At 67.2% G+C, this 221,468-nt stretch carries 194 protein-coding genes, 1 tRNA gene and 1 riboswitch (1 of these 196 only partly in view); of the genes, 103 read left to right on the forward strand and 92 right to left on the reverse strand.

Features of this window, described 5'->3' with window-relative positions; all coding sequences use genetic code 11:
• Positions 1-274, forward strand: the 3' portion of a protein-coding gene (gpt, locus tag DFR40_RS10060; protein ID WP_121458365.1) for a xanthine phosphoribosyltransferase. The gene continues 239 nt to the left of window position 1, outside the view; only the last 274 of its 513 coding nucleotides appear in the window; its start codon lies beyond the left edge, outside the window; its stop codon occupies positions 272-274.
• Positions 275-286: 12 nt separating this feature from the next.
• On the opposite strand, the gene DFR40_RS10065 is transcribed toward gpt, so the two are convergent.
• Together DFR40_RS10065 and uraH are read right to left on the reverse strand one after the other, a co-directional pair.
• Positions 287-1,486, reverse strand: coding sequence for a urate hydroxylase PuuD (locus DFR40_RS10065; RefSeq protein WP_121458366.1), 1,200 nt, complete (start codon positions 1,484-1,486; stop codon positions 287-289).
• Positions 1,486-1,839 (reverse strand): hydroxyisourate hydrolase, encoded by a 354-nt coding sequence (gene uraH, locus DFR40_RS10070; protein ID WP_121458367.1) that lies wholly within the window; start codon positions 1,837-1,839, stop codon positions 1,486-1,488. Before uraH ends, DFR40_RS10065 begins: the two co-directional genes overlap by 1 nt.
• 202 nt (positions 1,840-2,041) lie before the next feature.
• Here uraH and uraD point away from each other — a divergent pair, with 202 nt between their 5' ends.
• Positions 2,042-2,560 (forward strand): 2-oxo-4-hydroxy-4-carboxy-5-ureidoimidazoline decarboxylase, encoded by a 519-nt coding sequence (gene uraD / locus DFR40_RS10075; protein WP_121458368.1) that lies wholly within the window; start codon positions 2,042-2,044, stop codon positions 2,558-2,560.
• Position 2,561: 1 nt separating this feature from the next.
• Here the strand turns inward: uraD and DFR40_RS10080 are convergent, their stop codons facing one another.
• The 8 genes from DFR40_RS10080 to DFR40_RS10115 all read right to left on the reverse strand — a co-directional run bounded on the left by DFR40_RS10080 (position 2,562) and on the right by DFR40_RS10115 (position 11,769).
• Positions 2,562-3,539: a LysR substrate-binding domain-containing protein gene (locus DFR40_RS10080; RefSeq protein WP_121458369.1), complete on the reverse strand. Its 978-nt coding sequence runs from the start codon at positions 3,537-3,539 to the stop codon at positions 2,562-2,564.
• A gap of 161 nt (positions 3,540-3,700) precedes the next feature.
• Entirely contained in the window at positions 3,701-5,041 is a 1,341-nt protein-coding gene (locus DFR40_RS10085; RefSeq protein WP_121458370.1) for a fused MFS/spermidine synthase, read from the reverse strand.
• A gap of 28 nt (positions 5,042-5,069) precedes the next feature.
• Positions 5,070-5,762 carry an urea ABC transporter ATP-binding subunit UrtE gene (gene urtE / locus DFR40_RS10090; protein WP_121458371.1) on the reverse strand — a complete coding sequence of 231 codons (693 nt, stop codon included), beginning with the start codon at positions 5,760-5,762 and terminating at the stop codon, positions 5,070-5,072.
• 340 nt (positions 5,763-6,102) lie between these two features.
• On the reverse strand, positions 6,103-6,939 hold the full coding sequence (gene urtD, locus DFR40_RS10095; protein ID WP_121458372.1) for an urea ABC transporter ATP-binding protein UrtD: 837 nt from the start codon (positions 6,937-6,939) through the stop codon (positions 6,103-6,105).
• Positions 6,936-8,087, reverse strand: coding sequence for an urea ABC transporter permease subunit UrtC (urtC, locus tag DFR40_RS10100; protein WP_121458373.1), 1,152 nt, complete (start codon positions 8,085-8,087; stop codon positions 6,936-6,938). The genes urtD and urtC overlap by 4 nt, the downstream gene beginning before the upstream one ends.
• 10 nt (positions 8,088-8,097) lie before the next feature.
• Positions 8,098-9,678, reverse strand: coding sequence for an urea ABC transporter permease subunit UrtB (gene urtB, locus DFR40_RS10105; protein ID WP_121458374.1), 1,581 nt, complete (start codon positions 9,676-9,678; stop codon positions 8,098-8,100).
• Between the two features lie 108 nt (positions 9,679-9,786).
• Entirely contained in the window at positions 9,787-10,746 is a 960-nt protein-coding gene (locus tag DFR40_RS10110; protein ID WP_121458548.1) for a TerC family protein, read from the reverse strand.
• Between the two features lie 141 nt (positions 10,747-10,887).
• Positions 10,888-11,769 (reverse strand): DUF808 family protein, encoded by an 882-nt coding sequence (locus DFR40_RS10115; protein ID WP_170160199.1) that lies wholly within the window; start codon positions 11,767-11,769, stop codon positions 10,888-10,890.
• 121 nt (positions 11,770-11,890) lie between these two features.
• Between DFR40_RS10115 and DFR40_RS10120 the strand changes: the two genes are divergently transcribed.
• The 4 genes from DFR40_RS10120 to DFR40_RS10135 are packed head-to-tail and all read left to right on the forward strand — an operon-like array spanning position 11,891 to position 14,448.
• Complete coding sequence (locus tag DFR40_RS10120) at positions 11,891-12,517, forward strand: LysE family translocator (protein ID WP_121458549.1); 627 nt, start codon at positions 11,891-11,893, stop codon at positions 12,515-12,517.
• A gap of 23 nt (positions 12,518-12,540) precedes the next feature.
• On the forward strand, positions 12,541-13,215 hold the full coding sequence (locus tag DFR40_RS10125; protein WP_121458376.1) for an alpha/beta hydrolase: 675 nt from the start codon (positions 12,541-12,543) through the stop codon (positions 13,213-13,215).
• Positions 13,212-13,820, forward strand: a complete 609-nt coding sequence (locus DFR40_RS10130; protein ID WP_121458377.1) for a 3'-5' exonuclease — start codon at positions 13,212-13,214, stop codon at positions 13,818-13,820. Before DFR40_RS10125 ends, DFR40_RS10130 begins: the two co-directional genes overlap by 4 nt.
• A 19-nt stretch (positions 13,821-13,839) precedes the next feature.
• Complete coding sequence (locus DFR40_RS10135; RefSeq protein WP_121458550.1) at positions 13,840-14,448, forward strand: YceH family protein; 609 nt, start codon at positions 13,840-13,842, stop codon at positions 14,446-14,448.
• A 71-nt stretch (positions 14,449-14,519) separates the two neighbouring features.
• Here the strand turns inward: DFR40_RS10135 and urtA are convergent, their stop codons facing one another.
• From urtA to DFR40_RS10150, 3 genes are all read right to left on the reverse strand, one after another.
• Complete coding sequence (gene urtA, locus DFR40_RS10140) at positions 14,520-15,782, reverse strand: urea ABC transporter substrate-binding protein (RefSeq protein WP_121458378.1); 1,263 nt, start codon at positions 15,780-15,782, stop codon at positions 14,520-14,522.
• Between the two features lie 144 nt (positions 15,783-15,926).
• Complete coding sequence (locus tag DFR40_RS10145; protein ID WP_121458379.1) at positions 15,927-16,115, reverse strand: hypothetical protein; 189 nt, start codon at positions 16,113-16,115, stop codon at positions 15,927-15,929.
• Positions 16,116-16,189: 74 nt separating this feature from the next.
• Positions 16,190-16,708: a phasin family protein gene (locus tag DFR40_RS10150; protein WP_121458380.1), complete on the reverse strand. Its 519-nt coding sequence runs from the start codon at positions 16,706-16,708 to the stop codon at positions 16,190-16,192.
• Between the two features lie 169 nt (positions 16,709-16,877).
• On the opposite strand from DFR40_RS10150, the gene DFR40_RS10155 reads away from it, so the two are divergent.
• From DFR40_RS10155 to DFR40_RS10165, 3 genes are all read left to right on the forward strand, one after another.
• Positions 16,878-17,549 carry a glutathione S-transferase family protein gene (locus tag DFR40_RS10155; RefSeq protein WP_121458551.1) on the forward strand — a complete coding sequence of 224 codons (672 nt, stop codon included), beginning with the start codon at positions 16,878-16,880 and terminating at the stop codon, positions 17,547-17,549.
• 156 nt (positions 17,550-17,705) lie between these two features.
• A complete protein-coding gene (locus DFR40_RS10160; protein ID WP_121458552.1) occupies positions 17,706-19,385 on the forward strand; it encodes a sensor domain-containing diguanylate cyclase in 1,680 nt (559 codons plus the stop codon).
• Positions 19,386-19,468: 83 nt separating this feature from the next.
• The gene (locus DFR40_RS10165; RefSeq protein ID WP_121458381.1) at positions 19,469-20,293 is read left to right on the forward strand and encodes a methylated-DNA--[protein]-cysteine S-methyltransferase; all 825 of its coding nucleotides are present in this window, start codon (positions 19,469-19,471) and stop codon (positions 20,291-20,293) included.
• A 36-nt stretch (positions 20,294-20,329) separates the two neighbouring features.
• Here DFR40_RS10165 and DFR40_RS10170 read toward each other — a convergent pair whose 3' ends face one another.
• Both DFR40_RS10170 and ccoN read right to left on the reverse strand, forming a co-directional pair.
• The gene (locus DFR40_RS10170) at positions 20,330-20,509 is read right to left on the reverse strand and encodes a cbb3-type cytochrome oxidase subunit 3 (protein WP_121458382.1); all 180 of its coding nucleotides are present in this window, start codon (positions 20,507-20,509) and stop codon (positions 20,330-20,332) included.
• Between the two features lie 8 nt (positions 20,510-20,517).
• A complete protein-coding gene (gene ccoN, locus DFR40_RS10175) occupies positions 20,518-21,939 on the reverse strand; it encodes a cytochrome-c oxidase, cbb3-type subunit I (protein WP_121458383.1) in 1,422 nt (473 codons plus the stop codon).
• A 257-nt stretch (positions 21,940-22,196) separates the two neighbouring features.
• Between ccoN and DFR40_RS10180 the strand changes: the two genes are divergently transcribed.
• From DFR40_RS10180 to DFR40_RS10210, 7 genes are all read left to right on the forward strand, one after another.
• Complete coding sequence (locus tag DFR40_RS10180) at positions 22,197-22,985, forward strand: DeoR/GlpR family DNA-binding transcription regulator (RefSeq protein WP_121458554.1); 789 nt, start codon at positions 22,197-22,199, stop codon at positions 22,983-22,985.
• Entirely contained in the window at positions 22,982-24,004 is a 1,023-nt protein-coding gene (locus tag DFR40_RS10185; RefSeq protein ID WP_245985660.1) for an extracellular solute-binding protein, read from the forward strand. Before DFR40_RS10180 ends, DFR40_RS10185 begins: the two co-directional genes overlap by 4 nt.
• 62 nt (positions 24,005-24,066) lie before the next feature.
• A complete protein-coding gene (locus tag DFR40_RS10190; protein WP_028996140.1) occupies positions 24,067-24,879 on the forward strand; it encodes an ABC transporter permease in 813 nt (270 codons plus the stop codon).
• A gap of 9 nt (positions 24,880-24,888) precedes the next feature.
• On the forward strand, positions 24,889-25,713 hold the full coding sequence (locus tag DFR40_RS10195; RefSeq protein ID WP_121458384.1) for an ABC transporter permease: 825 nt from the start codon (positions 24,889-24,891) through the stop codon (positions 25,711-25,713).
• A complete protein-coding gene (locus DFR40_RS10200) occupies positions 25,710-26,747 on the forward strand; it encodes an ABC transporter ATP-binding protein (RefSeq protein ID WP_121458385.1) in 1,038 nt (345 codons plus the stop codon). The genes DFR40_RS10195 and DFR40_RS10200 overlap by 4 nt, the downstream gene beginning before the upstream one ends.
• 9 nt (positions 26,748-26,756) lie before the next feature.
• Entirely contained in the window at positions 26,757-27,572 is an 816-nt protein-coding gene (locus tag DFR40_RS10205) for a phosphodiesterase (protein ID WP_121458386.1), read from the forward strand.
• 15 nt (positions 27,573-27,587) lie between these two features.
• On the forward strand, positions 27,588-28,349 hold the full coding sequence (locus DFR40_RS10210; protein ID WP_121458387.1) for an HAD family hydrolase: 762 nt from the start codon (positions 27,588-27,590) through the stop codon (positions 28,347-28,349).
• On the opposite strand, the gene DFR40_RS10215 is transcribed toward DFR40_RS10210, so the two are convergent.
• The 5 genes from DFR40_RS10215 to DFR40_RS10235 all read right to left on the reverse strand — a co-directional run bounded on the left by DFR40_RS10215 (position 28,257) and on the right by DFR40_RS10235 (position 33,427).
• Positions 28,257-28,886 carry a LysE family translocator gene (locus DFR40_RS10215; RefSeq protein ID WP_121458388.1) on the reverse strand — a complete coding sequence of 210 codons (630 nt, stop codon included), beginning with the start codon at positions 28,884-28,886 and terminating at the stop codon, positions 28,257-28,259. The two genes, DFR40_RS10210 and DFR40_RS10215, sit on opposite strands and share 93 nt — an antisense overlap.
• A 67-nt stretch (positions 28,887-28,953) precedes the next feature.
• Entirely contained in the window at positions 28,954-29,766 is an 813-nt protein-coding gene (locus tag DFR40_RS17010) for an AraC family transcriptional regulator (RefSeq protein ID WP_245985665.1), read from the reverse strand.
• Positions 29,760-31,964, reverse strand: coding sequence for an OsmC domain/YcaO domain-containing protein (locus DFR40_RS17385; protein WP_121458389.1), 2,205 nt, complete (start codon positions 31,962-31,964; stop codon positions 29,760-29,762). The genes DFR40_RS17010 and DFR40_RS17385 overlap by 7 nt, the downstream gene beginning before the upstream one ends.
• A gap of 107 nt (positions 31,965-32,071) precedes the next feature.
• Positions 32,072-32,290, reverse strand: a complete 219-nt coding sequence (locus DFR40_RS10230) for a hypothetical protein (RefSeq protein WP_121458390.1) — start codon at positions 32,288-32,290, stop codon at positions 32,072-32,074.
• 204 nt (positions 32,291-32,494) lie between these two features.
• A complete protein-coding gene (locus tag DFR40_RS10235) occupies positions 32,495-33,427 on the reverse strand; it encodes a LysR substrate-binding domain-containing protein (RefSeq protein WP_121458391.1) in 933 nt (310 codons plus the stop codon).
• Between the two features lie 177 nt (positions 33,428-33,604).
• Here DFR40_RS10235 and DFR40_RS10240 point away from each other — a divergent pair, with 177 nt between their 5' ends.
• Genes DFR40_RS10240 through DFR40_RS10250 form a run of 3 tightly spaced genes read left to right on the forward strand, consistent with a single transcriptional unit; the run spans position 33,605 to position 34,880 of the window.
• Positions 33,605-33,943 (forward strand): DUF2917 domain-containing protein, encoded by a 339-nt coding sequence (locus tag DFR40_RS10240; RefSeq protein ID WP_121458392.1) that lies wholly within the window; start codon positions 33,605-33,607, stop codon positions 33,941-33,943.
• Positions 33,940-34,335, forward strand: a complete 396-nt coding sequence (locus DFR40_RS10245; protein ID WP_121458393.1) for a PaaI family thioesterase — start codon at positions 33,940-33,942, stop codon at positions 34,333-34,335. The genes DFR40_RS10240 and DFR40_RS10245 overlap by 4 nt, the downstream gene beginning before the upstream one ends.
• Before the next feature lie 38 nt (positions 34,336-34,373).
• The gene (locus tag DFR40_RS10250) at positions 34,374-34,880 is read left to right on the forward strand and encodes a cupin domain-containing protein (protein ID WP_211329776.1); all 507 of its coding nucleotides are present in this window, start codon (positions 34,374-34,376) and stop codon (positions 34,878-34,880) included.
• A 63-nt stretch (positions 34,881-34,943) separates the two neighbouring features.
• Here DFR40_RS10250 and DFR40_RS10255 read toward each other — a convergent pair whose 3' ends face one another.
• The 4 genes from DFR40_RS10255 to DFR40_RS10270 form a co-directional block, all read right to left on the reverse strand.
• Positions 34,944-35,843, reverse strand: a complete 900-nt coding sequence (locus tag DFR40_RS10255) for a transglutaminase-like domain-containing protein (RefSeq protein WP_121458395.1) — start codon at positions 35,841-35,843, stop codon at positions 34,944-34,946.
• On the reverse strand, positions 35,831-36,499 hold the full coding sequence (locus DFR40_RS10260; RefSeq protein WP_121458396.1) for a thiopurine S-methyltransferase: 669 nt from the start codon (positions 36,497-36,499) through the stop codon (positions 35,831-35,833). The genes DFR40_RS10255 and DFR40_RS10260 overlap by 13 nt, the downstream gene beginning before the upstream one ends.
• Positions 36,500-36,690: 191 nt before the next feature.
• Positions 36,691-37,644: a response regulator transcription factor gene (locus tag DFR40_RS10265; protein WP_121458397.1), complete on the reverse strand. Its 954-nt coding sequence runs from the start codon at positions 37,642-37,644 to the stop codon at positions 36,691-36,693.
• Entirely contained in the window at positions 37,631-41,008 is a 3,378-nt protein-coding gene (locus DFR40_RS10270; protein ID WP_211329777.1) for a hybrid sensor histidine kinase/response regulator, read from the reverse strand. Before DFR40_RS10270 ends, DFR40_RS10265 begins: the two co-directional genes overlap by 14 nt.
• 279 nt (positions 41,009-41,287) lie before the next feature.
• On the opposite strand from DFR40_RS10270, the gene DFR40_RS10275 reads away from it, so the two are divergent.
• The 5 genes from DFR40_RS10275 (at position 41,288) to DFR40_RS10295 (ending at position 52,591) form a co-directional block, all read left to right on the forward strand.
• A complete protein-coding gene (locus DFR40_RS10275) occupies positions 41,288-44,293 on the forward strand; it encodes a CHASE domain-containing protein (protein WP_121458399.1) in 3,006 nt (1,001 codons plus the stop codon).
• Between the two features lie 185 nt (positions 44,294-44,478).
• Positions 44,479-47,814 (forward strand): transglutaminase family protein, encoded by a 3,336-nt coding sequence (locus tag DFR40_RS10280; protein ID WP_121458400.1) that lies wholly within the window; start codon positions 44,479-44,481, stop codon positions 47,812-47,814.
• A 72-nt stretch (positions 47,815-47,886) separates the two neighbouring features.
• A complete protein-coding gene (locus tag DFR40_RS10285; protein ID WP_121458401.1) occupies positions 47,887-50,409 on the forward strand; it encodes a circularly permuted type 2 ATP-grasp protein in 2,523 nt (840 codons plus the stop codon).
• Positions 50,410-50,411: 2 nt separating this feature from the next.
• A complete protein-coding gene (locus DFR40_RS10290) occupies positions 50,412-51,356 on the forward strand; it encodes a transglutaminase family protein (RefSeq protein ID WP_121458402.1) in 945 nt (314 codons plus the stop codon).
• Positions 51,356-52,591, forward strand: a complete 1,236-nt coding sequence (locus DFR40_RS10295; protein WP_121458403.1) for a TIGR03862 family flavoprotein — start codon at positions 51,356-51,358, stop codon at positions 52,589-52,591. Before DFR40_RS10290 ends, DFR40_RS10295 begins: the two co-directional genes overlap by 1 nt.
• 3 nt (positions 52,592-52,594) lie before the next feature.
• Here the strand turns inward: DFR40_RS10295 and DFR40_RS10300 are convergent, their stop codons facing one another.
• The 6 genes from DFR40_RS10300 to DFR40_RS10325 form a co-directional block, all read right to left on the reverse strand.
• Positions 52,595-55,957: a CBS domain-containing protein gene (locus DFR40_RS10300; protein WP_121458404.1), complete on the reverse strand. Its 3,363-nt coding sequence runs from the start codon at positions 55,955-55,957 to the stop codon at positions 52,595-52,597.
• A complete protein-coding gene (locus DFR40_RS10305; protein ID WP_121458405.1) occupies positions 55,954-58,317 on the reverse strand; it encodes a PAS domain-containing hybrid sensor histidine kinase/response regulator in 2,364 nt (787 codons plus the stop codon). The genes DFR40_RS10300 and DFR40_RS10305 overlap by 4 nt, the downstream gene beginning before the upstream one ends.
• A 7-nt stretch (positions 58,318-58,324) precedes the next feature.
• On the reverse strand, positions 58,325-59,419 hold the full coding sequence (locus tag DFR40_RS10310; RefSeq protein ID WP_425453947.1) for a response regulator: 1,095 nt from the start codon (positions 59,417-59,419) through the stop codon (positions 58,325-58,327).
• A gap of 62 nt (positions 59,420-59,481) precedes the next feature.
• Positions 59,482-60,348, reverse strand: coding sequence for a ribosome small subunit-dependent GTPase A (gene rsgA, locus DFR40_RS10315; protein WP_121458406.1), 867 nt, complete (start codon positions 60,346-60,348; stop codon positions 59,482-59,484).
• Positions 60,348-60,659: a cytochrome c gene (locus tag DFR40_RS10320; protein WP_121458407.1), complete on the reverse strand. Its 312-nt coding sequence runs from the start codon at positions 60,657-60,659 to the stop codon at positions 60,348-60,350. The genes rsgA and DFR40_RS10320 overlap by 1 nt, the downstream gene beginning before the upstream one ends.
• Positions 60,656-61,906, reverse strand: coding sequence for a M48 family metallopeptidase (locus DFR40_RS10325; RefSeq protein ID WP_121458408.1), 1,251 nt, complete (start codon positions 61,904-61,906; stop codon positions 60,656-60,658). Before DFR40_RS10325 ends, DFR40_RS10320 begins: the two co-directional genes overlap by 4 nt.
• Positions 61,907-61,962: 56 nt before the next feature.
• Here DFR40_RS10325 and orn point away from each other — a divergent pair, with 56 nt between their 5' ends.
• Positions 61,963-62,517: an oligoribonuclease gene (gene orn, locus DFR40_RS10330; RefSeq protein WP_121458409.1), complete on the forward strand. Its 555-nt coding sequence runs from the start codon at positions 61,963-61,965 to the stop codon at positions 62,515-62,517.
• 43 nt (positions 62,518-62,560) lie between these two features.
• On the opposite strand, the gene DFR40_RS10335 is transcribed toward orn, so the two are convergent.
• From DFR40_RS10335 to DFR40_RS10360, 6 genes are all read right to left on the reverse strand, one after another.
• On the reverse strand, positions 62,561-64,183 hold the full coding sequence (locus tag DFR40_RS10335) for an ArnT family glycosyltransferase (RefSeq protein ID WP_121458410.1): 1,623 nt from the start codon (positions 64,181-64,183) through the stop codon (positions 62,561-62,563).
• Positions 64,184-64,243: 60 nt separating this feature from the next.
• Complete coding sequence (gene rpmE / locus DFR40_RS10340) at positions 64,244-64,468, reverse strand: 50S ribosomal protein L31 (protein WP_121458411.1); 225 nt, start codon at positions 64,466-64,468, stop codon at positions 64,244-64,246.
• Positions 64,469-64,559: 91 nt separating this feature from the next.
• Positions 64,560-65,819 carry a transcription termination factor Rho gene (gene rho, locus DFR40_RS10345; RefSeq protein ID WP_121458412.1) on the reverse strand — a complete coding sequence of 420 codons (1,260 nt, stop codon included), beginning with the start codon at positions 65,817-65,819 and terminating at the stop codon, positions 64,560-64,562.
• A 162-nt stretch (positions 65,820-65,981) separates the two neighbouring features.
• Positions 65,982-66,308 carry a thioredoxin TrxA gene (gene trxA / locus DFR40_RS10350; RefSeq protein WP_121458413.1) on the reverse strand — a complete coding sequence of 109 codons (327 nt, stop codon included), beginning with the start codon at positions 66,306-66,308 and terminating at the stop codon, positions 65,982-65,984.
• A gap of 99 nt (positions 66,309-66,407) precedes the next feature.
• Positions 66,408-67,010 (reverse strand): response regulator transcription factor, encoded by a 603-nt coding sequence (locus DFR40_RS10355; protein WP_121458414.1) that lies wholly within the window; start codon positions 67,008-67,010, stop codon positions 66,408-66,410.
• A complete protein-coding gene (locus tag DFR40_RS10360; RefSeq protein WP_121458415.1) occupies positions 67,007-68,986 on the reverse strand; it encodes a PAS domain S-box protein in 1,980 nt (659 codons plus the stop codon). Before DFR40_RS10360 ends, DFR40_RS10355 begins: the two co-directional genes overlap by 4 nt.
• Positions 68,987-69,115: 129 nt before the next feature.
• Here DFR40_RS10360 and DFR40_RS10365 point away from each other — a divergent pair, with 129 nt between their 5' ends.
• From DFR40_RS10365 to DFR40_RS10460, 20 genes are all read left to right on the forward strand, one after another.
• Positions 69,116-70,120, forward strand: a complete 1,005-nt coding sequence (locus DFR40_RS10365) for a TRAP transporter substrate-binding protein (protein ID WP_121458416.1) — start codon at positions 69,116-69,118, stop codon at positions 70,118-70,120.
• A gap of 68 nt (positions 70,121-70,188) precedes the next feature.
• Entirely contained in the window at positions 70,189-70,905 is a 717-nt protein-coding gene (locus DFR40_RS10370; protein WP_121458417.1) for a TRAP transporter small permease, read from the forward strand.
• Positions 70,906-70,908: 3 nt separating this feature from the next.
• On the forward strand, positions 70,909-72,192 hold the full coding sequence (locus DFR40_RS10375) for a TRAP transporter large permease (protein WP_121458418.1): 1,284 nt from the start codon (positions 70,909-70,911) through the stop codon (positions 72,190-72,192).
• A 101-nt stretch (positions 72,193-72,293) separates the two neighbouring features.
• On the forward strand, positions 72,294-72,977 hold the full coding sequence (locus tag DFR40_RS10380) for a hypothetical protein (RefSeq protein WP_121458419.1): 684 nt from the start codon (positions 72,294-72,296) through the stop codon (positions 72,975-72,977).
• A 64-nt stretch (positions 72,978-73,041) separates the two neighbouring features.
• Entirely contained in the window at positions 73,042-73,470 is a 429-nt protein-coding gene (gene ndk / locus DFR40_RS10385; RefSeq protein WP_121458420.1) for a nucleoside-diphosphate kinase, read from the forward strand.
• 7 nt (positions 73,471-73,477) lie between these two features.
• Entirely contained in the window at positions 73,478-74,572 is a 1,095-nt protein-coding gene (rlmN, locus tag DFR40_RS10390) for a dual-specificity RNA methyltransferase RlmN (RefSeq protein WP_121458421.1), read from the forward strand.
• On the forward strand, positions 74,569-75,402 hold the full coding sequence (pilW, locus tag DFR40_RS10395) for a type IV pilus biogenesis/stability protein PilW (RefSeq protein ID WP_245985662.1): 834 nt from the start codon (positions 74,569-74,571) through the stop codon (positions 75,400-75,402). The genes rlmN and pilW overlap by 4 nt, the downstream gene beginning before the upstream one ends.
• Positions 75,399-76,325: a helix-turn-helix domain-containing protein gene (locus DFR40_RS10400; RefSeq protein WP_121458422.1), complete on the forward strand. Its 927-nt coding sequence runs from the start codon at positions 75,399-75,401 to the stop codon at positions 76,323-76,325. The genes pilW and DFR40_RS10400 overlap by 4 nt, the downstream gene beginning before the upstream one ends.
• A 3-nt stretch (positions 76,326-76,328) precedes the next feature.
• The gene (ispG, locus tag DFR40_RS10405; RefSeq protein WP_121458423.1) at positions 76,329-77,558 is read left to right on the forward strand and encodes a flavodoxin-dependent (E)-4-hydroxy-3-methylbut-2-enyl-diphosphate synthase; all 1,230 of its coding nucleotides are present in this window, start codon (positions 76,329-76,331) and stop codon (positions 77,556-77,558) included.
• Entirely contained in the window at positions 77,555-78,844 is a 1,290-nt protein-coding gene (gene hisS / locus DFR40_RS10410; RefSeq protein ID WP_121458424.1) for a histidine--tRNA ligase, read from the forward strand. The genes ispG and hisS overlap by 4 nt, the downstream gene beginning before the upstream one ends.
• A 5-nt stretch (positions 78,845-78,849) precedes the next feature.
• A complete protein-coding gene (locus tag DFR40_RS10415) occupies positions 78,850-79,491 on the forward strand; it encodes a YfgM family protein (RefSeq protein WP_121458425.1) in 642 nt (213 codons plus the stop codon).
• Positions 79,488-80,651 carry an outer membrane protein assembly factor BamB gene (bamB, locus tag DFR40_RS10420; protein ID WP_121458426.1) on the forward strand — a complete coding sequence of 388 codons (1,164 nt, stop codon included), beginning with the start codon at positions 79,488-79,490 and terminating at the stop codon, positions 80,649-80,651. The genes DFR40_RS10415 and bamB overlap by 4 nt, the downstream gene beginning before the upstream one ends.
• Positions 80,648-81,979 (forward strand): ribosome biogenesis GTPase Der, encoded by a 1,332-nt coding sequence (gene der / locus DFR40_RS10425; RefSeq protein WP_121458427.1) that lies wholly within the window; start codon positions 80,648-80,650, stop codon positions 81,977-81,979. The genes bamB and der overlap by 4 nt, the downstream gene beginning before the upstream one ends.
• 88 nt (positions 81,980-82,067) lie before the next feature.
• The gene (gene hfq, locus DFR40_RS10430) at positions 82,068-82,304 is read left to right on the forward strand and encodes an RNA chaperone Hfq (protein WP_121458428.1); all 237 of its coding nucleotides are present in this window, start codon (positions 82,068-82,070) and stop codon (positions 82,302-82,304) included.
• Between the two features lie 60 nt (positions 82,305-82,364).
• Complete coding sequence (gene hflX, locus DFR40_RS10435; protein ID WP_121458429.1) at positions 82,365-83,519, forward strand: GTPase HflX; 1,155 nt, start codon at positions 82,365-82,367, stop codon at positions 83,517-83,519.
• Positions 83,520-83,556: 37 nt separating this feature from the next.
• Entirely contained in the window at positions 83,557-84,858 is a 1,302-nt protein-coding gene (gene hflK / locus DFR40_RS10440) for an FtsH protease activity modulator HflK (RefSeq protein ID WP_121458430.1), read from the forward strand.
• The gene (gene hflC, locus DFR40_RS10445) at positions 84,858-85,727 is read left to right on the forward strand and encodes a protease modulator HflC (RefSeq protein ID WP_121458431.1); all 870 of its coding nucleotides are present in this window, start codon (positions 84,858-84,860) and stop codon (positions 85,725-85,727) included. The genes hflK and hflC overlap by 1 nt, the downstream gene beginning before the upstream one ends.
• 11 nt (positions 85,728-85,738) lie before the next feature.
• Positions 85,739-85,924: a DUF2065 domain-containing protein gene (locus DFR40_RS10450; protein WP_121458432.1), complete on the forward strand. Its 186-nt coding sequence runs from the start codon at positions 85,739-85,741 to the stop codon at positions 85,922-85,924.
• Positions 85,921-87,075, forward strand: a complete 1,155-nt coding sequence (locus DFR40_RS10455; protein WP_121458433.1) for an ATP phosphoribosyltransferase regulatory subunit — start codon at positions 85,921-85,923, stop codon at positions 87,073-87,075. The genes DFR40_RS10450 and DFR40_RS10455 overlap by 4 nt, the downstream gene beginning before the upstream one ends.
• Before the next feature lie 4 nt (positions 87,076-87,079).
• Entirely contained in the window at positions 87,080-88,387 is a 1,308-nt protein-coding gene (locus DFR40_RS10460) for an adenylosuccinate synthase (RefSeq protein ID WP_121458434.1), read from the forward strand.
• 57 nt (positions 88,388-88,444) lie between these two features.
• Here DFR40_RS10460 and DFR40_RS10465 read toward each other — a convergent pair whose 3' ends face one another.
• Positions 88,445-88,792 (reverse strand): hypothetical protein, encoded by a 348-nt coding sequence (locus DFR40_RS10465; protein WP_121458435.1) that lies wholly within the window; start codon positions 88,790-88,792, stop codon positions 88,445-88,447.
• A 185-nt stretch (positions 88,793-88,977) separates the two neighbouring features.
• Positions 88,978-89,062, reverse strand: a tRNA-Leu gene (locus tag DFR40_RS10470).
• A 40-nt stretch (positions 89,063-89,102) separates the two neighbouring features.
• Between DFR40_RS10470 and rnr the strand changes: the two genes are divergently transcribed.
• From rnr to DFR40_RS10490, 4 genes are all read left to right on the forward strand, one after another.
• Positions 89,103-91,328: a ribonuclease R gene (gene rnr, locus DFR40_RS10475; RefSeq protein WP_121458436.1), complete on the forward strand. Its 2,226-nt coding sequence runs from the start codon at positions 89,103-89,105 to the stop codon at positions 91,326-91,328.
• Between the two features lie 83 nt (positions 91,329-91,411).
• Complete coding sequence (locus DFR40_RS10480) at positions 91,412-91,960, forward strand: bacteriohemerythrin (RefSeq protein ID WP_121458437.1); 549 nt, start codon at positions 91,412-91,414, stop codon at positions 91,958-91,960.
• A gap of 57 nt (positions 91,961-92,017) precedes the next feature.
• The gene (gene rlmB, locus DFR40_RS10485) at positions 92,018-92,749 is read left to right on the forward strand and encodes a 23S rRNA (guanosine(2251)-2'-O)-methyltransferase RlmB (RefSeq protein ID WP_121458438.1); all 732 of its coding nucleotides are present in this window, start codon (positions 92,018-92,020) and stop codon (positions 92,747-92,749) included.
• A gap of 4 nt (positions 92,750-92,753) precedes the next feature.
• Positions 92,754-93,656, forward strand: coding sequence for a DMT family transporter (locus tag DFR40_RS10490; protein ID WP_121458439.1), 903 nt, complete (start codon positions 92,754-92,756; stop codon positions 93,654-93,656).
• Positions 93,657-93,659: 3 nt separating this feature from the next.
• On the opposite strand, the gene DFR40_RS10495 is transcribed toward DFR40_RS10490, so the two are convergent.
• From DFR40_RS10495 to DFR40_RS10505, 3 genes are read right to left on the reverse strand one after another with little or no spacing between them, the layout of a single operon-like run.
• Positions 93,660-95,084, reverse strand: a complete 1,425-nt coding sequence (locus tag DFR40_RS10495; protein WP_121458440.1) for an efflux transporter outer membrane subunit — start codon at positions 95,082-95,084, stop codon at positions 93,660-93,662.
• Complete coding sequence (locus DFR40_RS10500) at positions 95,081-98,200, reverse strand: efflux RND transporter permease subunit (RefSeq protein WP_121458441.1); 3,120 nt, start codon at positions 98,198-98,200, stop codon at positions 95,081-95,083. Before DFR40_RS10500 ends, DFR40_RS10495 begins: the two co-directional genes overlap by 4 nt.
• 9 nt (positions 98,201-98,209) lie before the next feature.
• Positions 98,210-99,331 (reverse strand): efflux RND transporter periplasmic adaptor subunit, encoded by a 1,122-nt coding sequence (locus tag DFR40_RS10505; RefSeq protein WP_121458442.1) that lies wholly within the window; start codon positions 99,329-99,331, stop codon positions 98,210-98,212.
• A 138-nt stretch (positions 99,332-99,469) separates the two neighbouring features.
• Here DFR40_RS10505 and DFR40_RS10510 point away from each other — a divergent pair, with 138 nt between their 5' ends.
• A complete protein-coding gene (locus tag DFR40_RS10510; protein ID WP_121458443.1) occupies positions 99,470-100,087 on the forward strand; it encodes a TetR family transcriptional regulator in 618 nt (205 codons plus the stop codon).
• Here DFR40_RS10510 and rarD read toward each other — a convergent pair.
• Genes rarD through DFR40_RS17250 form a run of 4 tightly spaced genes read right to left on the reverse strand, consistent with a single transcriptional unit; the run spans position 100,084 to position 104,417 of the window.
• Positions 100,084-100,962 (reverse strand): EamA family transporter RarD, encoded by an 879-nt coding sequence (gene rarD / locus DFR40_RS10515; RefSeq protein WP_121458444.1) that lies wholly within the window; start codon positions 100,960-100,962, stop codon positions 100,084-100,086. The two genes, DFR40_RS10510 and rarD, sit on opposite strands and share 4 nt — an antisense overlap.
• Positions 100,963-100,964: 2 nt before the next feature.
• Entirely contained in the window at positions 100,965-101,657 is a 693-nt protein-coding gene (locus tag DFR40_RS10520; protein WP_170160200.1) for a DUF599 domain-containing protein, read from the reverse strand.
• 34 nt (positions 101,658-101,691) lie between these two features.
• Entirely contained in the window at positions 101,692-103,860 is a 2,169-nt protein-coding gene (gene pbpC / locus DFR40_RS10525; protein ID WP_245985663.1) for a penicillin-binding protein 1C, read from the reverse strand.
• Positions 103,848-104,417, reverse strand: coding sequence for a DUF1415 domain-containing protein (locus tag DFR40_RS17250; RefSeq protein ID WP_211329778.1), 570 nt, complete (start codon positions 104,415-104,417; stop codon positions 103,848-103,850). The genes pbpC and DFR40_RS17250 overlap by 13 nt, the downstream gene beginning before the upstream one ends.
• Positions 104,418-104,522: 105 nt before the next feature.
• Here DFR40_RS17250 and DFR40_RS10530 point away from each other — a divergent pair, with 105 nt between their 5' ends.
• Positions 104,523-104,903, forward strand: a complete 381-nt coding sequence (locus DFR40_RS10530; protein WP_121458446.1) for a DUF302 domain-containing protein — start codon at positions 104,523-104,525, stop codon at positions 104,901-104,903.
• Here DFR40_RS10530 and DFR40_RS10535 read toward each other — a convergent pair whose 3' ends face one another.
• The 15 genes from DFR40_RS10535 to DFR40_RS10605 all read right to left on the reverse strand — a co-directional run bounded on the left by DFR40_RS10535 (position 104,904) and on the right by DFR40_RS10605 (position 126,392).
• On the reverse strand, positions 104,904-110,570 hold the full coding sequence (locus tag DFR40_RS10535; protein ID WP_121458447.1) for an alpha-2-macroglobulin family protein: 5,667 nt from the start codon (positions 110,568-110,570) through the stop codon (positions 104,904-104,906).
• 27 nt (positions 110,571-110,597) lie between these two features.
• On the reverse strand, positions 110,598-112,670 hold the full coding sequence (locus tag DFR40_RS10540) for an ATP-binding protein (protein WP_121458448.1): 2,073 nt from the start codon (positions 112,668-112,670) through the stop codon (positions 110,598-110,600).
• A 17-nt stretch (positions 112,671-112,687) separates the two neighbouring features.
• A complete protein-coding gene (locus DFR40_RS10545) occupies positions 112,688-113,479 on the reverse strand; it encodes an ABC transporter substrate-binding protein (protein ID WP_121458449.1) in 792 nt (263 codons plus the stop codon).
• Positions 113,480-113,558: 79 nt separating this feature from the next.
• Positions 113,559-114,422 (reverse strand): HDOD domain-containing protein, encoded by an 864-nt coding sequence (locus tag DFR40_RS10550; RefSeq protein ID WP_121458450.1) that lies wholly within the window; start codon positions 114,420-114,422, stop codon positions 113,559-113,561.
• A 25-nt stretch (positions 114,423-114,447) separates the two neighbouring features.
• Positions 114,448-115,251: a response regulator gene (locus DFR40_RS10555; RefSeq protein WP_121458451.1), complete on the reverse strand. Its 804-nt coding sequence runs from the start codon at positions 115,249-115,251 to the stop codon at positions 114,448-114,450.
• 200 nt (positions 115,252-115,451) lie between these two features.
• Positions 115,452-116,723 carry a sulfate adenylyltransferase subunit CysN gene (gene cysN / locus DFR40_RS10560; RefSeq protein WP_121458452.1) on the reverse strand — a complete coding sequence of 424 codons (1,272 nt, stop codon included), beginning with the start codon at positions 116,721-116,723 and terminating at the stop codon, positions 115,452-115,454.
• Positions 116,723-117,652, reverse strand: a complete 930-nt coding sequence (cysD, locus tag DFR40_RS10565; RefSeq protein WP_121458453.1) for a sulfate adenylyltransferase subunit CysD — start codon at positions 117,650-117,652, stop codon at positions 116,723-116,725. The genes cysN and cysD overlap by 1 nt, the downstream gene beginning before the upstream one ends.
• A 168-nt stretch (positions 117,653-117,820) precedes the next feature.
• Positions 117,821-119,470, reverse strand: coding sequence for a methyl-accepting chemotaxis protein (locus tag DFR40_RS17155; RefSeq protein ID WP_121458454.1), 1,650 nt, complete (start codon positions 119,468-119,470; stop codon positions 117,821-117,823).
• 107 nt (positions 119,471-119,577) lie between these two features.
• Complete coding sequence (locus DFR40_RS10575; protein ID WP_121458455.1) at positions 119,578-120,459, reverse strand: universal stress protein; 882 nt, start codon at positions 120,457-120,459, stop codon at positions 119,578-119,580.
• Complete coding sequence (gene mnhG, locus DFR40_RS10580; protein ID WP_121458456.1) at positions 120,456-120,794, reverse strand: monovalent cation/H(+) antiporter subunit G; 339 nt, start codon at positions 120,792-120,794, stop codon at positions 120,456-120,458. The genes DFR40_RS10575 and mnhG overlap by 4 nt, the downstream gene beginning before the upstream one ends.
• Positions 120,791-121,072: a K+/H+ antiporter subunit F gene (locus tag DFR40_RS10585; RefSeq protein WP_076096309.1), complete on the reverse strand. Its 282-nt coding sequence runs from the start codon at positions 121,070-121,072 to the stop codon at positions 120,791-120,793. Before DFR40_RS10585 ends, mnhG begins: the two co-directional genes overlap by 4 nt.
• Complete coding sequence (locus DFR40_RS10590; RefSeq protein WP_121458457.1) at positions 121,069-121,548, reverse strand: Na+/H+ antiporter subunit E; 480 nt, start codon at positions 121,546-121,548, stop codon at positions 121,069-121,071. The genes DFR40_RS10585 and DFR40_RS10590 overlap by 4 nt, the downstream gene beginning before the upstream one ends.
• Positions 121,545-123,167 (reverse strand): monovalent cation/H+ antiporter subunit D, encoded by a 1,623-nt coding sequence (locus tag DFR40_RS10595; RefSeq protein ID WP_121458458.1) that lies wholly within the window; start codon positions 123,165-123,167, stop codon positions 121,545-121,547. Before DFR40_RS10595 ends, DFR40_RS10590 begins: the two co-directional genes overlap by 4 nt.
• Positions 123,164-123,511 carry a Na+/H+ antiporter subunit C gene (locus tag DFR40_RS10600; RefSeq protein WP_076096315.1) on the reverse strand — a complete coding sequence of 116 codons (348 nt, stop codon included), beginning with the start codon at positions 123,509-123,511 and terminating at the stop codon, positions 123,164-123,166. The genes DFR40_RS10595 and DFR40_RS10600 overlap by 4 nt, the downstream gene beginning before the upstream one ends.
• A gap of 1 nt (position 123,512) precedes the next feature.
• Positions 123,513-126,392 (reverse strand): monovalent cation/H+ antiporter subunit A, encoded by a 2,880-nt coding sequence (locus DFR40_RS10605; protein ID WP_121458459.1) that lies wholly within the window; start codon positions 126,390-126,392, stop codon positions 123,513-123,515.
• 124 nt (positions 126,393-126,516) lie between these two features.
• Between DFR40_RS10605 and DFR40_RS10610 the strand changes: the two genes are divergently transcribed.
• The 4 genes from DFR40_RS10610 to trkA are packed head-to-tail and all read left to right on the forward strand — an operon-like array spanning position 126,517 to position 131,531.
• Positions 126,517-127,989 (forward strand): DUF4118 domain-containing protein, encoded by a 1,473-nt coding sequence (locus DFR40_RS10610; protein ID WP_170160201.1) that lies wholly within the window; start codon positions 126,517-126,519, stop codon positions 127,987-127,989.
• A complete protein-coding gene (gene kdpE, locus DFR40_RS10615; RefSeq protein WP_121458461.1) occupies positions 127,986-128,681 on the forward strand; it encodes a two-component system response regulator KdpE in 696 nt (231 codons plus the stop codon). Before DFR40_RS10610 ends, kdpE begins: the two co-directional genes overlap by 4 nt.
• A complete protein-coding gene (locus DFR40_RS10620) occupies positions 128,678-130,132 on the forward strand; it encodes a TrkH family potassium uptake protein (protein WP_121458462.1) in 1,455 nt (484 codons plus the stop codon). The genes kdpE and DFR40_RS10620 overlap by 4 nt, the downstream gene beginning before the upstream one ends.
• Positions 130,133-130,148: 16 nt before the next feature.
• On the forward strand, positions 130,149-131,531 hold the full coding sequence (gene trkA, locus DFR40_RS10625; protein WP_121458463.1) for a Trk system potassium transporter TrkA: 1,383 nt from the start codon (positions 130,149-130,151) through the stop codon (positions 131,529-131,531).
• Here trkA and trmA read toward each other — a convergent pair.
• On the reverse strand, positions 131,528-132,616 hold the full coding sequence (gene trmA, locus DFR40_RS10630; protein WP_121458464.1) for a tRNA (uridine(54)-C5)-methyltransferase TrmA: 1,089 nt from the start codon (positions 132,614-132,616) through the stop codon (positions 131,528-131,530). The two genes, trkA and trmA, sit on opposite strands and share 4 nt — an antisense overlap.
• A gap of 128 nt (positions 132,617-132,744) precedes the next feature.
• On the opposite strand from trmA, the gene DFR40_RS10635 reads away from it, so the two are divergent.
• Positions 132,745-133,911 (forward strand): MFS transporter, encoded by a 1,167-nt coding sequence (locus DFR40_RS10635; RefSeq protein WP_121458465.1) that lies wholly within the window; start codon positions 132,745-132,747, stop codon positions 133,909-133,911.
• On the opposite strand, the gene DFR40_RS10640 is transcribed toward DFR40_RS10635, so the two are convergent.
• Entirely contained in the window at positions 133,908-134,135 is a 228-nt protein-coding gene (locus DFR40_RS10640) for a VF530 family protein (protein WP_121458466.1), read from the reverse strand. The two genes, DFR40_RS10635 and DFR40_RS10640, sit on opposite strands and share 4 nt — an antisense overlap.
• 227 nt (positions 134,136-134,362) lie before the next feature.
• On the opposite strand from DFR40_RS10640, the gene DFR40_RS10645 reads away from it, so the two are divergent.
• Both DFR40_RS10645 and DFR40_RS10650 read left to right on the forward strand, forming a co-directional pair.
• A complete protein-coding gene (locus DFR40_RS10645) occupies positions 134,363-136,627 on the forward strand; it encodes a CBS domain-containing protein (RefSeq protein WP_121458467.1) in 2,265 nt (754 codons plus the stop codon).
• Complete coding sequence (locus tag DFR40_RS10650; RefSeq protein ID WP_170160202.1) at positions 136,624-139,995, forward strand: PAS domain S-box protein; 3,372 nt, start codon at positions 136,624-136,626, stop codon at positions 139,993-139,995. The genes DFR40_RS10645 and DFR40_RS10650 overlap by 4 nt, the downstream gene beginning before the upstream one ends.
• On the opposite strand, the gene DFR40_RS10655 is transcribed toward DFR40_RS10650, so the two are convergent.
• The 5 genes from DFR40_RS10655 to scpC all read right to left on the reverse strand — a co-directional run bounded on the left by DFR40_RS10655 (position 139,981) and on the right by scpC (position 148,875).
• Positions 139,981-143,037, reverse strand: coding sequence for an ATP-binding protein (locus DFR40_RS10655; RefSeq protein ID WP_121458469.1), 3,057 nt, complete (start codon positions 143,035-143,037; stop codon positions 139,981-139,983). The genes DFR40_RS10650 and DFR40_RS10655 overlap by 15 nt on opposite strands.
• Positions 143,038-143,039: 2 nt before the next feature.
• A complete protein-coding gene (locus tag DFR40_RS10660; RefSeq protein ID WP_121458470.1) occupies positions 143,040-143,912 on the reverse strand; it encodes a PhnD/SsuA/transferrin family substrate-binding protein in 873 nt (290 codons plus the stop codon).
• Positions 143,913-144,014: 102 nt separating this feature from the next.
• Positions 144,015-146,336 (reverse strand): acetate/propionate family kinase, encoded by a 2,322-nt coding sequence (locus DFR40_RS10665; RefSeq protein ID WP_121458471.1) that lies wholly within the window; start codon positions 146,334-146,336, stop codon positions 144,015-144,017.
• A 103-nt stretch (positions 146,337-146,439) separates the two neighbouring features.
• Positions 146,440-147,351, reverse strand: a complete 912-nt coding sequence (locus DFR40_RS10670) for a bestrophin family protein (RefSeq protein ID WP_121458472.1) — start codon at positions 147,349-147,351, stop codon at positions 146,440-146,442.
• A gap of 3 nt (positions 147,352-147,354) precedes the next feature.
• Entirely contained in the window at positions 147,355-148,875 is a 1,521-nt protein-coding gene (gene scpC / locus DFR40_RS10675) for a succinyl-CoA:acetate CoA-transferase ScpC (protein WP_121458473.1), read from the reverse strand.
• Between the two features lie 297 nt (positions 148,876-149,172).
• On the opposite strand from scpC, the gene gcvA reads away from it, so the two are divergent.
• The 13 genes from gcvA to DFR40_RS10740 all read left to right on the forward strand — a co-directional run bounded on the left by gcvA (position 149,173) and on the right by DFR40_RS10740 (position 162,349).
• Complete coding sequence (gene gcvA, locus DFR40_RS10680) at positions 149,173-150,111, forward strand: transcriptional regulator GcvA (RefSeq protein ID WP_121458474.1); 939 nt, start codon at positions 149,173-149,175, stop codon at positions 150,109-150,111.
• Between the two features lie 34 nt (positions 150,112-150,145).
• Positions 150,146-150,389: riboswitch (cobalamin riboswitch) on the forward strand.
• 69 nt (positions 150,390-150,458) lie between these two features.
• Positions 150,459-150,995, forward strand: a complete 537-nt coding sequence (locus DFR40_RS10685; RefSeq protein ID WP_121458475.1) for a ZrgA family zinc uptake protein — start codon at positions 150,459-150,461, stop codon at positions 150,993-150,995.
• A gap of 9 nt (positions 150,996-151,004) precedes the next feature.
• Complete coding sequence (locus DFR40_RS10690) at positions 151,005-151,466, forward strand: hypothetical protein (RefSeq protein WP_121458476.1); 462 nt, start codon at positions 151,005-151,007, stop codon at positions 151,464-151,466.
• Positions 151,463-151,759 (forward strand): DUF2149 domain-containing protein, encoded by a 297-nt coding sequence (locus DFR40_RS10695; protein WP_121458477.1) that lies wholly within the window; start codon positions 151,463-151,465, stop codon positions 151,757-151,759. The genes DFR40_RS10690 and DFR40_RS10695 overlap by 4 nt, the downstream gene beginning before the upstream one ends.
• Before the next feature lie 5 nt (positions 151,760-151,764).
• Positions 151,765-155,739, forward strand: coding sequence for a cobaltochelatase subunit CobN (cobN, locus tag DFR40_RS10700; RefSeq protein WP_121458478.1), 3,975 nt, complete (start codon positions 151,765-151,767; stop codon positions 155,737-155,739).
• Between the two features lie 86 nt (positions 155,740-155,825).
• On the forward strand, positions 155,826-156,107 hold the full coding sequence (locus DFR40_RS10705) for a hypothetical protein (protein ID WP_121458479.1): 282 nt from the start codon (positions 155,826-155,828) through the stop codon (positions 156,105-156,107).
• Between the two features lie 71 nt (positions 156,108-156,178).
• A complete protein-coding gene (locus DFR40_RS10710) occupies positions 156,179-157,573 on the forward strand; it encodes a TonB-dependent receptor (RefSeq protein WP_211329779.1) in 1,395 nt (464 codons plus the stop codon).
• An 8-nt stretch (positions 157,574-157,581) separates the two neighbouring features.
• Positions 157,582-158,478: a metal ABC transporter substrate-binding protein gene (locus DFR40_RS10715; protein ID WP_121458481.1), complete on the forward strand. Its 897-nt coding sequence runs from the start codon at positions 157,582-157,584 to the stop codon at positions 158,476-158,478.
• A complete protein-coding gene (locus tag DFR40_RS10720) occupies positions 158,475-159,056 on the forward strand; it encodes an ATP-binding cassette domain-containing protein (protein WP_245985664.1) in 582 nt (193 codons plus the stop codon). Before DFR40_RS10715 ends, DFR40_RS10720 begins: the two co-directional genes overlap by 4 nt.
• Complete coding sequence (locus DFR40_RS10725) at positions 159,046-159,822, forward strand: metal ABC transporter permease (protein WP_121458482.1); 777 nt, start codon at positions 159,046-159,048, stop codon at positions 159,820-159,822. The genes DFR40_RS10720 and DFR40_RS10725 overlap by 11 nt, the downstream gene beginning before the upstream one ends.
• A 166-nt stretch (positions 159,823-159,988) precedes the next feature.
• The gene (upp, locus tag DFR40_RS10730; protein ID WP_121458483.1) at positions 159,989-160,621 is read left to right on the forward strand and encodes a uracil phosphoribosyltransferase; all 633 of its coding nucleotides are present in this window, start codon (positions 159,989-159,991) and stop codon (positions 160,619-160,621) included.
• Positions 160,618-161,847, forward strand: coding sequence for a uracil-xanthine permease family protein (locus DFR40_RS10735; protein ID WP_121458484.1), 1,230 nt, complete (start codon positions 160,618-160,620; stop codon positions 161,845-161,847). Before upp ends, DFR40_RS10735 begins: the two co-directional genes overlap by 4 nt.
• Positions 161,848-161,908: 61 nt before the next feature.
• Complete coding sequence (locus tag DFR40_RS10740; protein ID WP_121458485.1) at positions 161,909-162,349, forward strand: PACE efflux transporter; 441 nt, start codon at positions 161,909-161,911, stop codon at positions 162,347-162,349.
• A 113-nt stretch (positions 162,350-162,462) separates the two neighbouring features.
• Here the strand turns inward: DFR40_RS10740 and DFR40_RS10745 are convergent, their stop codons facing one another.
• Genes DFR40_RS10745 through DFR40_RS10760 form a run of 4 tightly spaced genes read right to left on the reverse strand, consistent with a single transcriptional unit; the run spans position 162,463 to position 166,198 of the window.
• A complete protein-coding gene (locus DFR40_RS10745; protein ID WP_121458486.1) occupies positions 162,463-163,188 on the reverse strand; it encodes a phosphoadenylyl-sulfate reductase in 726 nt (241 codons plus the stop codon).
• Between the two features lie 14 nt (positions 163,189-163,202).
• On the reverse strand, positions 163,203-163,715 hold the full coding sequence (locus DFR40_RS10750) for a DUF934 domain-containing protein (protein ID WP_121458487.1): 513 nt from the start codon (positions 163,713-163,715) through the stop codon (positions 163,203-163,205).
• Complete coding sequence (locus DFR40_RS10755) at positions 163,716-165,401, reverse strand: nitrite/sulfite reductase (protein ID WP_121458488.1); 1,686 nt, start codon at positions 165,399-165,401, stop codon at positions 163,716-163,718.
• A gap of 20 nt (positions 165,402-165,421) precedes the next feature.
• Entirely contained in the window at positions 165,422-166,198 is a 777-nt protein-coding gene (locus tag DFR40_RS10760) for a sulfite exporter TauE/SafE family protein (protein ID WP_121458489.1), read from the reverse strand.
• Positions 166,199-166,280: 82 nt separating this feature from the next.
• Between DFR40_RS10760 and DFR40_RS10765 the strand changes: the two genes are divergently transcribed.
• Positions 166,281-167,222, forward strand: coding sequence for a CysB family HTH-type transcriptional regulator (locus DFR40_RS10765; RefSeq protein ID WP_121458490.1), 942 nt, complete (start codon positions 166,281-166,283; stop codon positions 167,220-167,222).
• Here the strand turns inward: DFR40_RS10765 and nosD are convergent, their stop codons facing one another.
• The 5 genes from nosD to DFR40_RS10790 form a co-directional block, all read right to left on the reverse strand.
• A complete protein-coding gene (gene nosD, locus DFR40_RS10770) occupies positions 167,223-168,452 on the reverse strand; it encodes a nitrous oxide reductase family maturation protein NosD (protein WP_121458491.1) in 1,230 nt (409 codons plus the stop codon).
• 124 nt (positions 168,453-168,576) lie between these two features.
• Positions 168,577-169,365 (reverse strand): peptidylprolyl isomerase, encoded by a 789-nt coding sequence (locus DFR40_RS10775; RefSeq protein WP_121458492.1) that lies wholly within the window; start codon positions 169,363-169,365, stop codon positions 168,577-168,579.
• A gap of 34 nt (positions 169,366-169,399) precedes the next feature.
• Entirely contained in the window at positions 169,400-169,666 is a 267-nt protein-coding gene (locus DFR40_RS10780; RefSeq protein WP_121458493.1) for a BolA family protein, read from the reverse strand.
• Positions 169,666-169,968, reverse strand: a complete 303-nt coding sequence (locus DFR40_RS10785) for a YciI family protein (protein ID WP_121458560.1) — start codon at positions 169,966-169,968, stop codon at positions 169,666-169,668. Before DFR40_RS10785 ends, DFR40_RS10780 begins: the two co-directional genes overlap by 1 nt.
• Positions 169,968-170,576, reverse strand: coding sequence for a septation protein A (locus DFR40_RS10790; RefSeq protein WP_121458494.1), 609 nt, complete (start codon positions 170,574-170,576; stop codon positions 169,968-169,970). The genes DFR40_RS10785 and DFR40_RS10790 overlap by 1 nt, the downstream gene beginning before the upstream one ends.
• A gap of 49 nt (positions 170,577-170,625) precedes the next feature.
• On the opposite strand from DFR40_RS10790, the gene DFR40_RS10795 reads away from it, so the two are divergent.
• The gene (locus tag DFR40_RS10795; RefSeq protein ID WP_121458495.1) at positions 170,626-171,678 is read left to right on the forward strand and encodes an HD domain-containing phosphohydrolase; all 1,053 of its coding nucleotides are present in this window, start codon (positions 170,626-170,628) and stop codon (positions 171,676-171,678) included.
• Positions 171,679-171,702: 24 nt separating this feature from the next.
• Positions 171,703-172,050 (forward strand): Hpt domain-containing protein, encoded by a 348-nt coding sequence (locus DFR40_RS10800; RefSeq protein ID WP_121458496.1) that lies wholly within the window; start codon positions 171,703-171,705, stop codon positions 172,048-172,050.
• Here the strand turns inward: DFR40_RS10800 and bioD are convergent.
• From bioD to DFR40_RS10845, 9 genes are all read right to left on the reverse strand, one after another.
• Entirely contained in the window at positions 172,039-172,695 is a 657-nt protein-coding gene (gene bioD / locus DFR40_RS10805; protein WP_121458497.1) for a dethiobiotin synthase, read from the reverse strand. The two genes, DFR40_RS10800 and bioD, sit on opposite strands and share 12 nt — an antisense overlap.
• On the reverse strand, positions 172,674-173,456 hold the full coding sequence (gene bioC, locus DFR40_RS10810) for a malonyl-ACP O-methyltransferase BioC (protein WP_121458498.1): 783 nt from the start codon (positions 173,454-173,456) through the stop codon (positions 172,674-172,676). The genes bioD and bioC overlap by 22 nt, the downstream gene beginning before the upstream one ends.
• Positions 173,440-174,162 carry an alpha/beta fold hydrolase gene (locus DFR40_RS10815; protein WP_121458499.1) on the reverse strand — a complete coding sequence of 241 codons (723 nt, stop codon included), beginning with the start codon at positions 174,160-174,162 and terminating at the stop codon, positions 173,440-173,442. The genes bioC and DFR40_RS10815 overlap by 17 nt, the downstream gene beginning before the upstream one ends.
• Complete coding sequence (gene bioF / locus DFR40_RS10820; RefSeq protein WP_121458500.1) at positions 174,159-175,343, reverse strand: 8-amino-7-oxononanoate synthase; 1,185 nt, start codon at positions 175,341-175,343, stop codon at positions 174,159-174,161. The genes DFR40_RS10815 and bioF overlap by 4 nt, the downstream gene beginning before the upstream one ends.
• A gap of 74 nt (positions 175,344-175,417) precedes the next feature.
• Positions 175,418-175,609, reverse strand: a complete 192-nt coding sequence (locus tag DFR40_RS10825; RefSeq protein WP_121458501.1) for a hypothetical protein — start codon at positions 175,607-175,609, stop codon at positions 175,418-175,420.
• 147 nt (positions 175,610-175,756) lie between these two features.
• Entirely contained in the window at positions 175,757-176,101 is a 345-nt protein-coding gene (locus tag DFR40_RS10830; RefSeq protein ID WP_121458502.1) for a GlpM family protein, read from the reverse strand.
• Positions 176,098-177,438 (reverse strand): adenosylmethionine--8-amino-7-oxononanoate transaminase, encoded by a 1,341-nt coding sequence (gene bioA, locus DFR40_RS10835; protein WP_121458503.1) that lies wholly within the window; start codon positions 177,436-177,438, stop codon positions 176,098-176,100. Before bioA ends, DFR40_RS10830 begins: the two co-directional genes overlap by 4 nt.
• Positions 177,438-178,610 (reverse strand): DUF2863 family protein, encoded by a 1,173-nt coding sequence (locus DFR40_RS10840; protein ID WP_121458504.1) that lies wholly within the window; start codon positions 178,608-178,610, stop codon positions 177,438-177,440. Before DFR40_RS10840 ends, bioA begins: the two co-directional genes overlap by 1 nt.
• A gap of 30 nt (positions 178,611-178,640) precedes the next feature.
• Positions 178,641-179,627, reverse strand: coding sequence for an AAA family ATPase (locus DFR40_RS10845; RefSeq protein WP_121458505.1), 987 nt, complete (start codon positions 179,625-179,627; stop codon positions 178,641-178,643).
• 135 nt (positions 179,628-179,762) lie between these two features.
• Here DFR40_RS10845 and yaaA point away from each other — a divergent pair, with 135 nt between their 5' ends.
• Positions 179,763-180,536 carry a peroxide stress protein YaaA gene (yaaA, locus tag DFR40_RS10850; RefSeq protein WP_121458506.1) on the forward strand — a complete coding sequence of 258 codons (774 nt, stop codon included), beginning with the start codon at positions 179,763-179,765 and terminating at the stop codon, positions 180,534-180,536.
• Here the strand turns inward: yaaA and DFR40_RS10855 are convergent.
• The 3 genes from DFR40_RS10855 to DFR40_RS10865 all read right to left on the reverse strand — a co-directional run bounded on the left by DFR40_RS10855 (position 180,517) and on the right by DFR40_RS10865 (position 182,179).
• A complete protein-coding gene (locus tag DFR40_RS10855) occupies positions 180,517-181,002 on the reverse strand; it encodes an acyl-CoA thioesterase (protein ID WP_121458507.1) in 486 nt (161 codons plus the stop codon). The two genes, yaaA and DFR40_RS10855, sit on opposite strands and share 20 nt — an antisense overlap.
• Positions 181,003-181,090: 88 nt before the next feature.
• A complete protein-coding gene (locus DFR40_RS10860) occupies positions 181,091-181,585 on the reverse strand; it encodes a Dps family protein (protein ID WP_121458508.1) in 495 nt (164 codons plus the stop codon).
• 156 nt (positions 181,586-181,741) lie between these two features.
• Entirely contained in the window at positions 181,742-182,179 is a 438-nt protein-coding gene (locus DFR40_RS10865; protein WP_121458509.1) for a putative toxin-antitoxin system toxin component, PIN family, read from the reverse strand.
• A 51-nt stretch (positions 182,180-182,230) separates the two neighbouring features.
• Between DFR40_RS10865 and DFR40_RS10870 the strand changes: the two genes are divergently transcribed.
• The 4 genes from DFR40_RS10870 (at position 182,231) to DFR40_RS10885 (ending at position 185,093) form a co-directional block, all read left to right on the forward strand.
• On the forward strand, positions 182,231-183,190 hold the full coding sequence (locus DFR40_RS10870; protein ID WP_121458510.1) for a tRNA dihydrouridine synthase: 960 nt from the start codon (positions 182,231-182,233) through the stop codon (positions 183,188-183,190).
• Positions 183,191-183,194: 4 nt separating this feature from the next.
• Positions 183,195-183,860 carry a tRNA (guanine(46)-N(7))-methyltransferase TrmB gene (gene trmB / locus DFR40_RS10875; RefSeq protein WP_121458511.1) on the forward strand — a complete coding sequence of 222 codons (666 nt, stop codon included), beginning with the start codon at positions 183,195-183,197 and terminating at the stop codon, positions 183,858-183,860.
• A complete protein-coding gene (locus DFR40_RS10880) occupies positions 183,857-184,180 on the forward strand; it encodes a YkgJ family cysteine cluster protein (protein WP_121458512.1) in 324 nt (107 codons plus the stop codon). Before trmB ends, DFR40_RS10880 begins: the two co-directional genes overlap by 4 nt.
• Before the next feature lie 67 nt (positions 184,181-184,247).
• Positions 184,248-185,093, forward strand: coding sequence for an HDOD domain-containing protein (locus DFR40_RS10885; RefSeq protein ID WP_121458513.1), 846 nt, complete (start codon positions 184,248-184,250; stop codon positions 185,091-185,093).
• Positions 185,094-185,112: 19 nt separating this feature from the next.
• Here DFR40_RS10885 and tal read toward each other — a convergent pair whose 3' ends face one another.
• The gene (tal, locus tag DFR40_RS10890; protein WP_121458514.1) at positions 185,113-186,150 is read right to left on the reverse strand and encodes a transaldolase; all 1,038 of its coding nucleotides are present in this window, start codon (positions 186,148-186,150) and stop codon (positions 185,113-185,115) included.
• Positions 186,151-186,492: 342 nt separating this feature from the next.
• On the opposite strand from tal, the gene DFR40_RS10895 reads away from it, so the two are divergent.
• From DFR40_RS10895 to DFR40_RS11010, 24 genes are all read left to right on the forward strand, one after another.
• The gene (locus DFR40_RS10895) at positions 186,493-189,090 is read left to right on the forward strand and encodes a bifunctional aconitate hydratase 2/2-methylisocitrate dehydratase (protein WP_121458515.1); all 2,598 of its coding nucleotides are present in this window, start codon (positions 186,493-186,495) and stop codon (positions 189,088-189,090) included.
• A 164-nt stretch (positions 189,091-189,254) separates the two neighbouring features.
• Positions 189,255-189,467, forward strand: coding sequence for a hypothetical protein (locus DFR40_RS10900; protein WP_121458516.1), 213 nt, complete (start codon positions 189,255-189,257; stop codon positions 189,465-189,467).
• Between the two features lie 21 nt (positions 189,468-189,488).
• Positions 189,489-189,896, forward strand: coding sequence for a hypothetical protein (locus DFR40_RS10905; protein ID WP_147431319.1), 408 nt, complete (start codon positions 189,489-189,491; stop codon positions 189,894-189,896).
• Between the two features lie 99 nt (positions 189,897-189,995).
• The gene (locus tag DFR40_RS10910; protein WP_170160203.1) at positions 189,996-190,379 is read left to right on the forward strand and encodes a dihydroneopterin aldolase; all 384 of its coding nucleotides are present in this window, start codon (positions 189,996-189,998) and stop codon (positions 190,377-190,379) included.
• Entirely contained in the window at positions 190,358-190,897 is a 540-nt protein-coding gene (locus DFR40_RS10915) for a dihydrofolate reductase (RefSeq protein WP_121458519.1), read from the forward strand. The genes DFR40_RS10910 and DFR40_RS10915 overlap by 22 nt, the downstream gene beginning before the upstream one ends.
• Positions 190,898-190,954: 57 nt before the next feature.
• Entirely contained in the window at positions 190,955-193,195 is a 2,241-nt protein-coding gene (locus tag DFR40_RS10920) for a putative bifunctional diguanylate cyclase/phosphodiesterase (RefSeq protein WP_121458520.1), read from the forward strand.
• A gap of 100 nt (positions 193,196-193,295) precedes the next feature.
• A complete protein-coding gene (locus DFR40_RS10925; protein ID WP_121458521.1) occupies positions 193,296-193,985 on the forward strand; it encodes a TetR/AcrR family transcriptional regulator in 690 nt (229 codons plus the stop codon).
• Positions 193,986-194,023: 38 nt separating this feature from the next.
• A complete protein-coding gene (locus DFR40_RS10930) occupies positions 194,024-196,378 on the forward strand; it encodes an acyl-CoA dehydrogenase (protein ID WP_121458522.1) in 2,355 nt (784 codons plus the stop codon).
• A gap of 2 nt (positions 196,379-196,380) precedes the next feature.
• Positions 196,381-197,667, forward strand: coding sequence for an acetyl-CoA C-acetyltransferase (locus tag DFR40_RS10935; RefSeq protein ID WP_121458523.1), 1,287 nt, complete (start codon positions 196,381-196,383; stop codon positions 197,665-197,667).
• A 1-nt stretch (position 197,668) separates the two neighbouring features.
• Positions 197,669-198,613 carry a DegV family protein gene (locus DFR40_RS10940; RefSeq protein ID WP_121458524.1) on the forward strand — a complete coding sequence of 315 codons (945 nt, stop codon included), beginning with the start codon at positions 197,669-197,671 and terminating at the stop codon, positions 198,611-198,613.
• Between the two features lie 11 nt (positions 198,614-198,624).
• The gene (locus tag DFR40_RS10945) at positions 198,625-200,541 is read left to right on the forward strand and encodes a 3-hydroxyacyl-CoA dehydrogenase NAD-binding domain-containing protein (protein ID WP_121458525.1); all 1,917 of its coding nucleotides are present in this window, start codon (positions 198,625-198,627) and stop codon (positions 200,539-200,541) included.
• Between the two features lie 194 nt (positions 200,542-200,735).
• Positions 200,736-202,619: a DUF1302 domain-containing protein gene (locus tag DFR40_RS10950; RefSeq protein ID WP_121458526.1), complete on the forward strand. Its 1,884-nt coding sequence runs from the start codon at positions 200,736-200,738 to the stop codon at positions 202,617-202,619.
• Positions 202,620-202,649: 30 nt separating this feature from the next.
• Positions 202,650-204,011, forward strand: a complete 1,362-nt coding sequence (locus DFR40_RS10955) for a DUF1329 domain-containing protein (protein WP_121458527.1) — start codon at positions 202,650-202,652, stop codon at positions 204,009-204,011.
• A gap of 66 nt (positions 204,012-204,077) precedes the next feature.
• Positions 204,078-205,040 carry a WD40/YVTN/BNR-like repeat-containing protein gene (locus DFR40_RS10960; RefSeq protein WP_121458528.1) on the forward strand — a complete coding sequence of 321 codons (963 nt, stop codon included), beginning with the start codon at positions 204,078-204,080 and terminating at the stop codon, positions 205,038-205,040.
• Positions 205,037-207,385 carry an efflux RND transporter permease subunit gene (locus tag DFR40_RS10965; protein WP_121458529.1) on the forward strand — a complete coding sequence of 783 codons (2,349 nt, stop codon included), beginning with the start codon at positions 205,037-205,039 and terminating at the stop codon, positions 207,383-207,385. The genes DFR40_RS10960 and DFR40_RS10965 overlap by 4 nt, the downstream gene beginning before the upstream one ends.
• A 105-nt stretch (positions 207,386-207,490) precedes the next feature.
• A complete protein-coding gene (locus tag DFR40_RS10970) occupies positions 207,491-209,890 on the forward strand; it encodes a 3-hydroxyacyl-CoA dehydrogenase/enoyl-CoA hydratase family protein (RefSeq protein WP_121458530.1) in 2,400 nt (799 codons plus the stop codon).
• Positions 209,891-209,913: 23 nt separating this feature from the next.
• Positions 209,914-211,110: an acetyl-CoA C-acyltransferase gene (locus tag DFR40_RS10975; protein WP_121458531.1), complete on the forward strand. Its 1,197-nt coding sequence runs from the start codon at positions 209,914-209,916 to the stop codon at positions 211,108-211,110.
• Positions 211,111-211,139: 29 nt separating this feature from the next.
• Positions 211,140-211,670 carry a DUF4442 domain-containing protein gene (locus tag DFR40_RS10980; RefSeq protein ID WP_121458561.1) on the forward strand — a complete coding sequence of 177 codons (531 nt, stop codon included), beginning with the start codon at positions 211,140-211,142 and terminating at the stop codon, positions 211,668-211,670.
• Entirely contained in the window at positions 211,648-213,306 is a 1,659-nt protein-coding gene (locus DFR40_RS10985) for a long-chain-fatty-acid--CoA ligase (RefSeq protein WP_121458532.1), read from the forward strand. The genes DFR40_RS10980 and DFR40_RS10985 overlap by 23 nt, the downstream gene beginning before the upstream one ends.
• Before the next feature lies 1 nt (position 213,307).
• On the forward strand, positions 213,308-214,261 hold the full coding sequence (locus DFR40_RS10990; protein ID WP_121458533.1) for an NAD(P)H-dependent flavin oxidoreductase: 954 nt from the start codon (positions 213,308-213,310) through the stop codon (positions 214,259-214,261).
• A gap of 28 nt (positions 214,262-214,289) precedes the next feature.
• Positions 214,290-216,089: an acyl-CoA dehydrogenase C-terminal domain-containing protein gene (locus tag DFR40_RS10995; RefSeq protein ID WP_121458534.1), complete on the forward strand. Its 1,800-nt coding sequence runs from the start codon at positions 214,290-214,292 to the stop codon at positions 216,087-216,089.
• Between the two features lie 70 nt (positions 216,090-216,159).
• Positions 216,160-216,981 (forward strand): crotonase/enoyl-CoA hydratase family protein, encoded by an 822-nt coding sequence (locus tag DFR40_RS11000; RefSeq protein WP_121458535.1) that lies wholly within the window; start codon positions 216,160-216,162, stop codon positions 216,979-216,981.
• Between the two features lie 93 nt (positions 216,982-217,074).
• Positions 217,075-217,416 (forward strand): hypothetical protein, encoded by a 342-nt coding sequence (locus tag DFR40_RS11005; RefSeq protein ID WP_121458536.1) that lies wholly within the window; start codon positions 217,075-217,077, stop codon positions 217,414-217,416.
• A gap of 20 nt (positions 217,417-217,436) precedes the next feature.
• On the forward strand, positions 217,437-218,483 hold the full coding sequence (locus DFR40_RS11010; RefSeq protein WP_121458537.1) for an NAD(P)-dependent alcohol dehydrogenase: 1,047 nt from the start codon (positions 217,437-217,439) through the stop codon (positions 218,481-218,483).
• Between the two features lie 64 nt (positions 218,484-218,547).
• On the opposite strand, the gene DFR40_RS11015 is transcribed toward DFR40_RS11010, so the two are convergent.
• The 3 genes from DFR40_RS11015 to DFR40_RS11025 form a co-directional block, all read right to left on the reverse strand.
• Complete coding sequence (locus tag DFR40_RS11015) at positions 218,548-218,919, reverse strand: lysozyme inhibitor LprI family protein (protein ID WP_170160205.1); 372 nt, start codon at positions 218,917-218,919, stop codon at positions 218,548-218,550.
• A gap of 219 nt (positions 218,920-219,138) precedes the next feature.
• The gene (locus tag DFR40_RS11020) at positions 219,139-219,381 is read right to left on the reverse strand and encodes a hypothetical protein (RefSeq protein ID WP_121458539.1); all 243 of its coding nucleotides are present in this window, start codon (positions 219,379-219,381) and stop codon (positions 219,139-219,141) included.
• 76 nt (positions 219,382-219,457) lie between these two features.
• Positions 219,458-219,868, reverse strand: a complete 411-nt coding sequence (locus DFR40_RS11025) for a lipocalin-like domain-containing protein (RefSeq protein WP_121458540.1) — start codon at positions 219,866-219,868, stop codon at positions 219,458-219,460.
• Positions 219,869-221,468: the final 1,600 nt, after the last annotated feature.

Genomic DNA, 221,468 nt, shown 5'->3' on the forward strand with positions numbered 1-221,468 from the left:
GACGATGCGCAAGGAAGTGAAGATCCTCAAGGGGGTCGAGGGCGACGGCGAGGGTTATCTGCTGATCGACGACCTGGTCGATACCGGCAACACCGCCCGTGTCATCCGCAAGCTGCTGCCCAAGGCCTTCTTTGCGACGATCTACGCCAAGCCGCAGGGGCGCGAGGTGGTCGATCTCTGCGTCAAGGAATTCAACCAGGACAAGTGGATCTACTTCCCCTGGGACATCGACTACACCTTCGTCGCTCCGATCAAGAAGAACCGCGGCGCCTGAGCGCCGCCGGCCTCAGCGGTAGCCGCCGGCCGCCCAGGCGGCCAGCTGCTGCCGTTCGGCCTCGCTCATCGCGGTGACGTTGCCGAGCGGCATCGCCTTCAGCTGCACCGTCTGCGTCAGGATGCGCGGGCCGAGGGCGCGGATCTGCGCTGCCGTGTCGAGGACGACGCCGGCCGGTGCCGCCGGCATCAGCGTCGGCGTGGCCGAATGGCAGCCGCTGCAGCGGGCGGTCACGACCGGCTGGATGTCGTTGACGGTCAACGCCGGTTTTTGCCCGTTTTCCACGGTCGACCGTGACACTGGCGCCGGCGCCAGCCAGACGAAGACGGCGGCCAGGATCAGCCCGCCGGCGAGCGGGTATTGCCAGGCGAAGGCGCCCTTGTGGCGCAGGTTGAAGAAATGCCGGATCAGCACCGCGGCGAGCATGATCGCCGCCAGCGCCAGCCACGCATGCGGGTGGTTGTAGGTGAAGGCGTAGTGGTTGGAGATCATGCAGAAGAGCACCGGCAGCGTCAGGTAGTTGTTATGCACGCTGCGCTGCTTGGCCCGCTGGCCGTGGATCGGGTCCGGCGTCTCGCCGCGCTGCATGGCCGCGACGGTGGTTTTCTGGCCGGGAATGATCCAGAAGAAGACGTTGGCGCTCATCGTCGTGGCGATCATCGCGCCGACGTGGAGGAAGGCGGCGCGGCCCGAGAGCAGCTGGCCGAGCGCCCAGGCGACGGCGACCACGAAGATGAAATAGAGGGCGGCGAAGAGGAGCAGGCTGCGCCCCATCAGCAGCCGGCACAGCGCGTCGTACACCAGCCAGCCGCCGGCCAGCGTCGCCAGGCCGATGGCCACCGCCGTCGTCGGCGCCAGGTCGGCCTTGGCCGGATCGACCATGTAGGTCGCCGCCTGCGCGTAGTAGAGCACGCCGAGCAGGAAGAAGCCGGTCAGCCAGGTCGAGTAGGACTCCCACTTGAACCAGTGCAGTTCGTCCGGCAGCTGCTTGGGCGCGACCAGGTATTTCTGCGGGTTGTAGAAACCGCCGCCATGCACCGCCCACAGCTCGCCGCCGACGCCTTTTTCGCGCAGTTCACGGTCGACCGGCGGTTTCAGCGAATTATCCAGCCACACGAAATAGAAGGACGAGCCGATCCAGGCAATGCCGACGATCAGGTGCAGCCAGCGCAGCAGCAGCGAGCCGACGTCGATCAGGTAGGAAAAGTCCATCAGCTGCCCCGGTAGGTCGAGTAGGCCCACGGCGAGACGAGCAGCGGCACGTGGTAGTGGGCGCCGGCGTCGGCGATGCCGAAGCGCAGCGCGACGCGGTCGAGGAAGGGCGGTTCGGGCAGGTCCACGCCGCGCCCGCGGAAGTAGTCGCCGGCGGCGAATTCGATCTCGTAGACGCCGGCGACCAGCGCCGCGTCGGCGAGCAGCGGCCGCTCGCAGCGGCCGTCGGCGTTGGTCGTGCCGGCGAGCAGGGGCTGCCGTGTGTCGCCGTCGATGCGGCTGAGGGTGAAGGCCATGCCGGCGGCGGGCAGGCCGCTGGCGGTGTCGAGTACGTGGGTGGTCAGGCGGCCCATGGGCGTTCTCCGGTAACCGAATGCAGATGCGCCGATTATAGAAAGCTTGCCCGCCGGCGGGCCGTATAAAGGCTATCGCTTTTTGCAGATGTCGGCCGCCGGCGATATACAAAAGCCGAGAAGATGATTATCGTCGGCCGTGGCTTGTCCGCCGCGCCGACAAGTCCGTAAGCTGCGAACCGGATCATCACCGACCATTGCCATGAGCTGCCGCCTTTCTCTCGCCGAACTTTCCCGACTGCCCCGCGACGCCTTCGTCGCCGAGCTCGGCTCCGTCTTCGAACACTCGCCCTGGGTCATGGAAATGGCCTGGCAGCGGCGGCCTTTCGCCGACCGCGACGAACTCCAGGCGCGCCTGGTCGAGACGCTGGCGGTGGCCAGCCGCGAGCAGCAGCTGGCGCTGATCCGGGCGCACCCGGAGCTGGCCGGCAAGGCCGCGGTACGCGGCGAGCTGACCGCCGATTCGGCGCGCGAGCAGGCCGGCGCCGGGCTCGATGCCTGCTCCCCGGAAGAATTCGCGGCGATCCGCGAACTCAACGATGCCTATCGCGAGAAGTTCGGCTGGCCGTTCATCGTCGCCGTCAAGGGGCTCGGTCGCCAGGACATCATCGCAGCCATGCGCCGTCGCCTGGCGCGCACGCCCGACGAGGAATTCGCCGAGGCGCTGGCGCAGGTCGCGCGCATCGCCGGCTTCCGCCTCGATGCGCTGATCGCCGGCTGACTCAGGCGATCGCCCGGCGGGCGACGGCCGCCGACGGCTGGGCGGCGGGTTGGCCGACGCGTTCGCGGATGACGTCGACGATCTGCTCGCGGAACCAGCGACATTCCTCGGCGTGGTGCGAGCGCTCGTGCCAGAGCAGGTAGAAGCGCATCTTGGGAAACTCCAGCGGCGACTCGGCGATGCACAGGTCGGCCACCGAGCAGCAGTATTCGGCGAAGATGCGCGGCGCCGAGAAGATGATGTCGTTCTGCAGCAGCACGTGCGGCACCAGGTTGAAGTAGGGAACGCTGGCGACGACGTTGCGCTTGAGGCGGTCGCGCGCCAGCTGCATGTCGATGACGCCGCGCTGGCCGACGGCGTAGGGCGTCGGCACCAGGTGGTCGGCGTTGAGGTAGTCGTCCTGGGTCATCCGGTGGCCGGCCAGCGGGTGGCTCTTGCGCATCAGGCAGACCACGTCGTCGTCGAACAGCGGCGCCAGGCGCAGGTGTTCCGGCGGCTGCGGCCAGTTGCCGATGACGATGTCGAGCTCGCCCGATTCGAGCGCCCGCGCGTAGTCGTAGTCGGGGCCGAAGGAGTGCAGGACGACCTGGGAATGCGGCGCCAGCTTGCGCATGCGGGCGACGATGGCGCCGATCAGGATCGAGTTGAGGTAGTCGGGCGTGGCGATGTTGAACACCCGCTTCGACTTGAGCGGGTCGAAACGCACCTGCTGCAGGCCGATCATCTCGATCTGGGCGAGGGCGATCTTGACCGGTTCGAGCAGGCTCAGGCCGCGTTCGGTCGGCGTCATGCCGTTGCGGCTGCGCACCAGCAACTGGTCGCCGGTGATGTCGCGCAGGCGGCGCAGGGCGGTGCTCACCGCCGGCTGCGACTGGTTGAGGCGGCGGGCGGCGTTGGAGACGCTGCATTCGGTGAGCAGCGCGTGCAGCACCTGGAGCAGGTGAACGTCGATCGATTCCCAGGAACAGGTCGTGGCCATGCGCTTTTCCTTTGATAAGCCGGACAATATCCAGGCTCTTCAGCAATAAGCGTGCCCTGTTCCCGGCGACGGCCGGGCGCGGCCTGCCGGGCCGGCGGCGAAACCTCATGCACTGTTTGCGCGCATCGCCGGCCGCGCATGCACTGCGACGATGCCGTCGCCTACTGCGTGGCGGCGCGGTCGAGGTCGACGCGGTTCTTCTCGTCGATATACACGCTGGCCGGCCCCGGCCGGCTGCTGGCGAAGCAGCTCAGCTCGACGTTGGCCAGCGGCTTGCCCTTGTGCAGCACCTCGACCGCGCAACGCCCGAAAACCGCTTCGACGGTGGCCAGCAGGTTGCGCGCGTAGGGCGTTTCCAGCTTGCCGTCGAGGATCACGTTGGCGAGCAGGACGCCGTCCGGCTTGAGCACGCGGCGCGTGCTTTCCCAGAACTCGCGGCTGACCAGGTGACCGGGGATCGCGGTATGCGAGCTGAAGACATCGACGACCACGGCGTCGAAGCGCCGCTCGCTGGTGCTGACGTAGCGGCGGGCATCGTCGACGACGAACTCGCCGGCCGCCGGGCGGCGCAGGAAGTGGGTCTCGGCGATGGCGCGGATCGCCGGGTCGATGTCGACGTAGGTGTAGCGGTTGTCCGGATCGTCCTGTGCCAGCGTGAAGCCGCCGGCGCCGAGGACCAGGATGTCGCGGCCGCGGAAAGCCAGCTCGTCGCGCAGGATGGCGCGCAGGTGGGCGATGTAGCGGGTGGTCCTGGGCGGGGTCGAGTCGTCGGTCAGCGAGGCCAGCGACTTGTTGATCCAGAAGGCGCGCGGCGCCTGGTAGCCGTCGCGGGCGACCGGTTCGACGCGGTATTCGGCGTAGGCGGTGTCGAATGTTGCGGTCGACGGCAGGTTGACCGCAAAAACCGGCAGCAGCGCCCCGGCCGCAAGTAATGCCGTGCGCCCGGGGCGTTCGGCGAGCAGCGGCAAGGCGGCGAGCAGCGTCGCCGCAACCAGGATCACCGCCGCCGACACGCCCAGCCACTGCATCACGCCGAGCGACAGGCCGAGCGCACCGAGGAAGGAACCGAGCGTCGACCAGTAGAGCGCCAGCCCGCTCGCCTCGCCGGTGCGCTGGGCGGCGACCAGGTTGGTCAGGATCGGTACCGTCTGGCCGAGCAGCCAGGCGATCGGGCAGAGCACGCCGCCGACGAAGGCGAGGTAGGCAACGCCGGTCGGCAAGCTGGCGAACAGCGCATCGACCGCCGGCGCCGACAGGCCGATCCCGGCGAGCAGCCCGGCGGCGAGGAAATTGCGCCCGACCCGGGGGCGGAACTCGCCGGCGACGCGGCCGCCGGCGGCGTAGCCAAGGGCCAGCGCGAGCAGGAAGAGGGCGATGGTTGGCGCCGTGACGACGATGGCGCTGCCGACATGCGGCAGCAGCCGGCGCAGCGCCAGGATCTCGGCGCCGAGCGAGGAGAAGCCTTCGATGAAGACGATCAGGGTGATCAGGCGCCGGGACATGGCGCCGGATTCTACCGGATGCCCGCGCTCACACCGCCAGCGCCTCGCGCACCCCGTCCTGCGGCATGGTTTCGCCGCGCCCGTGCATGATGAACTCGCCGCGTTCCATCAGCAGGTACTGGTCGGCCAGCGACTCGGCGAAGTCGTAGTACTGCTCGACCAGCAGGATGGCCATTTCGCCGGTCTGCGCGAGCAGGCGGATGGCGCGCTCGATGTCCTTGATGATCGACGGCTGGATGCCTTCGGTCGGCTCGTCGAGGATCAGCAGCGACGGCCCCATCGCCAGCGCCCGGCCGATCGCCAGCTGCTGCTGCTGGCCGCCGGAAAGGTCGCCGCCGCGCCGGTGCAGCATCTGCCTGAGGACCGGGAACATCTCGAAGATGCGCTCGGGAATCTTCGTGCCGCCCGGCTTGGTCGCCAGCCCCATCAGCAGGTTTTCCTCGACCGTCAGCCGCGGGAAGATCTCGCGGCCCTGCGGCACGTAGCCGATGCCGGCCTTGACGCGCTCGTGCGGCGGCAGGTGGGTGATCGGCCTGCCGTCGAAAGTGACGCTGCCTTCCTTGGTCTTGACCAGGCCCATCAGCGATTTGAGCAGGGTCGTCTTGCCGACGCCGTTGCGCCCGAGCAGGGTGGTGACTTCGCCCTTCTGCAGCTCGAAACTGAGCCCGCGCAGGATGTGGGAGCCGCCGTAGGCTTGGTGGAGGTTATCGACTTTGAGCATGTTCGGGGCTCCTGGTTATTGGGCGATGTTGTGTTGTTGAACCGCTGGCTTTTGTGAACCGCCGGTTTTCGGGGTCCCCCTGAGAGGCGCTGAGCAACGCAGGCGGTCCGGGGGAAGTCGGCTGGCGTTGTCCGAGCCGCGCAGCGGCGAGTTTAGCCAGCCGCCCGGAGCGTCGAGTAGCGCAAGGGACCCCGCGTAGCGGGGCGCCGACCTGGGGGTGGCTTTTTCTTTGGCTACTTTCTTTTTTCCAAAAAAAAGAAAGTATGCCCGCGCGTCAGGCGCGGAAACCGGCGCCTCAAAAACCAAAGCCACCCGCCCGCGCAGCGCGATAGAACAAGCCTCAGCGCCCAAGATAAACCTCAATCACCCGCTGATCATTCTGCACGGTAGCCAGGTCACCCTCGGCCAGCACCGAGCCTTCATGCAGCACGGTGACCTTGCCGCCGAGCTTCTCGACGAAGGCCATGTCGTGCTCGACGACGACCAGCGAATGCTTGCCGGCGAGCGAAACGAACAGCTCCGCCGTGCGCATCGTCTCGTCGTCGGTCATGCCGGCAACCGGTTCGTCGAGCAGCAGCAGTTTCGGTTCCTGCATCAGCAGCATGCCGATTTCCAGCCACTGCTTCTGCCCGTGCGACAAGAGACCGGCCGGGCGGTCGGCTTCGCCGTCGAGGCGGATCAGTTTCAGGGTGTCGGCGATGCGGTCGCGGTCGTCGCCGGAGAGCCAGGCGAGCAGGCTCTTCCACACGCGCTTGTCGGTCTTCATCGCCAGTTCGAGGTTCTCGAAGGCGGTGTGCTGCTCGAAGATGGTCGGTTTCTGGAACTTGCGGCCGATGCCGACGTGGGCGATTTCCGGTTCGGTCAGGCGGGTCAGGTCGATGGTCTGGCCGAAGAAGGCCTTGCCCGAGTCGGGCCGGGTCTTGCCGGTGATGACGTCCATCATCGTCGTCTTGCCGGCGCCGTTCGGGCCGATGATGCAGCGCAGTTCGCCGGCGTCGATGGCCAGGTTGAGGTTGTTCAGCGCCTTGAAGCCGTCGAAGCTGACGGTGATGTCTTCGAGGTAGAGCGCGACGCCGTGCGACAGGTCGAGCTCGCCGGTGACCAGGTGGCCGAGCTGGGTGGCGCTGTCGCCGCCGTCCGGGCCGTCGTGGGGGTGGGAGGCAAACAGGGCGTTCATGCCGGGGCTCCTTTGCGTGCCATGAGTTTTTTCCACAGGCCGACCAGCCCCTGCGGCAGCAGCAGGGTGACGACGATGAACAGCAGGCCAAGGAAGAACAGCCAGTATTCGGGGAAGCTGACGGTAAACCAGCTTTTTGCCAGGTTGACCGTGAATGCCCCGATGACCGGGCCGATCAGCGTGCCGCGCCCGCCGACGGCGACCCAGATGGCGATCTCGATCGAGTTGGCGGCGCTCATTTCCGACGGGTTGATGATGCCGACCTGCGGCACGTAGAGCGCGCCGGCGATGCCGCAGAGCACGGCGGAAATCACCCAGATGGTCAGCTTGTACCAGAGCGGGTTGTAGCCGATGAACATGACCCGGGATTCGGCGTCGCGGATCGCGGTGAGCACCCGGCCGAACTTCGACTTGACCAGCCAGGCGGCGAAGACCAGCGTCGCAGCCAGCGCGATGGCGGTCAGGCCGAACAGCACCAGCCGGGTTTCCGGGGCGGTGATCGGATAACCGAGGATGCGCTTGAAGTCGGTGAAGCCGTTGTTGCCGCCGAAGCCGGTTTCGTTGCGGAAGAAGAGCAGCATCGCGGCGTAGGTCAGCGCCTGGGTGATGATCGAGAAATAGACGCCCTTGATCCGCGAGCGGAAGGCGAAGTAGCCGAAGACGAAGGCGACCACGGCCGGCAGCGCGACGACCAGGAAGGCGGCCCAGCCGAAGCTGTCGCTGCCGAGCCAGAACCAGGGCAGCTCCTTCCAGTCGAGGAAGACCATGAAGTCGGGCAGGTCGGCGCCGTAGCTGCCGTCGCGGCCGATCTGGCGCATCAGGTACATGCCGAAGGCGTAGCCGCCGAGTGCGAAGAACAGCCCGTGGCCGAGCGAGAGGATGCCGCCGTAGCCCCAGATCAGGTCCATGGCGACGGCAACCAGCGCGTAGCACATGATCTTGCCGATCAGCGTGATCGCGTAGGCCGAGACGTGGAAGACGCTCTCCGGCGGCAGCGCTAGGTTGAGCACGGGGACGACGACCAGCGCCAGGGCGAGGAAGACGGCGAGCGCGATCCAGGCCTTGCGGTCGAGCGCGGCGAAGACGCGCAGGGTCAGCGGCACGCGGCCGGAAGCGGGCAGGGGAAGCACGGAAGAAGTGGCAGACATGCGTCGCTCCTTACTGGTCGGCAAAGCGGCCCTTGAGGGCGAAAATGCCCTGCGGACGCTTCTGGATGAAGATGATGATGGCGACGAGGATCATGATCTTGGCGATCACCGCCCCGGCCCAGCCTTCGAGCAGCTTGCTGAAGATGCCCAGGCCGAGGGCGGCCCAGACTGCGCCGGCCAGTTGGCCAACGCCGCCGACGACGACGACCATGAAGGAATCGACGATGTAGCCCTGGCCCATGTCCGGGCCGACGTTGGAAATCTGGGAGAGCGCGACGCCGCCGAGGCCGGCGATGCCGGCGCCGAGCGCGAAGGCCATGGTGTCGATGCGCGCGGTCGGCACACCGACGCAGCCCGCCATCGCCCGGTTCTGCGTGACGGCGCGGACGAACATGCCGAGTCGCGTCTTGTTCATCAGCACCCAGACCAGAAACAGCACGAACAGCGCGAAGCCGATGATGATCACGCGGTTCCACGGCAGGATCAGGTTGGGCAGCAGTTCGACGCCGCCCGACATCCAGCTCGGGTTGGCGACCTCGACGTTCTGCGCGCCGAACAGCACGCGCGCCGCCTGGATCAGGATCAGCGACAGGCCCCAGGTGGCGAGCAGGGTTTCCAGCGTGCGTCCGTACAGCCAGCGGATCACCGTGCGTTCCATGAGCACGCCGACGGCGGCGGCGGCAAAGAAGGCGACCGGGATCGCCGCCGGCAGGTACCAGTCCACATGGTCGGGAAAATAAGCGCGGAACAGGCTCTGCATTGCGTAGGCCGAGTAGGCGCCGATCATCAGCAGTTCGCCGTGGGCCATGTTGATGATGCCCATGACGCCGTAGGTGATGGCCAGGCCGAGCGCCGCCAGCAGCAGGATGGAACCGAGCGAGAGGCCGGAGAAGATGCCGGCCAGCGTGTCCATCCAGGCCAGGCTGCGCTCGATCGACTTGAGCGCGAGGACGGCGGCGTCGCGCACCGCCCGGTCGCTTTCGCGGCTGGCGTCGGTGAGCGGCAGGAGCAGGCTCTTGACCGCCGGCGAGGCGGCGTCGGCGAGGGTGCGCACGGCGGCCAGGCGGACGGCCGGGTCGGCGTCCTGGAGCGTTGCCTGGGCGTGCGCCAGGGCGAGCAGCGGCCTGATCTCGCCGTCGCTTTCCTGATCGCGCGCCTTGGCCAGCACGCCGGCCAGCTCGGCGCCGACCTGGCTCTGCAGTTCGCGGGCGGCGGCCAGGCGGACGGCGCGGTCGGCATCGAACAGTTTGAGCGCGGCCAGTGCGTTGGCCAGTTCTCCGCGCAAACGGTTGTTGACCGTGACCGAGTCGGCGCCTTCCGGCAGTTCCGCCGGTGCGCCGCTGAGCGCATCGACGTGGCCGTCGCCGGTGAACACGAAGAGGCGGTCGCCGGCAACGAACAGGCTGTCGTCGGCCATCGCCTGCAGCAGCGTTGCCGTGCCCGGCTCGGCGGCAGCCGCCAGTTGCTGGATGGCGGCGATCTTGTCGGAATTGTCGTCGGCCGCCAGCTGGCGCACCAGCGCCGGGTCCGGCGCGGCCAGGGCGCCCAGGCAGAAAACCGAGAGCAGCAGGGAAAAGAGGGTTTTTTTCATCGGGTCCGTCCGCAATTTGTGCAGTGCAGCGACAGATTACGGAGCGGCCCCGATACGGGGAATACGACGAATTGCGTAGGGCCGGCGGCGGACCGCCGGCCCGGTCTTTCAGCGCTGGCGTGTCTGGCGCAGCGAGAGGATCACCGAGGTGCCGATGATCGCGGCGACAACGCCGAGCGAGAACAGGACGGGGATCTTGTAGATGTCGATGAGCAGCATCTTGACGCCGATGAAGATGAGCACCATCGACAGGCCGTACTTGAGCAGCGCGAAGCGGTCGGCCATGTCGGCGAGCAGGAAGTACATCGCGCGCAGGCCGAGGATGGCGAAGATGTTCGAGGTCAGCACGATGAACGGGTCGGTGGTGATCGCGAAGATCGCCGGGATCGAGTCGACGGCGAAGATGATGTCGGAGAACTCGACCAGCACCAGCACCAGGAACAGCGGCGTGACGTAGCGGACGAGCTTGCCGCCTTCCTCGCGGAAGACGACGAAGCGTTCGCCGTCGAGGCTGTCGGTGACCTTGAGATGGCCGCGCAGCCAGCGCAGCAGCGGGTTGCTGGCGAGGTCGGGCTCCTGGTCGGCGAACCACCACATCTTGATCCCGGTGATCAGCAGGAAGGCGCCGAAGACGTAGAGCAGCCAGTGGAACTGGGTGATCAGCCAGACCCCGGCGAAGATCATCACCGTGCGCAGCACGATGGCGCCGAGCACGCCGTAGATCAGCACGCGCTTCTGCAACTCCATCGGGATGGCGAAGAAGTTGAACAGCATCAGCCAGACGAACAGGTTGTCGACCGCCAGCGATTTCTCGATCAGGTAGCCGGTGACGAATTCGAGCGCCTTCTGGTCGGCGACGGCGCGCCCGGCGGTGTGGTCGAGGTAGGCCCAGAGACCGGCCGCGAAGAGCGCCGAGACGGTGATCCAGATCACCGTCCAGATGCCGGCCTCGCGCACCGAGACGCGGTGCTGCTTGCCGCCGCCGACGACGAACAGGTCGATCGCCAGCATGGCCAGCACGACGCCGAAAAAGGTGGCCCACAGGCCCCAGCTACCGACAGTTTCCAAGATTTTCTCCAGCGATTGGTGGCGGCCGGGCGGCCGCAGCGGAACGACGCCGAGAATAGGAGGCGGCCACTGGCCGGTCAATGCGCCGGCCCTCGGAAAAGCCGAGGGGTGCTTCCGCTAAAACCGCAGCCGCGGCGTCGTTCAGTGCTTGCCGCGCAGCCTGGCCCAGAGGTGGTGCAGGCCGACCAGCAGCAGGCCGACGACGACGCCGATGGCGATGTCGGCGAGCAGCGCCAGCGCCCAGTGGCCGACCTCGAGGTGCACCAGGTGGCCGAGGATGCCGCCGGCGACGGCGAACATCGCGACCATGCCGACCGGACCGAGCACCTTGAGCACGACCGGCGCCGCGTTGGCCAGCGCCAGGCCGAGGCGGCGCCGCCAGCCGGGGCCCGAGCGGGCCAGTGCCAGGCCCATGTCGTCGAGGCGGATGATCAGGCCGATCAGGCCATAGACGCCGACCGTCATGACCACACCGATCACCGCCAGCACCGCGATCTTGTACGACAGCGGCGCGTCGCCGGCGGCGGCGAGCGAGATCACCAGCATCTCGAAGCTGAGCACGATGTCGGTCTTGATCGCGCCGCGCACCTTCTCGTCCTCGCTCATCGGCACTTCCTCGACGCTCGCCTCGGCGTCGTGGAAGTGGTCGAGCAGGCCTTCGCCGCCTTCGAAGGCGAGGTAGAGCGCGCCCAGCGCCAGGGCGACGGTGATCGCCTGCGGCAGGAAGTAGCCGACGATCAGCAGCAGCGCCGCCAGCCACACCTTGTTCACCGCGCTGCCCTTGGTGATCCGCCACAGGGCGGGCAGTTCGCGGTTGGGCGAGACGCCGGCGACCTGGCCGGCCCCGACCGCGAGGTCATCGCCGGCGACGCCGGCGGTCTTGACCGCGGCCTTGCCGGTCAGCGTGGCGATGTCGTCGGCGGCGGCGGAGAGCTTGACGCTCTGCGCGGCGAGGTCGTCGGCCGCGCTGGCGGCAAGCTTGCTGACGTCGCGCAGCAGCGCGAAAAATGCGGAGGTGGCCATCGCTTGGAGGTTCCGGTCGGTCGAAAGGGCGCCAGTATACCGGCTGGATAGCCATTGCGGCCGGCCCTTGCCGGTGCGCCAGCCGCTATACTGCGGCTTCCGCATTTTTGCCCGAAATCCGATGTTGACCCTGGAACAGTGCTCCGGCTTCCTTGTTGCCGCCATGTTGATCACTGCCGCGCCCGGCCCCGACAACCTGATGGTGCTGAGCATGGGCGTGTCGCGCGGGCGTCGCCAGGGCATCGTCTTCGGCCTCGGCTGCGCGCTCGGTTGCCTCAGCCACACGCTGCTCGCGGTGCTCGGCGTCAGCGCGCTGATCGCCGCCTCGCCGCAGGCGTTCACGCTGCTCAAGGTGGGCGGCGGCCTGTACCTGGTCTGGCTCGGCATCGGCGCCCTGCGCAGTGCCGCCGGCGTCGCCCCGGGGCGCGCCGCTGCCGCCGGTTCGCTGCGCCAGCTGTTCCTCAAGGGCGTCTTCGCCAACGCGATCAATCCGAAGGTGGTGCTCTTCTTCCTCTCCTTCCTGCCCCAATTCGTCGTTGCCGAACGCGGCGACGTCGGCGGCCAGCTGGCCCTGCTCGGCATCCTGTTCACCGCCCAGGCGGCACTGCTCTTCGGGCTGCTCGGCTATTTTTCCGGCAGCATCGGCCAGTGGCTGAACCGGCGCCCGCGCGCCGGCGTCGTCCTCGACCGCATCGCCGGTACCGTCTTCATTGCCCTCGGCCTGCGCCTGATCGTCGAGCGCGGCTGAACCTTTCGTTTCCAGGAGTCGTCATGCAGGATTGTCTGCCCGCCATCGAAATCGAACACGGCAAGCAGCCGCCCAGCCACAGCGTCATCTGGCTGCACGGCCTGGGCGCAGACGGCTCGGATTTCGTCCCGGTGGTGCCCGAACTCGGCCTGCCCGAGGCCGCCGGCGTCCGTTTCATCTTCCCGCATGCGCCGGCGATCCCGGTGACCTGCAACGGCGGCTGGGTGATGCCGGCCTGGTACGACATCCTGACGCTGTCGCCGGGCGAGCGGCGGATCGACGAGGCCGGCCTGCTCGCCTCGCGGGCGGCGCTGCGCCGCCTGATCGAGCGCGAGAACGCGCGCGGCATTCCCTGCGCGCGCATCTTCGTCGCCGGCTTTTCGCAGGGCGGCGCCGTCGCCTACCTCGGCGCGCTGACGCATCCGCAGGCACTGGCCGGGGTCATCGCGCTGTCCACCTACATCCCGTCGGCGGCGCTGCTGACCCGCGAGGTCGCCCCGGCCAACCGCAGCATTCCGGTGTTCGCCGCCCATGGCAGTGGTGACGACGTCGTCTCGCCCCTGCTCGGCGAACAGGCCCGCGACCTGCTGCGCGGCGAAGGCTATGCCGTCGACTGGCGCGAGTACCCGATGGCGCACAGCGTCTGCCTCGAGGAAATCGCCGACATCGGCGGCTGGCTGCGGGACCGCCTGGCATGAGCGGGGCCCGCGTCAGCCGCGCCGACCTGGCCGAGGACCTGCCGCCCTATCCGGGCCTCGATCTCGACCGGATCACCCTGGTCGAGGGCGAGGCGGCGCTCGCCGCTGCCGCCGAAGCCTTGCGCGCGGCGCCGGTGATCGGCTTCGACAGCGAGTCGAAACCGACCTTCCGCAAGGGCGAGGAATCGACCGGGCCGCACCTGATCCAGCTTGCCACCGACGACCACGCCTGGCTGTTCCAGGTCGCCAATGCCGCCGCCCATCCGCTGCTGCGCGAAATCCTCGAGGCCCCGGACCGGCTCAAGGTCGGTTTCGGCCTCGGCAACGACCGCAGCGCGCTCAAGCGCCGCCTCGACATCGTCCCGCAGAACCTGCTCGACCTCGGCGAGACGCTGCGCAGTGCCGAGCATCGCGGCACCGTCGGCGCCAAGGTGGCGGTCGCCCACTTCTTCGGGCAACGGCTGCTCAAGTCGAAGAAGACCGGCACCAGCAACTGGGCGGCGCGCCGGCTCGACGAGCGCCAGTTGCGCTACGCCGCCAACGACGCCCATGTGGCGTTGCGTCTCTACCATGCCTGGCTGGCCAGGCGCGCACCGGCCGCTTGACCGGACCCTGGAAAAAACCATGGCCGACATCCTCTCGCCGCTCGAGATCCGCGTTCTCGGCACCCTGCTGGAAAAGCAGCGGACCGTTCCCGATACCTACCCGCTGTCGCTCAATGCGCTGGCGGCCGGCTGCAACCAGAAGACCAGCCGCCAGCCGGTGATCGACGCCGCGGAAGACGAGATCCTGGCCGCCCTCGATGCACTCGAGGCCGGCGGTTTCGTGCATCAGGTCAGCGGCGGGCGGGTGGTCCGCTTTGCCCACGACGTCGAGAAACGCCTGGGCATTCCCGGGCAGTCGGCGGCGCTGCTGGCCGTGCTGATGCTGCGCGGTCCGCAGACGGCCGGCGAGTTGCGGCTCAATTGCGAGCGCCTGCACCGCTTTGCCGATATTTCCTCGGTCGAGGCCTTTCTCGAGGAACTGGCGGGGCGCGCGCAAGGGGCGCTGGTCGTCGAGCTGCCGCGCCTGCCCGGCGCCCGCGAGAAGCGCTGGGCGCATTGCCTGGGGGCCTTGCCGGAAGCCGCCGGCAACCAGCCTGCCGACGAGACGCTGGCGCTCAGGGTGGCGCGTCTCGAGGCCGAGGTGGCGGACTTGCGGGCGCAGCTCGCCAGCTTGCTCACCGGGCGCTGAGCGCCGGCCGTACCCGGCGCGGTCAACGAAAAACGGGGCCGCAGCCCCGTTGACCGTCAAATCGTGCCGGCTTACTTGCCTTCCGGCTCGTCCTTCTTCTTGTCGTTGCCCGGGATGTACGGCGACCACGGCGCGGCCTTGACCGGGCCCTTGGTCTTCCAGACGACGTTGAACTGGCCGTCGCCCTTCACTTCGCCGATGAACACCGGCTTGTGCAGGTGGTGGTTCTTTTCGTCCATCTTGACCGTGAAGCCCGACGGCGCCTTGAAGGTCTGGCCGGCCATCGCCGCGATGACCTTGTCGGTGTCGGTGGACTTGGCCTTCTCGACCGCCTGCGCCCACATGTGGATGCCGATGTAGGTGGCTTCCATCGGGTCGTTGGTGACCACCGTCTTGGCGTTCGGCAGCTTCTGCTTGACCGCCCAGTCCTGGTACATCTTGATGAACTTGCTGTTCTCGGCGTTCTTCAGCGACTGGAAGTAGTTCCAGGCGGCCAGGTGGCCGACCAGCGGCTTGGTATCGACGCCGCGCAGTTCTTCCTCGCCGACCGAGAAAGCGACGACCGGGACGTCGGTGGCTTTCAGGCCGGCGTTGCCCAGTTCCTTGTAGAAGGGCACGTTGGAGTCGCCGTTGATGGTCGACACGACGGCGGTCTTCTTGCCTTCGGAGGCGAACTTCTTGATCTTGGCGATGATCGTCTGGTAATCGCTGTGGCCGAACGGGGTGTACTCTTCCATGATGTCGGCGTCGGCAACGCCCTTGGACTTCAGGAAGGCGCGCAGGATCTTGTTGGTGGTGCGCGGATAGACGTAGTCGGTGCCGAGCAGCACGAAGCGCTTGGCTTCGCCGCCGTCCTTGGACATCAGGTACTCGACCGCCGGGATGGCTTGCTGGTTGGGCGCGGCGCCGGTGTAGAAGACGTTCTTCTCGAGTTCCTCGCCTTCGTACTGGACCGGGTAGAAGAGCAGGCCGTTGAGTTCCTTGTACACCGGCAGGACCGACTTGCGCGACACCGAGGTCCAGCAGCCGAAAGTCACGGCGACCTTGTCCTGGGTCAGCAGCTGGCGGGCCTTTTCGGCGAACAGCGGCCAGTTCGAGGCCGGATCGACGACCACCGGCTCGAGCTTCTTGCCGAGCACGCCGCCCTTCTTGTTGATTTCCTCGATGGTCATCAGCGCCGTTTCCTTGAGCGCCGTTTCGGAAATCGCCATGGTGCCGGACAGCGAGTGCAGGATGCCGACCTTGATCGTGTCGGCGGCGTGGGCGGCCATGCCGATCGACGACAGGGCGGCGGCGAGGACGGTGGCCTTGATGAAGCTGCGACGAGTGCTCATGAAAACTCCTTGATCTGATGGACTGACGTTTCGGGAAAAGCGTTTGCTGCAGTGCAACGTCAGATTAAGGAGGGCAGGCGTCGGGGCAAATACGTCAGATTGCGTACGGGGTACGCAGGCCGGTTCGGACCGGCGCAAAGGGGCTCAGTCCTGGTTCTTTTCGAGGACGGCGAGCAGTTTCAGCGCCCGTTCGCGGTTCCGGGCGATGGCCGCGGCGCGTTCCTCGACGTTGGCCGCTTCGGCGCGGCTGGCCTCGATCAGCGCCTGCTGCGGCGTCAGGCCGCCGAGCGCGGCGTTGAGCATGCGTTCGAGTTCGGGATCGTGTTCGGACATCAGGGTCTCCGGCGTCGGACAAGAAAAAGGCCCCGCGGGTCGCGCGGGGCCTCGCTTGCGGCGGTCGCCGGGGCTTACTTCTTGCCCTGGTTCAGCGCCGAGGCGATGTTCTTCTGCGCGGTTTCGGTGAATTGCTTGGCGACGGCGTTCATGTTGCCGAAGGCCGAGTTGGCGGCAGCGATCGCGCTCTGGACGGCGGCGACGGCACCTTCGGAACCGGCCGGAGCCGACTTGGCGGCGAGGTCAACCAGACCGGCGACCGACTTCTGGAATTCGCCGAACTGGGCTTCGACCATCTTGGCCAGTTCCTGCTGGGTCTGGCTGGAGATTTCGTAGACCGAACGCGAGTAGGCGACAGCCTTCTCGATGGCCGGCTGGGCCAGCGCCTTCTGGGCGGCCAGGGCGGCTTGCGGGTCCTTGGCTTCGATCACGGTCTTGACGCCGGCGGCGGTGTCTTCGATCGCGGCGCGGGCGGTGTTCAGGTTCAGCGCGGCAATGCGCTCGGCCGAGGCGAGGGCGGTGTTGGCGACCGACAGCAGGGAATCAACGGTGGCCTTGTTGGCGGCGGCGAAGTGTTCGGTATTGATGGACATTGCTGTCTCCTGAGTGATGAGTTTGCGATAGGTTCCGGCGCAGTATAACCATTTTTGTGCGGTGCAGCAATTCCTTTGCCATTTTCCGCAAGTCCCGGCGCAGCGGGAACTCTGCGACAATTGCGCCATCCGATCGCTGACGGTCAACCCGCTTTCCAAGGAAAAAACCATGTACGACCTGTATCTCGGCAACAAGAACTACTCCTCGTGGTCGCTGCGTCCCTGGCTGCTGCTCAAGCACTTCGCCATTCCCTTCCGCGAGCACATGGTCTCGGTCGCCGGCCGCGACTACAACCCGGCGCTCAAGCCGATCGCCGGCAACGCCCGCGTGCCCTGTCTGCACGTCGACGGCTTCCAGGTCTGGGACAGCCTGGCGATCGCCGAGTACCTGGCCGAAAGCCATCCGGCGATGTGGCCGGCCGACGCCCGCGCCCGGGCCCGGGCGCGCAGCGTCTGCGCCGAGATGCATTCGGGCTTCATGAACCTGCGCAAGGCGATGCCGATGAACCTCAAGCTGCAACTCAAGGGCAAGCCGGCCAGCCCGGAAGTGCAGCGCGACATCGAGCGCATCGTCGAGATCTGGAGCGAAGCCCGCGGCCAGTTTGCCGGCGACGCCGGACCCTGGCTGTTCGGCGCCTTCTCGGTCGCCGACGCGATGTTCGCCCCGGTGGCCTGCCGCTTCCACACCTACAACGTCGCCCTGCCGCCGGTTGCCGCCGCCTGGTGCGAGGCCATCCTGGCCCATCCGGCGCTGCGCGAGTGGACCGCGGCGGCGCTTGCCGAAAGCGAGGCGCACGCCCATTACGACGGCCTGGCCGCGGAGTACGGCGGCGCCCGTTGAGCCGCGTTGACGGTCGACCCGGTTTTTGCCCGGATTTTGCGGTCGACCGCAAAATAGCGACGATTTCCGTGCCGTCACGGAATTTTTTCGCCTTGCTTCACCCTTTGTCGATAATGGGTGTTACATTTTTGTCAAATTTGCCCATTATTGACGATCATGCTGCCCCGCGTGCTGCCCCGTTCGTTCCGCAATCTCCTGGTCACCATCTTCGGCCTGCTGACGCTGCTGGTCAGCCTGCCGCTGTACCTCTACAGCAGCAGCGTCCATCGCCAGCAGTTGCTGGTCGATCGCCAGGAAAACCTGCAGTCGCTGGCGATGGCGACGGCGGCGGTGCTCGCCGAGAACCTCGTCGAGCGGCGTCGCGAGATCGAACTGCTGGCGCAGACGACGGCCTTCCGCAACGAGCCTTTCAGCAGCCCGAACATCAGCGCCGGCCTCGAGCGGCTGAAGCGCTCCTACCAGCATTATTCGTGGATCGGCCTGACCGACACCACTGGGCGCATCCGCGCCGCCACCGGCGGCCAGCTGGTCGGCGTCGATGCCGCGGCGCGGCCGTGGTTCGAGCACGGTCGCCAGGGCGCCCATGTCGGCGACCTGCACGAGGCGAAGCTGCTGGCCAAGCTGTTCAGCTCGGACTATCCCGGCCAGGTCGTCCGCTTCATCGATTTCGCCTCGCCGGTCCATGACGCCGAAGGCAATCTGCGCGGCGTGCTCTCGGCGCACGCCCACTGGCGCTGGGCCGGCTACGTGCTGGCCGCAGTGGTGCCGGCGAGCGCCGCACGCGAGTCGATCGAGGTCTTCATCGTCAGCCGCGACAACCAGATCATTCATCCCGAGCAGGGCGTCGTCGATCCCCGGGTGCCGGACAGCGACGACCTGGTCGCCCATGTCTTCCAGGACTGGGGCGGCAGCCAGCCCTACCTGACGGCGGCGCACGCGGTGTCCGAGCCGAGCGGCGACACGCTCGGCTGGCGCATCGTCGTCCGCCAGCCGCGCGACGTCGTGCTCGCCGAGGTGCGCGGCCTGCAGCGCATGATCTTCGTCACCAGCACCGCCGCCGGCCTGCTCTTCCTGGCGCTCGCCTGGATCGTCGCCGCCCGCGTCAGCCAGCCGCTCGCCCGGCTGACCGAACTGGCGCGCCGCGTCGAAGGCGGTGAAAGCGGTGTCGATTTCGACGTCAAGGCGCACAGCCGCGAGCTGCAAGTCTTGTCGCAGGCGCTCGGCAGCATGGCGCAGACGCTGACCGAGCAGAAGGCGGCGTTGCTCGCCGCCAACCACGAACTCGAGGACAAGGTCGCCGAACGCACTGCCGAACTCAGCCGGCTCAACGCCGAACTGCAGTCGCTGGCGCGCACCGACGCGCTCACCGGGCTGGCCAACCGGATGCACGCCAACGAAAGGCTGACCGGGGAATTCGGCCGCTATCGCCGGACCGGCACCGGCTATGCGCTGCTGGTGATGGACATCGATCACTTCAAGCGGGTCAACGATACCTGGGGTCATCCGGCCGGCGACGCCGTGCTGCGCCATGTCGCCGCGGTGCTGCGGGCGACGCTGCGCACCACCGATTTCATCGGCCGCATCGGCGGCGAGGAGTTCCTGGTCATCCTGCCGGCGACCGAACTCGAGCAGGCAGTCAGCGTCGCCGAGAAGCTGCGCGCCGCCGTCGAGGGCGCGCCGGTCGAGCCGGTCGGCCGGGTCACGCTGAGCATCGGCGTGCACGCACCGACGCCCGCCGACGCGGACGAGGACAAGGCGCTGCACGACGCCGACCAGCGCCTCTACGCGGCCAAGGCCGGCGGCCGCAACCGGGTTGTCTGGCAGCTCGCCGACTGAGGCCGCTGGCGCAAGAATCGGATTGCCGGGCCGGCGGCGGCCGGCTATCTTGGCCGGCATGACTTGCCTGCCGAGAGATTCCCATGGCTGATCACTACGCCCTGGTCGCCCACGCCATCGCCTACCTGCGCGCCAACGCCGCCCGCCAGCCGGGGCTCGACGAGGTGGCGGCGGCGGTGCACCTGAGCCCGACCCATCTGCAGCGGGTGTTTTCGGAGTGGGCCGGGATTTCGCCCAAGCGCTTCCTCCAGCACCTGACCAAGGCGGCACTGCTGCAGCGCCTGGCCGACACCCGCGACAACCTCGAGCTGGCCGACGCGGTCGGCCTGAGCAGCGGCAGCCGGGTGCACGACCTGGTCGTCAGCTGCGAGGCGATGACCCCGGGCGAATTGCGCAGCGGCGCGGCCGGGCTGGCCATCACCTGCGGTTTCGCGGCGTCGCCGTTCGGCGCCGTGCTGACCGCGTGGACGGCGCGCGGCGTCTGCCATTTCGCCTTCTGCACCGGGCCGGCCGCGGCGATGCTCGACGAACTGCGCGGGCGCTGGCCGCTGGCCTGCCTGAGCCGCGACGACGCCGCCGCCCAGACGCTGCTGCAACGCATCTTCCCGGCGACGCCGGAACCCGGCCGGGTGCATCTGCTGCTGCGCGGGACCAATTTCCAGATCAAGGTCTGGGAAGCGCTGATCGGCATCGCACCGGGCAGCGTCCTCAGCTATCGCCAGCTTGCCGGACGCATCGGCGCGCCGCGGGCCCAGCGCGCGGTCGGCAGCGCGCTGGCGGCCAACCACATCGGCCTGCTCATTCCCTGCCACCGGATCATCCGCGAAGGCGGCGAGGTCGGCAGCTACCGCTGGGGCAGCGAGCGCAAGCTGGCGCTGCTCGCCTGGGAAGCGGCGCGGCGCCCATGAAAAACGGGGGCCGCGGCCCCCGTCGTCGATTTCGGCTCAGCGGCCGAGGAGCAGCGCCCGGCGCCGCTCGGCCTCGGCTTCCGGGTCGTTGAAGGGCAGCTCCGCCGCCGCCGCGAAATCGGCGTCGCGGTTGCGGTCGAAGGCCCAGGCGCAGATGCCGAGGAAGGCGAAGAAGGCGACCAGCGTGAACAGCGGCGCGAAGAATCCGGCGTCCATGGCGGGCCTCAGTGGTGACCGGCGGCGGCGACGACCGGCACCGGCGCGACCTTGCCGGCGGCGATGGTGCGGAACATGTTCCAGGCCATCAGCAGCATGCCGGAGAGGAAGAAGACGCCGCCCAGCCAGCGGATCGCCCAGAACGGGTAGGAACCCTTGACGCCTTCGACGAAGCTGTAGGCCAGCGTGCCGTCGGCGTTGATCGCGCGCCACATCAGCCCCTGCATGACCCCGGCGATCCACATCGAGGCGATGTAGAGGACGGTGCCGATGGTCGCCAGCCAGAAATGCACGGTGACCATGCCCGGCGCGTACATCTCGCTGCGGCCGAAGAGGCGCGGCAGCAGGAAGTAGATCGAGCCGATCGAGACCATCGCCACCCAGCCGAGCGCGCCGGAATGAACGTGGCCGACGGTCCAGTCGGTGTAGTGCGACAGCGCGTTGACCGACTTGATCGCCATCATCGGGCCTTCGAAGGTGGACATCCCGTAGAACGACAGCGAGGTGACCAGGAACTTCAGGATCGGGTCGTCGCGCAGTTTGTGCCAGGCGCCGGACAGCGTCATGATGCCGTTGATCATGCCACCCCACGACGGCGCCAGCAGGATCAGCGAGAAGACCATGCCGACCGACTGCGTCCAGTCGGGCAGCGCGGTGTAGTGCAGGTGGTGCGGGCCGGCCCACATGTAGGTGAAGATCAGCGCCCAGAAGTGCACGATCGACAGCCGGTAGGAATAGACCGGGCGCCCGGCCTGCTTGGGCACGAAGTAGTACATCATGCCGAGGAAGCCGGCGGTCAGGAAGAAGCCGACCGCGTTATGGCCGTACCACCACTGCACCATCGCGTCCTGGGCGCCGGCATAGACCGAGAACGACTTGCTCAGCGAGACCGGCACGGCGGCGCTGTTGACGATGTGCAGCAGCGCCACGGCGATGATGAAGGCGCCGTAGAACCAGTTGGCGACGTAGATGTGCGACACCGTGCGCCTGGCGATGGTGCCGAAGAAGACCACCGCGTAGGCGATCCAGACCAGCGCGATGAGGACGTCGATCGGCCATTCCAGCTCGGCGTATTCCTTGCCCTGGGTGATGCCCAGCGGCAGCGTCACGGCGGCGAGCAGGATCACCGCCTGCCAGCCCCAGAAGGTGAACGGGATCAGCGGGCCGCCCCACAGGCGGGTGTGGCAGGTGCGCTGGACCACGTAGTACGAGGTCGCGAACAGCGCGCAGCCGCCGAAGGCGAAGATCACCGCGTTGGTGTGCAGCGGGCGCAGGCGGCCGAAATGGAAGTACGGCCCGGCATTCAGTTCCGGCCAGACCAGCTGCGCCGCGATGACGACGCCGACGAGCATCCCGACGATGCCCCAGATGACCGTCATCACGGCAAATTGCCGGACGACCTTGTCGTTGTAACTAGTGGTGTGTTGCATTGACCCCGTTCCCCGTTGTTGAAAACTGCCCGGCCGCTTGCCGACGCAATGGCAGGCGGGAACTTGGTCGGTTCCGCGGGGAAAAGGTTCCCGCGGATTTTGCCCGTTTTTGACGGTCGACCGTGAAACCGGCAAATGTTTCAAATGAGGATTGCAGGTTTCATTTGAACGCCATCTTCCTGAAATATCGGCTGCCTACCATTTCGAACGAACTTGCGGCAACGCGCATCGGCGACATTTCACGGAAGAGGGCAGGCATGCTGGCGGAACAACGGGCTCGGGCAATCGTCGAGCTGGTCAATCAGAAAGGTTTCCAGACGATCGACGCGCTGGCCGGCGAATTCGGCGTCTCGCCGCAGACCATCCGGCGCGACGTCAATTCGCTCAACGACCAGGGCCTGCTGCGCCGGCGCCACGGCGGCGTCGAACTGCCGCAGCAGGGCGAGAACCTGGCCTACCCGGCGCGCCAGCAACTGAACCTGGCCGCCAAGCGGACGATTGCCCAGTTGCTCGCCGCGGACGTTCCCGAACGTGCCTCGCTGTTCATCGGCATCGGCACCACGCCCGAACTGTGCGCGCTGGCGCTGGTCCAGCATGCGCAGCTGCGGGTCATGACCAACAACCTCAACGCCGCCATGCGCCTGGCCCGCAATCCCGACTGCGACCTCGTCGTCGCCGGCGGCCGGGTGCGCAATCTCGACCTCGACGTGGTCGCCGGCGAGGCGCACGACTTCTTTTCGCGTTTCAGCGTCGACATCGGGATTTTCGGCGTCGGCGCGGTGGCGCCTGACGGCACCCTGCTCGATTTCAGCCTCGACGAGGTGGCCATGCGCCAGTCGTTGATGCGCCATTGCCGGCAGCGCTTCCTGGTCGTCGACCACAGCAAGTTCACCCGCGACGCGACCGTGCGCGGCGGCCACATCACCGATGCCAGCGCCGTCTATAGCGACCGTCCGCTCCCCTCCTTGATCCGCGCGATGCTGGCGACTGCCGGCGTCCGCGTTGTCGTGCCAACCCTTCCCCCAACCTCTGGAGAACAACCATGATGCCCAAGCGTTTCGTCCGTACCCTGGCCGCCGCCCTCGTCAGTGCTGCCGCGCTGTGCACTGCCGGCGCCGCCAGCGCCCAGGAAACCGCCATCTGCTACAACTGCCCGCCGGAATGGGCCGACTGGGGTTCGCAACTGAAGGCGATCCGCAGCCGCCTGAACATCGTCGTGCCGCCGGACAACAAGAACTCCGGCCAGTCGATCGCCGCGCTGATTGCCGAGAAGGCCAGCCCGGTCGCCGACGTCACCTACCTTGGCGGCATTGCCGCCGATCCGGCGCGCGACGCCGGCGTGCTGACGCCTTACAAGCCCAAGGGCTGGGACAAGATTCCGGCGAGCCTGAAGGACCCGGAAGGTCACTGGTTCACCATCCATTCCGGCACCCTCGGCCTCTTCGTCAACAAGGCGGCGCTCGGCGGCAAGCCGGTACCGCAAAGCTGGAGCGACCTGCTCAAGCCGGAATACAAGGGCCTGGTCGGCTATCTCGACCCGACCTCGGCGGCGGTCGGCCAGCTCGGTGTCATGGCCGTCAACCTGGCGCTCGGCGGCAGCTACGACAATCTCGATCCAGCGATCCGCTTCTTCAAGGAACTGCACAAGAACCAGCCGATCGTGCCGAAGCAGACTTCCTACGCCCGCGTCATCTCCGGCGAGATCCCGATCCTGCTCGACTACGACTTCAACGCCTACCGCGGCCAGTACAAGGACATGGCGCCGGTCGCCTTCGTCATTCCCAAGGAAGGCACGCTGGTCTTCCCGTACGTGATGGGGCTGGTCAAGAACGGACCGCACACGGTCAACGGCCAGAAAGTGCTCGATTTCGTCCTTTCCGACGAAAGCCAGGCGATGTGGGGCAATGCCTTCCTGCGCCCGGTCTTCGCCGACAAGCTGTCGGCCGAGGCCAAGGCCAAGTTCCTGCCGGAAAGCGAATACGCCCGCGCCAAGCCGGTCGACCTGAAGAAGCTCGCCGCCGCCCAGGCCGCGATCATCGAGCGCTACCGCAACGAAGTGAAGTGACCCCGCTGCGGGCGCCCCTGGCGGCGCCCGCGGTTTTTCCGCCGTCGACCGATCGAAACACCATGCCCCGTCGTCAGTTCCTGCTGCTGCTCCTGCCGGCAGCCTTGTTCTTCAGCGCCTTCTTTCTCCTGCCCATGGCTCGCCTGTTCTTCATCGGCGCCAGCGGCGAGAGCGGTTGGCTGGCCTACCTGGCGATCGTCACCGACGCCAATTATTTCCGCGCCCTGTGGACGACGCTGGCCGTTGCCGCCGTCACCACCGTGCTGACCCTGGCGATCAGCAGCATCGCCGGCGTCTTCCTCGAGCGCCACCGTTTTCCCGGGCGCGCCGCGCTGGTCGCCGCGATGACGCTGCCGCTGGCCTTTCCCGGCGTCGTCGTCGGCTTCATGGTGATCATGCTGGCCGGCCGCCAGGGGATCATCGGCGAAGTGTTCACGATGTTCGGCGGCGAGCGGCCGATCTTCGCCTACTCGCTTGCCGGCTTGTGCATGGGCTACGTCTATTTCTCGATCCCGCGGACCATCCTGACGATCATGGCCGCCGCCGAAAAGCTCGATCCGCGTCTCGAGGAGGCCGCCCGCTCGTTCGGCGCGACGCCCTGGCAGGTGGTCCGCGACGTGATCCTGCCCGGCTTGCGACCGGCCCTGATCTCGGCCGGCGCGATCTGCTTCGCCACCGCCGTCGGCGCCTTCGGCACCGCGTTCACGCTGGCGACGCGGATCGAGGTGCTGCCGATGGTCATCTACACCGAATTCACGATGTCGGCCAACATTGCCATGGCCGCGGCCCTGAGCTTTTCGCTGGGGGCCGTCGCCTGGCTGGCGCTGGCCGTGGCGCGCAGCGCCTCGGGCAGCACCGTGGCCGCGGCCGGTTGAGGAGGCGCGATGCAACACGGAAGATTCCTGTACGGCCTGCAGTTCGCCTTCACCATCGCGGTCTGCGCCTTTCTCGTCGTCCCGGTGGTGATGTCCATCCTCGCTGGTTTGACGGTCAACTACTTCGTCGGCCTGGAAAGCGGCCTGACGCTGCGCTGGGTCCTCGAGGTCTGGGACGGCTACCGCGACACGCTGTTCCTGTCGCTCGGGCTGGCGCTCGCCTGCCTGGTACTGACGCTGCTGCTCGGCGTGCCGCTGGCCTACCTGCTGGCCCGTTCGCGCGGCCGCCTGGCCCGCGCCATCGAGGAACTGCTGATGCTGCCGGTGGCCGTTCCCGGGCTGGCCACGGCGCTCGGCCTGATCGTCGCCTACGGCGGCCTGGCCGGTTTTCGCACCTCGGCCGCCTTCATTCTGGTCGGCCACGTGCTGTTCACGCTGCCCTTCATGGTCCGCTCGGTACTCGCCGTGCTCAGCGTGATCGACCTGCCGACACTGGAAGAGGGCGCCGCCTCGCTCGGCGCCGGTTTCGCCCAGCGTTTCCGCGACATCGTCCTGCCCAACTGCCGCAACGGCATCCTGGCCGGCGCGCTGATGGTGGTGACGCTGTCGATGGGCGAATTCAACATGACCTGGCTGCTCCATACGCCATTCACCAAGACCCTGCCGGTCGGCCTGGCCGACGCCTACGCTTCCTTGCGCCTGGAGATCGGCAGCGCCTACACGCTGATCTTCTTCCTGCTCATCACCCCCCTGCTGCTCGCCCTGCAGGCGCTGGCCCGGCCGCGCCGCACCGTCTTCGCCGAGCGCGACCCTTCTGCCGAGAACGATTCATGATGCAAGCCGTCCCCATCTCCCTGGAAAACTGCGCCAAGACCTTCACCGACGGTACGCGCGCGCTGGAACCGGTCGACCTGGCCATTGCCGCCGGCGAAACCCTGGTCCTGCTCGGGCCGTCCGGTTGCGGCAAGACGACCACGCTGCGCCTGATCGCCGGCCTCGAACAGCCCGATGCCGGCGGCCGCGTCCTGTTCGGTGGCGAGGATGTCACCGCGCTGCCGATCGAGAAGCGCAACGTTGGCATGGTGTTCCAGTCGTACGCGCTGTTTCCGAACATGAGCGTGGCCGAGAACATCGCCTACGGGTTGCGCCTGCGGCGCCAGTCGGCCGCCGAACAGCGTGCCCGGGTCGGCGAGATGCTGGCCCTGATGCGTATCGAACGGCTGGCCGACCGCAGCATCGACCAGCTTTCCGGCGGCCAGCGCCAGCGCGTCGCGCTAGCCCGGGCGCTGGCCGTGCGGCCGCGCGCCTTGCTGCTCGACGAGCCGCTGACCGCGCTCGACGCCAAGCTGCGCGACACCCTGCGCTTCGAAATCGACAGCCTGCTGCGCGAACTGGGCATCACCGCGATCTACGTCACCCATGACCAGGCCGAGGCGATGGCGCTGGGCGACCGCATCGTCGTCATGGACCACGGGCGCATCGCCCAGGTCGGCGCGCCGCGCGACATCTACCAGCGGCCGGCCTCGCGCTACGTGGCCGAGTTCATCGGCACGATGAACCGCCTGAGCGGCCATGCCGAGGGTGAAGTCTTTCGCTGTCCCGGCGGCTACGTCGCCTGGCCGGAACTGCCGGCGACGGCCCGGGAAATCCTCTTTCGGCCGGAAGACACGCGCATTGCCGCCGAAGGCGAGGCAGCCAGCCTGCGCGGCACGGTCAGCGCGGCCTTTTTCTGCGGCGACCATGTACGCTTGTTCGTCGATGTCGGCGAGGAACGGCCGCTGGTCCTCGAAACCCCGGCCCGCCGCGAATACCGGCACGGCGAAACGGTCGCGCTGGCGGTCGAGCGGCACGGCCTGATGGTGCTCTAGGAGACGACGATGCTGATTGCCCAACTTACCGATACCCACATCAAGAACGCCGGTCGCCTGGCTTATGGCCGGGTCGATACCGCTGCCTGCCTCAAGGCGGCGGTGGACGCGCTGCGCAAACTCGATCCGCAACCCGATCTGGTGGTCCTCACCGGAGATCTGGTCGATGTCGGCAGTGCCGAGGAATATGCCTGCCTGCAAGTCATCCTGGCGCCCTTGCCGCAAGCGCTGGTCGTCGTTCCCGGCAATCACGACGAACGCGAGGCGATGCGCCGCGCCTTCGCGCCGGCCGGCTATTTTCCAGCTACGGGATTCCTGCAGTTCGCGATCGACGATTACCCCTTGCGCATCGTCGGCCTCGATACCCTGGTCCCCGGCCAGGGTGGCGGCGAACTCTGCGCCGAGCGCCTCGACTGGCTGGCACGCACGCTGGCCGAACGGCCGGCGGCGCCGACGCTGATCCTGATGCACCATCCGCCCTTCGCCACCGGCATCGGCCACATGGACCGCATCGGCCTGCGCGGCCGCGCGGCCTTTGCCCGGCTCCTCGAGCAGCATCCGCAGGTGCAGCGGGTGCTGTGCGGTCACCTGCACCGGACCATCCACGCCATGGTCGGCGGCCGTGCGGCGCTGACCTGCCCGAGTACCGCCCACCAGGTCGCGCTCGACCTGCGCGAACAGGCACCCAGCGGTTTCCGCATGGAACCGCCGGGCTTCATGCTGCACCGCTGGCATGACGGCGTGCTGGTCAGCCATGTCGCGAACATCGGCGATTTCGCCGGTCCTTATCCCTTCTTCGATGAAAGCGGCGCGCTCATCGACTGAGCGGCACCAACAAGCATGCATCTGGCACTTTTCGATCTCGACCACACCCTGCTCGATGGCGACAGCAACAGCCTCTGGCTGGCTTACCTGGTGGCCGCCGGGCAACTGCCTGCCGACGTGCTGCAGCGCCAGGCCGCAGAGTACGCACGCTACGAGGCGGGCAGCCTGGACATCGGCGCCTACCTGGCCTTTCACCTGTCGCTGCTGAGCACCCGGCCGCTCGCCGAATGGCGGGGCTGGCGCGACCGTTTCGTCGCCGAGGCGGTCGCACCGCGCATTTCGCGCACCGCTTTCGCCAGCGTCGACGCGCATCGCCAGCGCGGCGACCGGCTGGCCATCGTCACCGCGACCCATGACTTTCTCGCCGCCGGGATTGCCGAGCTGTTCGGCCCGCTGGCGCTGATCGCGCCGCGCGCCGAAATCGTCGGCGACCGCCTGAGCGGGCGCATCGTCGGCGAGATCAGCTTCGGCCCGCGCAAGCCGGCTGCGGTCGAGGCCTGGCTGGCCGGGCAGGGGCTGAGCCTGGCCGGATTCGCGCAGGTGCACGCCTATTCCGACTCGCACAATGACCTGCCGCTGCTCGAACTGGCCACGCTGCCCTGTGCGGTCAATGCCGACCCGGCGCTGACCGCGCACGCCCACCGCCTGGGCTGGCCGGTGCAGCAATGGCGGGCCTGGCCGCCTTCAGCGCAGGACGATGCCGGCGGCGATGGCGAGCATGACCGAGCCGGAGACCCGCTCGATGCCGCGCAGATGGCGGTGGAACCAGGCCAGTAGCCGGGGCTGGCCGACGCTGTGGGCGATCAGGGCGTCCCAGGCGAAGACGGCCAGCGCCATCCACAGGCCGTAGAGCGCCTGTTCGCCGGCCGCTGTTGCCGGGGCGACGAGGGCGCCGAAGAGCAGGGCGTAGAACAGCGAGTTCTTCGGGTTGAGGATGCCGGAGAGGAAGCCCTGCAGCAGATGCACGCCGAGTCGGCCGCCCGGGCGGCTGGCCGGGGCCGGCGTGTCGGCGGCCAGCACCAGGCGGCCGTCGCTGCGCAGGAAGAGCAGGCCGAGCCAAAGCAGGTAGAGGCAGCCGGCCCACTGCAGGCCGGCGAAGAGCTGCGGCCAGCGGGCCAGCAGCGAAACGCCGGTGAGCGCCAGGGCAATGTAGGCGGCGTTGGCCAGCGCGATGCCGAGGCTGGTGGCGAGGGCCGGGCGCAGGCCGTGCACGATGCGCGTGCGCATGATCAGGAAGAAATCCGGCCCCGGGCTGAGCAGGGCGACGAAATGGGCACTGGCGACGAGGCCGAACTGGGTGAAGTCGAAGGACATGGCGGTTGCGCAAATCGGCGCAGTATCGCCAGCCGGTCGTGCCCGGTCTTGAAGGAAATTGCGCGCCTCAGCGCCGCCTGGCGTACTGCCCCGGGGTGGCCGCGACGCGCTCGCGGAAACTGCGGTGGAAGTGGCTCTGGTCGGCAAAGCCGGTGGCCAGCGCGGTATCGCAGATCGGCGCGCCGGCGGCGAGCAGGCGCCGGGCGCGCTGGATGCGCCGGTCGAGCTGGTAGGCGTGCGGCGTCATGCCGGTGGCGCGGACGAAACGGCGGATCAGCTGGTAGGGATTGAGCCCGGCGCGGGCGGCGAGTTCGGCCAGCGGGACGGTCGCCTCGCAATGCGCGTCGAGCCAGGCGCGGATCTCGGCGATGCCGGCCGGGGCGTTGGCCGGTACCGGTGGTTTGAGCGGCTGCTCGGCGATGCCGGCGAGCAGCCGGCCGAGGCATTCGGCGAAATCGCCGGCGGCGGTCGCGGTGTCGAGGGCCGCAAACGTCTCGCCGAAGCGGCGGTAGCTGGCGGCATCGCCGACGATGCCGGTGGCCGGCCGGCCAAGCCCGGTCGCCGCCAGGAAATCGTCCATCCAGGCGGCGTCGAGGTAGAGCATGCGATAGCTCCAGGCGGCCTGGTCCTGCGGGTTGCAGGCATGCAGGCAGCCGGGCGCGATGATCACCAGGTCGCCGGGAACCAGCGGGTATTCGGCGTCGCCGGCGGAAAATCGGCTGAAACCGCCGTCGACCGTGCCAATCGACCATTCGGCATGGGCGTGCGGCCGGTAGCAGGCGCGCGAATCGGTCGCGCTGCGCGCTTCGACGAAGGGCAGGCCGGGCGGCCGGTAAAAGCGGGGCTGGCCGCCGGTGCGGTGGGCCGGCTGTTTCAGGATGCCCCGCCGCTGGCCCGGGCCCGCGCCGCGTGCGCCTTGCGGTAGCTGTCGAGCAGGCGCTGGTGGCGGTCCAGCCCTTTCAGCGCCATGCTGGTCGGCGTCAGGCCGTGGAAGCGGATGCTGCCATCCACTGAGCCAATGACCGCGTCCATCCGTTCGTTGCCGAACATGCGGCGGAAGTTGGGCTCGTAGTCGTCCAGTTCCAGCTCGTCGTCGAGCAGCACTTCCAGCACCACGTTGACCGCCTGGTAGAACAGGCCGCGTTCGGCGGTGTTTTCGTTGTACTGCAGGTAGGCTTCGACCTGTTCCTTGGCCGCCTCGAAATCCTGCAGCGCGAGGTTGATCAGGAGCTTGAGTTCGAGGATGGTCAGCTGGCCCCACTCCGTGTTCTCGTCGAACTCGACGCCGATCAGCGTGATGATGTCGGTGTAGTCGTCGAGCTCGCTCTCTTCCAGGCGCTCCAGCAAGGCTTCCAGCGCCGCGTCATCGAGGCGGTGCAGGTTGAGGATGTCCTCGCGGAAGGCCAGCGCCTTGTTGGTGTTGTCCCAGATCAGGTCGTCGACCGGGTAGATTTCCGAGTAGCCGGGCACCAGGATGCGGCAGGCGTTGGCGCCGAGCTGGTCGTAGACGGCGACGTAAACCTCCTTGCCCATTTCGGCGAGGATGCCGAACAGCGTGGCGGCTTCGTCGGCGTTGGAATTCTCGCCCTGGCCGGAGAAATCCCATTCGACGAAGTCGTAATCGGCTTTGGCGCTGAAGAAGCGCCATGAGACGACGCCGCTGGAGTCGATGAAGTGCTCGACGAAGTTGTTCGGCTCGGTGACGGCGTTGCTCTCGAAGGTTGGCCGCGGCAGGTCGTTGAGGCCTTCGAAGCTGCGCCCCTGCAGCAGTTCGGTAAGGCTGCGTTCGAGCGCCACTTCCAGACTCGGATGCGCACCGAAGGAGGCGAAGACGCCGCCGGTGCGCGGGTTCATCAGGGTTACGCACATTACCGGGAACTGGCCGCCGAGCGAGGCGTCCTTGACCAGCACCGGGAAGCCCTGCTTCTCCAGTTCCTCGATGCCGGCGACGATGCCCGGGTATTTGGCCAGCACCTCGGCCGGCACGTCGGGCAGCGCGATTTCGCCTTCGAGGATTTCGCGTTTCACTGCCCGCTCGAAGATTTCCGACAGGCACTGTACCTGCGCTTCGGCCAGCGTGTTGCCGGCGCTCATGCCGTTGCTGAGGTAGAGGTTGTCGATCAGGTTGGTCGGGAAATACACCGTCTCGCCGTCCGACTGGCGCACGTAGGGCAGCGCGCAGACGCCGCGTTCGCTGTTGCCGGAGTTGGTGTCGAACAGGTGCGAGGCGCGCAGTTCGCCGTCCGGGTTGTAGATTTCCAGCGTGTAGTCGTCGAGCAGGCCCTTGGGCAGCGCGTCCTTCTTGCCGGGCTTGAACCAGCGCTCGTTCGGGTAATGCACGAAGGGCGCGTTGGCGAACTCCTCGCCCCAATACTGGTCGTTGTAGAAATGGTTGCAGCTCAGGCGCTCGATGTATTCGCCCAGGGCGGACGCCAGCGCGCTTTCCTTGGTCGAGCCCTTGCCGTTGGTGAAGCACATCGGCGAATGCGCGTCGCGGATGTGCAGCGACCAGACATTGGGCACCAGGTTGCGCCAGGAGGCGATCTCGATCTTGATGCCCAGCCCGGCGAGCAGGCCGGACATGTTGGCGATGGTCTGCTCCAGCGGCAGGTCCTTGCCGGCGATGAAGGTCTGCGTGCCGGCGTCGGCGCTGACGGTCAGCAACGCCTGCGCGTCGGCATCGAGATTCTCGACTTCCTCGATGATGAACTCGGGGCCGGTCTGCACGACCTTCTTGACCGTGCACCGGTCGATGGAGCGCAGGATGCCCAGGCGGTCCTTCTCGGAAATGTCCGGCGGCAGCTCGACCTGGATCTTGAAGGTTTGCTTGTAGCGGTTTTCCGGATCGACGATGTTGTTGTGCGACAGGCGGATGTGCTCGGTCGGGATGTTGCGCGTGTCGCAGTAGAGTTTGACGAAGTAGGCCGCGCACAAGGCCGACGAGGCGAGGAAGTAATCGAACGGCCCCGGCGCCGAGCCGTCACCCTTGTAGCGGATGGGCTGATCGGCGATGACCGTGAAGTCGTCGAACTTGGCTTCCTGACGAAGCTTGTCGAGAAAATTGACCTTGATTTCCATGCGGGGATCCAGAAAAGGCGTTTACAACCGGGCATCGACTGCCGACCGGCCACCATTATCCGGGTTTCCCGCGCGGCGCAGCGCCTTTCTCTGCGCAAACCGGCCGCTCAGGCCTCCGGCTTGCGCCGCTCGTCGCTGTTGTCGGCCAACTGCGGCATCTGCTCCGCCGCATCGACCAGCGGCCGCCCCGGCACCCTGCAACCGCCACGCCGGCAACTCCCCGGCGCCGCAATGTCGATGCCTTCCTCGTTCATCCGCCGGAGCAGCAGATAGACCACCCCGACACCGGCGACAAGGAGGACGAGGGCAATGAGGATGGAGAGCATGGTTGGTGGGCTGGGTGGGAGGGAAGGAACTATAGCGGTTTTGGTGGGCGGTGGCTCTTCAGGCTGCGCAGTCTTTGGGCCGGCTTATTGTTTTGCTTGGCAACGTGTCGGAGAACTGCCGCTCGATACCCGATCAAACCGAACGACAGCTTCCTCGTCTGGCGAAATCACTCTTTCAATCGAGTCTGGTCAAGCAGCATTTTTTTATGAAGCAGATTTGATCGAGTCGGGCAGGCTGCTAGGTTCCGCCTTGCCCTGTCCGGCCAGCCAGTCTGCGAAGGCTGCGACTGCCGTGCCGTTGCTACCTGGCGCACGCAGTAGCCAGTAAGCGTAGGGGCTGACGAAGGCCGGTACGTCTGTCCAGCGACACAGGCGACCATCGTCCAGCGCGTCGGCAAGCAGCGGCAGGCGGCCGAGGACGACACCCTGGCCGGCGATGGCCGCCTGCACAGCCTGGTCGTACTGGTTGAAGCCGAGTCGTCGCAAGTTCCGCCCCGACAGGCCGAGGCTGCCCAACCAGGATGTCCAGTCGAGGCCGGGCAGGCTTCTTTCTTGGTATTCGATCAAGGTCGGGCTTTCCTCCAGATTGGCGGCGAGCTTTTTCGCCAGAACCGGCGCCAGTACCGGGGCGATGCTCTCGCGGAACAGAAGACGGTCGCCGCGGCCGATGGTTGGTTCAGTCTGGTAGCGGATGGCCAGGTCGATACCGGCCGGGGTCAGATCGATCGGCGAATTGGCGGCGACGACACGGACTTCAACGGTCGGGTGGGTTGCCTGGAAATGCCCCAGGCGCGGCAGTAGCCAGAGTGCGGTGACGCCGATGCTGGCGGTGATCGTCACGCTGTTGGCGCTGGCAGCTCGCTGGCGCAGGCTGGCGGCGATCTCGCCGTATTCGGCCAGCCAGGCGATGGCGGCAGGTAGCAGGCGCTCGCCGGCCGGCGTTAGTTCAATGGCGCGGTGCTTGCGGACGAAAAGCGGCGCGCCGAGCGCGTTTTCCAGCGCCTGGATCTGGCGGCTAATCGCCGACTGGGTGAGGCACAGGTCGGCCGCCGCCAGCGTGATGCTGCGCCGGCTGGCTGCCGCGACGAAACCGCGTAGAGGCTCCAGTGGTGGCAGCGAAAGCAGGTCTTTTCGCATGATTTTTACGCATCCATTTAATGCCGATATTGCGTTTGATCTAACCGGAATTATGGGAAAAACTGGCTTCAACCGCAGCGGATTTTAAGTCTCAACCAATGCGGGATTTGCAACCGAAACGCATCTGGATGCTGGGCTTTTGACGATCTTTCGTCAAGCCTGGCGCAGGAGACGACCATGACCGAACACCCCAACCTGTCCGGCAGCCTGTTCTGCCGCCTGCAACTGAGCTCCGAGCAACTGGTCAGGCTGTCGCCGCGCCGCGTTGCAGCACTGAGCGTGGACGATGGCCGGGCCTGGATCACCCGCCCCGGCGAGACAACCGACTTGATCCTCGGCCCCGGCCAGCATCTGTGCCTGGCCGCCGACGGCGCGCCGCTGCTGGTCAGCGGCTTCGACAGTGGACGGCCGGCCGCGCTGTGCGTCGAGTTCCGCGCCCGGGCAGCCGACTGGCGGCTGCGCCTGGCCCGGCGACTGCTGGCCCCAGGCGGCACGTTGAGCGGAGCCTGGCAATGAACGCCCGCCAACCCTGCGACGACTTCCGCCTGCTTTCGAGCAACCCGCTGGTGCGCCTGGATGGCGACGCCAGCGAGCTCTCGTTCAAGATCGGCAAGCGCCACCTCAACGGCGCCGGCACGCTGCACGGCGGCGTCCTCGCCAGCGTCTTCGACAGCGCGCTGGGCGAGTGCGTCTATCGCCGGGCGCAGCACAGTGGCCGGCCGGCAAGCCTGGTGGTGACCACGCAACTCGACATCCACTACTGCGCGCCGGCCCATGTTGGCGAGCGGGTGGCGGTCGCCGTCGAAGTGCTGCGCCTGGGCGGCCGCCTGGCGGTGGCGACAGCGCGCGCCTCGGTGGCGGAACGGCTGGTTGGTACGGCGACCGGCTCCTTCTACCTGACGCGGTGAAGGTGCTTCATCGTCGTCCGCTCAAGGAGGAACATCCCATGTCTATGCCCCCTTTCGTTCATCTCGACGATCTCGAACTGCATGCTGAAACCCACGGCGAGCGCTTTGCTTCGGCCAACGCCAGTATCGGCCCCCGGCTCGGCCTGATGGGCCTGGGCTGCCGGCTGAGCGAAGTGCCGCCGGGCAAGACCGCCTGGCCGCGCCACGCCCACCTGGCCAACGACGAGTTGGTGCTGATCTTCGCCGGCAGCGGCCGCCTGCGCTACGGCGATGCCGAGTACGCGGTTGCCGCTGGTGATCTGCTCGGATTTCCCGGCGGCGATCCCGCGGCAGTGCACCAGATCGTCAACGACGGCAGCGTGCCGCTACGCTACCTCTGCGTATCGACACAACAGGCGCCGGATATCGTGGTCTACCCCGATTCCGGCAAGTTCTTCGTCGTCGCCGGCAGCGCGCCGGGCGGTGACAAGGCGGCGCGGACTTTCGCCCACGTCGGTCGATTGGCCGACATGGTCGATTACTGGGTGGACGAGCCAGGCGCCTAGATATGAGGGCGGAAATGGGCCTGGTGCATGTCGGTTGATGCCGAATGGGTCAGGCTTCGGATGTTACTGGAATTCCTGCGGCGCTTCCCTGCGTCGTTGCGGCGTGTCGGTCGACAGGGCTTCGGGGCGGTGGCGCGGCGGTTCGCAGCCGCGGGCCTGGTCGATCACCGGTTCGATGGCGAGGACCGGGATCTCGGAGCGGATCTGGCCGAAGATGGTGGCGAAGGAGATGTCGGCGGCGTCGCGGCCGGTGCCGATGCGTACGAAGCCCATCGGCATGGCGGTGCCGGAGGGATCGAAGAGGTACCAGCTGCCGTCGAGGTAGGCTTCGACGTAGGCGTGGAAGTCGGTCGGGCCGAGCAGCGGGTCGGCGCCGTAGTCGAGGCCGGAGGCGAAGCGGGCGGGGATGTTGAGGGCGCGGCAGAGCGCGATCACCAGGTGGGCGAAGTCGCGGCAGACGCCGAATTGCTGCTGCTGGGTGTCGACCGCCGAGGTCAGCGCGGTGGTGCTGCCGGAGACGAAGCGCGTGCGTTGATGCACCCACTGGCGGATGTGCTCGACGCGGGCGTAGCCGCGGGGCAGGTGGCCAAACAGCTCGACGGCCAGCCCCTGCAGCTTGTCCGATTCGCAGTAGCGGCTCGGGTAGAGGTAGGGCAGGACGTCGGCCGGCAGTTCGGCGACGGGCATTTCGCCGATCCCGGCGGGCGCCGCGACATGGTGGTCGATCAGCACTTCGGCGCGGTAGTCGAGGTGCAGCGGGCCGGGCTGGGCGCGCAGGCGGAGCAGGCGGTGGCTGGCGTGCGGCGCCGGCTGCAGCACCAGCGGCACCGGCTGGCTGACCTGCAGGCTTTCGCCGAGCACCGTCTGGCGGGCGCTGGCGGCGGCGTGGATGTTGAAGATGAAGTCGGCGGGGGCGCCGATGACTTCGTAGGCGAGGCGGATCGAGAATTTCAGGCGGACCATGGTGTCGTCGGGTGGTGGCTGCGTTGCAGGCGGTAGGCCTTGTCGATGCTGCGTTCGCCGTCGGTCTCGTGGAGTTCGGCGTGGAGCAGTTCGAGCGAGAAATAGAGTGCGTAGAGCGCGGCGATCTCGGCCGACTGCTGCATGTTGTCGGCGGCGGCTTCGTCGGCGTCGAGGTCTTCGACGGTGAGCAGCAGGATCTGGCAGTCGGCGGGGAGGATCGCGTGCAGGTGGGCGACGTAGTCGGCGCGCAGGTTTTCCGGCAGGGCGGTCAGCGCCGCCCGGTCGTAGACGGCGCGGATGCCGCGCAGGTCTTCGGCGGTGAGGGCGAAGAAGTCGCCGCAGTAGATGTCCAGCCCGGCCTGCGTCCAGCAGGTCAGTTCGCCGGCGGCGCGGCGCTGCGGCGCCCGGCCGGCAGCTTCGAACAGGGCCTTGACGGCGACCTCGCTGAGCTCGATGCCGCTCACCGGGTGACCCTGCTCGTGCAGCCAGGCGATGTCCAGGCTCTTGCCGCACAGCGGCACGAATACCGGCGCCGTCGCCGGCAGGCCGAGCTGCGGCCAGAAGCGCTCGAGCAGGGGATGAACGTGGGTCAGGTGGAAGGGAATCCGGTTGGCGCGCCAACCTGCCTTCCACAGTGCGTGATCCGGGTGAGCCATGAACTGCCTCCGCTGACGGTTGGGTGGGCTGCTGTCCGGCGGACAGGGCGGGTGAGCGTTTCAGGGCGCGGTGGGCTGCTTCGGGCTGGTGGGACTATGCGCTGCCGTTATCGGATAAGCAATATGCGGGCCGATTTTTGCCGGAATCTGACGGTCGACCGTCAAATCCCGGCAAAAACCAGCGCCGCGCCTCAGCCGCCGCGCATCTTGCCGAGCGCCAGGTTGGCGGCGGCGGTGCGGGTTTCGACGCCGAGCTTCTCGTAAATGTGCTCGAGATGCTTGTTGACCGTGCGCGGGCTGCTGCCGAGGATGTCGCCGATGTCCTTGCTGGTCTTGCCCTGGACCACCCAGTAGAGCACTTCGGCTTCGCGCTGGGTGAGGCGGAAGGCGGCGATCAGGGATTCGACGGCGGAGGCGTCGTTTTCCTCGCGCAGGACGACCAGCCATTCGTCGTCGCCGGTCTGGTCGTGGAAGGAAGCGAGCAGGCGCTTGTTGCCCTGGGCGGTGAGCAGCGGCGCCGGTTCGCGCTGGTCGCGGCGGGCGGCGTTGGCGGCGGCGATCCAGGCGAGCAGTTCTTCCGGGGCGACGGTTTCCGGGTTGGCGAAGTAGGCGTTGAGCAGGTCGCGGGCGAGCGGCGTCTGCCAGACGATGCGGCTGTCGGCGGCGCGCACGGCGACGGTGGCCTGGCCGAAGGCGTCGAGCGCGCTGCGCGCCTGCTTCATCTGGCGGGCGTTCTGCATGTGCGCGGCGATGCGCGCCAGGACTTCGGCCGGGCGGATCGGCTTGGTCACGTAGTCGGCGCCGCCGGCGGCGAAGGCGGCGACGACGTGCTCGGTTTCGGTGAGGCCGGTCATGAAGACGATGGGGATCTGCTGCGTCGCGAAATCAGCCTTCAGCCGGCGGGCGACTTCGAAGCCGTCGATGCCGGGCATCAGGGCGTCGAGCAGGATGACGTCGGGCAAGCTCTGGCGTGCCCGCTGCAGCGCCGATTCGCCGTTGGTGGCGACGAGCACGGTGTAGCCGGCTTCATCCAGTGCGTCATGCAGCAGCGAGAGGTTCTCGGGGACGTCGTCGACGATCAGGACGATGTCGGAGATGGCATCCCGAAAAGGGACTTCCTGCGGGTCGCGGTCAACGGGGTTCATGGGCCGATTTTCTCAGGATTTCCTTCATCGCGTCGAACTGGAACTGGCGCGCCAGCTCGCGCAGGACGCGGACGAACTCGCCGTGGCGGGCGTCGAGCTTTTCGATCTCGGCGAGCTGGTTGAGGATGCCGCGCAGGTAGCCGAGGTTGATCGCTTCCTCCAGCGCGCTGACCTGCCCGGCATCCGGGGCGACCAGCGGCAGCGGCTCGGCTGGCGCCGGGGCGGGCGGCGGCGTGTCGGCGGTGACCCATTCGAGGTCGAGCTTCCTGCCCAGCCAGTCGAGCAGTTGATTGACCTTGAGCGGCTTGACGATGAAGTCCTCGGGGGCGATGCCGACATCGTTGTCCAGGCCTTTGTCGAAGGCGTTGGCGGAAAGGATGGCGAGCTGGGCGTCGGTGAGTTGCTGCTGGCGGATGCGGCGGATCGTTTCCCAGCCGTCGATGCCGGGCATGCCGAGGTCCATGAAGACGAGGTGCGGCTTGACCCGCGGAATCACCTGCAGCGCCTCGTAGCCGCTGGCCGCCTGGTCGACGATGAAGCCGAGCGGTTCGAGCACGCTCTGCAGCATGTCGCGGTCGACCTTCTCGTTGTCGACGACCAGGATGCGCCGGCGCACGCCGACGTAGCCGATGCGGTTGAGCCGGGGCAGCTCGCGCGCCGCCTGCGCCGAATGCACCTGCGGCAGGAAGAGGCGGATGCGGAACAGCGTGCCCTCGCCGGGCGTGCTCGACACCTGCATCTCGCCGCCCATCAGGTCGGTCAGCATGCGGGCGATGGTCAGGCCGACGCCGCTGCCGCCGGCCTGTACCGTGCTGCCGCGGACGAAGGGCTCGAAGATGCGTTCCATGTCCTCGGCCGGGATGCCGGGGCCGGAGTCGCGGATTTCGAAGACGGCCATCTCGCGCCGGCATTCGACCTTGAATTCGACGCCGCCGCGCACCGTGAACTTGACCGCGTTGCCGAGGATGTTGATCAGGATCTGGCGCAGCCGCTTCTCGTCGGCGCGCACCACGGCCGGCAGCTCGCCGGCCGGCCGGTAGTCGAAGGAGAGCCCCTTGTTGCGCGCCTGCAGCTCGAACATGCCGACGATCTGTTGCATGAAGTCGGGGAAGTCCATCGCCTTGACCTCCAGCGTCAGCTTGCCGCCTTCGATGCGGGCGATGTCGAGGGTGCCCTCGATCACCGACAGCAGGTGGTCGCCGGATTTGCGGATGACGCTGACCGCCTGCTTGCGCTTGGGCGGCACGTCGGGGTCGGCGTCGAGGATCTGGGCGTAGCCGAGGATGCTGTTCAAGGGCGTGCGCAGTTCATGGCTGATCGCCGTGATGTAGCGGCTCTTCGCCTGGTTGGCGGCGTCCGCCACCTGCTTGGCCTTCTGCAGCGCCTCGTCGGTGCGCTGGTGCGATTCGATTTCCTGCAGCAGCAACTGCGTCTGGCGGTTCGATTCCTCCTGCGCGACGCGCCGGCTTTCCTGGGTCAGCACCATCCACCAGGCGCCGACGCCGGAGAGCAGCAGCAGCGCGGCGAAGGTCTTGATGAAGGTTTCCTGGAGCGCGGCGACCATGCCCGGGTTGCCGTCGCCGAGCATCAGGAGTTCGTGGGTGTACAGCACGCCGAGCACCAGCGCCAGGATCGGCACGATGCCGAACATCAGCAGCAGGTAGTGGCCGAGGCCGGTTTCCAGGTAGGGCAGGGCGGCTTTCGGCAGCAGGCGGCGCAACAGCGCATGCCATTGCGCGGCGAGGCTGGCCTGCGGCTTGCACAGGTCGTGGCAGCGGGCGTCGAGCGAGCAGCACAGCGAGCAGATCGGCCCCTGGTAGGCCGGGCAGTGGGCCATGTCCTCGGGCTCGTAGTCGCGCTCGCAAATTGCGCATTTATGCGAGTCGACCGTCACATTCGCCGGTCGCGCCAGGTAGTAGCGGCCGCCGGTGCGCCAGGCGATCAGCGGCGAGATGACGAAGGCCGTCGCCATCGCCACGAAAGGCGCGTAGGGCTGGATGCCGGCGCCGAACAGGCCGGTGAAGGTGGCGACTGAGAGCAGCGAGGCGGCGGCCATGGCGCCGACGCCGACCGGGTTGATGTCGTAGAGGTTGCTGCGCTTGAACTCCATGCCTTTCGGCGACAGGCCGAGCGGCTTGTTGATGACGAGGTCGGCGACCACCGCCGCCATCCACGAGATGGCGATGTTCGAGTAGAGGCCAAGCACCTGGCCGAGCGCCTGGAAGACGTTGAGTTCCATCAGCAGCAAGGCAATCGCCGTGTTGAACACGACCCAGACGACGCGCCCCGGATGGCTGTGCGTCAGCCGGGCGAAGAAGTTGGACCAGGCGAGCGAGCCGGCGTAGGCGTTGGTGACGTTGATCTTGAGCTGCGAGACGATGACGAAGATGGCGGTGACGGCAATCGCCAGCGTCGTGTTGTCGAAGACGTGGGAAAAGCCGATCAGGTACATCTGGTTGGGGTCGACCGCCTTGTCCGCGGAAAAACCGTTGCGCAGCACCAGCCAGGCGAGCAGCGCGCCGCCCAGCATCTTGAGGATGCCGGGCAGCACCCAGCCCGGCCCGCCGACGATCACGCCGAACCACCAGCGGCCCCGGTTGGCGGCGGTCTTCTCGGGCATGAAGCGCAGGTAATCGACCTGCTCCCCCATCTGGGTCACCATGGCGATGCCGACGGTCAGCGCTGCACCAAATAGGTGCGGGTTGAAGCTGCCGCCGTTGCCTTTCTCGCCGGCGTAGGCGAGCAGGCCGGCGAAGGCGTCGGGTTCCTCGATCAGCACGAAGACGTAGGGCAGGACCAGCAGGAAAATCCACAAGGGTTGCGTCCATGCCTGGAAACGGCTGATCGCGGTGACGCCGTGGGTGACCATGGGGATCACCACCAGCGCGCAGACCAGGTAGCCCCAGGCCGGCGGCAGGCCGAAGGCGAGTTCCAGCGCATAGGCCATGATCGCCGCTTCGAGGGCGAAGAAGATGAAGGTGAACGAGGCGTAGATCAGCGAGGTGATGGTCGAGCCGATGTAGCCGAAACCGGCGCCGCGCGTCAGCAGATCCATGTCCAGCCCGTGTTTGGCGGCGGTGTGCGAGATCGGCAGGCCGAGCAGGAAGATGATCAGGCCGGTCGCCAGGATCGCCCAGAAGGCGTTGATGAAGCCGGCGTTGACCAGCATGGTCGCGCCGACCGCTTCGAGCACCAGGAAGGAGGCCGCGCCGAAGGCGGTGTTGGCGACGCGCAACTCCGACCACTTGCGGAAACTGCGCGGCGTGAAGCGCAGCGCGTAGTCTTCGAGCGTCTCGTTGGCGACCCAGGTGTTGTAGTCGCGGCGGATCTTGATGATGCGTTGGGCGGGGGCGTTCGGGTTCATGCACCAGATTGAAGCAGGTTTTGTGCCGCGCTGTACCGGTATCCGCTCCGGATGCATGCCCTTGCGTGGTACTGGACGCGATGCCGCTGACGTAAGACACTAATATCCGGTCGGCGCAACGTGGCGACCATGACGGTGCGCTCGCAGTCCGCGTGAATCAGCACTCTGGCTTTGCGGCGTGCGACCGAAGTTGCCTGTTCTGCGATTGGAGCAAATTTGCCCATTTTTCATGCCAGTTCGCGAGAGTCATCGTCACCGGGCCTGCGCCTTTTCGGGAGGATGCATCCCGAAGCCTTGCCCTGGATCGTTCTTGGCCTGTTCCTGTTGCTGACCTTCGGCGCCTGGTATCTGGCGCAGGAAATGGCCAGTCGCCGGACCAGCGAACGCTTCCTCTATCGCGCCGAAAAGGAGCGCGATTACATCCTCCAGCGGATGTCCGCCCATCAGCAGGTGCTGCGCAGTGCGGCCGCTTTCTTCGAAGCCAGCGATCACGTCAGTCGTGACGAATGGCGGCGCTATGTCGACCATCTCGATCCGGATGACATTCTGCACGGTGCACAGGGCGTCGGGCTGGCAATGCTGGTGAAGCCGGCCGACAAGACGGCGTTCGAGGAGCGACTCAGGGCGGAAGGCTTCTCGCCCCATCAGATCAGGCCGTCGGGTGTGCGCGAGCTATACAGCAGCGTGCTCTATCTTGAACCGCAGAATGACCGCCACCGGCGGGCGATCGGCTACGACATGCTGACCGACGAGATGCGTCGTGCAGCCATGGAACGGGCGCGCGACAGCGGTCGCCCGGCGTTGACCGGCAAGGTCATCCTCAAGCTCGAACCGGACGGCCCGGCGCAGCAACCCGGATTCCTGATCTACCTGCCGGTCTATCGTGTCAACCTGCCGCGCGAGACCGTCGAGCAGCGGCGAGATGCCGTGCTCGGTTTTGTTTTCATTCCTTTCCGGGCCGGCGATCTGCTGAACAAGATCATGGCCGGCCGGGAAAAAGACCTGGATTTTTCGCTGTTCGACGCCAAGGTGGCGCCGGAAAACCTGCTTTACGCGACCCGGGCGGATGGAGAGCAACGGCCAGTCGGTCGCCATTTCGTCGAATTGCCGCTGGAACTCGGCGGACATCGCTGGATTGCCCGGTTCCAGAGTCGTCCCGAGTTCGATGCGGCGTTCGCCAGCAACCTGCCGCAAAGCATTGCCGGTTATGGCCTGTTGCTGGGTGTGATGATCTTCGGGCTGCTTTATGGCAGTGCCCGTTACAACCGGCGGGTCGAGGCGATTGCCCGGCGCTTGCAGGAAAGCGAGCAATCGTTGCGCAGCGTTCTCGACAACTCGCCAGATGCGGTTTTCATCGCCCGCCCGGATGGCCGTTACGATTACGTGAACCAGAAAGCCGGTGAGTTCGTCGGCTATACCAATGCCGAACTGCTGGCCATGGATATCGATGCGCTTTCTCCGGCGGAACTGAGCGACAAGCATCATCGCGTCTTCGAACGGATCGTCGCTGAGGGGTACTGTTTTGCCGAGATTGAACTGCGCCGCAAGGATGGTTCGAGTGCCTTCGCCGAAATGAGCGCCGTCTTGCTGCCGAATGGCAATGTCCTCGCCCTGTGCCGGGACATCGCCCTCCGGCGCCAGGCGGAACAGGCACTGCTGGCCGCCGAGCGCAAGTTCCGTGGCCTGATCGAGCAATCGCTGGTCGGCGTCTACATCATCCAGGACGGTCGTTTCCCCTACGTCAACCCGCGTTTCGCCGAGATGTTCGGTTTCACCAGCCCGGACGAAGTGATCGAACGGGTTGCCGTCAGCGATCTGGTGGCGCCGGAAGCGCGGGAAACGGTGGCGGAAAACCTGCGCCGGCGCGTCAGCGGCGTGGTCGAGGCGGTCAACTATTCCTTCGTCGGCCTGCGTCGGGATGGCACTCGAATCGATGTCGAGGTCTACGGCCGGGTCATGGAACATGAGGGACGGCCGGCCGTGATCGGGGTTTTGCTCGATGTTTCCGAACGCAAACGGGTCGAAGCCGAGCTTGAACAGAACCGGCTGCATCTGGAAGAACTCGTCGCCGCCCGAACCAGCGAGTTGTTGCTCGCCAAGGATGCCGCCGAGGCCGCCAACCGGGCGAAGAGCAGTTTTCTCGCCAACATGAGCCACGAACTGCGCACGCCGATGAATGCCATCATCGGCCTGACCGGCATCCTGCAGCGGCGTTACGACGATCCGGTGCTGTCGGACAAGCTGGACAAGATATCCGGGGCGGCCAGGCATCTTCTCCACCTGCTCAACGACATCCTCGATCTCTCCAAGATCGATGCCGAGCGGCTGACGCTCGAGCGTGTGCCCTTCCGTTTCGGCAGCCTGCTTGCCGATGTCGATAGCCTGATTCACGAGCGCCTGACGGCGCGTCATCTGATCCTGGACCGACAGATCGATCCGCGTCTTGCCAATCTCGAACTGCTTGGCGATCCGCTGCGCCTGCAGCAGATACTGCTCAATCTGGTGACCAACGCAGTGAAGTTCACCGAACAGGGGGGCGTCGTGATTGCGCTCAGGGTCGAGGCCGAAAGCAGCGATTCGATCACGCTGCGGTTGAGCGTCGAAGATAGTGGCATCGGTATCGCTGCCGATGCCGTGCAGCGGATTTTCGAACCCTTCGAGCAGGCCGATAGCTCGACCACCCGCCGCCACGGCGGTACCGGCCTCGGGCTCGCGATCTGCAGGCGGCTGGTGGAGTTGATGGGCGGCCGGATCGAGGTCGAGAGCACGCCAGGTATCGGTAGCTGTTTCAGCTTCGTGCTGTGCTTTGCCAAGGTGGATAGCGCGGCGGCTCAGGCGGCGGCGACCCGTGTCGGGGGCAGCGAAGTCGAAAGCACCATCCGCCGCGATTATGGTCACCGGCGGGTTTTGCTGGTCGAGGACGATCCGGTCAACCAGGAGGTTGCCCGCGAACTGCTCGGGGAGTCGCTCGGCCTTGCCGTCGACGTTGCTTCCGATGGCGCCGAAGCCGTGCTCAAGGCCGGTAGCTCCGCCTACGACCTGATCCTGATGGATGTGCAGATGCCGGTGATGGATGGCCTGGCTGCAACCCAGGCCATTCGCCAGCTTCCCGGGTACGCGACGACGCCGATCCTGGCGATGACCGCCAACGCCTTCGTCGAAGACCGCCGCCGCTGCCTGGCAGCCGGCATGAACGACTTCATCACCAAGCCGGTTGATCCGGATGTGCTGTTTCTGGTGATGATGCGCTGGTTCGAGCAGGGAGACACCAGCGGCGGTCGTTGACCGAGCCGGTCCGCGTGGCGCAGGTCGGCGGACCAGGAAGGTTGCGCACCATCCTGGTGCCATGTCCCCCGACATCAAGCCTTCATCGAGTGCGTCCGACAATGCGCGGGCATACGAATCAATGCCTTGCAAGCTGGTTCGCGTCTTGCTTTTGTCCTGTCAAACAAACTCGCCGGAGCTTTCCCGTGTCCAAACACGTCGCCTTGAGCCATGTCACCAAGTACAAGTACGACCGTCTGATCAATCTCGGCCCGCAGGTGATCCGCCTGCGGCCGTGCCCGCATTCGCGCACGCGGATCCTGTCGTATTCGCTGCGGGTCGCGCCGGACAAGCATTTCATCAACTGGCAGCAGGACCCGCAGGGCAATTACCTGGCGCGCCTGGTGTTCCCGGAGAAGACACGCGAGTTCAGCTTCGAGGTCGACCTGGTCGCCGAGATGTCGGTGATCAATCCCTTTGATTTCTTCCTCGAGCCGCATGCCGAGGAGTTTCCGTTCGACTACGAGGCCTGGCAGCGCCACGAGCTGACGCCCTACCTCTACAAGGTCGCCGGCGGCGAACTGTTCGACCGCTATGTCGCGGCGATCCCGCGCGCGAAGAAGCGCAGCGTCGATTTCCTGGTCGCGCTCAACGCGCAGTTGCAGGGCGACATCGGCTACACGATCCGGATGGAGCCGGGGGTGCAGACGCCCGAGGAAACCCTGCGCAAGAAGACCGGGTCGTGCCGCGATTCGGCCTGGCTGCTGGTGCAGATCCTGCGCCATCTGGGGCTGGCGGCGCGTTTCGTTTCCGGCTATCTGATCCAGTTGACCGCCGACGTCAAGTCGCTCGACGGCCCCTCCGGGCCGGAGGCCGATTTCACCGACCTGCACGCCTGGGCCGAGGTTTTCCTGCCCGGCGCCGGCTGGGTCGGGCTCGATCCGACCTCCGGCCTGTTCGCCGGCGAAGGCCACATTCCGCTGGCGTGCACGCCGGAGCCGGCGTCCGCGGCGCCGGTCACCGGCGCCATCGACGAGTGCGAGACCGAGTTCGAGCACCACATGCAGGTCACCCGGATCTGGGAGGCGCCGCGCGTCACCAAGCCGTACACCGACGAACAGTGGCTCGAGATCGAGGGCCTCGGCCACCGCATCGACGACGAGCTGCTGCGCATGGACGTGCGCCTGACCCAGGGCGGCGAGCCGACCTTCGTCTCGGCCGACGATCCCGACGGCGCCGAGTGGAACACCGCGGCGCTCGGCCCGACCAAGCGCCTGCTTGCCGCCGACGTCTTCCATCGCCTGCGCGAGAAGTACGCGGCGCAGGGCCTGATGCACTTCGGCCAGGGAAAGTGGTATCCCGGCGAGCAGTTGCCGCGCTGGTCGCTCAACTGCTTCTGGCGCAAGGACGGCCAGCCGGTCTGGCAGAACCCGGCGCTGTACGCCAACGAGCACAAGGATTACGGCGTCACCGCCGAGCATGGCGAGCGCTTCCTCAAGCGCGTCGCCGAACGCCTCGGGGTGACCTCGGACTACGTCTTCCCGGCCTACGAGGACGTCTATTACTACCTGTGGCGCGAACGCCGCCTGCCGGGCAACGTCGATCCGTTCGACTCGCGCGTCGACGATCCGCTCGAGCGCGCCCGCCTGACCAAGGTGTTCACCCAGGGCCTCGACCACGTCGTCGGCCACACGCTGCCGATCATGAAGAACCTCGCCAACGTCTGGCAGAGCGGCCCGTGGTTCCTGCGCGCCGAGCGCTGCTACCTGTTCCCGGGCGATTCGGCGATGGGTTACCGCCTGCCGATCGATTCGCAGCCCTGGACGGCGAGCAGCGATTACCCCTATGTCAATCCGCCGGACGCCGAGACGGCGACCGACCCGCTCGCCAGCTACGCCGCGCTGCGCGCCCGCGTCGGCGGCCAGGCCGGGTCTCGTGCGCCGCAACAACAGCAACGGCCGGCGCCGGGGCGCGCCCGGCCCTGGGAGAAGGCGACCGACACGGTCCCCGGTTTCAAGGAATCGGCGGCCTGGATCACCCGCCTGGCAATGTGCGCCGAACCGCGCGACGGCCGGCTGTACATCTTCATGCCGCCGACGCAGACGCTCGACGACTACCTGGAAATCGTCGCCGCCGTCGAGTCGACCGCCGAAGAGATGGCGCTGCCGGTCATCCTCGAAGGCTACGAGCCGCCGTCCGACCCGCGCCTGACGCATTTCCGCGTCACCCCCGACCCCGGCGTGATCGAGGTCAACATCCATCCGGCGCGGAGCTGGGACCAGCTGGTCGACCAGACCACCCATCTCTACGAAGCGGCTTACTATTCGCGGCTGACCACCGAGAAGTTCATGCTCGACGGCCGCCATACCGGTACCGGCGGCGGCAACCACTTCGTGCTCGGCGGCGCGACGCCGAACGATTCGCCCTTCCTCCGCCGGCCGGACCTGCTGAAGAGCCTGATCGCCTACTGGCACAACCATCCCAGCCTGTCCTACCTGTTCTCCGGCCTGTTCATCGGCCCGACCAGCCAGGCGCCGCGCGTCGATGAAGCGCGCAACGACAGCCTCTACGAGATGGAGATCGCCTTCCGGCAGATTCCCGATCCCGGCGGCGTCGTCCAGCCCTGGCTGATCGACCGCATCCTGCGCAACCTGCTCATCGACGTCACCGGCAACACGCACCGCGCCGAGTTCTGCATCGACAAGCTGTATTCGCCGGACGGCCCGACCGGGCGGCTCGGCCTGCTCGAGCTGCGGGCCTTCGAGATGCCGCCGCATGCGCGCATGTCGCTGGCTCAGCAACTGCTCCTGCGCGGCCTGGTCGCGCGCTTCTGGAAGGCGCCGTACAGTCCGCCGAAGCTGGCGCGCTGGGGCACCGAACTGCACGACCGCTTCATGCTGCCGCACTTCGTCGAGCAGGATTTCGCCGACGTGATCGAGGAGATGCAGCAGGCCGGCTTCGCCTTCCGCAAGGAATGGTTCGCCCCGCATTTCGAGTTCCGTTTCCCGAAGTACGGCGATTTCGCGGTCAAGGGCATCGAGTTCGAACTGCGTCACGCCCTCGAGCCCTGGCACGTGATGGGCGAGGAGGGCGCGGTCGGCGGTACCGTGCGCTTCGTCGATTCCTCGCTCGAACGCGTCCAGGTCAAGGTCTCCGGCATGGCGCCGGACCGCTACCAGCTGACCTGCAACGGTGTCGCCGTGCCGCTGCAGAACACCGGCCGCAACGGCGAGTTCGTCGCCGGCGTGCGTTACCGCGCCTGGCAGCCGGCGTCCTGCCTGCATCCGACGATCGGCGTGCAGGCGCCGCTGGTGTTCGACATCGTCGATACCTGGATGCAGCGTTCGCTGGGCGGCTGCCAGTACCATGTCGCGCATCCGGGCGGGCGCAACTACGACGTCTTCCCGGTCAATTCGTTCGAGGCCGAGAGCCGTCGTCTGGCCCGTTTCTTCCGCTTCGGTCATACGCCGGGACGGGTCGTCGCGGCGCCGCCCGAGGTCAGCGCCGAGCACCCGTTTACGCTAGACTTGCGCCGTTTTTAACCGGGAAAAACCGCGGAATTTCGCGGTCGACCGCATGACAGGCCGAAAAACGGCCTGTTTCTTTTCCTCTCCATGGCCCGCACCCTTCTCGCCATCTATCCGCACAGTGGTCGCCGCTACGACGAAATGTTGATGGCGGACGGCAACGTGCGTCCGCACTGGCGGCGCTTCTTCGACCACCTCGACGCGGTCTCGCCCGAGGACATGCACCAGCGCCTCGATTTCGCCGACCGGCGGATCCAGGAGAACGGCGTCACCTACAACGTCTACGCCGACCCGAGCGGCGCCGACCGGCCGTGGGCGCTCGACCCGGTACCGCTGATCATCCCGCCCGAGGAATGGGCCGAGGTTTCGGCCGCGGTGGCGCAGCGCGCGGCGCTGCTCAACGCCATCCTGGCCGACCTATACGGCGAGCAGACCCTGCTCGCCAAGGGCCTCCTGCCGCCGGCGCTGGTCTACGGCCAGCACGGCTACCTGTGGCCGTGCCAGGGCGTCAGGCCGCCCGGCGACATCTGGCTGCACCACTACGCGGTCGACCTGGCGCGCTCGCCGAACGGCCGCTGGTGGGTCATTGCCGACCGCACCCAGGCGCCGTCCGGGGCCGGTTACGCGCTGGAGAACCGGCTGGTCGTCTCGCGCGTCTTCCCGGAAATGTTCCGCGACCTGCACGTCCAGCACCTTGCCGATTTCTTCCGCGACCAGCAGGAAGGCCTGACCGCGCTGGCGCCGCTCGATCCCGGCGAGCAGCCGCACATCGTTCTGCTGACGCCGGGGCCGTACAACGAAACCTACTTCGAGCACGCCTACCTGGCCCGCTACCTCGGTTTCCCGCTGGTCGAGGGGCAGGACCTGACGGTGCGCGGCGACACCGTGTACCTGAAGACGCTGCGCGGCCTCAAGCGGGTGCATGTGATCCTGCGCCGGCAGGACGACGACTACTGCGATCCGCTCGAACTGCGCGGCGATTCGGCGCTCGGCGTGCCCGGCCTGCTCAACGTCGCCCGCGCCGGCCGGGTGGCCATCGCCAACGCGCTGGGCAGCGGCCTGCTCGCTTCCGGCGCGCTGATGGGCTTCCTGCCGGCGATCTGCCGCGAACTGCTCGGCGAGACGCTGGCCATGCCGTCGGTCGGCACCTGGTGGTGCGGCGAGAAGCCGGCGCTCGAGTACGTCCGGGAAAACTTCGACGACCTGGTGATCAAGCCGGCCTATCCGACCCAGCGCATGGAGCCGGTCTTCGGCCACGAACTGGAGGGCGAGGCGCGTGCCGAGATGCTGCGCCGGATCGAGGCCCGGCCGCATGCCTATGTCGCCCAGGAAATGGTCAACCTGGCGCAGGCGCCGACCTGGAGCCGCGCCCACGAGCGCCGCCTGATCGCCCGCCCGGTCGGCCTGCGCGCCTATGCCGCGGTCAATGCCGAGGGCGAGTATTCGGTGATGCCGGGCGGTCTCACCCGCGTCGCCCAGGGCGCCGGTGCCCGCATCATCTCGATGCAGCGCGGCGGCGCCTCGAAGGATACCTGGGTGCTGAGCAACGGCCCGGTCAGCGAGTTCACGCTGCTCAAGTCGTCGTTCGGCGTGCGCGACCTGGTGCGTTCCGGGGCCAACCTGTCGTCGCGCGTGGTCGAGAACCTGTTCTGGCTCGGCCGCTATTCCGAGCGCTTCGACGACAGTGCCCGCCTGCTGCGCGTCGCCCTGGCCCGGCTCGTCGATGTCGGCGGCGAGAAGACGCCGGCCGTCGCCGCCATCCTCGAACTGGCCGAGACCCTGGAAGTCCTGCCGAAGCCCGAGGAAGATGGCGAGATCGGTGAGGGCAGCGAGCACGTGCTGCTCGAGGCGATCTACGATCCGGCCCAGCCGGGCAGCCTGGCCGGCAGCATCCGCAGCCTGATGTGGTCGGCGACGCACGTGCGCGAGCGCCTCTCGCTCGATCACTGGCAGTCGCTCAACCGCCTGCAGCGCGAACAGATCTCGGCGCAGAAGAAGCATCCGACGCTGACCGAGGCGATCGCCTTCCTCGACCGCGTGCTGCTCGTCTCGTCGTCGCTGAACGGCTTCGCGATGGACAACATGACCCGCGACGAGGGCTGGCGCTTCCTTATCGTCGGTCGCCGCATCGAGCGCCTGTGCTTCCTCGCCCGCGGCATCGCCGGCTTCCTGCGCATGAGTTCGGCGCGCGCCCAGGGCAGCCTCGACTGGCTGCTCGAGATGGCCGACTCGAGCATCACCTACCGCTCGCGCTATTCGCGCCACGCCGAACTGCTGCCGGTGATCGACCTGCTCGTTTTCGACGACAGCAACCCGCACGGCGTGATGTTCCAGGTCGACGTGCTCAGCCGCTACCTCGAACGCATGGCCGGCGAACTCGGTGCCGACTACGCCAGCCGCCTGCAGGCGGCGGCCAAGCGGCTTGCCGATTTCGACCTGGCGCCGTTCGAGCACCTGGCCTTCAGCCAGGGGCGCGGCTGCCAGCCGTGCGAGGAACTGGCCGGCCTGCTCGACCGCCTGGTCGGCGCCGCCAGCCACCTGTCGAACGGCCTGGGCATGCGCTACTTCACGCACGTCGGCGATGTCAGCCGGCAAACCATGGCGCTGTGAACATGCAAGCGGTCCGCTATCACGTCCTGCACGAGACGACCTACGAATACGGCAGCCCGATCTCGCTGTCGCAGCAGCAACTGCACCTGTCGCCGCGTTTCCTGCCGTGGCAGCAGGTGTTCGAGCAGCGCATCGACATCGCCCCGGCGCCGACCTGGCGGCGCGACGGCCTCGACGCCTTCGGCAACCCGGTCAGCTGGATTTCCTTCCATGCCCCGCACGACAGCCTGCGCATCCGCTCGGCGATGAACATCGCGGTCGTTCCGCACCCGACCGACGCGGCGACGCTGGCGGCCTCGCTGCCCTGGGATGTGCTGCGCGAGCGCCTGGCCTACGACGCCCAGGCGCCGCTGGTCGAGGACCTCGAGGCGACCCGCTTCCTCTTCGAGAGCCCGCACGTGCGCGTCAAGCACGAGCTGGCGCAGTACGCCGCCGACTGCTTCCCGCCGGGGACGCCGGTGCTGGTCGGGGCGCAGGCGCTGATGGCCAAGATCTTCGCCGAGTTCGAGTTCGACCCCGAGGCGACCACGGTGTCGACGCCGGTGCTCGAGGTGCTCGAGAACAAGCGCGGCGTCTGCCAGGATTTCGCCCACCTGATGATCGCCTGCCTGCGCGCGCTCGGCCTGGCCGCCCGCTACGTCAGCGGCTACCTGCTGACCCGACCGCCGCCGGGCAAGCCCCGGCTGATCGGCGCCGATGCCTCGCACGCCTGGGTTTCGGTCTATGCCCCGGGGACCGGCGACGATTGGGTCGATTTCGATCCGACCAACAACCTGCTGCCCGACACCGAGCACATCACGCTGGCCATCGGCCGCGACTTCTCCGACATCTCGCCGCTGCGCGGGATCATCCTCGGCGGCGGCAGCGCCGAACCCGAGGTGGCGGTCACCGTGGTCCCGCTCGACGAGGAGGAAATCCCGGCGGCGCTGCGCGACGACGCCGACTGATGCGCCGCGTCGCGATCATCGGCGGCGGACCGGCCGGCCTGATGGCGGCCGAGCGGGTGGCGCTGGCGCAGGCCGGGGCGTCCACGGTCGACCGCGTCGATATCGACATTTTCGACGCCATGCCCTCGCCCGGGCGCAAGTTCCTGATCGCCGGCGTCGGCGGCATGAACATCACCCACGCCGAGCCGCTGCCCGATTTCATCGCCCGCTACGCCGGCCGCGCCGGCGAGCTCGCGCCGCTGCTCGCCGATTTCGGCCCGCAGGCGCTGCGCGAATGGATCCACGGGCTCGGCATCGAAACCTTCGTCGGCACGTCCGGCCGCGTCTTTCCCCGGGAAATGAAGGCGGCGCCGCTGCTGCGCGCCTGGCTGCACCGGCTGCGCGGCCAGGGAGTGCGCCTGCATGCCCGGCACCGCTGGCTGGGCTGGACCGCCGACGGCCGCCTGCGCCTGGCGACGCCGGCCGGCGAGGTCGCGCTGGCAGCAGAGGCGACGGTGCTGGCACTGGGCGGCGGCAGCTGGGCCAAGCTCGGTTCCGATGGCGCCTGGGTGCCGCTGCTGGCCGCCGCCGGCATTCCGGTGGCACCGCTGCAGCCGGCCAACTGCGGCTTCGACGTCGCCTGGAGTCCGTATTTCCGCGAGCGTTTCGCCGGCGCGCCGGTCAAGGCGGTGATCGGCACTTGCGGCGGCTTGCGCCAGCAGGGCGAATTCAATGTCACCGCCGGCGGCATCGAGGGCGGCCTGGTCTATGCGCTGGCGGCGCCGCTGCGCGATGCGCTGGCCGCCGGCCAGCCGGCTCAGCTGTTCCTCGACCTGGCCCCGGGGCGCAGCCTCGAGCGCCTGCGCAGCGACCTGGCGCGGCCGCGCGGCCGCGATTCGCTGGCCAACCACCTGCGCCGCCAGGCCGGCATCGAGGGCGTCAAGGCGGCGCTGCTGCGCGAATTTTGCCCGCCCGAGGCGTTGACCGTCAGCGACCGGCTGGCCGCGGCGATCAAGGCGCTGCCGCTGCCGGTCGAGGCGCCGCGCCCGCTCGACGAGGCGATCAGCAGCGCCGGCGGGGTCCGCTTCGAGGCCCTCGATGCGGCGCTGATGGTGCGCGAACGGCCCGGCCTGTTCGTCGCCGGCGAGATGCTCGACTGGGAGGCGCCGACCGGCGGCTACCTGCTGACCGCCTGCCTGGCCACCGGTTTTCGCGCCGGCAACGGCGTCGTTGACTGGCTGCGCCGCCCGCGCTGAGGCTCAGGGCAGGGCGGCGAGGGCGCGGTCGAGCTGTTCGGCGGCGGCGGCGAAGTCGAAATCGGCGATGTGTCGCTCGAAGGCGGCGAATTCCCCGGCGAGCAGCTGGCGCAGCGGCTCGCCGTCGCTCTGCAGGCGCCCCTGGACGGCGAAGTCGCAATCCTTGAGTTGCTGGCTGAGCGAGGCCAGCCGCCGGCGCAATTCGGCCGGCGTCGCCTGGCCGTCGCCGCTCGGCGCCGCCGGCGGCGGCGTGATCAGCGCCGCGTGCAGCTGCCGGTAGGCGGTTTCGCAGGCAGCGACCAGCGGCAGGATGGCCGGCGTCGGCTGCTGCTGGCGGATCGCCTGGTCGAGGTCGGTGGCTGCCTGGAAGGTCGCCGTCGCGCCCAGCGTGCCGGCCGCGCCCTTGAGCGAGTGGGCCAGGCGGTGTGCCTCGTCGCGCTGGTCGGCGGCGAGCAGCTCGCGGATCCGGGCGAAATCGTCGAGATGGGTCTCGGCGAAGCTGCCGAGCAGCCGGCGGTAGATCGTCAGCTTGCCGCGCACCGCATGCAGGCCGGCCTTGCTGTCGAGGCCGGGGATGCGCGCCAGGCGTTCGAGCGCGGCGGCGTCGTCGGCCGCGGCCGTTTCCGGGATGGCCGCCGGTGCCGCCGGCGGGGCGCTTGCCGGCATCTCGTCGAGCACCTGCAGCGGCACCGTGAACCAGAATTCGCTGCCTTCGCCGGGCGTGCTGCTGACCCCGATCTCGCCGCCCATCAGTTCGACCAGCCGGCGGCAGATCGCCAGGCCGAGGCCGGTGCCGCCGTGGCGGCGGGTGGTCGAGCTGTCGCCCTGCTCGAAGGGATTGAACAGGTGCGCCTGTTGCGTGCGGGGAATGCCGAGGCCGGTGTCGGTGACCGAGAAACGCAGCTTGAGCGTGCGCCCTTCATGGGCCTGGGCCTCGACGGCGAGCAGGATGCTGCCGCGCTCGGTGAATTTGATCGCGTTCGAAAGCAGCTGGCCGAGCACCTGGCGGATGCGCGGGGCATCGCCGCACAGGCGGGCCGGCAGGCCGGGCGCCGGCAGCAGGCCGATGCCCAGGCCGCGCCCGCCGGCGCGGGCGACGAACTGGGCGCGGGTGTCGGCGAGCAGCTCGGCCAGCAGGAATTCGCTGCGTTCCGGGCTCAGGCTGCCGGCTTCCAGGCGCGACAGGTCGAGGATGTCGTTGAGCAGCTGCATCAGCTGGTTGGCGGCGTCGGCGACGCGGCCGAGACGGTCGCCGGCATCGCTGTCGCCGAAATCGCGCTGGAGCAGGTGGGTGAGCCCGAGGATGGCGTTCATCGGCGTGCGGATCTCGTGGCTCATGTTGGCCAGGAAGCTGCTCTTCGCACGGTTGGCTGCTTCAGCCTCTTCCTTGGCGCGCTGCAGCTGGCGCGTGCGCTGCTCGACCAGGTTCTCGAGTTCCTCGCGGTAGCGTGCCAGCTCGGCCTGGTCGCGCTTGCGCTCGCTGATGTCTTCCTCGATCGCCAGGTAATGGGTGATCGCGCCGTCCTTCTGGCGGACCGGCGAGATGATCGCGTTGGCGTGGTAGCGGCTGCCGTCCTTGCGCTGGTTGATGAACTCGCCGCGCCAGACCTCGCCGCGGCTGAGCGCCTGCCACAGGCGGGCGGCGTTGTCCGGGTCGCTGACCGCCGACTTGAGGAAGCGCGGATTCCGGCCGATCGCCTCGGCGGCGCTGTAGCCGGTGCAGGCGACGAAGGCGCGGTTGACGTATTCGATGTTGCCGTCGGCGCTGGTGATGACGACGCTGTGCGGGCTTTGCTCGATCGCCAGCGACAGCTTGCGCTGGCTGGCCTCGCCGGCGGCCAGCGCGAGCCGGGAGCGGTGGCTGCCGATGCCGCTGCCGAGTTCGCCGGCGAGGTCCTCGAGCAGGACGACCTCGTCGTCATCGATGACCTGGCCGGGCGCGAGGACGAGGCGCAGTTCGCCGACCAGCTGGCCGTCGCTATGCACCGGCAGTGGTCGCTCGTCGGCGGCGAGCGGGCTGCCGGCGGCGACGAAGCGGGCGCTGCGGTAGCCGCCGTGGTCGATCACCTGGCGGCAGACGGCGTCGATCAAGGCGCCCTCGTCGGCGGCCCGGATGATGCTGCGGGCGACACCGCCGAGCAGGCGCAGGGCGCGGTTCTGGCGTTCGATGCGCAGGCTGTCGGCGCGGCGCTGGCCGATGTCGGCGAGGACGCCGGTGACGATGCTCGGTTGCCCGTCCTCGTCGCGTTCGGCGACGCAGCCACGGTCCTCGACCCAGCGCCAGCTGCCGTCGCTGTGGCGGACCCGGTATTCGATCCGGTGCTGGCCGCTGGTTTTTGCCTGAAAAACACGGTCGACCGCCAGATCGTGCCCGGCCAGGTCGTCGGGGTGGATGCGCGCCCGCCATTCGGCGAGATTGCCCGGCAGCGTCTCGCCGAAGAACTGGCGCAGGCTTTCGCTGCACACCAGACGATCCTGGCGCGGCCGGTGTTCCCAGGCGCCGGCCCCGGCGGCGCCGAGGGCGAGGTCGAGCTGGGCCTGCAGGCGCAGGCGGTTGCGTTCCTCGCACAGGCGGGCGAGGGCGATCTCCATGTCGCGCAGCGCGATCTGCTCGAACAGCCGTTGCTGGCTGATGACGCCAACGACGTGTTCGCCGGCGAAGACGACCAGGTGGCGGACATGGTGCTCGTTCATCGCCGTCAGCGCCTCGGCCACCGGGCTGTCGACGGCGATGCCGCGGACCGGCGCGCTCATCACCTCGGCCAGGGCGACGCCGCCGCCTTCGGGGCGGCTGGCGAGCAGGCGCGGCACGTCGCGTTCGGTGAGGATGCCGACCGGCCGGCCACGGTCGCTGACCAGCACGTAGTCGCTGGCGAGCTGCAGCATCCGGCTCAGGGCCTCGTTCAGCGGCGCCGTCGGCGGCAGCTGCGGCATCTCGCGGTCCATCGCCGTTTCCAGCGTCTGCAGGTGATCGAAGGCGAGGCTGCCGAGGTGGCGGCGGAAATCGGTCTCGCTGACGATGCCGGCGGTGCTGCCGTCGCCGGCGATGACGACCAGGTGGCGGATGTGACGGGCGTCGATGAGCTTGCGCGCGGCGAGCAGGTCGAGTTCGGGCGGGGCCGTCACCAGCGGCTGCGACATCACCTCGGCGACCGGCGTGTCGGCGGGCAGCTGCCAGTGCAGCGCACGCAGCATGTTGCTTTCGGTGACGATGCCGACGGCGCGTTCGGGACTGCCGGCGAGCAGGCTGGAAATGCCGGCGCTGCTCATGATGCGGGCGACTTCGCGGAGCGGGGTGGCCGGATCGACGCAGCGCACGTCGCGGGTCATGATGTCGGCCAGGGTGGCGGGGAAAAGCTGGTTCATCGGGGATCGGGGTTGGCCTGGCGATAGTCGCGGATGGCGGCGCAGGTTTGCTGAAGGGCGAGTTCGAGTTCGGCGAAGGCGGTGGCGAGGGCGCTTGCCGGCGGGTCGGCGAGCAGGGCGTCGTTGAGCCGGCAGGCGGCGGCGTGGATGGTGCACAGGCCGAGCGTGCCGGCGACGCCCTTGAGGCTGTGGGCGAGCCGGCGGGCGTCCTCGAGCCGTTCTTCGCGACGGGCTGCGGCGAGCCGGCGGTCGTCGTCGCCGTGGCCGTCGATGAAGGCGCCGAGCAGGCGGTGGTAATTGGCGAGGTTGTTGCGCACGGTGCGCATCGCCTGCTCTAGGTCGATCCCGGGCAGCGCCGCCAGCTGCGCCCGTGCGTCGTCGGCCACCGGCGCCGGTGGCGCCGGGGCAGGCGCGAGCGGCGGGGCGCCGCAGTCGATCGGCAGCCATTTGACGATCGCGGCGTAGAGGTTGTCGGGATTGACCGGCTTGGCGATGTGGTCGTTCATGCCGGCTTCGAGGCAGCGCCGGCGGTCTTCGCCGAAGGCGTTGGCGGTCATCGCCAGGATCGGCGTCGTGCAGCCGTCGGCGCGCAGCTGGCGGGTGGCGGTTACGCCGTCCATGACCGGCATCTGCATGTCCATCAGGATGATGTCGTAGGTCTTGGCAAGGACCCGTTCGAGCGCCTCGGCGCCGTTGTCGGCGACGTCGATGACGAAGCCGACATCCTCGAGCAGTTCGCGGGCGACTTCCTGGTTGATCGGGTTGTCCTCGACCAGCAGCACCTGTGGCGGCGTCACCAGTTGCTTGAGGCAGTTCCCGGCGCCGGCGGTCAGGCCGTTGCCGACTTCGCTGCCGCAGGCCGGGCGCAGGCGGGCGGTGAACCAGAAGGTGCTGCCGACGCCGGGCTGGCTGCGGACGCCGGTCTCGCCGCCCATCAGCAGTGCCAGGTGGCGGGCGATCGCCAGGCCCAGCCCGGTGCCGCCGAAGCGCCGCGTGGTCGACCGGTCGGCCTGCTCGAAGGCCTGGAACAGGCGGTCGATCTGGGCGGCCTCGATGCCGATGCCGGTGTCGCTGACGGCGAAGCGGACGAGCAGGTCGTCGCTGGTTTTTTCGATCAGATCGACGTCGACCGTGATGCTGCCGTGTTCGGTGAACTTGGCCGCGTTGGTCAGGAAATTGAGCAGGATCTGGCCAAGGCGCAGCGGATCGCCGTGGAGCACGCCAGGCAGTTGCGGGTCGATGCGGGTGGCGAAGTCGAGGCCGCGCGAGCGGACGCGGTCGACGATCAGCGTGGCGGCATTGTCGATGATCTGCTGCAGCCGGAAATCGCTGGGGGCGAGCACCAGCTTGCCGGCCTCGATCTTCGAGATGTCGAGGATCTGGTTGATGATCGCGAGCAGGTGGTGGGCTGCGTCCTGGACCTTGCCGAGGCGCTCGAGCAGCGCGGCGTCGGTGGTCTGGCGGGTGGCCAGGTGGGTCAGGCCGATGATCGCGTTCATCGGCGTGCGGATTTCGTGGCTCATGTTGGCGAGGAAGGCGCTCTTGGCCCGGTTGGCCTCCTCGGCGGCGTCGCGGGCGCTGGCCAGCTCGCGGGTGCGCTCGGCGACGAGTTCCTCGAGGTGCATCCGGTAGCGGTCGAGTTCCTGGTTGGCCTGGCGCTGCTTTTCCTCGCGTTCGCGCAGGGCGCGTTCGTTGGCGACGCGTTGCGAGATGTCGGCGATGAAGACGACCAGGTAGGGGCTGCCCTCGACGTTGATCGTTTCCACCGACAGGCTGATTTCGCGCAGGCGGCCGTCGCGGCCGGCGCCGATGCTCTCGAAGCGGTCGATGCGGCCGTCGCGCCGGAGCAGTTCGACCAGCCGCTGGCGGTCGCCGGCGTCGGCCCACAGGCCGGCCTCGGTGGTCGTCTTGCCGAGCAGTTCCTCGCGCGTCCAGGCATATTCGCCGAGCAGCCGCTCGTTGACGTCAACCAGGCGGCCGTCGTCCCGGCGGGTGATGCAGGCGGCGACCGGCGCCGCCTGGAAGGCGATTGCGTAACGGGCGAGCGCCTGGCTTTCCTCGCGCAGCGCCAGCACCAGCGCATGCTCGCTTTCGCGTGCCTGGGCCAGCTGTTGTTCGCCGCGGGCGATCCGCGCGAACTTGCGGCGCAGCATCAGGTAGAGCAGGGCGCCGGTGACGGCGACGAACAGCCAGCCTTTGGCCAGTTCGGCCCAGCCGCGGTAGGTACTGTCGGTGAACAGCGTCTGCACGGCGAGATCGCTGAACAGGATCCAGGCGGTGCCGAGCGCCAGGTAGGCCAGCACCAGCTTGCGTGCGTCGCGGCTGTGTTCCGGATCGTCGGGGGCCGGCAGCTGGTTCATCCGGGGGCTACTCGGCGTAGGTGGCGGCGATGCGCTTGAAGGTGTCGAATTCGCCGACGAAGGCGGCGACCACGTCGGGGTCGAAATGGCTGCCGCTGCCGGCGACGATGATCCGGTAGGCTTCTTCCATCGGCATCGCCGGCTTGTAGACGCGGGCGCAGATCAGGGCGTCGAAGACGTCGGCCAGCGCCATCAGCCGGGCCGAGATCGGAATTTCCTCGCCGGCCAGCGCGTTCGGGTAGCCGCTGCCGTCCCATTTTTCGTGGTGACCGCGGGCGATTTCCTGGGCGATGCGCAGGAATTCGACCGGCCGCGTCGAGTCGGCTTCGGCCTGGGCGATCGCCTGGGCGCCGATCTCGGCGTGGGTCTTCATGATTTCCCATTCTTCCGGGGTCAGCTTGCCCGGCTTGAGCAGGATGTGGTCGGGAATGCCGACCTTGCCGATGTCGTGCAAGGGCGCCGACTGGGCCAGCGCGTTGACGGTGCGTTCGTCGAGGTAGGCGGAAAAGCGCGGGTGGTGCTGCAGGCTGCGCGCCAGCGTGCGTACGTACTCCTGGGTGCGGCGCAGGTGGTTGCCGGTTTCCGGGTCGCGCGTTTCGGCCAGATGGGCGAGGGCGTGGATGCTGACTTCCTGGATCAGCTGGTTCTCGGCCATGCGCCGCGCCACTTCCTGTTCGAGGTAGGCGTTGTGGTCGCTGAGGATGTCGCGGGCGCGCTTGAGTTCGAGCTGGGTGCGCACGCGGGCGAGCACGATGGCCGGGCGGATCGGCTTGGTGATGTAGTCGACGGCGCCGCAGTCGAGGCCCTTCTCCTCGTCGTCGGTGCCGTCCATCGCCGTCACGAAGATCACCGGGATGTCGCGTGTCGCCGGCTTGGCGCGCAGTTCGGCGAGGACGCCGTAGCCGTCCATGCCGGGCATCATGACGTCGAGCAGGATCAGGTCGGGCGGCGGCGAGGCGTTGGCGATCTGCAGCGCGCGCGCGCCGGAATTGGCGGCGCGGACGCGGTAGATCGGTTGCAGCAGCTCGCCGAGGACGCTGAGGTTCTCGGGAACGTCGTCGACGATCAGGATGTTCGGCTGTGCTTGAATCTTGTTCTCCAGCCCGGGCAATGAATTGCCCGGATTATCGCCCCGGGCGACGCTTCTGGCTACTGCCCTTTGCTTCAGGTCGCGGCACCGAGGCCGACCAGGCGCCGATAGCTGGCAAAGCGCGTTTTTTCGATTTTTCCGGCGTCGACCGCCGGACGCAGTGCGCAGTCGGGCTCACGGTCGTGGCGGCAGTCGCGGAAACGGCAATGGCCGAGGTAAGGGCGGAATTCGCGGAAGGCGTACTCGATCTCGCCGCGCTCGAGGTGGCCGAGACCGAATTCCTGCAAACCGGGGGAATCGATCAGGTGGCTGTCGGCATCGAGGTGGTAGAGCGTGGCGTGGGTCGTCGTGTGCTTGCCGGAGTCGAGCGCCTGCGAGATTTCGCGGGTGGCGGCGCCGGCTTCCGGGATCAGCGCATTGACCAGCGTCGACTTGCCCATCCCCGACTGGCCGACGAGAACGCTGGTGCGGCCCTGCAGCTGCGGACGCAGGTCCTCGGCGTGGTCACGGGCGCAGAGTTCGAGGACGCGGTAGCCAAGCCCGGCGAAGACGCCGGTCTGGCGCCGGGCGGCGGGCAGGCGTTCGGCCAGGTCGCACTTGTTGAGGACGATCAGGACCTCGATCTCCTGGCTTTCGGCGGCGATCAGCGCGCGCGTCACCAGGTCGTCGGAAAATGCCGGCTCGCAGGCGACGACGACCACCAGTTGGTCGACGTTGGCGGCGATCAGCTTCTGGCGGATCTCGTTCGAGCGGTAGAGCAGGTGGCGGCGCGGCAGGATCGCGTCGATGACGCCCTGGTCGGGCGAGCTCTGCGTGATCTCGACATCGTCGCCGCAGGCCACCTCGCTTTTCTTGCCGCGCGGAAAGCACGGCAGGCGCTGGCCGTCCGCAGTCTCGACGATGTATTGCCGGCCGTGGGCGGCGACGACGCGGCCGCGCATCAGTGCTTGAAGTGGTAGTAGGCCTGGTTCAGCCAGGCAGCGACTTCGGCTTCCTCGTCCGGGAACCAGCCGGTGTTCATCTGCGCGTTGCAGGCGGCGGTGCGCTGCAGCAGCTCGAGTTGTGTCGACAGCATGCGTCCCTCGCGGGTGTACATCTTGCTGCCGTCGCCGCCGTACATGCGCGCGTGGCAGGCGACGCATTTCTCGTCGTGCCTGGCCTGGCCGGCCCGGGGGTCGGCGCTGCCCCAGGGCGCTTCGGCGAAGGCCGGCAGCGAGAGCAGGGAGGCGGCAAGCAGGGTCGTCGTTTTCATGCGGGTTGCTCCTGGCGTTGCAGCTGCGCGATGCGTTGCGCGGCCGGCGGGTGGGAATCGTGGAACAGCGAGTGCAGCGGGTCCGGCGTCAGCGTTGCCGCGTTGTCGTCGTAGAGCTTGACCAGTGCCCGTGCCAGTTCGCCGGCATCGGCGTGTGCGGCAGCGTAGGCGTCGGCTTCGAACTCGTGGCGGCGCGACCAGTGGCTGGACAGCGGCGTCAGCGGAAAGACGAAGACCGGCACGACCAGGAAGAAGAGGATCAGCGCCAGCGCCGTGTCCCGGGCCGGCACGCCGAGGCCGGCGTAGAACCAGGGCGCGTCGATCAGCTGGCCGAGCAGCCAGAGGAAGGCGAGCGAGCCGGCGAACATCAGCACGATGCGCTGGACGATGTGCTTCTTGCGGAAATGGCCGAGCTCGTGCGCCAGCACCGCCTCGATCTCGCCCGGGCTGAGGCGGGCGAGCAGGGTGTCGAAGAAGACGATGCGCTTGTTGTCGCCGAAGCCGGTGAAATAGGCATTGCCATGCGCCGAACGCTTCGAGCCGTCCATCACGAAGAGACCGTTGCTGCGGAAGCCGCAGCGCGCCAGCAGGGCTTCGATGCGGGTCTTGGCGTCGCCCTCGGGCAGCGGCTCGAACTTGTTGAACAGCGGCGCGATCCAGGTCGGGTAGATGAACAGCATGAGCAGGTTGAAGCCGCTCCAGAACAGCCATACCCACAGCCACCAGTACTCGCCCATGGCGCCCATCAGCCAGAGCACGGCGGCGATCACCGGGGTGCCGATGGCGACGCCGAGCAGCGTCTGCTTGCCGAGGTCGGAGACGAACAGCGCCGGCGTCATCCGGTTGAAGCCGTGGCGGGCCTCGACGACGAACTGGCTGTAGAGCGACAGGGGCAGGTCGGCGAGGGCCGAGATCAGCAGCACGCTGAAGATCATCGCCAGGCCGTAGGCGATGCCGTCGAGATGGGCCGACCAGAGGCCGTGCAGCGCGGCGAGTCCGCCGCCGAGCGTGAAGGCGAGCAGCAGCACGGCGTCGACCAGGATCGCGGAAATTGCCGTCTGGCAACGGTCGACCGTGTAATCGGCGGCTTTCTGGTGCGAGGCGAGCGTGATGCGGGCGGCGAACTCGGCCGGCACCGCCGCCCGGTGCGCACCGACGTGGCGGATCTGGCGCAGCTTGAGCCAGAGGCGGGTAGCCAGCGTCAGGGTGAAGGCGGCAAGGAAAAGCAGGGTGAAGTTCTCGGTCACGGGCGATGTCGGGGAAGCTGTGAGAAAATGGCGTTTTTCAAGTTTCGGGCAATTATATGGCAGGCAACGCAAACAACCTCGTCTGGCTGGACATGGAGATGACCGGTCTCAACCCGGACGGCGACCGCATCATCGAGATGGCGATGGTGGTCACCAATTCCGAACTCGAGCTGGTTGCCGAGTCGCCTTCCTGGGCGGTGCACCAGCCGGACGCCGTGCTCGCCGGCATGGACGACTGGAACCAGAAGACGCACGGACGTTCCGGCCTGATCGACCGGGTCCGCGCGTCGACGCTTGGCGAGGCCGAGGTCGAGGCGGCGGCGCTGGCCTTCCTCGAGAAGTATTCGCTGAAGGGCGATTCGCCGATGTGCGGCAATTCGATCGGCCAGGATCGCCGCTTCATGGCCCGCTACATGCCGACGCTGGAAGCCTTCTTCCACTATCGCAACCTCGACGTGAGCACCCTCAAGGAGCTGTGCAAGCGCTGGCAGCCGGCGGTGTACAAGGGTTTCAAGAAGAAGAGCAAGCACACCGCGCTGGCCGACATCTACGAGTCGATCGACGAGCTGAAGTACTACCGGGAACATTTCCTGGCCAAGCCCGGCGCCTGAGCCCGGCTGCACCCGGACGCGCCGGCGTCCGGGCATCTGACGGTCAACGCCGGAAAAGGCGGAATTTCTCGCGCCGCTCGCCCGGCCGGCGGCCTTCCCAGACGCGCTGCCAGCCGGCATCCGGCGGCGCCAGTTCGGCCGCCGTGTCGCCGACGACGAGCAGCCAGTCGCAACGCCGGCCGGCCGGTGTTGCCGCATCGACCGGCGAGATATTGACGAAATACGCCAGCGAGGCCCGCTGGCCGTCGCTCAGGCCGCGTCCGGCCAGGCACTGGCTGCTGTCCGGCAACGCCCGGGCGACGCCCTCGGCGACCGGGCGGTAGCTCTTGCCGTAGTCGAACCAGGGCAGGATCAATGTGGTCGCGAGCAGCCACAGCGTGGTGAAGCCGAGTGTCCAGTGCGTCAGGCTGCGGTAGGGCGAGCGCGGCGCGGTGGCGATCAGCCACAGCCACCACAGCGTCGCCGCCAGGCCGATCAGCAGGTGGCCCAGATCGAGTTCGCCGACGAAGCCGGGGCGCAGCGCGACGACGCGCTCGGCCAGGCGGGCCGGGACACCGAGCGCCATCGCCGACCAGGCCAGCCAGACGATGAGGACGAAGAAGCTGAAGACGCTCATCGCAAACCAGTCGAAGGCATTGGCGGCGCCGCGGCGCAGGCTCAGCGCGCCTGGCGTCGCCAGCAGCGCCAGCGGCGGCAGCAGCAGCAGCGCCGGGATGTCGCGCGGGCGGTAGGCCCAGGCCAGCAGGACCAGGGTGAGTAGCAGGAAGGCCAGCGGCAGCAGCTGGGCCGGTGCCTGCCACTGATCGCGGCGGCGCCACAGCGTCCACACGGCCAACGGCAGCGCCGGGAAGGCAAACCATGGCAGCATCGCGGCGAAGCGGCCGAGCCCGGCCAGCGAGAAAGCCGTCTTCAGCGGCGCAGTTTCGGCCAGCAGCCAGGCGTCGAAGCGGGCCGGCTGCTGGCTTGCCAGCAGCAGCGGCCAGGGGGCCGCGAGCAGCGCACCGATGGCCAGGCCGATCAGCAGCGTCTGTGCGGCCTTGCGCCGGTCCGGCGAAAGCCACAGCGCGACCGGCGCGATTGCCAGCAGCGGCAGGGTCGGTGCGATGCCGGCGCCAAGCAGGCAGGCAGCGACCGCCAGCCCGTAGAAGATGCCGGTCAGGCGGGGCTTGCGGCCGATCGTGGCGAGCGCGCCGAGGCCGCCGGCGTAGGCGGCGAGCGCAATCAGCATCGGCTGCGCATCGTGGGCGTGGACGATCAGGCCGACGCAGCCGGCCAGCAGCATCGGCGCGGCAGCGGCGCTGTCGGTGCCGTACAGCTCGCGGCCGGCGTAGTAGAGGCCGGCCAGCGCCAGCGCGATCCAGACGCCGCTGGCCAGGCGCATCGCCTCGTGCGCCGGCAGCGCCCAGTCGAAGAGCAGGCCGGTCAGCGCCGCGCTCCAGTAGTACAGCGGCGGCTCGTGGAAGGGGCGACCGGCCAGCGCCGGCGCCAGCCAGTCGCCGGAGGACAGCATCTGCCAGGCGGTGCCGATGTGGATCGCGTCCTCGCCCTTCCACGGATCGCGCCCGAAGAGGCCGGCGAGGACGTAGAAGGCGAGCATGCCGGCGAGCATCCAGCCGCCCGGAGGCAGGCGGATGCCGCGACGGATCAGCGTGGCAAGGTCAGGCATGGCGGGTACAAATGAAAAAGGCAGCCCACGGGCTGCCCTTTCTGGTGAAACTCAAGCCGATCAAGCAGCGGCCTTGCCACGCATGGCGCCGAACTTCTGGTTGAACTTCTCGACGCGACCGGCGGTGTCGACGATCTTCTGCTTGCCCGTGTAGAACGGGTGGCAGAGCGAGCAGACTTCGATGTGGAAGTCGTTCTTCGGCATCGTGGACTTGGTGGTGAAGGTGCTGCCGCAGGAGCAGGTCACCTTGACGTCATGGTAATTCGGGTGAATGTCGGCTTTCATCTCATATCCTTTAATCGAGCGACCGGCGGTATTGGCCGATCTGGGAAGCGCGAGATTATCGTTGAATAATCCCGCGCTAGCAATATTTTTTTCAGCCGCGACGCATCGCGTCGAAGAATTCGGCGTTGCCCTTGGTCGATTTGACCTTGTCGAGCAGGAATTCCATCGCTTCGAGGTCGTCCATCGGGTAGCACAGCTTGCGCAGCACCCACATCTTCTGCAGCACGTCCGGCTTCAGGAGCAGCTCTTCGCGGCGGGTGCCGGAGCGGTTGACGTTGACCGCCGGGTACATGCGCTTCTCGGCCATGCGGCGGTCGAGGTGGATTTCCGAGTTGCCGGTGCCCTTGAATTCTTCGTAGATCACTTCGTCCATGCGCGAGCCGGTGTCGATCAGCGCGGTGGCGAGGATGGTCAGCGAGCCGCCTTCCTCGATGTTGCGCGCGGCACCGAAGAAGCGCTTGGGCTTCTGCAGGGCGTTGGCATCGACACCGCCGGTGAGCACCTTGCCGGAGGCCGGCTGGACGGTGTTGTAGGCGCGGGCGAGACGGGTGATCGAGTCGAGCAGGATGACCACGTCCTTCTTGTGCTCGACCAGGCGCTTGGCCTTCTCGATGACCATCTCGGCGACGGCGACGTGGCGGGTGGCCGGCTCGTCGAAGGTCGAGGCGACGACTTCGCCCTTGACCGTGCGGGTCATTTCGGTGACTTCTTCCGGGCGCTCGTCGATCAGCAGCACGATCAGCACGACTTCCGGGTGATTGGCGGTGATGGCGTGGGCGATGTTCTGCAGCATCACCGTCTTGCCGGTCTTCGGCGGCGCGACCAGCAGGCCGCGCTGGCCGCAGCCGATCGGCGCGATCATGTCGATGACGCGGCTGGTGATGTTCTCTTCCGACTTGATTTCACGTTCGAGCTTGAGGTGACGCGTTGGGTGCAGCGGCGTCAGGTTCTCGAACATGATCTTGTTCTTGTTGGCTTCCGGCGGGAAACCGTTGATCCGGTCGAGCTTGGTCAGCGCGACGTAGCGCTCGCCGTCCTTCGGCGTGCGGATTTCGCCCTCGACGGTGTCGCCGGTGCGCAGGTTGAAGCGGCGCACTTGCGATGGCGATACGTAGATGTCGTCGGGGTTGGCCAGGTAGGAGGTGTCGGCCGAGCGGAGGAAGCCGTAGCCGTCGGGCAGGACTTCGAGGGTGCCGTCGCCGTAGATGGTCTCGCCGTTCTTGGCCTTGGCCTTGAGCACGGCGTAGATCAGCTCCTGCTTGCGCATGCGGTTGGCGTTCTCGATGGCGAGTTCGGTCGCCATGTCGAGCAGTTTGCTGACGTGTAAGGTCTTGAGTTCTGAAAGTTGCATTGGGAGTGTTTGTGGCGCCGTGATGTGAGCGCGGGCGACAGCCCGAAGAAACGGGGCGCGGGAGCTAGTGTGCTGGAGGGGAGAAATCGACGCCGGGGCGCATGGCCGGTTGCGTCAGCCTGAAGGCGCGGTGCGCACCTTCAGGCGGGGAGACTACGGAGATTACAGCGTGCTGTCAATAAAGGCAGCGAGTTGCGACTTGGAGAGGGCGCCGACCTTGGTGGCCTCGACGTTGCCGTTCTTGAAGATCATCAGCGTCGGGATGCCGCGGATGCCGTACTTGGCCGGGGTCTGCTGGTTGTCGTCGATGTTGACCTTGGCGACCTTCAGCTTGCCGGCGTATTCGGCTGCGACTTCGTCGAGGATCGGAGCGATCATCTTGCACGGGCCGCACCATTCGGCCCAGTAGTCGACGAGCACCGGTTGCTGCGCCTGCAGCACTTCGGCCTCGAAGGTGTCGTCGGTGACATGGTGGATGTGCTCGCTCATGATTGCCTCGTGGTGACTGGGTTTTGTTCGGTTGGGAAAGGCTTCGGGCCTTATGAAATCTGGCGAGATGCTAGCGAAAAACACCCGCCAAGGGAAGCGTCAGCGGCCGGTTTTGAACAGATTGGCCAACTCGACGGCGGTTTTGACCTGCATCTTGTCGAAGAGGTTCGCGCGATGCACTTCGACGGTGCGCATGCTGATGTTCAGTTCGTCGGCGATCACCTTGTTGTACTTGCCGGCCAGGACGAGATCCATGATCTGGCGTTCGCGCGTGGTCAGCCTGGAAATTCGTGCGTTGACCGAGTCGACCGTCGCATTCTCTGCACGCTGGCGGCTGTCGAGCGCCATCGCTTCTTCGATCCGGGTGACCAGTTCGTTGTCGTTGAGCGGTTTCTCGAAGAAGTCGAAAGCGCCGCGCTTGAGCGTCGCCACCGCCAGCGGGACGTCGCCGTGGCCGGTCAGGAAGATCACCGGCAGCGTCGAGCCGCGTTCGAGCAGGGCGTCGTAGCAGTCGAGCCCGCTCATTCCCGACATGCGCATGTCGAGGACGATGCAGCCGGCGGTGGCCGGGTTCCATGCCGCCAGGAAGGATTCGGCCGAATCATAGGCGGCGCAGGGCAGGCCGCGCGATTTGAGCAGCCAGCAGAGGGCGTCCCGGATGGCTTCGTCGTCGTCGACCAGGTGGGCTTGCGGGGTGTTCATGCGCTTTCGAGGGGCAGGGTGAAGATGAATATCGTACCGCTTCCGGTCGGCGAGGCGGCGCACTTTTCGGCCCACAGGCGGCCGCGGTGGAATTCGATGATCGAGCGGCAGATCGACAGGCCGACACCCATGCCTTCCTGCTTGGTGGTGAAGAAGGCGGTGTACAGCTTGTCCTCGATCTCCGGGGCGATGCCGCAACCGTAGTCGCCGACGCTGATGCGGACGTCCTCGGCTTCGACGCGGGCGGCCAGCTTGAGCACCCGGTGGGCGACCGGGGTCTCGCTCATCGCGTCCATCGCATTGCGCATCAGGTTGAGCAGCACCTGTTCGAGCATCAGGCGGTCGGCCGGCAGCAGCGGCAGTTCGGGGATGCTCGCCTCGATCCGGATCTGGCGCTTGCGCGCTTCCGGTTCGACGAAGCCGAGGCAGTCGTCGATGACTTCGCGCAAGGCGCACGGCGCGCGCTTCGGTTCGCTCTTGCGGACGAAGTCGTGCACACGGCGGATGATCTTGCCGGCCCGCTGCGCCTGCACGCCGATTTTCTCCAGGGCCGGGCGCAGGTCGCCGCAGGAAAAGTTCTCGGTGGATAGCAGGTTGAGGCAGCCGGTGTTGTAACTGGCGATCGCGGCCAGCGGCTGGTTCAGCTCGTGGGCCAGGGTCGAGGCCATTTCGCCGAGGGTCACCAGGCGGGCGGTGAATTGCAGCTGCTCCTGCTGCTGGCGGGCCAGTTCCTCGGCCCGTTCGCGCTCGGTGATGTCGAGTACCGAGGCCATCCAGCCGGTATGCTGGCCGTTGCCGTCGATCAGCTTGGCCTCGTAGACGAGCGCCCGGAAGCGTTCGCCGTTCTTGCGCATGAAGGTGATCTCGAAACCCTCGCTCGGCGCCAGGCCGGCCATCACCGCCAGGTGCATGGCCTGGGTGTCGTCGAGATGCTCGGGCGCCCAGTAGGGCATTGGCGGTTTACGGTCGACCAGCTCTTCGGGCGAAAAACCGGTCATTTTGCAGAAGGCCGGATTGACGTAGATGATCCGCCCGGTCAGGTCGCGGGCGCGCATGCCGACGGTCAGCGAGTCTTCCATCGCGGCCCGGAAGGCGTGCTCGGCGCGCAGGGCTTCCTCGGCCCGGGTGCTTTTCTGCATCAGGCCGCGGACCAGCCACAGGCTCCAGAAAACGCCGCCGGCGAGCAGCAGGATGGCCGCGGTGAGCAGGCGCTGGAGCAGGCTCTGATCGTTCGGGTAATTGCTCACCTTGAGGCGCAGGCCGTGGCCGGGCGGGTCGAAGGGAATCTGGTAGCTGTCCGAGCTGGTGCCCTGGATATGGGTCTTGCTGGCGTAGAGGACATCGCCGACGTCGACGATCTCGAGCTTGTATTTCTCGGTGAACCACCACGGCACCTGATTGGTCAGCAGGTCGTCGAGCGGGTAGGCAGCGAGGAGCATGCCGGCCAGCCGCGATTCCTCGTAGATCGGAACGAGGAGCTCGATCGTGCTGTCGCCGGCCTCGCTGAAAAAAGGCTCGCTGTAGGCGGGCTTGCCGAGGCGGCGGGCGGTGTCGAAGGCGCCGGCGGTGGCGCGCTGGTTGGGCGAGCCGCTCTCGCTGGGTGGGTGTCCCGGCAGCGAGATCAGTGTATTGCTGCGGGCGTCCAGCCAGCTGATGCGCGAGATTTCCGGGCTGTTCTTCAGGAGGTGAGCCGAGCGCAGGCGGAACAGCTGTTCGCGTTCGCGCGGCGCGCTCATGTCAACGGCGAGTTGCTGCAGCAGGTCGCGGTTGCCTTCGAGGTGGAAACGCAGGTTCTGCTCGAGCCAGAGCACGTCCTTGATCAGGATGTTGCGCTGCTCCTCGCGCTCGGAGTGCTGGAGCAGCCAGAGCAGGGCGATCAGCGCCGCCATCAGCAGCACGATGCCGAGCTTGGGCAGGGCAAGGAGCCAGCGCAGGTGGCGTTTTTCCGGTCGGGATCGGGCGATCGACGATTTCATGGCAGCGATGGTACCGTGTGCGACCGGATGTGGATATCCACAATACGCAGGCGTTAGCGGTTTCGTAATACTTTCACCCAGCCGCAATTGTATTTTGCGGCAAATCAAATCTTCAGGAGGAGAAAACCAATGAAAGTTTCCAAGCTTCTCGTCGGCCTGTTCGCTTGTGCCGCCTCGCTCGGCGCCTATGCGCAACAACCGATCGTGATCAAGTTCAGCCACGTCGTCGCCAACGACACGCCGAAGGGCAAGGCTGCCGACTTCTTTGCCCAGAAAGCCGCCGAGCTGACCAAGGGCAAGGTCAAGGTCGAGGTCTATGCCAACTCGACGCTGTACAAGGACAAGGAAGAAATGGAAGCGCTGCAGCTCGGCGCCGTGCAGATGCTGGCACCGTCGCTGGCCAAGTTCGGCCCGCTTGGCGTCAAGGAGTTCGAAGTCTTCGATCTGCCCTACATCTTCAATGGCTACGACGACCTGCACAAGGTCACCACCGGTCCGGTCGGCAAGAGCCTGCTCGCCAAGCTCGAGCCCAAGGGCATCAGCGGCCTGGCTTTCTGGGACAACGGTTTCAAGTCTTTCTCGGCGAACAGCCCGATCAAGACGCCGGAAGACCTCAAGGGCAAGAAGCTGCGCATCCAGTCGTCCAAGGTGCTGGAAGAGCAGACCCGTGCGCTGAAGGCCTTGCCACAGGTGATGGCTTTCTCCGAGGTTTATCAGGCGCTGCAGACGGGCGTCGTCGATGGTACCGAAAACCCGATCTCCAACCTCTACACCCAGAAGATGCACGAAGTGCAGAAGCATCTGACGCTGACCGAGCACGGCTATCTGGGCTACGCGGTGATCGTCAACAAGAAGTTCTGGGACGGTCTGCCGGCTGACATCCGCAAGCAGCTCGACGATGCCATGGTGCAGGCGACCCGTTACGCCAACCAGATCGCCAAGGTCGAGAACGACAGCTCGCTCGAAAACGTTCGCAAGAGCGGCAAGACCCAGATCTACACGCCGACGGCGGCCGAGCGCTCTGCCTTCAAGAAGGCCCTGGTGCCGGTGCACAAGAAGATGGAAAGCCGGATCGGCAAGGAAACCATCGACGCGGTCTACAAGGCGACCGGTTTCGATCCGAACAAGCTGTAATAAACGCTTGCCCTGGGCGCCCGCTGTTGCCGTTGGTGGCGGCGGGCGTTTTTGCAAGGAGAGGGAATATGGGAAAAATTATTGACCGACTCGAAGAATTCATCATCGGCGCCCTGATGGCGGTGGCGACAGTGGTGATCTTCATTTCCGTGGTGCATCGTTATGGCACCGGTTTCGAGATCCCCGGCGTACAGGACTGGCTGCTCGAAATCAACATGGGCTGGGCCCAGGAATTCTGCATCATTCTCTTCGTCTGGATGGCGAAGTTCGGTGCTGCATACGGTGTGCGTACCGGCATCCACGTCGGGGTCGATATCGTGATCAACAAGCTGTCGACCAAGCCGCGCGCGGTCATGGTCCAGCTTGGCTTGCTCTGCGGCGTGCTGTTTACCGGCGTGATCGGCATTTTTGGCGCGGCCTTCGTCTGGGAAAACGGCATGGCCTACGAGGTGCTGTCCTTGGTTGGTGGCGATGTCAGTGGTCATTTCGAGGGGCCGACGACGCCCGATCTCGAGTGGCCGACGTGGATCGTGTACGCCGCTGTTCCGCTCGGCTCGTTCCTGATGTGTTTCCGTTTCCTCCAGGTGATGGGGAATTTTGCCCGGACCGGCGAGTTGCCGACGCATGACCATGGTCATGTCGAGGGTCTGGAAGAGGGTGAGGTGCTGCAGGTCGGCGAGGCGATCGCCATTGCCGAGCAGCGCGAACACGCCCATGCCGGCTTGTCCGAGCGTGAATGGGAACAGCAGCATGCTGCGGTCGACGCCAAGAAAGAGGAGAAATAAGCGATGAGCGCACTGATTATCTTTGGCCTGCTGCTGACCCTGATGGTCATCGGCATGCCGGTCGGCGTCGCCCTTGGTCTGACCGTACTCGGTTTCATGTTCGCCTTTACCGAGACGCCGATCGCCTCGGTGGCCTTGAAGATGTTCACCGGCATCGAGAAGTTCGAGATCATGGCGATCCCCTTCTTCATCCTGGCTGGCAACTTCCTCACCCACGGCGGTGTGGCCCGGCGCATGATCAACTTTGCCACGGCAATGGTCGGTCACCTGACCGGCGGTCTCGGCATGTCGGCAGTGCTCGCCTGTGCACTGTTCGCGGCGGTCTCTGGTTCTTCGCCGGCAACCGTGGTGGCGATCGGCTCGATCCTGATCCCGGCGATGCTCAAGCAGGGTTTCCCGATGAACTTCTCGGCCGGCGTTGTTGCTTCGGCCGGCGGTCTGGGAATCCTGATCCCGCCGTCGATCGTCATGGTGATGTACGCGGTGACCACCAATTCGTCGGTTGGCGCGCTGTTCATGGCCGGTGTCATCCCTGGCCTGCTGCTGGCGCTGACGCTCGGCGTCACCACCTGGTGGCAGGCGCGCAAGGGCGGCTATCCGACCCTGCCGAAGGCGTCCTGGGGGGAGCGCTTCCGTTCTTTCCGTGAAGCTTTCTGGGGCTTGATGCTGATCGTCGTGGTCATGGGCGGGATCTACTCCGGCATGTTCACGCCGACCGAAGCGGCGGCGATGTCGGCGGTCTACGCCTTCTTCATCGCGGTGTTCGTGTACAAGGACCTGACCTTCAAGCAGATTCCCAAGGTCCTGCTCGATTCGGCCAACATGAGTTCGATGCTGCTGTTCATCATCGCCAGCGCGATCCTGTTCAGCTTCATCCTGACCTCGGAGCAGATTCCGCAGGGCATCGCCGACTGGATCGTGCATCTCGGTCTGGGTCCGGTCGGTTTCCTGATCATCGTCAACATCCTGCTGCTGATTGCCGGCAACTTCATGGAGCCGTCGTCGATCATCCTGATCCTGGCGCCGATCCTGTTCCCGGTTGCCGTTGCCCTGGGCATCGATCCGGTGCACTTCGGCATCATCATCACGGTGAACATGGAAATCGGCATGATCACGCCGCCGGTCGGCCTCAATCTCTTCGTCGCCAGCGGCATCACCCGCCGCGGTCTGTCGGAGATGTCGGTGGCGGTGCTGCCGTGGCTGTACGCGATGTTGGTCTTCCTGATCCTGATCACTTACGTTCCCGAAATCTCGCTCTGGCTGCCGCGCACGCTGGGCATGCTCTGACCATCGGCCCACCGGGCTGAAGCAGGCCGCGCTTCCCGCAAGGGGCGCGGCCTTTTGCATCTCTGTGGCACAATCAGCCTCCTTTCGTCTGCTCCCCGATCATGAAATTCGCTCTCTCCATCATCGCGCTGATCGTCGCCGCGCTGGTCGTTCCTTTCTTCATTCCCGGCGCCGGCAAGCAGGAAGGGGTCGATCCGAACGCCAACCTGCCGTGGCAGATCGAGCTCGATGGTCAGGGTGGCAGCCGCGTCTTCGGCGTACGGCCTGGTGTCCAGACGCTTGGCGAGGTGCGCGCCATTCTCGGCGGCGAGCCGGAAGTGGCGATCATTGCCCGCCCCGACGAGCCGGGGGCGCTGGAGGCTTACTACGCCCAGTTGCCGCTCGGTTTCGTGCTGGCCAAGGTGATTCTGACGGTCGACGTCGATCCGGCGGCAATTATCGCGATGCGCGAACGGGCGCCCAAGGCCGAGTACATGGAAAGCACGACGCGCAAGATCACCCTGCACCCGGACGACCTGGCCGCGGCCGAGCGCTTGCCGGTACGGGCGGTTGCGGTGATTCCCACGGTCAACCTCGACGAAGCGACGATTTTCCAGCGCTTCGGCCAGCCGGCCGAGCGCCTGCCGGTTTCCGACAAGCGCGTGCATCTGCTCTATCCCGAGCGCGGCCTCGACATCGTCGTCGACGCCGACGGCAAGGAGCTGCTGCAATACGTCGCGCCGCGCGACTTCGCGCTGCTGCGCGAGCCCTTGCGCAAGGCCGCGGGCGGACAGTCCGGCGGGTAAGGCGCGCGCTTATCTGCTAAAATTCCCCGTTTTTCAACCGACTAGCTTTTTCCGGAGCAAACCCATGGCTATCGAACGCACCCTTTCCATCATCAAGCCGGACGCCGTCAAGAAGAACGTCATCGGCCAGATCTACTCCCGCTTCGAAGGCGCCGGCCTGAAGGTCATCGCCGCCCGCATGACCTGGCTGTCCGAACAGGAAGCCGGCCAGTTCTACGCCGTGCACAAGGATCGCCCCTTCTTCAAGGATCTGGTCTCGTTCATGACCTCGGGCCCGGTGATGATCCAGGCCCTCGAGGGCGAGAACGCCATCGCCAAGAACCGTGAACTGATGGGCGCCACCGATCCGAAGAAGGCCGAGAAGGGCACCATCCGTGCCGATTTCGCCGAGTCGATCGACGCCAACGCCGTGCATGGCTCCGATGCCCCGGAAACCGCCGCCGTGGAAGTCGCCTTCTTCTTCCCGGGCATGAACACCTACGCCGGTCGCTAAGCCGCAGATGTCCGTCAATCTGCTGGATTTCGATGCGGCCGGCCTGACCGCCTGGTTCGCCGAGCAGGGCGAGAAGCCCTTTCGTGCGAAACAGGTGCTGCGCTGGATGCATCGCGCCGGCGTGGCGGACTTCGACGCCATGACCGACATCGCCAAGAGCTTGCGCGACAAGCTCAAGGCGAAGGCGGTCGTGGCGCCGCCTGCGCTCGTCTCCGACAAGCTGTCGGACGACGGCACGCGCAAGTTCCTGGTCGACGTCGGCAACGGCAATGCCGTCGAGACGGTCTTCATTCCCGAAGACGACCGGGGCACGCTCTGCATTTCCACGCAAGCCGGCTGCGCGCTCGACTGCGCCTTCTGCTCGACCGGCAAGCAGGGTTTCAACCGCAACCTCACCGTTGCCGAGATCATTGGCCAGCTGTGGCAGGCCAACCAGGCACTGGGCGCGGTTCACGGCGACGAAAGGGTGATTTCCAACGTCGTCATGATGGGCATGGGCGAACCGCTCGCCAACTACGACAACACCGTCGTCGCGCTGCGGCTGATGCTCGACGACAACGCCTACGGGCTGTCGCGCCGCCGGGTCACGGTGTCCACTTCCGGCCTGGTGCCGGCGATCGACCGCTTGCGCGAGGATTGCCCGGTGGCTCTGGCAGTTTCGCTGCACGCACCGAACGACAGCTTGCGCGACGAACTGGTCCCGATCAACCAGAAATATCCGCTCAAGGAGTTGATGGCGGCCTGCCTGCGCTACCTCGAAAAGGCGCCGCGCGATTTCATCACCTTCGAATACACGATGATGGCCGGGATCAATGACAGCGACGCGCATGCCCGCGAACTGCTGGCGCTGGTCCGCGACGTGCCGTGCAAATTCAACCTGATTCCGTTCAATCCCTTCCCGGGGTCGCCGTTTCGCCGTTCGCCGGCCGAGCGCGTGCGCCGTTTCGGCGAGATCCTGATCCAGGCCGGGATCGTCACGACGACGCGCAAGACGCGCGGTGACGACATCGACGCTGCCTGTGGCCAGTTGGCCGGGCAGGTCAAGGACAAGACCCGGCGTACCGCCGGTGCGGTCATTCCAATTCAGGAGCTGAGGACATGAAGATGCATTTCCGTAGCCTTCGTACTGTTTTCCTGTTCGTGTTTGCCGGTGCCGCGCTGCCGGTAGCGGCGCAATACGAGCCGACGACGCCGCAGGGGCAGGCGCAGGCGGTCAATGCGCAGAATGCCGCCAACGCCGCGCCGTCGGTTGCCGACCCGCGCAGCCGGGCGAAGATTCATACCGAGCTTGGTGCCCTCTATTTCCAGGCCGGTAATCCGGCTGCTGCGCTCGAGCACCTGGCGCTTGCCCTCGACATCGATTCCAGCTTCTATCACGCCTACAGCGTGCGTGGCCTGATCTACGCGGCGTTGCGCGAATACGCCAAGGCTGAGGCCGACTTTGCCCGCGCCCTGTCGCGCGGTGCCAATGACCCGGAAGTGAACAACAACTACGGCTGGTTCCTTTGCGAAACCGGCAAGGAGCGCCAGTCGGTCCAGTATTTCGACCGCGCCCTGCGCGATCCGTTGTACGAAACGCCCGACCGTGCCTACACCAATGCCGGCGTCTGTCTGCTCAAGGTCGGCGACATCGACCAGGCGCAGAACTACCTGCTGCAGGCCGTCCGCGTGTCGCGCACCGGCGCCCTGACGGCACGCGTCGGCCTGGCCGGCATCTTCTATCGTCGCGGCAACCTCGACGAAGCGCGCATCTACCTGAACGAAGCCTTGCGCATGATGGAACCGCCGACGGCCGAGGCACTCTGGCTTGGCATCCGGATCGAGCGCAAGCTCGGCGACAAGCGTGCCGAGAGCGGTTTCACCGCACAGTTGCGCAGTCGTTATCCGACTTCGAACGAATACCAGTCATTCCTCAAGGGCAATTTTGAATGAGTGAACAGATCGACAACGCGCCGCTCATCGACAGCGAAGCTCCTGTGATCGAGCCGGTGCTGCCGAGCGTCGGCAGCATCCTGCGCGTCGCCCGCGAGGGGCGCGGCCTGCAGACCGCCGAAATTGCCCAGGCGCTGAAGCTCGGGCAACGCCAGGTCGAGGCGCTCGAGCGCGACGAATGGGACGGTTTGCCCGGTCCGACCTTCATTCGTGGGTTTGTCCGCAATTACGCCCGTCTGGTTGGTGTCGACGCCGGCCCGCTGATGGATCGCCTGACCGCACTGCTCGACAAGCCGGTCGATACCCTGACCGTGCCGGCCGCACCGCCGGCCAGGATCAGCGGTTCGAGCCGCTCGCGTGACGGCCTGGTGGTCGGCATCGGCGCGCTCCTGCTCAGTCTCGCCGCGCTGGCCTATTTCCTGTTGCCGAGCGACCTCACGGCGCTGCGTGACAGTCTGCAAGGTTTGCTCGACGGTGAGGCCAAGCCGGCCGAAGTCGTGCCGGCGCCGGCCAGTCAGGAGCCGCTGTTCCCGCCGGGCAGCAGCGCTGACCAGGTCATTGCCCCGCAAGCCGAGGCTTCTGCCGATGCCGCCGTACCGGCGGGTGAGGCCCAGTCGCCGGTCGCGCCGGCAACGCCGTCGGCCGCGCCGGCCAGTCCGCAGGCTGTCGCCGCCGATGTCGCGACGCCGCCGCAGTTGCGTTTCGTCGTCAGCAAGGAATCGTGGATCGAAGTCCGCGATCGCGACGGTGCCGTTGTCTTTTCGCAGCGTCTCGCGGCGGGTTCCGAGCAGCAGGTCGGTGGCAAGGGGCCGTTGTCGGTGGCGATCGGCTACGCGCCGGGCGTCACGCTGCATACCCGTGGCCAGATCGTCAACCTGCAGCCGCACACCCGTGGCGATGTCGCACGCCTGGTGCTGGAGTAAGCCGTGAGCGTCGTCAGCAAGCGTCCGACCCGATCGACCGCGATCGCCCATGTCCGCCTCGGCGGCGATGCACCGGTGGTCATCCAGTCGATGACCAATACCGATACCGCCGATTACCTGAAGACTGCCCTCCAGTGTGCCGAGCTGGCGCGTGCCGGTTCCGAACTGGTGCGCATCACCGTGAATTCGCCGGAGGCGGCGGCAGCGGTGCCGAAGATTCGCGATCATCTCGACAAGATGAACTGCAATGTGCCGCTGATCGGCGATTTCCACTACAACGGCCACCGTCTGCTCAGCGAGCACCCGGCCTGCGCCGAGGCACTGGCCAAGTACCGGATCAACCCGGGCAATGTCGGTTTCGGCAAGAAGAAGGACGAGCAGTTTGCACAGATGGTCGAGCTCGCCTGCCGCTACGACAAGCCGGTGCGCATCGGCGTGAACTGGGGCAGTCTCGACCAGGAACTGCTGGCACGCATCATGGACGAGAACTCGCGCCTGGCGCAGCCGCTCGATGCGACCGAGATGATGCGCCATGCGATGGTTACCTCGGCCCTCGAATCGGCGGCCAAGGCCGAGGAAGTCGGCCTGGCCGGCGAGAAGATCATCCTCTCGTGCAAGGTTTCCAGCGTTCAGGACCTGATCGCGATCTACCGCGAACTGGCGCGGCGCGCCGATTATGCGCTGCATCTCGGGTTGACCGAGGCCGGCATGGGCTCGAAGGGCATTGTCGCGTCGACCGCTGCGCTGTCCGTGCTGCTCCAGGAAGGCATCGGCGACACCATCCGCGTCTCGCTGACGCCGGAGCCGGGTGGTTCGCGCAGCCAGGAAGTCATCGTCGCCCAGGAAATCCTGCAGACCATGGGCTTGCGTGCGTTCACGCCGATGGTCGCGGCCTGTCCCGGTTGCGGCCGGACGACCTCGACCTTCTTCCAGGAACTGGCCGGCGAGGTGCAGGATTTCGTGCGCGCCCGCATGCCGGAGTGGAAGCTGCATTACGACGGCGCCGAGAACATGACGCTGGCCGTCATGGGCTGCATCGTCAACGGTCCGGGCGAATCGAAGCACGCCAACATCGGCATCTCGCTGCCAGGCACCGGCGAAGCACCGTCGGCGCCGGTCTACGAAGATGGCGAGAAGACCGTGACGCTCAAGGGCGACAACATCGCCAACGAATTCAAGGACATCATCGAGCGCTACGTCCAGCGCACCTACAAGAAGAAACTGCAAGCATGAGTCAGACTTTGCAAGCCGTGCGCGGGATGAACGACGTCCTGCCGGAAGAAGCGGCATTCTGGGAACTGTTCGAGGACACCGTCCGTACCTGGCTGAAAGGCTACGGTTACAAGCCGATCCGCATGCCCATCGTCGAGCCGACGCCGCTCTTCAAGCGCGCCATCGGCGAAGTCACCGACATCGTCGAGAAGGAAATGTATTCCTTCATCGACGGCCTCAACGGCGAGGCGCTGACCCTGCGTCCGGAGGGCACGGCCGGCTGCGTCCGTGCCGTGATCGAGCACAACCTGGCGGCGCGGCAGACGCAGCGCCTCTACTACATCGGCCAGATGTTCCGCCATGAGCGGCCGCAGAAGGGGCGTTACCGGCAGTTCCACCAGGTCGGCGTCGAGACTTTCGGCATCGCCGGGCCGGACATCGATGCCGAACTGATCCTGATGGGCGCCCGCCTGTGGGCCGACCTCGGCCTCGACGGCATCGAGCTGCAGATCAACAGCCTCGGCCAGCCGGCCGAGCGCGCCGAACATCGTGCTGCGCTGATCGCCTATCTGGAGCAGCACGTCGATCTGCTCGACGAGGACGGCAAGCGTCGTCTGTATACCAACCCGTTGCGCATCCTCGACACCAAGAATCCGGCGCTGCAGGATATCTGCGCGGCGGCACCGAAGCTGATCGACTTCCTCGGCGCCGAATCGCTGGCCCATTTCGAAGGCGTGCAGCAGGTGCTGCGTGACGCCGGCCAGCCGTTCACGATCAACCCGCGCCTGGTGCGTGGCCTCGATTACTACAACCTGACCGTGTTCGAATGGGTCACCGACAAGCTCGGCGCCCAGGGTACGGTCTGCGCCGGTGGCCGTTACGATGGTCTGGTCGAGCAACTCGGCGGCAAGCCGACGCCGGCTTGCGGCTTCGCCATGGGCGTTGAACGGCTGATTGCGCTGATCAGGGATTCCGGCGGCGCCCCGGCCGAGCCGGCACCCGACGTTTATCTGGTACACCAGGGCGAGGCCGCCGGCCGGATGGCTTTCCGGGTCGCCGAGGGGTTGCGCGACCAGGGTCTGGACGTGCTGCTGCATTGCGGTGGCGGTTCCTTCAAGTCGCAGATGAAGAAGGCCGACGGCAGCGGTGCCGCATTTGCGGTGATTATTGGCGATGAAGAGGCGTCGACCGGGGAAGCGCAGCTGAAAGCCTTGCGCGAGGAAGGTGTGGCGCAACGCAGATTGAAGGTCGATGAACTGGCGGAAGCGATCATCGATCACATGATTGATTCGGACGAAGAGGAATAAACAGGATGGCGCACTACGACCTCGAGGAACAGGAACAGATCGACAGTCTGAAGACCTGGTGGAAGATGTACGGCAACCTGGTCACCTCACTGGTGACCGCAGCAGCGTTGGCCGTTGTCGGCTGGCAGGGTTGGAACTGGTACCAGAACAACGAGACGGCCAAGGCTGCCGCAGTCTTTGCCGCGCTCGAGCAGGCCGTGCAGGCAGGTGATACGCAGCGGATCAAGGCTGGCGCCGGCGAGCTGACCGAGAAATTCGGGCGCAGTGGCTATGCCGGGCTTGGCGCCCTGCTGGCGGCCAAGCACTCGGTGGACGGTGGCGATCTGAAAACGGCCAAGGCTCAGCTCGGCTGGGTTGCCGACAACGCCAAGGATGAGCTGCGCGATATCGCCCGCCTGCGTCTGGGCGCCGTGCTGCTCGACGAACAGGCTTACGACGAGGCGCTCAAACAGCTCGAGGCCACGCCGGCCCCGGCTTTCGTCGCCCGTTTTCTCGAACTCAAGGGCGATGTCCTGAGCGCTCAGGGTAAGGTCGCTGAGGCTCGCACCGCCTATCAGTCGGCGCTCGACAAGGCGACCGGCGATGCGGCCAAGCCCGGGCGCGAATTGCTGCAGCAGAAGCTCGACAGCCTGGGAGATGCCGCATGAACAAGCGCCTGTTGCCACTGGGGCTGGCTGCCGGCTTGCTGGTCGCTGGCTGCTCGACGATTTCGAGCACCTTTGATTCGCTCAACCCGTTCGCTTCCTCGGCGCGCAAGATGTCTCCGCTGCCGGAACTGACGGCGGGTGGCGAGGTGGCGCGCAACCTCTGGTCGGCCAGTGTCGGCAAGGCCGGGGGCTATGCCTTCACGCCTGCCGTGGTTGGGGATGCGGTCTTTGTCGCCGATCAGAAAGGCATGATCTACCGCCTCGAGGGCGGCAAGGTCGTGTGGAAAATCGACGCCGGCCAGCCCTTGTCGGCGGGGGTCGGTGCCGATGCCTCGCTGCTGGTGGTCGGTACCGCCAAGGGCGGCGTGCTGGCTTTCGATGCCCTCACCGGCAAGGCGCTGTGGCAGGCACAGGCGAGCAGCGAAGTGCTGGCGGCGCCGGCCGTGAGCCGCGAAGGCGTGGCCGTGCGCAGCGGCGACAACCGGATTTTCCTGTTCGACGCGCTCGACGGTTCGCGCAAGTGGATCTACCAGCGACCGATGCCTGCCCTGTCGATCCGTTCGACCGGTTCGCCGATTTTCGCCGATCGCTATCTGTTCGCCGGTTTCCCGGGGGGCAAGCTGGTCGGCATCGCGCTGCAGAATGGCGCGCTGGTCTGGGAAGGAACCGTTGCCCAACCGAAGGGCACGACCGAACTAGACCGTGTTGCAGATATCGTTTCTCCGCCGGTGGTTGATGGCACGCAGATCTGCGCGGTCGCCTTCCAGGGGCGGATTGCCTGTTTCGACATGGCCCAGGGTGGTGCGCTGATCTGGTCGCGCGACATTTCCTCGGCACGTGGACTGGTCCTCGATGGCCGCTATCTGTTCGTCACCGACGACGATGGCGTCGTCTATGGCCTCGACCGCCTGTCCGGCAGCAGCCTGTGGAAGCAGGACAAGCTGCGCAACCGTGGCGTCTCTGCGCCGGCTGTGCGCGGCAATCTGGTCGCTGTCGCCGATGGCGAAGGCTACCTTCATTTCCTGTCGCGCGAAGAGGGCGCATTCGTCGCCCGCCAGAAGACCGACGGTACCCCGGTCACGGCTGCGCCACAATTGCTCGGCAGTGCCTTCCTGACGCAAACGACCGGCGGCGACGTCAGGGCGATCGAGATCCAATGAAACCTACCATCGTCCTGGTCGGCCGGCCCAATGTCGGCAAATCAACACTGTTCAACCGGCTGACCAAATCGCGCGACGCCATCGTCGCCGATGTCCCGGGCCTCACCCGCGACCGTCACTACGGTCACGGCAAGGTCGGCAAGAAACCTTTCCTCGTCGTCGATACCGGTGGTTTCGAGCCGCTGGTCAAGGATGGCATCCTGCATGAAATGGCGCGCCAGACCGAGCAGGCGATCGCCGAGGCCGATGCGGTCATCTTCGTGGTCGATGCCCGTACCGGCCTGACCCCGCACGACAAGGAGATCGCCAACAAGCTGCGGCGCCTCGAGCGGCCGGTCTATGTTGCGGTCAACAAGGCCGAAGGCCTGGTTTCCGGCATGGTCGAAGCCGATTTCCACGAACTTGGCCTGGGCGAGCCGCATGCCATTTCGGCCGCGCACGGCGAGGGCGTTCGCGGTATCGTCGAGTTGGCGCTGGAAAGCTTTCCCGATCCCGAAGACGACGAGTGGCATTCCGATGCAACCCGTGTCGCCATTGTCGGTCGTCCCAACGTCGGCAAGTCCACGCTGATCAACACGCTGCTCGGCGAGGAGCGCGTGATCGCCTTCGATGCCCCGGGAACGACCCGCGATTCGATCGAGATCGACTTCGAGCGCGAAGGGCGCAAGTACGTGCTCGTCGATACTGCCGGCATGCGCAAGCGCGGCAAGGTGTTCGAGGCGATCGAGAAATTCTCGGTGGTGAAGACGCTGCAGTCGATCGAGGATGCCAACGTGGTCATCCTGATGGTCGACGCCCGGGCCGACATTTCCGACCAGGACGCGCACATCGCCGATTTCATCGTCCAGTCGGGGCGGGCCCTGGTCGTTGCGGTCAACAAATGGGACGGTCTCGATCCCTACGTCCGCGAACAGACCCGGCAGATGCTCCAGCGCAAGCTGAAGTTCCTCGATTTCGCCAAGTTCCATTTCATTTCGGCGCTGGAAAACGTCGGTCTGGCCAATCTCTTCCGTTCGGTGGACAGCGCCTACGCGGCTGCGATGACCAAGCTGTCGACGCCGCGCCTGACCCGCGTCCTCGCCGACGCGATCGCCCGCCAGGCGCCGCCCAAGCACGGCCTGTTCCGGCCGAAGCCGCGCTACGCGCACCAGGGCGGCTCGAATCCGCCGATCATCGTGATCCACGGTAGCGCCGTCGACCAGATTGGCGACAGCTACCGCCGCTATCTCGAGCACACCTTCCGGGAAGCCTTCCGCCTGCAGGGCACGCCACTGCGCATCCAGTTCGTGGCCGGCAAGAACCCGTTCGCCGACAAGGAGCGTCGCTGAGTCACAAATCAACCACAAAATTTCCAACACCATTCTTCTAATTTGGGTACATTAGGACCCTCATAACAACACACATGGAGTCCACACCATGAGCAACAAAGGGCAACTTTTACAAGACCCCTTCCTCAACGCGCTGCGGCGCGAACACGTTCCCGTCTCGATCTACCTGGTGAACGGGATCAAGCTGCAGGGCCAGGTCGAATCCTTCGATCAATATGTCGTTCTGCTCAAGAACACCGTGACCCAGATGGTCTACAAGCACGCCATTTCGACGGTCGTGCCGGCCCGTCCGGTGAATATCCAGCAAGAGCAGGCCGCAGAATAAGACGCTTCATCCGGCTGCCCCGCGCTAACGGGGCAGCATTTTCTCCCGCAGGACCCATTCATGCTTGAGCGACCCGCCTCCGGTGAGCGCGCGGTTGTCGTGCAACTCGATTTCGGCCAGCTCGACATCGAGGACCAGATCGAGGAAGTCCGCCTGCTCACCGAATCGGCCGGAGGCGTAGTCGTCGCCGTGGTGCGTGGTCGGCGGCAGAGTCCCGATCCGAAGACTTTTGCCGGCAGCGGCAAGGTTGACGAAGTGGCGGCGATGATCGCCACCTGTTCGGCGCAGCTGGTCATCTTCAATCATGCCTTGTCGCCGGTTCAGCAGCGCAACCTCGAGCAAATTCTCAAATGTCGGGTGGTCGACCGTAACAGTCTGATCCTCGACATCTTCGCGCTGCGGGCCGCCAGTGCCGAAGGCAAGCTGCAGGTCGAGCTGGCCCAACTCGAGCACCTGGCTACCCGCCTCGTTCGCGGCTGGACCCACCTCGAGCGCCAGCGCGGCGGGATCGGCATGCGCGGCCCCGGCGAAACCCAGCTTGAAACCGACCGCCGCTTGCTCGGCAACCGCGTCAAGCTGCTCAAGGAGCGCCTGCGCAAGCTTTCCCGGCAGCGTGGGGTGCAGCGCAAGGCACGGCGGCGCGGTGACGTGCTCAATGTGTCGCTGGTCGGCTATACCAATGCCGGCAAGTCCACGCTGTTCAACACGCTGACGCACGCCGGCGTCTATGCCGCCGACCAGCTGTTCGCAACGCTCGATACGACCTCGCGCAAGCTGTGGATCGCCGAGGCCGGCAACATCGTCATTTCGGATACTGTCGGCTTCATCCGCGACCTGCCGCATTCGCTGGTTGATGCCTTCCATGCGACGCTGGAAGCGGCGGTCGATGCCGACCTGCTGTTGCATGTCGTCGATAGCGCCAACCATGCGCGCGACGAGCAGATGGCCGAGGTGGACAAGGTGCTCGAGGAAATCGGCGCCCGTGATCTGCCGCAGCTGGTGGTCTGGAACAAGATCGATCTGACCGATGCCGGGCCGGGAATCGAGCGCGACGAATATGGTAATATCGTCCGCGTTCGTGTCAGTTCGCGTACCGGCGAAGGTCTGGAACTTTTGCGCGAAGCCCTGGCCGAATACGCCCGGGCCAAGGCCGAATCGCGCCGCAAGGCGCTCGACGAAGCTGCCCGTCTGGCACAATCCGATTTCACCATTTGAATCCCCGAGACCCATGATTCCTACCCTAGGTATTCTCATGTCGATCAACGACCCGCAGTGGGGCAATCGCGGCGACGACAAGCCGAACGGCAACGGCCCGCGCCGTCCCAACGACGGTCCCCCCGATCTCGAAGAGCTGTGGCGCGATTTCAATCGCAAGCTGAGCGGCATGATGGGCAAGAAGGGCGGCGGCAACGGCGGCGGTGACGGTCCACGCATGCCGCCGGTCGATTTCAGTCCGAAATTCCTCGGCGGCGGCCTCGGCCTGCTGCTCGGGCTGGTCGCCGTGGTCTGGCTGGCCTCCGGCTTCTACATCGTCGATGCCTCGCAACGCGGTGTCGTGCTCCAGTTCGGCAAGCTCAAGGAAACCACCGAGCCGGGTCTGCGCTGGCGCCTGCCGTATCCGATCCAGTCGCACGAACTGGTCAATCTGACCGGCGTGCGTACGGTCGAGATCGGCTACCGCGGCAGCGAACGCAACAAGGTGCTCAAGGAAGCACTGATGCTGACCGACGACGAGAACATCGTGAATATCCAGTTCGCCGTCCAGTACATCCTCAAGGATCCGGTCGAATACCTGTTCAACAACCGTCATCCCGACGATGCCGTTGTCGGCGCCGCGGAGACGGCGGTGCGCGAGATCGTCGGCAAGAGCAAGATGGATTTCGTGCTCTACGAAGGTCGCGAGCAGATCGCCAGCGATGCGGCGCTGCTGATGCAGTCGATTCTCGACCGCTATCAGGGCGGCATCCTGATCTCCAAGGTGACGATGCAGAACGCGCAGCCGCCGGAACAGGTGCAGGCAGCCTTCGACGACGCCGTCAAGGCCGGTCAGGACCGCGAGCGCCAGAAGAACGAGGGCCAGGCCTACGCCAACGACGTCATCCCGCGGGCGCGCGGTACTGCCGCCCGTCTGCTCGAGGAGGCGCAGGGCTACCGCCAGCGCGTCGTCGCAGCCGCCGAAGGCGATGCTTCCCGCTTCCGCCAGGTGTACACCGAGTATGCCAAGGCGCCGGAGGTCACCCGTCAGCGCATGTACCTCGAAACCATGCAGCAAATTTATGCCAACACGACCAAGGTGATGATCGACGCCAAGGGGCAGGGCAACCTGCTCTACCTGCCGCTCGACAAGCTGATGAATGCCGCTGCCGGTGCCGCCGTGGCACCGCAGGGGCTGATCGATGGTGCCACCCAGGGGGCAGCGGCGACGCGCCAGTCGTCATCTTTCGCCGGCGAAGTGCCGCCGCAATCGGAAAGCCTGCCGGCGGTCGGCGGCAAATCGTTCAATGCCAACACGCGCGCCGGTTCGCTCGGTTCGCGTGACCGGGAGGCTCGCTGATGAGTTCGCGTCTGAATGTGCTGGGCGGCCTGGTCGCCCTGGTTCTGGTTGTCCTCTCGATGTCGCTGTTCACTGTCGATCAGCGCCAGTACGCCCTGGTTTTCCAGCTGGGTGAGGTCAAGCAGGTGATCACCGAACCCGGTCTGAACTTCAAGGTGCCGATGATCCAGAACGTGCGTTTCTTCGATCGCCGCATCCTGACCTTGGATAGCGCCGACCCGGAGCGTTTCATCACCTCCGAGAAGAAGAACGTCCTTGTCGACTCCTACATCAAGTGGCGGATCATCGATCCCAAGCTGTACTACATCTCGGTCGGTGGCGACGAGGCGCGGGCGCGTACCCGTCTGAGCCAGACGGTCAACGCCGGTCTGCGCGAAGAATTCGGCAAGCGCCTGGTGCACGACGTGATCTCCGGCGAGCGCGACAAGATCATGGAGCAGATGCGCGAGAAGGCCGATACCGATGCCCGCCGCATCGGCGTCCAGATCGTCGATGTGCGCCTGAAGCGTGTCGAACTGCCGGACGAAGTCAGTGGCGCGGTGTATAGCCGGATGGAGGCCGAACGCAAGCGCGTCGCCAACGAGCTGCGCTCGGAAGGTGCCGCCGAGGCCGAGAAGATTCGCGCCGACGCCGATCGCCAGCGCGAAGTGATCATCGCCGAGGCTTACCGCGACGCCCAGAAAACCAAGGGTGACGGCGATGCCAAGGCGGCAGCCATCTATGGCGATGCCTTTGGCAAGAGCCCGGAGTTCTATGCCTTCTATCGCAGCCTCGAGGCCTATCGCAACAGCTTCGCCAACAAGAGCGACGTTCTCGTGGTCGAGCCGAACTCCGATTTCTTCAAGTACATGAAGAACGTCGGTCGCTGATTCCGCCGGCGATGACTTCGACCCTGCTGCTGGCCTTCGCGCTGATGCTGGTGCTGGAGGGCGCGATGCCCTTCATCGCGCCGGCCGCCTGGCGGGAAACCTTTCGACGCCTGATCCAGTTGTCGGACGGACAGATCCGTTTCATCGGTCTGTCCTCGATGCTGATCGGCCTGATCTTGCTGATTGTCTTTTCATGAACTGGCTGCTTCCGGAATACATTGCCGATGCGCTGCCGCCCGAAGCGGCGCGCATCGAAAACCTGCGCCGTACGCTGATCGACCACTGCCGCGGCCGCGGTTTCGAATACGTCATGCCGCCGCTGCTCGAATACCTCGAGTCGCTGCTCACCGGCGCCGGCCAGGACCTCGACCTGCGCACCTTCAAGCTGGTCGACCAACTGTCCGGGCGGACCATGGGCGTGCGCGCCGACATGACGCCGCAGGCGGCGCGGATCGACGCCCATCTGCTCAATCACCAGGGGGTGACTCGTCTCTGCTATTGCGGCAGCGTGCTGCATACCCTGCCGGCGAACGTCTCGGCGGGCCGCGAGCAGGTGCAGATCGGGGCCGAGCTGTATGGCTACGGCGGGGTCGAAGCCGATCTCGAGATCATTCGCCTGATGGCGACGGCTTTTGAACGGATCAAGTTGCCGCTGGCCAGGGTCGACCTCGGTCATGTAGCGATTTTCCGCGCCCTGGTCGAGACTGCCGGTATTTCGGCCGATGCCGAAGGCGAGTTGCTGGCGCTGCTGCGCGACAAGGATGTCCCCGGTCTCGGCGTGGCCACGCGACAGTTGCCGTCGCCCTGCCGCGAGGCCCTGCTCGCCCTGCCGACGCTCTACGGCGGTCCGGAAGTGCTTGAGCGGGCAGCTGCGCTGCTGCCCGATGTTCCGGCCATTGCGGCGGCGCTGGCGCAGTTGCGCCACCTGATTGCCAGCGCGCCGGAGCTGCCGTTCTCGCTCGACCTGTCCGACCTGCGCGGCTACCACTACCATAACGGCATCGTTTTTGCCGCCTATTGCCCGGCTTACCCGGCGGCGATCGCCCTTGGCGGCCGTTACGACGGTGCCGGCGAGGCATTCGGCCGGGCGCGCCCGGCGACCGGCTTCTCGATGGATCTGCGCCAGGTGGCGCAACTGGCTCCGGCGGCCAGGCCGCAATCCGGCATCCTGGCCCCGTATGCGGCCGGCGATCGCCTGCTGGCCGGGCACATCGCCGCACTGCGCGAGCGCGGCGAGATCGTCGTCGAAATGCTGCCGGGTGAAATCGCCTGCGAGGGCCCTGATTGCGACCGCAAGCTGGTGCTGGTCGGCGGACAATGGATTATCGAAGCAATACAAGAGGATTAAGAAGATGGCCAAGAATGTGATCGTCGTGGGGACCCAGTGGGGCGACGAGGGGAAGGGCAAGATCGTCGACTGGCTGACCGATCATGCACAGGGTGTCGTCCGTTTTCAGGGCGGCCACAATGCCGGGCATACGCTGGTCGTCGGCGAGCAGGTCTACAAGCTGAACCTGGTGCCCTCGGGCATCGTTCGCGAGGGTATCGACTGCTACATCGGCAATGGCGTGGTCCTCGACATCCACCATCTGATCTCGGAAATCGCCGAGCTCGAGAAGGGCGGCATCGACGTCCGCTCGCGCCTGAAGATCAGCCCGGGTTGCCCGCTGATCCTGCCCTACCATTCGGCCATCGATCGCGCCCGTGAAGCCGCCAAGGCCGGTGACAAGAAGATCGGCACCACCGGCAAGGGGATCGGTCCGACCTACGAGGACAAGGTTTCCCGTCGCGGCCTGCGCGTCTATGACCTGTTCCATCCCGAGCGTTTCGCCGAGAAGCTGAAGGAAGTTCTCGATTATCACAACTTCGTGCTGACCGAATACTTCAAGGCCGAACCGGTCGATTTCCAGACCGTGTACGACCAGGCGATGGCCGACGCCGAGGTCATCCGGCCGATGGTTGTCGATGTCTCGGCGGCGCTCTACGACGCCAACAAGGCCGGCCACAACATGCTCTTCGAAGGCGCCCAGGGCACGCTGCTCGACATCGATCATGGCACCTACCCGTTCGTCACCTCGTCCAATTGCGTCGCCGGCCAGGCGGCCGCGGGCGCAGGCGTCGGCCCGGGCATGCTGCATTACGTGCTGGGCATCACCAAGGCCTACTGCACGCGCGTCGGCGGCGGCCCGTTCCCGAGCGAACTGGACATCGATACCGAAGGCACGCCGGGCCACCAGATGTTCTCGGTCGGCAAGGAATTCGGCACGGTGACCGGGCGCAAGCGCCGTTGCGGCTGGTTCGATGCTGCGCTGCTGCGTCGTTCGGCGCGCATCAACGGCCTCACCGGCCTGTGCATCACCAAGCTCGACGTGCTCGACGGCCTCAAGGAAATCAAGATCTGCACCGGCTACCAGCTGGGTGACAAGGTGGTCGATCTGCTGCCGATCGGTGCCGACGACGTCGCACGCTGCGTGCCGATCTACGAAACCATGCCGGGCTGGGAAGGCACGACCTTCCGCGTCAAGCGCTGGGAAGACCTGCCGGTCAATGCGCAGGCCTACCTCAAGCGCCTCGAAGCGCTGTGCGAGGTGCCGGTGGCGATCGTGTCGACCGGTCCGGAGCGCGACGAGACCATCCTGCGCCAGCATCCGTTCAAATAAGCCGGGCAGGCGACGTTGACGGTCAACGGGCCCGCGGGGCCCGTTTTCATTTCTGCGTCAGTGGGGCCGCACGGCCTGCCAGCCTTCCGGGCAGGCGTTGGTGTAGGGGTAGTATTGTCCGGACGAGCGGCAGTAGTACCAGTTGCCACGCGGCGGCGGTGGTCCGTAGGAGAGCGTGCTGCCGATCGCGATGCCGCCGAAGGTGATCACCGCCGCCGGCGCTACCCAGCCGTGACGATGGTGATGATGAACGACGCGCGGCGGCGGTTGATAATGCGGGTGATGATGCCGGTACTCGTGGTGCCGGTACTGGCGTTCGTGGCGATGGTCGGGGCCGGCGCTGGCTGTTCCGGCAAGGCTGGCGCCGAACAGTGCGGCGAGCAGGGAACAGGCGATCTTTTTCATGATGAACCTCGCAGTGGGTGGAGTTGCGGGTTCACGATAGCCAGCCTGGTGCAGCCTTGCTGCAACCAGTTGTTAGTAATTGTTAAGACCGGAAAGGCAGGTGCTGTGAGACAATCGGGGCAGACGAAACGGCCGTCGGAAATGAAAAAAGGCCTTGCCGGAGCAAGACCTTCATTCAAAATCGCTGGTGCCCAGGAAGGGACTCGAACCCCCACGCCTCTCAGCGCTAGTACCTGAAACTAGTGCGTCTACCAATTCCGCCACCTGGGCACAGGTGCGAAGAGCCGCCATTATAGAGAAAGAAGAAGAGATGTCAAGAAAGAAGTTATCAAAGATCCGCCGGGCCGATCCGTTCTTCGAACGTGAAAGCCAGCGTTACGAATTTCCGCTGCCGTCGCGCGAGTACGTCAGCCAGGTGTTGACCGACGAAGGCCGGCCGCTGGCTTTTGCCGATCTGGTGAAGTTGCTCGACATCGCCGACGGCGAACGCGAGATGTTCCAGCGTCGCCTCGGCGCGATGGAGCGCGAGGGCCAGTTGCTGCGCAACCGCAAGGGCGATTACATCCTGCCCGAGCGGGCCAGCCTGACCGCCGGCCGCATCCAGGGGCACCCGGACGGTTACGGCTTCCTGGTGCCGGATGACGGCAGTGCCGACATCTTTCTCGACCAGCGGCAGATGGGCAAGGTCCTGCACGGCGACCGGGCGCTGGTCCGGGTGACCGGCACCGACCGCAAGGGGCGGCCGGAAGGCAGCATCGTCGAGGTCACCGAACGCGTCAATACGCGCCTGGTCGGGCGCGTCTTCATCGAACACGGCGTCGTCATCGTCGCACCGGAGAACAAGCGGATTTCGCAGGACATCCTGGTGCCGCCGGAGAAGAAGTCGAAGCTCAAGGTCCAGTCGGGCCAGGTGGTGATGGTCGAGATCATCGAGCAGCCAAGCAAGTTCTCGCAGCCGATCGGGCGTGTCGTCGAGGTTCTCGGCAACTACGCCGATCCCGGCATGGAGATCGAGATCGCGCTGCGCAAGCACGACCTGCCGTTCGAGTTTTCCAAGGCGGCGCTCGAAGAAAACAAGAAAATGCCGGACAAGGTGCGCAAGGCCGATCACAAGGGGCGCGAGGACTTGCGCAGCCTGCCGCTGGTGACGATCGACGGCGAGACCGCGCGCGATTTCGACGATGCCGTCTATTGCGAGAAGCAGGGCCGTGGCTGGCGCCTGGTTGTGGCGATCGCCGATGTCTCGCACTATGTGAGGCCGGGCATGGCGCTCGACAAGGAAGCGCTGGAGCGCGGCAACTCGGTGTATTTTCCGCGCCGGGTCATCCCGATGCTGCCGGAGAAGCTGTCCAACGGCATCTGCTCGCTGAATCCCGACGTCGAACGGCTGGCCATGGTCTGCGACATGTCGATCAGCGCCGCCGGCAAGATCGGCAAGTACCGTTTCTATCCGGCGGTTTTCCGCTCGCACGCCCGGCTCACCTACAACAAGGTATGGTCCTGGCTGTCGGGTGAAAAACAGCCCGACAACGAAGTCGACCGTAAGGTGCTGCCGCAGGTGCGCGACCTCTACAAGCTCTACGCGGCGCTGCACAAGGCCCGCGGCCAGCGGGGCGCGATCGACTTCGAGACGACCGAGACGCAGATGCTGTTCAACGACCAGGGCAAGATCGAGAACATCGTCCCGGTGGTGCGCAACGATGCGCACCGGATCATCGAGGAATGCATGCTGGCGGCCAACGTCTGCGCTTCGGATTTCCTCGCCGAGCACAAGCAGACCTGCCTGTACCGCATCCACGAGGGGCCGTCCGAGGAGAAGCTGCGCAACCTGCGCACCTTCCTCGGTGAATTCGGTCTCGCCCTGAGCGGCGGCGACGATCCGCGCGCCAAGGATTACGCCGCCCTGCTCGAGAAGATCAAGCCGCGTCCGGATTTCCAGCTGCTGCAGACGGTGATGCTGCGCTCGCTGCGCCAGGCCATGTACAGCCCCGACAACGTCGGCCACTTCGGCCTCGCCTACGAGCATTACACGCATTTCACCTCGCCGATCCGGCGCTATCCGGATCTGCTCGTGCATCGCGCGATCAAGGCCGTGCTCGCCGGCGAGAAATACGAGCCGAACAAGCCCTGGGACGACATCGGGCTGCAATGCTCGGCCACCGAGCGGCGGGCCGACGAGGCGACGCGCGACGTCGAGAACTGGCTGAAGACCTTCTTCATGAAGGAGCGCATCGGCGAAGTCTTCGACGGCACCATCTCGGCGGTCACCGCCTTCGGCATCTTCGTCGCCCTCGACAGCGTGTACATCGAGGGGCTGGTGCATGTCTCGGAACTCGGCCAGGATTACTTCCAGTTCGACAACATCAAGCACCAGATGCTCGGCGAGCGCTCCGGCGAGCGTTTCCGCCTCGGCGACCGGGTCCGGGTCAAGCTGGTCCGGGCCGACCTCGAGTCGAACAAGATCGACTTCGTGCTGGTGCGCGACGAGCCGCGTGCCGTCGGCCGGAAAAAGCCGGCTGCGAAGCGTCGACCGTGAACGTCTTGCCGACGGCGCGCTACCTCTCCTATGACGAAAGCGATAGAATGAACGTTTGATCGAACCAGGCAGATGAGCAGCGCATGATGCACCTCGGGCAGGAACCGGTGATGAAAGTGGCGGAGCCGCTGGGCGAGCGTTATTGCGCCCGCCTGGTCGCGCTGCCGCCGGCGCTGAACACCGGCAACGCGCTGATCGACGACGAGCATCGCCAGCTGCTCGCGGTGATGCAGCAGTTGCGTACGGTGTGTGCCGATCCCGAGCGGCTGGCCGACTGCCTGGGTTGCGCCGGTGCTCGCCGGCAGGCCTGCGAGCATGCCGTGGTCGGCATTCTCGGCGATCTCTTCGCCTTCATCCTCGAACATTTCGCCAGCGAGGAGCGGATCATGCGCGATGCGATGATGGCGGTTACCGAGCACGACCTGTGCGCCGCCCACATCGAGGATCACGCGGCGATCGCCCAGAAGGTCCAGGAAATCGTTTCGCGCCTCGACTTCGCGCATACCGTGGCGCGCATCCGTGAACTCGACGGCCTGCTCGGGCGCTGGCTGGACAACCACATCGGCATGCACGACCTGATCCTGGTCGGCTGGCTCGGCAAGGGCAGCCAGCCTCCGCCGGACGCTCGCTGACTCGCCGGGAAGGCCGGCGCAGGTTAGAATCCGGGTCCTTTCCTGCGGATTCCCACCATGTCATCGCGCCTGATCTACGGCTTTCATGCCATTACCGCCAAGCTGCGCCAGGATCCGGAGTCGCTCCGTGAAATCCTGGTCGATGCCTCGCGCCAGGATGCGCGGGCCCGCGAGCTGATCCGTCATGCCGAACTGCAGGGCGTCAAGCTGGTGCTGGCCGAGGCCAAGCGCCTCGACGACCTGGCCGGCGGCGGCCGCCACCAGGGGGTGGTCGCCCGCATCGACGGCGCGCGCAAGCCGGCGCATCTCGACGACGTGCTCGACACCCTCGACGAACCGGCTTTCCTGCTCGTCCTCGATGGCGTCACCGATCCGCGCAATCTCGGCGCCTGCCTGCGCGTCGCCGACGCTGCCGGCGTCCATGCGGTGATCGCCCCGAAGGACCGCTCGGCCGGCCTCAACGACGTCGCCGTCAAGACCGCCTGCGGCGCGGCCGAGACCGTTCCCTACGTGATGGTCACCAACCTGGCGCGGACCCTGCGCGAACTCAAGGAACGCGAAATCTGGGTGGTCGGCACGGCTGGCGAGGCCAGCCACGATCTCTACACCGCCGACTGGCCGCAAGCCACGGCCTGGGTGATGGGGGCCGAAGGCGAGGGGATGCGCCGGTTGACCCGGGAAAATTGCGATCAGCTGGTAAGCATCCCGATGCATGGCAGCGTGGACAGCCTGAACGTCTCGGTGGCCGCCGGCGTCTGCCTGTTCGAAGCGCGCCGCCGCCGGCGCTGAGGCGATGACGCATCGGCGGGCAGTCTGGCTGATGGTGCTGGTGACGCTGTTGTGGAGCATCGCCGGCGTCGTCGCCCGGCATCTCGAGGCCGCTGCCGGATTCGAGGTCAATTTCTGGCGCAGCACCTTCAACGCGCTGGCCCTGGTCGCCGGCCTGCGTTGGCTGCGCGGCCCGGCGCTGTGGTCGGGATTGCGCCGGGCGCCCCACCTGGTCTGGATTTCCGGTTTCTGCTGGGCGGTGATGTTCACTGCCTTCATGCTTGCGATCACGCTGACGACGGTGGCCATGGTGCTGGTGACGATGGCCCTCGGACCGATGGTCACCGCGCTGTTCGCGCGCATTTTCCTCAAGCAGCGGCTGCCGGCGCGGACCTGGGCGGCGATCGTCGTCGCCGGCCTCGGCATTGCCTGGATGTTCGGCGGCGGTGCCGGAGACGGCAGCTTGTTCGGCGCGCTCGTGGCCTGCGCGGTGCCGGTGGCGGCGGCGGTCAACTGGACCATTTTGCAGAAAATCGGGCGGTCGACCGTCAACGCCCCGGACATGCTGCTGTCGGTGCTGATCGGGGCGCTGCTCTCGGCGCTGTGCACGCTGCCGCTGGCCCTGCCGTGGCAGGCGACGGCGCACGATCTCGGCCTGCTGGCGCTGCTCGGCGTCGTCCAGCTGGCGATCCCCTGTTTGCTCGTGGTGACCCTGGCGCGCGTCCTGCCGGCGCCGGAAGTGGCCTTGCTGGCCTTGCTCGAGGTGATTTTCGGGGTGGCCTGGGCCTGGCTGTGGGCCGGCGAGACGCCATCGGCCAGCGTTCTGGCTGGCGGTGCGCTGGTGCTGCTGGCGTTGGTCGGGAACGAATTGCTGGCCTTGCGCCAGCGGGCGGCGGACGACGTCGCCGCCGTCCGCCAGCCGGGGTGAGGCTCAGGACTCGCTGGGCTGCCAGCCGCCGCCGAGCGCCTTGAACAGGTCGACCGCGGCGTTCAGCCGGGCCTGGCGGGTGCTGATCATCGCCAGCAGCGCATCGTTGGCGCTGCGCTGGGCCTCGAGCACGTCGAGGAAGCCGGCGTAGCCGGCCTCGTAGCGCAGCTTGGCCAGTGCTTCGGCCTTGCGCGCGTTATCGACGCGCTCGTTCTGCGCACTTTCCGCCTCGCCGTTCTCGCGCAGCGTGACCAGCGCGTCGCGGACTTCCTTGTAGGCTGTTTCCAGCGTCTTCTGCCAGGCGATCAGCGATTGTTCGTTGAGTGCCTTGGCCTGGTCGACGCGGGCCGTCGTCTTGCCGAAATCGAAGATCGGCATCAGCAGCGAAAGACCGCCAGCCCAGGTGCCGGCACCGCCGGAGAAGAGGTCGGAAAGGGCCTTGCTTTCGCTGCCGATGCTGCCGGTCAGCGAGAAGGTCGGGTAGTAGCCGGCCTTGGCGACGCCGATGTTGGCATTGGCGGCGACCAGCTGCTGCTCGGCCTGGCGGACATCCGGGCGGGCCTCGATCAGCTGTGCCGGCAGGCCGGCCGGCGGCAGGGGGGGCAAGGGCAGCTGGCGCAGGTCGCCGGCGGCAATCGCCAGGTCCGGCTTGCCGGTCAGCAGCGCCAGCTGGTGTTCGGCCAGCGCCCGGGCGCGACGCAGGTCGGCCTGCTGGGCCTTCAGCGTCGCCAGGGCACCGTCGGCCTGGTACTGGTCGAGCGGCGAGACGTAGCCGGCGTCGACCCGGGCCTTGACCAGGCGGGCGCTCTCCTCGCGGCTTTTCAGCGATTCCTCGGTGACCGCCAGCTGCGCATCGGCGGCGCGCAGCGTCAGGTAATTGCTGGCGACCAGGCCGGCCACCGAGAGGCGCACCGAATCGCGCCCGTAGCGGCTGGCGAGCAGGCTGGCGCGGGCGGCTTCGTTGCTGCGCCGGACGCGGCCCCAGACGTCGAGTTCATAGGACAGGCTGAGGCCGGCGCTGCGGGCGCGCAGCACTTCCGGCGAGGCGGCCGACCAGGTGGCGGTCTTCTCGCTGAGATGGGTGTTGCTGCCGGCCCCCTGGGCGTTGATTGCCGGCAGCAGCGCGGCGCCGGCCTCGCGGGCGGCGGCGTCGGCCTGCTCGACGCGGGCGACGGCGCTGCGCAGGTCGGCATTGCCCTGAAGGGCCTGGTCGACCAGCTGGTTCAGCGTCGTGTCGTTGAAAAGTGCCCACCAGCGGCTGTCGACCGTCGGATTCTCGTCCTTGGTCTGGGCGACGGCGCTCGGGGCTTCCTTGAACGCGGCCGGCAGCCAGTTGGCCGGGCGCAGGTAGTCCGGACCGACGGCGCAGCCGGAGAGCAGCACGGCCAGGGCCAGCGGGGTCAGTCGGAATACGGGGCGGAACATCATGCCTTCTCCTCTTCGACGTCGAGTTGCGTCGGGTCGATCTGTTTGCCGCGCTCCAGCCACTTGAAGAAGAGCGGGATGAAAATGGTGGCGATGAAGGTGGCGGCGAGCATGCCGCCGAACACGCCGGTACCCATCGATTGCCGTGCCGCGGCGCCGGCGCCGGTCGCCTTGACCAGCGGGAAGACGCCGAGGACGAAGGCGAGCGAGGTCATGATGATCGGGCGCAGACGCAGGCGGGCGGCTTCCAGCGCGGCGTCGACGACGCTCTTGCCTTCGGCGTACTTCTGCGCCGCGAACTCGACGATCAGGATCGCGTTCTTCGAGGCCAGGCCGATCAGAACGACCAGGCCGATCTGGAAGTAGATGTCGTTGGGCATGCCGCGCATCCAGATCGCCGTCAGTGCGCCCATCAGGGCGAAAGGCACGGCCATGACCACGGCCACCGGCAGCGACCACTTCTCGTACTGCGCCGCCAGGATCAGGAAGACCATGATGATGGCGAAGGCGAAGGCCTGCAGCGACGAGCCGGAGGTCTGCTTTTCCTGGAAGGCCTGGCCGGTCCAGGATATCTCGTAGCCGTCGGGCAGCGTGTTGGCAGCGACTTCCTCGACGATGCGGATGGCGTCGCCGGAGCTGATGCCGACCTTGGAATCGCCCATCACCTTGGCTGCGACGAAACCGTTGAAACGTTCGACCTGTTCCGGGCCGACGACGCTCCTGACGGTGCTGATCGCCGACAGCGGGATCATCTTGTCGCTGCTCGTGCTCTTGACGTAGACCTTGCCGATGTCGTCCGGCTTCATCCGGTAGTTGGCCTCGGCCTGGAGCTGCACGCGATAGACCCGGCCGGCCTTGTTGAAGTCATTGACGTAGAGCGCGCCCATCGTGCTTTGCAGGGTTGCATAGACGTCGGCGAGCGGGACGCCGAGCGCCAGCGCCTTGGGTTCGTCGACTTCGACGAAGAGCTGCGGCACGGTCGGCCGGAAGAAGGTCGAGATGCGGGTGAACTCCGGGTGCTTCTGCAGTTCGGCCATGAAGGCCTGGACCACTTCGTGCAGTTTCCGGGTGTCGCCGTCGACACGGTTCTGGACGTAGACCTCGAAGCCGCCGGCGGTACCCAGGCCCATGATCGGGGGCGGGTTGAAGACCAGGCCCATGCCGTCCGACTGCATCATGCCGATGCCCATGAACTTGCCGGCCAGATCCTGCGCCTTGGCGTCGCGTTCGTCCCAGTCCTTGAGCGGCAGGAACATCGTGCCGGCGTTCGGCTTGTTGCCGCCACCGATCAGGTCGAAACCGGAAACGACGAAGGTGTGGCGCACGGCCGGGTCGGCGGCGATCATCTGGCGCATGTTCTCGCCGGTCACCTGGGTGCGCTTCAGCGTGGCGCCGTCCGGCAGCATCAGTGCCGAGATCAGGTAGCCCTGGTCTTCGGCGGGCACGAAGCTGCCCGGTATGACACGGAAGAAGAGTGCAGTGGCGCCGATCACGGCGACGAAGATCAGCGAGCCGACGATGCCGTGCTTGAGCGTGAAGCCGACGGTACGCACATAGCTGTCGGTGAACCGGTCGAAGGCACGGTTGAATGGCGCGAAAAGCTTGTTCTCGCTGTGCTGGGCCTTGAGCAGCAGGGCGCACAGGGCCGGCGTCAGGGTCAGCGCGACGACGCCGGAAAGAACCACGGCGACGGCGACGGTGACCGCGAACTGCTTGTACAGCTGGCCGGCGATGCCGCCGAGGAAGGCGACCGGGACGAACACCGCGCACAGCACCAGGACGATCGCGATCAGCGCGCCGGAAACCTGTTGCATGGCCTTGATCGAGGCCTGGCGCGGCGACAGCTTCTCTTCGGCCATCAGACGCTCGACGTTCTCGAGGACGACGATCGCGTCGTCGACGACGATGCCGATCGCCAGCACCATCGCGAACAGCGTCAGGGTGTTGATCGAGAAGCCGAACAGCCACAGGCCGGCGAAGGTACCGATCAGCGAGATCGGCACGGCGACCATCGGGATCAGCGTTGCGCGCCAGCTCTGCAGGAAGATGTAGACCACGGCGATGACCAGCAGCGCGGCTTCGACCAGCGTCTTGACGACTTCGTTGATCGATGCCGAGACGAAGCGGGTGGTGTCGAACGGGATGATGTAGCCCATGCCTTCCGGGAACTTCTTCTTCAGCTCGTCCATGCGGGCGGTGACGCGCTTGGCGACGTCGAGCGCGTTGGCGCCGGTCTGCAGGAAGACGCCCAGGGCGATGGTCGGCTTGCCGTCGAGGGTCACGCTCTGGTCGTAGCTGTAGGCGCCGAGTTCGATGCGGGCGACGTCCCGGAGGCGGAGCAGGCCGCCGGGGCCGCTGGCGCGGATGACGATGTTGCCGAATTCCTCCTCGGTCAGCAGGCGGCCCTTGGCGGTCACCGTGTACACCAGTTGCTGGTCGCTCGGTGCCGGTTCCTGGCCGATCTTGCCGGCCGCGTTCTGGGCGTTCTGGGCCTTGATCGCGTTGGCGACGTCGGCGGTGGTCAGGCCAAGCTGTGCCATCCGGTCGGGCTTGAGCCAGACGCGCATCGAGTAGTCCTGGGCGCCGAAGATGGTGACGTCGCCGACGCCGGGCACGCGCTTGAGTTCGTCAACGATGTTCAGGCTGGCGTAGTTGGACAGGAACAGCGTGTTGTACTTGCCGGCCTCGGAATCGAGGGCGACGACCTGGAGGATGTCGTTCGAGCGCTTCTGGACGATCACGCCGTTGCGCCGGACTTCTTCCGGCAGGCGCGATTCGGCCGCCTTGACGCGGTTGTTGACGTTGACGGCGGCGTCATCGACATCGGTGCCGACGTCGAAGGTCGCGGTGATGCTGATGCTGCCGTTGGCCGAGGCCGACGAGGTGAAGTAGGCCAGGTGCTCGACCCCGTTCAGCTGCTCCTCGATTGGCGCGGCGACCGTCTTGGCCAGGGTTTCGGCCGAGGCGCCCGGATAGGTGGCGGTGATCATCACGGTCGGCGGCGCGATCTGCGGGTACTGCGCGATCGGCAGCACCTGGGCGGCGACCAGGCCGGCGATGACGATGATGATGGAGATGACCGACGCGAAGATCGGTCGGTTGATGAAGAATCTGGACATGCTCGCCCCTTACTTTTTCGCTTCGGTCTGGGCGGCAGCGGGCGCACCCGGCTTGCTGCCCGGCGCGGCCGGCGGATGCGGTGCGACCGGTGCTCCGGGGCGCAGCTTCATCAGGTTGTCGATGATGATCTTGTCGCCGGCCTGCAGGCCGCCGAGAACCACCCAGTCCTTGCCGTACCACTCGCCGGTCTTGACCGGACGCGGGGCGACCTTGTTCTCACCGTCGGCGGTCATCACCAGGTTGCCCTGTTCGCTCTGGATGATCGCCGATTGCGGGACCAGGAAGACGCCGTCGCGCTCGCCGGTGAGCAGGCGGATACGGACGAACTGGCCGGGCAGCAGTTGCTGCTCGGGGTTCGGGAACTCGGCGCGCAGGGCCTGGGTGCCGAGCGTCGTGTCGATGTTCGAGGCGACGAAGTTGAGCTTGCCCGGATGGCTGTAAACCTGGCCGTTGGCCAGCAGCAGCTCGACGCCGCTGACGTTCTTCTCGGTGACGCGGCCGCCGGTCAGCTTGGCCAGGTCGCTCTCGCCCAGGGAGAAGCTGACCCACATCGGGTTGGTCTGGTAGATCGAGGTCAGCAGGCTGTCGCTGCCGGTGCTGATCAGGTTGCCTTCGGAGCGTACGGCGCGCCCGGTGGTGCCGCCGACCGGTGCGGTGACCGTGGTCCACGACAGGTTCAGCTCGGCCTGGCGCAGCGTCGCCTGGGCGACGGCATCGGCCGAGACGGCGTCGTCGTAGTCCTTCTGGCTGATCGCCCTGGCTTCGGCCAGGCCCTTCAGGCGCTGCTTTTCACGGGCGGTCTGGTCGGCGCGGGCCTTGGCCTCGGCCAGCGCGATCTCGTAGGGCGCCCGGTCGATCTGGAACAGCGGCTGGCCGCTCTTGACGACGTCGCCTTCCTGATAGAGGCGCTTGACCAGGATGCCGCCGACGCGGGCGCGGACTTCGGTCTCGCGGGCGCCTTCGGTCTGGGCCATGACTTCGACCGAGGTCGGTACCTTTTGCGGCTGGGCTTCGAGTACGGTGACCGGCATCGGCCCCATCGCCGGGGCGGCGGGAGCGTTCTTGTCCGAGCAGGCGGCGAGGGCAAGGCTGCCGACGAGCAGCGCGATCAGGGTTTTTTGTGAATTCATGAACAGGGTTCTCCGGCGGGGAAATTTTCGGCTATTATATACAAACACGAATGTATGTAAAACGCTTCGGATAGGCAGGTGACAGGGTTTTTTGTTGCCGATTGTAACCGTTGCCACGGCCCGTCCGGGGAGGAAAAGATGGTCAGGAAAACCAAGGAAGAAGCCGAACAGACACGCCGCGACATCCTCGATGCCGCGCGCCGGGTATTTCATGAATGCGGGGTGGTCCGCTCGTCGCTGGACAAGATCGCCAAGGCAGCGGGGGTCACCCGCGGTGCCGTTTACTGGCATTTCCGCGACAAGGCCGAATTGTTCTTCGCGATGCGCGACGATGTCTTCGCGCCGATGCTCGGCTGCACCGATGCGGTGCTCTACGATCCGGCGCTGACCAATCCGCTCGACGCGATCGAAGGCTCGATCAAGGAGTTTTTCCGGGTCATCGGCGAATGCCCGAATTTCCGTGAAGTCTTCGAAATCATGATTTCGCGCTGCGAGTACGTCGATGAATTCGCCAGTGTCGAGCAGGAAGTCGGCCGGCCGGCGCTGGAGTTCCTGCAGAAGATCGAGCGCATGTACCGGCTTGCCGCCGACAAGGGGTATTTGCGGGCCGGCATCGATCCCGCGGCGGCGGCGCACGATACCTGGGCGTTCACCAGCGGCCTGCTGCACCTGACGCTGGGATGTCGCAAGAACAGCGGCCTCGAGCGGTCGATTCCGGCGATGATCACCGCCCACATGGCGTTGCGCCGCGCCTAGCGGAACTTGCGCCAGGCGTTCCAGCTGAAGACCAGCAGGCCGAGCCAGATCAGGCCGAAGGTGAGCAGCTTGCCCGAATCCAGCGCTTCGTCGAAGACGTAGACCGCGGTCAGGAACTGCATCGTCGGATTGATGTACATGAGCATGCCGACGGTAGCCAGGTTGAGCCGTTGCGTCGCTGCCGCGAAGGCGATCAGCGGCAGTGCCGTGAGGATGCCGGCGCCGACCATCCAGCTGACGGTCGACAGGTCGTCGAGCACGAAAACCGTGTGCCCGGCGCTGGCCTGCCAGGCGGCGTAGGCGAAACAGACCGGCAGCATGACCAGGGTTTCCAGCCACAGCCCGGACAAGGCGTCGACCGGCACCTGTTTGCGTACCAGGCCGTAGGTGCCGAAAGTCAGCGCCAGCAGCAGCGACACCCAGGGCAGCCCGCCGAGGCTGACGATTTCGTTGCCGAGGCCGGCGACGGCGAGAGCGACGGCCAGCCATTCGCGGCCATCGAGGCGTTCCTTGAGGACGACCATGCCGAGCAGGACGTTGATCAGCGGGGTCAGGAAATAGCCCAGGCTGGATTCGACGACGCGCTGATTGGCGACCGCCCACAGGAAGACCAGCCAGTTGCTGCCGACCAGCAGCGCAGCCAGGGCCAGCATCGCCAGTTGTCGCGGTCGACCGAGGATTTGCCGCACTTTTCCCCATTGCTGCGTGCACGCGAGCAGCAGCCCGACGAACAGGCAGGCCCAGAGCGCCCGGTTGGCGAGGATGTCCATCGGCGCAACCTGCTTGAGCTGATGGAAATAGAGCGGGAAGAAACCCCAGATGCCATAGGCGGCGAGGCCGAAGCCGACGCCGGCGAGTGCGCGGTTGCCGGTCATCGTCAGCTGTCTTCGCGCAATACGGCGAGCGCCGACGAGCGGTAGTCGCGGCGGAACAGCACGATGCAGACGACCAGCGCGGTCAGCGCCAGGATCAGCGGATGCAGCAGCCAGCCGGCGCCGGCCAGGCCGAAATAGTAGGCGCGGATGCCGCGGTTGAAGTCGTCGCCGGCCAGGCTGTTGGCGCCGGCGACGCGGCGGGCGTAGGCGGCGATGCCGGGATCGTCCGGGTGGCCGGTGGGCGCCGCGCCGACCAGGATCGAGAGCAGGTTGAACTGGCGCAGCGACCAGGTGAACTTGAAATAGGCGAAGACGAAGCTGCCGAGCACCAGCATCAGCTTGATCTCGAGCAGTTCGCGGCTGCCCGGCCCGGCGAACGGCAGGTCGGCGGCGACGCCGAGCAGGCGGTCGGCGGCGCCAAGTGCGGCGACCAGGCCGGCGATGATGTAGATGGTGGTGTTGGCGTAGAACGAAACGCTGGTCATCAGGTTGCCGATCAGCGTCGAATCGGTCACCCGGACGTCGCGTTCGAGCATCCGGTAGGCCCATTCGAGGCGGTAACGCTGGCTGGTGCGGATCAGGCCGCCGGCGCCGCGCGCGCTGTGTTCGGAAAACCAGGCGTAGCCGCCCCAGCAGGCGAAGAAAATAGCGAGCGCCAGCCAGTCGACGGCAGAAAGATGGGGAAATGCGTGCATCCCGTCAGTGTGCCACAGGCAGCGCGCGCTTGCCTCAGCCGGCGGGGCGCTTGCCGCGCATGGCCCGGACCTCGACGCCGACGCTGTCGATCTGCCCGCCGCGGGCATCATGCACGCTCAGGCGGTGGCGGCCGGGTTGCGGCAGCCAGTCGCTGCCGGCCGGCAGGCGGCGGTCGTCGACGCGCCAGTGGCCGCCGCGCGGCAACGGCCCGGAGAGCCGCAGCGGAATGCGCTGGCGGGCCGGCGGGATGTCCGGGTCGAGGGCGATCACCGTGCCGTCGGCCGGATAGACGATGCGCGCCAGCGCCGTCTGTTGCGCAGCGCGGACGACGGGCTGTTCGGTGCCCTGCAGGAACCATTCGCGGCGCGCCGGTTCGACCGCCGGTTCGAAGCGGATCGCGGCGCCGACGACGCCGGCCGGCGGTTGCGGCGCGGCGACCCGGGTGCCGCGCTGGAGGCGGTCCATGACCTCGCGCCAGACCGGTGCCGCGCCGGAAATCCCGGAAACGTCGTGCATCGGGCTGCCGCTGGCGTTGCCGACCCAGACGGCGACGGTGTAGCGGGGCGAGAAGCCGACGCACCAGTTGTCGCGCATGTCCTTGCTGGTGCCGGTCTTGACGGCCGCCCAGTAGGGCGTCGCCAGCCAGGATTCGAGGCCGAAGGTGGCGGCGCGGGCGGCCCGGTCGGCGAGGATGTCGGCGACCAGAAATGCCGCTGCCGGGCCGTCGACCGTGCGCGGCCGGCCGGCGAAGACGCCGGCGCAGCCGCCGTCCTGGCAGGGCGGCCTGGCCGGCTTCCCCGGCTCGGCGCGCAGCGGCGTCCACCGTCCGGCGTTGGCCAGCGTCCGGTAGGCGTTGGCCAGCATCAGCAGCGAGACGTCGGCCGACCCCAGGGCCAGGCTGTAGCCGTACCAGTCGCCGTCTTCCTGCAGGCTGGCGAAGCCGAAGTCGCGCAGGCGGCGGTGGAAGGCGTCGGCGCCGAGACGGACCAGCGTCTGTACCGCCGGCACATTCAGCGAGCCGGCCAGCGCCTGGCGCGCCGAGACCCAGCCGCGGTAGCCGGGCGCGTAGTTCTGCGGCGTGTACAGGCCATTGCCGGTGTCCAGGCTGAGCGGCGCGTCCTCGATCAGCGAGGCCGGCGTCAACTGGCGTTGGCCAAAGGCCTGGGCGTAGAGGAAGGGTTTCAGCGTCGAGCCGGCCTGGCGCAGCGCGGTGGCGCCGTCGACCTCGGCGGCGCCGGAGAGCTCGCCGCTCGAGCCGACCCAGGCGAGGATCTCGCCGCTGGCGTTGTCCACGACGATGACCGCGCCGTCTTCGGCGTTCTGTCGGCTGAGTGCCGTCAGGTGGCGGCGCAGCGACTGCGCGGCGAAGGCCTGGAGGTCGGCGTCGAGGCTGCTGCGCCGGTCGCGGCCGGGTTCGGCGAGCAGCTTGCGGGCGAGATGGGGCGCCAGTTGCGGTGCCGCCGGGCGCAGGTCGCGCAGCTGGTAGTTGAGCGCCTGGAAGGTGAAGGCTTCGAGGCCGCGGCACTGGTCGCCGCGTTGCAGTTCGCCGAGCAGCGCGCAGGCGCGGCGGGCGACCACCTCCGGGGCGGCGTTGGGCGCGCGCAGCAGGGCCGCGGCGATGGCCGACTCGCGGTCGTCGAGGCCGTGCGGCCACTTGCCGAACAAGGTCCGGCTCATTGCCGCAACGCCCTGCAGTTCGCCGCGGAAAGGCACCAGGTTGAGGTAGGCCTCGACGATGCGGCCCTTGCTCCAGCTGCGTTCAAGACGCAAGGCCACGGTCGACTGCCCGATTTTGGCAAAAATGCTGCGTTGACCGCGCCGTTGCCCGTCGTCGTCGATCAACCCGGCCAGTTGCATGGTCAGCGTGCTGGCGCCGCGCGTGCGCTGGCCACGCAGGTTGCTCCAGGCGGCGCTGCCGGCGGCCAGCCAGTCGACGCCGGCGTGTTCCATGAAACGCTTGTCCTCAGCGGCAATCACTGCCCGCAGCAGGGCCGGCGAGATGTCGGCGAGCGGCGTCCAGGCCAGCCTGCGTACCTGCATGTCGATGCGCAGGCTGTGCAGCGGCCGGCCGTCACGGGCGAGCAGCGTGGCTTCCGACGGCTGGTAGGCGGCGCGGACCTCGGCGAAGCCGGGCACGGCGAGCGCCGGCAGCGGTGCCAGCAAGGCCGCGAGCAGCGCCAGGCGGCGCTTCAGTCGGTCCACAGCTTGCGCCAGCCGGCGTGGCCGAGACGCTGCATGGTATCGATGTTGCGCTCGTAGATCGCTTCGGCATCGGGGAAGGCGGCGACCGCGCGATCGATGCTGCTTTCGCGCAGCAGGTGCAGGGTCGGGTAGGGCGAGCGGTTGGTGTAGTTGGCGATGTCGTCCGGGTCGCAGCCGGCGAACTCGTAGTGTGGATGCAGGCTGGCGATCTGGAAGACCCCTTCGTAGTCGAGTCGGCGCAGCAGCGCGTCGGCTTCGGCGACGAAGAAGTGGTAGTCGAGGAAATCGGTCATTGCCCGCGGGTGGATCAGCAGCGTCGTGTCGAGTTCGGCCGGTGGTGTCGCGGCCAGGCGGGCGAACTCGTTTTCCAGTTCGGCGAGCAGCTGGTCGGCATCGCTGGCGGCGGTCAGAGCGTAGCGCACCTGTTTCTTGACGACGACGCTCTTGGCGAAGGGGCACAGGTTGAGGCCGATGACGGCGCGCTCCAGCCAGGCGCGGGTGGCGTCGAGGATGGCGTCGGCTTCGTCGGCGGGATAGGGGTGGAGCAGCTCGGACATGGGCGTTTCCTGCGGGGGCGGGGCCGCCCATTTTAGCGCCGGCGATGGCGTCGACCGTGACGATCGGCTAAATTCGCCGCCGGTCCCGTTCCGGAAACATCACCGATGATCCTCGCCGAAAGCAGCAAGTCCTTCCAGGAAGTCGTCTTCGAACTCGAACCCGCGCTCCAGCGCCTGGGCTTGAGCGTGCTCGCCCGCCACGACCTCGGCGAGGCGCTGGCGCGCCGGGCGCGCGGCGAGTCCCGCGCTTTCGACGAGGATTACCTGCTGCTCGACATCGTCGGCTGGCGCGCCGTCGAGGAACTGCTCGCCACCGACCTGCGCGCCGGGCTGGCCTTGCCCTGGCGCTTTGCCGTATATACCGAGGACGGGGCCACCCGCCTCGGCTTCCAGCCGCTGTCGCCGCCGGGCGGCGATGCCCGGCTGGCGCGCTGGGTGGCCGAGGTCGAGGACAAGCTGACGCAGCTCATCGACGAGTTGCGCTGATCACTCGCCGACCTGGAGGCGGGCGTTCGGCAGCTCGCCGAAGACGTCCGGCGCATACATCGCCTCGACCCTTGTCGGCGGCAGCGCGAAGTCGCCGGCGTTGTTCAGGCGCACGGTGTAGGCGATCTGCGTGCGACCGCGCGGCAGCATTTCGTAATAGGCCCGCCAGGCGCCGAAGCTGCGCTCGATGAAGCTCGGCCAGCGGCCTTCGCGGGCGTCGCCTTCGCCGCGCGTGGCAATCGCCGAGTCGCGGCCGTCGCCGTCGCCGAGGATGCGCGCGCCGGCCGGCACCGGGTCGCTGATCGCCACCCAGCTCATGTCGTGCTCGGCGTCGATGCTCAGCGTTACCCGCCACAGGTCGCCGCGGCTGAACTTGCCCGGCGTCTTCTGCTGCAGCGGCGTCAATTGGCGCTGGATGCGGTAGCCGGCGTAACGCGGCGGGCCGTCGGGGATCGCCGCCAGCACCTGGACGTTGGCCCAGGGCTTGCCGCTGCCGGCGTGGCCGAGCGCCAGCGCGTCGTCCTTGCCCGGTTTGGCCGGCCAGGGCAGGGTGAGCGGCTTGCTGTCGGCACGCTTCCAGTCGAATTCGGCGCTGGCCGGGGCCAGCGTTGCCTTGGTGACGCCGGTCACCGCCTCGCGCTCGAACTTCTGCGCGAAGCGGTCGAGCGTCACCCGCGCCCAGGCGTTGGCCGTGGTCGTCAGCCAGCGGCCGCGTTGCTGGCGTTCGAGCGCGCCCTGCAGCAGGCGCGGCAGGTCGGTCTGCCACTCGGCGTCGTCGAGCATCGCCTCGATCAGGCGGAAGGCGTTGGCGTCGGCGCTGGCCATCATCCACCAGCCGTAGTCGGCGCGCTCGTTGGCGAAGACCAGCCGGCTGCCGGCGTAGCCGAGGCGGTTGCGCAGTTCCTGGCGGGCGGCGGCGTACTTCGCTTCACGCTGCGGCAGGTCGGGCAGCGCCTTGAGCACCAGCGTCCAGTCGATCAGCGCCGCGGTCGGCAGCAGCAGCGGGTCGATGTCGAGCGCCGCTGCCGCGCGCTGCGGCTTCTCGCCCTGGCGGACCAGTGCCTGCATGGCGTTGAGGCGGCGGTGCAGGCGCGCGTCGCCGGCAAAGCCGGGCGCCCATTCGTCGCGCTTGAGGCGGCCGTCGACGAAGGCGTTCAGGCCCTGCAGCATGCGCCGGCGGCTGTCTTCCGGCAGCTGGAAGCCGGCCAGCGTGACCACGTCGAGCAGGTAGGCGGTCAGCGTCGGGCTGCCGGCCAGGCCGGGGAAGTAGGCAGCCAGGCCGTTGTCGTCGAGGTAGCCGGGCAGGGTGTCGGCGATCTGCTGCCAGCGCGCGCTGTCGTGCAGGCCGACCGCGACCGAGGTCTTCTGTTCCAGGCAGGCGTAGGGGTAATCGGCGAAGAAGCGCAGCAGGCCGGGTGGCGGCGTCGCCAGCTTGGGCGACAGCGCGACCTCGACGCCGCCTTTGCCGGGCAGGGCGCCGGTCGGTGGCGTCACCGGCAGGCGGATGTCGCCATCCACTCGCTGGAAGCTGGCATGCTGGACGGTGACCGGTACCGCCGGCGCCACCTGCTGGGTGATGCGCAGTGTGTCGGCGGCCTTGCCGCCGTCTTCGCGCGCGCTGAATTCCCAGGTTTCCGCCGTGATGCCTGCGCCGGCCTGCATCGGCCAGCGCAGTTCGCCGGCGCTTTCCGGCGCCAGCGAGAGCTTTTGTGCGCCCAGGGTTTTTGCCCCGTTCTTGCCGTCGACCGTCAGATTCATCGCCCGGGCGGTGCCGTTGCGCAGCGTCAGCGTCGCCGTGTAGCGGTCGCCCTCGCGGACCAGTGGCGGCAGGCCGGAGATGATCTGGAGGTCCTGCCTGCTGCGGATGCTGGTGCTGCCGGTGCCGAACAGCGCACTGCTGGCGCTGGCCACGGCGACCAGCTTGAACTCGCTGAGGGAATCGTTGAGCGGCACGCGCAGCGTCGCCCGGCCGTTGGCGTCGAGCGTCACCTTCGGCTGCCACAGCAGCAGCGTGTCGAACAGTTCGCGGGCCGGTGCCTTGCCACCGCCGCCGCCCGGCGGCAGCGCCTTCTTGCCGAAGTGGCGCTTGCCGATGACCATGCCTTGCGCGGTCGCCGTTTCGACCGCGTAGCCGCGCGTCGGCAGCATCGCTTCGAGCAGTTGCCAGGTATCGTTCGGGCGCAGTTCGAGCAGCGCCTGGTCGACGGCGGCGAAGGCGACCTCGCTGCCGGCCGGCAGCGGCTTGCCGTCGGGCGTGCTGACGCGGATGTTCACGGTCGCCTGCTGGCGCGGCTGGTAGTCGGCCTTGTCGCTGCTGACCTCGACCTTGAGCCGGAAGGCTTCGGTGCCGACGGCGATTTCGGCGAGGCCGATGCGGTACGAAGGCTTGGTCAGATCGACCATGGCTGTCGGCTGGTCCGGGTTCCACCAGGCGCGGAACCAGGCCAGCGGCTCGCGCCAGCCCCACTGGAACAGGCTGTACCACTTCAGCGGCTCGACCCGGCCACGGACGACCAGCACCGAGACGAAGGCGTTCGGCCCCCATTCGCCGCGTACCGGCAGTTCCACGGTCGGCTTGAAGCGTGACAGCGGCTGGACAAAAGTTTCGAGGATGCCGCCGGCTTCGACCGAGATCAGCGCGGTGGCTTCGCGGAACGGCGTGCGCACCTGGAAGCGGGCGGTTTCGCCAGCCGCCCAGGCCTTCTTCTCGGGGATCACGTCGATGCGGTCCTGGTTGCCGGCCGCAAACCACAGGTCGCCGCCGCCGGAAACCCAGTAGCTGGTGCCGGCGCGGGCGACATTGCCCTTGACGTCGCGGGTCTCGGCGAGCAGGTAGATGGCGCCGGGATCGGCAATGGTGAGCTCGCACAGCAGCAGGCCGCGGCTGTCGGTCTGGCCGGCGCAGACCTCGCCGAGGTCGCGGTAGTCCTCGGTGTTCTCGTAGGCGTAGAAGCCGCCGACGATGCGTCGGCGGTGACTGCTGTCGATGCGGCGCTTGGCGGTGACCTTGACCGCCTGGCCGGCGACCGGCTTGCCGGCGGTGTCGAGGACCACGGCCTGGAGCCGGTTGCCGCTGCTGCTGCCGGCCCAGTCGGCGATCTTGACGCCGATCTCGAAGGCTGCCGGGCGCAGGTCGACGACGCCACGGATGGTCTGGATCTCGCCGTTCGGGTCGGCAAAACTCATCTCGGCGTAGAGCTCGGCCGGGCCGCCGGGTTTGGCCGGCAGCGGCACTTCGAGGCGAGCGGCGCCGGCGGCGTCGAGCTTGAGCTGCTGTTTGTCGAGGACCAGCCTTTCCTCATCGATGCCGGCATCGAGGGCAAACGCGGCCAGCGCCTTTTCCTCGAAACCGACGTTGAAGCGGTAGTCGGCGTAACGCGCGTGGTGCACCCAGCGCGGGCGCAGTGTCGCCGAAACTTCGACTTCGGCGTTCTTCGCCGCGCCGCCGTTGAGGAAGGACAGGCCGAGCGCCAGCGGCACCTTGCTGACCGCGATCTGGCGCGCCGGCACGCCCTGGACGCTGCCGGTGAACACCGGCAGGCGGAAGTCGGCGACGCGGAATTCGCTGCTGTAGATCTCGCCGTCGGCGCCGCCCTGGAGGACGATCTGCCAGGTGCCGAGCTTGGCCGATTCCGGTACCTTCCAAGCGTTGACCGCGCTCGCCTGGGCGTCCCAGCTCAGCGGCTGGGTGAATTCGGTGCCGCTTTCGTTGTGGCGCAGGACCAGCTTGTTCGGCAGCTTGTCCGCGGCCGGCAGCGAGAAACCGCGGCTGTCGCGGCTGCGCGCCAGGTGCTTGACCGACAGCGTCTGGCCGGGACGGAACAGGCTGCGGTCGAGGATGCCGTGAATGCGTAGCGGGCTGTTGTCGCCCCAGCTGTAGACGCCGAAGCGCCACGGCTCGATGCCTTCGTTCCAGTCCGAGCGCACGAAGCTGAAATCGCCGCCGCTGCGGGCGCTGGCGAACAGGAAACGGTCGCCGTCGCAGTAGGGGTTGTCGAGCGCCTGGTCGATCTTCGCCCGGCCGAGCGCGTCGGTCTTGCCCTGCCACAACTGCTTGCCGGCGCAGGTCGACACGCGCACCTCGGCGTCGGCCACCGGCTTGCCGGTGTCGAGCGCGGTGACCCAGACCAGCGCGTTGTCCTGGCCGACTTTCAGATGCACGGCGAGGTTGGTGACCAGCGCCGCGCTGCGCACGTACATCGGTTTGGGCGTCGCCAGCAGGGCGTTGCCGAGCAGCCGGCTCTCGATTTCGACGATGTGGTAACCGGGCTTGGTCAGCGGAATGCCGATCACCTCGAACTCGGCGCTGCCGCCGGGTTTGGGCAGTTCCTGGCGGGTGACGCCGGGGCGCTTGGCGAGGAAGGACAGTTCGCGGGCGTAGTAGGGGTCGTAGCGTTCCTCGGGTTTGCCGTCGACCACCACCTTGTACTTGTTGCTCTGCTGTTCGAACTTTACCAGTGCGCGCATGGCGGCGATCACGTCGGCGTCCTCGGTCAGCCGCTGGTCGCTGAAGCGGTGGCTGCCGGGCAGCGCCAGGCCGGCGGTCTTGAGGCTGGCTTCGACGTTGCGCAGCGTCACCGGCAACAGCCCGCCCTGCTTCAGTTCGACGATGCCGAAATCGCCGGGGAACTTGGCCAGCGGCGGCAGTGCGCCGGTGCGCACGGTCAGCGGGAAGCGGCTGGCGTTGCTCAGGGGGCGGCCGGCCTCGTCCTTGAGTCCGGCCGGCAGTTCGAGCTTGAGTTCGGCGTGCTGCGGCAGCGGGCCGGCGAAGCTGACGCTGTCGAAGACCGCCGGCGCCTCGTCGCGCTCGCGCGGCTGCGGTCGACGCGGACCGTCCACGGTCGACAGCCGGATCTGGTCGAAAAAGCGGGCATCGACCGGGCTGCTGAAATTGAGGCGCAGCGCCGACAGCGGCGAGCACGGCGCGCCGGCCTTTTCGCGTTCGCACGACAGGCTGGCGGTGAAGGCTTCGCGCACCGGGTACACGAAGGCCTGCTCGCGGTCCGACGGGGTGCCGTTGGCGGCCCGGATGCCCTTGCCCCAGACCAGCTTCGCCTTGCGTCCGGCCGGCAGCTGCTCGGCACAGGCGACGACCAGCGCGTGCGCGGCCATCCCGGTCTGCTCGAGCACCGCGCTGCGCACCGCGGCGGCGACCGGGCGTGCCGGGATGCGCTGGCCGACGCCGTCGGCCTCGCACCACAGGCGGCCGTCGAGCGAAGCCGGGTCGAGCGGGCCGCCGCCGTCGATGACGAAGGCCTGGTCTTCCTCGATCCGGCTGCCGGCGCCCGGCAGCACCCGCCACGGGCGTGGCGCGGCGCCGCTGAATTCGAAGCGCTGACGGCCGCCGACGGCAGCGCCGGATTTTGCGGTCAACCCGGCGTTGACCGTGAAAATGCAGCGTTCGCCCGGCTGCAGTGCGCGTTGCGGGCGCCAGGTCCAGGTCTGCGTGTCCTGCCAGCGGCCTTCGCCGGCGATCCCGGCGCAATCGACGGCGAACGGCGCCGGTGCATCGGCGGCGCCGAGCGCGACCATCTCGCCGCTGAAACGGGCGCTGACCTGGCGGACTTCGCCGACCTGGCCCTGCGGCTGGAACTGGCGGACCTCGATGGCATGGGCGGTGGCCGCGACGCAGAGGGCGGCGGCAAACAGGGGGCGGAGAACGGTCATGGCGGAATTCCGGGGAAAAACGGGGGTTCAGTCGCGGCGGGCGGCGACGCAGAGTGTGAAGCGGCTGCCCTGGCCGGGCGTGCTGGCGACCTCGAGACTGCCGCCCATGGCTTCGGCGAGGCGACGGCTGCTGGCCAGGCCGAGGCCGGTGCCGCCGAACTCGCGGGTGGTCGAGCCGTCGACCTGGGTGAAGGCGGCGAAGATCTGCTGCTGCATTTCCGGGGCGATGCCGATGCCGGTGTCGCTGACCGCGATGCACAGCCGGTCGGGGGCGGCGAAGCTGGCGTCGACGACGATCTCGCCGTCGCGGGTGAACTTGACGGCGTTGCTCAGCAGGTTGGTCAGGATCTGGCGCAGGCGCACCGGGTCGGCGTGCAGGCAGGCGGGCAGGTCGGGCGCCAGGCAGCTGCGCAGGCGCAGGCCCTTGGCCGCGGCCGGCGGGGTGAACAGCGTCGCCAGTTCGCCGACCAGCGCCGCCGGGTCGAACGGGGCGTCGGCCAGTTGCAGCGTCTGCGTCTCGATCTTCGAGTAGTCGAGGATCTGGTCGAGGATGCTCATCAGCGCGCCGGCCGAGGCGCGGATGATTTCCAGCTGGCGTCGCTGCTTGTCGTCGATGGCGCTGCGCAGCAGGACGTCGGTCATGCCGATGACGCCGTTCATCGGCGTCCGCAGTTCGTGGCTCATCGTCGCCAGGAAGGTCGTCTTGGCCAACGAGGCGGCCTCGGCCTTTTCCTTGGCGGCGAGGATTTCGGCCTCGTACTGCTTGCGCTCGGTGATGTCGGCGGTGACGCCGACGTAGTGCAGCAGCCGGCCGGCATCGTCGGTGACGGCGGTGATGCTGAGCTGGCCGTGGAAGAGGCTGCCGTCCTTGCGCCGGTTGACGATCTCGCCGTGCCAGTGGCCGTTTTCCTGGATGCCGTGCCACAGGTCGGCGTAGTAGGCGCGGTCGTGCACGCCCGAGGCGAGCAGGCGCGGATTGCGTCCGACCACTTCGTCGGCGCGGTAGCCGGTGATCCGCTCGAAGGCCGGGTTGGCGGCGATCACGTCGCCGCCCGGCGTGGTCAGGAAGACGGCGTTGGTGGTCGCCTCGAAGACGCTGGCGGCGAGCTTGCGCTGGCCCGCCAGTTCGCGCTCGCGCTGGTCGAGCCGCTGCTGGCGGCGCCAGACCAGGACGATGCTGACGGTCAACGCGAACAACACCGGAAAAACCACCAGCGAGATGCGCCTGGCTTCGCTGCGCCAGTTCTCGAGGATCGTCTCGCGCTGCAGATGGACCGCGATCAGCGCCGGGAAGCGGCTCGAGGCGCGGTAGGCGGTGAGCACCGCCGCGCCGTCGGGCAAGGTCTGCGCCAGGGCGCCGCTTTCGTGCTGCGCGAGCAGGTCTTCGACGCGGCCGGCGGCCTGGCTGTGGCCGGGGAGTTCGTCGAGCCGCGACGAGAGCAGCAGGGTGCCGTCGTGGCGCAGCAGCTGGACCCGCCCCTCCGTTTCCGGCAGCAACTGCGTGAAATGGAGCACGAAATACTCGGGATTGATCGCGGCGACCACCCAGTAGGGCTGGCCGTTGTCGCCGATCCGCCGCAGTACCGGGATGAACGCCGGCTGCCGGCTGGCCGCGCCGTTGGTCGCGGCGAGCGGGGTGAATGCGCCGGCGCCGGCGAGGTCGCGGCCCTGCCAGCGCTGGCCGATGTGGATCATCGTCGAGTCGGCGGCGAGATCGGGAAAGAAGCCGCGCAGCGCCAGCCGGCTGCCGACGTTGCCCGGTGTCGTGCTGTAGAGGATCCTGCCCTCGGCGTCGGCCAGCGACAGCGAGCGCAGGTAGGGCGCCTTGCGCAGCGCGTCGTTCATCTGCGCGCCGAAGCGCTCGCCGACGGATTCGGTGCTCTGCCCGGGGGCCAGGCCGAGGGCGATCAGTTCGATCATTTCCAGCGTCTGGGTCAGGTGCTGTTCGAAATTGCGCGCCTGCGTCGTCGCCGCCTCGAGCCCGCCGCTCAGCGCCGCGTCGCGCAGCCGCCACAGCGTGAAGGCGTAGGCGCCGAGCCAGCCGGCGATGAGCACCGCCAGGGTGATCAACAGCACGCTGCGGCGGTAGGGGTTGTGCATGCCCTGGCTTCCGGTGTTCAGCGGTAGACGATCGGTTCCAGCCGGTGGCGGACGGCGTTGGTGAGCAGGCGGCCGTCGATCTTGATCGCCTGCAGGAAGCGTTCGACGTAGTGGTGGAAGGCGTCGTCGCCGGGGGCCATGGCCCAGGCGTAGGGCGTGACGTGGTAAGGCTCGGGCGGCGTCACCAGGCGGGCCCAGTCGCTGTTGTCGAGCATCCGCCGGCTGTACGGGAAATCGGTCATGAAGACGTCGGCGCGGCCGCTCTGGACTTCGTATTCGCGGGCGTGCGGGGTTTCCAGCACGCGCAGTTCGGCCTGGCGCAGCTTTTCCTGCATCACCGGCTCGTGCAGCGTGCCCTTGGCGACGGCGACGACGACGCCGGGCTGGTCGATGTCTTCCCAGTTGCGGATGCGCGGGTTGGTGCGGGTGGTGATGGCGTGGATGTCGCTGGCCAGGTAAGGATTGGTGAAGCGCATCCGGGCCTGGCGCGCCGGCGTGATGCCGATGGCGAACATGGCGATGTCGCAGCGGTCGGCGGCAAGGTCGTCGGCCAGCTTGGCGAAGGAGCTGTCGACGAAGCTGGCGCGCACGCCGAGCTGGCGCGCCAGGTCGCGGGCGTTGTCGATGTCGATGCCGGAGAGCTGGCCGGTCTTCGGGTTGCGGAAGGAGATCCCGTAGTAGTCGGGCCAGATGCAGACGCGCAGCTGGCCGCTGGCGGCGATCCGTTCGAGGCGACCATCGGCGAGCGCCGGCAACGGCAGCAACAGGCTGGTGAGCAACAGGGCGGTCAGGCGCAGCGAGCGGGGCATGCGGGCGAATCCGGTGAAAGGATTGCGCCGAGTGTAACCGCAATCCAGACCTACGTCATTCGCCGATGATGCCGACGGCCTATTCGCCTTCGGCCAGGCGGGCGGCGACGACCATTTCCTCGGGCGCGCCGACGCGCTCGAGCAGCTGGCTGTGGCCGATGTGCAGCAGTTCCTCGATGGCCCGGAAATCGTCGGGCAGCGCCGGGTCGTTCCAGCCGTTGGCGCTGTGCCGGGCCAGGTCGACCGCGAGGTGGACGTTGCGCACGTTGGCGGTGCCGGCATCGGCGGGATCGAGCAGCGAGAGCAGCAGTTCGGGCAGGCCCCAGAGTTCGATCAGCTCGCGCATGATCGCCGGCAGCGTGGCGCCGAAGACCTCTTCCTGGACGGCGCTGGTGCGCAATCCTGGGTTGGCGGCCAGGCGTTCGCGGGCGCGCGTCGCCAGCGTCGGTGCGAAGCAGCACATCAGGATCTCGACGAAATCGTGGAGCAGCGCCGCCAGCGAGATTTCCTCGTAGCGGGTGTTCTGGCGCAGCAGCGCCCAGTCGCGCGCCCAGGTCGAGGCGTTGCGCGAGCGGGCGATCACCTTGAGCAGGCCGAGCATCGCCTTGGGATGGGTCTTCAGTTGGTGCTCGATGATCGGCAGTTCCTGGCAGCTGTCGAAGAACTTCATCGTCCCGATCATCACCAGCGAGCGCTCGATCGTGGTGATCTCGGCATTCTGCCGCTGCGAGCGGTTTTCCTTCATGTAGCGGAAGACGCGCAGGGTCATCAGCGGGTCGTGCTCGACGATGTTGGCCAGCGTCCGGGTGTTGATCGTCTCGGCGCTGTCGCGCAGCTCGGCCAGCCGGTTGGCGGTCAGGCGCAGGATCGGCAGCTCGACCTCCTTGAAATGCTCGACCCAGGCGGCAGCGCCGGGGAAGGGGAAATCGACCATCAGGGTCATCGTGGCAGCCCTCCGCGCTCGGACATCATCGGTTGAACAGCTTTTTCAGGAAACTCTCGACGTAGGCCGGTCGCACCGGCTTGACCACGTAGCCGCGGGCGCCGAGGCCGGCGGCCTGCTGCACCTGCAGGCGCGAGGTCTCGCCGGTGACCATGACCACCGCGGTTTGCGGACTGACCTCGCGGATCCGCGGCAGCGCGTCGAGTCCGGACATGATCGGCATGTTGACGTCGAGGAAGAGCACGCTCGGCTGGTGCGCCTGGGCGGCGCGGATGGCTTCCTCGCCGTTGGCCGCCTGGGCGACGATGTGCATGCCGAGTTCGATGAGCACGCCCTTGAGCAGCAGGCGGATGGCGCTGTTGTCGTCGACGATGATCGCGGTCGGCTTGCCACCCGGGCGACGGCTCGCCGCCGTCGGCGGCGCGGCTTCGGCGGTGCTGTCGGCCTGTTCGGCGCGCCGCGCCTGCTGGCGGATTTCGCAGACCTGGCGCAGCTCGTCGAGGATCTGCTTCTGCCCGAAGGGCTTGCGCAGGAAGCCGGAAGCCCCGGCGTCGGCGGCCCGCTGCTCGATGTCGGCGTCTTCCGAACCGGTCATGAAGACGACGTCGATGTCCGGGAAGGCGGCGTTGATCTCGGGCAGCAGCGCCATGCCGTCGCGTCCGGGCAGCTGGTAGTCGAGGCAGACGATCTCCGGCGCCAGGCGGCGGATTGCGTCGACGACGCCGTTACCGTCCTCGAGCTGGCCGACGATGCTGTAGCCCTGGCTGCCGAGCAGCGTCACCAGCAGGTTGCGCATCGAGGCGTTGTCTTCGACGATCAGGACTTTCATGGGCGGGGCTGGCGGCGGTGGGTTGGCGACATTGTCACGGAAAAGCTTCGCCTGCGTATGTTAACCGCGAAATCTTCGAAATGTGAGAGCGCCTTGCCGAAAACCTTGAGGGCGCTCAAATCCGCGGTCGAGTCGGCCAATGAAAACGCCTCCCGAAGGAGGCGTTTTTGGCGAGTTTTGACGGTCGACCGTCAGATTCGTCAAAGAATCATGCCGGCGCCGACGGTGTTGTTGCTGCTCTCGTCGATGACGATGAAGGCGCCGGTGGCGCGGTTCTCGGCGTAGGGATCGACGAACAGCGGCTGGGCCAGCTTGAAGCTGACTTCGGCGATGTCGTTCATCGCCAGCTTGTCGGCGGCGACGTGTTCGAGCGTGTTGACGTCGAGGCGGTGGTCGATGCCGGTCAACTTGGCCTTGGAATCGCGCGTCGTGTGGCGGATCAGGTAGGTGCGGGCGCGGTCGAGCGGGGCTTCGGCGAGCCAGCAGACGGTGGCGCGGATTTCCTTGACAGCGGCCGGCGCTTCCTCGGTCTTGACGATCATGTCGCCGCGCGAGGTATCGATCTCGTCGGCGAGCAGCAGCGTCACCGACTGCTCGGTCGAGGCTTCGCCGATGTCGACACCACCCAGTTGCACGGCTTTCACGGTCGACTGCAATCCGTTGGGCAAAACCGTGACGGCGTCGCCGACCTTGATGCTGCCGGATTCGACGCGGCCCATGAAGCCGCGGTAGTCGTGCAATTCGGGGTTGGCGGAATCCTGCGGGCGGCAGACGTACTGCACCGGGAAGCGGAACTTCTCGGCGCGCTCGGTATGCGCGGCCGGCACGGCTTCGAGGATTTCCATCAGGGTCGGGCCTTCGTACCAGTTCAGCGCCTCGCCGCGCTCGACGATCATGTCGCCGTTCAGCGCCGAGAGCGGGATGAAGCGCACGTCGTCGATGCCGACCTTGGCGGCGAATTCGAGGTAGTCGGCCTTGATCTTCTCGTAGGTTTCCTGCGAGTAGTCGACCAGGTCCATCTTGTTGATGGCGACGACCAGGTGCGGGATGCCGACCAGCGAGGCCAGCTTGGAGTGGCGCCGGGTCTGCGTCAGCACGCCCTTGCGCGCATCGATCAGGATGATGGCCAGGTTGGCGGTGGACGCGGCGGTGACCATGTTGCGGGTGTACTGCTCGTGGCCCGGCGCGTCGGCGATGATGTACTTGCGCGTGCCGGTGGAGAAGTAGCGGTAGGCGACGTCGATGGTGATGCCTTGCTCGCGCTCGGCTTGCAGGCCGTCAGTGAGCAAGGAGAGGTCGACCGCGCCGAGGCCGCGCTTCTGCGAGGTCTTCTCGATGGCGTTCAGGGTGTCGGCGAGGATGGTCTTGGTGTCGAACAGCAGGCGCCCGATCAGGGTGCTCTTGCCGTCGTCGACGCTGCCGCAGGTGAGGAAGCGCAGCAGGCCGTGGTCTTCGACTTGATGGGCGGTCATTAGAAGTAACCCTCTTTCTTGCGTTGTTCCATGGAGGCTTCGCTGGTCTGGTCGTCCAGACGCGTGGCGCCGCGCTCGGTGATGGTGGTGGTGGCGGTTTCGACGACGATCTTTTCAACCGTGTCGGCGTCCGATTCGACCGGCGCCGTGCAGGAGATGTCGCCGACGGTGCGGAAGCGCACCAGCTTGTCGATGATCTGCTCGCCGGCCTTCGGCAGGTTGGTCAGCTCGCCGGAAACCAGCGGGACATTGACCGGCACGATGGCGCCCTGGCGGATGACCACCGGGCGGGTGTGGGCGAAGTAAATGCTCGGCAGTTCCAGCTTCTCGCGCTCGATGTATTGCCAGACGTCCATTTCCGTCCAGTTCGAGATCGGGAAGGCGCGGATGTTCTCGCCCTTGTGGCTGCGGGCGTTGTACAGGTTCCACAGTTCCGGACGCTGGTTCTTCGGGTCCCATTGGCCGAACTCGTCGCGGAAGCTCATGATGCGTTCCTTGGCGCGGGCCTTTTCCTCGTCGCGGCGGGCGCCGCCGATGCAGGCGTCGAAACCGAATTCCTCGATGGCTTCGAGCAGCGTCACCGACTGGTGCTTGTTGCGCGATTCGCCTTCGTGCTTGAGGACGACGGTGCCACGCTTCATCGAGTCTTCGACGGAGCGGACGATCAGGCGCTCGCCCAGCTCGGCGGCGCGCTTGTCGCGGAAGGCGACCACTTCCTGGTAGTTGTGGCCGGTGTCGATGTGCATCAGCGGGAAGGGGAACTTGCCGGGGCGGAAGGCCTTCTCGGCGATGCGCAGCATGCAGATCGAGTCCTTGCCGCCGGAGAAGAGCAGCACCGGGTTGGCGCACTGGCCGGCCACTTCGCGCATGATGTGGATGGCTTCGGCTTCGAGCCAGTCGAGGTGGGAGAGTGTCTTGCGTTGGGTCATTGCTGGGTAATCCGCAGGGATTGTCGAATGGAGCGCATTGTAGCAAGCGCCTAATATTCAATTAAGAACATGAGCGCATCTTGTTATTCTGTTTTTGAATAAAGTGCTCGCGGCAATACCGGCGGAAAACCCCCGCCGCCGATCGCTTGGCCGCGGCGGGGTTTTGTCTCAGGCGACGCGGAAACCGGCGACGAGCCCGGTCAGCCGTTCCGAGAGGCGATGCAGGTCGCTGGTCGACTGGCGGATGCTTTGCGTCGAGGCGTTGTTCTCCTCGACCATGTTCGAGATCCGTTCCATGCTCTGGGCGATCTCGGTCGAGGCGATCTTCTGTTCGGCGACCGAATCGGTGATCTCGGTGACGCCGCTGCGCGAGCGTTCGACGACCTGGCTCGACCCCTGCAGGACGTCCTCGACTTCGCCGGCCAGCGCATTGCTGGCCCGGATCGACGCCTCGCCGGCGGCGATCGCCGTCTGCACGGCCGACGACTGATCCATGATCGCCCGCGTACGCTGGTCGATCTCGACCGCCGACTTGCCGGATTTCTCGGCCAGCTTGCGGACTTCGTCGGCAACCACGGCGAAGCCGCGTCCGGCCTCGCCGGCACGCGCCGCCTCGATCGCGGCGTTGAGCGCGAGCAGGTTGGTCTGGTCGGCGATGTCGCGGACCTCGCGGGTCATGTCGGTGATTGCCTGGGTGCTGTGTACGAACTGGTCGACGGTGCGGGCGATATCGTCGATGTTTTCCTGGATGCGGCGGATCTCGCCGACCAGGTGCGAGACCTTGCGCGTACCGAGCGCGGTCTGGGCGACGCTTTCCTCGGACTGGGCATTGACGTCGCGGGCGGTTTCGGAGACTGAGGTGATCGCCACCGTCAGCTGCTCGATTGCCGCGGCGCTGCCGCTGACGGCATTGGCCTGGTGCTCGGAGACCTCTGCCAGGACGCCGGAAGTCTGCGCCAATTGCTCGGAGGCGCCGGCGACCTCGGCGCTGGCGGCGTTGATTTCGCGGATCAACTGCTGCAGGCGTTCCATCATCGTGTTGAAAGCTTGCGACATGCGCCCGATTTCGTCCTGGTTGACGATGGCCGCGCGGTGCGTCAGGTCGCCGCTGCCGGCGATGTGGCTCATCGTCGTTTCCAGCCCGGCCAGCGGCCCGATGATCGAGCGGATGAAGACCAGGGCCAGCGTCAGCAGGACGATCAGCGCGGCCACCGCGAAGACGCCGAGGCCGAACTTGACCGAGGCATAGACCTCGGCCGAGCGCTCGCGGTCGCTTGCCTGCAGCTCGAGCGAGATCTTCTGCATTTCGCTGACCAGGTCGTCGATGACCTTGGTCGGCTCGCGGTCGATGCCGCGCACCAGCTTGTCGACGGTCGCCGCCGGATCGGCGCTGTTCCGGTCGTACTGGCGCAGCGCTTCGTGGTAGCGCGGCGCCAGCTGGCCGAAGGTGGCGGTCACCTGCTCGATCTTCAGCCGTTCGGCGACGCCGAGGCCGGCGGCGGTCTGGCCGACCTTGGCCAGTTGCTCGCGGACCTGGGCGGCTTCACCGTCGAAACTCTTCAGGTGCTTGGCGTAGGCTTCCGGATCCTTGCCGCGGAGCAGCGTGTTCTTCCATTCCTGGACCATGATCTTGAAGCTGACCTGGGCACTGCGGGCGCCGTCGATGGCGTCGATCATCGCCGCGTTGCGCGTGATCGACTGCTCGAGCTCGTGGTGCAGCTTGGCCGCCTGGCCCAGCGAGAAGAGGCCGACGCCGAGCAGTGCGAGCACGGCGACGGCAACCAGGATCAACAGTTTGTGTTTGATTTGCAGGTGCATCGCAGGACTCCTTGACGAGATCGGTTGGCGGTTGGCTTGTCGATAATGTTACTTTAGATATTAATTGGAGTTTGGTGATTTTTTGCCCGAAATCGAGGTCGACCGTGTCATTCGCCCACGGCGACCAGTACATCGCCCTGCGCTTCCATCAGGACGTGCGTCGTCGTGCTCCCGAGCAGCAGTTCCTCGACGTAGTGCTGGCCGCGTTTGCCGACGACGATCAGGTCGCAGTCCTGCTCCTGTTCCTGCTCGACGAGCAGGCGTGCGGCGTCGCCGTGCAGGGCCAGCAGCTGCGTCCCGGCGTCGGGCAGGGCCTCGTCGCGGGCCAGCTGGCGCAGCTTCTGCATGCCCTCGAGCTGGGCCTGGATGCGGTACTGCTGGATGATCGCCGGGTCCACGTTGGCGTACTGCAACTTGCCCTCGAACGGTAGTTCGACCGCGTGCACCAGCGTCAGCGCTGCCGTCGGCGCCAGTTCGCGGGCCAGGCGCAGGGCCGCCAGCGCCGCCGGCGAGAAGTCGATGGCGACGAGAACGCGGCGGTAGCGTTCGTGCGGTGGTTGCTTGACGACCAGTACCGGATGGCGCGTCTTGCGCAACAGGCGCGAGGCGGTCGAGCCCAGCGTCAGCTGGCGCAGGAAGCCTTCGCCGCGGGCGCCAAGGACGAGCAGGCCGGCGTCGGTTTCGTCGGCGTGGCGGGCGATGGCGTCGATCGGGCGGCCGCTGAGCACGGCACAGTCGGCGCGGACGCCGTGGCTGCGCTGCGGATCGGCGTCGAGCGCAGCGAGCCGGGCGGCGACGTCGGCGATCAGCGACTGGTCGAGCGAGGGCGCATCGCTGCCGAGCAGTGCCTGCAGGCCGTCGAAGATGCCGGGAGCGATGGCATGCACCAGGGTCAGCGGGCAGTCGAGTTCGCCGGCCAGGCGATAGGCGCGGTCCACTGCGTGGCGCGACGGCGCCGACAGGTCGGTGGCGGCGAGCAGGCGTTTCATGGCGTTTCTCCCCGGCGGTCGCGGCCGCTTTCGCTGCGGAAGACGGCGGCGCGCATCAGCAGCATCGTCGTCACCGGCGAGGTGAGCAGCAGGAAGACGGTGATCAGCAGTTCGTGGATCACCGGTCGGCCGGCCACCGCCGACGAGGTCAGCATCGAGGCGATCAGCACGCAGCCGGCGCCCAGCGTGTTGCCCATGGTCGGCGCGTGGATGCGGGCGTAGAAATGGTTGAAGCGGAGCAGGCCAAGCGCGCCGACCAGCGCCAGCAGGCCGCCGGCGATCAGCAGCGCGGCGGCCGGCAGGGCGATCCACGGGGAGAGTTCGGCGCCGCTCATGGCTCGATCACCTCGCCGCGCAGCAGGAACTTGGCCATCGCTGCCGAGCCGACGAAGCCGAACAGCGCGACCAGCAGCGCGATGTCGAAGTAGATCGCCGAGCCGAGCCCGATGCCGAGCATCAGGATCGACAGCATGCCGTTGATGTAGAGCGTGTCGAGGGCGAGGATGCGGTCCTGCGCCGACGGTCCGCGCAGCAGGCGGAGCAGCGCGCAGAGCATCGCGGCGGCGAAGCAGGCGAGGGCGAAATGGACCGCCCAGTCGAGCACGGCGTTCATTCGAAGATCTCCATCAGGGGGCGTTCATAGCGTTGCTTGATGGTCTGCAGCCAGGCCGCTTCGTCCTGCAGGTCGAGCACGTGCAGGGTGAGCACGTTGTCGGCCGGATCGTGCCCGGCCCAGACCGTGCCCGGCGTTGCCGTGATGATCACCGCCAGCATCGCCAGGCCGTGCGGGTCGCGCATCTCGAGCGGAATCTGCAGGAAGCCGATCTTCGGCTGCTGGCGCAAGGTGCCGAGGATGATGCGGCCGACCGCCAGGTTCGAGCGGACGACGTCGCAGAGGACGTGCCAGGACAGTCGCAGGGCGACGCCAAGCCGGTGCGGATGGGCGATCCGCGGGCGCAGCGCCCGTACCAGCGCGGCGATGCCGAGCGCGAAGGCGGTGCCGAGCAGCCAGTGGTGCAGCGCCAGCGATTCGTTGACGATCAGCCACATCGCCAGCAGCAGGCTTTCGAGCAGCGGGCGGCGGCTCATTGGGGGATCTCCGGTGGCGGTGGCTGCGGTACCACCGAGTGGATGTAGGCGCCGATGTCGTAGAGCGATTGCGAGGCGGCGGCGCAATAGGCCATCGCCGCTTCCGGCAGCAGCGCCAGCCACAGGCAGACGACGAGCAGGGCGGCGACCGGGCCGGCTTCCAGCCATTGCAGGTGCGGCGATTGCCGCTGCATGTCCCAGAACACCCGGATACCGAGGCGCGACAAGGCAATCAGCCCAGCCAGCCCGGACAGCAGCAGGCCGGCGATGAACAGCCCGACATGCAGCAGCGGCGCATGCGGCAGCGAGGCCAGCGAGGCGCCGAGCAGGGCGAACTTGCCGACGAAGCCGGAGAACGGCGGCAGGCCGGTGAGCAGCAGCACGCAGGAAACGAAGGAGAGGCCGAGGAAGGCCATCGCCGCGGGGATGGCGACGCCGACCATTTCGTCGGGGTGCTCGGAATCGTGGCGCTTCTCCATGCCGAAGGCCTCGAAGCTGATCGCCAGCAGGTCGGCGCCTTGCTGGCGGTTGCGCTCGGCCATCTCGACCAGCATGAAGAAGGCGCCGCTACCAAGCACCGAGCTGATCAGGTAGTAGATCGCCGGGCCGGTGAGCAGCGTGCCGGTGAAGCCGAAGGCGGTGAGCAGCGTGCCCGAGGAAACGACGACGAGGAAGGCGGCCAGGCGGTCGAGCTTCTGCGCGGCGAGCACGCCGAGGGTGCCGATCGCCATCGTGATCAGGCCGCAGTAGAACAGCCAGGTGCCGCCGAAGGGTGCCGGGGCGACGCCGCTTTCCTGGAGCAGGACGCCGATGCGCAGCAGCGCATAGACGCCGACCTTGGTCAGGATCGCGAAGATCGCACCGACCGGCGGCACGGTGTTGCCGTAGGCGGCGGGCAGCCAGAAGTTGAGCGGCCAGGCGCCGGCCTTGACCAGGAAGACGACGCCGAGGATCGCCGCGGCGACGTCGAACAGCTGGCGGTCGCCGAGGTTCAGCGCGGCGACGCGCTGCGGCAGTTCGGCCAGGTTGAGGGTGCCGGTGACGCCGTAGATCAGCGCCGCGGCGATCAGGAAAAACAGCGATGCGAGCAGGTTGACCGCGACATAGTGCAGCCCGGCGCGCACCCGCGGCCCGCCCGAGCCGTGCAGCGCCAGCCCGTAGGAGGCGGCGAGCATGACCTCGAAGAAGACGAAGAGGTTGAACAGGTCGCCGGTCAGGAAGGTGCCGTTGAGCCCCATCAGCAGGAATTGGAAGAGCGGCAGGTAATGGACGCCGGCCTTCTCCCAGCGGGCGATCGAATAGACCAGCGCAGCCAGGCCGAGGGTCGCCGTGAGCAGCAGCATCGCCGCCGCCAGCCGGTCGACGACGAGGACGATGCCGAAGGGCGCCGCCCAGCCGCCCAGCGCATAGACGCCGATCGAGGTCGGCCAGGTGCTGGCCAGCTGGCCGTCGGCCTGGGCCAGCAGGGCCAGTGCCACCGTCAGCTGGAACAGCACGGCGAGCAGCGACAGCGCGATGCGCGGCGCGTGCCGGCTGTCGCTCGACAGCAGCAGCAGGGTGCCGGTCAGCATCGGCACCAGGATCGGCAGGATGGGCAGGTGTTGCAGCCAGTCGCTCATTCGTCCTCCGGCTCGCGGCCGTCGACGTGGTCGGTGCCGTTGAGGCCGCGCGAGGCGAGCAGCACGACCAGGAACAGCGCCGTCGTCGCGAAGCCGATGACGATCGCCGTCAGCACCAGCGCCTGCGGCAGTGGATCGGTGTACAGCGCCGGGTCGCTGCCGAGGCGCGGATCGATCACCGGCGGCGCGCCGTGGCGCAGGCGGCCCATGGCGAAGATGAAGAGGTTGACGGCGTAGGCCAGCAACGACAGGCCGATGATCACCTGAAAGGTACGCGGGCGCAGGATCAGGTAGATGCCGGCGCCGGCCATGATGCCGACGGCGAGGGCGAAGATTGCTTCCATCTCAGTGGCCTCCTTCGGTGCTTGTCTTGCGTGGCTGGCTGCGTAGCGACTGGTGGGCGATGGCGACCAGCATCAGCACGGTGGCGCCGACCACCAGCAGGTAGACGCCGAGGTCGAAGAGCAGCACCGTCGACAGGTGGATCTCGCCGAGCAGCGGCAGGCTGGCGTGCCAGGCCTGGCTGGCGAGGAAGGGTTCGCCGGCCAGGCCGGCGACGATGCCGGCGGCGGCGGCGCAGAGCAGGCCGACGGCGATCCAGTAGAGCGGGTGGATGCGCAGCCGCGATTCGACCCACAGCGTGCCGCCGACGATGTACTGGAGGATGATCGCGGTGGCGAAGACGAGGCCGCCGACGAAGCCGCCGCCGGGCGCGTTGTGGCCGCGCAGCAGGAAGAACAGCGAGACCAGCATGGCCATCGGCAGGAGCAGGCGGACGAGTACCGCCGGCAGCATCAGGTAGCCGGCCGGCAGGGCTGCCTCGGGGTCGGGGCGAGATTCGGGATGATCCTGCTCGAGCTGCTGGGCGGGCAGGGCGACGCTCTCCGGGGCCGGCCGGAAGCGGCGCAGCAGTGCAAAGACGGTGAGCGCGACGATGGCGACCACGGTGATCTCGCCAAAGGTGTCGAAGCCGCGGAAATCGACCAGGATGACGTTGACCACGTTGAGGCCGCCGCCCTGCGGCAGCGACTGTTCGACGAAGAAGGGGGCGATGCCGTCCACCGGCGGTCGCGTCAGGATCGCGTAGGTCAGCGCGGCGATGCCGGCACCGCCGGCGCTGGCGATGATCAGGTCGCGCAGGCGGCGCAGGCGGCTGCGCGCCGATTCCGGCTTGCCCGCGCTGAAGCGCTTGTCGCGCCGCGGCAGCCAGCGCAGGCCGAGGAGGATCAGCACGGCGGTGACGACCTCGACGGCGAGCTGGGTCAGCGCCAGGTCGGGGGCCGAGAACCAGACGAAGGTCAGGCTCGTCGCCAGGCCGGCGCCGCCGGCCAGGATCAGCGCCGCCAGCCGGTGCAGCTTGGCCTGCCAGGCGGCGGCGACGGCGCAGGTGGCGCCGACCGCCCACAGCAGCGCGAAGGCCGGATCGATCTCGGCAGGCAGGCGTTCGCCCAGGCGCAGCGGGCCGTCGACGAAGGGCAGCAGGGCACCGCCGATCACGACCAGGACGATCATCAGCATCTGTGCCTGCAGGCGGGGCGAGGTGAGCCAGCCGACGGCCCGGGCCGAATAGTCATTGACCACGGTCAACAGCCCGTTGAAGGCATTTTTGCCGTCGATCCGCTCGAGCAGCGGAATCCGTTCGCTGCGCCGGCCGATGCACGGCAGGTAGAGCATGATGCCGCCGAACAGCGCGACCAGGCTCATGTACAGCGGCAGGTTGAGGCCGTGCCAGACCGCCAGGCTGTAGAGCGGCGCGTTGGCGCCGAGCAGCGCGTCGGTGGCGGTGCGCAGGTAGGGGCCGACGGTCTGTGCCGGCAGGATGCCGACGAGCAGGCAGACGGCGACCAGCAGCGCGCTCGGCAGCAGCATCCAGCGCGTCGGTTCGTGCGGCTGGTGCGGCAGGTCGCCGGCCGGGGCGCCGAAGAAGACGCGATGGACGAAGCGCAGCGAGTAGGCGACGCTGAGCATGCCGGCCAGCGTCGCCGCCACCGGCAGCAGCAGGCGCTGCCAGTCGGGGCGTTCGAGGAAGACGGTCTCGGCGAAGAACATTTCCTTCGACAGGAAACCGTTGAGCAGCGGCACGCCGGCCATTGCCGCGGCGGCGACCATGGCCAGCGTGGCGGTGATCGGCATCGCCCGGTAGAGGCCGGAGAGGCGGTTGATGTCGCGGGTGCCGGTCTCGTGGTCAACGATGCCGGCGGCCATGAACAGCGAGGCCTTGAAGGTGGCGTGGTTGACCATGTGGAAGACCGCGGCGACCAGCGCCAGCTCGCTGTTCATGCCGAGCAGCAGGGTGATCAGGCCGAGATGGCTGATCGTCGAGTAGGCGAGCACGCCTTTCAGGTCGCTCTGGAACAGCGCCAGGTAGCCGCCGATCAGCAGCGTGCACAGGCCGGCGCCACCGATCAGCCAGAACCACAGGTCGCTGCCGGCGAGCACCGGCCACAGCCGGGCGAGCAGGAAGACGCCGGCCTTGACCATGGTCGCCGAGTGCAGGTAGGCCGACACCGGCGTCGGCGCCGCCATCGCGTGCGGCAGCCAGAAATGGAAGGGGAACTGGGCGCTTTTCGACAGCGCGCCGACGGCGATCAGGCCGACGATCGCCGGATACCAGGCGTGCGCCTTGATCGTTTCGGCGGCGGCGAGCACCGCGTCGAGGTCGTAGCTGCCGACGATGTGGCCGATCAGCAGGACGCCGCCGAGCATCGCCAGGCCGCCGGCACCGGTCACCGTCAGCGCCATCCGGGCGCCGGTGCGGGCGTCGCTGCGGTGGTGCCAGTAGGCGATCAGCATGAACGAGGCGAGGCTGGTCAGTTCCCAGAACATCGCCATCTGCAGCAGGTTGCCGGAGAGCACGACGCCCATCATCGTGCCCATGAAGGCGAGGAAGAAGGAGAAGAAGCGCGGCACCGGGTCGGCCGGCGACATGTAGTAGCGGGCGTAGATGACGACCAGCGTGCCGATCAGCGCGATGAGCATGGCAAACAGCCAGGCGAAGCCATCCATGCGCAGCTGGAAATCGATGCCGAGCGTGGCCGACCACGGGATCGTCAGGCGCAGGACGCCTTCGGCGACCAGTTGCGGGTACTGGGCGGCGGTCAGGAGGGTGACCGTCAGCGCGACGATTCCGGCGAGCCAGGCCTCGGCGTTACGGGCGTTGGTCGGGAGGAATGCTGCGCACAGACTGCCGATGAAGGGAAGCAAAACGATCAGGAGCAGGGCCATGCACCCGAGTTTAACCGACGCTGTCGGGAAATATTCAGCTTGCGCCGGGAATTGTTTACGACTTTTTTACACGGAAATCGCCAGAATGCGGGTGTTGCTGCTCATTCCGTCCCGGGAATCGTCGATGTTGCTGCCCACCTTTGCCGACCAGATGTCGCCGCGCCGGAAAATGGCGACCAGCGCGCTCGCCTGCGTGCTCGTCGGCTTGGCAGCGGCACCGTTGCGCGGCTGGCTCGATCCGGCCAATGTCGTCATGCTCTTCCTGCTCACCGTGCTCGTCGTCGCCGTCGTCCTCGGGCGCAACCCGGCGGTGCTGGCCGCGGTGCTCAGCGTGCTGTTGTTCGACGTCTTCTTCGTGCCACCGCATTTTTCGCTGGCGGTGAGCAACCTGCAGTACCTGATCACCTTCGCGGTGATGCTGGCCACCGCGCTGATCACCGGCCACCTGGCGGCGACGCTGCAGGAACAGGCCGCCGATGCCGGTCGCCGCGAACGGCGGACGCGGGCCCTGTACGAGATCGCCCGGCAGCTGGCCGGGGCCCTCAATGACCTGCAGGTGCGCGAGATCGTCGAGGGCTTCATCACCGCCGAATTCGCCGGTCGCTGCCAGCTGCTGCTCGGCGACGCCGTCGGCGATGACGCTGCCGCCTGGCTGGTGCCGGCGCGGGTGGCGGCGGTGCATGCGGCCGGGACGCGGCAGATCGACGGGGCAGTCATCTACCTGCCGCTGAAGGCGCCGATGCGCGTCCGCGGCGTGCTCGCCGTGCATCCCGGAAATACCCTGGACGAGGCCGAGCTGGCGGCGCTCGACGGACTGGCCTCGCTGGTCGCGATCGCCGTCGAACGCCTGCATTACGTCGAGGTCGCCCAGCGCAGCGAACTGGAGACGGCGACCGAGCGACTGCGCAGTTCGATCCTGTCGGCGCTGTCGCACGACCTGCGGACGCCGCTGACGGTGCTGGTCGGTCTGGCCGACGCCATCGTCCTGGCTGCCCCCGGCCTGAGCGGGCCGGCGCTCGACAGCGCGCGCACGCTGCGTGACCAGGCCGGCCGCCTGGCCGGGTTGGTCGCCAACCTGCTCGAGATGGCCCGGCTCAATGCCGGTTCGGTGACCCTGCGCCAGGAGTGGCAGCCGCTCGAGGAGGTCGTCGGCAGCAGCCTCAAGCTGCTCGGCGATGCGCTCGGCCGTCACCGGTTGCGTGTCGACCTGCCGCGCGACTTGCCGCTGCTGCGCTTCGACGCCGTCCTGATCGAGCGTGTACTGTGCAACCTGCTCGAGAACGCCGCCAAGTATTCGCCGGCCGACGGCGAGATCTTGATCGCCGCGGCGCTTGCCGGCGATTTCGTCGAATTGTCGGTGGGCGACCGCGGGCCGGGTTTCCCCGAGCCGTTCAGTGCCCAGGTCTTCGAGATGTTCGTGCGCGGCGACGGCGAGTCGACGACGCCCGGTACCGGGCTCGGCCTGGCGATCTGCCGTGCCATCGTCGACGCCCACGGCGGGCGGATGCGCATCGAGAACCCGGCCGGCGGCGGTGGTCGTGTCGTCGTCTCGCTGCCGCGCGGCGAGCCGCCGGTGGTCGAAGCGGAGGTCATGTGAGCGACAAGCCACGCGTGCTGATCGTCGAGGACGAAGCGCAGATTCGCCAGTTCCTGCGCCTGGCGCTGGCCGCCGAGGGCTGCACGGTGCTCGAGGCAAGCCGGCTGGCCGACGGTCTGACGCTCGCCGGCGACGGTGGCGTCGATCTGGTGCTGCTCGACCTCGGGCTGCCCGACGGCGACGGCATCGATTTCATCCGCGCCTATCGCGGCTGGTCGGATGGCCCGGTGCTGATCCTCTCGGCGCGTACCGAGGAGCGGCACAAGATCGACGCCCTCGATGCCGGCGCCGATGACTACCTGACCAAGCCCTTCGGCATCGGCGAACTGCACGCCCGGGTGCGCGCCCTGATGCGCCGGCGCGCGCGCAGCGGCGTTGCCGCGTCGCCGGTGGTGGAGTTCGGCGAGGTCGTCGTCGATCTTGCCCGGCGCCTGGTCACCCGGCGCGGCGAACCGGTCCGCCTGACGCCGATCGAGTTCCGCCTGCTGGCGATGATGCTCGCCCATCCCGGCCAGGTGCTGACCCAGCGCAAACTGCTGGCCGACATCTGGGGGCCGTCCTACGTCGAGAGCAGTCACTACCTGCGGGTCTATGTCGGCCACCTGCGCCAGAAGCTCGAGGATGACCCGACCCAGCCGCGGCATTTCCTCACCGAAACCGGTGTCGGCTACCGTTTCCAGCCCGGCTCATGAATCGTTACGCACCCGTCCTGCGGGCGCTGGGCATGATCGTCATGCTCTTCGCGCTGACCATGCTGGCACCGCTGACCCTGTCCTGGATCGTCGACGACGGCGCCCAGTCGGTCTATGACGAATCCTTCGCCCTGACCCTGCTCTGCGGTCTTTTTCTCTGGTATCGCTACCGAAGCTGCCGGCGCGAGATGAACGTGCGCGACGGCTTCCTGATGGTCGTGCTGGTGTGGACGGTGTTGCCGGCCTTTGCCGCGCTGCCGCTGATGCTGCAACTGGGGATCAGCCACACCGACGCCTATTTCGAGGCGATGTCCGGCCTGACCACGACCGGGGCGACGGTGCTGGCCGGCATCGACCAGCTGCCGATGTCGATCAACCTGTGGCGCCACCAGCTGGTCTGGGTCGGCGGCATGGGCCTGATCGTGCTGGCGATCGCGATCCTGCCGCTGCTCGGCATCGGCGGTCGGCAGATGTTCAAGGCCGAGACGCCGGGGCCGATGAAGGATGCGAAACTGACCCCGCGCATCGCGTCGACCGCAAAAGGCCTGTGGGGCGTCTACGTCGGCGTCAGCCTGCTCTGCATCCTGGCCTACCGGCTGGCCGGGATGAGCTGGTTCGACGCCGTCTGCCACGGTTTTTCGACGATGGGCCTGGGCGGCTTCTCGACCCACGATGCGAGTTTCGGTTTCTTCGATTCCCCTGCCATCGAAGCGGTGGCTATTGCTTTCATGCTGGTCGCCGGGATGAACTTTGGCACCCTGTTTCTTGCAGTCAGCCGGCAATCCCTGCGCCCCTACCTGCACGATCCCGAGGCCGGCTGGTTTCTCGCCGTCTGCCTGGTGTCGGTGTTCGGGATCGCGATCTTCCTTGGCGCCCACGATGTCTATCCGGAGTTCCTGGTGGCGCTGCGCCATTCGGCCTTCAACGTCGTGTCGATTGCCACCACCACCGGCTATGCCAGCGTCGACTATGCGCTGTGGCCGGTTTTCGCCCCGCTGTGGATGCTCTTCCTGTGCAGCTTCGCCACCAGCGCCGGCTCGACCGGCGGCGGCATCAAGATGGCGCGCGCTTTGTTGCTCTACAAGCAGGTTTACCGCGAGATCGTCCGCGCGATGCACCCGAACGCGGTTTACAGCGTGCGCATCGGCGGCCAGGTGGCGCCGCCGGGCATCCTCTTCGCGGTGCTTGCCTTCGGCTTCATGTACATGGTCAGCATCGTTTCGCTGACCTTGTTGCTGGTGTTCACCGGGCTCGATGCGATCACTGCCTTTACCGCCATCGTCGCCATGGTCAACAATACCGGCCCGGGCCTGGGCGAGGTCGGGCCGTCGACCACCTTTGCCGTGCTCGAGGATTTCCAGACCTGGATCTGCTCGTTCGCGATGCTGCTCGGGCGGCTCGAGATTTTTACCCTGCTGGTGGTGTTGACCCCGGCATTCTGGCGGCGCTGAGGCGCGAGGAACGACGATGAACATCCTGATTCTCGGGGCCGGGCAGGTGGGAGCCAGCCTGGCCGAGGCGCTGGTCTCGGAGGCCAACGACATCACCCTGGTCGATCTCGATCCGGGCCCGCTCGGGCAGCTTGCCGACCGTCTCGACGTGCGCACGGTGGCCGGCAACGCCGCCTTTCCCTCGGTGTTGCGCGAGGCCGGCATCGAGTCGGCCGACCTGATCGTCGCGGTGACCCAGTCCGACCAGTCGAATCTCGTCGCCTGCAAGGTCGCGCACAGCCAGTTTGGCGTGCCGACGCGGATCGCCCGCCTGCGCTCGCCCGATTTCCTCGATGCCGAACTGCTGTCGACGCGCAACTTCGCCGTCGATTTCGCGCTTTGCCCGGAGCAGGAAATCAGCGACTACATCGCCAAGCTGCTCGAGTTTCCCGAGGCCCTGCAGGTGGTCGAGTTTGCCGAGGGCCGGCTGACCATGGTCGGCGTCCGCGCCTACGACGGCGGCCTGCTTGTCGGTCAGCCGATCCGCAGCATGCGCGAGCACCTGCCGGCCACGGTCGACGCCCGGATTGCCGCGGTTTTCAGGGATACGCGGGCGATCGACACCAACGGCGACACGGTCATCCACGCCGGCGACGAAGTCTTCCTGCTGGCCGCCAGCGAGCATATCCGGACCGTGCTCAAGGAGCTGCGGCGGATGCAGAAACCGGTGCGCAAGGTGATGATCGCCGGTGCCGGAAACGTCGGCGCCCGCGTCGCCCGGCGCCTCGAAGGGCAGTGCGAGGTCAAGGTCATCGAGAGCCGGCCGGCGCGCGCGACACTGGTTGCCGGCTGGCTCGACCGGGCGCTCGTGGTCAATGGCGAGGCCACCGACGAGACCTTGCTGCAGCGCGAGGACATCGACGGCATGGACATGTTCCTGGCCCTGACCAACGACGACGAGAACAACATCATGGCCGCCTCGCTGGCCAAGCGCCTGGGCTGCCGCCGCGTGCTCGCGCTGATCAACCGCGAAGCCTACGCCGACATGGTCCAGGGTGGCCCGATCGACATCGGCCTGTCGCCGGCCCAGGTCTCGATCGGCGGCCTGCTGACGCATGTCCGCCAGGCCGACGTGGCGCGCGTGCACAGCCTGCGTCGCGGCGCCGCCGAGGCGCTCGAACTGGTGGTCCGCGGCGACCGCCGCAGCTCGCGGGTGGTCGGCCGGCGGATCGAGGAACTGCCCGAAATCCGCGGCGCCAGCATCGCCGCCGTTGTCCGCGACGGCCAGGTGATCATCCCGCACCACGACACGCTGATCGAGGCCGGCGACCACGTCGTCGTCTTCTGCACCCGCAAACGCTACATCAAGGCGGTGGAGAAGCTGTTCCAGCCGGTACGGCCGCTGTTTTCCTTCGCCTAGCGGCGCTGCAGCAGCAGCCCGCACTCGAGGTGGTGGGTGTAGGGGAACTGGTCGAAGACCGCCGCCGCGGCGATCCGGTGCGTTGCCGCGAGCGCCGCGACGTTGTCGCGCAGGGTCTGCGGGTTGCACGAGATGTAGAGGATGTTGGCGAAGCCGGCGGCCAGTTCGAGCGTCGCCGGGTCGAGGCCGCTGCGCGGCGGATCGACGAAGATCGTCGAGAAATCGTAGGTCGCCAGGTCGATGCCCTGCATCCGCTGGAAGCGCTCGCGCCCGCTCAGCGCGGCGCTGATCTCCTCGCTCGCCATGCGCACGATGGCGGTGTTGCCGACCGCGTTGACCTCGAGGTTGTGCAGCGCGGCCCGCACCGAGGTCTTGCTCACCTCGGTGGCGAGCACCTTGGCGAACAGGGGGGCGAGGGCGACGGTGAAATTGCCGTTGCCGCAATACAGTTCGAGCAGGTCGCCGCCCAGCGGCGCCGCCTGGGCCTGCGCCCAGGCCAGCATCTTCTCGTTCACGCTGGCATTGGGCTGGCTGAAGCCGCCTTCGAACTGGCGATAGTGCAGTTGCCGGCCATCGACGTTCAGGCATTCGTCCACCCAGTCGCGTTCGAGGACCAGCTTCTGGCCCTTGCTGCGGCCGATGACGGCGATGCCGAGGTCCGCGGCCAGGGCGCGGGCGGCTTCCTCCCAGGCGGCGTCGAGCGGGCGGTGGTAGATCAGGGTGACCAGCATGTCGCCGCTCAGCGTTGCCAGGAACTCGACGCCGTAGAGGCGGCGGTGCAGCGCGTCGACGGCCAGCGTCGCCGCACGCAGCTTCGGCATCAGTGCGCAGATGGCCGCGTCGGCGACCGGGAAATCCGCCATCAGCACCGGCTGGCGGGGATTTTCCGGGTCGAACATGGCGTAGTCCCAGCCGCCGTCGTGCTGCCAGGCGCGGAATTCGGCGCGCAGCCGGTAGTGCGTCGTCGGCGACGCGAAGACTGCCGGTTCGGGCAGCGCGAAAGCGGCGAATTCAGCGCAGAAGCGCTCGCGTTTTTCGGCCAGCTGGCTCGGGTAGCGGGCGGGGTCGGGGAGAATCAGGGGCATGGTGCGCTGGCGGCAGAAAACGGAAGGGGCGGACTATACCGCGCGGCCGGACAATGCAGAAGCCGCGGCAACTGGCCCGGCTTGCCGGCGGCTTCGGCTATGCTTGGCGAAAAAACGGCGCTATCCCCATGCATCCTGTGTTCGTCATCGTTCTCGCGCAACTGTTCGGTACCTCGCTGTGGTTTTCCGCCAACAGCGCCGCCGACGCGCTGATGCTCGCCTGGGCAATCGGCCCGGCTGCGATCGGGACGCTGACCAATGCCGTCCAGGCCGGTTTCATCGTCGGCACCCTCGGCTTCGCGCTGAGCGGCCTCGCCGACCGTTTCCCGGCCAGCCGCATCTTTGCCGTCTGCGCCCTGCTCGGAGCCGCCGCCAATGCCAGCTTCGCGCTGGCGGCAGGTGGATTGCAGTCGGCGATCGTCCTGCGTTTCCTGGTCGGCCTGTGCCTGGCCGGGATCTATCCGCTGGGGATGAAGCTGGTCGTCACCTGGGTGCCGGAACGCGCCGGTGCCGCGCTGGCCTGGCTGGTCGGCATGCTGACCCTGGGCACGGCACTGCCGCATGGGATCCGCTTTCTCGGCGGCGGCCTGCCCTGGCAGTGGCCGATCCTCGCGTCCTCGCTGCTGGCGCTGCTGGCTGCGGCATTGATCCTGCGCCTGGGCGACGGGCCGCAGCTGCAGCGTCGGCACGGGGCGCCGCCGCTGCGTCTGGGGCGGGTCGTGCATGCCTTCTCGATTCCTGCCTTTCGTGCCTCGGCACTGGGTTATTTCGGTCACCAGTGGGAACTCTATGCGTTCTGGACGCTGGTGCCGGTGCTGCTTGCCGGCAGCGGCATCGCGTCGGCCGGCAGCCTGGCGCTGGCCGGCTGGTCGTTTGCCGTGGTCGGCATCGGCGCTCTCGGCTGCGTCTGTGGCGGCTACTGGAGTCGCCATATCGGCAGCGGCCGCGTCGCGGCCAGCGCGCTCGCCGGTTCGGCGCTGTGTTGCGCACTGTTTCCGCTGAGCACCGGCTGGCCGCCCGGACTGACGCTGCTGGTGCTGCTCTTCTGGGGCTTTTGCGTGGTCGCCGATTCGCCGCACTTCTCGGCCTTGTCGGCGCGCGCCTGTCCGCCGGAAATCGTCGGCAGCGCGCTGGCTTTCCAGAATGCCATCGGCTTTGCCATCACCATGCTGTCGATCCAGCTCGGTACGCGCTGGGTGGGCGACTGGGGCGGGCAGGTCGCCTGGCTGCTGCTGCCCGGGCCGCTGTTCGGCCTGCTCGGGCTGTGGCCGTTGTGGCGGCGGCCGGCGGCCTAGTTGCGCTCGCGGTGGCGCAGCATGTAGAGGTAGAGCGATTCGACGCGTTCGCGCGCCCACGGGGTGCGGCGCAGGAATTTCAGGCTCGAGGCGACGCTCGGATCGACGTTGAAGCAGCGGATGTCCACCTGGCGGCCGAGTTCGGCCCAGCCGTAGTGCTCGACCAGCTGGTTGAGCAGGGCTTCGAGGGTGATCCCGTGGAGCGGGTTGTTCGGCTGGGTCATCGCTGTGGCGGCGCGGCAAAAGCCGGCAGTTTACGCCGGGCCCGCGGTTTTATCGCAAATTTCACGGTCGACCGTCAAATTCCGTTGAAATTGCCCGGGCCGCCACCGCAACTGGCGCGCCGTTCGGACTAGAATCGAAACATGCGCATCGGGTAGGCGGCACTGCCGGCCGATGCATTGTCGACCTGCCGGCGAGTGCCGGCGCGAACCTGGGGGAGGTCGCCGAGATGGCTTCCGTCGCTGCGCTCAAGCTTTCCGATATCGCCAGCAGCGAGGTGCTGACCGTGCCCGCCGGAACGCCGCTGGGCGATGCCGTGGCTTGCCTGGCCGAGCGTTACATCTCGTCGCTGGTGGTCGTCGACGGCGTGCGGCCGGTCGGCATCCTGACCGAATGGGACCTGCTCCGGCTGCTGCGCGAACAGGTTCCCGACACGGTGCCGGTGTACCAGGTGATGAGCGCGCCGCTGGTGACGACGCGCCCGGACATCGATTTCGCCGCCGCCCAGCTGCTGATGTCCAGCCACGCCATCCGCCACCTCGTGCTGGTCGACGGCGAGGGCCGCCTGGCCGGCCTCGCCAGCGAGAGCGACTTCCGGCGCCAGCTCGACAACGCGCTGTTCGAGGCGATCCGCAACCTGCAGGCGATCATCGAGCCGATCGAACCCTTGCTCGCCCCCGAGCAGGCCTTGATCGAGGTCCTCGACCTGATGGCCGAGCGGCGCCTCGACCACGTGCTGATCGGGTGCGACGGCGTTGCCCGGGGCATCATCACCGAGCGCGACCTGCCGCGGCTGATGCAGCGCCGGCCGGACCTGCGCGCGACGACGGCGGGCAGCGTCATGTCGACGCCGCTGCAGACCATCGACGAGAACGTCTCGGTGGCCGAGGCGGCGCGCCGGATGGCCGCCTTGCACCTGCGTCACCTGGTCGTCTGCGGCCGCCACGGGCGGGCGGTCGGGGTGATCGGCCAGCACCGCCTGCTCGAACGCCTGAGCGTGGTGCTCATGGAAAGCGGGCGCAGCCGTCTGGCCAGCCAGCTCGAGGTGGTGCTCGAGGCAACCGGCGTCGGCACCTGGGAGTACGACCACCGGCGCGACGTGGTGATCCGCAGCGCGGCGCTCAACAGCGTGCTCCAGTTCGCGCGCGACAAGGTCTTCGAGTCCTTCGCCGACATGCTCGAGCGCGTTGTCGCCGAGGATCGCGACAAGGTCCGCCAGGCCTTCCACGAGGCGCTGGCCGGCGGCGCCGGCCAGTTCACGATCGATTTCCGGGTCCGCGACGGCGAGGGACAGATGCGCTGGTTCAGCTCGCGCGGCCGCGTCATCGAGCGCGATGCCGGCGGGCGGCCGCTGCATTCGGCCGGCGTCGCCATCGACATCGATCCGCAGAAGCGCCAGGAGGCCGAACTGCGGCGCAGCGAAGCGCGTTTCCGCGATCTCCTCGAGCAGGCGCCGCTGCCGATGGGCTATGTCAATGCCGACGGCAGCGTCGCCTTCCTCAACCGGCGTTTCGCCGAGCTGTTCGGCTATGCCCTGGGCGAGGTCCCCAACCTGCGCCGCTGGTCGGCGCACGCCTTTCCCGATCCCGACTACCGGGCGGTGGTCGCCGGCCGCTGGCGCGCCGCCGTCGCCAGCGCACGCGCCGCCCAGGCCGCGGTGGCGCCGGTCGAGTGCGCGGTGACCTGTGGCGACGGCAGCGTGCGCATCGTCGAGATTGCCGGCGTGCTGCTCGGCGACGACTGCCTGGTCACCTTCATCGACATCACTGCCCAGCGCGAGCAGCAGCAGCGCCTCGAATTCGGCAACGCGATCCTGCGCCTGATTTCCGACGATGCGCCGCTGCCCGATGTGCTCGACCAGGTGTGCCGGCGCATCGAGGCGCGCGATCCGGCGCTGCGCTGCTCGGTCCTGCTGCTCGACGACGACGGCCGGCATCTGCGCCACGGCGCCGCGCCCAGCCTGCCCGGGGCCTATTGCCAGGCGATCGACGGCGCGGCCATCGGGCCGGCGGTCGGCTCCTGCGGCACCGCCGCCTGGCGCGGCGAGGCGGTGCTGGTCGCCGACATCGCCAGCGATCCGCTGTGGGCCGACTACCGCCAGCTGGCGCTCCCGCACCGCCTGGCTGCCTGCTGGTCGTCGCCGATCAAGGCGCGCGACGGGCGTGTCCTCGGCACCTTCGCCATCTACTGGGCCACGGTCGATCCGGAGATTCCGGCAGCCTTGCGCGATCATGTCGATGCGGCGACGACCCTGGCCGCGATCGCCATCGAGAGCGCCCAGCGCGAGGCGGCGGTGCGCAGCATGCACCGCGGGCTGTCCGAGGCCGATCTGCGGCTGCGCCAGCAGCTCGACGAGCTGCGCCGCTGGCAGCAGGTGGTGATCGGTCGCGAGGAGCGCGTGCTCAGCCTCAAGCAGGAGGTCAACGCGCTCTGTCAGCGGCTCGGCGAACCGGCCCGCTACGCCAGCGTCGAACTGCCGGAGGGCCGCCCGTGAACCGCTGCTGCGCCTGCCTGCTCATCGCGCTCGCCTGGTCTGGTGCGGCCGTGGCCAGCCCGGCGCTGCCGGCCAGCTTGCGCGTTGCCGTCGATGAAAGCTACCCGCCCTACGTCTTCCGCGACGGCGACGGCCAGTTGCGCGGCTACCTGGTCGACCTGTGGGCCCTGTGGTCGGCCCGTACCGGCAGCCGTGTCGACCTTCAGGCAGGCGACTGGAATCTCGGCATGCGCCGTCTCGAGGCCGGCGAGGTCGATCTGATGGACGGCGTCTTCCGGACCCCGGCGCGGGCCGAGCGGCTGGCCTATTCGCAGCCCTACGCCGAGATACCGGTACCGGTCTTCGTCCATCGCAGCCTGCAGGGCATCGATGGCATCGGCACGCTGCGCGGCTTCGTCGTCGGCGTCATGGACGGCGATGCCTGTCCGGAACAGCTGCTCGAACAGCGCATCACGCGGCTCGACCAGTATCCGGACTACGAGGTGATGATCGGTGCCGCGATCGCCGGCGACCTGCGCATCTTCTGCATGGACGGTCCGCCGGCGCATTTCCTGCTCACCCGGAAGGGCGGCGCGCGTGAATTCCGCGAGGCGTTCACGCTGTTTCACGGTCAACTGCACCGGGTCGCGAAAAAGGACAGGGCGGCGCTGGTTGCCACGGTCGACGCCGGTTTTGCGGCAATTTCCAGCGCCGAAACCGAATCCCTGCGCGCCAAGTGGCTGACCCCTGCGACGCCCGAGCCGCTGCCGCGCTGGCCGGCCTATGCCGGTTACGCGGTGCTCGTCGCGCTCCTCGCCGGCGGCCTGCTGCTCGCCTGGAACGTGTTGCTGCGCCGCGAGGTCGGCGCCCGCACCCGCGAACTGCTCGCCGAGCGTGAGCGCCTGCTGGTCCAGACGCGCCAGTCGCGCGAGTTGAGCGAGAACCTGGAAGCGACGCTGCACGCGATTCCCGACCTGCTTTTCGAAGTCGCCGCCGACGGTCGTTTCCTCAATGTCTGGGCGAGCGATCCCGAGCAGCTGCAACTGTCGCCGGACGCGCTGCTCGAGCGCCGCCTCGACGACATCCTGCCGCCGGCCGCCGCCGCCCTCTGCCGGCAGGCCCTGGCCGAGGCGGCGGCGAACGGGCGCTCGCGCGGCCAGGTGCTCGAGCTCGAGTTTGCCGAGGGGCGCCGCTGGTTCGAGCTGTCGACGACGCGCAAGCCGGGTGGCGGCGAAATGGCGCGTTTCATGGTCCTGGCGCGCAACATCGGCGACCGGATCGCCGCCCAGGCATCGATGCGTTCGGCACAGGCGGCAAGCGAGCAGTTGCTGGCCGAGTCCGACCGGATGCGGCTGACCCTGCTCAGCATGCTCGAGGACCGCCAGCTGGCCGAAGCCCAGCTGCGCAAGCTGTCGCAGGCGGTCGAACAGAGCCCGGTGGCGGTCGTCATCACCGACCTCGAGGCGCGCATCGAGTACGTCAACCAGGCCTTCGTCGAGGTCAGCGGCTATTCGGCCGCGGAACTGCTCGGCCAGAATCCGCGCCTGCTGCAAAGCGGCCTGACGCCGCAGAGCCAGTACCAGTCGATGTGGGAAACCCTGCAGCGCGGCGAGAACTGGCTCGGCCAGCTGACCAACCGCAACAAGCGCGGCGAGATCTTCTACGAATTCGCGGTGATCTCGCCGATCCGCCAGCCCGACGGCCGGGTCACCCACTACCTCGCGGTCAAGCAGGACATCACCGAGCGCAAGCGGATCGGCGAGGAACTCGACCGCCATCGCCACCACCTCGAGGAACTGGTCGACCAGCGCACCGCCGAACTGCAGACCGCCAAGGCAGCGGCCGAGGTTGCCAGTCGCGCCAAGTCGGCCTTCCTGGCGAACATGAGCCACGAGATCCGGACGCCGATGAACGCCATCGTCGGCCTGGCCCACCGCCTGCTCAAGCAGGCCACCGACGACGGCCAGCGGGGCCATCTGGAGATGATCAAGGCCTCGGCCGACCACCTGCTCTCGGTGATCAACGACATCCTCGACCTGTCGCGGATCGAGGCCGGCAAGCTCGAACTGGCGCAGGCCGACTTCAACCTGCCGGAACTGCTCGAGCGGACCCTCGGCCTGGTTCGCGAGCGGGCGCAGGCCAAGGGCCTGCAATTGCAGTTGCAGGCGCCCGGGCTGCCGCTGCTGGTGCACGGCGATCCGACCCGGCTGGCGCAGGCGCTGCTCAACTACCTGAGCAACGCCATCAAGTTCACCGAGCAGGGCAGCATCGTCCTGCGCGGGCGCCTGGTCGACGGCGACGACAGCTCGGTGCAGCTGCATTTCGAGGTCTGCGACAGCGGCATCGGCATCGATGCCGAAACCCTGGCCCGGCTGTTCAACCCCTTCGAGCAGGCCGACAACTCGACCACGCGGCTGCATGGCGGCAGCGGTCTGGGCCTGGTCATCACCCGCCAGCTGGCTGAACTGATGGGCGGCAGCGCTGGCTGCGAGAGCACGCCCGGGGTCGGCAGCCGCTTCTGGTTCTCGGTCCGCCTGGGCCGTGCCGAGGGCGAGGTCGCCGGCAGCCTGCCGGCACTGCCCGGCGAAAGCGTCGAGGAACGCCTGGCGCGTGATTGCCGTGGTGCGCGCATCCTGCTGTGCGAGGACAACCTGGTGAACCAGGAAGTGGCGCGGACGCTGCTCTGCGACATCGGTCTCGCCGTGCAGCTCGCCGGCAACGGCCGCGAAGGGCTGAACCTGCTCGAACGCGAAAGCTTCGACCTGGTCCTGATGGATGTCCAGATGCCGCTGATGGACGGGCTCGAGGCGACCCGGCGGATCCGCCTGCTGCCCGGGCGCCGCGACCTGCCGATCCTGGCCATGACCGCCAACGCCTTCGCCGAGGACCGCAAGGCCTGCCTCGACGCCGGCATGAACGATTTCGTCGCCAAGCCGGTCGATCCCGACGCCCTTTACGCGGCGCTGCTGCGCTGGCTGCCGCAGGCGGCCGCGGCGCCGGTCGTGGCCGACCCTGGCGCCGATCCGCTGGCGGCGGCGTTGCACGCACTTCCCGGGCTCGATGCGGCAACCCTGCTGCCGGTGATGCGCGGGCGGGCGTACAAGGCGGCGCAGTTGCTGCGCATGTTTGCCGAGCGCCATGCCGACGACGCCGATCGCCTGCGTGGCGCGCTGGCCGCCGGCGACCGTGCAGCCGCCGAGCAGCTCGCGCACGCCCTCAAGGGGGCCGCCGGTACCCTGGCGCTGAACGCGCTGCATCGCCGGGCAAGCGGGCTCAACGAGGCGCTGCGCAGCGGTGCCGGCCGCGATCAGCTGGCCGGCGAGCTCGACCTGCTGGCCGCCGAACTGGCCGAGGTCTGCCGCGGCATTGCCGGCCTACCCGCCGACTGAGCCGGTCGTCGGCCGTAGCCGCTCGATTTCCGCGTTCAGGGTCGCGACGCTGACCGGCTTGGCAACATAGCCGTCCATGCCGGCGGCGAGGCAGACCTCGCGGTCGCCGGCCATCGCGTTGGCGGTCATGGCGATGATCGGCAGCGGCCGGCGGCCCTCGGCGGCTTCGCGGGCACGCCACTGGCGGGTCGTCTCGAGGCCGTCGAGCACCGGCATCTGGATATCCATCAGGACCAGGTCGAAGGCCGCATCGGCGAGCATCTCGAGGGCTTCCTGGCCGTGCTGGGCGAGGCTGACGCAATGCCCCTGCTTTTCGAGCAGGGCGCAGGCCAGGCGCTGGTTGATCGGGTTGTCCTCGACCAGCAGGATGTGCAGCGTCGCCGGCGCGGCGACGGCGGCGACCGGCGTGCTGCCGTGCCAGGCGCGGCGCTTGTCCGGCCGGCGGGCGATGGCGCGGACCTCATGCTCGGCGGCGAGCAGTTCCTCGGCGAGCAGCGGCTTGGGCAGCTCGCGCGAAGCGAAGTTGCGGGTTGCCGAAGGGATCGTCGCGTTCATCGGCGTCAGTGCCAGGACCACCGCCCCGGGGCGCAGGCCGCCGCGGAACAGCGGCATCTCGGCGAAGCTCGCCGGCAGCCATTCCTGCTCGGCGACGAGGACGGCGTAGCGGCCGGCTTCGTCGTGGCCGGCCAGTGCCTGCAGGCGCTGGCGCAGTTCACCGCTGCCAGCACACAGCTGGACCTGGCGGCCGAGCCGGCGCAGACCGGCGGCCAGCAGCTTGCGCAGGCGGTCGTTGCGGATCGCCAGCAGCCACAGGCCGTCGTTCTCCGACGGCGGTAGCGGCGGCGGTTCGGGACGGTCACGGTCGACCGGCAATTCGAGCTCAAAATGGAAATTGCTGCCTTCACCGGGGACGCTGTCGAGGCTCAGTTCGCCGCCCATCAGGCGGACGATCTCGCGGCTGATGGTCAGGCCCAGGCCGGTGCCGCCGAAGCGGCGGGTGACGCTGGCGTCGGCCTGGCCGAAGGCATCGAAGATTGCCGCCTGCTTGTCGTGGGGGATGCCGATGCCGCTGTCGATCACCGACAGGCGCAGCCGGCACTGGCCGTCGCCGGCGGCGGCGCGGGCAATGCGCAGGATCACCTCGCCCTGCTCGGTGAACTTGATGGCGTTGCCGATCAGGTTGAGCAGCACCTGGCGCAGCCGCCCGGGGTCGCCGACCAGGCCGTCGGGAACCTCGGGGGCGATGTCGATCAGCACCTCCAGGCCTTTCTCGGCGGCGCGCGCGGAGAGCACGCGGGCGGTCCCGAGGGCCAGCTCGCGCAGGCGGAAGGGCGTCGCCTCGAGGTGCATGCGGCCGGCCTCCATCTTCGAGAAATCGAGGATGTCGTTGAGGATGATCATCAGCGATTCGGCCGACTGGCGGACCAGTTCGAGGTACTGGCGCTGGGTCGCGTCGAGCTCGGTGTCGAGCGTCAGCGCGGTGAGGCCGAGGATGCCGTTCATCGGCGTGCGAATCTCGTGGCTCATGTTGGCGACGAACTGGCTTTTCGCGTCGTTGGCTGCCTCGGCGCTGGCAATCGCCTGGCGCAGCCGTGATTCGTCCTCCTTGCGCCGGGTGATGTCGCGGAAAGCGGTGACCGAGCCGGCGATGCGCCGGCCCTGGTAGAGCGGCGTGCTGCTGACCTCGACCGGGAAGCTGCTGCCGTCGGTGCGGGTGAACCTTTCCTCGCCGAAGAAATGGCGGCCGTTGCTGACCGCCCGGAAAATCGGGCATTCGGCGAGCGGCCCGCAGCCGTCGGCGCCATGGCGATGGAACAGGTAGTGGCCGACCTGACCGATCAGTGCCGTGCGCTCGAGGCCGAGCAGTTCGAGCGCGGCGGCATTGACGAGGACGACGCGGCCGTTCTCGTCGAGTACGTAGAGGCCGTCGCCCATGGTTTCGGTGACCGCGATCAGGTTGCGCTGTTCCTGGACCAGCCGCTCGCGCGAGGCGAGCAGGCGCAGGAAAAGGAAGAACAGTGCGCCGAGGGTGGCCAGCATCAGGCCGAACTGGGTCCAGAACTCCTCGCGCAGCACGCCGATGAAGGGCGCCTTGGTGTAGGCGATGATGTAGGCGCTGGGGCGGCCGGAAATGTCGTCGATCGGCAGGAAGCTGACCACCCACGGATCGTCGCTGCTGCCGACGCTGAGCGAGAATGCGCGGAATTCGCCGAGCGCGCGCCGGACCGTGGCGTTGCCGGCGAGTTCGAGGTCGAGGGCGGCGACCCGGGGCGACGGCGGCGCCGGGCTGTCGGGCAGCGTCACCTGGGGATCCTCGACCAGGAAGCCGGGATGGATCTTCGACTCGCCGTAAAGCCAGCGCTCGGATTCGAAGAGCACCGGCAGGGTGCGCTCGCTGGCCAGCACGAAATGGAATTCGCGCGACGGTTCGAGCTGCTGCATGGCATCGCGGATGGCGAGGAAGCCGATGCTGGTCTCGACCGCGCCGAGCAGGCGGTCGCCGTCGAGCAGCGGGTACACGAAACGAAAACCCGACTTGACCCGGCCGGCTTCGAAACCCTGCACCGGCTGCCGGGTTTCCAGCACCTGGCGGATCGAAGGCCGGATCGCCAGCAGGTTGTCGCCGTATTTCTGCGGTTCGTGGAAACGCAGGAAACTGTCGCCGTTGGCGGTCTGGAAATGCAGCTGGCGGATGCCCAGTTCGCGCAGGTTGCGGTAGGTCGGCGAGAGCAGCTGGTAGAGCCGGGCGCGGTAGGGAATCTGGGCTTCGCCGCTGGCCTGCGAGGCGGCGTCCATCAGGGTCAGGATTTCGCGCTGCTTGATGCGTTCGGAGAACAGGATCGAGGTTGCCTTGGCGTAGGTCTGCAGGCTGGCCTGATAGATCGTTGCCAGCTCCTGGGTGTGCTGTTCTTCGTGCAGCGCCTGTTTTTCCTGCTGGCTGCTGTGCAGCAGCCAGGTTCCGATCAGCGGCAGGACGAGGAAGGCGGCCAGTGCCCAGCCGCGGGCCTGGCGATGGATTTGCGGCGGGCGGCGATCGGGCATGCTCAGAAGTTGCCTTGCTCGGGGATCACCGCCTGCCGCCGCAGCTTGCGTACGACGTCGTAGTCGCCGTCGGCGGCAGGCACCGCGCCGTAGCGGAATTGCCGGCCCCAGTCGGCCATCAGCGTCCGGTCGCGCTGCTGCGGGGCCAGCCCGGTCAGCGCCTTGCGCAAGGCCTGCATGCGCTCGCCGGACAGCCGGCGGCCGTTGGCGATCAGGGCGAAGCCGGGCAGTGGCGGCGTCTCGGCCAGGACGACCAGACCGAGGTGGGCGTAGTTGCGGGCGATCGCGGTCTTGGCGCCGCCGTAGTCGTAATCGCCGCGGGCGACGGCGAGCGCGACTTCGTCGTGCTTGTCGAGATAGCGGAAGCGTTGCTGGTCGAGGCGTGCGCCCTGCTTGCGCAGCAGGGCGTCGACCGCCAGGTAGCCGCAGGTCGAGAGCGGCTGGGTCAGCGCGAAGCGGCGCTGGTGCAGGGGGTTCTGCAGCGGCGGGCCATTGCTGACGAGGGCGCAGGAGTAGCTGGCTTCGCCATTGGCCTCGAGGAAGTGCACCAGCGGCTCGGCTTGCGGAAAGCTGTCGCGCAGGCTGACGTAGGGCAAGGGGCCGAGATAGGCAAGGTCGATCTGGCCGGTGCGGAAGCGTTCGAGGATCTCGGCGTAGGACGTCGAGTAGTGGATTTCGATGCTGATGCCGAGGCGCTGTTCTAGGTAGCTGAGCAGCGGCTTGACCTGCTTGATCACTTCTTCCGGCTGCTCCATTGGCAGGGGCGCGAAGTACAGCGTTTCGCCGCTTGCCGGCAGCGCTGCCGGGAGCAGGCTGGCCAGCGCGATCAACCAGCGGGCAAGCGCCCGGGCAAGGCGCGGCGAACGGAGGAGCATGGCAAAACCCGCGATAAGCGAAAGGTCATATTCTATCCGGAAAAAATCCGGCCCGGCCCCGTGACGGGCCGGTTCGCGGGGCGCGGGAGATTTCGCCGGCGCTCAGGCGCGGCTCTGGATTTCCTCGATGTAGCCGAGCATGCCGGTCTTGAGATTGCCGGCGTTGCCTTCGTCGGTGTCGATGTGCATGGCCAGGCGGAAGGCCGGATTCACACGGACGACGACGTCGCCGAAGATCAGCTCGCGCTCGCCCTCGACGCGCACGCGGACGACGTAGTTGTCGCGTACGCGAAAGCGCATGGCGTCGTCCGGCGACATGTGGATGTGACGTTGCGCGCAGATCACGCCGCGCTCGATCTGGCTGCTGCCGTACGGGCCTTCGAGCGTCAGTCCGGGCGTCCCGGCGAGGTCGCCCGACTGGCGGATCGGCGGTTGGACGCCGAGCTTGAACTGCTCGGTCATCGCGATCTCGACCTGGGTTTCCTTGCGCGTCGGGCCGAGCACGCGGACGTTGGCGATGCGCCCCTTGGGGCCGACCAGGTGCACCTTTTCCTCGCAGGCGTACTGGCCGGGCTGCGACAGTTCGTGCATCGGGGTCAGCTGGTGGCCGGGGCCGAACAGCGCCTCGACGTCGGCCTGCGAGAGATGCACGTGGTGGGCCGAGATCTCGACCGGGATCGCCGGTGCCTCTTCGGCCTGCGCTTCCAGCAGCAGTTCGTTGCGCTCGATGGCGCGCAGCGCTTCCCAGGCGACCAGGCGCTCGTCGTCGTTGGCGACGACGAGGATCTTGACCGGCGAATCGTCGGCCGAGATGACGGCATGCGAATCGAGCTTGCCGAGGTTGCGGTTCTTGTCCTCGTCGAGGCGGATGCCCATGAATTCGAGGCCCTGGCAGGCCAGGCTGCGCACCGTCGCGCTGCTTTCGCCGATGTCGCCGGTGAAGGCGAGGACGTCGATGCCGCCCATTGCCGCGACGTAGGCGCCGATGTTCTTGCGCACCTGGTAGCAGAAGGCCTTGTGCGCGAGCAGGGCGCGGTGATGACCCTCGGCGGCGGCGGCCTCGATTTCGGCGATGTCGTTCGAGATGCCGGAGATGCCCTTCAGGCCGCTTTCGCTGTTGATCAGGGTCGACAGCTGTTCCGGCGTCATTTTGTGCTGTTCGAGCAGGTGGATCATCACCGCCGGATCGATGCTGCCCGAGCGGCTGGGCATGATCAGGCCGTCGGTCGGCGTCATGCCCATCGTCGTGTCCACCGAACGGCCATGGTCGATGGCGCACAGCGAGGCGCCGATGCCGAGGTGGCAGGAGACGATCTCCAGTTCGCCGAGCGGGCGCTTGAGCACTTCCGCCGATTTCAGCGAGACGTAGCGGTGCGAGGTGCCGTGGAAGCCGTAGCGGCGGATGCCGTGCTGCTTGTAGAGGTCGTAGGGCAGGCCGTAGAGGTAGGCGTAGGGCGCCAGCGTCTGGTGGAAGGCGGTGTCGAAGACGGCGACCTGGGGCACGTTCGGGAAATGCTTGAGGGCGACGCGGATGCCGGCGACGTTGACCGGGTTGTGCAGCGGCGCGAAGACCGCCAGTTCCTCGATGTCGGCGATCACCGCCGGGGTGATGACGACCGAGCTGGAGAACTTGTTGCCGCCATGCACGACGCGGTGGCCGATGGCGGTCACGTCTTCCGGGTGGAAGGTGAAGGCCGGGCCGAGCAGGGCGGTCGCCTCGCTCATCACCTTGAACAGGTCGGACAGCTTGAACGGCGCATGTTCCATGACCTGGCGCTGCGGCCCGACCATGACCGTGATGCGGGCGTGCTGCTGGTCGGCGTTGTCGATGATGCCGTGGATGTCGGCACCGCTTTCGCGGGTGTCGTAGATGCCGAAGTGGATCTGGCTGATGCCGACGTTGAGCGCGACCACCTTGCCCGGCTGGCTGGTGGTCAGCGACAGCGCGTAGGGGTCGTCGGATTTTGCCGTGCCGGCGCCGTTGACCGTGTGCGTGTCGGCGCTCATGGCGCGCGTGCGGTCGGCGAGCAGCCGCGAGAGGTAGACGATCGCCTTGGGGTTGCTGAGCACGCGGCCGGTGAATACTTCCTGCGGGATCATCAGGACGAAGCAGCGGTTGCCGGCGATGACGTCGGCGCTGATCTTCTCGCCGGTGAGCACCGACATGATGCCGAAGACGTCGCCCGGGCCGAGCTGGGCGATGACGCTGCGGGTGCCGGTGTTGTCCGAGGTCGAGATCTCGGCGTGGCCGCTGATCATCACGCCGATGCCGTGGCCCTGGTCGCCGGTCTCGAGCATCGCCTCGTTGCCCTCGAAGGTGGCCAGGCGTGACTTGATGACGATTTCCTCGACCTGGTCGGCCGGGAAACTGGCGAACAGGGGGACCTGTTCGAGGAAGAAACGTTTGAGATCGATTTCGCTCATGGCTGTGCTCCGCTGTCCTGCAGTTTTTATGGCGGCAAGACTATCATTTTGTTGCGGTGCAGCAAAGCACTGCCGGCGGCGGCGCCGGAAATGCCGCTGACGCTCAGCTGAGAATGTAGTTGGCGTCGGGCTTCGGCAGCGGGGCCGGGGTCTCGCCGAGCATCTCGCGCAGGCTGGCCTCGATGCCGGCGACGATGGCGTCGAGCGCCAGGTCGTTGGGGGCGCGGCCGAACGGATCCTCGATCTCGTCGCTGAGTGCTTCCAGCGCGAAGAAGGTGTAGGACACGAAGCAGACGATCAGCGGCGTCATCAGGCCGATCGCGTCGACCAGGCCGAAGGGCAGCAGCACGCAGTAGAGGTAGGACGAGCGGTGCAGGATCACCGAGTAGGTGAACGGCAGCGGCGTGCCGAGAATGCGCTCGCAGCCGCCCATCGCCAGCGACAGCTCGTCGAGGTTGCGCTCCATGGCGTGGGCGAGGATGGGCTCGAGCCGGCCGGCGGCGCGTTCTTCGGCAAGCCGCTGGCCGAGCCAGAGCAGGATCAGGTTGGCCGGATTGCGGGCGCCGGCGAGGCTGGCAGCGAAATCGCGCGGCAGCAGGTCGCCCAGGCCGTTGAGGCCGGGGTCGCCGCGCAGCTGGTTGCGCAGCGCGGCGGCGAAGGCGGCGATGCCGAGGACGAAGGGGCGCAGCCCGCTGCCCGGCGCCACGCAGGTGCTCGCCTTGCGCGCCAGGTTGCGGCTCTCGACGAGGATGCTGCCCCACAGCTTGCGCGCTTCCCAGTAACGGTCGTAGCTGACGTTGATGCGAAAGCCGAAGAAAATCGCCAGGGCGATGCCGATCAGCGAGAACGGGCTGGCGTTGAGCGGCACCTTCCAGTGCAGCAGCTGGCCGTGCGCGGCGACCACCGCGCAGGCGACGGCGAAGACGAACAGCTGCTGCTGCAGGATCAGGTGCACCAGCGAACCGCGCCGGACGAACAGAAGGTAGAGCCAGTGCGGCCGGGCGCGGACGATCATCGCTTACATCGCTCCCTGGCGCAGGTAGCGCAGGTGCCAGCTGAGCGCCTCCTCGAGCAGGTGCGGCGTCTGCTTGCCCGGCGAGTGGTCGAGGGCGCGCTTGTAGTAGTCGTTCAACGCCGGCTTGAAATGCGGATGCGCGCAGTTGTCGATGACCGCCCGCGCGCGCTGCTTTGGCGACAGGCCGCGCAGGTCGGCGAGGCCCTGCTCGGTGACCAGGATCTGGACGTCGTGCTCGGTATGGTCGACGTGCGAGGCCATCGGCACGATGCAGGAAATCTCGCCGCCGCGCGCCTGCGACGGGGTCATGAAGATCGACAGGAAGGCGTTGCGGGCGAAATCGCCGGAGCCGCCGATGCCGTTCATGATCTTGGTGCCCATCACGTGCGTCGAATTGACGTTGCCGTAGATGTCGGCCTCGATCATCCCGTTCATTGCGATGACGCCGAGGCGGCGGATGATTTCCGGATGGTTCGAGATTTCCTGCGGGCGCAGGATGATGTTGTTCTTGTAGCGGCCGAGGTCGGCGTTGAGTTCGGCCAGCGCGCCGGAACTGAGCGAGAAGGCGGTGGCCGAGGCGCAGGTCAGCTTGCCCGACTTGATCATCTCGAGCATGCCGTCCTGGAGGACTTCGGTATAGGCGGTCAGGTTCTCGAACGGGCCCTGGTTGAGGCCGGCCATTACCGCGTTGGCGATGTTGCCGACGCCCGACTGCAGCGGCAGCAGATTGGCCGGCAGGCGGCCCTTCTTGACCTCGTGTTCGAGGAATTCGAGGATGTGCCCGGCGATCTTGCGCGAATTCTCGTCCGGCGCCGAGAACGCCGAGTTGCGGTCGGGGCTGTGCGTCTCGACGACGGCGATGACCTTGGCCGGGTCGCAGCGCAGGTAGGCCTCGCCGATCCGGTCCTGGGTGCGCAGCAGCGGAATCGGCTTGCGGTTCGGCGGCAGCTGGGTGCCGTAGTAGATGTCGTGCATGCCCTCGAGTTCGGGGTTCTGCCAGGAATTGACCTCGAGGATGACCTTGTCGGCCTGGTCCAGCCAGGTCTTGTTGTTGCCGACCGACGACGAGGGGATCAGGCGGCCGTCCTCGAGGATGCCGGCGACTTCGACGACGGCGATGTCGAGCTTGCCGAGGAAGCCGGACCAGACGAACTGGGCGACGTGCGACAGGTGGATGTCGATGTACTCCATCTCGCCGGCGTTGATCCGCTTGCGGCAGGTCGGGTCGGACTGGTAGGGCAGGCGCATCTCGACGCCGTCGACCATGGCCAGCGCACCGTCGAGGTCGGGCGCGGTCGAGGCGCCCGTCCACACGCCGATCTTGAATTTCTTGCCGTAGATGTTGGCGTCCATGATCCGCTTGGCCAGCGCCGACGGCACCACCTTCGGATAGCCGGCGCCGGTGAAGCCGCTCATGCCGACGTTGACGCCGGATGGAATGAGCGCGGCGGCGGCTTCGGCCGACATGATCTTGCTGCGCAGGCGGGGGCAATGGATGCGGGAGGATTCGCTCGAGGTCTGCATGGTCTGTGTGGTCGTTCGGCTACGGGAAACGAAAAAAAAGCCCGCACGAAGCGGGCTGAAATGCCCACAACTCAAGGGCGCGCAATGCTCAGCGGAGGCTGAAACAAGGAGGGGAATCCCGCCAGGCCGCGCCGGGTAGGGCGGCCGCTGCGGCAAGCCGGGACGGGAGAAGCGGTTGGCATCGGGGTCCGGGTTCCGTGGATGGGCGGGATTCGCTGGGTGGCAAAGATACGGACGGGATTGCCCGGCGACAAACGAGACTTTATGATGCGACAGGAAAGTAAAACTTAATCATGAATGGCCTATCGACTCCCGCCGCTGCCCGCCTTGCGGGCCTTTGAAGCTGCCGCCCGCCACCTGAGCTTCAAGAAGGCGGCCGAGGAGCTGCACGTGACGCCGGCGGCGGTCAGCCTGCAGATCCGCCAGCTCGAGGCCTATCTCGGGTTGGCGCTGTTCCGCCGGCTGACCCGGGCGATCGAGCTGACGGCCCAGGGGCGGGCGATGCTGCCCAAGCTGCGCGAGGGTTTCGACTGCCTGGCCGCCGCTGTCGATCTCAGTCGCGACGGCGGCGACGGCGCGCTCACCGTGCATGCGCCCCCGTCGTTCGCCTCGCGCTGGCTGGTCGGGCGCTTGCCCGGTTTTGCCGCCGCCCATCCGGGGATCGCGCTGCGCCTGGCCAGCGACGACGACAACGTCGATCGTCAGGGCGACACCGCCGCCCACGAGCCGCGGCCGGTGGACCCGCGGCTGGCCGAGAGCGAGGTGGCGATCCGCTACGGCACCGGCCGCTACCCGGGCCTGCGCGTCGACAAGATCCTGGCCCCGGTCTATGCCCCGGTGTGCAGTCCGCAGCTGCTGCGCGAGCAGGCGCTGACCAGCCCGGCCGACCTGGCACGGCTGGTCCTGATCCACGACGAGACGATCGCCGACGCCGGTCTTCAGCCGGGCTGGGCGCAATGGCTGGCTGCTGCCGGCGTCGGCGGCGTCGATGCCCGGCGCGGGCTGCGCTTCTCGAACGCGACGCTGGCCGTCGAGGCAGCCCTGGGCGGGCAGGGCGTCGCGCTGGCGGTGGTGCCGCTGGTCGAGGCCGAGCTGGCGGCAGGGCGGCTGGTGCGTCCGTTCGCGCTGAGCATTCCGTCGCCCTACGCCTACTGGCTGGTGATGTCCGAGGCGCTGGCCGGGCGGCCGGCGGTGGCCGCCTTTCGCGACTGGATTTTGGCCGCCGGCGGGCGTTGACCGTCAAATCGCTTGGGCCGGCCGCTGCCGGCGTGCTAGCATCCACCGCGTTGGTGCTCGCGGCGACGTCCTGTCGGCGCGGTTAAACGGGAAGCTGGAGGCCGTTCCGCAAGGATGCCGCCAACCAGCGCTGCCCCCGCAACGGTAAGTGGACGGGTTTGCCGCAAGGCCGGCCCTGCTTTCATCTCTGAGCCACTGGCGACGCCGCGCGCGTCGTTGGGAAGGCGATGAAGGCCGTTTCCACCAGCCCGGATACCGGCCAACGTGGTGGATCGGCGCGAGCCGGTCTGTAAGGCCAATATGCCGACGGGGATGTCGGCGACGGCGTTTCTTGTCTGGTAATTCACATGTCCAATCGCACCATCCGCGCGCTCTCCGCAGCGCGCCTGGCGGCCTGCGCGCTGGCCGCGCTCGCCCTCGTTTCGCCGCAGCTGCACGCCCACGGCAGCCACACCCACGGCCACGGCAGCGTCCGCCTGAGCATCGACGGCGGCAACGTCGAGGCCAGCTTCGACGTTCCGCTGGAAAGCTTTCTCGGCTACGACTATCCGCCGCGCAACCCGGCCCAGGCCGGCAAGCTGGCCGCCCTGCGCGAGCGCCTGGCCGATCCGGCCGGGCTGATCGAGGCGCCGGCGGAAGCCCGCTGCAGCGTTGTCGACAATCGGGTCACGCCCGACCTGGCAAGCGCCCCGGACGACGCCGACATCTCCAACCTGATCGTCGTCGTGCGCCTGCGCTGCGAGCAGCCGGAAGCACTCAAGGCCTTCACCTTCAGCGCCTTCCGCGATCATCCCGGGCTCAAGCAGCTGCGCGTCCAGCTGCAGGACGGCAGCAAGCGCAAGACGGTGACGGTGCGCCCGCGCTTCCCGGCGATCACGCTCTGAGGTCGCGCCATGCTTGAAGCCGGTTTCCTGCAGCTGGCCCAGTGGCTGCTGACCCCGATCCTGGCGCTGCTCGGCGTCGCCTTTCTTTATGCGTTGTGGATGGCCGGCCGCGTGCTGGTCGAAGCCTGGCAGCGCCGCGATCCGGCCTACGCCGCGCTGCGTCCGCCAGCCGGGACGGCGCTCGACGAGATCGAGCTGCTCGCGCTGCGCCAGCTCGAGCCCTTGCGCCTGCTCAGCCGGGTCACCCCGATGCTCGGCCTGATCGCCACGATGATCCCGCTCGGGCCGGCGCTGCAGGGCGTCGCCAGCGGCCAGGGCAATGCCGCGCTGTCGGTGTTCAGCAATGCCTTCGCCGGCGTCGTCCTGGCGCTGGCGGCGGCAGCGATCGGCCTGGTCCTCTACTCGGTGCGCCGGCGCTGGCTGCTCGGCGAGTTGCTGGCGCTGAAGAAGCGCCTGGAGGCGGGGCGATGAGCCTGAAGCACTTCAGCATCCTCGATGAGGACGACGATGACCCGATGCTCTCGTCGATCAACCTGGTCGATGTCTTCCTGGTCCTCGTCGTCGCGCTGATGGCGGCGGTCAACATCACCACCCAGTCGGCGGCCGGCGAGATCATCGTCCGCGAGAACGGCCAGGAGATCCGTTACCGCGGCACCGGCGACAGCGGCGAAGGCGAGGGCGTGCGCGCCGGCGTCGCCTACCGGCTGCGCGACGGCAGCATCGTTTACGTGCCCGAAGGCGAAACGCCGAAACAGCCGGAGTGAGCGCCATGGTCTGGGGAAAATCCGCGCGCCGGCTGCTCGTCGCCGCGTTCAGCCTGGCCGCGGCCGGCGTTCAGGCGGCCAGCCTGCTGTGGGTCACCGCCGACATCACGCCGGCCGCCCGCAGCGCCCTGGTCGAACGGCTGGCGGTGGCGCAGGGCTGGCAGTTCCGCCAGCTCGATCACGCGCTCAACGAGACGCCGGCGCTGCTCGCCGGCGAGCGGGCCGAGCTCGGCCGGGCGCTGGCGGCCGCCGACATGGTCTGGATCGACGCCCCGCATCCGAGCGTGCGCGCCCGCCTCGACAAGCTGTTCGCCGGGCAGACGGCGGCCCGCGCCGTCTGGATCGAGGAGCGGCCGCTGGCGGGTGGCACGACGCTGCCGGCACGGCTGGCCGAATACCTGAGTCACGGCGGCGAGGCCAACATCGCCAGCGCGCTGCGCCTGGCCAGCGCCTGGGTCGCCGGCACGCCGCCGCCCGAGCTGCCGCCGGCGCAGGCCTGGCCGGTGCGCGGCCTGTACCACCCGGATGCGCCGGGCATTTTTGCCGATACGCAGGCGTTGACCGTGTGGCAATCGGCGCAGCCGGCCCTGCGCGACCGGCCGGCGGTCGCCGTGCTGGTCCATCGCCACCATTTCATCAATGCCGAAACCGGCTGGCTCGACGCCTGGCTGCGCCGTTTCGCCGAGCGCGGGCTGTTTGCCTACGCGGTCTTTGCCCAGCAGCTCGAAGCCGCCACCCTGGAGCGCCTGGTCGGCGCCGACGGCAAGCCGCATCCGCGCGTCGTCGTGCTGCACCAGCTGGTTTCCCAGACCGACAAGCTGCAGGCGTTGTTCGAGCGCTGGGGCGTGCCGCTGCTCGCAACCCAGCCCTACCGCCACGGCGACGTCGGCGACTGGGCAGCCGATCCGACCGGCTTGAAGCTGTCGGATGCGCCTTTCTATCTGGTCCAGCCGGAGGCGGCCGGGGCGATCGATCCGCTGGTCGTCACCGCTCACGCCGACGGCGGCCGGCGCACGCTGCTGATCGAGCGCCAGGCCGACGCCGTGGTCGCCAAGGCGGCGCGGCTGATCCGGCTGGCGACGATGCCGCCGGCGGCGCGGCGGGTGGTCGCGATGGTCTACAACTATCCGCCGGGCGGCAGCAATTTCGGCGCTTCCTTCCTCAACGTGCCGCGCAGCCTGGAAACCGTCAGCGGCGGCCTGGCCGCCGCCGGCTACAACACCCGGCAACTGCCCGAGGATGACTGGATTGCCGGCCTGCAGCCGCTGCTGCGCGCCTACTATGCCGACGCCGACCTGCGCGATCTGCTGGCCAGCGGCCAGGCCGCGGCGCTGCCGCTGCGCGCTTACCTGGCCTGGTGGCAGACGCTGCCGGCCGCGCTGCGGGCGCGCATCGAGGCGCGCTGGGGGGCGCCGGCGAGCAGCCGCTACGTCGTGCACTGGCAGGGCCAGCCGGTGTTCGTCATCCCCCGCCTGGCGGTCGGCAACTTCACCGTGCTGCCCCAGCCGCCGCGCGAGGAAACGCTGCACCGCGGCGAGAACCCGTTCATGCACCGCAGCCGCCAGCCGCTGTCGCACCATTACCTGGCCGTCTACCTGTGGGCCCGTCAGGCCGATGCGCTGATCCACTTCGGTACCCACGGCACCCAGGAATGGGCGCCCGGCAAGTCGCGCGGCCTCGATGTCCTCGACGACGCCCTGCTGCCGCTCGGCGACGTGCCGGTGATCTATCCCTACATCGTCGACAACCTCGGCGAGGCGCTGACCGCCAAGCGCCGCGGCCGCGCGCTGCTGATCAGCCACCGCACGCCGGTGTTCGCGACCACCGGCCTGGCCGCCGGCATGGCCGAGCTGCACGACCTGATGCACGAATGGGCGATCGCCGACCGCGGGCCGACCCGCGAGGCGATCGGCGACCGGCTGACGCAACGCATCGTCGAGGGACGCCTGCACCACGACCTGAACTGGAGCGCCGAGCGCGTCCGCAGCGAACTCGACGCCTTCCTCGAAATCCTCCACCCCTGGCTCGACCAGCTGGCCCACGGCAGCCAGCCGCGCGGCCTGGCGGTGTTCGGCCAGGCGCCCGACGCCGCGCTGCGCCGGCAGACGATCCTGCAGGCCCTGCGCACGCCCTTGCTCGACGCGCTCGGCGAGGATGTCGACGAAACCTTCCTGATGGACCACCGCAAGGTCGTCGATTCGCGGCCGATGCGCTGGCTCGAGGTCGCCCTGCGCGACGCTGCGGCGGCGAGCCGGCTCGATCTGCGGCCGCCGCAGCCGGACAGCGCCGTGCCCAACCGGGCGGCAGAACGGCGGATCGATCGCGAGGCCCTGTTCGCCCTGGCCGAAAGGGCGCAGGAACTCGACCGCCTGCTCGCCGTCGAGAACGAGCTGCCGGCCTTGCTTGCCGCGCTCGACGGGCGCTTCATTCCTGCTGCCTACGGCGGCGACCCGGTGCGCAATCCGGACAGCCTGCCGACCGGGCGCAACCTGACCGGCCTCGACCCCAGCCGCCTGCCGACGCAGCAGGCCTATACCGTGGCCGAACTGATGTTCGACAACTGGCTGCAAGCCTGGCGGGCCGGCAACGGCGGCCGCTACCCGACGCGCCTGGCGCTGTCGCTGTGGGCCGGCGAGACGCTGCGCCACCAGGGCATCATGGAAGCGCAAGCGCTCGTCGCGCTTGGCGTCCGGCCGGTCTGGGACAAGTCCGGGCGACCGCGCGGCGTCGCCGTGATTCCGGCCGGCGAGCTTGGTCGGCCGCGTGTCGATGTACTGCTCAGCGTCACCGGTTCCTACCGCGACCAGTTCCCGGCCCTGATGGCGCTGGTCGATAGCGCCGTCGCCGCCGTTGCGGCCGGCGAACCCGAAGGCACGATCGCCCGCAACAGCCGCGACACCGCCCGCGAACTGCGCCGCCAGGGCGTGGCCGAAGCCAGCGCCGAACTGCTCGGGCAGGCGCGGGTGTTCGGCAACCTGGTCGGCGATTACGGGACCGGCATTGCCGACGCGGTCCAGGACGACCGTCTGCGCGTGCGCGATGAGCGGCTGGGCGCGATGTTCCTGCAGCGCATGGGCCAGCCTTTCCTCGGCGGTGTTCCGGTGGCCGGCATCGCCGCCGGCGACGGCGCCCGGGCGCTCGCCGCCGGCCTGCGGCGAACCGACGCGGCGCTGCTCTCGCGGACCTCGAACCTGTTCGGCATGGTCACTTCCGACGATCCCTTCCAGTACCTCGGCGGTCTCGCCGCCGCCGCGCGCAGTGCCGGGCGGGCGGGGGCGCTGCCGCTCTACGTCAACCAGTTGCAGAACGCCGACGAGCCCTATACCCAGACCGCCGCGCAGAGCGTCGCCCTTGAGATGCAGGCGCGCTACCTGCACCCGGGCTGGGCCGAGGCGATGAAGGCCGAGGGCTACGCCGGTACGCTGCAGGTGCTCAAGGCGGCGCAATTCACCTGGGGCTGGCAGAGCGTCACCGACGGCGTCGTCCGTCCCGACCACTGGCAGGGGCTCTACGACGTCTTCGTCCGCGACCGCCACGGACTCGACCTGCCGGCCTGGCTGCGCAGCCATCCGCAGGCTTACGCGCAGACCCTGGAACGCCTGATCCAGGCGCAGCGGCAGGGCCACTGGCAGCCGGACGCGGCAACCCGCAAGGAACTGGCCGGGCTGTACGCCGAGCTGACCCGGCAGGCGCCGCTGGTGCGCGAGCTGGCCGGCGTCCGCCGCTGGGTCGATGGCCAGCTCGGCGTGCCGCCGGCGCCGGCACCGGCCGCGGTCGCGGTTGCCGCAGCGGAAACGCAGCCGCCGGCGACGGCAGCGAGCGTCGCCCCGGCCTATGTGCCGGTGCGCGGCCAGGTGATGGCGCCGGTGGCGCCGACGCCGGATGTCTCGCCGGTTTTTCGCTGGCTGGCGCTGTTGACCGTGATCTTCGCGCTGGCCGGCGGGGCCGTGCAGCAGTGGGAGCGCGGCCGCCAGCGTTGAGGCGGCGGCCGGCAGGGGATATCCTGCTGGCGGGGAAAAATGCAATGTTATAACATCGCTTTTTTCCCGTCCTCCCCCCTGTTCGCGTGCCATTCTCCCCGTCCTTCCTGCGTCGCTGGTCGCTGCTCCTGTGCCTCTGTCTCGGCCAGGCGCTGTTCGCCGGCCATGTGCACGCGGACAGCGAGGCGCCGGCCGAGACGCACTGCCTGCAATGCCTGGCCATCCAGGCCCTGGGCAGCGCCTTGCCGGTCGCTCCGGTGGCCGTGCCGCCGCCGGCGCCGGCGCCGCTCGGCGTCGCCCGTCGCTTCGCGGCAAGCCGGCAGGCGCCGGCACCGCGACCGAGTCAGCGGGATCCACCGGCCAACTGAAAAATGCCCGTTTTTCCGTGTCGACCGTGCACTTGCCGGCTCGACCCAGTTCGCATTTTCAGGAGAATCAGATGTTCAGGAAACCCATGGCCCTGGCCGTGCTGGCGGCTCTTTCCGGTGCCGCCGGCGCTGCCGACGACGCCGAACTGGCCGCGATCCGCAGCCAGATCGCCGAATTGAAGAAAAGTTACGAGCAGCGCATCGCCGCCCTCGAGGACAAGCTGGCGCAGACCCGCGCCGCTGCCGCCGCGCCGGCAGGGCCGGCACCGGCAGCGCCTACGGTGGCAGCGGCGAGCGCGTTCAACCCCGAGGTCTCGCTGATCCTGCAGGGGCAGTACAAGTCGATGAAGAACATCGCCGAGCGCGGCGTCACCGGCTTCTGGCCGGCCGCCGGCCATGATCACGAGGAGGGCGGCATCAAGGGGATTTCCCGGCGCGGCTTCTCGGTCGAGCACACCGAGTTGATGCTCGGTGCCAACATCGATCCCTACTGGCGCGGCCAGGCGACCCTGGCGGTTGCCGACGGCGAGGTCGAAGTCGAGGAGGCCTGGTTCCAGTCGCTCGGGATCGGCCACGGCATCGGTCTCAAGGGCGGGCGCTTCCGCTCCGGCATCGGCTATCTCAACGAGCAGCATGCGCACGCCTGGGATTTCGCCGATGCGCCGCTGATGTACGCGGCCCTGTTCGGCGAACATGCCAGCTATGCCCAGGACGGCCTGCAGCTGAAATGGCTGGCGCCGACGCCGATGCTCGTCGAGTTCGGCGCCGAGTTCGGGCGCGGGGCGAATTTCCCGGGGACCGACCGCAACAAGAACGGCGCCGGTGCCGCCGCCTTCCACGTCCATCTCGGCGACGACGTCGGGACCGCCAGCAGTTGGCGGGCCGGCCTGTCCTACCTGCGGACCCGGGCACGCGAGCGCGAAGCCGAGGTGCATGATGCCAACGATGTGCACGGCGATGCGCTGTTCACCGGCCGCAGCCGGACCTGGATCGCCGATTTCGTCTGGAAATGGTCGCCCGACGGCAATCCCAAGTACCGCAACCTGAAGCTCCAGGGGGAATATTTCGACCGCCGCGAGAACGGCGACATCGCCTGTACTTCCGCTGAAGCCGGGGCCGCCTGCAGCGGCGCGCTCGATCGCTACCGCAGCAGCCAGTCGGGCTGGTATGCCCAGGCGGTTTACCAGTTCACGCCGAACTGGCGCGCCGGCGTCCGCTACGACCGCCTGAACAGCGGCAGTACCCGGATCGGCGCTGCCGCCCAGGCCGAAATCGGCGACGAGAACGCAATCTTCCACAAGTACCGGCCGAGCCGCGGCACGCTGATGGTCGATTACAGCTGGAGCGAATTCTCCCGCCTGCGCCTGCAGTACGCCCGCGACAAGTCGATGGCCGGCATCGCCGACAACCAGTTCACCGTCCAGTACATCATGAGCCTCGGTGCCCATGGTGCGCACAAGTTCTGAGGCCGGCCATGCGCAGACTGTTGATTCTCTTCTGGCTCGGGCTGGCCGCGCTGCCGGCCGCGGCCGCGGTTGAGGTGCTGGCGACGGTGCCGGAGTGGGGCGCGCTGGCGCGCGAACTCGGCGGCGACCGGGTCCGGGTGTTCACCGCCACCACCGCGCTGCAGGACCCGCATCGCATCGACGCCCGGCCATCGCTGCTCGCCCGGGCGCGGCTGGCCCGCCTGGTCGTGGCCAACGGCGCCGAACTCGAGACCGGCTGGTTGCCGGTGGTCCTCCGCGAGTCCGGCAACGCTTCGATCCAGCCCGGGCGTGACGGCTATTTCGAGGCGGCGGCGCTGGTCCAGCGGCTCGACGTGCCGCATCGGGTCGACCGCGCCCAGGGCGACGTCCATGCCGCCGGCAATCCGCACGTCCATCTCGATCCGCGCAACGTGCTCAAGGTCGCCGGCGGACTGGGCGAACGCCTGGCCCGCATCGATCCCGACAACGCCGCCTTCTACCAGGCCCGGCTGGCCGCCTTCACGAGCCGCTGGCAAGCCGCCATGGCCCGCTGGGAGAAGGCTGCGGCACCCTTGCGCGGCGTGCCAGTGGTCGTCCACCACCAGTCCTTCGCCTATCTCAGTCGCTGGCTCGGCATGGAAGAGCTGGGCGCGCTCGAGCCCAAGCCGGGCGTCGAGCCGAGCAGCGGCCAGCTGGCCGCGCTGCTGCAGCGGCAGCGCGAGCGGCCGGCGCGCATGGTGCTGCGTACCGCCTACCAGCAGGCTGCCGCCAGCGAATGGTTTGCCGGCCGGGCCGGGATACCGGCGGTGCTGCTGCCGTTCACGGTCGGCGGATCGAGTGCGGCGGGCGACCTGTTCGGCTTGTTCGACGACAGCATCGAGCGCCTGCTGCAGGCGTTGCGGTGAGCGCCGCCCTGTTGCGCCTCGAGCAGGTGGTTGCCGGCTGGACGGCGCCGGCCACCCGGCCGCTCGACCTGCTCGTCGACGCCGGCAGCATCGTCGGCCTGTGCGGTGCCAATGGCGCCGGCAAGAGCACGCTGCTGGCAGCGGTCGCCGGTCGCGCGCAGGTCTTTCACGGTCGACTGTGGAAAAAGCCGAAAATCCGCTGCGCCCTGCAGACCCAGGAGGCGCCGCCGCTTGCCGGGCTGCCGCTTAGCGGCCGCGAACTGCTGGCGCTGACCGGGGCCGCGGCGGACGGCCTGCCGTCCTGGCTGGCCGACTGCCTCGAGCGGCGTCTCGACCGCCTCTCCGGCGGCCAGCGCCATTACCTCGGCCTGTGGGCGATCCTCAACGCGCCGGCCGAGCTGCTGCTGCTCGACGAGCCGACCAACAACCTCGACGCCGCCGGTGTCGCGCATCTCGGCGCGGCGCTGCGGCGACGGGCCGGCGCCGGCTGCGGCATCGTCCTGGTCAGCCACGACCCGGCCTTTGTCGCGGCGACCTGCGACCGGGTCTGCCGCCTGGAGGCGCCGGATGGACGCTGACCTCTTCCTGGTGCCCTTTCTCGCCGGCTTGTGCCTGGCGCTGCTGCTGCCGGTACTCGGCTGCTACCTGCGCCTGCACGACGAATGGCTGGCCGCCTTGTCCTATTCGCACGTCGCCGCCGGCGGCGCCTTGCTGGCGATGCTCGGCGGCGTACCGGCGCAAGCCGGCGGACTGCTCGCCGCGGCCGCGGCGGCGCTGGCCAAGCGACCGCTGGCGGCGCGCCTCGGGCAGGCCAGCGTCTTTCCGCTGCTGCTGCTGGCCGGTTGGGCGGCCGGCATGCTGGTCGCCGCCAACCATCCGCTCGCCGAACGCGTCGGCAGTGCACTTTTCGACGGCCAACTGTACTTCGCCGACATCCCGCGCCTGCTCTGGCTGCTGGCCGCCAGCTGCGGCGGCCTGTGGCTGCTGCGCCGGCTGTCGCGCGGGCTGCTCCTGAGCCGCCTTTATCCCGACCATTTCCGCCTGCGCGGCGAGGCCGCCTGGCCGCTGCAGGGCGGCTTCGACCTGCTGGCAGCGCTGCTGCTGGCGCTGGCGACGACGACCCTGGGCGTGATGGCGACCTTCGCGCTGGTCTTCGTGCCGCCCTGGCTGACCTTCCGGCGCGCCGGCGGCTGGCGGCGCGGCCTGCGGCTGGCGGTGCTGCTCGGCGCCGCGATCTATCTGGTGGCCTTCGTCGCGGCGCTGGCGCTCGATCAGCCGTTCGGGCCGCTGCTCGGACTGGCCGCGATGGCCGCCTGCATCCTCGGCGGGCGGCGGGGACCCTGAAAGCGACATCGGCCTTGCCGTATACCCCTTATGCGGCCAGGCCGGCTGCCGGAAAGCACGCTGCCGGCGATAATCCGGACAGACAAAAATAACCCGCGAGTCAGTGCGTGCAATGCCCGAATCGATTAACCTTCGTCCTTTCAGAAAATTGCACGCGAGGTAGCCCATGCCGGTGATCGAAGTCAGCCATCCCCTGGTCAAACACAAAATCGGACTGATGCGGGAAGGCGACATCAGTACCAAGAAATTCCGCGAACTGACCGCCGAGCTGGCCCGCCTGCTGAGCTACGAAGCCTGTCGCGATTTCGAACTCGAGCCCTGCCGCATCGAAGGCTGGTGCGGCGAGGTCGAAATCGAGCAGATCAAGGGCAAGAAGGTCACCGTGGTGCCCATCCTGCGTGCCGGCATCGGCATGCTCGACGGCATCCTCGACCTGATCCCGAACGCCAAGGTCAGCGTCGTCGGCATCGCCCGCAACCACGAGACGCTGATGCCGGAGCCGTATTTCGAGCGCTTCGTCGGCCAGCTCGACGAGCGCCTGGCGATGATCATCGATCCGATGCTGGCCACCGGCGGCTCGCTGATCGCCACCATCGACATGTTGAAGCGCAAGGGCTGCAAGCAGATCAAGGCGCTGGTGCTGGTCGCTGCGCCGGAAGGCATCGCGGCGATGGAGAAAGCGCATCCCGACGTGCAGATTTACACCGCCGCCATCGACAGCCATCTCAACGAGCACGGCTACATCATCCCGGGCCTCGGCGATGCCGGCGACAAGATTTTCGGAACCAAGGAATCATGAGCCATACCCACGACCCCGTCTGGCGCACCGCCCTGTCCGGCGCGCAAATCCTCTTCGTCGCCTTCGGCGCGACCGTCCTCGTGCCGCTGCTCACCGGCCTCAACCCGAGCCTGGCGCTGCTCGGCGCCGGCGTCGGTACGCTGATCTTCCAGATCTGCACCAGGCGCCAGGTGCCGATCTACCTCGGCTCCAGCTTCGCCTTCATCGCGCCGGTGATCTACTCGGTGCAGACCTGGGGCATGAACGCCACGCTCGGCGCGCTTGCTGCCGCCAGCTTCTTCTATTACGTCGCTGCGGCGCTGGTCAAATGGCGCGGCGTCGGCCTCATCCACAAGCTGCTGCCGCCGGTGGTGATCGGCCCGGTGGTCATGGTCATCGGCCTCGGCCTGGCCCAGGTCGCCGTCAGCATGGCCACCGGCAAGGCCGGCGACGCCCAGGTCGTGCCTTATGAAACGGCGATCGCCGTGGCGGCGATCTCGCTGCTGGCGACCATGCTCACCGCCATCCGCGCGCGCGGCCTGCTCAAGCTGGTGCCGATCCTGGTCGGTGTCGCCGTCGGCTACGTCGTCTCGCTGCTGGTCGGCATCGTCGATTTCGGCAAGGTCACGGCGGCGGCGTGGATTGCCGTGCCCGAGTTCGGCACGCCGGAATTCAACCTGGCGGCGATCCTGTTCATGATCCCGGTGGCGATTGCGCCGATCGTCGAGCACGTCGGCGGCATCCTCGCCATCGGCTCGGTTGCCGGCAAGGACTACACCGAAAGCCCGGGCCTGCACCGCACGCTGTTCGGCGACGGTCTGGCGGTCAATGTCGTCGGCCTGTTCGGCGGCCCGCCGGTGACCACCTACGGCGAGGTGACCGGCGCCGTCATGCTGACCAAGAACTACAACCCGGTGGTGATGACCTGGGCCGCCGGCTTCGCCATCCTGATGGCCTTCGTCGGCAAGTTCGGCGCGCTGCTGCAGACCATCCCGATGCCGGTGATGGGCGGCATCATGGTCCTGCTCTTCGGCTCGATCGCCGGCATCGGCCTGAAGACGCTGCTCGACGCCAAGGTCAACCTGTCGAGTGCGCGCAACCTGTGCATCGTCTCGGTGACGCTGGTCACCGGCATCGGCGGCCTGGGCGTGACCATCGGCAGCTTCTCGCTGCAGGGCATCAGCCTGTGCGGCGTGCTCGCCGTGCTGCTCAACCTGCTGCTGCCGGCCGAGCCCGAGCAGCGCTGATCGTCATCGCCGGCGATGCCGGGCCTGCGGGCCCGGGGGCGCCGGCTTTTTCCGTTTACCCATGAGCCCAACTCCAAAACTCAGAAGCCTGGCTGACCGTGTCCGCCAGGTCGCACTCTTCGAAGTCGGCGGCTTGCTGCTGATCACGCCGCCCTTCGTCTGGCTGAGCGGCGTTCCGCTCGCCGAATCGATCGGCCTGCTGGCCATCATCGCGGCCCTGGCGGCGCTGTGGAACGCCATCTACAACACCAGCTTCGACTGGATCGAGGGGCGCCTGACCGGCCGTACCGCCGACCGCCGGCCGCCGCTGCTGCGCGCCCTGCATGCGCTCGGTTTCGAGAGCGGCCTGCTGATCGCCAGCCTGCCGATCATCGTCTGGTGGACCGGCATGACCTGGCTCGAGGCCCTCGTCGCCGACATCGGCCTGGCGCTGTCCTACGTGGCCTACGCCTACGTCTTCAACCTGGCCTACGACCGCGTCTTCCCGATCGACCAGGCTTAGGCCTCAGGCCTTGACGTGTAAGCCGCACTCCTTGGATTCCGGTGCTTGTCTCCGGCCGCCCCTGCGGGGCTTAACATTCGCTGCGCGAAGTTAGCCTGCGACGAAATGCCGACTTACGAGGTGGCCTTCACATGAAGGCCACATTCTTTAGTGTCGGCATTTTCCCACCACCAGCGGCCGGCGCGGATGTCTTCGCCGAGCGAGACGGCGCGGGTGCACGGGGCGCAGCCGATGCTGGGGTAGAACTTGTCGTGCAGGGCGTTGTAGGGCACGGCGTTGTGCTTGATGTAGGTCCAGATTTCCTTCTCGCTCCAGGCGGCGAGCGGGTTGAATTTCTCGAGGCCGTTGCCTTCGTCGTATTCCTGCGTCGCCAGCTGGCCACGGGTGGCCGCCTGTTCGGCGCGCATGCCGGTGATCCAGGCGCGCTTGCCGGCCAGGGCGCGCTTCAGCGGTTCGACCTTGCGCGCGTAGCAGCAGGCCTTCCTCAGCGTCACCGAGTCGTAGAAGGCGTTGATGCCGTGCTGGCGGACGTAGCTTTCGACTTCCTCGGCCTGCGGGAAATAGAGCTTCAATTTCAGCCCGAAATGGCGGTCGACCGTGGCCATCAGGTCGTAGGTCTCGGCCGGCAGGCGACCGGTGTCCAGGCTGAAGATCTCGATCGGCAGCTTGGCCTTGACGATCAGGTCGGTGAGGACCATGTCTTCGGCGCCGAGGCTGTTGGCGAAGGCGGCCGGCGACCAGGCGCCGGCGATGTCGGCGAGCAGCGCGCGTGCGGCGTCGGCCTTGGCGGCGGTGCTGGCGGCAAGTTCGGGGGTGATGTTGAGCAGGGCTGGCGTCATGGCTGGCTGGGCTTTCAGGCGGTGCGGCGGCGGAAGTGCGGTTCGGGCTGGTCGGTCGACGCCTGGTAGGTCTCGGAGAACGGCGCGAAGCCCTTGCCGATGGCGTGGATGGCGTCCTTGCCGTCCTTCAGCGCGTAGCTGTCGAAGCCGACGCGCTGCATGAAGAACAGCTGGTCGTGCAGCACATCGCCGACGGCGCGCAGTTCGCCCTGGTAATGGTAACGCTGGCGGAGCAGGGCGGCGGTCGAGTAGCCGCGGCCGTCGACGAATTTCGGGAAATGGACGGCGACGACGACGAAATACTCGAGGTCGGCGGCGATCTCCTCGACCTTGTCGTCGGGCAGCAGCAGCAGGCCGATGCGCTTGTGGCAGGAGACGATCTCGTTCCTGCGCGCCAGCCACACGGCGAGCGGGAAGATGACGTCGCCAGCCGGCAGGGCGATGGTTTCAGGCGTTTCGCCTTCGCCGATTTCCAGGGTTTTCCAGGTGTCGACCGTGACATTGCCCTGCTTGATCAGTTGCGCCATTTATGCGGCCTCCTTCTGCTTGGCCTTGCCATGGGCGCGGCCTTCGTAAACGCGGTTCTTGAACGGGTCGATGCCGATCCGGTCGAAGGTGTCGATGAAACGCTCGTCGGGGTGACGGTTTTCCAGGTACACCTTGACGATCTTCTCGATCACGTCGGGCATTTCCCCGGCCGAGAACGACGGGCCGATGACCTTGCCGAGGCGGGCGTCGTAGCCCTGGCGACCGCCCAGCGTGACCTGGTAGAACTCGTCGTTGTTCTTGTCCACGCCGAGCACGCCGATGTGGCCGACGTGGTGGTGGCCGCAGGCGTTCATGCAGCCGGAGATGTTGAGGTCGATCTCGCCGATCTCGAACAGGTAGTCGAGGTCGTCGAAACGCTGCTGGATGGCGGTGGCGATGGGGATCGACTTGGCGTTGGCGAGGTCGCAGAAATCGCCGCCGGGGCAGCAGATCATGCTGGTCAGCAGGCCGATGTTCGGCGTCGCCAGGCCGGCCGCCTTGGCCACGCGCCAGACGTCGGCGAGGTCGGCGAGTTTGACGTCGGCGAGGATGACGTTCTGTTCGTGGCTGATGCGCAGCTCGCCGAAGCTGTAGCGGTCGGCGAGGTCGGCGACGACTTCCATCTGGTCGGAGGTGATGTCGCCCGGCGCGACGCCGTGCTTTTTCAGCGACAGCGTCACCGCCGTGTAGCCGGCCACCTTGTGCGGCTGCGTGTTGCGCTCGACCCAGCGGGCGAAAGCCTTGTCGGCGATGATTTTTGCCTGGTAGGCGGCGTCGACCGTGGTGATCGTCTCGTAGGCCGGGGCGCCGAAATGCGCGGCGACGCGGTCGTACTCGGCCTGGGTGATGGTCGCCGGGCCGTCCTTGCCATGCGCCCATTCGGCTTCGACCAGCTTGCCGAATTCCTCGACGCCGAGCGCCTGCACCAGGATCTTGATGCGCGCCTTGTAGGCATTGTCGCGGCGGCCGAAGCGGTTATAGACGCGGAGGATCGCCTCGCAATAGGTGAGGATGTGCTGCCAGGGCAGGAAGTCGCGCACCACCTGGCCGCGGATCGGGGTACGGCCGAGGCCGCCGCCGACGATCACGGTGAAGCCGGTGACGCCGTCGACCACCTTGAGATGCAGGCCGATGTCGTGGAACCAGGTGACCGCGCGGTCTTCCTTGGTGCCGGAAATGGCGATCTTGAACTTGCGCGGCAGGAAGGCGAATTCCGGATGGAAGGTGGTCCACTGGCGGAGGATCTCGGCCAGCGGGCGCGGATCGATGATCTCGTCGGCAGCGACGCCGGCGAACTGGTCGGTGGTGATGTTGCGCAGGCAGTTGCCCGAGGTCTGGATCGCGTGCAGGTCGACTTCGGCCAGCTCGGCCAGGATGTCGGGCACGTCGGTCAGCTGCGGCCAGTTCAACTGCAGGTTGTGGCGCGTCGTGAAGTGGCCGTAGCCGCGGTCGTACTTGCGGGCGACGTGGGCCAGCTTGCGCAGCTGTGCCGAGTTCATCATGCCGTAAGGGACGGCGATGCGGAACATCGGCGCGTGGCGCTGGATGTAGAGGCCGTTCTGCAGGCGCAGCGGGCGGAACTCGTCGTCGGTCAGCTCGCCGGCCTGCCAGCGGCGGACCTGGTCGCGGAACTGCTCGACCCGGTCGAGGATCAGCTGGCGGTCGATGGCGTCGTATTTGTACATGGCGTTCTCTTGGGGGTGAATCAGGCGAAGACCAGCTTGCTGCCGATCAGCACGAGCATGGAGGCGAGGATGCGGCGCAGGATGTGTTCCGGCACCTTGGCGGAAAGATGGCTGCCGAGCCAGATGCCGGGCAGCGAGCCGAGCAGCAGGGCGCCGAGCAGCGACCAGTCGACGCTGCCGAGCAGCCAGTGGCCGAGGCCGGCGACCAGCGTCAGCGGCACGGCGTGGGCGACGTCGGAGCCGACGATGCGCACCGGCGACAGTTTCGGATAGAGGAAGAACAGCGCGGCGACGCCAAGGGCGCCGGCGCCGACCGAGGAAATCGTCACCAGCACGCCGAGCAGCGCGCCGACGGCGATGGTGATGTGCGCCAGATGCCGCTGGCGCAGCGGCGAATCCTCGTGGCGGCTGGCGTATTCGCGCAGCTTGCGGCCGAACAGGATGGCGATGGCGGTGAGCAGCAGGGCGAAGCCGAGGCCGTGCGAGACGATCTTGCCGATCGTGTTGCTGCCCTCGGGAAGCATGGACAGAACCCAGATGGTCAGCGCCGCCGCCGGGATGCTGCCGGCCGCCAGGCGGCCGGTCACCTGCCAGTCGATGTGGCCCTTGCGACCGTGGGCGACGGTGCCGCCGGCCTTGGTCATGGCGGCGTAGAGCAGGTCGGTGCCGACCGCGGTGGCCGGATGCACCCCGAACAGCAGGACCAGCAGCGGGGTCATCAGCGAGCCGCCGCCGACGCCCGTCAGACCGACGATGGCGCCGACCGCGAAGCCGGAAAGGGTATAGAGGTAATCCATGGGTCGGCATCGTACCGGGCATGGATTGAATCAAAAAGAATATTGGGTTAGATTGTTATCGTATTTTGTTATTAAGGCATTCATGAAACTCCAGCAGCTGCGCTACATCGTCGAGATCGAACGCCAGGGACTCAACGTCTCGGAGGCGGCCGAGGTGCTGTATACTTCGCAACCCGGCGTCTCCAAGCAGATCAAGCTGCTCGAGGACGAACTCGGGATCGCCATCTTCGAGCGCAGCGGCAAGCGTTTTTCCGGCATCACCGAGCCCGGCCGGGTGGTCATCGACATCGCCCGCCGCATCCTGCGCGAGGCGGAGAACCTCAAGCGCGCCAGCGCCGAGTTCTCGAGCGGCGATTCCGGTCGCCTGGTGCTGGCGGCGACGCACACCCAGGCGCGCTACGCGCTGCCGACCGTGGTCCGCGACTTCGTCGCCCGCCATCCCGGGGTTCGGCTCGAGATGCACCAGGGCAACCCGGTCCAGATCGCCGACTGGGTCGCTTCCGGCGAGGCCGACATCGGCATCGCCACCGAGTCGCTCGGCGAGCATCCGCAGCTCGTCTCCTTTCCGGTGCAGCAGTGGTCGCATTGCGTGATCGCGCCGGCCGGCCATGCCATCCTGGCCAGCCAGCCGCTGTCCCTGCAGGAACTGGCGCGCTGGCCGCTGATCACCTACGACGCGGCGTTTACCGGCCGCTCGCGGATCAACCGTGCCTTCGAGCGCCTGGAAATCGAACCGAACATCGCGTTGACCGCGCTCGATGCCGACGTGATCAAGACCTACGTCAGCCTCGGCCTCGGCCTCGGCATCATCGCCAAGCTCGCCTTCGACGCCCAGCGCGACGCCGGCCTGGTGGCGATCGACGCCGGCCACCTGTTCGAATCGAACATGACCCGGCTGGCGGTACGGCGCGGCAGCTACCTGCGCCGCTTCGACTACGACTTCATCGAGCTGTTCGCGCCGCAGCTGAGCAAGCGCGTCATCGAGATGACGCTGCAGGGCGGTGGCCAGGCCTGGCAGCTGTAGTCAGCGGCGGGCGCTGTAGTTGCGCCAGGGCTGCATGCGCGGCGCCTCGTCGCGCAGGATCAGCATCGGCGACGAGAAGGGCGCCAGGCGCTCGAGGAAGTCGAGCAGTTCGAGCACCATCGCGTTGCGGAAGAACTTCGTTGCCGGGATCTCCAGCCAGATCCGGTCGGCGAAGGCGAGCAGGTCGTAGTGCCAGTCGCCATAGCCGTCGCCGTTGCGGTCGAAGCCCTGGTAATCGTCCCAGTAGTTGCCCCACCAGCGGTCGTCCATCGGGTCGCCGTCGCCGACCACGCTGACCGGCCAGAGGTTGTTGCGGAAGGTGTTGGCAACCGCCACGTGGCCGCCGAGGGCGCCGTAGAAATGGACGCCGGTGACGTTGTGGGCGATCAGGTTGTTGACCAGCACGATGCGGTTGTACGGGTCCATCGGCGAGTCGGCCATGATGCCGTGGGCGCAGTGGACGATCTCGTTGTCGACGACGATCGCCGCCGAGGTTTCCTTGAGTGCGATGCCGGTGCCCGAGGCATCCATCGCGTGCAGGATGCGGTTGCCGCGGATCAGCAGTTCCTCGGAGTTGAGCGCGATGATTCCGGTCGAGTTGTTTTCCAGATGGTTACGGTCGACCACGCTGCGGTGCGAAAAAAGGAAATTGAAGGCGCGCCGGCTGTCCTCGATGCGGTTGCCGGTGAAGCGGTTGTCCGGCGAATTGCTGACGGTGATGTCGCGGATCTGGCGGATGTCGTTGTCCTCGATGCGGTTGCCGGTGCTGTACCAGATGCGCAGGCCGTCGCCGCGGTCGGCGGCATCGGCGCCGCGCGAGCGGATGCGGTTGCGGCGGACGACGCTGTCGCCGCCGCGGTGCAGCGAGATGCCGAACAGCACGTCGTCGATGCGGTTGTCCTCGATCAGCAGCTGGCGGCCTTCGGCCATGATCGCGCCGTCGATGGCGTCGTGCGAGTCGCCGCTGTGGCGCAGGTGCAGGCCGCGCAGCACGACCCGGTCGGCCTTGACGGTGAGCACGCTGCCCTTGCCGCCGCCGTCGATGATCACCTGGCCGTTGCCTTCCAGCGTCAGCGGCCGCTCGATCACCGCCGGCCCGCTGTAGGTGCCGGGCGGCAGGCGCAGCACGGCGCCGGCCGGGGCGAGGTCGAGCCAGGGCTGCAGCGGCTGCGCGGCGGCAGCGGCAGCAGCGCAGGTCAGCCAGAAGAAAAAGACGATTCGGGTGCGCATCCGGTGTGCATTGGAGCAGCATCGGCGCCGGCGCACCTGAATCTGGATCAATTTTTTCGCCGCGCCGCCGTCCGTCAACGCAAAAGCCCGCCGGGCGGCGGGCTTTTCGCTGGGCGAAAAAGGCTCAGTTGACCTTGGCCTTGTCGCGCAGGTCCTTGATCAGCTTCTCGATCTGCATCTGGCTGGCGCGCTGCTGCAGCTGCGGCTTGACCTGCTCGAAGCTCGGCGGGTTCAGCGGGCGGCTGTCGTCGAGCTGGATCACGTGGTAGCCGAACTCGGTCTTCACCGGCACCTTGGTGTATTCGCCCTTCTTCAGCTTGGGCAGGGCGTCGGCGAACGGCTTGACGTAGGCGTTCGGGGCGCTCCAGTCGAGCTCGCCGCCCTTGTCCTTGGAACCGGGGTCGAGCGACTGCTTGGCCAGGCCGGCGAATTTCTCGCCCTTGTCGAGCTTGGCGACGATCGCCTTGGCGTCTTCTTCCTTCTCGACCAGGATGTGGCGGGCCTTGAATTCGGTGCTGCCGAGCGAGGACTTGATCAGGTCGTATTCGGCCTTGAGCTGGGCGTCGCTGATCGGGTTGCTGCGCACGTAGTCGGCGAGGAAGACGCGGATCAGCACGGCCTGGCGGGCGAGGTCCATCTGGCCCTGGACGTCGGCCTTCTTGTCGAGGCCCTTCTTCTTGGCTTCCTGGGCGAGCAGCTCGCGGCGCACCAGTTCTTCCTTGACGGCATTCTTCAGCTCGTCGGAATCCGGCGCGCCCTGGGCCTTCTGTTCCGACAGGAAGGCGTTGAACACCGATTGCGAGATCGGCTGGCCGTTGACCGTGGCGAAGGGCTTGCCCTGTTGCGCCAGGGCCGGCGCGGAGATCAGGCTGCCGGCAACCAGCAGTGCAGCCAGGGAATTGAGTTTGAACATGGAAAGTGTCCTGGGTGGTGGAAACAAACGGATTTCAGTTTTCTTCGGGGCTCCGCGCGCGGATCGCCAGCGCGTGGATGCGACCGTGCATCAGGTCGCCGGCAGCATCGTACACCAGACGATGACGGGCAAGTGTGCTTTTTCCCGAAAATGCCGCGGCCACGATGTCGACCGTGAAATGCCCGCCGTCGCGGGCACCGGCATGGCCGGCGTGGCGATGCGAGTCGTCGGTGATGTCCAGGTGCAGCGGTGCCAGGGCAGCCAGGCGCTGGCGCAGCAGGGTGACGGTTGTGCTGTGCATCAGGCCGGCAGGACCTTCTTGAACGGCTTGACGGTGACCTGGCCATAGACCCCGGCGGCAACGTAGGGATCGGCATCGGCCCAGGCCCGGGCGGCCTCGAGCGAGGCGAACTCGGCGACGATCAGGCTGCCGCTGAAGCCGGCGGCGCCCGGGTCGGGCGAATCGATCGCCGGGCAGGGGCCGGCGAGGATCAGGCGGCCTTCCTGCTGCAGCGCGAGCAGGCGCTCGACGTGGGCGGGGCGGGCGGCGAGGCGCTGTTCAAGCGTGCCCGGCGTGTCTTCGCCGATGATTGCGTAGAGCATCATTGCTCTTCCTCCATGTATTTCGACAGCAGCGCGCCTTGCGCGAGCACGAAGACGAACATCAGGCCCATGCCGCCGAAGAGTTTGAAATCGACCCAGATGTCGGTCGGAAAATTGAAGGCGACGACCAGGTTGAGCGCGCCCATGGTCAGGAAGAAGGCGATCCACGCCAGGTTCAGCTTGTGCCAGATCGGCTCGGGCAGCTTCAGCTGCTCGCCGAGCATCGCCCGGATCGCGTTCTTCTTCATGAACAGCGCGGCGAAGGCCATGCTGCCGGCGAATGCCCAGTAGAGCAGGGTCGGCTTCCACTTGATGAAAGCCTCGTTCTGGAAGACCAGGGTCAGGCCGCCGAAGACGACGACCAGGCCGAGGCTGACCCAGAGCATCTTGTCCACCTTGCCGTGGCGGAAATGCACCCAGGCGATCTGGGCGACGGTGGCCAGGATGACGACCACGGTGGCGAGCAGGATGGGCGCGTGAGCGGCATCCACCGGGGTGCCGCCGAGCAGCGTGCTGACCCAGTCGGCCGCGGTTTCGGGATGGCCGCCGGCATACTTGAAGGCGGCGAAGAAGAGGATGACCGGGAACAGGTCGAAGAGTAGTTTCATGGCGGCGCATTATATACTGCAAGCCTCAAGGCAACGCCCGGACGGGGACATGCACAAGGTTCTGATCATCGACGACAGCGACATCAACCTGACCCTGATCAAGGCGCTGGTGCTCAAGCTCGGCGAGTGCGAACCGGTCCTCTTCGAGCATCCGCTGAAGGCCCTCGAATGGTGCCGCGAGCAGGTGCCCGACCTGGTCATCGTCGATTACATGATGCCGGACATGGACGGCCTGCGTTTCATCGCCGCCTTCCGTGCCTTGCACGGACGGACCGAGATCCCGGTGCTGATGATCACCGCCAACGACCAGAAGGATGTCCGCTACGAGGCGCTGCTCGGCGGTGCCAACGATTTCCTGACCAAGCCGATCGACCGCGTCGAGTTCTCGGCGCGCGTGCGCAACATGCTGGCGCTACGCACCGGCCAGAAGTTCCTCGCCGACCGCGCCGCCTTCCTCGCCGAAAAGGTCGATGAGCGCACCCGCGAAATCCGCGAGCGCGAGCGCGAGTTGATTGTCCGCATCTCGCGCGCCGCCGAGTTCCGCGACCCGGAAACCGGCGCCCACATCCAGCGCATGGCGCATTACTCGGAGATCATCGCCCGCGGCCTCGACCTGGCGCCGGCGACCTCCCGGCTGATCCTGCAGGCGGCGCCGATGCACGACGTCGGCAAGATCGGCATCCGCGACCACATCCTGCTCAAGCCGGGCCGGCTGACGCCGGAAGAGTTCGCGGTCATGAAGCGGCACGCCGAGTTCGGCTACGAACTGCTCAAGGACAGCGGTTCGGAAATCATGCAGGCCGGGGCCGAGATCGCCCTGACCCATCACGAGAAGTACGACGGCAGCGGTTATCCGCGGGGCCTTCGGGGCAACGCGATCCCGTTGTTCGGACGCATCGTCGCGGTTGCCGACGTGTTCGACGCGCTGACCTCGGAACGTCCCTACAAGAAGGCCTGGCCGCTCGACGAGGCGCTGCGTTTCCTCGAGCAGGGGCGCGGCCGCCATTTCGACCCGCTCTGCGTCGAGGCTTTCCTCGCCGGCTGGGAGGAGGTGCTGGAGGTCCGACACCGCTTCCAGGACGAGGCCGTCGCGACCATTTGAACCCTTGCCGCCGGGAGACAAGGCATGCTGACCCCCTTCATCATCGACAAAGCCGCGATCCTCGAGCGTCTTGGCGGCGACGAGGAAATCTACGCGATGATGCTCGAGATGTTCCTCAACGATGTCGCCGGCAACAGCGCCGCCCTGCGCACCGCCGCCGCTTCCGGCCAGGCGGCGCAGCTGCAGCGCGAGGCGCATACGCTCAAGGGCCTGCTCGCGACCTTTTCCGACGATGCCGGTTCGGCGCTGGCCTACACGCTCGAGCAGCAGGCCCGGCGCGGCGAGGTGGTCGACGGCGAGGCGCAGGTGACGGCACTGCTGGCGCGCATCGACGAAGTTGCCGCCGTGCTGCGGCAGGCCTCAGGCCGGTAGGTCGAGGCAGGCGGCGGCGTCGGCCGGCGACGTTCCCCAGGGCACGACGCCGAGGCAGGGCGCCGGCAGCAATTGTTCGAGCGTCGCCAGGTTCTCGGCAAAGCGCTGCATCCCGGGCGCCAGCCGGTTGGCGACCCAGCCGGCCAGCGGCAGGCCGCGGGCGGCGATTGCCTCGGCACTGAGCAGGGCGTGGTTGATGCAGCCCAGCCGCATGCCGACCACCAGCACCACCGGCAGCGCCAGTTGGCGCGCCAGATCGGCCGCGTTACGGTCGACCCCGAAAGGCACGCAAAAACCGCCGGCTCCCTCGACGACGACGAAATCGGCGGCAGTCCGGGCGGTGTCGACGGTCGCCGCGATGCGCGCGAAATCGATGACGACGCCGGCGTCGGCGGCGGCGATGTGGGGCGCGATGGCGGGCGCGAAACAATAGGGATTGACCACCGCGTCGGGCAGTTGCCGGCTGCTCGCGGCGCGGATGCGCACGACGTCGTCGTTGGCGCCGGTGGCGTCGGTGCCGGCGGCAACCGGCTTGAGGCCGACGGCGACGTGGCCGGCGCTGCGGGCGCGGTGGAGCAGGGCGCAGGCGATGTGGGTCTTGCCGACCTCGGTATCGGTGCCGGTCAGGAAGCAGGCGTAGGACATGGCTGGGCGTGCAGGTAGATGATCTGGTAAGTCAGCGGCAGGCCGGCCGGCGTGCGCAGCGTTTCGTAGGCGGCCTCGACGCGGGCCAGCGCGGCACGGCTCATCAGGCCGCTGCGGCGGCCGTCGCCGAGCTGGTTGGCGCCGGCCGCCTTGACCGCCCGCAGCAGGCTGCGCAAATCCGGGTAATGCAGCGTTTCCGGGCGGATTTCGAGGTCGACCGTGGACCAGCCGGCGGCATTGCTCGTGGCGCGGATCGTTTCGGCCGAGTGGAAGGCCAGCGTGTGGCGATGCTCGTCGACGCCGGCGAAGGCGTGGCGCAGCTCGTGGAAGGTGTGCGGTCCGAGCGTCGCCAGCGCCAGCCGGCCGCTGCCGCGGATCGTCCGGCGCGCCTCGCCGAGGGCGGCGGCAAGATCGCACCACTGCAGCGCCAGGCTCGACCAGTAGAGGTCGATGCTGGCGTTGGCCAGCGGCAGTTGCTCGAGGTCGCCGGCGAGACGCCGGCAGTCGCCGTCGACGCGGCGCAGCATCGCGGTCGACAGGTCGAGGGCGAGGATTTCCGCGTCCGGCCAGTGGCCGTGCAGCAGGCCGCGGGCGTAGCCGGTGCCGCTGCCGGCGTCGAGGATGCGCGCCGGCGCCGGGGTCGCCGGCAGGGCGGCGGCGAGGTGCTGGCAGATCCGGCGCTGGACGATCGCGGCCGCGTCGTAGGTCGGCGCGGCGCGTTCGAACGACTGGCGGATCCTGGCCTTAGGCGGTCGGCTCATCGATAAAGCGGCGCAGTTCGGCGATGAAATCGTCGGCGCGCGACAGGAAGGGGGCGTGCGCGCAGCCGGTGAACCAGGCCGGGCGGGCGCCGGGAATCAGCGTCGCGAGCGCGCGCGCGGCGCCGGCCGGCATCAGCGGGTCGGCGTCGCCATGGACGAGCAAGGTCGGCGCCGTCACCCGTGTCGCGTCGCTGCGCAGGTCGACGTCGCGCAGCCAGGCCAGGCCGTCGGCGAGGACCGCCGCCGGCGGCAGCGGATCGGCGAGTTCGAGGATGCGCCGGCTGACTTCCTTGGCCTGCGTGTCGCCGCGGTTGAAGCCGCCGACGAAGCGCGGCAGCATGCCGGCGGCGTCGGCGATCACGGCGGCGCTGAATTCGGCCAGCGTGGCCGGCGGCATCGCGTCCGGCCAGCCGTCGCGCTGGACGAAGGAGGCGGTGCCGGCGACCAGGACCAGGCGACCGACCTTGGCCGGATGGCGGGCGGCGACGGCGAGCGCGAGCTGGGCGCCGATCGACCAGCCGGCCAGCGTCGCGCCGTCGGGCAGACGGGCGGCGACGGCGGCGACGGCGGCGTCGAAGTCGGATTCCGGGGCTGCCTCGCGGTAGCCGGGCAGGTCGAAAAACTGCCCGCCGAGGGCGTCGACCGTCGATTGCAGGGGGCCGCGGCCGAGGCACCAGCCGGGGAGAAAGTACAGCGGAGCGCTCATGCGAGTTCCTTCAGCGTGGCGAGCAGGTGGTCGATGTCGTCGGCGGTGTGTGCCGCCGACAGCGAGATGCGCAGCCGGGCGCTGCCCTGCGGCACGGTCGGCGGACGGATCGCCGGCACCCACAGGTCGCGTTCCCAGAGGGCCTGGGCGAGCGCCAGCGTGGCCTGGTTGTCGCCGACGATCAGCGGCTGGATCGCCGTCGGCGAGGCCGGCAACCGCCACGGCAGACCGGCGGCACCGTCACGGAGGCGGGCGATGTTGGCGAACAGCTGGCGGCGGCGGGCGTCGCCGTCGCCGATCAGGCGCAGGCTGGCGGCGAGCGCGCAGGCCATCGCCGGCGGCGCGGCGGTGGTGAAGATGTAGCTGCGGCCGGTGTTGAGCAGGTAGTCGATGGCGGTGGCCGAGCCGGCGACGAAGGCGCCGCCGACGCCGGCGGCCTTGCCGAGGGTGCCCATGAGCAGGATGCGCGGCGCCGCCGGCAGGCCGAAATGCGCCAGGCTGCCGCGCCCCTGTGGCCCGAGCACGCCGAAGCCGTGGGCGTCGTCGATCACCAGCCAGGCGTCGTGGCGTTCGGCCAGCGCGAACAGGCCGGGCAGCGGCGCCAGGTCGCCGTCCATGCTGAACACCGCGTCGGTGACGATCAGCTTGGTGGCGGCCGGACTGGCGGCGAGCAGGCGTTCGAGCGCCGCCAGGTCGTTGTGCGGATAACGGCGGACGTCGGCGCCGTTGGCCTTGGCCAGCTGCATCGCGTCGATCAGCGAGGCGTGGTTGAGCTTGTCGGCGAAGACCGCCGCACCGCGCCCGGCCAGCGCCGGCGTTACTGCCAGGTTGGCGAGGTAGCCGGTGGCGAAGCAGAGGGCGCGGGGAAAGCCGGTGAACGCGGCGAGTGCGTCCTCGAGCGCCTGGTGCGGCGCGAGATGGCCGGAAACCAGGTGGGCGGCGCCGCTGCCGGCGCCCCAGGCCTGTGCGCCGGCAGCCAGGGCTTGCGCCAGCGCCGGATCGCCGGCCAGGCCGAGGTAGTCGTTGCTGGCGAAATTCAGCCGCTGGCGGCCGTCGACCGTCAGCGTCCGGCCGCAGGCCGAATCGACGATGCGCCGCTGGCGCCGGCGGCCGGCCGCGGTGAATTCCTGGAGTTCGGCCTCGAGTCTGGCGTCGAGGCGGGAGGGGGCAAGCTCGGGCATGGCGCCGGCGGGAGAATCCGTGAATGGGGCAAGACGCGGATTCTAACGGATTGCCGGCGCGCCGCCGGTAGGGTTCAGGCCGGCAGTGGCTGCAGGTTGCGCTGCGAGACGATGAAGCGCTTGCGGATGCCGCCGGCGATCACGCCTTCGACTTCCCACATCGCCAGACCCTTGACGATGGCGACCTGTTCGATCGCGACGACTACAGCACCGATCTTGGTGCACAGATAACGGGTACCACGTTGAATCGTTGCCTTGACTTTCATGGGCGTCTCCTCGTTTCACGTCGTTGAGCGCCTATCCTAACCAAGCCGGCAGCCGGCTGCATCTGTCAAATCGTGTATAACGTTCCGCTTTTTTCGAAGCCGCCGGCCCCGTCTGCGTTCGCGCCGGCAAAATATTTTTCCGGCATCTCAGCCGCCGTGCAGGCGCGTCCACGCCACCAGCAGCACCGCCGCTGCGGCGACCCAGGCCAGGGTTGCGCTGATCAGCGTCGGCGCCAGCGCCAGGCGGGTGCTCAGCCAGTACACGGCGAGCAGATAGACGGCGTAGGGGATCAGCGACCACAGGCCGAACAGCGCCGTGGTGCGCAGGTCGGTCATGCCGCGTTCGGCGCCGACGATGGCGTGGGCGATCAGCGCGAAGGTCGGAAACAGCGGCACCAGGCCGGCGATGTAGAAGCTCTTCGAGCGCGAGAGCAGCGCGATGATCAGCACCGCTGCCGCGCCGAGCAGGGATTTCAGGAACAGTCCGGTCATCGCAGGGCAATCTCCAGGGCCTGCCCGGCGACCTGGCCGAGCAGCGCGATCTCGTCGTCGCCGACGACGTAGGGCGGCATCAGGTAGACGGTGTTGCCGATCGGCCGCAGCAGCGCGCCGGCGTCGAGCGCGGCGCGGTAGAAGCGGCGCGAGAAATGCGGGTCGGCGGTACTTACGTCGAAGGCGGCGATCATGCCGCGCTGACGCAGGTGGGCGACCTGCGGGTGCGCCGCCAGCGGCGCCAGGGCGGCGGTGATTTTTTGTGCTTTGCGGCGGTTGACCGTCAACGTGTCGTCGGTCGCGAAAATGTCCAGCGTCGCCAGCGCCGCCCGGCAGGCGAGCGGGTTGCCGGTGTAGGAATGCGAGTGCAGGAAGGCGCGCGCCACCGAGTCGTCGAGGAAGGCGTTGTAGATGGTGTCGCTGCACAGGACGACGGAGAGCGGCAGGTAGCCGCCGGAAATGCCTTTCGACAGGCAGATCAGGTCGGGCCGGATGTCGGCCTGCTCGTGGGCGAAGAAAGTGCCGGTGCGGCCGCAGCCGACGGCGATCTCGTCGCAGATCAGATGCACTTCGTGCCGGTCGCAGAGTTGGCGGGCGAGGCGCAGGTATTCCGGGTCGTGCATCGCCATGCCGGCGGCGCCCTGGACCAGCGGCTCGACGATCAGCGCGGCGGTGCGTTCGCCGTTCTTCTCCAGCCAGTCGGCCAGGCCGGCGGCAGCGCGGCGGGCGATGTCGGCCGGGGTTTCGCCCGTTTCCGCCAGGCGGAAGTCGGGCGAGGGCAGCACATGCGCCGCGTGGCGCACCAGCGGCGCGTAGGCGTCCTTGAAGATGGCGACGTCGGTGACCGCCAGCGCGCCGACCGTTTCGCCGTGGTAGCTGCCGGCCAGGCAGAGGAATTCGGCCTTTTCCGGGCGGCCGACGTTGCGCCAGTAATGAAAGCTCATCTTCAGCGCGATCTCGGTCGCCGAGGCGCCGTCCGAGGCGTAGAAGGCGTGGCCGAGGGCGCCACCGGTCAACGCGTTCAAACGCTCGGAAAGCTCGACCACCGGCTGGTGCGTGAAACCGGCCAGCATCACGTGCTCAAGGGTTTCCAGCTGCGCGCGCAGCGCCGCGTTGATGCGTGGCTCGGCGTGGCCGAACAGGTTGGTCCACCACGAGCTGATCCCGTCGAGGTAGCGCTTGCCGTCGAAGTCGTACAGCCATGGCCCGGCGCCACGGGCGATCGGGACCAGCGGCAGGTGCGCCGGCGACGCCTGCTCGGCGTGGTGGCGCATCTGCGTGCACGGGTGCCAGACGGCAGCCTGGCTGCGCGCCAGCCAGTCGGCGTTGGCGCTCATCAGTGCAGGTGCTGCGAGCTGCTCGACGGTTGTTCCGGCATTTCGGCGTGCACCAGTTCGCCGTCGATGTTGGGGAACATCGGCGCGCCGCAGTCGTCGCAGAACTCCATCGGGAAGTGGTGGTCGAGGAAACGCACGTCCTTGACCCCGGCTTCGCGCAGCGCGCTTTCGATCTCGCCGGCGGCGTCGGTGCCCTCGTCCTCGCCGCCGAGCAGCGGCCAGACGATGCCGTGGTAGACGGCCTCGCCGTCCTTCGGCCCGAGGCCGACGCGGTATTCCTCCATGCGCCGGTCGTAGCAGGGGCCGATGACGGCGCGGATGGCGTCGGGCATCAGGCCGAGCGAGGTCTGCAGGAAGGCGATCGAGGCCTTCACCGAGTACGGGCGCGAGGCGCGGTCGGCGTTGCGGCAGCCGGCGTGGTAGGCGTCCGGCAGCAGCGGCTGCCAGGCACAACCGGCGAGCAGCGGCTCGAGGCTGGGGCCGCCCTGCTTGATCCAGTCGCGCAGCGCCTCTTCCTTGCTGCCGTCCTTCTCGTTCCAGCGGAACAGTGCGCTGCCGCGCGGCACGGCGACGGCGCCGATCAGGTAACGGACGTCCGAGAGAAAGCGGTTGGTTTCTGCCATCAGGGCGCTGTCGACCGTCAGATGCTTGCCGGCCAGTGCCGCGTCGCCGAGTTCGCGGGTCAGCTGCCAGGTGTCGCAGAAGCTGCGCGGCAACTGGTCCGGGCTGAACAGGAAATCGGCCAGGGCCAGCTTGTTGCCGGCGGCGAAGACGTGCGCACCGAGCTGCACGGCGAGTGCCTGCAGCGTGCTTTTCGGCAGCGGGCAGGCGGCGATCGAGAAACGCGACCAGGCCAGGATCGGCGCCGCGAAGAGCAGGATGTCCCAGGTCGCGCCGGCGGCCTCGACACGGCCGGTTTCGGCGCGGGCCTCGACCATGTCGGCGAGTTCGTCGTGAGCGCGCGGGTTGGCTTCGAAGAGGCGGTCGAGGGCGATATTGATGTCGTCCTCGGCACCGTTCTTGAGCAGGCTGTCGACGGTTTCGGCGAGCTGGCCTTCCCAGTAGGCGTCTTCGAGCTTGCCGCCGGACTCGGAGAGGCCGCTGGCCAGGCGCTGCAGTTCAGCCGCATCGCGCGAAAGGCGATCGCGCGCGCCGAAGCGGGTACGTTTCATGGGTGTTCCAGTTCAGGCAAAACGCGGATTTTACCCGTCTTGGCCGCCGCTCGTCCTGTCCGGCGGACTGAACAGCGAATGAAAGTGCACCCGGCTGCCGGCCGGGGCGTCGGGCAGGTCGTAGAGCACCGGCGTCAGCAGTTCCTCGAAAATGCCGCGCAGGCTGCGCGCGCCGACCTTGTACTCGAGCGCCAGTTCGGCGATCTGGGCGAAGACCGGCGGGTCGATCACGAGTTCGCTGCCGAGCTCGCGGAAAATCGCCTGGAACTGGCGGTAAAGGCTGTCTTCCGGAACCTGCATGATGCGCACGAAATCCTCGCGGCCGAGTGGCGCCAGCCGGGCGATCACCGGCAGGCGGCCGGTGAATTCGGGAATCAGCCCGAAATTGAACAGGTCGGTCGGCTTGATCCGGCTGTTCAGCCGTTCGATGATCCGGCCGTCGTCGCTGTCGGCGGTGCCGATGAAGCCGTAGGAGGTATGGCTGGCGATGATCGCTTCGAGGCCGACGAAGGCGCCGCCGCAGATGAAGAGGATGCCGCGGGTATCGACGCTGACGCCGCCGGGCAGCCGGATCAGGCTGCCTTCCATGATCTTGAGCAGCGCATGCTGGACGCTGCGGCCGGCGCTGGCGCGTTCCGGCGCGTCGGGGTTGGCCAGTTTGTCGATCTCGTCGATGAAGACGATGCCGCGTCCGGCCCGCTCGGCGTCGCCGCCGGCCTGTTCGAGCAGGCGCTGGATCAGCGCTTCCAGCTCGTCGCCGACGAAGCGGGCCTGGCTCAGCGCGGTCGCGTCAGCGCTGACGAAGGGTGTCGCCAGGCAGCGTGCCAGGGTCTGGCAGAGCAGCGTCTTGCCGGTGCCGGTCGGCCCGATCAGCAGGACGTTGCTCTTGTTCGGGCCGCTACCGGCCAGCGCCAGCTTGTGCCGGTGGGTATAGACGGCGACGGCCAGCGTTTTCTTGGCATCGTCCTGGCCGATCACGTAGCGGTCGAGGAAGGCTTTGATCTCGCGGGGTTTCATGGCGGCATCCGGGGCGGCAGGGAAGCCTTCAATGTAGCAGAAGCGGCGGTGCCGGCGGCCTTCCGGTAAGATTTCGCCGTTCCCCGGCGGGCTTTCCGCCGCGATAATCACTGTGTCCTGCCCGGAGTTTCCAGCGTGCTGATCTTCCTGTCCCCCGCCAAATCCCTCGACTACAAGACGCCGCCGCATGTCGCGACGTACAACCAGCCCACCTTCCTCGACCGCTCGCAGGCGCTGATCGAGCAGCTGCGCGCCCTGTCGCCGGCCGACATCGCCCAGCTGATGGACCTGTCCGATCCGCTGGCGCTGCTCAACTACAACCGCTACGCCGACTGGTCCTTGCCCTTCACCCCGGACAACGCCAAGCAGGCCGTGCTCGCCTTCGACGGCGACGTCTACGATGGCCTGGCGGCAAAGACGCTCTCCGCCGCCGACCTCGACTTTGCCCAGCAGCATGTGCGTATCCTTTCCGGCCTCTACGGCATCCTCAAGCCGCTCGACCTGATGCAGCCCTACCGGCTGGAAATGGGGACGAAGTTCAAGAACCGCGCCGGCAAGGACCTTTACGCCTTCTGGGGCGAGACGCTGCTCGAGGCGATCAACGCCGAACTCGATGCCATGCCGCAGCCGGTCGCGGTCAACCTCGCCTCCGAGGAATATTTCAAGGCCGCCATCGGCCGCAAGTTCAAGGGCCGGCTGATCCAGCCGGTGTTCGAGGACTGGAAGAACGGCCGCTACAAGATCATCAGCTTCTTCGCCAAGCGCGCCCGCGGCCTGATGACGCGCTACGTCGTGCTCAACCGCCTGACCGACCCGGAAGGCCTGAAAGCCTTCGCCAGCGACGGCTACGCCTTCGCGCCGGAAGCCTCCGATGCGACGAGCTGGGTGTTCAGGCGGCGCCAGGATTGAGCGCCTGCATCCGCCCCTCGAACTCCTTGCGCAGTTCGCGCCGCACCTGCGCCGCCTGGTAGCGGCGGATTTCCTCGGGCGTGCCCGGCGTCAGCGGCGGCACGGCGGTCGGTTTGCCGTCGGGGGCGACCGCGACCATGGTGAAGAAGCAGGAATTGGCGTGGCGGATGACCTTGGCGCGGATGTCCTCGGTGATCACCTTGACGCCGATTTCCATCGAGGTGTTGCCGGTGTAATTGACCGAGGCGAGGAAGGTGACCAGTTCGCCGACGTGGATCGGCTGCCGGAACATCACCTGGTCGACCGACAGGGTCACCACGTATTCGCTGGCGTAGCGCGCGGCGCAGGCGTAGGCGACCTGGTCGAGGAGCTTGAGGATGGTGCCGCCGTGGACGTTGCCGGAGAAGTTGGCCATGTCCGGCGTCATCAGGACGGTCATCGCGAGCTGGTGCTGGGGGAGGTGCATCGTCGGGGCTTTCGGGAGATGTGAAAAGGGCAGGATCGAAATCCTGCCCCGGTGACGGTCGACCGTGAAAATCCGGCAAAAACCGGGTTTATTCCTCGAGCAGGCTGCGCAGCATCCAGGCAGTCTTTTCGTGCACGTCGAGGCGCTGCGTCAGCAGGTCGGCGGTCGGCTGGTCGTCGGCTTCGCCAACCAGCGGCAGCAGCTTGCGCGCGGTGCGGGCGGTGGCTTCCTGGGCGGCGACCAGGTGGCGGACCATGTCGGTGGCCTTGGGCACGCCTTCGACTTCCTTGATCGAGGCGAGCTTGACGAATTCCTTGTAGGTGCCGGGGGCCGGGAAACCGAGGGCGCGGATGCGCTCGGCGATCTGGTCGAGGGCGTTCCACTGCTCGGTGTACTGGCCCATGAACATCGCGTGCAGGCTGTTGAACTGCGGGCCGGTGACGTTCCAGTGGAAGTTGTGGGTCATCAGGTACAGCGTGTAGCTGTCGGCGAGCAGGCCGGACAGGCCGGCGACGATCTTCTTGCGGTCGGCGTCGGAAATGCCGATGTCGATGCTCGGGGTCTTGGCTTTCTTGGCGGTCATGACGGTTCTCCTAGGTGGTTGCGGCGGGTTGGGCGTGACCGGCGGCGGCGCTGGCAAAACGCGGCTGGCCGTTTCCGGGCGAATCCTGCGTGGGCAAGGGTTTTACGTCTTGAGCCACTATAGCGCAATCGCCACGGGGCGGCCAATTGACCATGACTATGGAAGGGATAATCCGGCCGCATCGATCAGCGCGCAGGCATCCTTCGGCTTGACGATGCGGAAAGCCAGCTTGGTGCGCCCGCGCAGCTTGAGCAGCGCCTTGTCCTTGCTGACCAGCAGATCGGCGCCGCTGCGCGCGGCGAGTTCGAGGAACTTCTGGTCGTCGCGGTCCTTGCAGCGCGGCAGCGGCGGCGCTTCGCCGGCGGCGACCTGGCGCACCAGTGCGCCGTAGCGCGTCCAGCGCTCGGCGATCATCGCCGGCGTCAGCTTCAGTTGCGGATAGGTGAGCACGCGTTGCAGTTCGTCGAGCGTGCTCGCATCGACCAGGCATTCGATGCGGCCGGCCTCGAGCGCGGCCATGATCGGCACCGCGTCGGCATTGGCCCAGTGGAAGAGGTCGAGGACGACGTTGGTGTCGAGGACGATGCGTAACATGGGGGCGGATTATAATGCGCGCCTTTTCAAGCGTTTGCCGAAAGTTTGCCGATGTCCCGACTGATCCTCGCCCCGATGGAAGGGCTCGCCGATCCGCTGATGCGCGAGGTGCTCACGGGCATCGGCGGCTACGACTGGGGCATCTGCGAGTTCGTCCGGGTCACCGAGAGCGTGCTGCCCAACCGGACTTTCCTGCGCACCTGCCCGGAGCTGAAGAACGGCAGCCGGACGCCGGCCGGTACGCCGATGCGCGTGCAGCTGCTCGGTTCCGATCCGCATTTCATGGCCGGCAACGCGCGCCGCCTGGTCAAGCACCGGCCGGCCGGCGTGGACATCAATTTCGGCTGTCCGGCGCCGACGGTCTTCCGGCATCGCGGCGGCTCGGCGCTGCTCGGCGAGCCGCAGCTGCTGCACGACATCGTCGCCGCGGTGCGCGCGGAAATCCCGGCCGGCATCCCGTTGACCGCAAAAATGCGGCTGGGCATCGACGACGTCTGCCTGGCCGTCGATTGCGCCCAGGCCATTGAGGCGGGCGGCGCCGAAGAACTGATCGTGCACGGCCGGACCAAGGCCGACGGCTACCGGCCGCCGGCGCGCTGGGCGCAGATCGACCGGGTACGCGCGGCGATCGATATCCCGGTGATTGCCAACGGCGAGGTGTGGACCGTGGACGACTGGCACCGCATCCGGGCCGAAAGCGGCTGCGCCGACGTCATGCTTGGCCGCGGCGCGCTGGCCGATCCCTTCCTCGCCCGGCGCATCCGCGGCGAGGCGGTGGGCGGCTGGGACGCGTTGCGGCCGTGGCTGGCAATCTTCTGGTGCGGCGTGCGCGAGCGCGTGCTGCCGGTACATGCCGGCGGCCGCCTGAAGCAGTGGCTGATGCTGCTGCGCCGCCATGAGCCGCAGGCCGAGGCGCTCTACCAGCAACTGCGCCCGGTCAAGGCAGCCGAGGACATCGACCGCCTGCTGCTCGCCGCCGGCATCCCCGGCGAACTGCCGCTGGCGGCCTGAGGCGATGGCCGGCAACTCGCGCTTCATCGCCAGCGCCCAGGACGGCCCGCACGCCGACCTGGAAACGCTGCTCCGCCGCCACCTGGCGCAGCCCTTCCGCAAGCCGCTGCTCGACTACAACCGTGCCGCCTGCGCCCGGGCGCTCGCCGCGCATGCCGCCTGGAACCCGGCGGCGCCGCTGATCCTCGACGCCGGCTGCGGCGTCGGCTGGAGCACGCTGCGCCTGGCGGCCGAATTCCCGGACCATTTCGTGATCGGCGTCGACCAGTCGAGCGACCGTCTGGAACGCGGCAAACCCTTGCCGCTGCCGGCCAATGCGCTGCTGCTGCGCGCCGACCTGGTCGATTTCTGGCGCCTGCTCGCCGAAAGCGGCGTCCGCCTGGCCCGCCATTACAACCTTTATCCGAACCCCTGGCCGAAAATCGGCCACCTCGCCCGACGCTGGCACGGCCACGCCGTTTTCCCGGTCTGGCGCGAACTCGGCGGCATCGTCGAATGCCGCAGCAACTGGCGCATCTACATCGAGGAAATGGCGCTGGCGCTCGGCTGGCTGGGCGGCGCCAGGGTATTCGCCGAAAGCTACGTCACCGACGACCCGCTGACTCCGTTCGAGAAGAAATATCTCGCATCCGGCCACGGCTTGTGGCGCTGCCGGGCGGATTTCGGATGAGCGTCTGCCAGACTTGCGGCGCTTGCTGCGCCAGCTTCCGCGTCGATTTCCATCCGGCCGAGCTGGCCGGCGGCGCCTTCGCCTGGGGCGATGGCGTGCCGGCGGCGATGACCGTGCCGGTGACGCCGGCAATCGTCCGCATGGCCGGTACCGATGCCGCTGCCCCGCGCTGCGCGGCGCTCGCCGGCGAGATCGGTGGTTGCGTGAAATGCACGATCTATGACGGTCGACCGTCACCATGCCGCGAATTCGACGTCGAGCATGCCGCCTGCCGGCAGGCCAGGCGTCGCCATGGATTGCCCGATCTGACGCCGATATGACTTTCGTAATATTTGTCGCTTGCCGCTTCCGCGCTAAAGTCCCGGGCGAAACTCGGAGACCAGCACCATGAAAGCCGCACCAGAAGAACAGCAACTGCAGGCCATGCTCAACGGCGTCGACATTCCGCCTTGTCCCGCCATCCTCCTCGATCTCGATGCCGAACTGCGCAAGGACGAACCGGACCAGCGCGAACTGGCCCGGCTGATCACCAGCGACGTCGCGTTGTCCGGGCACGTCATGCAGATCGCCAATTCGCCGGCCTTCTCGACCGGCAGCCGGCTGTCGTCGATCAGCCAGGCGCTGACGCTGCTCGGCACGCGCCAGGTGTTCAACCTGGTCGTCTCGCAGCTCTTGCGCGTGGCCATGGCCGACAAGGTCGATGCCGGCCTCGAACGCTTCTGGGAGAGTTCGGCGCAGACTGCGCGGCTGTGCGGCGAGATCGCCCGCCGCCTGCGCTGCGTGCGCCCCGACATCGCCTACACCTTCGGTCTGTTCCACGATTGCGGCATTCCGCTGTTGATGCGGCGCTTTCCCCAGACCAAGCAGGTGCTGGCCGAGGCCAATGCGGCCGAGGACGCGCTCTTCACCGATGTCGAGGATCGCCTGCTCGGCACCAACCACGCCGTCGTCGGCTATTTCCTGGCGCGCCGCTGGCGGCTGCCGGGCGAAGTCGCCGAGGCGATCATGCGGCACCACGACTACAGCGTTCTCGCTCGCGCCGACGAGTTTTCCCAGGTCGTCCGCGGGCAGATCGCGATCAACGTCCTCGCCGAGCACGTCATTCGCCTGCATACCCAGGGCGAAGTCGAGAACGAATGGTCGAAGGCGGCGCCTTATGCCTGCGATTTCTTCGCGTTGTCGCTGGGCAGCGTCGACGACCTGATCGAAGACCTGCGCGACTGGCTCGGCTGAGCCAGCCGCCTTTCCCGTTTCAGCGGACGAGGTCGAGCAGTTTGGCGAAGGCTTCGTCGAACTGTTTCAGCCCGGCTGCCTGCAGTTCGTCGCCAACCGCGTCGAGATCGATGCCGAGCGCCGCCAGCGCGGCCAGCTGATCTTGCCGGCCGGGCGCGTCGGCGCTCAGCGTGGCGGCCGCTTCGCCATGGTCGCGGAAGGCGAGCAGGGTGGCATCCGGTACGGTGTTCACGGTGCTGGCGCCGATCAGTTGCTCGACATAGACGACGTCGCGGTAGGCCGGGTTCTTGGTCGAGGTCGAGGCCCACAACAGCATCTGCTGGCGCGCACCGCCCGGCAGCGCTGGCAGCGCCTGCCAGTCGGCGTAGGCCTGGCGGGCCATGGCGATCGCGCTGCGGCCCTGGCGTTCGGCCGGCAGCCGGGGATCGAGCAGGGCATCGAGGCGGCTGATGAAGACGCTGGCGACCGAGGCGATACGGTCGACCGGCAAACCGGCGGCAAAACGCCGCTCGATGCCGCTGCGGTAGGCCGCCTGGACGCCGGCCAGCTGGCGTGGGGAAAAGATCAGCGTGACATTGACGTTGATGCCGTCGGCGATCGCGTCGGCGATCGCGCTCAGGCCGGCGGTCGTTGCCGGGATCTTGATCATCGCGTTGGGGCGGTCGATCTCGGCCCACAGCCGGCGGGCGGCGGCGAGCGTGCCGGCGGCGTCGTCGGCCAGGCTCGGGGAGACCTCGAAGCTGACGAAGCCGGCGCTGCCGGCGCTTTGTTCATGGATTGGCAGGAACAGCTCGCAGGCCTTGCGCACATCGGGCAGGACCAGTGTCTCGAAGCGCTGCTCGGGATCGGGCGCGCCTTGCCTGAGTTCGGCTGCGGCGGCCTGGTAGGCGGGGTCGTTGCGGATCGCGTTGTAGAAAATGGCCGGGTTCGAGGTCACCCCGGCAACCGCGTCGTCGGCGATCCAGCGTGCCAGTTCGCCGGATTCGATCAGCTGGCGGGAAAGATTGTCGAGCCAGATCTGCTGGCCGAAACGGGAAATCGCGGCAATGCGGGACATGTCGGTGCGTCCGTGAACAAAAGCCGCAAGTCTAGCAGCCTGTGTGCATAAAAGGCATTTATCCCCGTCCGGGTCGGACAAGCCTGTGGATAAGCTCGGGACAGCCGCTGCAATCCATTGAGCGGCAAGGGTTTTACGGTCAACGCCTAAAAATTGGGCAAATTCGTCGGTCGACCGTGACCTGGCCGGTGCGCGCAGATGTGGCGAAGTGGTGAACTAACATATAAAATATATAAGACCTGCGGGTGCCGGCCCAGGGGAGTCTCGCGAACCATACAGCCGTCGCCGTTGTCGTAAAATAATCGTTTCCCCCAGAGCAACCCTTTACGAAAGGAAGTCGCCGTGCTTGAAGCCTATCGCGCCCACGTTGCCGAGCGTGCAGCCCTCGGAATCCCGCCGCTGCCCCTGTCCAAGCAACAGACCACCGAGCTGGTCGCCCTGCTGAAGAATCCGCCGGCTGGCGAAGAAGCCAACCTGGTCGAACTGATCACCTACCGCGTGCCGGCCGGCGTCGATGACGCCGCCAAGGTCAAGGCCGAGTTCCTGGCCAAGGTGGCCAAGGGCGAGGAAGCCTGTGCGCTGATTTCCAAGGAAAAGGCCACCGAACTGCTCGGTACCATGCTCGGCGGCTACAACGTCAAGCCGCTGATCGACCTGCTCGGCTGCCCGACCTGCGGCGCCGTCGCCGCCGAAGGCCTGAAGAAGACCCTGCTGGTGTTCGACTTCTTCCACGATGTCGCCGAACTGGCCAAGGGCGGCAACGCCAACGCCAAGGCCGTCATGCAGTCCTGGGCCGACGCCGAGTGGTTCACCTCGCGTCCGGAAGTCCCGGCTTCGCAGAAGCTGACCGTGTTCAAGGTCACCGGCGAAACCAACACCGACGACCTGTCGCCGGCACCGGATGCCTGGTCCCGCCCGGACATCCCGCTGCACGCGCTGGCCATGCTGAAGAACCCGCGTCCGGGTATCGAAGCCGACGAGCCGGGTTCGCGCGGCCCGATCAAGCAACTGGAAAAGCTGGCTGCCAAGGGCAACCTGATCGCCTACGTCGGTGACGTGGTCGGTACCGGTTCCTCGCGCAAGTCCGCCACCAACTCGGTGCTGTGGTTCACCGGCGAAGACATCCCCTTCGTGCCGAACAAGCGTTTCGGCGGCGTCTGCCTCGGTTCCAAGATCGCCCCGATCTTCTTCAATACGATGGAAGATGCCGGCGCCCTGCCGATCGAAATCGACGCCGGCCAGATGGACATGGGCGACGAGATCGAACTGAAGGTCGACGGCGCCACCGGCAAGGTCACCGCCACCAAGAACGGTGCCGTGATCGCCGAGTCGCAACTGAAGACCCTGGTCATCCTCGACGAAGTCCGTGCTGGCGGCCGTATCCCCCTGATCATCGGCCGCGGCCTGACGACCAAGGCGCGCGAATTCCTCGGCCTGCCGGCCTCGACCCTGTTCCGCCTGCCGCAGCAGCCGAACGATCCGGGCACCGGCTACTCGCTGGCCCAGAAGATGGTCGGCCGCGCCTGTGGCCTGCCGGAAGGCAAGGGCATCCTGCCGGGCACCTACTGCGAACCGAAGATGACCACCGTCGGCTCGCAAGACACCACCGGCCCGATGACCCGCGACGAACTGAAGGATCTGGCCTGCCTCGGCTTCTCTGCCGACCTGGTCATGCAGTCCTTCTGCCACACCGCCGCCTATCCGAAGCTGGTTGACGTCAAGATGCACCGCGAACTGCCGTCCTTCATCAGCACCCGCGGCGGTGTCTCGCTGCGTCCGGGCGACGGCGTCATCCACTCCTGGCTGAACCGCCTGCTGCTGCCCGATACCGTCGGTACCGGCGGTGACTCGCACACCCGTTTCCCGATCGGCATCTCCTTCCCGGCCGGTTCCGGCCTGGTCGCCTTTGCCGCCGCCACCGGCGTCATGCCGCTGGACATGCCGGAATCCGTGCTGGTCCGCTTCAAGGGCAAGATGCAGCCTGGCATCACCCTGCGTGACCTGGTCAACGCCATTCCGCTGTACGCCATCAAGGCTGGCCTGCTGACCGTCGAGAAGAAGGGCAAGAAGAACATCTTCTCCGGCCGCATCCTCGAAATCGAAGGTCTCCCGGACCTCAAGGTCGAACAGGCCTTCGAACTGTCCGACGCCGCCGCCGAGCGTTCCGCTGCCGCTTGCGCCATCGCCCTGAACAAGGAACCGGTGGTCGAGTACATGCGTTCGAACATCACCCTGATGAAGTGGATGATCGCCGAAGGCTACCAGGATGCCCGCACCCTGAAGCGTCGCATCAAGGCCATGGAAGACTGGATCGCCAATGGCGAACTGCTGAAGTCCGACGCCAATGCCCAGTACGCCGCTGTCATCGAAATCGATCTGGCTGAAGTCACCGAGCCGATCTGTGCCTGCCCGAACGATCCGGACGACGTCAAGGTCCTCTCCGACATCGCCGGCGCCAAGATCGACGAAGTCTTCATCGGTTCCTGCATGACCAACATCGGTCACTTCCGCGCTGCCGGCAAGGTCCTCGACGGCAAGTCGGACATCCCGACCCGCCTGTGGATCGCCCCGCCGACCAAGATGGACGCCCTGATCCTGACCGAAGAAGGCTACTACAGCGTCCTCGGCAAGGCCGGTGCCCGCATGGAAATGCCGGGCTGCTCGCTGTGCATGGGTAACCAGGCACAGATCAAGAAGGGCTCCACGGCGATGTCGACCTCGACCCGCAACTTCCCGAATCGCCTCGGTATCGATACCCAGGTTTACCTGGGCTCCGCCGAACTGGCCGCCATGTGCGCGCTGCTCGGCAAGATCCCGAGCAAGGAAGAGTACATGCAGTACATCCAGGTGGTGAATGCCAAGGCGGCTGACATCTACCGCTACATGAACTTCGACCAGATCCCGGCGTTTGTGGAAGTGGCTGAGACGGTCGAGATGTAAGTCACGGAAATCGGCCGTTTCCGACGGTCGACCGTGAAACTCGAAACCCCCGCCGGGAAACCTGCGGGGGTTTGTTTTGCAAGGGAAAAATCATCGTCGCTGCTGGAAGATTTCGGCGAATGGTGTAAAGTGAAGGTGCAGTCGTTGTCCTTCAGGAGATCAACATGGAAATCGCATCCGTCGGTGCATCCGGTGCCTACAGCAGCACCAGCGTCCAGTCGGCGCGTCCGCAGCCGGCCCAGGAGCAGCAGCAGGTCGAACGCCGCGAGCAACAGTTGCGTCCGGAACAACAGGTCCAGCAGACCGAGGAAGCCGCACGTCCGGTGATCAATGCCCAGGGGCAGGAGACCGGCAGGCTGGTGAATACCACGGCCTGATGATGCCGCGCCCCAGGCGCGGTGCTTGATGAAGTCGAGGTGTCGGAAATGATTGCCGGAGCACAAGGCGCAAGTTCGGCTGCGTGGGGTCAGTTGCAGATGCAACAGGCCCAGCGCAACGCCGACCAGGCCGAGCAGCGTGCCCGCGCATTGCAGTCGCAGGCGCAGGCTGCGCAACAGGAGGCCGACCAGGCCCAGAACAATGCCCGCGAGTTGCAGGGTTCTTCCTCCGCGGCACGCAACGATGCCGACAGCGCTCGGCGCAACGTGACGACGATGCAGTCGCTGGGTCAGGTCAACGCCGGATTGAGCGAGTTGCGGACCCAGATTGCCGAAGTCGTCGCGCCTCCGCCGGCACCGGCGGTCACGCCCGCGTTCACCAATGCCGAAGGGCAGGTGACCGGTACGCGGATCAACGTCACCGCCTGATTTCCGGGGGCGCCGATTGTCGGCGAAAGTCCCGCGCCGTGCGCTTTCGCCCGTGCTCTGGTATGTTCGGGGCTTCGTTCCCGTTCAAGGAGTTCTGGCGTGCTGGAAAATCACTGGTGTGCCTCGGTCGATGCGACGATCCAGTTGCGGACCGGCTGCAATCCTCTGGAAAAACATGGCTCGCAAGCAGTGCTCGTGCATGCCGACGCCTGGGCGCCGGTCGAGGCCGTCGCTGATCCCCACGATATCCGCCAGGTTGTCGACTACGAGGTGATCTTCCTGGCAATCCGCCGTCTCGAAGACAATGCGCATTGTGAGTGCCTGGAGTCGAGCATCCTCGAGATCTTCGATGCCATCTTCTCGATCAGGATCGTGACCCGGGCTTTCGTGTCGATGCACAAGCCGCATGTCTATAACGGCCAGGCCACGCCGGCGATATCGCTGACCATGACGCGCGAGCAATGGCAGAAAAACCGGGCGTGATCGCGGCAATCGGCGCGGTGGCCGCCAACGGCATGCTCGGTCTCGACAACTGGCTGCCCTGGGATATTCCGGAAGAACTGGCTTACTTCGAGCGGACGGTCGAAGGCGCTGCGCTGGTCATCGGTCGGGCCACCTATGAATCGATGGACGTCGTTCCGGCCGATTCCTTCGTCGTTTCGCGCAATCCGGCACTGTCGCTTCGTCCGGGCTGTCGTCGCGTGGCTACGGTCGAAGCCGGCTTGCGCGGTGCGCTGGCGACCGGCAAGCCGGTTTTCGTCATCGGCGGTGCCTCGGTATACGCCGCTGCCTGGCGGTATTGCCAGGTTTTTTATCTGACCCGGATCGAGCGTGATTTTGCCGGCGATACGCTGTTTCCTGCTGATATTCCCCTGGCCGAGTGGCGCCTGACCGACGAGCGCCATGCCTGTTACCGCGAACGGAAAAGCGGCGAGATCGTGGGCTGCCGCTTCCTGCGCTATGAACAGCCGGTTCCGCGTCCCGTACCCACTGCTGATTGATGTTTGCGGCGCGAGTCAGCACAATGGGGTTCAATCCTTGAGCGTTTTTCCTTCCGCATGATCCGTTGCCCCTCCCACAAGCCGGCCGTGATCCAGGCATCGATTGCATTGATGCTGCTGGTGAGCGGTGAGCTGGCGGTGGTCACGGGGTATTTTCCCGACTGGCTGGGCATTGTCATCGGCATGGCAGTGGTTGCCTGGCTGGCCTGGCTGCAGCAGCAGCGCAACCAGAAAACGATTGATGAGCTCCAGCGGCATCGCCGGCAGCTGCGCGAGGCCCAGCGAGTTGCCCAGATCGGCAGTTGGGAACTCGATATCGTTAATCAGCACCTGCATTGGTCGGAGGAACTGTACCGGATCTTTGCCATCGATCCGGCAGCCGGGCCGGGCGATTACCAGCGTTTTCTGCAGATGGTTCATCCGGACGATCGTGAGCGCGTCGATCAGGCTTACCGGCAGGCTTTCCGCAATCGCCAGCCGTACGAGGTCGAGCACCGGTTGATCGTTGCCGGCGGCGGCAGCCGGCAGATCCGCGAGCGCGGCGAAACGATCTACGACGAGACCGGCAAGCCTTTGCGTACGATCGGGACGGCCCAGGACATCACCGATTTGCGGCGGATGGAGTCGCAGATGCAGCTCCTTGGCAGCGCCTTCCACCACAGCGGCGAGGCGATCATGATCACCGATCACGAAAACTGCATCGTCACCGTCAATCCGGCGTTTACCACTTTGACCGGCTATGGCCAGGACGAGGTGGTGGGGCGCAATCCGAGCATGTTGTCGGCGGGGCGCAGTTCGCCCGAGGATTACGAGAAGATGTGGAGTGCCATCCTCAGCAAGGGGTACTGGCAGGGCGAGGTCTGGGATCGGCGCAAGGATGGTGGTGTGTATCCGAAATGGCTGTCGATTTCGGTGATGCGCGACGACGAGGGCGGCATCCGCTATCACATTGCGCATTTCACCGATGTTTCCTCGGAGCGGGCAACCGAGGCCAAGCTGCACTACATGGCGCACCACGACATGTTGACCGGGCTGAACAACCGTTTCAGCCTGAAGGACAGGCTCGAGCATGCGCTGGCGGTGGCGCGCCGTGAATCCGGACGGGTGGCGCTGATGTTCATCGATCTCGACCGTTTCAAGGTGATCAACGACACGCTCGGGCATCACGTCGGCGACGAACTGCTGATCCACGTCAGTCGCCGCTTGCGCAGCTGCGTGCGCGAGAGTGATCTGGTCGCCCGGCTGGGTGGTGATGAATTCGTCGTCATGCTCAGCGGCATCGAGCATTCGAGTTCGGTGGCGATGGTCGCCGAGAAGCTGGTGATGCGCGTCGCCGAGCCTTATTCGGTCGGTGCGCATACGCTATACACGACGCCGAGCATCGGCATCGCCATCTATCCGATGGATGGCGCCGACGGCGAGACCCTGATGAAGAATGCCGATGCGGCGATGTATCACGCGAAATCGGCGGGCCGCAACAATTTCCAGTTCTTCGATCCGAAGATGAACGAAGCCGCGCTCGAGCGGCTCGGCATCGAACATGCGCTGCGGTTGGCGCTCGGGCGCGACGAGTTCCGGCTGCACTACCAGCCGGTCATCGATGTCCGCAGCGGCAGGGTTTCCAGTGTCGAGGCCCTGATTCGCTGGCAGCACCCGGAGCGCGGGCTGGTCGGTCCGGGCATGTTCATCGCGGTGGCCGAGGAAACCGGCCTGATCCAGCCGATCGGCGACTGGGTGATCTGGAATGCCGCACGACAACTGGCCGAATTCCGGGCGGCAGGAATCGCCGACGTGCGCATGGCGATCAACATCTCGGCGATCCAGATGCGCAACAGCGATCTGTCGGTGCTGGCCAGCGGGATCATGGAAGCCTATTCGCTGCGGCCGGGCGACCTGATCTTCGAGATCACCGAATCGGTGGCGATGGAGCACCCCGACGAAACCATCCGCGTGCTCGACCGCCTGCGCGGCATGGGCGTCAAGGTTGCCCTCGACGATTTCGGCACCGGCTATTCGTCGCTGGCCTACCTGCGCATGTTTGCCCTCGACAAGCTCAAGCTGGATCGCTCCTTTGTCGTCGAGATCGGCCAGGATGTCGATGGTCAGGTGATCTGCGACGCGACCATCGGACTCGCCCGCAATCTCGGCCTGACCCTGGTCGCCGAGGGCGTCGAAACCGAGGCCCAGCTCGAGTATCTCAAGGCGCGGGGCTGCGAGCTGGTTCAGGGTTACTATTTCAGCCGCCCCTTGCCGGCCGGGCAGGTGGTCGATTTCATCCGTAGCCGCAACGGCGGGTAGGGCGGCCTAGCCCTCGGGTTTTCCCCAGCGACAAAATGCTTGCCAAGCCACGGTCCTTTTCTTATGATTCAAACGAACGTATGAATCACCTTGAGGCACCATGGCTGAAATCCGCAATGCTGACACCCGCGAACGCATCCTCGACGCCGCCGAGCGCCTGTTCATGGCCTATGGCTACGACGGCACGTCGATGCGCCAGATTACCGGCGAGGCCGGGGTCAATCTGGCCGCCGTCAATTACCACTTCGGCTCCAAGGAAGCGCTGATCCAGGAAGTCTTCCGGCGCCGTCTCGACTGGCTGAACGAAGAGCGCATGCGCGTCCTCGACCGCCACGAAGCCGAGGCTGGCGGCCAGCCGGTCAAGCCATCTTTGATCGTCGATGCCTTCTTCGGCACGCTGCTGCGCATGGCCGAGGACGAGGCGCGCGGCGGCATGACCTTCCTGCGCCTGCTCGGGCGCACCCTGACCGAGCCGTCGGAGTTCATCCGTGCCTTCCTCGCCCACGAATACAAGACGGTGATGGACCGCTTCAAGGAAGCGCTGTTCCGTGCCCTGCCGGAAGTACCCAAGGCCGAGATCGTCTGGCGCTTCCACTTCATGCTTGGCGCCACCTCCTACGCCATCGCCGGCACCGACGCATTGCGCCTGGTTACCGACTGGCAGATCGAGGAGGAGGATTCGGTGGACCGGCTCGATCGCCTGGTGCCGCGACTGATGTCCTTCCTGCTCGGCGGCCTGCGCGCGCCGCTGCCGCAATTCGCTGCCCCGGTCACGGTCGACCGTGGCTGAACGACAAAAACCAACAGATCAAGAATCAGGAGACATGCATGTTCGATAACACCATCCCTCTGCTCGGGGTACTTGCCCTGGTGGCTTTGGCCGGGTTGCTCACGCTGCGGCCGCTGCGCCGCGCCGTGCTCACCCGGTCCATTTTTTCCGCCTACCGCAAGGTTCTGCCGCAGATGTCCGACACCGAGCGCGACGCGCTCGAAGCCGGCACCGTCTGGTGGGAGGGGGAGCTTTTCCAGGGCAAGCCCGACTGGCGGAAGCTGCATGCCTACCCGGTGCCGACGCTGACCGCCGAGGAGCAATCCTTCCTCGACAAGGAATGCGAGGAAGCCTGCCGTCTGGTCGACGACTGGAAAGTCACCCACGAACTCTACGACCTGCCGCACGAAGCCTGGCGCTACATCAAGGACAAGGGCTTCCTCGGCATGATCATCCCGAAGAAGTACGGCGGCCTGGAGTTCTCGGCCTACGCCCATTCGCAGGTGGTGACCAAGCTGTCGACGCGTTCCTCCGCGCTGTCGGTGTCGGTGATGGTGCCGAACTCGCTCGGCCCGGCCGAACTGCTGCTGCACTACGGCACCGAGGAGCAGAAGAACCACTACCTGCCGCGCCTGGCCAAGGGCATCGAGGTGCCGGCCTTCGCGCTGACCAGCCCATGGGCGGGGTCGGATGCGGCATCGATCCCGGATAGCGGTGTCGTCTGCAAGGGCATCTATCAGGGCAAGGAAGTGCTCGGCATGCGCGTCTCCTGGGACAAGCGCTACATCACGCTGGCCCCGGTGTGCACGGTGTTCGGCCTGGCCTTCCACCTCTACGATCCGGACGGTCTGCTCGGCGACAAGAAGCACATCGGCATCACCTGCGCGCTGGTGCCCTACGATCATCCGGGCGTCGATACCGGTCGCCGCCACTTCCCGCTCAACGCCATGTTCATGAACGGGCCGACGCGCGGCAAGGAAGTTTTCATGCCGCTCGACTTCATCATCGGCGGCCCGGCGATGGCCGGGCAGGGCTGGCGCATGCTGATGGAGTGCCTGGCGGCCGGGCGTTCGATCTCGCTGCCCTCGTCGAACACCGGCATGGCGCAGATGACGGCGCGTGCCGTCGGCGGTTACGCCCGTGTCCGTTCGCAGTTCAAGATGGCGGTCGGGAAGTTCGAGGGCGTCGAGGAAGCGCTGACCCGCATCGGTGCCTACACCTACATGATGGACGCGGTGCGCAAGATGACCGCCGGCGCCGTCGATCTCGGCGAGAAGCCGTCGGTGGTTTCGGCGATCGCCAAGTACCACGTCACCGAACGTGCCCGCGTCGTCGTCAATGACGGCATGGACGTCATCGGCGGCAAGGGCATCTGCCTTGGCCCGTCGAACTTCCTCGGCCGCGCCTACCAGCAGATTCCGGTGGCGATCACCGTCGAGGGCGCCAACATCCTGACCCGTTCGCTGATCATCTTCGGTCAGGGGGCGATCCGCTGCCATCCGTATTTGTTGCCGGAAATGCGCGCTGCGCAGAATCCGGACGTCCGTCAGGGGCTGGTCGATTTTGACCGGGCGCTGTTCGGCCACATCGGCTTCACCGTGAAGAACGGCTGGCGCGCTTTCCGCCAGGGCTTGACCGGCTCGCACTTCGTCACGGTCAACACCGACGTGGCGCCGGAAATGAAGCGCTACTACCAGCAACTGACGCGCTTCTCTGCGGCCTTTGCCTTCCTCTCCGATGTCTCGCTGCTGGTCCTCGGCGGCAGCGTCAAGCGCCGCGAAAAACTGTCGGCGCGCCTCGGCGACATCCTGGCGCAGATGTACCTGATCTCCTGCACGCTCAAGCGTTACGAGGCCGAAGGCCGCAAGAAGGAAGACGCGCCGCTCGCCCACTGGGCGATCTGGGACGCGATGTACAAGGCGCAGCAAGCCTTCGACGGCGTCATCGCCAACTTCCCGGTGCGCTTCATCGCCGCCGTGGTCAATCGCCTGATCTTCCCCTGGGGCCATCCCTATGTCGTGCCCTCCGACGAGGTCGGCCATCAGGTGGCGAAGGCGCTGATCGCGCCGTCGGCCACGCGTGACCGGCTGACCGCCGAGTGCTACCTGCCGTTGCAGGAAAACGAACCGGTCGGCGCCATCGAACTGGCACTGAAGGCAACGCTGGAAGCCGAGCAGATCGAGGCCAAGATCCGCGCTGCCGAAAAGGACGGCCGCTTCGACGGCAATCCGCAGGCCAATGTCCGCGACATCGCCATCGTCGCCTTCGAGGCGGGCGTCATCAACGCCGCCGAATACGAGGTGATGAAGCGACGCAACCACCTGCGCGACATCGTCGTCCGTGTCGATGACTTCCCCTTCGACTACGGCGTGGCCACGGCCAACAAGCCGGCTGACGACCGGATGGCGGCCTGATCATGGGCAAGACGATCTACGTGGTGGACGGCGCCCGCACGCCGTTCCTGAAAGCGCAGAAGGGCCTCGGGCCGTTCGCCGCCTCCGACCTGGCGACCCAGGCCGGCCGCGCCTTGCTGTTGCGTCAGCCCTTCCTGCCGTCCGATCTCGACGAGGTCATCCTCGGCTGCGCCGCACCGTCGCCGGACGAGACCAACATCGGCCGCATGGTTGCGCTGCGTCTCGGTTGCGGCAAGAAGGTGCCGGGCTGGACGGTGATGCGCAACTGCGCCTCCGGCATGCAGGCCATCGACTCGGCCATCGCCAACATCCAGTGCGGCCGTGCCAATCTGGTGCTGGCCGGCGGCGTCGATGCCCTGTCGCGGGCGCCGCTGCTTTATTCGGACACGATGGTGCGCTGGTTTGCCGGCATGATGGGCATGCGCACGGTCAACCAGAAAATCGGGCATTTTTTGAAACTGCGCCCGGCAGCGCTGCTGTCGCCGGTGATCGGCCTGATGAAGGGGCTGACCGATCCGGTCGTCGGCCTGTTGATGGGGCAGACGGCGGAAAACCTGGCCTGGAAGTTCGGCATCGACCGCAAGCAGATGGACGAATTCGCCGTGCGCAGCCATCAGCGCGCCATCGCCGCCCGCGATGCCGGCCATCTCGGCGAGATCGTGCCGCTGGTCGATGGCAACGGCAAGGTCTATGCCGAGGACGACGGCGTGCGCGCCGATGCGACGCTGGCCGGGATGGCCAAGCCGAGTCCGTTCTTCGACAAGAAATACGGCAACATCACCGCCGCCAACAGTTCGCAGATCACCGACGGCGCTGCCTGGCTGATCCTGGCCTCGGAAGAGGCCGTCGAGAAATGGGGCTTGCAGCCGCTCGGCAAGATCGTCGATAGCCAGTGGTCAGGACTCGAGCCGGAGCAGATGGGCCTCGGCCCGGTGCATGCCTCGACGCCGATCCTGCAGCGCCACGGTCTGCAGCTTTCGGACATCGACTACTGGGAACTCAACGAAGCCTTCGCCGCGCAGGTGCTCGGCTGCCAGGCGGCGTGGAACGACGAGGCCTACTGCCGCGAGCAGCTCGGTCTCGACGGCGCCCTGGGCAGCATTCCCGAGGATCGGCTCAACGTCGATGGCGGTGCGGTTTCGATCGGCCATCCGGTCGGCGCTTCGGGCGCGCGCATCGTCCTGCACCTGCTGCATGTGCTGCGCCGCAACCGTGCCCGGCGCGGTGTCGCGACCATCTGCATCGGCGGCGGCCTGGGTGGCGCGATGCTGGTCGAGGCCGGGAACTGAGATGCGCATCGGTATCGTCGTCGACTCGGCCTGCGATCTGCCGCGCGATTTCATCGACCGGCACGATGTCCAGGTGATGCCGATCACGCTGCGCATCGGCAGCCGGCTGGTCGAGGACCGGCGCGATCCGGCCGAGACGCAGGATTTCTACGTCCGTCATCTGGATCGCGGCAGCGACGATTACGCCGAGTCGATCCCCTATACGCCGGCGCAGATCGAGGAACTCTTCCTCGGCCGGCTGGTGCTCGACTACGACTACGTTTTCTGCCTGAGCATCACCGCCACCCGCAGCCCGATCTTCGATCACGCCATGCTTGCCTCGCGCAGCATCCTCGGCAAGTACCGGCAGATTCGCCGGCAGGCCGGCGTTCCCGAGCGTTTCGGGCTGGCCGTGCTGTCCACGCGCAACCTGTTCACCGGCCAGGCCGTACCGGTCGCCGAGGCGGTCCGGCTGATCGGCGCGGGCGGTACGCCGAGCGAGATCGGTGCCCGCCTGAAAAAGCTGATCGACGACACCCACACCTATCTGGTGCCGGCCAACCTCGACCACATCTACAAGCGGGCCTCGAAGAAGGGCGATACCAGCCTCGGCTGGAGCGCCTACACGCTCGGCACCTGGCTCGACCTGAAGCCGCTGCTGCATTGCCGCCAGGACGTGACGACCACGGTCGACAAGGTGCGCGGCTTCGAAACCGGCGCCGCCAACCTGTTCGAGCGTGCCGCCAAGCAGATCGAGCTCGGTCTCGACGCGCCCTGGCTGTGCATCAGTTACGGCGGCCCGCTCGAGCGGATCGGCATGTTGCCTGGCTACGACCGCCTGCTGCGCGTCGCGCTCAACCACGGCGTCGAGATCCTGTGTTCGCCGATGAGCAAGACGGCCGCGGTCAATGTCGGTCCCGGCGCGCTGTCGCTGGCGTTTTCCGCCGCCAGCCACCGGATTCAATGAAAGCGAGAGTGATGAATCAACAACTGCAACACTGGCAGGTTTCGATCGACAAGGACGGCGTCGCCGTCGCCGTGCTCGACCGCGCCGGCGAATCGACCAACGCGCTGTCGGCGGCGCTGATGGCCGAACTCGCGCAGATCCTCGACCAGTTCGACCTGTATCCGCCCAAGGGCCTGATCTTCCGTTCGGCCAAGCCGGCCGGTTTCATCGCCGGCGCCGACATCGGCGAATTTGCCCAGCTCGACACCCCGGAAAAGGGCAGGGCGCTGGTTGCGCGCGGCTGGGACCTGTTCAACCGGCTGGCGGCGGTCAAATACCCGACGCTGGCACTGGTCCGCGGTCACTGCCTGGGCGGTGGTCTCGAACTGGCGCTGGCCTGCCGCTACATCCTCGCGGTCGATGAGCCGGGCACCAAGCTGGCGCTGCCGGAAGTCATGCTCGGCATCTTCCCCGGCTGGGGAGGCATGCTGCGTCTGCCGCAGCGGGTCGGTCCGGCGGCGGCGCTCGACCTGATGCTCACCGGCAAGTCGCTCGACGCCAAGCGGGCGCGCAACCTGGGGCTGGCCGACGAATGCGTGCCGCCGCGCGTGATGGAAATGGCCGCGCACAAGCTGCTGCTGTCGAACCGTCCGCGCCGCCCGCTGCCCTTCGTGCAGAAGCTGCTGGCCGGCCCGCTGAAAGCGGTCGTCGCCAACGGCGCGCGCAAGCAGGTGGCCAAGAAGGCGCGTCCGGAACACTATCCGGCGCCGTACGCGATCATCGACCTGTGGCAGAAGCACGGCGGCAACGCGCTGGCGGCGCCGGCCGTTGTCGACCGCATCATCCAGTCACCGACGGCGAAGAACCTGCTGCGCGTCTTCCATCTGCAGGAACGCCTGAAGGGCTTCGGCAAGGACGGCGATTTCGTCGCGCAACACGTGCATGTCGTCGGTGCCGGCGTCATGGGCGGCGACATCGCCGCCTGGTGCGCGTTGCGCGGCCTGACGGTGACGCTGCAGGACCAGTCGGTCGAGCGCATCGCCCCGGCGATCAAGCGGGCGCATGCGCTGTTCAAGAAGAAGCTGCGCGATCCGCTGCGCGCCCGCGCCGCCTTCGACCGCCTGATTCCCGATCCGGCCGGCGCCGGCGCCGCCCGCGCCGATGTCGTCATCGAGGCGATTTTCGAGAACGTCGAGGCCAAGCACGTGCTGTTCCGCAGCCTCGAGCCGCGGCTGAAGCCGGGCGCCGTGCTTGCCACCAACACCTCCAGCCTGCGCCTGGAAGACCTGCGCACGGCGCTGGTCCGGCCGGAGCGCCTGGTCGGCATCCACTTCTTCAATCCGGTGGCGATGATGCCGCTGGTCGAGGTGGTCGAGGCCGCCGGTGCCGATCCGGCGATGGTTCGCGCCGCCTGCGCCTTCGTCAGGCAGATCGACAAGCTGCCGCTGCCGGTGAAGAGCGCGCCCGGCTTCCTGGTCAATGCGGTGCTTGCGCCCTACATGCTGGCGGCGATGCGCACGGTCGACGAGGGAATTTCGCCGGAAACGGTGGATGAAGCGATGCTCGCCTTCGGCATGCCGATGGGACCGATCGAGTTGATCGATACCGTCGGCCTCGACATTGCCATGGCCGCCGGCGAGCAACTGGCCGGCGGCGCCGAAGCACCGCGTTGCCTGCTCGCCCGGGTCGAGCGCCAGCAGCTGGGCAAGAAATCCGGCCAGGGCTTCTACGCCTGGCAGGACGGCAAGCCGGTCAAGGCCGCCGCTGCCGCGGTACCGCCCGGGCTGGCTGAAAAACTGGTCAAACCGCTGGTCGACCGTACCCAGGCGCTGGTGCGCGACGGCGTCATCGCCGATGCCGAGCTGGCCGATGCCGGCGTGATCTTCGGCACGGGGTTTGCCCCGTTCACCGGCGGGCCGCTGCGTCATGCGCAGCAAGGCGGTGCTTGAACCCGACGGCCGGCATCGCTTCCGGGAGGGAGGCCCGGGGCAGGGTGGCAGTCGCCGGAGGAGAGGATTATTGTTGCACCTTGATGCCGACGTCAGATCGGCAAAGACTTGGCCGGGAAACCGGGATGATCGTAGTCAAACGTTGTTGAGACAGGGCCGGTTCCACCGGTCAAACCACCAGGAGGAGATATAGGATGAGACAAAAAACAGGCGGTTCGTGCTTTCCCCGATTCCGGCGCAGCACCCTGGGCACGGCGGTCGCCATTGCCCTGACGGCCGGGGCCAGCCCGGTCATGGCCTTCGAGTTCGAGCACGGCGAGTTGACCGGCAGCTTCGACACGACGGTTTCGCTGGGCGCGCTGTGGCGCATGGAGAAGGCCGAGAAGTCGCTGATCAGCATCGCCAATGGCGGCACTTCGCGCGATCCGAACTCGGATGACGGCAACCTGCGTTACGGCCGCCACGACCTGGTGTCCACGACCCTCAAGGCGACCCACGACCTCGAGCTGAAGTACCACAACTTCGGCGCTTTCGTTCGCGGCTCGTATTTCTACGATCCGACCATCCGCAGCAAGGGCAGCCTCAACAGCGAAGCCAGCGACCAGCTCGGCTCCGATGCGGAAATCCTCGATGCCTACGTGCGCGGCACCTTCAAGGTCGGCGATCGCAATCTCAACCTGCGCCTGGGCAAGCAGGTCGTCAGCTGGGGCGAAAGCACCTTCATCCAGAACGGCATCAACATCCTCAATCCGGTCAATGTCAGCCGCCTGCGCGCTCCCGGCTCGGAGCTCAAGGAGGGCCTGATCCCGACGATGATGGCCTACGCCACGCAGGAGCTCACCGACAACCTGTCGGTTGAAGTCGCCCTGCTGACCCAGTGGAAGGAAACGAAGATCGATCCGGTGACGTCCTTCTTCAGCACCAACGACTTCGTCGCCGACGGCGGTAACCGCGCCTATACCGGCTTTGGCCGGCGCAACGACCTCAACGGCCTCGCCGGGATGTTCGGGGTGAACGCGAATGCCGCCGTCTGGGCGCCGCGCTCGAAGGACCGGGAGGCCCGTGACGATGGCCAGTACGGGATCGCCTTCCGTTACTTCGCCCCGGAACTGAACAACACCGAATTCGGTTTCTACCACGCCAACTATCACAGCCGCACCCCGTTCATTTCTGGCTATCGCGGCGGCGTCACCGTCGGCTCCAGCCCGGTCGTCGGCTGTACGGTGATTGACGTGCCGACCGCCGGTGTCGCCGGTGTCGCGGCCGGTTGCGCGGCGGCCGCCGGGCGTGCCGGCACCTATTTCGTCGAGTATCCGGAGGACATCAAGCTCTGGGGCGTCAGCTTCAATACCACCGGCCCGGCCGGCATCGCCCTGCAGGGGGAGTACTCCTATCGTCCGAACCAGCCGGTCCAGCTGCCCTCGGCCGATCTGCTGCTGGCTGCCGTCGGCCTGGGTAACCAGCTGACCAGCACCAATGCCGTGGCGGCATCTTCGGTCGCTTACGGTACGGAAATCAGCGGCTATCGGCGGGTCAGGATGCACCAGGTCCAGATGACCGGGACCAAGACCTTTGGGCCGACCTTCGGTGCCGAGCAACTGGTGGTCGTCGGCGAAGTTGGCTACACCCGCCTGGAGTTGCCGTCCGGCCTGAAGTTTGCCGCCCCCGGCTGCCATCTGCCGCAAGTCGGTTCGTCGACCTCGACCTCCAGCGGCAGCACCTCGGCCGGCTGCTTCGCCACCGAGAACTCCTGGGGCTACCGCCTGCTCGGCCGTCTCGATTATCCGAACGCGATCGGTTCGATCACCGTCTCGCCGCGCCTGGCCTTCTCGCACGACGTGAACGGACGCAGCGCCACCTTCAATGAAGGGGCCAAGGCGCTGACGCTGGGCTTCGGTTTCAATTACCGTCAGAATTGGCAGGCCGACATCGCCTACACCGCTTTCTTCGGCGGCAAGAAGATTTCCGGCACCGACCCCGGCGCCGTTCCGGGCGGCCAGGCAACGACCTACGCCAGCCACACCAACCCGCTGGTCGACCGCGATTTCCTCGCGATCAGCCTCAGCTATTCGTTCTGATTCAGCGCAGATACCAGGAGACAAGACCTCATGAAAAAAACACTATCCGTTCTCAGCGCCGCCATGGTCCTGGCTTTTGCCGGGAATGTCGCTCAGGCAGAGGTTTCGGCCGCCGAAGCCGGCAAGCTCGGCAAGAGCCTGACGCCGATGGGTGCCGAAGCCGGCGCCAATGCCGCCGGCACGATCCCGGCCTGGACCGGTGGCCTGACCAAGGCGCCGGCCGGCCATGTCGCCGGCGGTCACTATGCCGATCCGTTCGCTGCCGACAAGCCCTTGTTCAGCATCGACGCCAGCAATGCCGACAAGTACAAGGCGCAGTTGACCCCGGGCCAGCTGGCGATGCTCAAGAAGTATCCGACCTGGAAGATGAATGTCTATCCGACCCAGCGCAGCGCCACCTTCCCCAAGGCCAACCTCGACGAGACGATCGCCAATGCCACCCGCGCCAAGCTGGTCAGCGGTGGTGCCGGCGTCACCGGGACCACCGGCGGCGTTCCCTTCCCGATTCCCAAGGATGGTCTCGAGGCAATCTGGAATACGGTGATGCGCTACAAGGGCGACACCTACGCGATGAACTGGAGCCAGGCGGCGGTGACCCGCGACGGCGCCTACACGCCGGTGCGCTTCCAGTACGAGTACGACTTTTCCTACGGCAACCTGACCAAGCCGGAAAAGGATCGCGAGCCGAACAAGCTCGCCAACTTCCTGCAGACGGTGACCGCGCCGGCCCGTCTGGCCGGGCAGATACTGCTGGTGCATGAAACCGTCGACCAGTTGAAGGAGCCGCGTACTGCGTGGACCTACAACCCCGGCCAGCGCCGCGTCCGCCTGGCACCGAACGTCGCCTACGACAACCCCGGTACGGCTGCCGACGGCCTGCGCACCAATGATGATTTCGGCATGTTCAACGGGGCCACCGACCGTTACAACTGGAAGCTGCTCGGCAAGCAGGAACTGTTCGTTCCCTACAACTCCTACAAGCTCTCCGGCAACCAGCTGAAGATGGCCGACGTGCTGCGTCCGGGCCACGTCAATCCGGATCACGCCCGCTATGAGCTGCACCGCGTCTGGGTGGTCGAGGCGACCTTGAAGGAAGGCACCAGCCATGTCTACAAGAAGCGCACCTTCTACATCGATGAAGACAGCTGGATGATCATGGTTTCGGACAAGTACGACGCGCGTGGCGAACTGTGGCGGGTGTCGGAACAGCATGCCGTCAACTTCTACGACGTGCCGATGTTCTACGGCACCATCGAGGTTCACCATGACCTGCAGTCCGGTCGTTACCTGGCCATGGGCCTGCGTAACGAAGAGCCCAAGGTCTGGGAAAAGATCCAGCGTAGCGCGGCCGATTTCACGCCGGCCGGCCTGCGCGGCGTCGGCACGCGCTGAGCCTCGCCTGAACGGGAATGGCGGCACGAGACCGCCATTCCCGCGTGTCCACACCCGGGATTCACCATGAACAAATCGATCGGTTTGATTTTTGCCGTTTTCGTTGCGCTGTCCGTCGGCTACGCCTTCTCGGCCCGCAAGGGGCCGCCGTTGCCGGCCACCGAAATCAGTCTGAACAACGCCCTGCTGCTCGATGCGCAGCGCGCCGGCGCGCGCCTGGTCGCGGTTGGCGAGCGCGGTTACATCTTTGCCTCCGATGACGAGGGCAGCAGCTGGCAGCTCGTTGCTTCCGGCGTCAGCGCCACCCTGACCGGCGTCGCTTTTGCCGACGAGCGTCTCGGCATTGCCGTCGGCCACGATGCGACCATTCTCCGCAGCGAGGATGGCGGCCGCAGCTGGCAACAGGTATTCAGCGCCCCGGACCAGCTCCGGCCGCTGCTCGACGTGGCCTTCATCGATGCTGCTCGCGTTGTCGCGGTTGGTGCCTACGGGGCCTATTTCGAAAGTTTCGACGGCGGTCGGACCTGGGCCGAACGCCAGATCGTCGATGGCGACCGTCACTACAACGCGGTTGCCCGCCTGGCCGACGGAACCCTGATGATCGCCGGCGAGGCCGGGACGCTGTTGCGCTCGGCCGACCAGGGCGGCAACTGGGAAACCCTGCCGCCGGCCTACGCCGGTTCCTATTTCGGCATCCTGCCGCTGGTTCGCGGCGGCGTGCTGGTCTATGGCATGCGCGGCACCCTGCTGCGCAGTGACGACCGTGGCGACAGCTGGCAGACGGTGCCGGGCGGCGGCGCCGGTTCGCTGTTCGGCGGCGGCCAGACGGTCGATGGCGGCATTGTCCTGGTCGGTCAGAACGGCCTCGTTCTCGGCAGTCGCGATGGCGCTGCCAGCTTCGTTCGCCTGCCGGTCGCCGGCAGCCGTTTGTGGACGGCAGCGGCGGCCTTGCCGGTGGCCGGCGAAGCGATGATTTTCGGTGAAGGCGCATTCGAGCGGGTCAAACTCGCCTCCGGAGAAAAACAATGAAAACGAATTCCGTCGTCACCGCCATCGGCCAGATCCTGTTCGGCTGGCGGCGCAGCTTCCTTGCCCTGTTCGTGCTGATCTCGCTGGCGCTTACCTGGTCGGCGACGCAGTTGCGCGTCGATGCCGGGTTCCAGAAGATGATCCCGCTCAAGCATGAGTACATGCAGACCTTCACCGAGTACCAGAAGACTTTTGGCGGCGCCAATCGTGTGCTGCTGGCGCTGCGTATCGACGAGGGCGACATCTACACCCCGGCGTTCTTCGCCACGCTCAAGGCAGTGACCGACGAGGTCTTCTTCCTGCCTGGCGTCGAGCGGGCCTCGGTAACCTCGCTGTTCACCCCCAACGTCCGCTTCATCGAGGTGGTCGAGGATGGCTTTGCCGGCGGCAACGTGATTCCTGCCGACTTCGCCGGTACCCCGGAAGACCTGGAGGAAGTGCGCGCCAACGTGCTCAAGTCGGGGCGCGTCGGCCGTCTGGTGTCGAACGATTTCAAGGGGGCGCTGGTCAGCGCCGAACTGCTCGAGGTCGATCCGTCGACCGGGGCGCGCCTCGATTACGCGGCGGTTGCCGGCAAGCTCGAGGAGATCCGCAGTCGCCACCAGAAGGATGGCGTCACCGTACACATCATCGGTTTCGCCAAGGCGGTCGGCGACATCACCGAGGGCGCGCGCGCCGTCCTGATCTTCTTCGTCGTCGCCTTCGCGATCACCGCCGTGCTCCTCTACCTGTACTCGGGATCGGCCAAGCTGACCGCAGTCGCGCTGGTCTGCGCGATGATCCCGGTGGTCTGGCTGCTCGGCCTGTTGCCGCTGCTCGGTTTCGGCATCGATCCGATGTCCATCCTGGTGCCATTCCTGATCTTCTCGATCGGCGTCAGTCACGCAGTGCAGATGACCAATGCCTGGCAACTCGAGGTGGTCGGCGGCGCCGACGGCCTCACCGCTGCCCACAAGTCCTTCCTCAAGCTGTTCATGCCGGGGGCGATGGCCCTGCTGGCCAACGCGCTCGGTTTCATGGTCATCCTCTACATCGAGATCGACATGGTCCGCGAACTGGCGATCACCGCCAGCCTCGGCGTCGCGCTGATGATCGTGACCAACAAGATGCTGCTCACCATCCTGCTCTCGTGGATGGACCTGTCGCCGGCCGAGCGACTGCGTTCGGCCGGGCGCAAGCACAGCGGCGACTGGCTGTGGGTCTGGCTCAAGCGTGCCGCCGCGCCGAAACCGGCGCTGGCGATCCTGGTGGCGGCTGCCGTCCTGCTGGCGATCGGCACCTGGCAATCGCGCGACCTGCGTACCGGCGATCTCGGCAAGGGCATTCCCGAGTTGCACGACGACTCGCGCTACAACAAGGACACGGCGGCGATCGTCGACAGCTTCTCGATCGGTGTCGACGTGTTGTCGGTGATCGCCCAGTCGCGCAACGTCAATGGCGCCTGTACCGACTTCACGATCATGGATACGCTCGACCGCTTCGAGTCCACAATGCGCAACGTCCATGGCGTGCAGGGCGTGCTCTCGCTGCCGGGCATGGCGAAAACCGTCAACGCTGGCTGGAACGAAGGCAATCCGCGCTGGCGCGTGCTCTCGCGCGATCCAAGCATCCTCGCCCAGTCGGTGACGCCGATCGATACCGGCAGCGGCCTGCTCGACACCGATTGCAACGCGATGCAGATCATGATCTTCACCCGCGATCACCAGGGCACGACGATCGCCCACGTGGTCGAGGAAGTGAAGAAGTTCATCGCCGCCAATCCGTCGGAGAACCTCGAACTGAAGCTGGCTTCCGGCAACGTCGGGGTGATGGTGGCGACCAACGAGGCGGTCGATGCCGCCGAAGTGACGATGCTGCTGCTGTTGTTCGGGTCGATCGGCCTGCTCTGCCTGATCGAGTTCCGCTCGTGGCGGGCGACGCTGTGCATCATCCTGCCGCTGGCCATCGTCGCCGTGCTGTGCAATGCGCTGATGGCGATCCTCGGCATCGGCCTCAAGGTCTCGACGCTGCCGGTGATCGCCCTTGGCGTCGGCGTCGGCGTCGACTACGGCATCTACCTCTACGAGCGCATGGCGCACGAACTGCACAAGGGCGTCAGCCTGCCGGCAGCCTTCCTCGAGGCCTTGCGCCAGCGCGGCACGGCGATCGGCTTCACGGCGGCAACGATGGCCATCGGCGTCGGCACCTGGGCCTTCTCGGCGCTCAAGTTCCAGGCCGACATGGGCATCCTGCTCGCCTTCATGTTCGTGGTGAACATGGCCGGTGCGATCCTGCTGCTGCCGGCGCTCGCCGCCTTCCTCATCAAGCGGCCGGCGCACCCGGCCGGGAAGGCCGCCGGCCACTGAAAAAAGCCCCGAAATAGCGGTTGACCGCAAGTCCGCACTGTTTATAATTCAAACGTTCGTTTTATTTCTGAGCGAAGTCGAAATACAACATGAAAGGAGACAAGCTTGAACAAGCTGATCGTTAAGAAAGCCGCGGTACTGGGCGCCGGCGTGATGGGCGCGCAGATCGCCGCGCATCTCGCCAATGCCGGCGTGCCGGTCGTGCTGTTCGACCTGCCGGCCAAGGAGGGCGACAAGAACGGCATCGTCAGGAAGGCCCTCGACGGCCTCAAGAAGCTCGACCCGGCGCCGCTGGCGAGCAAGGCCAAACTGAAGTTCATCGATGCCGCCAACTACGACGAGCACCTGCCGCTGCTCGCCGGTTGCGACCTGATCATCGAAGCCATCGCCGAGCGCATGGACTGGAAGAACGACCTCTACGCGAAAATTGCCCCGCATCTGTCGTCGACCGCCATCGTCGCTTCCAATACCTCGGGCCTGTCGATGAACGCGCTGGCCCAGGGCCTGCCGGAAGCGATCCGGCCGCGCTTCTGCGGCATCCACTTCTTCAATCCGCCGCGCTACATGCACCTGGTCGAGATCATCGGCACGCAAAGCACCGATGCCGCCACGCTCGACGCGCTGGAAACCTGGCTGACCTCGCGCCTGGGCAAGGGCGTGATCCGCGCCCTCGACACGCCGAATTTCGTCGCCAACCGCATCGGCGTCTTCTCGATCCTTGCCGTGATGCACCACACCCAGGCTTTCGGCCTCGGCTTCGACACGGTCGACGCCCTCACCGGGCCGAAAATCGGTCGTCCGAAGAGCGCCACCTATCGCACCGCCGACGTCGTCGGCCTTGACACCCTGGCGCATGTCGTCAAGACGATGCAGGACACGCTGCCCGACGATCCCTGGCATGCTTACTTCACGGCACCGCTGTGGCTGAAGGCGCTGATCGAGAAGGGCGCGCTCGGCCAGAAGACCCGTTGCGGCATCTTCCGCAAGCAGGGCCGGGAAATCCAGGTGCTCGACCTGGCCGCCCAGGACTATCGCACCTCGGCCGGGGAAGTCGCCGAGGAAGTCGCGGCGATCCTGAAAATCCGCCATCCGGCCGAGAAGTTCGCCGCGCTGCGTGCCAGCGCCCATCCGCAGGCGCAGTTCCTGTGGGCGATCTTCCGCGATGTCTTCCACTATTGCGCGGTCCAGCTCGAGAACGTCGCCGACAACGCCCGCGATCTCGATTTCGCGATGCGCTGGGGCTTCGGCTGGGCGCAGGGGCCGTTCGAGACCTGGCAGGCCGCCGGCTGGCGCGAGATCGCCCAGGCGGTTGCCGCCGACATCGCCGCCGGCAAGAGCATGGCCAGCGTGCCGCTGCCCGCCTGGGTCGGCGAAGCCGACCGCGAAGGCGTGCATACGCCGGCCGGGTCGTGGTCGGCGCGCGGCCAGCGCTACGTCGGCCGCTCGCAGCTGCCGGTCTACCAGCGCCAGCTGTTCCCGGAAAGCGTGCTCGGCGACGGTGCCGTGCGCCCCGAACAGTCCGGCGAGACGCTCTACGAGAATGACGGCGTCCGCCTCTGGCGCCTGCCGACGGTCGACGCCGGGATCGGCATCATTTCGATCAAGTCGAAGATGCACACGATCGGCGACGAAGTCCTCGAAGGCGTGATCCACGCGGTCGGTCAGGCCGAATCCTCGCTCGACGGCGTCGTCGTCTGGCACGAGGCGCCGTTTGCCGTCGGCGCCAACCTGGCGCAGGTCACCGAGGCGATCGCCGCCGGCCAGTTCAACCTGCTCGAACGTACCGTCGAGAAGTTCCAGCGTGCCTCGCAGACGCTGAAGTACGCGCAGGTGCCGGTCGTCGCGGCAGTGCAGGGCATGGCCCTGGGCGGCGGCTGCGAGTTCGTCATGCATGCCGGCAAGCGCGTGCTGGCGCTGGAAAGCTATATCGGCCTGGTCGAAGCCGGTGTCGGCCTGATTCCGGCCGGCGGCGGCTGCAAGGAGTTCGCCGTGCGCGCCGCCGAGTGGGCTGCCCAGTCTGCGACGCCCGGCGAGGTCTTCAACTTCCTGCAGCCGGTGTTCCAGACCATCGCCATGGCCAAGGTCGCCAAGAGCGCCGAGGAAGCCATCGAGTTCGGTTTCGCCAAGCCTTCCGACACCATCCTGTTCAACGCCAACGAACTGCTCTGGGTGGCGATCCGCGAAGCCCGGGCCATGGCCGACGCCGGCTACGCGCCGCCGCCGCTGGCGCGGGCGATCCCGGTCGCCGGCCGGACCGGCATCGCGACCTTCGAGATGATGCTGGTCAACATGAAGGAAGGCGGGATGATCTCGGCCCACGACTACAAGGTCGCCAAGTCGGCAGCGATCGCCCTGTGCGGTGGCGAAGTCGAGGGCGGCAGCCTGGTCGACGAGGAATGGCTGATCACCGTCGAGCGCCGGCTGTTCGTCGAACTGCTGAAGGACCCCATGACCCAGGCCCGGATCAAGCACATGCTCGATACCGGCAAACCGCTGCGCAACTAAGCGGGCCAAGGAGACAAAGAGAAATGAGCAAACAGATTCAAGACGCCTACATCGTTGCCGCCACCCGCCTGCCGGTTGCCAAGAAGAACGGCGCGTTCAAGCACGTGCGCCCGGACGACATGCTGGCCCACGCCATCCGCTCGGTCGTCGTGCAGGTGCCGGGCATCGATCCGGCGCGCATCGGCGACGTGATCGTCGGCTGCGCCATGCCGGAAGCCGAGCAGGGCATGAACGTCGCCCGCATCGGCGCGCTGCTGGCCGGCCTGCCGATCACCGTCCCGGGGCTGACGATCAACCGCTTCTGCTCGTCCGGCGTGCAGGCGGTGGCCGACGCCGCCAACCAGATCCGCCTCGGCCTGGCCGACGTGATGATCGCCGCCGGCACCGAGTCGATGACCATCATGCCGCAGATGATGGGCAACAAGATGGCGATGAACCCGGCCATCTTCACCGACGAGCACGTCGCCATCGCCTACGGCATGGGCCTGACCGCCGAGAAGGTCGCGCAGCAGTGGCAGATCAGCCGCGACGACCAGGACGCCTTCGCCGTCGCCTCGCACCAGAAGGCCTGCGCGGCCATCGCCGCCGGCCACTTCCGCGCCGAGATCTCGCCCTACACGGTGCGCGAGCAGTTGCCCGACCTGAGTAGCGGCCAGGTCCGCGTGCGCGAGCGTGTCGTCGAGAACGACGAAGGCCCGCGCCCGGATTCCAGCCTGGAGCGCCTGGCCAAGCTGAAGCCGGTGTTCAACGTGCGCGGTTCGGTCACCGCCGGCAACTCGTCGCAGATGTCGGACGGCGCCGGCGCGGTGATGCTGGTCTCGGAAAAGGTGCTCAAGGAACACAACCTGACGCCGCTCGCCCGCTTCGCCGGCTACGCCGTCGGCGGTGTCGCCCCGGAAATCATGGGCATCGGCCCGATCGCGGCGATTCCGCGCGTGCTGGCGCAGGTCGGCATCAAGCAGGACGACCTCGACTGGATCGAGCTCAACGAAGCCTTCGCCGCGCAGTCGCTGGCGGTGATGCGCGAGCTCGGCATCGATCCGGCCAAGGTCAATCCGCTCGGTGGCGCCATCGCCCTCGGCCACCCGCTCGGCGCCACCGGCGCCATCCGCACGGCGACCGTGGTGCATGGCCTGCAGCGCACCGGCGGCAAGTACGGCATGGTGACCATGTGCATCGGCACCGGCATGGGCGCCGCCGGCATTTTCGAGCGGATCTGACGGTCGACCGTGAGCGAACGGCAAAAACCATGAAACCCGCCTGGCTCAAGAAACTCTCGCCGGCCTGGCGGGCCCGCATGGTCCGCCTCGGTTTCAACTTCCATCCGGCCTTCCGCGGCACTGGCGGGCGGGTCGTGCATGTGGCGCGCGACCTGCGCCACATCCGCGTCGCCCTCCCGCTGTCGTGGAAGACCCGCAACATCGTCGGCTCGCTGTACGGCGGCTCGCTTTTCGCGATCACCGACGGCGCCCACCCGATGATGCTGATGGCGGCGCTCGGCGACGATTACATCGTCTGGGACAAGGCGGCCAGCATCCGCTACCGCAAGCCCGGCTACACCACGCTGTACGCCGACTTCGTGCTGGCCGACGAGGAAGTGCTGGCGATCCGCCACGCCCTGATCGAACATCCCGAACTCGAACGGACCTACACCGTCGAACTCAAGGACGGGCAGGGGACGGTGCACACGGTCGTCGAACGGACCGTTTATATCGCGGAAAAGAACCACTACCGCAACAAGAGCGGAGGAGACAAGAATGGAAAGAATCTGGCTGAATAGCTACCCCGCAGGGGTTCCGCACGACATCGACATCGAGCACATCCCGTCGCTGGTGGCCTTGTTCGACGACGCCTGCGCCAAGTTCGCCGACCAGGTCGCCTACATCAGCATGGGCAAGGAAATGACCTACCGCGAGCTCGACGAGGAGGCGCGCGCCTTCGCCGGCTGGCTGCAGTCGATCGGCATGCAGAAGGGCGAGCGCGTCGCGCTGATGATGCCCAACCTGCTGCAATACCCGGTGGCGCTGTTCGGCACGCTGCGCGCCGGCTGCGTCGTGGTCAATTGCAACCCGTTGTACACGCCGCGCGAACTCGAGCACCAGCTCAAGGATTCCGGCGCCACGGCGATCGTCATCGTCGAGAATTTCGCCCATACCCTCGAGCAGGTGATCGCGCACACGCCGCTGCGCCACGTCGTGGTCACGCCGATGGGCGAACTGCTCGGGCTCAAGGGGTTGCTCGTCAACTTCGTCGTGCGCCGGGTCAAGAAGCTGGTGCCGGCCTGGCAGCTGCCGGGCTCGATCAACTTCAAGACGACCCTGGCCGCCGGGCGCAGCCACGGCTACCAGCCGGTGCCGCTGGCGCGCGAGGACATCGCCTTCCTGCAATACACCGGCGGCACCACCGGCGTCTCCAAGGGGGCGATGCTGACGCACGCCAACATCGCCTCGAACGTGACCCAGGCCTACAACTGGATCCGCCCGGTGGTGCATGAAGGCCAGGAATTCATCATCACCGCCTTGCCGCTGTATCACATCTTCGCGCTGACCGCGAACTGCCTGACCTTCCTGATGATCGGCGCGCGCAACCTGCTGATCGCCAACCCGCGCGACATTCCCAACTTCGTCAAGGAATGGGGCAAGTACCCGGTGACCGTGGTCACCGGCGTCAACACGCTGTTCAACGCGCTGCTCAACAACCCGGATTTCGCCAAACTCGACTTTTCGACGATGAACGTCACGCTTGGCGGCGGCATGGCCGTCCAGGCACCGGTCGCCGACCGCTGGCGGCAGGTGGTCGGGGTGCCGCTGCTGCAGGCTTATGGCCTGACCGAAACCAGCCCGGCGGCGACCATCAATCCGCTCGACATGCATGAGTTCAACGGTGCCATCGGCCTGCCGATCTCGTCCACCGAGGTCTCGGTGCGCGACGACAGCGGCTGCGAAGTGCCGGTCAACCAGGTCGGCGAGATCTGCATCCGTGGCCCGCAGGTGATGAAGGGCTACTGGAACCGCCCCGACGAGACCGCCAACGTCTTCCATGCCGACGGTTTCCTGCGCACCGGCGACATCGGCTACATCGACCAGAAAGGCTTCGTTTTCCTGGTCGACCGCAAGAAGGACATGATCCTGGTCTCCGGTTTCAACGTCTATCCGAACGAAGTCGAGGAGGCGGTCGCCATGCACCCGGGGATCGTCGACGTCGCCGCCATCGGCGTCCCCGACGAGCACTCCGGCGAGGCGGTGAAGATCTTCGTCGTGCGCAAGGACCCGCGGGTCACCGAGCGCGAACTGATCGAGCACTGCCGCACCGTGCTCACCGGCTACAAGATTCCCAAGCACGTCGAATTCCGCGACGACCTGCCGCGTACCAACGTCGGCAAGATCCTCCGCCGCGCCCTCAAGGAAGGAGCATAAGTTGGCCATTCCCGCATCCCTGAACAGGAACCTCGCGCTGCCGGTGATCTGCGCGCCGATGTTCATCATCTCCAACCCGGACCTGGTGATCGCCCAGTGCAAGAGCGGCGTCATCGGCTCCTTCCCGGCGCTCAACGCCCGCCCGGAAGCGCTGCTCGACGACTGGCTGCTGCGCATCAAGCGCGAGCTGGCCAACGATCCGCAAGCAGCGCCGTTCGCGGTCAACCAGATCATCCATCCGTCGAACACCCGCCTCGAACACGACATGGCGCTGTGCGTGAAGCATGAAGTGCCGCTGATCATCACCAGCCTGTCGGCGCCGACGCAGATCGTGCCGCATGTGCATGCCTACGGCGGCCAGGTCTTCCACGACGTGATCAGCGTGCGCCACGCCGAGAAGGCGCTGGAAGCCGGCGTCGACGGCCTGATCCTGGTCTGCGCCGGGGCCGGCGGCCATGCCGGCACCCTGAGCCCGTTCGCGCTGGTCGGCGAGATCCGCAAGTTCTACGACGGCCCGATCGCGCTCTCGGGGTCGATCACCAACGGCCAGTCGGTGCTTGCCGCGCAGGCGATGGGCGCCGATTTCGCCTACATCGGCACGCGCTTCATCGCCACCACCGAGGCCAATGCGGTCGACGCCTACAAGCAGGCGATTCTCGACTCGGCGGCCAAGGACGTGGTGTACACGCCTTACTTCACCGGTGTCCATGGCAACTACCTGAAGAAAAGCATCGTCGCCGCCGGCCTCGACCCGGACAACCTGCCCGACAAGGACAAGACGGCGATGAACTTCGGCGCCGCCGCGGCGGCCGGAGCCAAGGCCTGGAAGGACATCTGGGGGGCCGGCCAGGGCGTCGGCACGATCGACGCCGTGCGCCCGACCGCCGAGGTCGTGGCCACGATGCAACAGGAATACCGGCGCGCCAAGGCGGTGCTGGCCAGCAATCCGTTCTGATTCAAGACCTAAAACCAGGAGACAAGCAATGAGCGACTACCGCGCACCGATCAAGGACATGCGTTTCGTCATGGACGAAATTGCCGGCTTCAACGAACTGAGCAGCCTGCCCGGCTTCGAGGAGGCGACGCCCGATCTCGCCGACGCGATCCTCGAGGAAGCCGCCAAATTCGCCTGCGAAGTCATCGGCCCGCTCAACCGCATCGGCGACCAGCAGGGCTGCCAGCTGACGCCGGCCGGCGTGACCACGCCGCCGGGCTGGAAGGAAGCCTACGCCCAGTACCGCGAGGCCGGCTGGAACGGCATCACGCTGCCGGCCGAGTTCGGCGGCCAGGGACTGCCGAACACGCTCGGCATCGCCGCCAAGGAAATGCTCTGTTCGGCGAACATGTCGTTCAGCCTCGGCCCCTTGCTCACCACCGGCGCCGTCGAGGCGCTGCTGACCTGTGCCAGCGAGGAGCTGAAGGCGGTCTTCCTCGACAAGATGGTGTCCGGCGAATGGACCGGTACGATGAACCTGACCGAGCCGCACGCCGGTTCCGACCTCGCCCTGATCCGCTCGCGTGCCGAGCCGCAGGCCGACGGCAGCTACAAGGTGTTCGGCCAGAAGATCTTCATCACCTACGGCGACCACGACATGACCGAGAACATCGTGCATCTCGTGCTCGCCCGGCTGCCGGACGCCCCGGCCGGGGTCAAGGGCATCTCGATGTTCCTGGTGCCGAAGTTCATGGTCAATGGCGACGGCTCGCTCGGCGCCCGCAACGATGCCTACTGCGTCTCGCTCGAGCACAAGCTCGGCATCCACGCCAGCCCGACCTGCGTCATGGCCTACGGCGACAACGGCGGTGCCGTCGGCTACCTGCTCGGCGAACCGAATCGCGGCCTCGAGTACATGTTCATCATGATGAACGAGGCCCGCCTCGGCGTCGGCCTGCAGGGCGTCGCCATCGGCGAGCGCGCCTACCAGCAGGCGCTCGGCTATGCCCGCGAGCGCAAGCAGGGGCGCGACGCGCTGACCGGCGAGGCGCTGGTGACCATCGACAAGCACCCGGACATCCGGCGCATGCTGATGCTGATGAAATCCCGCGTCGAAGCCGCCCGCGCGCTGACCTACTACACCTCCGGCCTGCTCGACCGCGCCCATCACTTGGCCGACGCCGAAGCGCGCAAGCAGGCGCTGTGGCTGGCTGAGTTCATGATCCCGATCGTCAAGGGCGGCGGCACCGAGATGGGCATCGAGGTGACCTCGCTCGGCATCCAGATCTACGGCGGCATGGGCTTCATCGAGGAAACCGGGGCCGCCCAGCACTGGCGCGACTCGCGGATCACCACGATCTACGAGGGCACCACCGGCATCCAGGCCAACGACCTGCTGTTCCGCAAGCTGATGCGCGACCAGGGTGCCACCGCGAAGATCGTCTTCGGCGAAGTCTACGCCACGGTCAAGGCGCTGACCGCCAGCGGCAAGCCCGAACTCGCCGCCATCGCCCAGAAGCTCGGCGTCGCCCTGAAGATGTGGACCGACGCCACCGAATGGCTGGCGGCCAATGCCAAGACCGGCCTCGGCGGCGTGTTGACCGCGGCCGTGCCTTACCTCAACCTGGCCGTCGTCGTCTGCAACGGCTGGATGATGGCCAAGGCCGCGCTGGCCGCCGTCGCCCATCTCGACAAGGGCGAGGGCGATCTGCCGTTTTACCGCGCCAAGCTCGCCAGCGCCCGCTTCTACGCCGACCAGATGCTGCCGCAGGCGATTGCCTGCGCCGAGACGGTCAAGGCCGGCGACGCGGCCATTGCCGGACTCGGCAGCGAACTGTTCGACGCCTGACGCGGCGGACGATCTCCATTCCTTGCACTTCACCCCCGCTGGCCGGGGGTTCTTTTTTTCGGAGTCCGCGATGAACTTTCCCGAACTGGGCGCGATCCGCCTGCGCCTCGACGACGGCGTGCTCGAAGCCAGCCTCGACCGTGCCGACAAATCCAACGCCCTCGACGACGCGCTCTGGCAGGAACTGCGCCGCCTCTTCGAGTGGGCCGACGCAACGCCGGCGGTGCGCGTCGTCATCCTCGCCGGTGCCGGTCGCCATTTCTGCGCCGGCATCGACCTCGCCATGCTCGGCGGCGTCATGGCGCGGATTGCCGCCGCCGACGAGGCGCGCAGCCGGGAAGCGCTGCGCCGGCTGATCCGCGACCTGCAGGACTGCCTCAACGCCATCGAGCGCTGCCGCAAGCCGGTGCTGGCGGCGATCCAGGGCGCCTGCCTGGGCGGCGGCCTCGACCTGGCCTGCTGCTGCGACATCCGCTACGCCAGCGCCGACGCCCGCTTCTCGGTGCGCGAGATCGACATCGGCATGGTCGCCGACGTCGGCACGCTGCAGCGCCTGCCCGGGCTGATTCCGCCCGGCCTGGCCCGCGAGCTGGCCTACACCGGCCGCGAACTGGACGCCGCCGAAGCGCTGCGCCACGGCTTCGTCAATGCCGTCTGGGACGACGCCGGGCAACTGCTCGACGGCGTCCGCGCCGTGGCCCGCACGATCGCCGGCAAGTCGCCGCTGGCGGTGCGCGGCAGCAAGGAAATCCTCAACTACAGCCGCGACCATTCGGTCGCCGACGGGCTCGACTACGTCGCCACCTGGAACGCCGCGATGCTGCTCTCGGCCGACCTGCGCGAAGCTGCCAGCGCCGCCCGCGAGCGGCGCGCGCCAAGCTTCGCCGACTGAGCGGCGCTGACGGTCGACGTCACAAAAAGGCCAAAAACCGCCGGGCCGTCCCTGCTATGCTGGACGGCCCATGGCAGCAGCAAAGGAAGCCCGATGGCAATCGGCTGGATGACGATACTCTCCAACGTACCCTGGTCCGATGTGATCAAGAACGCCCCGGCGGTCGCCGAAGGCGCCCGCAAGCTCTGGAAAAAGGCCGGCAGCAAGGCGTCGACCGTCAGCGACGATGCCCCGGCCGACAGCCTGGCCGCGCTGCAAGGCCAGGTCGCCGAACTGCGCGCGCAGATGCTCGCCGCCGGCGAAGTGATCCAGTCGCTCGCCGAACAGAACGCGCAGCTGATCGCCCGCGTCGAGAAGACCCGTCGCCGCCTGCTGCTGCTCGCCCTGGCCAACCTCGCCATCGGCGCCCTCGCGCTGGCCGCCTGGCTGCGCTGAAACCTCACCGGAGACCGACCATGACCAAGGCCTACGCCGCCCAGGACGCCAGCAGCCCGCTGGCCCCCTTCGCCTTCGAAACGCGCCCGCTCGGCGCCGACGACATTGCGCTCGACATCCTCTACTGCGGGGTCTGCCATTCCGACCTGCACACCGCCCGCAACGAATGGCGCAACACCCTCTATCCCTGCGTCCCCGGCCACGAGATCGTCGGCCGCGTGCGCGCCGTCGGCAGTGCGGTCAGCGCCTTCAAGCCCGGCGACCTCGCCGGCGTCGGCTGCATGGTCGATAGCTGCGGCCATTGCCCGGCCTGCGCCGAAGGCGAGGAGCAGTACTGCGGCGAAGGCTTCACCGGCACCTACAACGGGCCGGCGCGCCCGGACGGCGGCAACACCTACGGCGGCTACGCGCAGGCCATCGTCGTCCGCGCCGCCTTCGCCCTGCACATCCGGCACCCGGAAAAGGACCTCGCCGCGGTCGCGCCGCTGCTCTGCGCCGGCATCACCACCTACTCGCCGCTGCGCCACTGGCAGGTCGGGCCGGGCAGCCGTGTCGGCATCGTCGGCCTCGGCGGCCTCGGCCACATGGGCGTCAAGATCGCCAAGGCGATGGGCGCGCGGGTGACGCTGTTCACCACCTCGGCCGGCAAGGTCGCCGACGGCCTGCGCCTGGGCGCCGACGAAGTCTGCATCTCGACCGACCGCGAGCAGATGGCCCGGCTCGCCGGCAGCCTCGACTTCATCCTCAACACCGTCGCCGCGCCGCACAAGCTCGACAACTACCTGCGCCTGCTCCGCCGCGACGGCACGATGACGCTGGTCGGCATCCCCGCCGAACCGCACCCGTCGCCCTCGGTCGGCAGCCTGATCATGGGCCGCCGCCAGCTCGCCGGCTCGCTCATCGGCGGCATCCGCGAAACCCAGGAAATGCTCGATTTCTGCGCCGAGCGCGGGATCGTCTCCGACATCGAGATGATCCGCATGGACCAGATCAACGACGCCTACGAGCGAATGCTGAAAAACGACGTCAAGTACCGCTTCGTCATCGACATGGCCAGCCTGGCCTGAGCCTCTGGAAAATCCCCGGATTTTGCGGTCGACCGTGAAATCCGGGCAAAAACGGCGCTGCGCGTCACGGCTTGGCTAGCGGGGCAAGCGGCAGCAGGCATCGATGGCTCTCCAGCCTTTGTTGCGGGGCGGAAATCTTGTCGAGACAGCGGGTTGCGGCAAGGATCTGGCGCAACCGGCGTTCGCTCAGACGTAACTCGCAGCTTCTCGCGTGGGCTGCCGGCCAGCTTCCGCCGGCACCGCTCAGGGCGCCAATCAGCTGGCATTCGGCGAGGCGGTAATCAAGCCAGGCAGCCTGTTGGCTGCCCAGCGCAGTTTGTAAGCTTTCAGTATCGTCAGCGGTCGTTGCCAGTTTTTTGATCAGGGCCCTGTGAGCCTTTGCCAGCCTGGGCTCCAGCGTCTCGCTTTGGCGCTTTGCGAGCAATCCTGTGTACATGGCACTGTCTGTTGGCCAGCATTCCGGACGATCCGTGCACTCGACGGCGCTGGCGAGTGTCGAAGCAAAGAAAATGGTGCCGAACAGCCAGTGGCATTGTCGAGGATTCGTCATTGTCGGGTCAGGAAGCCGATGAAAATGAAAAACAGGAAGGGTGCCAGGGCTAGTGCGGCGATCAGCAAGGCGCCTGTGTTGCGACCAACAGGCACTTGGGCGACCTCATTGGGCCGCCTCGTTCTGACAGTCCCGGTGCGCCGCACTTCTTTCTGCGGCGACTTGTTCGGCGCGCGAGTGCCAGACCACGCCGAAGAGCAGGCCCGCGAAGAAAAGTGTTACGCAATAGCCCGCCGTGAATGCCTCGAACGATTGAGACAATGCATACGCAATAACACCAGCAGAAAGCGAGCCGGCGATGATGCGCCAAACAACTAGGGCGGACAGCAGTGTCAGAATCTCTTCCATTGCCTTCTAGTGTTTGAATTTACCGGCCTGCGCGGCTTTTCGCGCAGGATCCGGTGGGATGATGAGTTAAAACTCTTCACTGCGAAACGCGATGATCCGTAAACTCATAGTCGGCCATGCAGTCAGCCGATGGGTCACGCTTGACGTTTGATAGCTTTACCGAGTTCTCGTCAATAAACGTGTAGATATAAATGTCAGGGGTTGGGACGCCATCAGTAAGCAGTGACAGTTTCCCGTCTTTAACTTCCCAGCGCCCCTTCTCCTTCCCAAGTATCTGCTTCTTGCCAGGATCCCCGTAGAACGTGATTTCAAATTTTCCATCTGCTGTTCTAGCCATCTTCCATGCCATAAACGAGCACTTTCCCTCTTGGTCTCTTTGCCCCTGCCAATTCCCGATAAGGCGAGTATCAGTAGGCTCGGCGAAAGCAAAAAACGAAGCTGAAAGAAGAAAGGCTGCGAAAAGCGATGTCCGGATTTTGAGACCCATGTGTCCTCCTAAGGATTGTTGAGAGTTCTAACGACGTAACCGATCTGCGCGGTTTTTCGCGCAGGTCCGGTGGATTGGGGTGTTAGAAGGCTTGGTCGCATTTGGCTAAGTTACTCTTGCTCTACTCGACGAGAGATAGTGATGAGGCCTCGCGCATCAAGTTCGGTGCACTCTTTCCACATTCTGTTACTCACCACCGATTCACGGCCAAGTAACGGAACTGGGCCAGCCCCTTGAACGCTTATTACGCCAATAAGGGCTACTCTCTTTTCGTCATAACCCGAGACATAGAAAAACTTTCGCTCATTTTCTTTTAATGTGACTTCTAGCGGCTCTGCAGCCTCCCCATTGCTAAACAGACCGCCCGATCTAGTTATGAATCGGTACTCACCCGGGGGCAATGGCAATGCAACATAAGTTTCAGGTGGCAATTTAGCGAGCCGCTTCCTATTCGCTTCAATTGCTAGCTGCCCACTATCGTGAGGCGAGCGAAGGAAATAAATGAGCGACTCTCCCGTTCTAGGCTGCTGCAGAACAACGGAATTTGGGTGTGGGTAATCTACAGCACAGCCAGAAATAGCCACGGACAGGCAGACTATGGCGAGAGTCGCGCACATGTAGGAAATGCGTTTAATGCACATGAAGGCCTTCTAATAGTAGAGGTGAGGGGCGGCCGGAGCGCGAAGCGCGGAGGGAACCTGCAAGCGCAGCTTGCAGGCCGTCCCTCTCGATCGCCATGTTAAGGCGGGCGTTGTAAGTGAGAGGATTAAGGCTGCGTTTGAACTGCAATGACAATGAACTCACTTCCACCAACCTCAATGGATTTGCGCCAAACGTGTTTAATGTTCGGAACCGCAGAGAACTCTCCATAGGCCTTGGACGTTAACTCCTTGTGGAGCGCCGGCGTAAGTGCAGGCAAAGCACCAGCGGGAATATTTGAGCACCACGTGGAAATAAACCCCGTGAAGTTGCTGTGGCTGCCCTGTGTAACGCGAGTGGCCCCCTTGTACGAGACGATGTATGTATAGAGCGGCATAAGAGAGCCCTAACGTAGAGCTAACCGGCGCTGCGCGGCTTTATCGCGCAGCGTCCAGCGACCGAAGGGAGCGAGGTTGAGTGATGGGTTAGGTGGCATTCTGTGTCTGCTCATAGAACAAACACTCGCGTGATAGACCAAACTAGGCATAGAAATGCAAGCGCCGCAAGGCCGATACGCATGCTCGAGAACTGGATTATGAGTTCTGTACATTCTTCAGGACTAGCAGACCGAAGACGCAGTGCCTCCAAAAGATTCACAGCAAGGTACGTCATGGGATACATCCAAAGGATGCTGAAGCCAAGCTTCCAAGCACCGGCATAGGCTCCGCCAGTGCCGGGTATGCCAAACATCCACGGCACAAACAACAACGGGCACGCAATCGCGAGAGCAGCGGGGAACTTTCGAACAAGCACAGGAATTGCCAAAGTGCCTCCTAACGTAAAAAATCACCGGACGGCAAAAAGCGCAGCTTTTTGGCGGTCCGGTGGATTGTAGTGTTGGGCGTCTTTGCCACGTAACTCGGGCTATTCATTACTAATGAAGATGCTGCTGGTGAATTGC

It is taken from the genome of Azonexus fungiphilus (assembly GCF_003634965.1).
In the GTDB taxonomy this organism is placed as follows: Bacteria; Pseudomonadota; Gammaproteobacteria; order Burkholderiales; family Rhodocyclaceae; genus Azonexus; species Azonexus fungiphilus.

Excerpts from the sequence above, each read along its gene's own strand:
- DFR40_RS10065 (WP_121458366.1), bottom strand. The coding sequence starts at position 1,486 with ATGGACTTTTCCTACCTGATCGACGTCGGCTCGCTGCTGCTGCGCTGG.
- uraH (WP_121458367.1), bottom strand. The coding sequence starts at position 1,839 with ATGGGCCGCCTGACCACCCACGTACTCGACACCGCCAGCGGCCTGCCC.
- uraD (WP_121458368.1), top strand. The coding sequence starts at position 2,042 with ATGAGCTGCCGCCTTTCTCTCGCCGAACTTTCCCGACTGCCCCGCGAC.
- DFR40_RS10080 (WP_121458369.1), bottom strand. The coding sequence starts at position 3,539 with ATGGCCACGACCTGTTCCTGGGAATCGATCGACGTTCACCTGCTCCAG.
- DFR40_RS10085 (WP_121458370.1), bottom strand. The coding sequence starts at position 5,041 with ATGTCCCGGCGCCTGATCACCCTGATCGTCTTCATCGAAGGCTTCTCC.
- urtE (WP_121458371.1), bottom strand. The coding sequence starts at position 5,762 with ATGCTCAAAGTCGATAACCTCCACCAAGCCTACGGCGGCTCCCACATC.
- urtD (WP_121458372.1), bottom strand. The coding sequence starts at position 6,939 with ATGAACGCCCTGTTTGCCTCCCACCCCCACGACGGCCCGGACGGCGGC.
- urtC (WP_121458373.1), bottom strand. The coding sequence starts at position 8,087 with ATGTCTGCCACTTCTTCCGTGCTTCCCCTGCCCGCTTCCGGCCGCGTG.
- urtB (WP_121458374.1), bottom strand. The coding sequence starts at position 9,678 with ATGAAAAAAACCCTCTTTTCCCTGCTGCTCTCGGTTTTCTGCCTGGGC.
- DFR40_RS10115 (WP_170160199.1), bottom strand. The coding sequence starts at position 11,769 with ATGGCCACCTCCGCATTTTTCGCGCTGCTGCGCGACGTCAGCAAGCTT.
- DFR40_RS10120 (WP_121458549.1), top strand. The coding sequence starts at position 11,891 with ATGTTGACCCTGGAACAGTGCTCCGGCTTCCTTGTTGCCGCCATGTTG.
- DFR40_RS10125 (WP_121458376.1), top strand. The coding sequence starts at position 12,541 with ATGCAGGATTGTCTGCCCGCCATCGAAATCGAACACGGCAAGCAGCCG.
- DFR40_RS10130 (WP_121458377.1), top strand. The coding sequence starts at position 13,212 with ATGAGCGGGGCCCGCGTCAGCCGCGCCGACCTGGCCGAGGACCTGCCG.
- DFR40_RS10135 (WP_121458550.1), top strand. The coding sequence starts at position 13,840 with ATGGCCGACATCCTCTCGCCGCTCGAGATCCGCGTTCTCGGCACCCTG.
- urtA (WP_121458378.1), bottom strand. The coding sequence starts at position 15,782 with ATGAGCACTCGTCGCAGCTTCATCAAGGCCACCGTCCTCGCCGCCGCC.
- DFR40_RS10145 (WP_121458379.1), bottom strand. The coding sequence starts at position 16,115 with ATGTCCGAACACGATCCCGAACTCGAACGCATGCTCAACGCCGCGCTC.
- DFR40_RS10150 (WP_121458380.1), bottom strand. The coding sequence starts at position 16,708 with ATGTCCATCAATACCGAACACTTCGCCGCCGCCAACAAGGCCACCGTT.
- DFR40_RS10155 (WP_121458551.1), top strand. The coding sequence starts at position 16,878 with ATGTACGACCTGTATCTCGGCAACAAGAACTACTCCTCGTGGTCGCTG.
- DFR40_RS10160 (WP_121458552.1), top strand. The coding sequence starts at position 17,706 with ATGCTGCCCCGCGTGCTGCCCCGTTCGTTCCGCAATCTCCTGGTCACC.
- DFR40_RS10165 (WP_121458381.1), top strand. The coding sequence starts at position 19,469 with ATGGCTGATCACTACGCCCTGGTCGCCCACGCCATCGCCTACCTGCGC.
- DFR40_RS10170 (WP_121458382.1), bottom strand. The coding sequence starts at position 20,509 with ATGGACGCCGGATTCTTCGCGCCGCTGTTCACGCTGGTCGCCTTCTTC.
- ccoN (WP_121458383.1), bottom strand. The coding sequence starts at position 21,939 with ATGCAACACACCACTAGTTACAACGACAAGGTCGTCCGGCAATTTGCC.
- DFR40_RS10180 (WP_121458554.1), top strand. The coding sequence starts at position 22,197 with ATGCTGGCGGAACAACGGGCTCGGGCAATCGTCGAGCTGGTCAATCAG.
- DFR40_RS10185 (WP_245985660.1), top strand. The coding sequence starts at position 22,982 with ATGATGCCCAAGCGTTTCGTCCGTACCCTGGCCGCCGCCCTCGTCAGT.
- DFR40_RS10190 (WP_028996140.1), top strand. The coding sequence starts at position 24,067 with ATGCCCCGTCGTCAGTTCCTGCTGCTGCTCCTGCCGGCAGCCTTGTTC.
- DFR40_RS10195 (WP_121458384.1), top strand. The coding sequence starts at position 24,889 with ATGCAACACGGAAGATTCCTGTACGGCCTGCAGTTCGCCTTCACCATC.
- DFR40_RS10200 (WP_121458385.1), top strand. The coding sequence starts at position 25,710 with ATGATGCAAGCCGTCCCCATCTCCCTGGAAAACTGCGCCAAGACCTTC.
- DFR40_RS10205 (WP_121458386.1), top strand. The coding sequence starts at position 26,757 with ATGCTGATTGCCCAACTTACCGATACCCACATCAAGAACGCCGGTCGC.
- DFR40_RS10210 (WP_121458387.1), top strand. The coding sequence starts at position 27,588 with ATGCATCTGGCACTTTTCGATCTCGACCACACCCTGCTCGATGGCGAC.
- DFR40_RS10215 (WP_121458388.1), bottom strand. The coding sequence starts at position 28,886 with ATGTCCTTCGACTTCACCCAGTTCGGCCTCGTCGCCAGTGCCCATTTC.
- DFR40_RS17385 (WP_121458389.1), bottom strand. The coding sequence starts at position 31,964 with ATGGAAATCAAGGTCAATTTTCTCGACAAGCTTCGTCAGGAAGCCAAG.
- DFR40_RS10230 (WP_121458390.1), bottom strand. The coding sequence starts at position 32,290 with ATGCTCTCCATCCTCATTGCCCTCGTCCTCCTTGTCGCCGGTGTCGGG.
- DFR40_RS10235 (WP_121458391.1), bottom strand. The coding sequence starts at position 33,427 with ATGCGAAAAGACCTGCTTTCGCTGCCACCACTGGAGCCTCTACGCGGT.
- DFR40_RS10240 (WP_121458392.1), top strand. The coding sequence starts at position 33,605 with ATGACCGAACACCCCAACCTGTCCGGCAGCCTGTTCTGCCGCCTGCAA.
- DFR40_RS10245 (WP_121458393.1), top strand. The coding sequence starts at position 33,940 with ATGAACGCCCGCCAACCCTGCGACGACTTCCGCCTGCTTTCGAGCAAC.
- DFR40_RS10250 (WP_211329776.1), top strand. The coding sequence starts at position 34,374 with ATGTCTATGCCCCCTTTCGTTCATCTCGACGATCTCGAACTGCATGCT.
- DFR40_RS10255 (WP_121458395.1), bottom strand. The coding sequence starts at position 35,843 with ATGGTCCGCCTGAAATTCTCGATCCGCCTCGCCTACGAAGTCATCGGC.
- DFR40_RS10260 (WP_121458396.1), bottom strand. The coding sequence starts at position 36,499 with ATGGCTCACCCGGATCACGCACTGTGGAAGGCAGGTTGGCGCGCCAAC.
- DFR40_RS10265 (WP_121458397.1), bottom strand. The coding sequence starts at position 37,644 with ATGAACCCCGTTGACCGCGACCCGCAGGAAGTCCCTTTTCGGGATGCC.
- DFR40_RS10270 (WP_211329777.1), bottom strand. The coding sequence starts at position 41,008 with ATGAACCCGAACGCCCCCGCCCAACGCATCATCAAGATCCGCCGCGAC.
- DFR40_RS10275 (WP_121458399.1), top strand. The coding sequence starts at position 41,288 with ATGCATCCCGAAGCCTTGCCCTGGATCGTTCTTGGCCTGTTCCTGTTG.
- DFR40_RS10285 (WP_121458401.1), top strand. The coding sequence starts at position 47,887 with ATGGCCCGCACCCTTCTCGCCATCTATCCGCACAGTGGTCGCCGCTAC.
- DFR40_RS10290 (WP_121458402.1), top strand. The coding sequence starts at position 50,412 with ATGCAAGCGGTCCGCTATCACGTCCTGCACGAGACGACCTACGAATAC.
- DFR40_RS10295 (WP_121458403.1), top strand. The coding sequence starts at position 51,356 with ATGCGCCGCGTCGCGATCATCGGCGGCGGACCGGCCGGCCTGATGGCG.
- DFR40_RS10300 (WP_121458404.1), bottom strand. The coding sequence starts at position 55,957 with ATGAACCAGCTTTTCCCCGCCACCCTGGCCGACATCATGACCCGCGAC.
- DFR40_RS10305 (WP_121458405.1), bottom strand. The coding sequence starts at position 58,317 with ATGAACCAGCTGCCGGCCCCCGACGATCCGGAACACAGCCGCGACGCA.
- rsgA (WP_121458406.1), bottom strand. The coding sequence starts at position 60,348 with ATGCGCGGCCGCGTCGTCGCCGCCCACGGCCGGCAATACATCGTCGAG.
- DFR40_RS10320 (WP_121458407.1), bottom strand. The coding sequence starts at position 60,659 with ATGAAAACGACGACCCTGCTTGCCGCCTCCCTGCTCTCGCTGCCGGCC.
- orn (WP_121458409.1), top strand. The coding sequence starts at position 61,963 with ATGGCAGGCAACGCAAACAACCTCGTCTGGCTGGACATGGAGATGACC.
- DFR40_RS10335 (WP_121458410.1), bottom strand. The coding sequence starts at position 64,183 with ATGCCTGACCTTGCCACGCTGATCCGTCGCGGCATCCGCCTGCCTCCG.
- rpmE (WP_121458411.1), bottom strand. The coding sequence starts at position 64,468 with ATGAAAGCCGACATTCACCCGAATTACCATGACGTCAAGGTGACCTGC.
- rho (WP_121458412.1), bottom strand. The coding sequence starts at position 65,819 with ATGCAACTTTCAGAACTCAAGACCTTACACGTCAGCAAACTGCTCGAC.
- trxA (WP_121458413.1), bottom strand. The coding sequence starts at position 66,308 with ATGAGCGAGCACATCCACCATGTCACCGACGACACCTTCGAGGCCGAA.
- DFR40_RS10355 (WP_121458414.1), bottom strand. The coding sequence starts at position 67,010 with ATGAACACCCCGCAAGCCCACCTGGTCGACGACGACGAAGCCATCCGG.
- DFR40_RS10360 (WP_121458415.1), bottom strand. The coding sequence starts at position 68,986 with ATGAAATCGTCGATCGCCCGATCCCGACCGGAAAAACGCCACCTGCGC.
- DFR40_RS10365 (WP_121458416.1), top strand. The coding sequence starts at position 69,116 with ATGAAAGTTTCCAAGCTTCTCGTCGGCCTGTTCGCTTGTGCCGCCTCG.
- DFR40_RS10370 (WP_121458417.1), top strand. The coding sequence starts at position 70,189 with ATGGGAAAAATTATTGACCGACTCGAAGAATTCATCATCGGCGCCCTG.
- DFR40_RS10375 (WP_121458418.1), top strand. The coding sequence starts at position 70,909 with ATGAGCGCACTGATTATCTTTGGCCTGCTGCTGACCCTGATGGTCATC.
- DFR40_RS10380 (WP_121458419.1), top strand. The coding sequence starts at position 72,294 with ATGAAATTCGCTCTCTCCATCATCGCGCTGATCGTCGCCGCGCTGGTC.
- ndk (WP_121458420.1), top strand. The coding sequence starts at position 73,042 with ATGGCTATCGAACGCACCCTTTCCATCATCAAGCCGGACGCCGTCAAG.
- rlmN (WP_121458421.1), top strand. The coding sequence starts at position 73,478 with ATGTCCGTCAATCTGCTGGATTTCGATGCGGCCGGCCTGACCGCCTGG.
- pilW (WP_245985662.1), top strand. The coding sequence starts at position 74,569 with ATGAAGATGCATTTCCGTAGCCTTCGTACTGTTTTCCTGTTCGTGTTT.
- DFR40_RS10400 (WP_121458422.1), top strand. The coding sequence starts at position 75,399 with ATGAGTGAACAGATCGACAACGCGCCGCTCATCGACAGCGAAGCTCCT.
- hisS (WP_121458424.1), top strand. The coding sequence starts at position 77,555 with ATGAGTCAGACTTTGCAAGCCGTGCGCGGGATGAACGACGTCCTGCCG.
- DFR40_RS10415 (WP_121458425.1), top strand. The coding sequence starts at position 78,850 with ATGGCGCACTACGACCTCGAGGAACAGGAACAGATCGACAGTCTGAAG.
- bamB (WP_121458426.1), top strand. The coding sequence starts at position 79,488 with ATGAACAAGCGCCTGTTGCCACTGGGGCTGGCTGCCGGCTTGCTGGTC.
- der (WP_121458427.1), top strand. The coding sequence starts at position 80,648 with ATGAAACCTACCATCGTCCTGGTCGGCCGGCCCAATGTCGGCAAATCA.
- hfq (WP_121458428.1), top strand. The coding sequence starts at position 82,068 with ATGAGCAACAAAGGGCAACTTTTACAAGACCCCTTCCTCAACGCGCTG.
- hflX (WP_121458429.1), top strand. The coding sequence starts at position 82,365 with ATGCTTGAGCGACCCGCCTCCGGTGAGCGCGCGGTTGTCGTGCAACTC.
- hflK (WP_121458430.1), top strand. The coding sequence starts at position 83,557 with ATGTCGATCAACGACCCGCAGTGGGGCAATCGCGGCGACGACAAGCCG.
- hflC (WP_121458431.1), top strand. The coding sequence starts at position 84,858 with ATGAGTTCGCGTCTGAATGTGCTGGGCGGCCTGGTCGCCCTGGTTCTG.
- DFR40_RS10450 (WP_121458432.1), top strand. The coding sequence starts at position 85,739 with ATGACTTCGACCCTGCTGCTGGCCTTCGCGCTGATGCTGGTGCTGGAG.
- DFR40_RS10455 (WP_121458433.1), top strand. The coding sequence starts at position 85,921 with ATGAACTGGCTGCTTCCGGAATACATTGCCGATGCGCTGCCGCCCGAA.
- DFR40_RS10460 (WP_121458434.1), top strand. The coding sequence starts at position 87,080 with ATGGCCAAGAATGTGATCGTCGTGGGGACCCAGTGGGGCGACGAGGGG.
- DFR40_RS10465 (WP_121458435.1), bottom strand. The coding sequence starts at position 88,792 with ATGAAAAAGATCGCCTGTTCCCTGCTCGCCGCACTGTTCGGCGCCAGC.
- rnr (WP_121458436.1), top strand. The coding sequence starts at position 89,103 with ATGTCAAGAAAGAAGTTATCAAAGATCCGCCGGGCCGATCCGTTCTTC.
- DFR40_RS10480 (WP_121458437.1), top strand. The coding sequence starts at position 91,412 with ATGATGCACCTCGGGCAGGAACCGGTGATGAAAGTGGCGGAGCCGCTG.
- rlmB (WP_121458438.1), top strand. The coding sequence starts at position 92,018 with ATGTCATCGCGCCTGATCTACGGCTTTCATGCCATTACCGCCAAGCTG.
- DFR40_RS10490 (WP_121458439.1), top strand. The coding sequence starts at position 92,754 with ATGACGCATCGGCGGGCAGTCTGGCTGATGGTGCTGGTGACGCTGTTG.
- DFR40_RS10495 (WP_121458440.1), bottom strand. The coding sequence starts at position 95,084 with ATGATGTTCCGCCCCGTATTCCGACTGACCCCGCTGGCCCTGGCCGTG.
- DFR40_RS10500 (WP_121458441.1), bottom strand. The coding sequence starts at position 98,200 with ATGTCCAGATTCTTCATCAACCGACCGATCTTCGCGTCGGTCATCTCC.
- DFR40_RS10505 (WP_121458442.1), bottom strand. The coding sequence starts at position 99,331 with ATGAATTCACAAAAAACCCTGATCGCGCTGCTCGTCGGCAGCCTTGCC.
- DFR40_RS10510 (WP_121458443.1), top strand. The coding sequence starts at position 99,470 with ATGGTCAGGAAAACCAAGGAAGAAGCCGAACAGACACGCCGCGACATC.
- rarD (WP_121458444.1), bottom strand. The coding sequence starts at position 100,962 with ATGACCGGCAACCGCGCACTCGCCGGCGTCGGCTTCGGCCTCGCCGCC.
- DFR40_RS10520 (WP_170160200.1), bottom strand. The coding sequence starts at position 101,657 with ATGCACGCATTTCCCCATCTTTCTGCCGTCGACTGGCTGGCGCTCGCT.
- DFR40_RS17250 (WP_211329778.1), bottom strand. The coding sequence starts at position 104,417 with ATGTCCGAGCTGCTCCACCCCTATCCCGCCGACGAAGCCGACGCCATC.
- DFR40_RS10530 (WP_121458446.1), top strand. The coding sequence starts at position 104,523 with ATGATCCTCGCCGAAAGCAGCAAGTCCTTCCAGGAAGTCGTCTTCGAA.
- DFR40_RS10535 (WP_121458447.1), bottom strand. The coding sequence starts at position 110,570 with ATGACCGTTCTCCGCCCCCTGTTTGCCGCCGCCCTCTGCGTCGCGGCC.
- DFR40_RS10540 (WP_121458448.1), bottom strand. The coding sequence starts at position 112,670 with ATGCACAACCCCTACCGCCGCAGCGTGCTGTTGATCACCCTGGCGGTG.
- DFR40_RS10545 (WP_121458449.1), bottom strand. The coding sequence starts at position 113,479 with ATGCCCCGCTCGCTGCGCCTGACCGCCCTGTTGCTCACCAGCCTGTTG.
- DFR40_RS10550 (WP_121458450.1), bottom strand. The coding sequence starts at position 114,422 with ATGACCCTGATGGTCGATTTCCCCTTCCCCGGCGCTGCCGCCTGGGTC.
- DFR40_RS10555 (WP_121458451.1), bottom strand. The coding sequence starts at position 115,251 with ATGAAAGTCCTGATCGTCGAAGACAACGCCTCGATGCGCAACCTGCTG.
- cysN (WP_121458452.1), bottom strand. The coding sequence starts at position 116,723 with ATGACCGCCCATCAAGTCGAAGACCACGGCCTGCTGCGCTTCCTCACC.
- cysD (WP_121458453.1), bottom strand. The coding sequence starts at position 117,652 with ATGACCCAACGCAAGACACTCTCCCACCTCGACTGGCTCGAAGCCGAA.
- DFR40_RS17155 (WP_121458454.1), bottom strand. The coding sequence starts at position 119,470 with ATGCACCTGCAAATCAAACACAAACTGTTGATCCTGGTTGCCGTCGCC.
- DFR40_RS10575 (WP_121458455.1), bottom strand. The coding sequence starts at position 120,459 with ATGAAACGCCTGCTCGCCGCCACCGACCTGTCGGCGCCGTCGCGCCAC.
- mnhG (WP_121458456.1), bottom strand. The coding sequence starts at position 120,794 with ATGAGCGGCGCCGAACTCTCCCCGTGGATCGCCCTGCCGGCCGCCGCG.
- DFR40_RS10585 (WP_076096309.1), bottom strand. The coding sequence starts at position 121,072 with ATGAACGCCGTGCTCGACTGGGCGGTCCATTTCGCCCTCGCCTGCTTC.
- DFR40_RS10590 (WP_121458457.1), bottom strand. The coding sequence starts at position 121,548 with ATGAGCCGCCGCCCGCTGCTCGAAAGCCTGCTGCTGGCGATGTGGCTG.
- DFR40_RS10595 (WP_121458458.1), bottom strand. The coding sequence starts at position 123,167 with ATGAGCGACTGGCTGCAACACCTGCCCATCCTGCCGATCCTGGTGCCG.
- DFR40_RS10600 (WP_076096315.1), bottom strand. The coding sequence starts at position 123,511 with ATGGAAGCAATCTTCGCCCTCGCCGTCGGCATCATGGCCGGCGCCGGC.
- DFR40_RS10605 (WP_121458459.1), bottom strand. The coding sequence starts at position 126,392 with ATGGCCCTGCTCCTGATCGTTTTGCTTCCCTTCATCGGCAGTCTGTGC.
- DFR40_RS10610 (WP_170160201.1), top strand. The coding sequence starts at position 126,517 with ATGTTGCTGCCCACCTTTGCCGACCAGATGTCGCCGCGCCGGAAAATG.
- DFR40_RS10620 (WP_121458462.1), top strand. The coding sequence starts at position 128,678 with ATGAATCGTTACGCACCCGTCCTGCGGGCGCTGGGCATGATCGTCATG.
- trkA (WP_121458463.1), top strand. The coding sequence starts at position 130,149 with ATGAACATCCTGATTCTCGGGGCCGGGCAGGTGGGAGCCAGCCTGGCC.
- trmA (WP_121458464.1), bottom strand. The coding sequence starts at position 132,616 with ATGCCCCTGATTCTCCCCGACCCCGCCCGCTACCCGAGCCAGCTGGCC.
- DFR40_RS10635 (WP_121458465.1), top strand. The coding sequence starts at position 132,745 with ATGCATCCTGTGTTCGTCATCGTTCTCGCGCAACTGTTCGGTACCTCG.
- DFR40_RS10640 (WP_121458466.1), bottom strand. The coding sequence starts at position 134,135 with ATGACCCAGCCGAACAACCCGCTCCACGGGATCACCCTCGAAGCCCTG.
- DFR40_RS10645 (WP_121458467.1), top strand. The coding sequence starts at position 134,363 with ATGGCTTCCGTCGCTGCGCTCAAGCTTTCCGATATCGCCAGCAGCGAG.
- DFR40_RS10655 (WP_121458469.1), bottom strand. The coding sequence starts at position 143,037 with ATGCCCGATCGCCGCCCGCCGCAAATCCATCGCCAGGCCCGCGGCTGG.
- DFR40_RS10660 (WP_121458470.1), bottom strand. The coding sequence starts at position 143,912 with ATGCTCCTCCGTTCGCCGCGCCTTGCCCGGGCGCTTGCCCGCTGGTTG.
- DFR40_RS10665 (WP_121458471.1), bottom strand. The coding sequence starts at position 146,336 with ATGAGCGAAATCGATCTCAAACGTTTCTTCCTCGAACAGGTCCCCCTG.
- DFR40_RS10670 (WP_121458472.1), bottom strand. The coding sequence starts at position 147,351 with ATGATCGTCCGCGCCCGGCCGCACTGGCTCTACCTTCTGTTCGTCCGG.
- scpC (WP_121458473.1), bottom strand. The coding sequence starts at position 148,875 with ATGCAGACCTCGAGCGAATCCTCCCGCATCCATTGCCCCCGCCTGCGC.
- gcvA (WP_121458474.1), top strand. The coding sequence starts at position 149,173 with ATGGCCTATCGACTCCCGCCGCTGCCCGCCTTGCGGGCCTTTGAAGCT.
- DFR40_RS10685 (WP_121458475.1), top strand. The coding sequence starts at position 150,459 with ATGTCCAATCGCACCATCCGCGCGCTCTCCGCAGCGCGCCTGGCGGCC.
- DFR40_RS10690 (WP_121458476.1), top strand. The coding sequence starts at position 151,005 with ATGCTTGAAGCCGGTTTCCTGCAGCTGGCCCAGTGGCTGCTGACCCCG.
- DFR40_RS10695 (WP_121458477.1), top strand. The coding sequence starts at position 151,463 with ATGAGCCTGAAGCACTTCAGCATCCTCGATGAGGACGACGATGACCCG.
- cobN (WP_121458478.1), top strand. The coding sequence starts at position 151,765 with ATGGTCTGGGGAAAATCCGCGCGCCGGCTGCTCGTCGCCGCGTTCAGC.
- DFR40_RS10710 (WP_211329779.1), top strand. The coding sequence starts at position 156,179 with ATGTTCAGGAAACCCATGGCCCTGGCCGTGCTGGCGGCTCTTTCCGGT.
- DFR40_RS10715 (WP_121458481.1), top strand. The coding sequence starts at position 157,582 with ATGCGCAGACTGTTGATTCTCTTCTGGCTCGGGCTGGCCGCGCTGCCG.
- DFR40_RS10725 (WP_121458482.1), top strand. The coding sequence starts at position 159,046 with ATGGACGCTGACCTCTTCCTGGTGCCCTTTCTCGCCGGCTTGTGCCTG.
- upp (WP_121458483.1), top strand. The coding sequence starts at position 159,989 with ATGCCGGTGATCGAAGTCAGCCATCCCCTGGTCAAACACAAAATCGGA.
- DFR40_RS10735 (WP_121458484.1), top strand. The coding sequence starts at position 160,618 with ATGAGCCATACCCACGACCCCGTCTGGCGCACCGCCCTGTCCGGCGCG.
- DFR40_RS10740 (WP_121458485.1), top strand. The coding sequence starts at position 161,909 with ATGAGCCCAACTCCAAAACTCAGAAGCCTGGCTGACCGTGTCCGCCAG.
- DFR40_RS10745 (WP_121458486.1), bottom strand. The coding sequence starts at position 163,188 with ATGACGCCAGCCCTGCTCAACATCACCCCCGAACTTGCCGCCAGCACC.
- DFR40_RS10750 (WP_121458487.1), bottom strand. The coding sequence starts at position 163,715 with ATGGCGCAACTGATCAAGCAGGGCAATGTCACGGTCGACACCTGGAAA.
- DFR40_RS10755 (WP_121458488.1), bottom strand. The coding sequence starts at position 165,401 with ATGTACAAATACGACGCCATCGACCGCCAGCTGATCCTCGACCGGGTC.
- DFR40_RS10760 (WP_121458489.1), bottom strand. The coding sequence starts at position 166,198 with ATGGATTACCTCTATACCCTTTCCGGCTTCGCGGTCGGCGCCATCGTC.
- DFR40_RS10765 (WP_121458490.1), top strand. The coding sequence starts at position 166,281 with ATGAAACTCCAGCAGCTGCGCTACATCGTCGAGATCGAACGCCAGGGA.
- nosD (WP_121458491.1), bottom strand. The coding sequence starts at position 168,452 with ATGCGCACCCGAATCGTCTTTTTCTTCTGGCTGACCTGCGCTGCTGCC.
- DFR40_RS10775 (WP_121458492.1), bottom strand. The coding sequence starts at position 169,365 with ATGTTCAAACTCAATTCCCTGGCTGCACTGCTGGTTGCCGGCAGCCTG.
- DFR40_RS10780 (WP_121458493.1), bottom strand. The coding sequence starts at position 169,666 with ATGCACAGCACAACCGTCACCCTGCTGCGCCAGCGCCTGGCTGCCCTG.
- DFR40_RS10785 (WP_121458560.1), bottom strand. The coding sequence starts at position 169,968 with ATGCTCTACGCAATCATCGGCGAAGACACGCCGGGCACGCTTGAACAG.
- DFR40_RS10790 (WP_121458494.1), bottom strand. The coding sequence starts at position 170,576 with ATGAAACTACTCTTCGACCTGTTCCCGGTCATCCTCTTCTTCGCCGCC.
- DFR40_RS10795 (WP_121458495.1), top strand. The coding sequence starts at position 170,626 with ATGCACAAGGTTCTGATCATCGACGACAGCGACATCAACCTGACCCTG.
- DFR40_RS10800 (WP_121458496.1), top strand. The coding sequence starts at position 171,703 with ATGCTGACCCCCTTCATCATCGACAAAGCCGCGATCCTCGAGCGTCTT.
- bioD (WP_121458497.1), bottom strand. The coding sequence starts at position 172,695 with ATGTCCTACGCCTGCTTCCTGACCGGCACCGATACCGAGGTCGGCAAG.
- bioC (WP_121458498.1), bottom strand. The coding sequence starts at position 173,456 with ATGAGCCGACCGCCTAAGGCCAGGATCCGCCAGTCGTTCGAACGCGCC.
- DFR40_RS10815 (WP_121458499.1), bottom strand. The coding sequence starts at position 174,162 with ATGAGCGCTCCGCTGTACTTTCTCCCCGGCTGGTGCCTCGGCCGCGGC.
- bioF (WP_121458500.1), bottom strand. The coding sequence starts at position 175,343 with ATGCCCGAGCTTGCCCCCTCCCGCCTCGACGCCAGACTCGAGGCCGAA.
- DFR40_RS10825 (WP_121458501.1), bottom strand. The coding sequence starts at position 175,609 with ATGAAAGTCAAGGCAACGATTCAACGTGGTACCCGTTATCTGTGCACC.
- DFR40_RS10830 (WP_121458502.1), bottom strand. The coding sequence starts at position 176,101 with ATGACCGGACTGTTCCTGAAATCCCTGCTCGGCGCGGCAGCGGTGCTG.
- bioA (WP_121458503.1), bottom strand. The coding sequence starts at position 177,438 with ATGAGCGCCAACGCCGACTGGCTGGCGCGCAGCCAGGCTGCCGTCTGG.
- DFR40_RS10840 (WP_121458504.1), bottom strand. The coding sequence starts at position 178,610 with ATGAAACGTACCCGCTTCGGCGCGCGCGATCGCCTTTCGCGCGATGCG.
- DFR40_RS10845 (WP_121458505.1), bottom strand. The coding sequence starts at position 179,627 with ATGAAACCCCGCGAGATCAAAGCCTTCCTCGACCGCTACGTGATCGGC.
- DFR40_RS10855 (WP_121458507.1), bottom strand. The coding sequence starts at position 181,002 with ATGCACCTCCCCCAGCACCAGCTCGCGATGACCGTCCTGATGACGCCG.
- DFR40_RS10860 (WP_121458508.1), bottom strand. The coding sequence starts at position 181,585 with ATGACCGCCAAGAAAGCCAAGACCCCGAGCATCGACATCGGCATTTCC.
- DFR40_RS10865 (WP_121458509.1), bottom strand. The coding sequence starts at position 182,179 with ATGTTACGCATCGTCCTCGACACCAACGTCGTCCTCGACCTCTTCCAC.
- DFR40_RS10870 (WP_121458510.1), top strand. The coding sequence starts at position 182,231 with ATGTCCCGACTGATCCTCGCCCCGATGGAAGGGCTCGCCGATCCGCTG.
- trmB (WP_121458511.1), top strand. The coding sequence starts at position 183,195 with ATGGCCGGCAACTCGCGCTTCATCGCCAGCGCCCAGGACGGCCCGCAC.
- DFR40_RS10880 (WP_121458512.1), top strand. The coding sequence starts at position 183,857 with ATGAGCGTCTGCCAGACTTGCGGCGCTTGCTGCGCCAGCTTCCGCGTC.
- DFR40_RS10885 (WP_121458513.1), top strand. The coding sequence starts at position 184,248 with ATGAAAGCCGCACCAGAAGAACAGCAACTGCAGGCCATGCTCAACGGC.
- tal (WP_121458514.1), bottom strand. The coding sequence starts at position 186,150 with ATGTCCCGCATTGCCGCGATTTCCCGTTTCGGCCAGCAGATCTGGCTC.
- DFR40_RS10900 (WP_121458516.1), top strand. The coding sequence starts at position 189,255 with ATGGAAATCGCATCCGTCGGTGCATCCGGTGCCTACAGCAGCACCAGC.
- DFR40_RS10915 (WP_121458519.1), top strand. The coding sequence starts at position 190,358 with ATGGCAGAAAAACCGGGCGTGATCGCGGCAATCGGCGCGGTGGCCGCC.
- DFR40_RS10920 (WP_121458520.1), top strand. The coding sequence starts at position 190,955 with ATGATCCGTTGCCCCTCCCACAAGCCGGCCGTGATCCAGGCATCGATT.
- DFR40_RS10925 (WP_121458521.1), top strand. The coding sequence starts at position 193,296 with ATGGCTGAAATCCGCAATGCTGACACCCGCGAACGCATCCTCGACGCC.
- DFR40_RS10930 (WP_121458522.1), top strand. The coding sequence starts at position 194,024 with ATGTTCGATAACACCATCCCTCTGCTCGGGGTACTTGCCCTGGTGGCT.
- DFR40_RS10935 (WP_121458523.1), top strand. The coding sequence starts at position 196,381 with ATGGGCAAGACGATCTACGTGGTGGACGGCGCCCGCACGCCGTTCCTG.
- DFR40_RS10940 (WP_121458524.1), top strand. The coding sequence starts at position 197,669 with ATGCGCATCGGTATCGTCGTCGACTCGGCCTGCGATCTGCCGCGCGAT.
- DFR40_RS10945 (WP_121458525.1), top strand. The coding sequence starts at position 198,625 with ATGAATCAACAACTGCAACACTGGCAGGTTTCGATCGACAAGGACGGC.
- DFR40_RS10950 (WP_121458526.1), top strand. The coding sequence starts at position 200,736 with ATGAGACAAAAAACAGGCGGTTCGTGCTTTCCCCGATTCCGGCGCAGC.
- DFR40_RS10955 (WP_121458527.1), top strand. The coding sequence starts at position 202,650 with ATGAAAAAAACACTATCCGTTCTCAGCGCCGCCATGGTCCTGGCTTTT.
- DFR40_RS10960 (WP_121458528.1), top strand. The coding sequence starts at position 204,078 with ATGAACAAATCGATCGGTTTGATTTTTGCCGTTTTCGTTGCGCTGTCC.
- DFR40_RS10965 (WP_121458529.1), top strand. The coding sequence starts at position 205,037 with ATGAAAACGAATTCCGTCGTCACCGCCATCGGCCAGATCCTGTTCGGC.
- DFR40_RS10975 (WP_121458531.1), top strand. The coding sequence starts at position 209,914 with ATGAGCAAACAGATTCAAGACGCCTACATCGTTGCCGCCACCCGCCTG.
- DFR40_RS10980 (WP_121458561.1), top strand. The coding sequence starts at position 211,140 with ATGAAACCCGCCTGGCTCAAGAAACTCTCGCCGGCCTGGCGGGCCCGC.
- DFR40_RS10985 (WP_121458532.1), top strand. The coding sequence starts at position 211,648 with ATGGAAAGAATCTGGCTGAATAGCTACCCCGCAGGGGTTCCGCACGAC.
- DFR40_RS10995 (WP_121458534.1), top strand. The coding sequence starts at position 214,290 with ATGAGCGACTACCGCGCACCGATCAAGGACATGCGTTTCGTCATGGAC.
- DFR40_RS11000 (WP_121458535.1), top strand. The coding sequence starts at position 216,160 with ATGAACTTTCCCGAACTGGGCGCGATCCGCCTGCGCCTCGACGACGGC.
- DFR40_RS11005 (WP_121458536.1), top strand. The coding sequence starts at position 217,075 with ATGGCAATCGGCTGGATGACGATACTCTCCAACGTACCCTGGTCCGAT.
- DFR40_RS11010 (WP_121458537.1), top strand. The coding sequence starts at position 217,437 with ATGACCAAGGCCTACGCCGCCCAGGACGCCAGCAGCCCGCTGGCCCCC.
- DFR40_RS11015 (WP_170160205.1), bottom strand. The coding sequence starts at position 218,919 with ATGTACACAGGATTGCTCGCAAAGCGCCAAAGCGAGACGCTGGAGCCC.
- DFR40_RS11020 (WP_121458539.1), bottom strand. The coding sequence starts at position 219,381 with ATGGAAGAGATTCTGACACTGCTGTCCGCCCTAGTTGTTTGGCGCATC.
- DFR40_RS11025 (WP_121458540.1), bottom strand. The coding sequence starts at position 219,868 with ATGGGTCTCAAAATCCGGACATCGCTTTTCGCAGCCTTTCTTCTTTCA.